At 67.8% G+C, this 230,686-nt stretch carries 181 protein-coding genes, 4 tRNA genes and 6 pseudogenes (2 of these 191 only partly in view); 105 read left to right on the top strand and 86 right to left on the bottom strand.

What is annotated here, in order from left to right; genetic code table 11:
* Positions 1-286: the 5' portion of a response regulator transcription factor gene (locus A9310_RS15115; RefSeq protein ID WP_065631308.1), read on the bottom strand. Its footprint begins 353 nt before the window's first position; the window shows 286 of its 639 coding nt (coding positions 1-286); it begins with the start codon at positions 284-286; its stop codon lies beyond the left edge, outside the window.
* 156 nt (positions 287-442) lie between these two features.
* Here A9310_RS15115 and A9310_RS15110 point away from each other — a divergent pair, with 156 nt between their 5' ends.
* From A9310_RS15110 to A9310_RS15085, 6 genes are all read left to right on the top strand, one after another.
* Entirely contained in the window at positions 443-1,435 is a 993-nt protein-coding gene (locus tag A9310_RS15110; RefSeq protein WP_065631307.1) for a hypothetical protein, read from the top strand.
* Positions 1,436-1,529: 94 nt separating this feature from the next.
* The gene (locus tag A9310_RS15105; RefSeq protein WP_065631389.1) at positions 1,530-2,945 is read left to right on the top strand and encodes an NAD(P)/FAD-dependent oxidoreductase; all 1,416 of its coding nucleotides are present in this window, start codon (positions 1,530-1,532) and stop codon (positions 2,943-2,945) included.
* Positions 2,946-2,999: 54 nt separating this feature from the next.
* On the top strand, positions 3,000-5,192 hold the full coding sequence (locus A9310_RS15100; protein WP_065631306.1) for a DUF2254 family protein: 2,193 nt from the start codon (positions 3,000-3,002) through the stop codon (positions 5,190-5,192).
* Between the two features lie 49 nt (positions 5,193-5,241).
* Complete coding sequence (locus A9310_RS26485; RefSeq protein ID WP_302621822.1) at positions 5,242-7,977, top strand: LuxR family transcriptional regulator; 2,736 nt, start codon at positions 5,242-5,244, stop codon at positions 7,975-7,977.
* A gap of 122 nt (positions 7,978-8,099) precedes the next feature.
* On the top strand, positions 8,100-8,723 hold the full coding sequence (locus A9310_RS15090) for a hypothetical protein (protein ID WP_065631305.1): 624 nt from the start codon (positions 8,100-8,102) through the stop codon (positions 8,721-8,723).
* A gap of 45 nt (positions 8,724-8,768) precedes the next feature.
* Positions 8,769-10,178 (top strand): carotenoid oxygenase family protein, encoded by a 1,410-nt coding sequence (locus A9310_RS15085; RefSeq protein ID WP_065631304.1) that lies wholly within the window; start codon positions 8,769-8,771, stop codon positions 10,176-10,178.
* A 284-nt stretch (positions 10,179-10,462) separates the two neighbouring features.
* Here A9310_RS15085 and A9310_RS15080 read toward each other — a convergent pair.
* Positions 10,463-11,511, bottom strand: a pseudogene (locus tag A9310_RS15080) (alpha/beta hydrolase).
* Positions 11,512-12,016: 505 nt separating this feature from the next.
* Between A9310_RS15080 and gltB the strand changes: the two are divergent.
* From gltB to A9310_RS15060, 4 genes are all read left to right on the top strand, one after another.
* On the top strand, positions 12,017-16,600 hold the full coding sequence (gene gltB, locus A9310_RS15075; RefSeq protein WP_065631303.1) for a glutamate synthase large subunit: 4,584 nt from the start codon (positions 12,017-12,019) through the stop codon (positions 16,598-16,600).
* Positions 16,593-18,047: a glutamate synthase subunit beta gene (locus A9310_RS15070; RefSeq protein WP_058253694.1), complete on the top strand. Its 1,455-nt coding sequence runs from the start codon at positions 16,593-16,595 to the stop codon at positions 18,045-18,047. The genes gltB and A9310_RS15070 overlap by 8 nt, the downstream gene beginning before the upstream one ends.
* Before the next feature lie 184 nt (positions 18,048-18,231).
* Positions 18,232-19,119 (top strand): cutinase family protein, encoded by an 888-nt coding sequence (locus A9310_RS15065; protein ID WP_065631302.1) that lies wholly within the window; start codon positions 18,232-18,234, stop codon positions 19,117-19,119.
* 122 nt (positions 19,120-19,241) lie between these two features.
* Positions 19,242-19,913 (top strand): DedA family protein, encoded by a 672-nt coding sequence (locus A9310_RS15060; RefSeq protein ID WP_058253696.1) that lies wholly within the window; start codon positions 19,242-19,244, stop codon positions 19,911-19,913.
* 746 nt (positions 19,914-20,659) lie between these two features.
* On the opposite strand, the gene A9310_RS15055 is transcribed toward A9310_RS15060, so the two are convergent.
* Positions 20,660-20,905, bottom strand: a complete 246-nt coding sequence (locus A9310_RS15055) for an RNA-binding S4 domain-containing protein (protein ID WP_065631301.1) — start codon at positions 20,903-20,905, stop codon at positions 20,660-20,662.
* A gap of 119 nt (positions 20,906-21,024) precedes the next feature.
* On the opposite strand from A9310_RS15055, the gene lysX reads away from it, so the two are divergent.
* A complete protein-coding gene (lysX, locus tag A9310_RS15050; protein WP_065631300.1) occupies positions 21,025-24,438 on the top strand; it encodes a bifunctional lysylphosphatidylglycerol synthetase/lysine--tRNA ligase LysX in 3,414 nt (1,137 codons plus the stop codon).
* 26 nt (positions 24,439-24,464) lie between these two features.
* Here the strand turns inward: lysX and A9310_RS15045 are convergent, their stop codons facing one another.
* A complete protein-coding gene (locus A9310_RS15045) occupies positions 24,465-25,397 on the bottom strand; it encodes an MBL fold metallo-hydrolase (protein ID WP_254661270.1) in 933 nt (310 codons plus the stop codon).
* Positions 25,398-25,773: 376 nt separating this feature from the next.
* Here A9310_RS15045 and sigK point away from each other — a divergent pair, with 376 nt between their 5' ends.
* The 6 genes from sigK to A9310_RS15015 all read left to right on the top strand — a co-directional run bounded on the left by sigK (position 25,774) and on the right by A9310_RS15015 (position 31,997).
* The gene (gene sigK, locus A9310_RS15040; RefSeq protein WP_065631299.1) at positions 25,774-26,388 is read left to right on the top strand and encodes an ECF RNA polymerase sigma factor SigK; all 615 of its coding nucleotides are present in this window, start codon (positions 25,774-25,776) and stop codon (positions 26,386-26,388) included.
* Positions 26,389-26,455: 67 nt separating this feature from the next.
* The gene (locus A9310_RS15035; RefSeq protein ID WP_065631298.1) at positions 26,456-27,364 is read left to right on the top strand and encodes an alpha/beta fold hydrolase; all 909 of its coding nucleotides are present in this window, start codon (positions 26,456-26,458) and stop codon (positions 27,362-27,364) included.
* Between the two features lie 34 nt (positions 27,365-27,398).
* Positions 27,399-27,893 carry a ribonuclease E activity regulator RraA gene (rraA, locus tag A9310_RS15030; RefSeq protein WP_065631297.1) on the top strand — a complete coding sequence of 165 codons (495 nt, stop codon included), beginning with the start codon at positions 27,399-27,401 and terminating at the stop codon, positions 27,891-27,893.
* A gap of 67 nt (positions 27,894-27,960) precedes the next feature.
* Positions 27,961-29,514, top strand: coding sequence for a succinic semialdehyde dehydrogenase (locus A9310_RS15025; RefSeq protein ID WP_065631296.1), 1,554 nt, complete (start codon positions 27,961-27,963; stop codon positions 29,512-29,514).
* A gap of 228 nt (positions 29,515-29,742) precedes the next feature.
* Entirely contained in the window at positions 29,743-30,963 is a 1,221-nt protein-coding gene (locus A9310_RS15020; RefSeq protein ID WP_065631295.1) for a sorbosone dehydrogenase family protein, read from the top strand.
* A 131-nt stretch (positions 30,964-31,094) separates the two neighbouring features.
* On the top strand, positions 31,095-31,997 hold the full coding sequence (locus A9310_RS15015; protein ID WP_065631294.1) for an alpha/beta fold hydrolase: 903 nt from the start codon (positions 31,095-31,097) through the stop codon (positions 31,995-31,997).
* Here A9310_RS15015 and A9310_RS15010 read toward each other — a convergent pair.
* Complete coding sequence (locus A9310_RS15010; protein ID WP_065631293.1) at positions 31,977-32,675, bottom strand: hypothetical protein; 699 nt, start codon at positions 32,673-32,675, stop codon at positions 31,977-31,979. The two genes, A9310_RS15015 and A9310_RS15010, sit on opposite strands and share 21 nt — an antisense overlap.
* Before the next feature lie 203 nt (positions 32,676-32,878).
* Positions 32,879-33,571: a DUF6474 family protein gene (locus tag A9310_RS15005; protein WP_065631292.1), complete on the bottom strand. Its 693-nt coding sequence runs from the start codon at positions 33,569-33,571 to the stop codon at positions 32,879-32,881.
* Positions 33,572-33,798: 227 nt separating this feature from the next.
* On the opposite strand from A9310_RS15005, the gene A9310_RS15000 reads away from it, so the two are divergent.
* Entirely contained in the window at positions 33,799-35,451 is a 1,653-nt protein-coding gene (locus tag A9310_RS15000) for a TM0106 family RecB-like putative nuclease (protein WP_065631291.1), read from the top strand.
* A 44-nt stretch (positions 35,452-35,495) separates the two neighbouring features.
* Here the strand turns inward: A9310_RS15000 and A9310_RS14995 are convergent, their stop codons facing one another.
* Positions 35,496-36,446: a hypothetical protein gene (locus tag A9310_RS14995; protein WP_065631290.1), complete on the bottom strand. Its 951-nt coding sequence runs from the start codon at positions 36,444-36,446 to the stop codon at positions 35,496-35,498.
* Between the two features lie 293 nt (positions 36,447-36,739).
* Between A9310_RS14995 and A9310_RS14990 the strand changes: the two genes are divergently transcribed.
* The 3 genes from A9310_RS14990 (at position 36,740) to A9310_RS14980 (ending at position 39,170) form a co-directional block, all read left to right on the top strand.
* Complete coding sequence (locus A9310_RS14990; protein ID WP_065631289.1) at positions 36,740-37,315, top strand: helix-turn-helix domain-containing protein; 576 nt, start codon at positions 36,740-36,742, stop codon at positions 37,313-37,315.
* Positions 37,316-37,439: 124 nt separating this feature from the next.
* The gene (locus tag A9310_RS14985) at positions 37,440-37,952 is read left to right on the top strand and encodes a hypothetical protein (protein WP_058253708.1); all 513 of its coding nucleotides are present in this window, start codon (positions 37,440-37,442) and stop codon (positions 37,950-37,952) included.
* A gap of 42 nt (positions 37,953-37,994) precedes the next feature.
* A complete protein-coding gene (locus tag A9310_RS14980) occupies positions 37,995-39,170 on the top strand; it encodes an MAB_1171c family putative transporter (protein ID WP_065631288.1) in 1,176 nt (391 codons plus the stop codon).
* A gap of 62 nt (positions 39,171-39,232) precedes the next feature.
* Here A9310_RS14980 and A9310_RS14975 read toward each other — a convergent pair whose 3' ends face one another.
* The 3 genes from A9310_RS14975 to A9310_RS14965 form a co-directional block, all read right to left on the bottom strand.
* Complete coding sequence (locus A9310_RS14975; RefSeq protein ID WP_065631287.1) at positions 39,233-39,994, bottom strand: SDR family NAD(P)-dependent oxidoreductase; 762 nt, start codon at positions 39,992-39,994, stop codon at positions 39,233-39,235.
* A gap of 137 nt (positions 39,995-40,131) precedes the next feature.
* A complete protein-coding gene (locus A9310_RS14970; RefSeq protein WP_065631286.1) occupies positions 40,132-40,827 on the bottom strand; it encodes a TMEM165/GDT1 family protein in 696 nt (231 codons plus the stop codon).
* A gap of 148 nt (positions 40,828-40,975) precedes the next feature.
* Complete coding sequence (locus tag A9310_RS14965) at positions 40,976-41,497, bottom strand: hypothetical protein (RefSeq protein WP_058253731.1); 522 nt, start codon at positions 41,495-41,497, stop codon at positions 40,976-40,978.
* A 213-nt stretch (positions 41,498-41,710) separates the two neighbouring features.
* Here A9310_RS14965 and A9310_RS14960 point away from each other — a divergent pair, with 213 nt between their 5' ends.
* Together A9310_RS14960 and A9310_RS14955 are read left to right on the top strand one after the other, a co-directional pair.
* Positions 41,711-43,852 (top strand): ABC transporter ATP-binding protein, encoded by a 2,142-nt coding sequence (locus tag A9310_RS14960; RefSeq protein ID WP_217492967.1) that lies wholly within the window; start codon positions 41,711-41,713, stop codon positions 43,850-43,852.
* Positions 43,849-44,601 (top strand): energy-coupling factor transporter transmembrane protein EcfT, encoded by a 753-nt coding sequence (locus tag A9310_RS14955; protein WP_065631284.1) that lies wholly within the window; start codon positions 43,849-43,851, stop codon positions 44,599-44,601. Before A9310_RS14960 ends, A9310_RS14955 begins: the two co-directional genes overlap by 4 nt.
* A gap of 362 nt (positions 44,602-44,963) precedes the next feature.
* On the opposite strand, the gene A9310_RS14950 is transcribed toward A9310_RS14955, so the two are convergent.
* Both A9310_RS14950 and A9310_RS25940 read right to left on the bottom strand, forming a co-directional pair.
* Positions 44,964-45,593, bottom strand: a complete 630-nt coding sequence (locus A9310_RS14950; RefSeq protein ID WP_004021423.1) for a superoxide dismutase — start codon at positions 45,591-45,593, stop codon at positions 44,964-44,966.
* A gap of 208 nt (positions 45,594-45,801) precedes the next feature.
* Positions 45,802-45,954, bottom strand: coding sequence for a hypothetical protein (locus A9310_RS25940; protein WP_175401143.1), 153 nt, complete (start codon positions 45,952-45,954; stop codon positions 45,802-45,804).
* Positions 45,955-46,128: 174 nt separating this feature from the next.
* On the opposite strand from A9310_RS25940, the gene msrA reads away from it, so the two are divergent.
* Together msrA and A9310_RS14935 are read left to right on the top strand one after the other, a co-directional pair.
* Entirely contained in the window at positions 46,129-46,839 is a 711-nt protein-coding gene (gene msrA / locus A9310_RS14940; RefSeq protein WP_065631282.1) for a peptide-methionine (S)-S-oxide reductase MsrA, read from the top strand.
* A 51-nt stretch (positions 46,840-46,890) separates the two neighbouring features.
* Complete coding sequence (locus tag A9310_RS14935; protein WP_065631281.1) at positions 46,891-47,964, top strand: winged helix DNA-binding domain-containing protein; 1,074 nt, start codon at positions 46,891-46,893, stop codon at positions 47,962-47,964.
* A 95-nt stretch (positions 47,965-48,059) separates the two neighbouring features.
* On the opposite strand, the gene A9310_RS14930 is transcribed toward A9310_RS14935, so the two are convergent.
* Positions 48,060-48,809, bottom strand: a complete 750-nt coding sequence (locus A9310_RS14930; protein ID WP_065631280.1) for a VOC family protein — start codon at positions 48,807-48,809, stop codon at positions 48,060-48,062.
* 89 nt (positions 48,810-48,898) lie between these two features.
* Here A9310_RS14930 and A9310_RS14925 point away from each other — a divergent pair, with 89 nt between their 5' ends.
* The 5 genes from A9310_RS14925 (at position 48,899) to A9310_RS14905 (ending at position 53,328) form a co-directional block, all read left to right on the top strand.
* Positions 48,899-49,762, top strand: coding sequence for a S49 family peptidase (locus A9310_RS14925; protein ID WP_065631279.1), 864 nt, complete (start codon positions 48,899-48,901; stop codon positions 49,760-49,762).
* Positions 49,763-50,158: 396 nt separating this feature from the next.
* Complete coding sequence (locus tag A9310_RS14920) at positions 50,159-50,509, top strand: rhodanese-like domain-containing protein (protein ID WP_065631386.1); 351 nt, start codon at positions 50,159-50,161, stop codon at positions 50,507-50,509.
* 236 nt (positions 50,510-50,745) lie between these two features.
* Positions 50,746-51,543 (top strand): DUF4328 domain-containing protein, encoded by a 798-nt coding sequence (locus A9310_RS14915; RefSeq protein WP_254661269.1) that lies wholly within the window; start codon positions 50,746-50,748, stop codon positions 51,541-51,543.
* The gene (locus A9310_RS14910) at positions 51,540-52,349 is read left to right on the top strand and encodes a glycerophosphodiester phosphodiesterase family protein (protein ID WP_058253733.1); all 810 of its coding nucleotides are present in this window, start codon (positions 51,540-51,542) and stop codon (positions 52,347-52,349) included. Before A9310_RS14915 ends, A9310_RS14910 begins: the two co-directional genes overlap by 4 nt.
* Before the next feature lie 55 nt (positions 52,350-52,404).
* Positions 52,405-53,328 (top strand): DUF5926 family protein, encoded by a 924-nt coding sequence (locus tag A9310_RS14905; RefSeq protein WP_065631277.1) that lies wholly within the window; start codon positions 52,405-52,407, stop codon positions 53,326-53,328.
* A 259-nt stretch (positions 53,329-53,587) separates the two neighbouring features.
* Here A9310_RS14905 and A9310_RS14900 read toward each other — a convergent pair whose 3' ends face one another.
* Together A9310_RS14900 and A9310_RS14895 are read right to left on the bottom strand one after the other, a co-directional pair.
* A complete protein-coding gene (locus tag A9310_RS14900; protein WP_058253734.1) occupies positions 53,588-54,124 on the bottom strand; it encodes a ferritin in 537 nt (178 codons plus the stop codon).
* 85 nt (positions 54,125-54,209) lie between these two features.
* Entirely contained in the window at positions 54,210-55,133 is a 924-nt protein-coding gene (locus A9310_RS14895) for an LCP family protein (RefSeq protein WP_065631385.1), read from the bottom strand.
* A 578-nt stretch (positions 55,134-55,711) separates the two neighbouring features.
* On the opposite strand from A9310_RS14895, the gene A9310_RS14890 reads away from it, so the two are divergent.
* Positions 55,712-57,124, top strand: a complete 1,413-nt coding sequence (locus tag A9310_RS14890; protein ID WP_065631383.1) for an APC family permease — start codon at positions 55,712-55,714, stop codon at positions 57,122-57,124.
* Here the strand turns inward: A9310_RS14890 and A9310_RS14885 are convergent.
* The 4 genes from A9310_RS14885 to A9310_RS14870 all read right to left on the bottom strand — a co-directional run bounded on the left by A9310_RS14885 (position 57,117) and on the right by A9310_RS14870 (position 60,866).
* The gene (locus tag A9310_RS14885) at positions 57,117-57,722 is read right to left on the bottom strand and encodes a cold-shock protein (protein WP_065631384.1); all 606 of its coding nucleotides are present in this window, start codon (positions 57,720-57,722) and stop codon (positions 57,117-57,119) included. The genes A9310_RS14890 and A9310_RS14885 overlap by 8 nt on opposite strands.
* Before the next feature lie 161 nt (positions 57,723-57,883).
* Entirely contained in the window at positions 57,884-59,131 is a 1,248-nt protein-coding gene (locus A9310_RS14880) for an oxygenase MpaB family protein (RefSeq protein WP_065631276.1), read from the bottom strand.
* Between the two features lie 110 nt (positions 59,132-59,241).
* Positions 59,242-60,039, bottom strand: a complete 798-nt coding sequence (locus A9310_RS14875) for a CPBP family intramembrane glutamic endopeptidase (RefSeq protein WP_058253723.1) — start codon at positions 60,037-60,039, stop codon at positions 59,242-59,244.
* A 74-nt stretch (positions 60,040-60,113) separates the two neighbouring features.
* Positions 60,114-60,866: a DUF2470 domain-containing protein gene (locus tag A9310_RS14870; RefSeq protein ID WP_058253724.1), complete on the bottom strand. Its 753-nt coding sequence runs from the start codon at positions 60,864-60,866 to the stop codon at positions 60,114-60,116.
* A gap of 158 nt (positions 60,867-61,024) precedes the next feature.
* Between A9310_RS14870 and pheA the strand changes: the two genes are divergently transcribed.
* Complete coding sequence (pheA, locus tag A9310_RS14865; protein WP_065631275.1) at positions 61,025-61,993, top strand: prephenate dehydratase; 969 nt, start codon at positions 61,025-61,027, stop codon at positions 61,991-61,993.
* On the top strand, positions 61,993-62,652 hold the full coding sequence (locus A9310_RS14860) for a histidine phosphatase family protein (protein ID WP_058253726.1): 660 nt from the start codon (positions 61,993-61,995) through the stop codon (positions 62,650-62,652). Before pheA ends, A9310_RS14860 begins: the two co-directional genes overlap by 1 nt.
* 82 nt (positions 62,653-62,734) lie before the next feature.
* On the opposite strand, the gene A9310_RS14855 is transcribed toward A9310_RS14860, so the two are convergent.
* The 4 genes from A9310_RS14855 to A9310_RS14840 form a co-directional block, all read right to left on the bottom strand.
* On the bottom strand, positions 62,735-63,235 hold the full coding sequence (locus A9310_RS14855) for a hemerythrin domain-containing protein (protein ID WP_058250908.1): 501 nt from the start codon (positions 63,233-63,235) through the stop codon (positions 62,735-62,737).
* Between the two features lie 105 nt (positions 63,236-63,340).
* A complete protein-coding gene (locus tag A9310_RS14850) occupies positions 63,341-63,691 on the bottom strand; it encodes a metallopeptidase family protein (protein ID WP_058250909.1) in 351 nt (116 codons plus the stop codon).
* A gap of 4 nt (positions 63,692-63,695) precedes the next feature.
* Positions 63,696-64,829 carry a septum formation family protein gene (locus A9310_RS14845; protein ID WP_065631274.1) on the bottom strand — a complete coding sequence of 378 codons (1,134 nt, stop codon included), beginning with the start codon at positions 64,827-64,829 and terminating at the stop codon, positions 63,696-63,698.
* Between the two features lie 111 nt (positions 64,830-64,940).
* Positions 64,941-65,684 carry a PaaX family transcriptional regulator C-terminal domain-containing protein gene (locus A9310_RS14840; protein WP_212743639.1) on the bottom strand — a complete coding sequence of 248 codons (744 nt, stop codon included), beginning with the start codon at positions 65,682-65,684 and terminating at the stop codon, positions 64,941-64,943.
* A 121-nt stretch (positions 65,685-65,805) separates the two neighbouring features.
* Here A9310_RS14840 and A9310_RS14835 point away from each other — a divergent pair, with 121 nt between their 5' ends.
* The 3 genes from A9310_RS14835 (at position 65,806) to A9310_RS14825 (ending at position 70,025) form a co-directional block, all read left to right on the top strand.
* Positions 65,806-67,455 (top strand): acyl-CoA dehydrogenase family protein, encoded by a 1,650-nt coding sequence (locus A9310_RS14835; RefSeq protein ID WP_065631382.1) that lies wholly within the window; start codon positions 65,806-65,808, stop codon positions 67,453-67,455.
* The gene (locus A9310_RS14830) at positions 67,448-68,467 is read left to right on the top strand and encodes a crotonase/enoyl-CoA hydratase family protein (protein ID WP_065631272.1); all 1,020 of its coding nucleotides are present in this window, start codon (positions 67,448-67,450) and stop codon (positions 68,465-68,467) included. The genes A9310_RS14835 and A9310_RS14830 overlap by 8 nt, the downstream gene beginning before the upstream one ends.
* A 316-nt stretch (positions 68,468-68,783) precedes the next feature.
* Complete coding sequence (locus tag A9310_RS14825) at positions 68,784-70,025, top strand: HNH endonuclease signature motif containing protein (RefSeq protein ID WP_065631271.1); 1,242 nt, start codon at positions 68,784-68,786, stop codon at positions 70,023-70,025.
* Positions 70,026-70,167: 142 nt separating this feature from the next.
* Here A9310_RS14825 and A9310_RS14820 read toward each other — a convergent pair whose 3' ends face one another.
* Complete coding sequence (locus A9310_RS14820; RefSeq protein ID WP_065631270.1) at positions 70,168-71,136, bottom strand: cation diffusion facilitator family transporter; 969 nt, start codon at positions 71,134-71,136, stop codon at positions 70,168-70,170.
* Between the two features lie 80 nt (positions 71,137-71,216).
* Between A9310_RS14820 and A9310_RS14815 the strand changes: the two genes are divergently transcribed.
* The 3 genes from A9310_RS14815 to A9310_RS14805 all read left to right on the top strand — a co-directional run bounded on the left by A9310_RS14815 (position 71,217) and on the right by A9310_RS14805 (position 73,918).
* Positions 71,217-71,642: an ankyrin repeat domain-containing protein gene (locus A9310_RS14815; RefSeq protein WP_254661267.1), complete on the top strand. Its 426-nt coding sequence runs from the start codon at positions 71,217-71,219 to the stop codon at positions 71,640-71,642.
* 66 nt (positions 71,643-71,708) lie between these two features.
* A complete protein-coding gene (gene serS / locus A9310_RS14810) occupies positions 71,709-72,968 on the top strand; it encodes a serine--tRNA ligase (RefSeq protein ID WP_065631269.1) in 1,260 nt (419 codons plus the stop codon).
* Between the two features lie 14 nt (positions 72,969-72,982).
* Complete coding sequence (locus A9310_RS14805; protein ID WP_065631268.1) at positions 72,983-73,918, top strand: hypothetical protein; 936 nt, start codon at positions 72,983-72,985, stop codon at positions 73,916-73,918.
* 76 nt (positions 73,919-73,994) lie between these two features.
* Here the strand turns inward: A9310_RS14805 and A9310_RS14800 are convergent, their stop codons facing one another.
* Positions 73,995-74,570 carry a helix-turn-helix domain-containing protein gene (locus A9310_RS14800; RefSeq protein WP_065631267.1) on the bottom strand — a complete coding sequence of 192 codons (576 nt, stop codon included), beginning with the start codon at positions 74,568-74,570 and terminating at the stop codon, positions 73,995-73,997.
* A 73-nt stretch (positions 74,571-74,643) separates the two neighbouring features.
* Between A9310_RS14800 and A9310_RS14795 the strand changes: the two genes are divergently transcribed.
* The 5 genes from A9310_RS14795 to A9310_RS14775 all read left to right on the top strand — a co-directional run bounded on the left by A9310_RS14795 (position 74,644) and on the right by A9310_RS14775 (position 79,574).
* A complete protein-coding gene (locus tag A9310_RS14795) occupies positions 74,644-75,063 on the top strand; it encodes a VOC family protein (RefSeq protein ID WP_065631266.1) in 420 nt (139 codons plus the stop codon).
* A 140-nt stretch (positions 75,064-75,203) separates the two neighbouring features.
* Positions 75,204-76,721: a GMC family oxidoreductase gene (locus A9310_RS14790; protein WP_065631265.1), complete on the top strand. Its 1,518-nt coding sequence runs from the start codon at positions 75,204-75,206 to the stop codon at positions 76,719-76,721.
* Between the two features lie 84 nt (positions 76,722-76,805).
* A complete protein-coding gene (locus A9310_RS14785) occupies positions 76,806-77,738 on the top strand; it encodes a DMT family transporter (RefSeq protein WP_065631264.1) in 933 nt (310 codons plus the stop codon).
* A gap of 29 nt (positions 77,739-77,767) precedes the next feature.
* The gene (locus tag A9310_RS14780; RefSeq protein WP_065631263.1) at positions 77,768-79,021 is read left to right on the top strand and encodes a lipase family protein; all 1,254 of its coding nucleotides are present in this window, start codon (positions 77,768-77,770) and stop codon (positions 79,019-79,021) included.
* A gap of 43 nt (positions 79,022-79,064) precedes the next feature.
* Positions 79,065-79,574 carry a GNAT family N-acetyltransferase gene (locus tag A9310_RS14775; RefSeq protein WP_065631262.1) on the top strand — a complete coding sequence of 170 codons (510 nt, stop codon included), beginning with the start codon at positions 79,065-79,067 and terminating at the stop codon, positions 79,572-79,574.
* A 72-nt stretch (positions 79,575-79,646) separates the two neighbouring features.
* Here the strand turns inward: A9310_RS14775 and A9310_RS14770 are convergent, their stop codons facing one another.
* On the bottom strand, positions 79,647-79,859 hold the full coding sequence (locus tag A9310_RS14770; protein ID WP_058250921.1) for a hypothetical protein: 213 nt from the start codon (positions 79,857-79,859) through the stop codon (positions 79,647-79,649).
* Between the two features lie 301 nt (positions 79,860-80,160).
* On the opposite strand from A9310_RS14770, the pseudogene A9310_RS26365 reads away from it, so the two are divergent.
* A pseudogene (locus tag A9310_RS26365) lies at positions 80,161-82,275 on the top strand (molybdopterin-dependent oxidoreductase); the annotation flags it as partial.
* A gap of 15 nt (positions 82,276-82,290) precedes the next feature.
* On the opposite strand, the gene A9310_RS26360 reads toward A9310_RS26365, so the two are convergent.
* A complete protein-coding gene (locus A9310_RS26360) occupies positions 82,291-83,895 on the bottom strand; it encodes a Rieske 2Fe-2S domain-containing protein (RefSeq protein WP_065631380.1) in 1,605 nt (534 codons plus the stop codon).
* Between the two features lie 214 nt (positions 83,896-84,109).
* Between A9310_RS26360 and A9310_RS14755 the strand changes: the two genes are divergently transcribed.
* The 3 genes from A9310_RS14755 to A9310_RS14745 are packed head-to-tail and all read left to right on the top strand — an operon-like array spanning position 84,110 to position 86,570.
* Positions 84,110-84,880, top strand: coding sequence for a 1-acyl-sn-glycerol-3-phosphate acyltransferase (locus A9310_RS14755; protein ID WP_058250924.1), 771 nt, complete (start codon positions 84,110-84,112; stop codon positions 84,878-84,880).
* A gap of 38 nt (positions 84,881-84,918) precedes the next feature.
* Positions 84,919-85,731: a 1-acyl-sn-glycerol-3-phosphate acyltransferase gene (locus A9310_RS14750; protein WP_065631261.1), complete on the top strand. Its 813-nt coding sequence runs from the start codon at positions 84,919-84,921 to the stop codon at positions 85,729-85,731.
* Entirely contained in the window at positions 85,731-86,570 is an 840-nt protein-coding gene (locus tag A9310_RS14745) for a Cof-type HAD-IIB family hydrolase (protein ID WP_065631260.1), read from the top strand. Before A9310_RS14750 ends, A9310_RS14745 begins: the two co-directional genes overlap by 1 nt.
* Positions 86,571-86,598: 28 nt before the next feature.
* On the opposite strand, the gene A9310_RS14740 is transcribed toward A9310_RS14745, so the two are convergent.
* On the bottom strand, positions 86,599-88,332 hold the full coding sequence (locus A9310_RS14740) for an N-acetylmuramoyl-L-alanine amidase (protein ID WP_065631259.1): 1,734 nt from the start codon (positions 88,330-88,332) through the stop codon (positions 86,599-86,601).
* A 464-nt stretch (positions 88,333-88,796) separates the two neighbouring features.
* Between A9310_RS14740 and A9310_RS14735 the strand changes: the two genes are divergently transcribed.
* Positions 88,797-90,380 (top strand): SpoIID/LytB domain-containing protein, encoded by a 1,584-nt coding sequence (locus A9310_RS14735; RefSeq protein ID WP_242697016.1) that lies wholly within the window; start codon positions 88,797-88,799, stop codon positions 90,378-90,380.
* Positions 90,381-90,384: 4 nt separating this feature from the next.
* Here the strand turns inward: A9310_RS14735 and A9310_RS14730 are convergent, their stop codons facing one another.
* The 5 genes from A9310_RS14730 to A9310_RS14710 form a co-directional block, all read right to left on the bottom strand.
* Positions 90,385-91,071, bottom strand: a complete 687-nt coding sequence (locus tag A9310_RS14730; protein ID WP_083207389.1) for a GAF and ANTAR domain-containing protein — start codon at positions 91,069-91,071, stop codon at positions 90,385-90,387.
* A gap of 93 nt (positions 91,072-91,164) precedes the next feature.
* Positions 91,165-91,821, bottom strand: coding sequence for a class I SAM-dependent methyltransferase (locus tag A9310_RS14725; protein WP_065631378.1), 657 nt, complete (start codon positions 91,819-91,821; stop codon positions 91,165-91,167).
* Between the two features lie 77 nt (positions 91,822-91,898).
* Positions 91,899-92,681: a PIG-L deacetylase family protein gene (locus A9310_RS14720; RefSeq protein ID WP_065631257.1), complete on the bottom strand. Its 783-nt coding sequence runs from the start codon at positions 92,679-92,681 to the stop codon at positions 91,899-91,901.
* A complete protein-coding gene (locus A9310_RS14715) occupies positions 92,678-93,628 on the bottom strand; it encodes an acyl-CoA dehydrogenase family protein (protein ID WP_065631256.1) in 951 nt (316 codons plus the stop codon). Before A9310_RS14715 ends, A9310_RS14720 begins: the two co-directional genes overlap by 4 nt.
* Positions 93,625-94,314 carry a glycosyltransferase family 2 protein gene (locus tag A9310_RS14710; protein ID WP_065631377.1) on the bottom strand — a complete coding sequence of 230 codons (690 nt, stop codon included), beginning with the start codon at positions 94,312-94,314 and terminating at the stop codon, positions 93,625-93,627. Before A9310_RS14710 ends, A9310_RS14715 begins: the two co-directional genes overlap by 4 nt.
* A gap of 281 nt (positions 94,315-94,595) precedes the next feature.
* Between A9310_RS14710 and glf the strand changes: the two genes are divergently transcribed.
* From glf to A9310_RS14645, 13 genes are all read left to right on the top strand, one after another.
* Positions 94,596-95,804, top strand: coding sequence for a UDP-galactopyranose mutase (glf, locus tag A9310_RS14705; protein WP_058250931.1), 1,209 nt, complete (start codon positions 94,596-94,598; stop codon positions 95,802-95,804).
* Entirely contained in the window at positions 95,805-97,745 is a 1,941-nt protein-coding gene (locus tag A9310_RS14700; protein ID WP_065631255.1) for a glycosyltransferase, read from the top strand.
* 34 nt (positions 97,746-97,779) lie between these two features.
* Positions 97,780-98,514, top strand: a complete 735-nt coding sequence (locus A9310_RS14695; protein ID WP_175401144.1) for a phosphatase PAP2 family protein — start codon at positions 97,780-97,782, stop codon at positions 98,512-98,514.
* Entirely contained in the window at positions 98,511-99,422 is a 912-nt protein-coding gene (locus tag A9310_RS14690; RefSeq protein WP_065631254.1) for a decaprenyl-phosphate phosphoribosyltransferase, read from the top strand. Before A9310_RS14695 ends, A9310_RS14690 begins: the two co-directional genes overlap by 4 nt.
* Positions 99,409-101,493: a flagellar motor control protein ZomB gene (gene zomB, locus A9310_RS14685; RefSeq protein WP_065631253.1), complete on the top strand. Its 2,085-nt coding sequence runs from the start codon at positions 99,409-99,411 to the stop codon at positions 101,491-101,493. Before A9310_RS14690 ends, zomB begins: the two co-directional genes overlap by 14 nt.
* A 382-nt stretch (positions 101,494-101,875) precedes the next feature.
* Positions 101,876-102,865 (top strand): alpha/beta hydrolase family protein, encoded by a 990-nt coding sequence (locus A9310_RS14680; RefSeq protein WP_004021369.1) that lies wholly within the window; start codon positions 101,876-101,878, stop codon positions 102,863-102,865.
* Positions 102,866-103,225: 360 nt separating this feature from the next.
* Positions 103,226-104,731 carry an alpha/beta hydrolase-fold protein gene (locus A9310_RS14675; protein WP_065631252.1) on the top strand — a complete coding sequence of 502 codons (1,506 nt, stop codon included), beginning with the start codon at positions 103,226-103,228 and terminating at the stop codon, positions 104,729-104,731.
* 270 nt (positions 104,732-105,001) lie between these two features.
* Positions 105,002-105,538 (top strand): DUF732 domain-containing protein, encoded by a 537-nt coding sequence (locus A9310_RS14670; protein ID WP_065631375.1) that lies wholly within the window; start codon positions 105,002-105,004, stop codon positions 105,536-105,538.
* Position 105,539: 1 nt separating this feature from the next.
* Positions 105,540-106,553 carry a cutinase family protein gene (locus A9310_RS14665; protein WP_065631251.1) on the top strand — a complete coding sequence of 338 codons (1,014 nt, stop codon included), beginning with the start codon at positions 105,540-105,542 and terminating at the stop codon, positions 106,551-106,553.
* 233 nt (positions 106,554-106,786) lie between these two features.
* Entirely contained in the window at positions 106,787-107,797 is a 1,011-nt protein-coding gene (locus A9310_RS14660; RefSeq protein ID WP_065631250.1) for an LLM class F420-dependent oxidoreductase, read from the top strand.
* Between the two features lie 258 nt (positions 107,798-108,055).
* Positions 108,056-109,957, top strand: coding sequence for a long-chain-fatty-acid--AMP ligase FadD32 (fadD32, locus tag A9310_RS14655; RefSeq protein WP_065631249.1), 1,902 nt, complete (start codon positions 108,056-108,058; stop codon positions 109,955-109,957).
* Positions 109,958-110,073: 116 nt separating this feature from the next.
* Positions 110,074-115,401, top strand: coding sequence for a polyketide synthase Pks13 (pks13, locus tag A9310_RS14650; RefSeq protein ID WP_065631248.1), 5,328 nt, complete (start codon positions 110,074-110,076; stop codon positions 115,399-115,401).
* Between the two features lie 50 nt (positions 115,402-115,451).
* Complete coding sequence (locus tag A9310_RS14645) at positions 115,452-117,002, top strand: acyl-CoA carboxylase subunit beta (protein ID WP_058250940.1); 1,551 nt, start codon at positions 115,452-115,454, stop codon at positions 117,000-117,002.
* A 258-nt stretch (positions 117,003-117,260) separates the two neighbouring features.
* On the opposite strand, the gene A9310_RS14640 is transcribed toward A9310_RS14645, so the two are convergent.
* From A9310_RS14640 to A9310_RS14615, 6 genes are all read right to left on the bottom strand, one after another.
* Entirely contained in the window at positions 117,261-120,743 is a 3,483-nt protein-coding gene (locus tag A9310_RS14640; protein ID WP_065631247.1) for an arabinosyltransferase domain-containing protein, read from the bottom strand.
* Positions 120,736-124,146 (bottom strand): arabinosyltransferase domain-containing protein, encoded by a 3,411-nt coding sequence (locus A9310_RS14635; RefSeq protein WP_175401142.1) that lies wholly within the window; start codon positions 124,144-124,146, stop codon positions 120,736-120,738. The genes A9310_RS14640 and A9310_RS14635 overlap by 8 nt, the downstream gene beginning before the upstream one ends.
* A gap of 252 nt (positions 124,147-124,398) precedes the next feature.
* Complete coding sequence (locus A9310_RS14630; protein WP_065631246.1) at positions 124,399-125,607, bottom strand: DICT sensory domain-containing protein; 1,209 nt, start codon at positions 125,605-125,607, stop codon at positions 124,399-124,401.
* A gap of 324 nt (positions 125,608-125,931) precedes the next feature.
* Complete coding sequence (locus A9310_RS14625; RefSeq protein WP_065631245.1) at positions 125,932-126,471, bottom strand: Dps family protein; 540 nt, start codon at positions 126,469-126,471, stop codon at positions 125,932-125,934.
* Between the two features lie 165 nt (positions 126,472-126,636).
* Complete coding sequence (locus tag A9310_RS14620; protein WP_065631244.1) at positions 126,637-129,948, bottom strand: arabinosyltransferase domain-containing protein; 3,312 nt, start codon at positions 129,946-129,948, stop codon at positions 126,637-126,639.
* Entirely contained in the window at positions 129,941-133,321 is a 3,381-nt protein-coding gene (locus A9310_RS14615; RefSeq protein WP_217492966.1) for an arabinosyltransferase domain-containing protein, read from the bottom strand. Before A9310_RS14615 ends, A9310_RS14620 begins: the two co-directional genes overlap by 8 nt.
* A 409-nt stretch (positions 133,322-133,730) precedes the next feature.
* Between A9310_RS14615 and A9310_RS14610 the strand changes: the two genes are divergently transcribed.
* Entirely contained in the window at positions 133,731-135,434 is a 1,704-nt protein-coding gene (locus A9310_RS14610) for an HNH endonuclease signature motif containing protein (RefSeq protein ID WP_065631372.1), read from the top strand.
* A gap of 55 nt (positions 135,435-135,489) precedes the next feature.
* Here A9310_RS14610 and A9310_RS14605 read toward each other — a convergent pair whose 3' ends face one another.
* Entirely contained in the window at positions 135,490-138,918 is a 3,429-nt protein-coding gene (locus tag A9310_RS14605) for an arabinosyltransferase domain-containing protein (protein WP_065631243.1), read from the bottom strand.
* Between the two features lie 134 nt (positions 138,919-139,052).
* Between A9310_RS14605 and aroQ the strand changes: the two genes are divergently transcribed.
* The 4 genes and pseudogenes from aroQ (at position 139,053) to A9310_RS14585 (ending at position 141,592) form a co-directional block, all read left to right on the top strand.
* Entirely contained in the window at positions 139,053-139,511 is a 459-nt protein-coding gene (gene aroQ / locus A9310_RS14600; RefSeq protein ID WP_065631371.1) for a type II 3-dehydroquinate dehydratase, read from the top strand.
* 77 nt (positions 139,512-139,588) lie between these two features.
* Positions 139,589-140,663, top strand: a pseudogene (locus A9310_RS14595) (DUF3500 domain-containing protein).
* Between the two features lie 136 nt (positions 140,664-140,799).
* Positions 140,800-141,282: an SRPBCC domain-containing protein gene (locus A9310_RS14590; RefSeq protein WP_065631242.1), complete on the top strand. Its 483-nt coding sequence runs from the start codon at positions 140,800-140,802 to the stop codon at positions 141,280-141,282.
* Positions 141,275-141,592: a metalloregulator ArsR/SmtB family transcription factor gene (locus A9310_RS14585; RefSeq protein WP_065631241.1), complete on the top strand. Its 318-nt coding sequence runs from the start codon at positions 141,275-141,277 to the stop codon at positions 141,590-141,592. Before A9310_RS14590 ends, A9310_RS14585 begins: the two co-directional genes overlap by 8 nt.
* A gap of 194 nt (positions 141,593-141,786) precedes the next feature.
* Here the strand turns inward: A9310_RS14585 and A9310_RS14580 are convergent, their stop codons facing one another.
* Positions 141,787-144,390: an alpha/beta fold hydrolase gene (locus A9310_RS14580; RefSeq protein ID WP_065631240.1), complete on the bottom strand. Its 2,604-nt coding sequence runs from the start codon at positions 144,388-144,390 to the stop codon at positions 141,787-141,789.
* A 327-nt stretch (positions 144,391-144,717) separates the two neighbouring features.
* Between A9310_RS14580 and A9310_RS14575 the strand changes: the two genes are divergently transcribed.
* Positions 144,718-145,395: a nitroreductase gene (locus A9310_RS14575; RefSeq protein WP_065631369.1), complete on the top strand. Its 678-nt coding sequence runs from the start codon at positions 144,718-144,720 to the stop codon at positions 145,393-145,395.
* A 24-nt stretch (positions 145,396-145,419) separates the two neighbouring features.
* Here A9310_RS14575 and A9310_RS14570 read toward each other — a convergent pair whose 3' ends face one another.
* The 4 genes from A9310_RS14570 to A9310_RS14555 all read right to left on the bottom strand — a co-directional run bounded on the left by A9310_RS14570 (position 145,420) and on the right by A9310_RS14555 (position 150,467).
* The gene (locus tag A9310_RS14570; protein ID WP_065631370.1) at positions 145,420-146,199 is read right to left on the bottom strand and encodes an MBL fold metallo-hydrolase; all 780 of its coding nucleotides are present in this window, start codon (positions 146,197-146,199) and stop codon (positions 145,420-145,422) included.
* 5 nt (positions 146,200-146,204) lie between these two features.
* Entirely contained in the window at positions 146,205-148,202 is a 1,998-nt protein-coding gene (locus A9310_RS14565; RefSeq protein WP_139104630.1) for a galactan 5-O-arabinofuranosyltransferase, read from the bottom strand.
* 13 nt (positions 148,203-148,215) lie between these two features.
* The gene (locus tag A9310_RS14560) at positions 148,216-148,977 is read right to left on the bottom strand and encodes a decaprenylphospho-beta-D-erythro-pentofuranosid-2-ulose 2-reductase (protein WP_065631239.1); all 762 of its coding nucleotides are present in this window, start codon (positions 148,975-148,977) and stop codon (positions 148,216-148,218) included.
* Positions 148,978-149,042: 65 nt separating this feature from the next.
* Positions 149,043-150,467: an FAD-binding oxidoreductase gene (locus A9310_RS14555; protein ID WP_065631238.1), complete on the bottom strand. Its 1,425-nt coding sequence runs from the start codon at positions 150,465-150,467 to the stop codon at positions 149,043-149,045.
* A 178-nt stretch (positions 150,468-150,645) separates the two neighbouring features.
* On the opposite strand from A9310_RS14555, the gene A9310_RS14550 reads away from it, so the two are divergent.
* On the top strand, positions 150,646-151,554 hold the full coding sequence (locus tag A9310_RS14550; RefSeq protein ID WP_065631237.1) for a diiron oxygenase: 909 nt from the start codon (positions 150,646-150,648) through the stop codon (positions 151,552-151,554).
* A gap of 27 nt (positions 151,555-151,581) precedes the next feature.
* Here A9310_RS14550 and A9310_RS14545 read toward each other — a convergent pair whose 3' ends face one another.
* A complete protein-coding gene (locus tag A9310_RS14545) occupies positions 151,582-152,208 on the bottom strand; it encodes a TetR/AcrR family transcriptional regulator (protein ID WP_065631236.1) in 627 nt (208 codons plus the stop codon).
* Between the two features lie 196 nt (positions 152,209-152,404).
* Here A9310_RS14545 and A9310_RS26600 point away from each other — a divergent pair.
* Positions 152,405-153,303 (top strand): annotated as a pseudogene (locus A9310_RS26600) (arginase family protein).
* 76 nt (positions 153,304-153,379) lie between these two features.
* Here A9310_RS26600 and A9310_RS14535 read toward each other — a convergent pair.
* The gene (locus A9310_RS14535; RefSeq protein WP_065631235.1) at positions 153,380-153,940 is read right to left on the bottom strand and encodes a peroxidase-related enzyme; all 561 of its coding nucleotides are present in this window, start codon (positions 153,938-153,940) and stop codon (positions 153,380-153,382) included.
* Positions 153,941-154,227: 287 nt separating this feature from the next.
* On the opposite strand from A9310_RS14535, the gene A9310_RS14530 reads away from it, so the two are divergent.
* Positions 154,228-154,671, top strand: coding sequence for an MmpS family transport accessory protein (locus tag A9310_RS14530; protein WP_065631234.1), 444 nt, complete (start codon positions 154,228-154,230; stop codon positions 154,669-154,671).
* 27 nt (positions 154,672-154,698) lie between these two features.
* On the top strand, positions 154,699-157,650 hold the full coding sequence (locus tag A9310_RS14525) for an RND family transporter (protein ID WP_065631367.1): 2,952 nt from the start codon (positions 154,699-154,701) through the stop codon (positions 157,648-157,650).
* 266 nt (positions 157,651-157,916) lie between these two features.
* Here A9310_RS14525 and A9310_RS25230 read toward each other — a convergent pair.
* Positions 157,917-159,452, bottom strand: a pseudogene (locus tag A9310_RS25230) (phytoene desaturase family protein); the annotation flags it as partial.
* A 61-nt stretch (positions 159,453-159,513) separates the two neighbouring features.
* Here A9310_RS25230 and A9310_RS14515 point away from each other — a divergent pair.
* Positions 159,514-160,344, top strand: a complete 831-nt coding sequence (locus A9310_RS14515) for an aldo/keto reductase (RefSeq protein WP_065631366.1) — start codon at positions 159,514-159,516, stop codon at positions 160,342-160,344.
* 49 nt (positions 160,345-160,393) lie between these two features.
* Here A9310_RS14515 and A9310_RS14510 read toward each other — a convergent pair whose 3' ends face one another.
* From A9310_RS14510 to A9310_RS14485, 6 genes are all read right to left on the bottom strand, one after another.
* Positions 160,394-160,906: a GtrA family protein gene (locus A9310_RS14510; RefSeq protein WP_078111851.1), complete on the bottom strand. Its 513-nt coding sequence runs from the start codon at positions 160,904-160,906 to the stop codon at positions 160,394-160,396.
* 75 nt (positions 160,907-160,981) lie between these two features.
* Positions 160,982-163,600, bottom strand: coding sequence for a dipeptide ABC transporter ATP-binding protein (locus A9310_RS14505; protein WP_065631233.1), 2,619 nt, complete (start codon positions 163,598-163,600; stop codon positions 160,982-160,984).
* Positions 163,597-164,562, bottom strand: coding sequence for an ABC transporter permease (locus A9310_RS14500; protein WP_065631232.1), 966 nt, complete (start codon positions 164,560-164,562; stop codon positions 163,597-163,599). The genes A9310_RS14505 and A9310_RS14500 overlap by 4 nt, the downstream gene beginning before the upstream one ends.
* 1 nt (position 164,563) lies before the next feature.
* Complete coding sequence (locus A9310_RS14495) at positions 164,564-166,174, bottom strand: ABC transporter substrate-binding protein (protein WP_065631231.1); 1,611 nt, start codon at positions 166,172-166,174, stop codon at positions 164,564-164,566.
* 166 nt (positions 166,175-166,340) lie between these two features.
* Positions 166,341-167,219, bottom strand: a complete 879-nt coding sequence (locus A9310_RS14490) for a TIGR03619 family F420-dependent LLM class oxidoreductase (protein WP_065631365.1) — start codon at positions 167,217-167,219, stop codon at positions 166,341-166,343.
* A gap of 132 nt (positions 167,220-167,351) precedes the next feature.
* Positions 167,352-167,825, bottom strand: coding sequence for a helix-turn-helix domain-containing protein (locus tag A9310_RS14485; RefSeq protein ID WP_065631230.1), 474 nt, complete (start codon positions 167,823-167,825; stop codon positions 167,352-167,354).
* Positions 167,826-167,879: 54 nt separating this feature from the next.
* On the opposite strand from A9310_RS14485, the gene A9310_RS14480 reads away from it, so the two are divergent.
* Together A9310_RS14480 and A9310_RS14475 are read left to right on the top strand one after the other, a co-directional pair.
* Entirely contained in the window at positions 167,880-168,704 is an 825-nt protein-coding gene (locus tag A9310_RS14480) for an acyl-CoA thioesterase II (protein ID WP_065631229.1), read from the top strand.
* On the top strand, positions 168,689-170,116 hold the full coding sequence (locus A9310_RS14475) for a DHA2 family efflux MFS transporter permease subunit (protein ID WP_083207387.1): 1,428 nt from the start codon (positions 168,689-168,691) through the stop codon (positions 170,114-170,116). The genes A9310_RS14480 and A9310_RS14475 overlap by 16 nt, the downstream gene beginning before the upstream one ends.
* Positions 170,117-170,264: 148 nt before the next feature.
* On the opposite strand, the gene A9310_RS14470 is transcribed toward A9310_RS14475, so the two are convergent.
* From A9310_RS14470 to A9310_RS14455, 4 genes are all read right to left on the bottom strand, one after another.
* On the bottom strand, positions 170,265-171,218 hold the full coding sequence (locus A9310_RS14470; protein WP_065631228.1) for a glycosyltransferase: 954 nt from the start codon (positions 171,216-171,218) through the stop codon (positions 170,265-170,267).
* Complete coding sequence (locus tag A9310_RS14465) at positions 171,215-172,054, bottom strand: ABC transporter ATP-binding protein (protein WP_065631227.1); 840 nt, start codon at positions 172,052-172,054, stop codon at positions 171,215-171,217. Before A9310_RS14465 ends, A9310_RS14470 begins: the two co-directional genes overlap by 4 nt.
* Positions 172,055-172,065: 11 nt before the next feature.
* Positions 172,066-172,929: an ABC transporter permease gene (locus tag A9310_RS14460; RefSeq protein WP_065631226.1), complete on the bottom strand. Its 864-nt coding sequence runs from the start codon at positions 172,927-172,929 to the stop codon at positions 172,066-172,068.
* Positions 172,930-173,014: 85 nt separating this feature from the next.
* On the bottom strand, positions 173,015-173,575 hold the full coding sequence (locus A9310_RS14455; protein ID WP_065631225.1) for a bacterial proteasome activator family protein: 561 nt from the start codon (positions 173,573-173,575) through the stop codon (positions 173,015-173,017).
* Positions 173,576-173,633: 58 nt separating this feature from the next.
* Here A9310_RS14455 and A9310_RS14450 point away from each other — a divergent pair, with 58 nt between their 5' ends.
* The gene (locus A9310_RS14450) at positions 173,634-174,830 is read left to right on the top strand and encodes a cysteine desulfurase-like protein (protein ID WP_065631224.1); all 1,197 of its coding nucleotides are present in this window, start codon (positions 173,634-173,636) and stop codon (positions 174,828-174,830) included.
* A 145-nt stretch (positions 174,831-174,975) separates the two neighbouring features.
* Complete coding sequence (locus tag A9310_RS14445; protein WP_065631223.1) at positions 174,976-175,398, top strand: MarR family winged helix-turn-helix transcriptional regulator; 423 nt, start codon at positions 174,976-174,978, stop codon at positions 175,396-175,398.
* 8 nt (positions 175,399-175,406) lie between these two features.
* Here A9310_RS14445 and A9310_RS14440 read toward each other — a convergent pair whose 3' ends face one another.
* Complete coding sequence (locus A9310_RS14440; protein WP_065631363.1) at positions 175,407-176,378, bottom strand: NAD(P)H-quinone oxidoreductase; 972 nt, start codon at positions 176,376-176,378, stop codon at positions 175,407-175,409.
* Between the two features lie 77 nt (positions 176,379-176,455).
* Here A9310_RS14440 and A9310_RS14435 point away from each other — a divergent pair.
* Together A9310_RS14435 and A9310_RS14430 are read left to right on the top strand one after the other, a co-directional pair.
* Positions 176,456-176,543, top strand: a tRNA-Ser gene (locus A9310_RS14435).
* 87 nt (positions 176,544-176,630) lie between these two features.
* On the top strand, positions 176,631-177,503 hold the full coding sequence (locus tag A9310_RS14430) for an exodeoxyribonuclease III (RefSeq protein WP_065631222.1): 873 nt from the start codon (positions 176,631-176,633) through the stop codon (positions 177,501-177,503).
* A gap of 458 nt (positions 177,504-177,961) precedes the next feature.
* Here A9310_RS14430 and A9310_RS14425 read toward each other — a convergent pair whose 3' ends face one another.
* The gene (locus A9310_RS14425; protein ID WP_065631221.1) at positions 177,962-178,777 is read right to left on the bottom strand and encodes a class I SAM-dependent methyltransferase; all 816 of its coding nucleotides are present in this window, start codon (positions 178,775-178,777) and stop codon (positions 177,962-177,964) included.
* Between the two features lie 290 nt (positions 178,778-179,067).
* Between A9310_RS14425 and A9310_RS14420 the strand changes: the two genes are divergently transcribed.
* Complete coding sequence (locus tag A9310_RS14420; RefSeq protein WP_065631220.1) at positions 179,068-179,742, top strand: helix-turn-helix domain-containing protein; 675 nt, start codon at positions 179,068-179,070, stop codon at positions 179,740-179,742.
* A gap of 10 nt (positions 179,743-179,752) precedes the next feature.
* On the opposite strand, the gene A9310_RS14415 is transcribed toward A9310_RS14420, so the two are convergent.
* The 3 genes from A9310_RS14415 to A9310_RS14405 form a co-directional block, all read right to left on the bottom strand.
* Positions 179,753-180,553 carry an ABC transporter permease subunit gene (locus tag A9310_RS14415; RefSeq protein WP_058250975.1) on the bottom strand — a complete coding sequence of 267 codons (801 nt, stop codon included), beginning with the start codon at positions 180,551-180,553 and terminating at the stop codon, positions 179,753-179,755.
* A complete protein-coding gene (locus tag A9310_RS14410; RefSeq protein WP_065631219.1) occupies positions 180,550-181,521 on the bottom strand; it encodes an ABC transporter ATP-binding protein in 972 nt (323 codons plus the stop codon). Before A9310_RS14410 ends, A9310_RS14415 begins: the two co-directional genes overlap by 4 nt.
* A gap of 124 nt (positions 181,522-181,645) precedes the next feature.
* Entirely contained in the window at positions 181,646-182,737 is a 1,092-nt protein-coding gene (locus tag A9310_RS14405; protein WP_065631218.1) for a magnesium transporter CorA family protein, read from the bottom strand.
* Between the two features lie 149 nt (positions 182,738-182,886).
* Here A9310_RS14405 and A9310_RS14400 point away from each other — a divergent pair, with 149 nt between their 5' ends.
* Positions 182,887-184,134 carry a hypothetical protein gene (locus A9310_RS14400; protein ID WP_065631217.1) on the top strand — a complete coding sequence of 416 codons (1,248 nt, stop codon included), beginning with the start codon at positions 182,887-182,889 and terminating at the stop codon, positions 184,132-184,134.
* Here the strand turns inward: A9310_RS14400 and A9310_RS14395 are convergent.
* Positions 184,108-184,617 carry a thioesterase family protein gene (locus tag A9310_RS14395; protein WP_065631216.1) on the bottom strand — a complete coding sequence of 170 codons (510 nt, stop codon included), beginning with the start codon at positions 184,615-184,617 and terminating at the stop codon, positions 184,108-184,110. The genes A9310_RS14400 and A9310_RS14395 overlap by 27 nt on opposite strands.
* A 192-nt stretch (positions 184,618-184,809) precedes the next feature.
* Here A9310_RS14395 and A9310_RS14390 point away from each other — a divergent pair, with 192 nt between their 5' ends.
* A complete protein-coding gene (locus A9310_RS14390) occupies positions 184,810-185,787 on the top strand; it encodes an alpha/beta hydrolase family protein (protein ID WP_065631215.1) in 978 nt (325 codons plus the stop codon).
* A 27-nt stretch (positions 185,788-185,814) separates the two neighbouring features.
* Here A9310_RS14390 and hisC read toward each other — a convergent pair whose 3' ends face one another.
* The gene (gene hisC, locus A9310_RS14385) at positions 185,815-186,882 is read right to left on the bottom strand and encodes a histidinol-phosphate transaminase (protein ID WP_065631214.1); all 1,068 of its coding nucleotides are present in this window, start codon (positions 186,880-186,882) and stop codon (positions 185,815-185,817) included.
* A 118-nt stretch (positions 186,883-187,000) separates the two neighbouring features.
* Between hisC and A9310_RS14380 the strand changes: the two genes are divergently transcribed.
* The 4 genes from A9310_RS14380 to A9310_RS14365 all read left to right on the top strand — a co-directional run bounded on the left by A9310_RS14380 (position 187,001) and on the right by A9310_RS14365 (position 188,345).
* Positions 187,001-187,092 (top strand) — tRNA-Ser (locus tag A9310_RS14380).
* Positions 187,093-187,128: 36 nt separating this feature from the next.
* A tRNA-Arg gene (locus A9310_RS14375) sits at positions 187,129-187,201 on the top strand.
* A gap of 119 nt (positions 187,202-187,320) precedes the next feature.
* Positions 187,321-187,959: a BlaI/MecI/CopY family transcriptional regulator gene (locus A9310_RS14370; protein WP_065631213.1), complete on the top strand. Its 639-nt coding sequence runs from the start codon at positions 187,321-187,323 to the stop codon at positions 187,957-187,959.
* Entirely contained in the window at positions 187,959-188,345 is a 387-nt protein-coding gene (locus A9310_RS14365) for a hypothetical protein (RefSeq protein WP_065631212.1), read from the top strand. Before A9310_RS14370 ends, A9310_RS14365 begins: the two co-directional genes overlap by 1 nt.
* Positions 188,346-188,540: 195 nt before the next feature.
* Here the strand turns inward: A9310_RS14365 and helR are convergent, their stop codons facing one another.
* Positions 188,541-190,667, bottom strand: coding sequence for an RNA polymerase recycling motor ATPase HelR (helR, locus tag A9310_RS14360; RefSeq protein WP_065631211.1), 2,127 nt, complete (start codon positions 190,665-190,667; stop codon positions 188,541-188,543).
* A 603-nt stretch (positions 190,668-191,270) separates the two neighbouring features.
* Between helR and A9310_RS14355 the strand changes: the two genes are divergently transcribed.
* Together A9310_RS14355 and A9310_RS14350 are read left to right on the top strand one after the other, a co-directional pair.
* A complete protein-coding gene (locus A9310_RS14355) occupies positions 191,271-192,056 on the top strand; it encodes a hypothetical protein (protein WP_065631210.1) in 786 nt (261 codons plus the stop codon).
* 160 nt (positions 192,057-192,216) lie between these two features.
* The gene (locus tag A9310_RS14350) at positions 192,217-192,771 is read left to right on the top strand and encodes a putative glycolipid-binding domain-containing protein (protein WP_082652894.1); all 555 of its coding nucleotides are present in this window, start codon (positions 192,217-192,219) and stop codon (positions 192,769-192,771) included.
* A gap of 35 nt (positions 192,772-192,806) precedes the next feature.
* Here A9310_RS14350 and A9310_RS14345 read toward each other — a convergent pair whose 3' ends face one another.
* Entirely contained in the window at positions 192,807-193,781 is a 975-nt protein-coding gene (locus tag A9310_RS14345) for a prephenate dehydrogenase (RefSeq protein WP_065631209.1), read from the bottom strand.
* A gap of 78 nt (positions 193,782-193,859) precedes the next feature.
* On the opposite strand from A9310_RS14345, the gene A9310_RS14340 reads away from it, so the two are divergent.
* The 5 genes from A9310_RS14340 (at position 193,860) to A9310_RS14320 (ending at position 195,827) form a co-directional block, all read left to right on the top strand.
* Positions 193,860-194,402 (top strand): tRNA adenosine deaminase-associated protein, encoded by a 543-nt coding sequence (locus A9310_RS14340; protein ID WP_058250986.1) that lies wholly within the window; start codon positions 193,860-193,862, stop codon positions 194,400-194,402.
* A 19-nt stretch (positions 194,403-194,421) separates the two neighbouring features.
* A complete protein-coding gene (locus A9310_RS14335) occupies positions 194,422-194,886 on the top strand; it encodes a nucleoside deaminase (protein ID WP_171011642.1) in 465 nt (154 codons plus the stop codon).
* A 123-nt stretch (positions 194,887-195,009) separates the two neighbouring features.
* Positions 195,010-195,279 carry a hypothetical protein gene (locus A9310_RS14330; protein WP_065631208.1) on the top strand — a complete coding sequence of 90 codons (270 nt, stop codon included), beginning with the start codon at positions 195,010-195,012 and terminating at the stop codon, positions 195,277-195,279.
* A gap of 170 nt (positions 195,280-195,449) precedes the next feature.
* Entirely contained in the window at positions 195,450-195,659 is a 210-nt protein-coding gene (locus tag A9310_RS14325) for a CsbD family protein (RefSeq protein ID WP_065631207.1), read from the top strand.
* A gap of 77 nt (positions 195,660-195,736) precedes the next feature.
* Positions 195,737-195,827, top strand: a tRNA-Ser gene (locus A9310_RS14320).
* Positions 195,828-195,888: 61 nt separating this feature from the next.
* Here A9310_RS14320 and A9310_RS14315 read toward each other — a convergent pair.
* Positions 195,889-196,569, bottom strand: a complete 681-nt coding sequence (locus A9310_RS14315) for an MspA family porin (protein WP_065631206.1) — start codon at positions 196,567-196,569, stop codon at positions 195,889-195,891.
* A 47-nt stretch (positions 196,570-196,616) separates the two neighbouring features.
* Positions 196,617-197,285 carry an MspA family porin gene (locus A9310_RS14310; RefSeq protein WP_065631205.1) on the bottom strand — a complete coding sequence of 223 codons (669 nt, stop codon included), beginning with the start codon at positions 197,283-197,285 and terminating at the stop codon, positions 196,617-196,619.
* Positions 197,286-197,576: 291 nt separating this feature from the next.
* Here A9310_RS14310 and A9310_RS14305 point away from each other — a divergent pair, with 291 nt between their 5' ends.
* Positions 197,577-198,263: an AMP-binding protein gene (locus A9310_RS14305; RefSeq protein WP_254661265.1), complete on the top strand. Its 687-nt coding sequence runs from the start codon at positions 197,577-197,579 to the stop codon at positions 198,261-198,263.
* Between the two features lie 7 nt (positions 198,264-198,270).
* Here A9310_RS14305 and A9310_RS14300 read toward each other — a convergent pair whose 3' ends face one another.
* The 4 genes from A9310_RS14300 to A9310_RS14285 form a co-directional block, all read right to left on the bottom strand.
* Positions 198,271-199,776 carry a sigma factor-like helix-turn-helix DNA-binding protein gene (locus A9310_RS14300; RefSeq protein WP_065631203.1) on the bottom strand — a complete coding sequence of 502 codons (1,506 nt, stop codon included), beginning with the start codon at positions 199,774-199,776 and terminating at the stop codon, positions 198,271-198,273.
* A 72-nt stretch (positions 199,777-199,848) separates the two neighbouring features.
* The gene (locus A9310_RS14295; protein WP_065631202.1) at positions 199,849-201,585 is read right to left on the bottom strand and encodes a SulP family inorganic anion transporter; all 1,737 of its coding nucleotides are present in this window, start codon (positions 201,583-201,585) and stop codon (positions 199,849-199,851) included.
* Positions 201,585-202,136: a hypothetical protein gene (locus A9310_RS14290; RefSeq protein ID WP_254661264.1), complete on the bottom strand. Its 552-nt coding sequence runs from the start codon at positions 202,134-202,136 to the stop codon at positions 201,585-201,587. The genes A9310_RS14295 and A9310_RS14290 overlap by 1 nt, the downstream gene beginning before the upstream one ends.
* Positions 202,137-202,237: 101 nt before the next feature.
* Positions 202,238-202,834 carry a TetR/AcrR family transcriptional regulator gene (locus A9310_RS14285; protein WP_254661263.1) on the bottom strand — a complete coding sequence of 199 codons (597 nt, stop codon included), beginning with the start codon at positions 202,832-202,834 and terminating at the stop codon, positions 202,238-202,240.
* A gap of 36 nt (positions 202,835-202,870) precedes the next feature.
* Here A9310_RS14285 and A9310_RS14280 point away from each other — a divergent pair, with 36 nt between their 5' ends.
* The gene (locus A9310_RS14280; RefSeq protein WP_083207397.1) at positions 202,871-203,827 is read left to right on the top strand and encodes a DMT family transporter; all 957 of its coding nucleotides are present in this window, start codon (positions 202,871-202,873) and stop codon (positions 203,825-203,827) included.
* A 28-nt stretch (positions 203,828-203,855) separates the two neighbouring features.
* On the opposite strand, the gene A9310_RS14275 is transcribed toward A9310_RS14280, so the two are convergent.
* Complete coding sequence (locus A9310_RS14275) at positions 203,856-205,640, bottom strand: DUF3556 domain-containing protein (protein WP_065631200.1); 1,785 nt, start codon at positions 205,638-205,640, stop codon at positions 203,856-203,858.
* Between the two features lie 129 nt (positions 205,641-205,769).
* On the opposite strand from A9310_RS14275, the gene A9310_RS14270 reads away from it, so the two are divergent.
* A complete protein-coding gene (locus tag A9310_RS14270; RefSeq protein ID WP_065631199.1) occupies positions 205,770-209,138 on the top strand; it encodes a DEAD/DEAH box helicase in 3,369 nt (1,122 codons plus the stop codon).
* Positions 209,139-209,151: 13 nt separating this feature from the next.
* On the opposite strand, the gene A9310_RS14265 is transcribed toward A9310_RS14270, so the two are convergent.
* Positions 209,152-210,117, bottom strand: coding sequence for a hypothetical protein (locus tag A9310_RS14265; protein ID WP_254661262.1), 966 nt, complete (start codon positions 210,115-210,117; stop codon positions 209,152-209,154).
* Between the two features lie 126 nt (positions 210,118-210,243).
* On the opposite strand from A9310_RS14265, the gene A9310_RS14260 reads away from it, so the two are divergent.
* Positions 210,244-211,173, top strand: a complete 930-nt coding sequence (locus tag A9310_RS14260; RefSeq protein ID WP_065631197.1) for a hypothetical protein — start codon at positions 210,244-210,246, stop codon at positions 211,171-211,173.
* A gap of 16 nt (positions 211,174-211,189) precedes the next feature.
* Here A9310_RS14260 and A9310_RS14255 read toward each other — a convergent pair whose 3' ends face one another.
* Complete coding sequence (locus A9310_RS14255) at positions 211,190-211,915, bottom strand: GNAT family N-acetyltransferase (protein ID WP_065631196.1); 726 nt, start codon at positions 211,913-211,915, stop codon at positions 211,190-211,192.
* Positions 211,916-212,095: 180 nt separating this feature from the next.
* On the opposite strand from A9310_RS14255, the gene A9310_RS14250 reads away from it, so the two are divergent.
* Positions 212,096-212,641: a hypothetical protein gene (locus A9310_RS14250; RefSeq protein WP_065631195.1), complete on the top strand. Its 546-nt coding sequence runs from the start codon at positions 212,096-212,098 to the stop codon at positions 212,639-212,641.
* A 130-nt stretch (positions 212,642-212,771) separates the two neighbouring features.
* On the opposite strand, the gene A9310_RS14245 is transcribed toward A9310_RS14250, so the two are convergent.
* Positions 212,772-213,290: an OsmC family protein gene (locus A9310_RS14245; protein ID WP_065631194.1), complete on the bottom strand. Its 519-nt coding sequence runs from the start codon at positions 213,288-213,290 to the stop codon at positions 212,772-212,774.
* Between the two features lie 254 nt (positions 213,291-213,544).
* On the bottom strand, positions 213,545-213,769 hold the full coding sequence (locus A9310_RS14240) for an amphi-Trp domain-containing protein (protein WP_065631193.1): 225 nt from the start codon (positions 213,767-213,769) through the stop codon (positions 213,545-213,547).
* A 168-nt stretch (positions 213,770-213,937) separates the two neighbouring features.
* Here A9310_RS14240 and A9310_RS14235 point away from each other — a divergent pair, with 168 nt between their 5' ends.
* On the top strand, positions 213,938-214,612 hold the full coding sequence (locus A9310_RS14235) for a hypothetical protein (RefSeq protein ID WP_065631192.1): 675 nt from the start codon (positions 213,938-213,940) through the stop codon (positions 214,610-214,612).
* Here A9310_RS14235 and A9310_RS14230 read toward each other — a convergent pair.
* Together A9310_RS14230 and A9310_RS14225 are read right to left on the bottom strand one after the other, a co-directional pair.
* Positions 214,596-215,663: pseudogene (locus A9310_RS14230) on the bottom strand (HNH endonuclease). The gene A9310_RS14235 and the pseudogene A9310_RS14230 overlap by 17 nt on opposite strands.
* 10 nt (positions 215,664-215,673) lie before the next feature.
* Entirely contained in the window at positions 215,674-216,153 is a 480-nt protein-coding gene (locus A9310_RS14225; RefSeq protein WP_065631191.1) for a hypothetical protein, read from the bottom strand.
* Between the two features lie 153 nt (positions 216,154-216,306).
* On the opposite strand from A9310_RS14225, the gene A9310_RS26145 reads away from it, so the two are divergent.
* Positions 216,307-216,486, top strand: coding sequence for a hypothetical protein (locus tag A9310_RS26145; protein WP_065631190.1), 180 nt, complete (start codon positions 216,307-216,309; stop codon positions 216,484-216,486).
* Between the two features lie 67 nt (positions 216,487-216,553).
* On the opposite strand, the gene A9310_RS14215 is transcribed toward A9310_RS26145, so the two are convergent.
* On the bottom strand, positions 216,554-217,096 hold the full coding sequence (locus tag A9310_RS14215) for a hypothetical protein (RefSeq protein ID WP_139104628.1): 543 nt from the start codon (positions 217,094-217,096) through the stop codon (positions 216,554-216,556).
* A 389-nt stretch (positions 217,097-217,485) separates the two neighbouring features.
* Between A9310_RS14215 and A9310_RS14210 the strand changes: the two genes are divergently transcribed.
* The 3 genes from A9310_RS14210 (at position 217,486) to A9310_RS25635 (ending at position 224,335) form a co-directional block, all read left to right on the top strand.
* A complete protein-coding gene (locus A9310_RS14210) occupies positions 217,486-220,152 on the top strand; it encodes a PD-(D/E)XK nuclease family protein (RefSeq protein ID WP_238994997.1) in 2,667 nt (888 codons plus the stop codon).
* Position 220,153: 1 nt separating this feature from the next.
* Entirely contained in the window at positions 220,154-223,384 is a 3,231-nt protein-coding gene (locus A9310_RS14205; protein WP_065631187.1) for an exodeoxyribonuclease V subunit beta, read from the top strand.
* A gap of 210 nt (positions 223,385-223,594) precedes the next feature.
* Positions 223,595-224,335, top strand: coding sequence for a hypothetical protein (locus tag A9310_RS25635; RefSeq protein ID WP_139104627.1), 741 nt, complete (start codon positions 223,595-223,597; stop codon positions 224,333-224,335).
* 66 nt (positions 224,336-224,401) lie between these two features.
* Here A9310_RS25635 and A9310_RS14195 read toward each other — a convergent pair whose 3' ends face one another.
* From A9310_RS14195 to A9310_RS14180, 5 genes are all read right to left on the bottom strand, one after another.
* Complete coding sequence (locus A9310_RS14195; RefSeq protein WP_065631185.1) at positions 224,402-225,508, bottom strand: protein kinase; 1,107 nt, start codon at positions 225,506-225,508, stop codon at positions 224,402-224,404.
* A gap of 84 nt (positions 225,509-225,592) precedes the next feature.
* A complete protein-coding gene (locus tag A9310_RS26595) occupies positions 225,593-225,862 on the bottom strand; it encodes an LppP/LprE family lipoprotein (RefSeq protein WP_065631184.1) in 270 nt (89 codons plus the stop codon).
* Positions 225,863-225,990: 128 nt separating this feature from the next.
* Positions 225,991-226,143, bottom strand: a complete 153-nt coding sequence (locus A9310_RS25930) for a hypothetical protein (RefSeq protein ID WP_175401140.1) — start codon at positions 226,141-226,143, stop codon at positions 225,991-225,993.
* Positions 226,144-226,232: 89 nt separating this feature from the next.
* Complete coding sequence (locus A9310_RS14185; RefSeq protein ID WP_065631183.1) at positions 226,233-227,729, bottom strand: ADP-ribosylglycohydrolase family protein; 1,497 nt, start codon at positions 227,727-227,729, stop codon at positions 226,233-226,235.
* Positions 227,730-227,772: 43 nt separating this feature from the next.
* Entirely contained in the window at positions 227,773-229,041 is a 1,269-nt protein-coding gene (locus A9310_RS14180; protein ID WP_065631182.1) for a VWA domain-containing protein, read from the bottom strand.
* 144 nt (positions 229,042-229,185) lie between these two features.
* On the opposite strand from A9310_RS14180, the gene A9310_RS14175 reads away from it, so the two are divergent.
* Both A9310_RS14175 and A9310_RS14170 read left to right on the top strand, forming a co-directional pair.
* On the top strand, positions 229,186-229,905 hold the full coding sequence (locus A9310_RS14175; RefSeq protein ID WP_065631181.1) for an NUDIX hydrolase: 720 nt from the start codon (positions 229,186-229,188) through the stop codon (positions 229,903-229,905).
* A gap of 125 nt (positions 229,906-230,030) precedes the next feature.
* Positions 230,031-230,686, top strand: the 5' portion of a protein-coding gene (locus A9310_RS14170) for a nuclease-related domain-containing DEAD/DEAH box helicase (RefSeq protein ID WP_065631180.1). It continues 1,024 nt past the right edge of the window; the window shows 656 of its 1,680 coding nt (coding positions 1-656); its start codon is at positions 230,031-230,033; its stop codon lies beyond the right edge, outside the window.

The following is a 230,686-nucleotide window of genomic DNA, read 5'->3' as shown; positions in this document are numbered from 1 at the left end:
CCCGGAAGACGATCGGGCCGTCGGTGACCGCGGACAGCAGCAGCACTCGGGTCGGCAACCCGTCGCGCGACACCGCATGGGCAACCTCGACGCCGGTCATGTGCGGCATCTGGTGGTCGACCACCGCGACGTCGGGTTTCTCCCGACGGATCAGCTCGAGCCCGGCCAGACCGTCGGCGGCCTCGCCGACGACCCGTACCCGTCCACTGGCCGCCAGGCCACGGGATACACCGTCGCGGAAGAACGGGTGATCGTCGACGACGACCACGGTGACGAGGGTGTTCATCGGATCAGGATAGGCGGGGTGAGGACCTGAACCGAGCCGAACAGTGCTCCCGTCCCCGAATGGGTCATACCGAGAGACCAGCCACCGCCGGTCGCGCAACTCGACGCGATTTGGCAACCTCGGATCGGGGACCGATACCGAGGATCGGAGTGGGGGATGTTTCGACCGGACCTGCACCTGGGAGCGCTGAGGGGCCCGCTCCCGCGATCGCCGCTGCATGTGCTGCGGACCTATCTGGCGGTGACGACGCTGCTGTACGCGGTGGGCGTGGCTCTCACGCTGTTCCCGGCCGACGACTCGGCGACCCTGTCCGACCCAACGGGGGGACTGGTCGCCGTCGTGCTGGGCCTCGCGGCGCTGGGGTGGCTGTCGGTGCGGCCGCAGCGCCCGCTACCGGCCGTGATCGCGGCCGGTGTGGCCACCCCCGCGGTGATGGCGTTCCACGAGCTGATCAGTGCCGAGTTCCTGTGCATGATCGCGGCGATGTTCCTGGCGATGTACGTACGTGCCACTCTTCCGCGTCGGCAGGCGTGGGCGTTCATCGGTGTGCTGACGGCCGGGTGCGTCGTCGCGCTTGCCGTGGCGCCCGCACCGAAGTACCTCAGCACGTACATCGTCGTCGCCGTCGCCATCCCGGCGGCGGCCGAGTCGTTCGGGTTGCTGACGCGGACGCTGCTCACCGCGGTCTGTGCTGACCCGCTGACCGGCGTGTTCAACCGCGCGGGCTGGGAACTCGCGACCGCGGGGCTCCTCGACGGACGGCGGTCGGCCGCGGCGGTCACGGTGATCTCGTGGTCAGTCGACGACTCCGAGACGACCGACGACCCGCGCGAGAGGGAACGGCGACTGGTTCGCCGTGCCTGGACCTGCGTCGACTTGCTTCCCGCCGATTCCGCCCTGGCACGCCTGGCCGATTCGGAGTTCGCGATCTGCGTGGTGCACGACGACTACGGTCCACCCGGGCAGGCGGCGGCGCTGATCGATGAGCTGCGTCGACACCTGCCCGATGCCTCAATCGCCGCCGCCACCGCGCCGGCGCCGGCAGCGGATGTCGCCGCCCTACGCGCGCAGGCGTCGTCCCGCCTGGCGTCCGTCAGACGCAGCGAGCCCGGGCCGGCCCGACGTTCCGATCACCCCGACATGCAGTGAGGCGGGCGGCTCATCCGGGCAACCACCATGTCGAGCCCGGCATCGAGTTCTGCGATCGCGGTTGTGCCGGTGCACATCGAATACGATGCCGCTCATGACCTCGGCCATCGTGGTGGGGGCGGGGCCCAACGGGCTCGCCGCCGCCATCACCCTCGCGCAGCGGGGCATCGAGGTGACCGTGCTGGAGGCGGCCGAGACGATCGGTGGTGGTGCCCGCTCGTCCGAGCGAATCCTGCCCGGTCTGCTGCACGACGACGGTGCTGCCGTGCATCCGATCGGGCTGGCGTCGCCGTTCTTCCAGAGTCTCGGACTCGCCGACCACGGCCTGGAATGGGGTTGGCCGGAGATCGACCTCGCACACCCGCTGCCCGACGGCCGGGCCGGCGCCATGATGAACTCGCTGGACGAGACCAGTCGGCTTCTCGGGGTCGACGGACCACGATGGCGGAGCCTGTTCGGTCCGTTGGTGGAGAACTTCGACGACCTGGCGCAGGAAGTGCTGGGCCCGCTCCTGCACGTGCCGCGTCATCTCGGCCCGCTTGCCCGGTTCGGGCCCGCCGCTCTCCTGCCCGCAACCGTCCTGGGACGGGTGTGGCACACGAACGAGGCGGCGGCCTTGTTCGCCGGGAACGCCGCCCATGGGTGGCACCCGCTCACCCGGCCGACCACTTCTGCGTTCGCGCTGATGTTCGCCGCCATCTCGCATCGGTACGGCTGGCCGATCATCAAGGGCGGCACGGCCCGAATGCCGGCGGCCCTCGCCGCGGTGCTGACAACACTGGGCGGCCGCATCGAAACCGGCCATCGGGTCAGCTCCCTCTCCGACCTCCCACCGGCGGATGTGGTCCTGCTCGACCTGGAGCCCGGCGCGGTCGCCGACCTTGCGGGGGACGCACTCCCGAGGCGAGTCCGTAAGGCGTATCGACGGTTTCGGCGGGCGCCCGCCGCGGTCAAACTCGACCTCGCCGTCGACGGCGGAATCCCGTGGCGGGACGAGTTCTCCGGTCGGGCGGGCACCGTGCACGTGTGCGGCTCCGCCGCCGAGGTCGTCGCGTCCGAGGCCGAGATCCATCGTGGCCGGATGCCGGAGCGGCCCTTCGTCCTCGTCGCCCAGCAATATCTGGCCGATTCGGCGCGGTCGGTCGGTGACGTCCATCCGGTGTACGTCTATGCACATGTGCCGCATGGCTACAGCGGCGACGCCACGAACGCCGTGCTCGCGCAGCTGGAACGCTTCGCGCCGGGGACGCGCGATCGGATCGTCGGGTCCGTCGTGCGCACGCCCGCAGATCTCGCCGCGAGCAATACCAACCTCGTCGGCGGCGACATCATCGGCGGGGCAAACGATCCCCTCCAGGTCGTGATGCGCCCCCGGATCGCGGCCGACCCGTACGCAACCGGAATCCCGGGTGTCTACATCTGCTCGGCGTCCACGCCACCGGGCGCTGGCGTGCACGGAATGTGTGGCCACAACGCGGCTCTGAGTGCACTGCGCCGGCTCGGCCCGTAGATCAGAGTCGCGATTGCCCGCGAGAACCCCCCACGCTCCCGCTAGGGTCGGGGGATGACCGGGTGGTTCGATGAGCGGATCGTCGAGACCGGTCGTCTGCCGTTGTTCTTCCTGTTGCTCGCCTTCGTCCTGACCTTCCTGTTCATCCGCTTCAGTGTGCGGATGATCCGCGCAGAGGTCAGCTGGTGGCCGGGGAACGTGACGCCTGGCGGGGTGCATGTCCACCACGCCTTCTTCGGCATGATGGCGATGTTGGTGGCGGGCTTCGGATTCGTCGCGGTCGACCCGCTCCGGACACCGGTGATCGACTGTGTCCTGGCGGCCCTGTTCGGCATCGGAGCGGCGCTCGTGCTCGACGAGTTCGCGCTCATCCTCCACCTGCGCGACGTCTACTGGGCGGAGGAGGGGCGGACGTCGATCGACGCGGTGTTCGTCGCGATCGCCATCGGTCTGCTCTTCCTCCTCGGGTTGCAACCGTTCGGCGCGTTCGAGGTCGTCGGTGACATCCGGAACGAGAACGGCCTGGTGGCACGGCTGGTCGCGGCGGGTGTCGTCGTGCTCAACGTGCTCCTGGCGATCGTCACCCTGATCAAGGGCAAGGTCTGGACCGGACTGGTGGGCATGTTCGTCCCGGTCCTGCTGTGGTTCGGTGCCGCGCGACTCGCGCGGCCGCGATCACCATGGGCCCGGTGGCGATACCAGAACCGCCCCCGCAAACTGGCTCGCGCGATCGGGCGCGAGCAGCGCTATCGAGAACCGTTGATGAGATGGAAGATCGTCGTGCAGGAGGCGGTGGCGGGGCGTTTCGGGGTGCCCGACGCGCCGGCTCCCGTTCCGGTTCCCCCGCCGGCGTCCGTCCCGACGGCGGTCGGCGTGGTGACCGAGAAGGTACCGAGCGCGCTGGCGACCGCTATCCGATGGCGGCGCACGCGCCGGGCCCTGCGCACGGTCCCGATCTGGCGGCTGCCGGTCGTGCTGGTGACGTTCGCGATCGTCGCCGCGTGGACCACCGTCGGATTCGATGAACTCCTCGAATTGGAAGTCGATCCCGGAACGCTGGCGACGCTGCTCAGTGTCATCGCTGGTTCGATGGCGACCCTGACCGGTCTCGTGTTCACCGCCGTCACGCTCGCCATGCAGTTCGGGGCGTCGTCGATCTCGGTGCGGGTGATCCCGATGCTGCAGCAAGAACCCGTCATGCGATGGTCCACCGGCTTCTTTCTCGCGACCTTCGTCTACAGCGTGATCATCGCGATCGACCTGTCGGTCGGGGGTCCGGACGAGCCGACCCCCGGCCTGTCCACGGCGATCGCGTTCATGCTCACGACCGTCAGCGCGTACCTGTTCATCGCGCTCGTCGGCAAGGTCGGGACGATCCTGAACACCTCGCGCCTGCTGCAGTGGATCGCCGACGACGGCCGGTCGGCGATCGTGCGGCAGCTGCCGATGCCACCGGTGAAGCACGGCGAGCATTCTGTGGCAATCGGATTCGGCGGTGACGCCGTTCCGTCGGTCGTCGCCGGACCGGGCGAACCGAGCGTCGACCTGGACGTCACGACGGATGCGCCACGCATGCAGATCAGGCTGGGGGAGGTGTCGGCGCGGGGCCGGGTGTTGCTGGCCGTCAACGGTGATCGTCTTCGTCGATACGCAGCGTCGTGGAACGTCCGGATCGACGTGCTCGTCGCCGTCGGCGACCATGTGCCACACGATCTCCCGGTGATCGAGATCGTCGGCGATCCGATCCAGGTGGAGAAGCGTCGCGTGCTGGCCTGCCTGCTCTTCGGCGACACCCATCAACCCTCGGTGAGTCCCGCCGCGGCACTGCAGGCCATCTCGGACATCGCGCTCAAGGCGATGTCCGCGGGCAGCAACGACCCGAGCGTCGTGGTCCAGGCGCTCGACCACACCGAGGACCTGTTGCTCCTGCTGGCTCCGCGGCTTCGCGGCGAACAGTTCTCGAGCGACCCCTCGGTCCGCGGCATTCGGCGCAGCTGGGCGGACTACGTCGCGATCGGGACCGACGAGATCCGACGGCACAGCACCGGCCAGGTTCAGGTGCAACGCCGCCTGCGCGCGCTGTTCGAGTCCCTTCTCGCCGGGTGCGGGCCCGCGCAGCGCGCGCCCGTGGCCGAGCGATTGGCCGTGCTCGACGCGCAGGTCGCCCGCGACTGGACCGACGACCTCGACCGGCGACTGGCCGCGGCTGCGGACCGGCAGGGATACGGGTCCGAGTTCGGCCGGTGAGGTGAGCAGATGGATCACGCGAATCGGACACAACCGATACCCTGAGTTCGTGCTCGCGTCCCAGTCCGCCGACCGTCGTGCGGTGGTCGACGAGATGCACCACTTCGTCGCCGCTGCCCAACGCGATTCGGGTTCCGCCCGCCGTGGGGTCGGCGTGATCACCGCCGGCCCGGGCGCCGGAAAGACCCATACGCTCCGGGAACTGGCCTCTGCCACTGATGGTTCCGTTCGCACGGTGCGGGCAGACGAACTGTCATGGCGCCAACCGTTCGGACTCGCCGGGCAGCTGCTCGGAGTGGATCTGCCGACGCCGGTTCCCGATGGCTTCGACGACGATCTCTACGCGCGCGTGGACACGCTGTGTGCCGACGGGCCGCTCGTGCTCGTCGTCGACGACGCCCACCACGCCGATGCGGCGACGCTGGAACTGTTGTCCCGCCTCGTAGCTGCCACGCGGGTGCTACCGCTGGTGATGCTCCTCGGCCGGCGGCCGCTCCCAGAACGGGATCTGCTGAACCGGTTGGTGGCGCGAGCGGAGGTCGTCGACTGGTCCCTGCCCCCGCTGGGCGCCGACGAGGTCCACCGGATCTCGATCGAGACCGTCGGTGCCGCACCGGACGCCGAACTCTTCGGGCTGCTCGGTGCATCGGGTGGGAACCCGATGCACGTGATCTCGGTGCTGCGCGCGCTGCAGCAGTCGGGCGGTCTCCGGATCGTCGACGGTCACGCGGCGGTCGACGCACGCACCGCGTCGGGGGTACCGAGTGGACTCGAGGACGCGATCGCCGAACACGTCGCCCTCCTCGACGGTCGTGCCCGCGAGCTGACGCAGAAGCTCGCGGTGTGGGGCCGCCCGGCGACGCTCGCCCAACTGGCCGCGGTCGACGCGGTTCCACCCGCCTCGCTGGTCGGGCCGGCCCAGTCGGCGATCGACGCCGGGATCGTCGGCGTCGACGACGGGGGAGCGCTGCGGTTCACCCACGATCTGTACGCCGATGTCACCTATCGACAACTCGATCCGATGCTGCGCTCGGTGCTGCACGATGCGATCGCCAGCCATCCCAGTACCCGGCACGATCCGCAGTCCGTGGCTCATCATCGAATCGCTTCGGGCAGTGACGAATCCGCGATGTTCGCGGCGGTACGCCGCGCCGAGAGCGAACTCGCCAGCACACCGGCGGTCGCGGCGGAACTCCTGGAGACGTTGGCCGGCACCGCACGTCCGTCGGCGGGGGTCAACACCGCACTCGCGCTCGCCCTCGCCCGAACCGGGCAGCTCGACCGGGCTTCACGCGTCGCCGAGGACGGCATGGCACTGGCGACCGAGATCGCCGAGTTCGCCGAGCTGCATCGGATCCTGTTGTTCGCCCTGATCGCCAAGGGGGACACCGACCGGGTGCGGGACCTGATCGACGAGACCCTGCAGCTCCCGGTCGGCGACGACGTCGCCGGCACGCTCACCGACCTGCGGCACTACGTGGGCATTCTCGACGGACGAAGACCCGCGCCGGACACCCCGTTCTTCGACGTCGAGCGGGACGCGTCCACCCGATCGGTGTCCGGCCTGATCGCCGAGGCGCTACGCCGGTTCCTGCGCGGCGAGGTGGAGGAGGCGCTCGGGATCGCGCTGCTCGCCTCGCGTCGGGACGCGGCGGAATCCGCCGGCGGCACACTGTCGACGTCGTCGGCCGACATCTGGCCGTCGCTGATCGAACAGTATGCGCACGGCCCGGCGGCGGCGGCCGACCTGCTCGCGGGTGCCGCCCGGTTGCGATCGAGCCGGGGCGCCGACTGGATGACCGCCTACCACGAGTTCACCCGCGGCGGAATAGCTCTCGGGCTCGGCGACCTCGACGACTCGGCGGCATCTTTCGATGCCGGACTGGATCGCGCGGACTCCGCGGACATGGGCTGGAAGTCGATGGCGGTCGGCGGGCGGGCCATGGTCGACGTGCTGCGCGGCGACCTGGCGGCCGCGTCGACCCGCCTCGACGCGTGGGACGACACGGGGTTACCGGACCAGTTCGGTTTCCCGGTGCCCACCCGCGCCCGCGCCCTGCTGCTCGAGGCGAACCGGAAACTACGTGCGGCCGCGACGACAGCCGGCCGCGCATGGGACCACGGCCGCCGGTTCGGTCTGTACTCCTGGCTGCCCACCGTCGTTCTCGAGACCGCGCGGATCGGCGCGCGTGCGGGCGACACCGCGCTGCTCGGCAGCATTCTGGACGGGCTCGACGAGTTCCCGGTACCGCCCGCGCGGCCCATGTCCGGGCCCGTCGCGGTGGCCCGCGCGATGTGTTCGGTGGTGCTCCACGACGCGGACCCGTTGACGATCGTGCACGCCGCCGACGAGTACGCCGAGATCGTGCAGGCGGTCGGGGACCGGCAGTCCGAGGCGTGCATGTGGGAGGAAGCCGCGTGCGCGGTCGCCCTTTCGGGAGACCGGGACCGCGCCCGCGAGCTCGCCCGGCGAGCGATGCGACTGACGCGTGCCATGGGAGCAAGCACCAGCTCCGCACGCGTGGCCTCGCGGTTGCGTCCGTTGGGGATTCGGCTCGACCCCGCGGCACGCGACCGGCCGACCCATGGTTGGGACAGTCTCACCAAGACCGAGACGACCGTCGCCGAACTGGTCGCGGCCGGCATGAGCGGCGGCGAGATCGCCGACCGGTTGTTCATCTCGACCCGCACGGTGCAGACCCACGTCTCCCACGCCCTCGCCAAACTCGGCCTGCGCACCCGCGTCGAACTCGCCGCGTTCGTCGTGGGTCGGCAGCAGAACTGAGCATCGTCGCACGGTTGGCGCAGATTTCTCCGTCATGACGCAGATGTACGCGTCATCGGCCCGGCGGACAGTGGATGTACCCCAACGAGGACCCACCTCGGCCGTACCGAAGGAGACCAGCCGTGAACGCCAAATCCATGATCTTGGGACTAGCCCCCTGGTTCGTGTTCGCCTGGGCGGCCGAACGCCTGGGTGCCGACCACGTCACGCTCGCCGCGATCGCCGCCTGCGCGCTGGCCCTGGCCGTCACCATCTACGAGGCCGTCCGCACCGGCGGCGGTTGGAAGATCATCGACGTCGCCGGGGTCGTCCTGTTCGGCGTCATCGCGCTCATCGGCATCGTCGGTGACACCCAGGTCGATGAAGCGCTCGTGTTCTTCGGTCGCGGTGGTTCGGCGTTCGTCCTCGCCGCGGTCATGGCCGTGTCCGCGTTCACGGTTCCGTTCACCGAGCAGTACGCCCGCGAGACCGTCGATCCCGCCTTGTGGCACTCACCGGTGTTCCGCGCGAAGAACCGCCAGATCAGCCTCTTGTGGGCCGGGGCGATCGCACTCATGGGCTGCTCGCACATCGTCGCCGGATTGCTGGCGTCGTCGGCATCGGTGTCCGGCAGCCACCCTGGCAACATCCTGCTCAACTGGGTCGTGCCGATCGCGCTGATCGTGTTCGCGGTCAAGCGGACCCGGGCCATCGCCGACGCGGCCCCCAGCGCGCCCGCCGCCTCCACCGCCCCGACCGCCGGCTGACCCCCGCGGCACAGCCCTCCTACCGACCCGCCCTAAGGACATCCGATGACCATCACCACGCCCCCCACGCCCGCTCCCGTCGACCTCGCGCATCACGCCCACCTCACCGGTGTGTACGCCCCGCAGCGGGAGGAGGTCGATGTCACCGACCTGCCCGTCCGCGGCGAGATCCCCGCGGATCTGCGCGGCAGCTACCTCCGCAACGGCCCCAATCCGCGTTTCGATCCCATCGGATCGTTCGTCTATCCCCTCGACGGTGACGGCATGGTGCACCGGATCAGCATCGACGGCGGACGCGTCGGGTACACCAACCGCTTCGTCCGGACCCCGATGGTCATCGCGGAAGAGGCTGCCGGACATGCACTCTGGTCCGGTCTCACCGACGGGTACACGCCACCCGCGAGTGTTGTCGGGGACGAACTCGCCGGCACCTACCGCGAACTGCCCGACATCAACATCGTCCGCCACGGCGGACGGTTGATGGCGATGGCCGAATCCGACCAGCCCTACCTGCTCGAGCCGTCGACGCTGGCGACGCTGGCCAAGACCGACTGCGACGGCGCGATGCGGGTCGGCAGTACCGCCCACCCGAAGATCGACCCGGCCACCGGCGAGATGGTGTTGTTCAACTACAGCCTCGAAGCGCCGTATCTCACCTGGTCGATCGTGAATCCGGACGGGACGGCGGCAACCGGACCCAACCCGGTCGACGGTCTCGACAAGGCGGTCATGATCCACGACATGGCCCTCACCTCGCGGTACCTCGTACTCTTCGTGTGCCCGTTGATCTTCGACCTCGAAGCCGCGATGACCGGTGGCTCGCTGCTGTCTTGGCAACCCGACGACGGCACGCGCATCGCCCTCATCCCGCGCGACGGCGGTCCGGTGCGCTGGGTCCAGACCGACCCGTTCTGGGTGTGGCACTTCGCCAACGCCTTCGACGGGCCGGGCCCCGACGACGGTGTCACCGTCGACTACGTCGAGTGGAGCTACCCGGGTGGTTTCGCCGCCGAACCCCGGCCGGCGACGTCGGCGCTCACCCGCGCGATCATCCGCCCGGATGGCACCATCACCCGGAACACGATCAGCGACAACGCCTTCAACATGGAGTTCCCGCGAGTCGACGACCGGTTGCTCACCCGGGACCACCATCGCGTGGCAACGGTGGCGAAGGGGCCCCGCGACACCGATGCCACCGACAGTCTCTGGTTCCACGATCTCTCCGCCGGCACCGAGACCTTCTGGAGTCCCGGAACCGCGATCGGCGAGCCGATCTACATCCCGGGCATCGAACGCGATCACTGGGGCGCGATCGGCACCGACCCCGCCGACATGCGTTCGTACTTCTACCTTCTCGCCGCCGACGAGCCGACGGCCGGACCGGTCGCCACCGTCGAACTCCCGATCCGCGTCCCCGCCGGGCTGCACGGGGCATGGCTCGCGGACCCTTCGTGACGCGCCCTCCGCAGGCTCCGGGCGCTCCTCAGGGGGCGGGGGGGGTGAAGCGGGGATCGTAGACTCGTGCCTCCTTCCTGAGCAGCGAGCTTCATTCTCTGTTCCCTGAGGTGCGAGCGAAGCGAGCCACGAAGGGTCTCGCAAGGCATCTCACCAGGCCCTTCGTGGCTCGTCGCTATCGCTCCTCGCACCTCAGGGACCAGTGCTCTTGCGATTCCTTCGGTTCAGGGAAGAGTGAGTGTGCGAATTATTCGGATTTGATTCTGTACGAGGGGCCCTTCGGATCATGTAGCAACCGGCGCGGTCACCTCGATGAACCGCGCAGCGATGTCGATGGCCGACCGCGCCTCGGCCGACAGGCGGGGTATCAGTTGGAAGACGTGACCCTGGTCCGGCCAGGCCTGGATCACCGAAACCCCTCCGGCGCCGGTGATCTCGTCGTGGGTGGCCCGGGCGTCGGCCCCCATCACCTCGCGCGCCCCGTATTGGATGAGCGTCTTGGGCAGGGTCATGTCCGGGGTGAGACGGACGCGCATCCGTGGATGATCGGGGTCGGCGGTCCGGGTGTAGAGCCGCAGGATCTTGCGGGCGGACATCGCGTCGATGATCGGGTCCCGCACCCCGGTTCGCTGATTACGCACGGCCAGTTGAAAAGTCGGGTCGTAGAGCGGTGAGAACAGCACCATCGAACCCGGCTGCGGGGTCCCGGTGGCGTGGTTGACGGCGAGCAGGTCGAGCGCCAGGTGGCCGCCGGCGGAGTCACCCGCGACCACGATGTCCTCGGCGCGGTACCCCTGGGACAGCAGCCAGCGATAGCCGCGGACGGCGTCGTTGCCCGCGCACGGCCAGGCGTGCTCGGGGGCGAGCCGGTAGTCCAGGCTGAAGGCGGGCAACCCGGTCTTGTTGCCGAGCCGGCCGACCAGGCCCCGGTGCGTTCGCGGCGAGCACACCACGTACCCGCTCCCGTGCATGTAATACAGAATCCGCGAACCGGGGACCGGAGCGCTCGCGTGCCGGCCGATGACCCACTCGCCACGGACCTGCCCACCCCGGAAGTTCTCGCGCACGATCTCCACCCGGGTGTTGGCCGGGGGTGGGTTGATCCGCTCGATGGTCCGGTTCAGTGCCGGGCGCGTCCGCTGGATCATCTGCGCGGTGACGCGGGGGTGGCTTACCCCGGCCGCGGTCATCATCGGCCAGGTGACCCGGGCCAGATAGGCGTTGACCGCACGGGAACGCCGCGAACCATACGGATCGACGCCCAGGCGGCCGAACGGATGCGCGAGGAGATCGCTTCCGGGGTGGGCTCATCGGCCGGTACGGTGACGCTCATCACCTGACGGTAGTGGCTCGACGACGTGCGGGTGCGGGATCGGTGAGGGCGAGACCCGGCCGCAATCGGGCCGCGACCGTCGACGCTCCCGAAACGCCCGCGCGGGCCGTCTCCGGGGCGGACCCCGAATCGCCGGATTTCCGTCTGACGTGCACCGGCGGTGTCTCTGTGGTAACCGGATTTCGAGAGTGGGCCCTTCGCGTGGAAAAATGACTCACAATGCTCATACGGCTGCCCGGGGGCGCTCTGGCGTGCTGCGCGCGGTAGCTGCGATGAGCAGGGTGGTTCGGGTCCCGACGAAGCGGCCCGAAGGGACCGTCAGCAACGGCGCTGACCGGGACTCACCGCCGCTGTGATCGTCGGCTCTGCCCAGGTCAGCCCCGATGCGGGTGGAGCACGACGACGCCGGGGACATCGTGGTCCGCGGCCCGACACGGCCGGGTGTGGCCACAGACATCGACGACGGGTAGTGCGTGCACTCCTCGCGCGCAAAGTGAGGCGAACTATGAAGCAGGCTCCGGGACCGGTGGGTCTCTACGACCCACGCAACGAGCACGACTCGTGTGGCGTGGCGTTTGTCGTGGACATGCACGGGCGGCGCAGTCGCGACATCGTCGACAAGGCGATCATGGCGCTGGTCAATCTCGAGCACCGCGGCGCTGCGGGTGCCGAGCCCAACACCGGCGACGGTGCGGGCATCATGATCCAGGTCCCGGACCGTTTCCTGCGGGAGACCGTGGACTTCGAGCTGCCCGCGGAGGGCAGCTACGCGACCGGTATCGCCTTCCTGCCCCAGGGCTCGGAAGACGCGCGCCTCGCCTGCGAGGGTGTGGAGAAGGTCATCGAGGCAGAGGGTCTGACCCTGCTCGGCTGGCGCGAGGTGCCGACCAACGAGAACTCGCTCGGAGCACTTGCCCGCGATGCCATGCCGACCTTCCGTCAGGTGTTCGTCGGCGGCGCCGAGGGCATGGAACTCGAGCGCCGCGCCTACGTCGTGCGCAAGCGGGTCCAGTACGAACTCGGCAACAAGGGCGCCGGCGCCGACGGGCCCGGACGTGAGACCGTCTACTTCCCGAGCCTGTCCGGACGCACCTTTGTCTACAAGGGCATGCTGACGACCCCGCAGCTGCGGGAGTTCTACGTCGACCTGCAGGACTCGCGTGTCGAGAGCGCGCTCGGTCTGGTGCATTCGCGCTTCTCCACCAACACCTTCCCGTCGTGGCCGCTGGCGCATCCGTTCCGCCGCGTCGCCCACAACGGCGAGATCAACACCGTCACCGGTAACGAGAACTGGATGCGGGCCCGCGAGGCGCTCATCGACACCGCGGCCTTCGGGGCCGACGCGGCGTCGAAGATCTTCCCGATCTGCACCCCGGGTGCGTCGGACACCGCCCGGTTCGACGAGGTGCTCGAGCTGCTCCACCTCGGTGGACGTTCCCTCCCGCACGCCGTGCTCATGATGATCCCGGAGGCCTGGGAGCGTCACGAGTCGATGAAGCCCGAGCACCGGGACTTCTACCGCTACCACTCCGCGCTGATGGAGCCCTGGGACGGACCGGCGTCGGTGTGCTTCACCGACGGCACCGTCGTGGGTGCCGTGCTCGACCGGAACGGCCTGCGGCCCAGTCGGATCTGGGTCACCAAGGACGGGCTCGTCGTGATGGCCTCCGAGGTCGGCGTGCTCGACATCGATCACTCCGACGTCGTGCAGAAGATGCGTCTTCAGCCCGGCCGCATGTTCCTGGTGGACACCGCTGCCGGCCGCATCGTCGACGACGAGGAGATCAAGGACGAGCTCGCCGCCGAGCACCCCTACGGTGAGTGGCTCGAGCAGGGACTGGTCGCGGTCGACGACATCGAGGCGCCGCCGCATCAGCACATGCCGCACGACCGGGTCGCGTTGCGCCAGCAGGTGTTCGGTTACACGCGTGAGGAACTCGACCTGCTGGTCGCGCCGATGGCGAAGACCGGTGCCGAGGCACTCGGCTCGATGGGTACCGACACCCCGATCGCGGTGCTCTCCAAGCGCCCGCGCATGCTGTTCGACTACTTCCAGCAGCTGTTCGCCCAGGTGACCAACCCGCCGCTCGATGCGATCCGCGAAGAGATCGTGACCAGCGTCGGCGGCACCATCGGCACCGAGGCCGACCTGTTGCACCCCGGCCCCGAGTCGTGCCGTCAGATCGAGCTGCCGTCGCCGGTCCTCGACAACGACACGCTCGCGAAACTGGTGGAGATCAACTCCAACGACGGGCTGCCCGGTTTCCGCAGCGTCCACATCCACGGCCTCTACCCGGTGGCCGAGGGTGGCGCCGGTCTGCGCAAGGCCCTCGACGAGGTGCGTGCGAAGGTCAGCGCCGCGATCGACGACGGCGTGAACCTGGTCATCCTGTCCGACCGCGAGTCGGACGAGACCTACGCACCCATCCCGTCGCTGCTGCTGACGGCTGCGGTGCACCACCACCTGGTGCGGGAACGCAAGCGCACGCAGGCCGGTCTCATCGTCGAGTCCGGTGACTGCCGCGAGGTCCACCACGTGGCCGCGCTCGTCGGTTTCGGTGCGGCAGCGGTGAATCCGTACATGGCCTTCGAGTCGATCGAGGACATGACCGAGCGCGGTGTGCTCGGCAACCTCGACTTCGCCACCGCGCAGAAGAACTACATCAAGGCCGCCGGCAAGGGCGTGCTGAAGGTGATGAGCAAGATGGGCATCTCGACCCTCGCCTCGTACACCGGCGCACAGCTCTTCCAGGTCATCGGTATCTCGCAGGAGACCGTCGACGAGTTCTTCACCGGGCTCAACAGCCAGCTCGACGGCATCGGTCTCGACGAGATCGCCGCCGACGTCGCGACCCGCCACGCGCTGGCATTCTCCGATCGCCCGTCCGAGCGCGCCCACCGCGAGCTCGAGGTCGGCGGCGAGTACCAGTGGCGCCGCGAAGGCGAGTACCACCTGTTCAACCCGGACACCGTCTTCAAGCTCCAGCACTCCACGCGCACCGGCCAGTACCAGGTGTTCAAGGAATACACGAAGCTGGTGGACGACCAGTCCCGCCAGATGGCGTCGCTGCGGGGCCTGTTCGACTTCAATTTCGGTGACCGCGACCCGATTCCGATCGAGAAGGTCGAACCGGCCCGCGAGATCGTGAAGCGGTTCTCGACCGGCGCGATGAGCTTCGGTTCGATCTCCGCGGAGGCGCACGAAACCCTCGCGATCGCCATGAACCGGCTCGGTGGTCGCTCGAATTCCGGTGAAGGTGGCGAGGATCCGCGGCGCTTCCATCACGACGAGAACGGTGACTGGCGTCGCAGCGCGATCAAGCAGGTCGCGTCGGGCCGTTTCGGCGTCACCTCGCACTACCTGTCGAACTGCACCGACATCCAGATCAAGATGGCGCAGGGTGCGAAGCCGGGTGAGGGCGGGCAGCTGCCGCCGCACAAGGTGTACCCGTGGGTCGCCGAGGTCCGTGGATCGACGCCGGGCGTCGGCCTCATCTCGCCGCCCCCGCACCACGACATCTACTCGATCGAGGATCTCGCGCAGCTGATCCACGACCTGAAGAACGCCAACCCGCAGGCCCGCATCCACGTGAAGCTGGTCTCCGAGGTGGGCGTCGGCACCGTCGCGGCCGGTGTCTCGAAGGCGCACGCCGACGTCGTCCTCATCTCAGGGCACGACGGCGGTACCGGCGCAACGCCGTTGACCTCGGTCAAGCACGCCGGTGCGCCGTGGGAGATCGGCCTGGCCGAGACCCAGCAGACCCTGCTGCTCAACGGACTCCGCGACCGGATCGTCGTGCAGGTCGACGGCCAGCTCAAGACCGGTCGCGACGTCGTGGTCGCCGCCCTGCTGGGTGGCGAGGAGTTCGGTTTCGCCACCGCGCCGCTGGTGGTCGCGGGTTGCATCATGATGCGGGTGTGTCACCTCGACACGTGCCCGGTGGGTGTCGCCACCCAGAACCCGCTGCTGCGTGAGCGTTTCGCGGGTAAGCCGGAGTTCGTCGAGAACTTCTTCCTGTACATCGCCGAAGAGGTCCGGGAACTGCTGGCGCGCCTGGGCTTCCGCACCCTGCAGGAGGCCGTCGGTCACGTCGAGGCGCTCGACACGACCAAGGCGCTCGCGCACTGGAAGTCGGAGAAGGCGGGCAAGCTCGACCTGTCGTCGATCCTGGCGATGCCCGAGTCGCCGTTCATGAACCAGGACCTGTACTGCTCCGGCGTGCAGGACCACGGCCTGGACAAGGCGCTCGACCAGCAGCTCATCGCGCAGAGCCGCGAGGCCATCGACCACGGCACGCGGGTGTCCTTCACCTCGAAGATCACCAACGTGAACCGCACCGTCGGCACCATGCTGGGCCATGAGGTCACCAAGGCCTATGGCGCACAGGGTCTTCCCGACGGGACGATCATCGTCGACTTCACCGGATCGGCCGGCAACAGCTTCGGTGCCTTCGTTCCCAAGGGCATCACGCTGCGCCTCGAGGGCGACGCCAACGACTTCGTCGGCAAGGGTCTCTCGGGCGGTCGCCTCGTGGTCCGTCCGGCACGCAACGCGCCGGACGACTTCGTCGCCGAGCACAACATCATCGCCGGCAACGTGATCGGCTTCGGTGCCACCGCGGGCAAGATCTTCCTGCGCGGCATCGTGGGTGAGCGCTTCTGCGTTCGCAACTCGGGCGTCACCGCGGTGGTCGAGGGTGTGGGCGACCACGGCTGTGAGTACATGACGGGTGGACGCGTCGTCGTCCTCGGCGACACCGGCCGCAACTTCGCGGCGGGCATGTCCGGCGGTATGGCGTTCGTCTTCGACCCCGAGGGCAAGCTGGCCGACAACCTCAACACCGAGCTCGTCGACCTCGAGCCGCTCGAGGACGAGGACATCGAGTTCCTCGCCACGATCATCGAAGAGCACCGCGCCGAGACCGAATCCCCGGTCGCAGCAGCACTGCTCGGCGATTGGGACACCGCCCAGACCAAGTTCGCCAAGGTCATGCCGCGCGACTACAAGCGTGTGTTGCTGGCCATCTCCGAGGCGGAGAAGACCGGGCGAGACGTGAACGAAGCGATCATGGAGGCCGCACGTGGCTGATCCCAGAGGATTCCTCAAGCACCCCGAGCGGGAGCTGCCCGACCGCCGCCCGGTGGAACTGCGTCTGCTGGACTGGAAAGAGGTCTACACCGACTTCGACAAGGGCCATCTGAAGACGCAGGCGAGCCGCTGCATGGACTGCGGTATCCCGTTCTGCCACAACGGCTGCCCGCTGGGGAACCTGATCCCCGAGTGGAACGACCTGGTCTACAAGGACCAGTGGCGCGACGGCATCGAACGTCTGCACGCGACGAACAACTTCCCGGAGTTCACCGGCCGCCTGTGCCCGGCTCCGTGCGAGGCGTCGTGCGTGCTGGGGATCAACCAGCCGCCGGTCACCATCAAGCAGGTCGAGGTCGAGATCATCGACAACGCCTTCGACAACGGCTGGGTGACCCCGGTCATGCCGTCGGAGAAGACCGGCAAGTCGGTGGCCGTCGTCGGCTCCGGGCCCGCGGGACTCGCTGCGGCGCAGCAGCTCACGCGTGCCGGACACGACGTGACGCTGTTCGAGCGGGCCGACCGCATCGGTGGCCTGCTCCGTTACGGCATCCCCGAGTTCAAGATGGAGAAGCGCCACATCGACCGTCGTCTGGCGCAGATGGAGGCCGAGGGCACCGTCTTCCGCACCGGCGTCAACGTGGGTGTCGACGTCACCGTCGAGCAGCTGCGCGCCGACTTCGACGCGGTGATCCTCGCCAACGGTTCGACCATCGGTCGCGATCTGCCGATCCCCGGGCGTGAGCTCGACGGCATCCACCAGGCCATGGAGTTCCTGCCGCAGGCCAATCGGGTGCAGCTCGGCGACGAGGTCGAGGGCCAGATCTCGGCCAAGGGCAAGAAGGTCATCATCATCGGCGGTGGCGACACCGGCGCCGACTGCCTGGGCACCTCGCTGCGCCAGGGCGCGGAGATCGTCCACCAGTTCGAGATCATGCCGAAGCCGCCGATCGAGCGCGCCGAGTCGACCCCGTGGCCGACCTACCCGCTCATGTACCGCGTGTCGTCGGCACACGAAGAGGGTGGCGAGCGCGTCTTCTCGGTCAACACCGAGCAGTTCGTCGGCGAGGACGGCAAGCTCACCGGGCTCAAGGCGCACGAGGTCGTCATGCGCGACGGCCGCTTCGAGAAGGTCGAGGGCTCGGACTTCGAACTCGAGGCGGACCTGGTGCTGCTCGCCATGGGCTTCGTCGGACCCGAGCGCGAGGACCTCCTCGACAAGATGGGCGTCGAGTACGACCCCCGCGGAAACGTCAAGCGCGACGGCAACTTCGCTGCCGTCGGTCAGCCGGGTGTCTTCGTCGCCGGCGACGCCGGGCGCGGACAGTCGCTCATCGTGTGGGCCATCGCCGAGGGGCGCTCGGCCGCCGCGGCCGCCGACGCGTTCCTCACCGGGGCGTCGGACCTGCCCGCACCGATCGTGCCCACACAGGTCGCGCAGCGCTGATCGCGCGTTTCGTGTAGTACGTACGACACCGAACTCCCGCTCACCCGCTCAGGGTGGGCGGGAGTTCTGCGTAGGCAGATCCGTCGTTCCACGGGAGTTCCGCAGGCGGCAACACGCCCGCCGGACGTCCGACCTAGACTCGGCGGTGAAGCTGCCTCCTCGGCTGGTACGAAGGGAACGGACCATGCGTCGGATCATCGCGACCGTATGCGCCCTGCTGTGTGCGATCCTGGCCGGCGGTGTGCTCGCCGTCCCGACGGCGACTGCCGCGCCCCGGGGGTGCCCGGAGATCTACGTGCTCGCGGTCCCCGGGACCTGGTCCAACGGCGCCAGCCCGGGTGTGCTTGGGGAGATCACCGCCGGGCTCGGACCGGAAACCCGCGTGCAGTACGTCGGCTACGACGCCACGGCGTTCCCGTGGGAGAAGGCGATCTACGGCAAGTCCAAGGCGCAGGCGGTTGCCAACACCACGGGGCTCGCCCTTCAGATGCTCCGACGATGCCCCGGTACCCGGATCGCGCTCGTCGGCTACAGCCAGGGCGCCGACGCCGCCGGTGACCTCGCATCCGAGATCGGCACCGGTCGCGCCGCGATCCGTCCGAGCCAGGTCGCGGGGGTCGTGCTGATCGCGGATCCGCGGCGGTCCAAGCGGGACAATCTCATCGGCCCCGCCCTGAGGGGTGAGGGCAGTGGCGGACCACGCCTCGACGGCATGGGGTGGGTCCTGCCCAGGGCGTTCACCCTCTGCGAACCCACCGATGTCTACTGCAACGTGCCCCGCGACTACTACGTGACTCGGATCGTCGGCTACCTCGCCGAGACCAGCGACCCGACGCCGAGCCAGATCGTGCAGTACCAGGCCGAGGCGGGCGCGATCTTCTCCGAACTGCTCACCCTCGGCGGCCCCGGCGAGATCGCGCAGGAGCTCGGTGACGCGCGCGCTCGCGAGCAGATCAGGTCGTTCAATGAATTCCTCCAGTCCGGGTCGCACGGCACCTACCGGGACTTCGAGGTCCGTCCCGGCGTGACTGCGGTGCAGTGGGCCAACCGGTTCCTCGCCGGCCTCGCCTGACGGCGCCGGTCGGCTGACCTGCACGAGAACCGGATGAATCGGACGTCCGACTAGAGTGGCGGCCGAAGTGGTCACCGAAGCCGGGGACCAGCCGCCCGCCCTCGGACAGACGGACACATTCCTTGCCAACGCAGCTCGCCGCCGTACTCGCCCAGACCGACCCGTCGCAAGGTCACAGCGGTTTCATCGGCTGGATTCTCGACCTCATGGACACGCTCGGCGAGCTGGGTGTCGGGGTGGCGATCCTCCTCGAGACCTTCCTGCCGCCCATTCCGTCCGAAGCCGTTCTTCCCGGCGCCGGCTTCCTCGCCTACGAGGGCCGTATGAACGTCTGGCTCGCCTGGGCCGCGGCGACCATCGGTTCGCTCGTCGGGGCTTGGCTCTGGTACTGGATCGGCGCGGCTCTGGGCCGCGATCGCACCCGGCGACTCGTCGGCCGGATGCCGCTGCTCGACTACGACGACTTCGACAAGGCGGAGGAGTACTTCGTCCGCTGGGGCGGAATGGCGGTTCTCCTCGGTCGGTGCGTGCCCCTCGTCCGATCGTTCGTCTCCATCCCGGCCGGGATCGAGAAGATGCCGTTCTGGCGTTTCACCGCCTACACGACGCTCGGCTCCGGCGTGTGGAACGCATTGTGGATCGGGATCGGCTTCGGCTTCGGTCCGGCCATCGCCCCCGCGCTCGAACGGTGGAGTGGCGTGCTGAGCAACATCGTGATCGCCGTGCTGGTCCTCATGGTCGCCTGGTTCGTCGTGAAGCGGGTCCGCCGACGCCGCGCCAGTGCCGCGGGATAGCGGGCCGGAAGAGTGGGACGACCCGTGGAATACCTCGTGCGGAAGCGCGGTTGTACCCCGCGACGGTGACGGACTCAATGCCCCGGGTCCCACCCTTTGCCGCTTCGAGCGGCCTGTTTGCCGAGAGGCGCTCTGACCGCCATCGTCGTCCATCACACCGAAGCCGCCGGCCCGATTCCCGGGTCGGCGGCTTCGGTCGTTCGACGGCAACCGCGGTGGGCGAGTGGTCGCCTGCCCGCCCGGGTCATTCATGCAGGTGAGGGGCGCGTCGCTACGCGCGAGGTAACAGTTCTCGTGCGACGATCGATCTAGCCGTCGTGTGCGGCACTCGCCGTTTCGGGAACCGGAGCTGCGGGATTCACACGTGTCGGCAGTCGCGGGGGCGTGGCGAAAGCCACTGGAAAGTCCGGCGACACGACCGGGAACAGCCGCTACAGTAAAACAAAGTTCCAGTCCGTTGTAACGAATGTGAAGTATCAGGAAGTGATTGGTCATGAAGTTGGCTGACACATTTCACTCGCCCCGCCGGGGCTCTCTGTTGAACTCGCTGACCGGCTGGCGACTCGGAGGCCGCCGCGGTTCCACGACGATGTTCCCCGCCGAAGCGGAACGACTCATCACACCCGCCGAGCTCAGACGGTTCGGCGTCCGGTCCTAGCGCCCTTCGAGGCTCGCTTCGCTCGCACCTCAGGGAGCAGGAGGTCGTCGCTCGCACCTCAGGGAGCAATGGGGGACGCTTCTTCGGATCAGGGGGCAGGTGGCACGTCGCCTTCGGTGACGACACGCACGCTCATCCCGCCGACCGACACCACATCGCCGATCGTCAGCTGACGGCCGCGCCTGGTCTCCACCTCGTCGTTGACCGTGACCAGACCGTCGGCGACCACCTCCTTGGCCTCGGCCCCTGACTCGATCAGGTTGGCGAGTTTGAGGAATTGGCCGAGTCGGATGGAGTCGTCCCGGATCGTCACGTCGTACACGGCTTCGATCATGCCGGTCCACCGCCCGCCGGGCCACCTCGGCCGTCGGGGACGCAAGACGATCTGTGCCGGACGGGGCCCATCCGCGTGGAGTGCCGGGACATACCTCTCATCCCGACTACCTTTTACGCATGGCCACCGACACCCCCCTCGCGCCGGTCGACCCCGAGACCCCCGGCGAGCACCGCGACGCGGGACCGCGGACGCCCACCGCGGCCGACCGCAGGTCCCTCGCGCTGCTCGACAAGATCCGACGGCCCTCCGGGTTCGGGTCCCGCGCCCCGCACATCGCCGGCACGATCGTCGGTGTCCTGGCGGCAATCGCGTTGCTGTCCAGCCTCTTCCCGGCGATCCGGCATCTGATCCACGACCCGCGCCGCTACGTCGACGACTACATCATCACCCTCCCCGACACCAGCTTCGCCTGGGCGTTCGTGCTCGCCCTCATCGCCGTCGCGCTCTCGGCCCGTAAGCGGATCGCCTGGTGGATCAGCGTCATCTACCTGATCCTGTTCATGGCGACCAACGCGCTCTATCTCGTGCCGTCGCTGGCCGACGACCTGGGCGTGACGCGGTGGGACCGCACGAACATCTACCTCGGACTGTTCATCGACGCGCTCGCCCTGATGTTCCTGCTGTCGACGTACCGCCAGTTCTACACTCGGGTCCGCAAAGGCGCCGTCCTGGCGGCGTTCGGCACCCTGATCGCCGGACTGGCGATCGCGACGCTGCTGGGCTGGGCCCTGGTGTGGGCGTTCCCGCACACGCTGACCCGAGGCGACCGGTTGCCGTACGCGTTCAACCGGGTCGTGGCCTTCGGCGCCATCGACCAGGATGCCTCGTTCGACGGTCGGCACACCCACCTGTTCGTCAACGGCCTGCTGGGACTGTTCGGCGCCCTGGCGCTGATCGCCGCGGCCGTCGTGCTGTTCCGGTCGCAACGGCTGCGCTGGCTCATCACCGCCGAGGACGAAGCCCTCATCCGGGCGCTGATCACGCGGTTCAACGACGACGACTCGCTGGCCTACTTCTCGACCCGTCGCGACAAGGCCGTCGTGTTCTCGCCCGATGGTCGGGCAGCGATCACCTACCGGGTGGAGGTCGGCGTCGGACTGGCGGGCGGTGACCCGATCGGCGATCCGGAGTCGTGGCCGGATGCCATCGCCGAATTCCTCACCCTGTGCGAGAAATACGGGTGGCATCCGGCATCCATGGGGTCGAGCCCGCGTGGCGCGGCCGCCTTCGACGCCGCCGGTTTCGTCTCGCTCAACATCGGCGACGAGGCCATCCTGCACACGCGCGAGTTCAGCCTCAGCGGGCCGGCCATGAAGGCGGTGCGCCAGGCCGTGACGCGCACCCGCCGTGCCGGGGTCGGTGTCCGCATCCGACGGCACAACGAGATCGGCGACACCGAGATGGCGCAGATCGTCGCGCGCGCCGACGACTGGCGCGACACCGACGAGGAACGCGGCTTCGCGATGGCGCTCTCGCGCATCGGCGATCCCGCCGACGGCGACTGCCTGCTGGTCGAGGCCGTGATGGGCGAGGGCACCCCCGACGAGCGGGTCGTCGGCATGCTGTCCTTCGTGCCCTGGGGGCGTCGGGGTGTCTCGCTCGACCTGATGCGTCGTGACCGGCACGGGCCCAACGGCGTCGTGGAGACCATGGTCGCCGAATTGTGCCGCAACTCCGAGCGATTGGGTATCACCGAGGTCTCGCTGAACTTCGCCGCGTTCCGGGCGTTCTTCGAGCAGGGTCCCCAGATTGGGGCCGGGCCCGTGATGCGGATGGGCTACTCGATCCTCATGTTCGGCTCGCGGTTCTTCCAGATGGAGTCGCTGTACAAGTCGAATGCGAAGTATCTGCCGGACTGGCAGTCGCGATACCTGTGCTTCGAGGACAGCAGGATACTGCCCCGGGTGGGCCTCGCCGCGATCGTGACCGAGGGTTTCATCACGTTGCCGCGCTTCGGACGGGCCAAGCACTACACGCAGGGGCCGCCGTCGATCCCGCCCGGCGTCAACGCGCCCGCGCTCATCGCCGAGCTCGACGCCGAGGCAGCCACACCCGAGGGCGCGATCGTCCACCGGCCGGAACAGGTGCGCGTCCGGCTCGAGAAGATGGACCGGCTCGTCGAGCGCGGCTTCGATCCGTACCCGCCGGCCGATCAACCCACGCATACGATCGCGGCGGCCAAGGCCGAACCCGAGGGAACCGTCGTCACCGTCGCCGGACGTGTGACGCGACTTCGGGACTTCGGCAAGGTGGTGTTCGCCGACGTCCACGACTGGTCCGGCGAGGTGCAGGTGCTGGTCGAGGATTCCCGGATCATCCCGGGCACACCCGATTTTGGTACCGACGTCGACCTCGGGGATCTGATCCAGGCCCGCGGCGTCGTCGGCACGAGTCGTAAGGGCGAGCTGTCGATCCTGATCGATGCCTGGCGGATCAACGGCAAATGCCTGCGCCCGCTGCCCGACAAGTGGGCCGGTCTCACCGATCCGGAAGCGCGTGTCCGGCAGCGCTATGTCGACCTCGCCATCAACGAGCAGACGCGCAAGTCGCTGGCGACCCGCAGTCTCGTGGTGAAGTCGTTGCGTGACTTCCTCGGCGCTCGTGGCTTTCTCGAGGTCGAGACACCGATCCTGCAGCAGATCCACGGCGGCGCGAACGCCACCCCGTTCCAGACGCACATCAACGCCTACAACCTCGACCTGTATCTGCGGATCGCCCCGGAGCTCTACCTCAAGCGACTGTGTGTCGGAGGTGTCGAGAAGGTCTTCGAGATCGGCCGCAACTTCCGCAACGAGGGTGTCGACTTCAGCCACAACCCCGAGTTCACGAGTCTGGAAGCCTATGAGGCGCACAGTGATTACCTCAAGATGCTCGACCTGACGCGCGAGATGATCCAGTACGCGGCGACGGCGGCCTACGGGGAACCGGTCATCGTGCGCACCGATGCCGACGGAAACGAAGAGCGCGTCGACATCTCCGGGGAGTGGCCGGTCAAGACCGTTCATCAGGTGGTCTCGGAGGGCGCGGAGCAGGAGATCACGCCGGAGACCTCCGTCGAGGAATTGCGCGCGGTGTGTGACCGCCTGGAGATCAATCACCGGCCCGACTGGGACGCCGGGCAGATCGTCCTGGAACTGTACGAGCACCTCGGTGAGGATCGCACCACCTTCCCGACCTTCTACACCGACTTCCCGACGTCGACGTCACCCCTCACGCGCGCACACCGGAGCAAGCCGGGCGTCGCCGAGCGGTGGGACCTCGTCGCCTGGGGCGTCGAACTCGGTACGGCCTACACCGAACTCACCGATCCGGTGGAGCAGCGGGCACGCCTCACCGAACAGTCGATCCTGGCCGCCGACGGTGATCCCGAGGCCATGGAACTCGACGAGGACTTCCTGCAGGCACTGGAATACGCGATGCCGCCGACCGGAGGTCTGGGGGTCGGTGTCGACCGGGTGGTCATGCTCATCACCGGACAGTCGATCCGCGAGTCGCTCGCGTTCCCGCTGGCGAAACCGCAGGACGCCTGACCCGGTCGACCGAGTTCGAATTCGCCTCAGCCGCAGAGTGCTCCGACGGCGTCATGGTCGTGGGTGGGGATCACGCGCACGGTGTGGCGGGCCAGGTGGAGGCGGTGCAGCGTCGCGAACGCCGCGTCGCGGTCGTCGTCGACGAATTCGCCGGGGATGCTCGGCTTCTGGCGCAGGCGCGCCACCTGCTCGAAGTGCCAGGCCGCATCGCCGGCGAGCAGGACCGGGCCGGAGGACGTGCGGGCCAGGACGCCGACGCTCCCGGGGGTGTGCCCGCCGAGGTCGACGACGACCACGGAGCCGTCGCCGAACAGGTCGTGGCTCGCGACGAATGTGGACACGGGCGGGCCGTCGAGTTCGTAGTCGAGGATCGGTCGGCCGTCGGTCAGAGCCGCCCGCACCCCGCCGACCGGTGGTCGCGTGCCCGCCAGTATCCATTCGCGTTCGGGCCGAGGTAGCCACACCGGCAGGCCGGGCAGGTCCAGCAGGCCGCACACGTGATCCCAGTGAGCGTGCGTCGGCAGGGCGAAGTCGGGGGAGCGGTGCAGCGGCCGCAGCTCGAGACCGTCGGCGGTGCTGACCGTCGACCGCGGCGGGGTGATCAGCGGGCGCAAGATCGTCGGCAATTCGGGCAGGACGCGGTGGTGGGCGTCGCGGCAGAAGCCGGGATCGACCAAGAACGTGGCCTCGGGGTGCTCGACCACGAAGGTCGTCATCGCCGACGACGCGCGACGCAGGGTACGAGCTCCCTCGACGAGGCCGGCGAGCGGCACCCGTCGTGCGACCTGGGGCAGCGCGCGCACCCGGACCGTCACCTCGCTGTCGGGGAGCCTGGCGTCCTCAATCGCGTCGATGAGTCGCAGGTCTGGTGGGCGTGGTCGGATTGCACCGCGCACGGCGAGTGCGCCTGTGCGCAGCATCTCGGCCGGCACCGGGCCCGGCTGGCGAAAGGTGGCCACCGCGTATTCCTACCCCGGCCGCCAGGTGTGCGCGCCGATTCCGGGTAAGCGGATGTCATGTGTAGTTCACCGAGGAGAGGTTTTGGGTACCACTCCGCCGTCGTTGAATGGTCCTGGCCCCTCGAAAGGCCTGCTGTCCTCCCAGCGGGCTACAACCGAACACAATGTGTAACGACGCGCTAGGGTCCAACGACCTACTCATCGACCCCCGACGTCTGACGAGAGGTACCGGAATGGTTGTCGAAGAGCTCGTACACCAGGACCGTCGGGCGGACCGTCGCTGACATGCACCCGACCCTCATCTGGTTCACGGCGACTCCCAGGCAGCCACTGAGCCTTCCCGTGCCTCGTCCTCGATCCGGCAATACCTGAAACCGTGGCGCCGAGGGAGAGCGACGCCACCGCGAATGCGGATCATGGGGGCGGGGGAGAATCGCAGGTCCTACGCGACCTGCTGGCTCTGGTGGCCGCAGGGGACCGAGCGGCGTTCACGCGCTTCTATGACCTGACCAGTTCGCGGATCTACGGTCTGGCCGTCCGGGTGGTGCGTGATCGGCACTACGCCGAGGAGATCGTCCAGGAGGCCTACCTGCAGTACTGGCAGCGGGCGGCCGACTACGACCCGACCCGCGGATCGGTGATCACGTGGATGATGACGATCGCGCACCGGCGCGCCGTCGACCGGGTCCGTACCGAGGACATGCAGACCGAGCGGTTGTCGGAGTACGGCGTCCGGGCCGCCGAACCCGAGATGACGCAGGATCTTCCGCTCGAAGCGGTGCTGCGGTCGGTGGAGGTGAGCGCAGTGCACACCTGCCTCGGACATCTCACGGAACTGCAACGAGGAAGCCTCGAGATGTCGTACTTCGGCGGACTCACCTATCCCGAGGTGGCGGCGCGCACCGACACGCCCCTGCCCACCACGAAATCCCGTATCCGGGACGGCCTGAGACGGCTGCGGAGCTGCCTGGACGCGCAGGACGACCGCTGACGGATCGGCGGTGAGCGCGTCGTGCCGTCCGGCGACGCCGCGCCATCCGCGCGGGCACACTGGACGGGTGCACGAGACGACACCCGACGCGGGTCTGGATTCACCCGGTGAGTTCGTGACGGTCGGGGAGCATCGGCTCCACGTGCTCGACGAGGGGGCGGGTCCGCCGCTGCTGCTCATGGCGGCGCTCGGGAGCAACTGGTTCGACCTCGATCCGCTTGTCGCGCGGCTCGTCTCGTCGTGGCGGGTCGTGCGGTACGACCGCCCGGGTTACGGGCTGTCCGATCCCATCGGTCGGCGTCACCATCCGTCGCTGCTGGGCGAGGTGGAGCGGATGGCCGCGGTGCTCGACGCTCGGGGTATCGCCGAACCGGTTGTCGTCGTGGGGCATTCGCTGGCGTCGCTGTATGTGGAGGCGTTCGCACGCCGATATCCCGAGCGGACCGCGGGTGTCGTCATCCTCGACGGGTCATTCGTCTTGTTCCCGTGGCGGATCGTCCCGCTGTCGTTCCGGGTGGGCAACGCCCATCGGGTGGTCGGTGCGGCGCGCGCGGTGACGAGCCGCGTCGGGATACGTCGCTGGCCGAGTTTCCAGGTGTGGAGCCGCGTCGTGCCCGCGCCACCGGAGGGTCGAGGCGAGCAGCAGCGCCGATGGAGTACGCGCGTCTTCGGGCAGCCGCCCTACCTCCTGGCCCTTCTCGTCGAGAACGCCGCGTTCGGGTCGATGAACCAGACGTTGCGGAGTCTGCGACGGTCCGAGCCGATGCCGGACGTCCCGGTGATCGTCGTCGTGGCGTCGTCCAGGCTCCCGGGGTGGCGCCACTTCTGGGAATGGAAGCAGCGACGGTACGCCGAGGTGTTGAACGCTGATGAGATCGCGGTACTCCCGAGGGCGCGGCACTTCCTCGTGTCGGAGCGCCCGGACGACGTCGCCGAGATCATCGGCGGGGTGCGGCCCATCCCTACCCGCGAGTAACCAGCTACTTGCGGTTACACCTAAACTGTTCGGCATGAGCGAGCTGACCTTCACCCCGACGGCCGACCTCGTCGACGAGACCGGCGCCGACGTCCGTAGCTGCGACACCCAGTTCACGCAGTTCGGCGGAAACCGGGAGTTCGTCGGACGCGTGTCGACGGTCAAGTGCTTCCAGGACAACGCCCTGCTGAAGTCGGTTCTGGGTGAATCCAACCCCGGCGGGGTGCTCGTCGTCGACGGCGACGCGTCGGTCCACACCGCACTGGTCGGAGACCTCATCGCCGAACTCGGCCGCTCCAACGGCTGGGTGGGGATCATCGTCAACGGCGCCATCCGCGACGCCAAGACCATCGGCGGGATGGCGATCGGGGTCAAGGCCCTGGGTACCAACCCGCGCAAGTCGACCAAGACCGGCGCCGGCGAGCGCGACGTCCCGCTGACCATCGGCGGCGAGACCTTCACCCCCGGCGACATCGTCTACTCCGACGACGACGGCATCGTGCTCGTCGCCGCAGGAGACAACCAGTAGAGCCCCGACCGCAGACCACGATCCACATCGAAGACCGGACACCCGCACAGCGCTGAGGAGCACCGCCATGCCGAAGCCCACCGCCGACTATTTCGCTCGCCTGGGTGCGCTCGTCGCCATCGACGACGCCGCGAGTCGTCCCACGCGCCCCGTCCTCGAGGCGTTCAGCGGGACGGAGATGGCGACCATCCCGGTCGCCACCGCCGACGATCTCGAGGTGGCGGTCGCCCGGGCCCGCCAGGCGCAGGAGGGATGGGCGGCCCGCACGCCGGCCGACCGCGCCGCGATCATCGACCGCTTCTCCGACCTGGTCCACCGCAACGCGGCGTCGCTGATGGACATCGCGCAGGCCGAGACCGGCAAGGCCCGCATCTACGCGCAAGAAGAGGTCATCGACGTCTCGATCACCGCGCGGCACTACGCGACGAACGGCCCCAAGCTGCTCGCCGACCGCAAGGTCAAGGGCATGCTGCCGGGCGCGACCAGCGTGCGCGTGCGGTACCTGCCCAAGGGTGTGGTCGGCATCATCAGCCCGTGGAACTACCCGCTGACACTGGCCGTGTCCGATGCGGTGGCCGCCCTGATCGCCGGCAACGGCGTCGTGATCAAACCCGACAGCCAGACGCCGTACTGCGCGCTGGCCCTGGCCGAGTTGCTGTACGAGGCGGGTCTGCCGCGTGAGCTGTACGCCGTGGTGCCCGGACCGGGAAGCGTTGTCGGGCAAGCAATCATGGCCAGCACCGACTACGTGATGTTCACCGGCTCCTCGGAGACCGGGGCCACCCTCGCCGAACAGGCCGGGCGTCGGCTCATCGGCTTCTCGGCCGAACTCGGCGGCAAGAACCCGATGGTCGTCACCGCGAGTGCCGACATCGCCAACGCCGTGCGCGGCGCGGCGCGCGCGTCGTACTCCAACTCCGGGCAGCTGTGCATCTCGATCGAACGGATCTACGTCGACAAGAAGATCGCCGACGACTTCGCCGAGCGGTTCGCTGCGTATGTCTCCACGATGAAGCTGTCGGCCTCCTACGATTTCAGCGCCGACATGGGTTCGCTGGCCTCGGCCGCGCAGATCGACACCGCCGAAGCACACGTCGAGGATGCGGTCGCCAAGGGCGCGAAGGTGCTCGCCGGCGGCAAGCGTCGCGCGGACCTGGGCCCCTTCTTCTTCGAGCCGACGGTCCTCGCCGACGTCACCGACGACATGGTGTGTTTCGCGAACGAGACCTTCGGACCGGTCGTCTCGATCTACCCGGTGGACTCCACCGACGAGGCGATCAAGCTCGCCAACGACACCGACTACGGTCTCAACGCCAGCGTCTTCGCCGGTAGCAGCGCCGAGGCGCAGCAGGTCGCCGAACAACTGCGCGCCGGGACGGTGAACATCAACGAGGGTTACGCCGCCGCATGGGCGTCGACGGCGGCCCCGATGGGCGGCATGGGCATCTCCGGCATGGGACGCCGCCACGGTGACGAGGGCCTCCTGAAGTACACCGAGCCGCAGACCATCGCCGAGCAGCGTTTCATCGGCATCGATCGCATGCCGGTGGTCCCGACGAGCATCTACCGCGCCATCACGCCGACCGCCGTCCGCGCGTTGAAGTACCTGCCGGGTCGCTGAGAACAACTCCCGACGCGCGCGTACTCCGCTCCCTGATCCGAGGGAACAACAAAGCCGCTGGTCTGTGGGGTGCTCGGTCTGTTCCCTGAGGTGCGAGGAGCGCTAGCGACGAGCCACGAAGGGTCCCGCGACTTGGACTCGTCGGATCAGCGATCAGGCGCGGGTTCTCTGGAGCCGAGACGCGCGTTGCACTGCCGCATCGGTGTGAGCGTGGTTACGGTAGGCCTTGTGACCCGAACACGTCATGGACGCAAAAGATCCGTCCCATCACCGACCCGTGGGCTTGTGACGATGACCGCGTCCGCGGCTGTCGTGGCTGGGTTGTTCTTCGCCGGCCCGGCGGCTCATGCTCGAGCGCCGCTGCAGGTCACTGCTGTGACTGGCGGGATGACCATCCCCTGGGGTGTAGTGGTTGCACCCGATGGCACCGTGCTTTCCGGTGAGCGCGCGGGGCGGTTTGTTGCAGTGCGCCCCGGTGGAAAACGTGTGAACGTCAGAGCAGACCTGTCGAAGATCTTCGCGGTCCACGAGGCGGGCCTCATGGGGCTCGCCATCGACCAACGGTTCTCGGACAACCGCCGTGTGTATTCGTGTCAAGCGGAGTACACGGTGCCCGGCGCCTTTGTCGTGCCGGAACCTCTTGCCGGCGCACCTCTTCCGGCCCCACAGACTGGTCAGACCATCAAGGTGGTGTCGTGGCGGGTGAGTGCGGACTGGACGCAGATGACCCGTGAACGGACGGTCCTCGGTGGAATCCCCGTGACGTCCTCCGGCAGTCGTGCCGGATGCGGCTTTTCCGCTACTGCCGACAGCCTCTGGGTCGGTACCGGCGACACAGGCACACCATCCGTTGCCCAGGACCGGAAGTCGCTGGGCGGCAAAGTTTTACACATCAAATTCGACGGTGCGCCCGCTCCGGGAAACCCGAACCCGCGCAGTCCGATCTATAGCCTAGGGCATCGCAACGTACAGGGCGTGGCGGTCCAGCCCGGCACTGGTCGCGTGTACGCCATCGAGCAGGGCACGAGCCGCGACGACGAACTGAATCGCATCGTCGCTGGGGGCAACTACGGCTATAAGCCCGACCGCACACCGATCATCTACGACGAATCGGTGCCGATGACCGATCCGGTACGGGTCCCCGGCGCGATCGGTCCGGTCTGGAGTTCGGGCAACGAGACGATCGCTCTGCCGGGAATCGCATTCCTGCCCGAAACCGGTTGGGGCGCATACAACGGCGGCGTCGTGCTGACGGCGCTCAAGGGTGAACGACTGGTGTTCCTTAAGCTCTCCGACGACGGACGCCACGTGGTGTCGCGAACCGAGGCCCTGAAGGACGAGCATGGTCGCCTGCGCGGGGTGGCCGTTGCGCCCGACGGCTCGCTGATCCTGACAACCAGCGACGGCGAAGGCGCAGACCGCATCCTGCGGGTGCGCTGGGACGGCTGAGCAATGTGCGACAACTTGGCCGTCGGACACGCAATCGACCGTGATCGTCGGCGCACCGAAGTTCGCCGGTGGTACCGGCGGTCCGGCGCGCGTGATCGCCATGGTGTGAATCGGACACAGAAAGGTCATCGATGACGACGCGCATCACCCGGTTCGACCGCGGACCCCACACCTTCGACGTCACCGACGAAGGTCCGATCGACGGTGAACCGATCGTGCTGTTGCACGGGTTCCCCCAGCGGGCCTCGTGCTGGGAACTGGTCGCGGAAATCTTGCACGACAACGGGTTCAGGACCCTCGCACCGGACCAGCGTGGGTACTCGCCCGGTGCTCGCCCCGCACGCCGACGGGACTACGTGCAGAGCGAACTGACCGCGGACGTGCTCGCCTTGCTCGACGCCGCAGGCCTCGTACGAGCCCACGTCGTCGGCCACGACTGGGGCGCACTCGTCGGGTGGGCGGTCGCCGCGCACCATCCCGATCGGGTGAAGACGCTTACCGCCCTGTCTGTTCCGCACCCAGGGGCCTTCCTGCGCTCGATGCGCCACGGACAGATCTTCCGGTCCTGGTACATGGCCGCCTTCCAGATTCCGGTCCTGCCCGAGAAGTTCCTCGGCTGGGCGATGCGAACACAACCGGACTTCGGGGAGCGGATGGGACTTCCGCAACCGTTCGCGTCGCGGATCGCCCGTGAGATCGGTGACTACGGCGCCCTTCCCGGCGCGCTGGGTTGGTATCGCGCGATGCCGCTCCCCGACAGGCGATCCGCGCCCCGGCGGGTCCGCGTCCCGACCACGTTCGTGTGGGGCGACGCGGACCCGGCGATCGGCGAGGAGGCGGCCCGCCTGTGTTCGGGGTGGGTCGACGCGAAGTACGAGTTCATCGCGTTGCGCGGTGCCGACCATTGGCTGCCCGAAGCGCACGCCGACGACGTTGTCGCCGCGGTTCTCGACCGGGTCGGCGATCTCGCCCCGGCGAACGGGTCGACCACCGCCCCGTCGGCGGCGGGACCGTCAGCGCAGGACTCGGCGTAACACGACGAAGACGATCAGCGCGACCACAGCTGCGAGCCCGGCATACGCGGGCGTGAGATTGGTGGTCGGGGGTTCGGTGGGCGAACCCGATCGCAACTGCGCGAAAGTCGCACGGGCGGCGTCTGATTCGGCGACCACATCGACCGGCGGGTGCGCGGGCGTGGGATCGGCGGGCGCGGGGGCCGAGGACGCGGTCGGGGCCGGCTTCGGGGAGTGCGTCACCGGCGGCTCGGGGGGCGACGCCGCGGTCGTGGCCGACGACACCTGAGGCGCTTCGGGTTCCGGGGTCGGAGTCGGCGGATCCACTGGCTCCGGGGCGGGCGGCGCCGACTTCGGCGGCGCCTTCTTGGCCGGTGCCTTCTTGGCTGCCGACTTCTTCGCCGGTGCGGCCCCGGCAGCCTTCTTCGCCGGTGCGGCGCCGGCAGCCTTCTTCGCCGGGCTCTTCTTGGCCGGCGCCTTCGTCGCGGGGCTCTTCTTCGCCGCCTTCTTCGGCGGGAGCTTGTCGCCGCCGGATTCCGCGGCCGCCGTCTCCGGCGAGGCCTTCTTCGCTACCGGCGCGGCGGGTGCGGCGTCGGGTACGGAGGCGGACTCTTCCGGTGCGGCAATCGGGAACAGCGCCTGCTCGTCTTGGTTCGACTCACCGGCGGACGGCGTGGCGTTCGGATCCGGCTCGGTCATACGGCGCTCCCTCGCAAGTGTCCGACAGGCGCCCGGCAACTGCTGCGCCGCGCGACACGTTCGCACCCATCCTAATGGTGTGCCCCGGAACCGGGCACCGGCGACCGGATCCCGCAGCCTGTTTCCAGACGTGCCGCTGATCGCTCGCCGATCTCACCCGACGGGCAGTCGCCCACCGGCACGGCGAGGACCCGGCTCGTGGGTCAGGAACGGACCCCGAGCCGCGCGAGGATGTCGGCGTCGACGGCTTCGAGTTCGTCGGCGATGGACTTGTGGGCGGTGCGGCGCTGACCGGCCGACATCGTCTCGGCGGTCTGCACCGCGACGTCCAGATTGTCGAGGCGCTTGGTCATCGCCGCGACGAAATCCGTGGAGTCGGAGCTGGTGTCCTGCGCGACGACCTTCTCCAGTGCCGTACGGGTGGTCGCGATCCGCGCGGACAGGGTCGCTCCGTGACCGCTGAACTGGCGCAACACCTCCGGTGAGACCCCCGCGCGGTTCGCCTGCAGCGTGGAGAGCTGTTCGCGTCCGGCGACCGCGGCCCGGTAGACGACGGGTGCGGCGATCGGTGCCACGAGCCGGGCGACGGTGAGGTAGCGCTTCACGCTGGCCGGGCTGAGAGCCTTCGCGTCGGCCGCGGCCTGCGCCTCGACGGCGAACTTCTTCGCCTCGGCCTTGCTCACCTTCGTCTGGGACTTGGCGAGCTGCTTGGCGGTCTTGCGCTCGGCCTTCATCTCCTTCTGGAAGTACTTGTGCTCGTTCTTGCGCCGGGCCTTTTGTTCCTTGCGCCGCGACTTGGCGTCGAACTTGGCCTCCAGCTTGGCTTTCGCCTTGAGAGCCTTGGCCTCTGCCTTGCGCTGAGCACGAGTCGTACCGTCGGAGGAGAACAATCCCATCGAATGCCCTTTCGCTGCTGCCGAGAAGACCGCAGTCGACCCCCGGCCTGCTCTCGTTCCGCTCCCGGCGCCGGTGTCGACCGGCTCGCTCGATCGCGTCCGGCGCCGCACTTCGTGGCCCCGCTCGCTTCGCTCCCGACGTCAGGCGCGCGTGATAACAAGTACAAGCATGACATGTGGTTGTATCCGACCACGTGTCCGTCCGTTCGAGCCCGGAAAGGGATGGCGTGGTCCCTGTCGTGTTGTCGCCGCGCGACCTCGCCGGTTGCGAGCACCGGGTCGCCCTCGACTTCGCGCACGACAGACGTCCCGCCGACGAACCCGATCCGCCTGGCGTGCAGCGTCGCAAGGAGGCCGCGGCCGACCATCGAGCGGCGATCCGCGAGCTGCTCCGCGGGGTACACAGCGATCAGCCGGGCGCGTTCGTGGTCGTCGACGCCGATGCGAGCACCGCTGAGCGCGTCGCGGCCACGCTGCGTGCCTGCGACGCCGGGGCGTCGTGGATCTGGAACGCGACCCTGCCGACCGACCGGGAGCACGGGCGCCGTGGCCATTCCGAACTGCTGGTGCGGGTCGGGGACGGCTACACACCGGTGATCGTCGTCAACCACCGGGTCAGCCAGCCGGCGAAATCGACGCCGGAACCGGACGGGCGTGCGCCCAGCCTGGTGACCAGTCCGTTCTGGATGTGGGCACCGAGCCCCGACCCGTATCGGACCGGCCGGCCGAACCGACGGGACAACCTCCGGCTGGCTCATCTCACCGCCATGCTCGTGGAGATCGGCAGGGCGTCGTCGACCGACACGACGGAGTTGCGCGGCGGCGTGATCGGCGTGGACGCGGACTGCATCGTCGTCCTGGACACCGGGGCGATGCTCGGGGACTACTCGGCGATCCTCGAGCATCGGCTCGCGGTCGCGGGTGGGAAGGTCCCCACCGAGCCCCGCCGGATCAGCGAATGCCGTTCGTGCCCGTGGTGGGTGCGCTGCGGACCGGAGCTCGAGGAGAAGCGCGACGTCAGTCTCGTGGCGAGTGGCAACCAGGGTTCGGTCCTGATCGATGCCGGGATCACGACGATCGACGAACTGGCCGCACAGCGCGGGGCCCCACCGGAGGGCTGGCCGGGCGGCGTCCGGTTCGGCGACGCGATCATCAACGCGATCGCCTGGCTCACCGGCACTGAGCTCGTCCGTCGCGTCGACTCGCCGCGGGTCCACCGCGCCGACATCGAGATCGACGTCGACATGGAGAGCTACGGCGAGCACGGGGCGTATCTGTGGGGGACACTGCGCACCGACACCACCGACTCGTCCGCGCCCGTCGAGTACCGCCCGTTCGTCACCTGGGACCCGCTACCCACGCGCGACGAAGCGCGGTCGTTCGCCGAGTTCTGGGGATGGCTCATGGCCGAACGCGCCGCCGCCCGCGAGGCCGGGAAGACGTTCGCGGCCTACTGCTACTCCCAGCAGGCGGAGAACCGATGGCTGCTGGGGTCGGCCGACAGGTTTGCCGGCGAGCCGGGCATCCCGGCGCGCGCCGAGGTCCAGGCCTTCATCGCATCGTCGGAATGGGTGGACATCTACGAGGCGGTCGGCGAGAACTTCATCTGCCCGCGGGGCAAGGGCTTGAAACGAGTGGCGCCGGTCGCCGGGTTCTCGTGGCGCGACGACGACGCGAGCGGCGAGGCGTCGATGGAGTGGTACCGGGCGGCTGTCGCGCTCGGGGGCGGGCGCCCCGACGACGGGCAGCGCCGGCGACTTCTCGAATACAACGAAGACGATGTCCGTGCCACAAAAGTGTTGCGCGAGTGGATGACCGACGGCGCGGCCGCGCAGGTGCCGCACGAGCGGGATCTGCTCGACCGGTTCCGGGCGAGCTGACGACCTCAGCCGAACCGCGGGGTCGAACGTCTCGTCGCCGCGTGTCAGGGACGCATCGAGCGCAACGAGTCGAGGAACGACCCGCTGCCGAGCAGGGCGACGGCGCCGAGCAGCAACAGTGCTCCCGGCGCCACGCCGAGGACGAACTTCCGCACCGACGTCAACGTCGAGTCCTCCGGCACACCGGGCGAGGCCTGCGGCGGATCGACCGGCGGACCCGCTGCACCCGCAACCGTCTGCGAGGTGTCGGAGCCGTCGGATTCGACACCGGTGTCGGGCTGTGGAGAACGACGATCGGTGTCCGGCCCGCTGCCGGAGCCGGAGTCCGGAGTCGGCCCGGTCGAACCACCTCCACCAGGCGGGGCGACCGCCGGTACGTCGGTGACGGCCGGACCGGTGTTCGCGGGGACCCCGGCCAGGTCGGACCCGCTCACATCGCCATCGGACGCCGAGGGAGCGTCCTCCTCCCGGCGGATGCCGCGGGACGGGTCGTCACCGTCGCCATCGCGCCCGGACGTGGTTTCGCGCCCGGACGTCGACGGATCCGGATCGCCGGTACTGGTCGTGGTCGTGGTCGTGGTCGTGGTCTCGCTCGTCGTGTCCGACGTCCCTGGCATGGGCGACGATCCACAACCGCAGTCCGTGGGATGGGACGGTGCGGAGGACTCGTCCGTGGTTTCGGGATCGGTGGTCTCGGGGTCCGTGGTTTCGGGTTCGGTCGTCTCGGGGTCATCGGTCGCCGAGCCCGCGGGTGTGTCGGTGTCGGTGTCGTCGACTTCGTCCGTGTCATCGGGATCGCTGTCGGAGTCGGAGTCGGAGTCGCTGTCGGAGTCACCCGCCCAGTCGGCGCCTGGCGCATCGGGGCCCGTTGGAGCTGTCGACGCAACCCCGGGCGCGACGACGATGAAGAGGATCGCGGCGAGAGCGATCAGAAGGACGGCGAGACCACGCGGCTTGGCACGGGCGCCGCGGGGGGTCGGGAGACGGTGGCTCATCGTTCGTCAGGCGTACAGTCGAGGGGGTGAAACATTGTCGCTGACACCATGCGGCGGATCGACGCGCACCGCGGGCCGAACCCGAATGTTCATCTGACGGATCCGCGTCGGCAACCCATGACCCCCATGAATGTGAAGAACGCCACACTAACGATCGTTACACCATCTTCACAGGTGATACGCGCAGAGCGCGGCGGTCCGGTACTTTCTGATCGTACCGACCGTTGCAACGGCCGTGTACAGCGGGCTTTAATGCTTGCAAATTCAAATTTTGCGTTTCGGAGAAGATTGTCATGACTTCAGGAGGGGCGGAGAAGCCTATGGGCGACACCGGACGCACCGACTCCGATCGTTCGAGGACGACGGACGCGGATGCTCTCGACCCTGGGCTGTTCGCCCGGCGGCTCGAGGAACTGTTCCGGACGGTTCCTGGTCCGAACGGTAGGGCGTACAGCGCGAAGGCGATCGCGGCGCGATCGACCGAGCGGGGGTTCCGACTCGGCGAGTCGTATCTGAGCCAACTGCGATCGGGGAAGGCCAAGTCTCCCTCGTTCCGCACGGTGGAGGGCATCGCGGCCGCTTTCGGGGTCGACGTGCACTACTTTTTCGAGGATCGGGCCGCGCAGCGTACCCGCGACGAGATCGATCTGATGCGGTTGCAGGCCGACACGAACGTCCAGCTGGCGGCCTTCCGCCTGGCCGGGTTGTCGAGTGATTCGGTCACGGTGGTGAACGAGCTGATCAAGGTGCTGCGCGAGCAGCAGGGTCTGCCCAAGGATCCGCCGGACGTGATCGCGGCCGGTCTGAGCGACACCAAGCCGTCGGCCGATTCGCGGCTTCGCGTCGTCGGAGACCACAGCGACGACTGACCGCCGATGAGGCGTTCGCGGAGCCATTCGTTCCGGACCGAGGGGTGTCGGCCCGGACAGGCCAGCGAAGTCGATCGCTGCGGGTGGATTCCGGCGTGGTGCGCGCTCGTGATTCGATGAGCTCATGCGTCGATCCGAGCGCGCATTGCGCGCATTGTGCCGCGCCGAGCTGAAGGGGCTCGATCTCGATCTGCCCCTCGACGTGGCTCAACTCTGCGAACGGTACGGTGACCGTCGCGGTCGGCCCATCCGGTTGATCGAGCATGCATTGCCCGCGGGGGTTCCCAACGGCATCTGGCTGGCCGCGACCGACGCGGACTACTTCTTCCACCAGGCCCACACCTCACGCTTGCACCGCAACCAGATCGTCGTCCACGAGTTCGGCCATCTGATCGCCGGCCACCAGATCCTCGGTGAGGCCTCGGCGGCGGGGATCGCCGCCCTGACGCAGGACGAGTCGGCAGCCGCGCTCCGGCGCACGTGCTACTCCGACGACGCCGAGTGGGAAGCCGAGATGCTCGCCTCGTTGATTCTCGGCTGGGCCGAGGACGCCGGCACCGGCGTCGGGAGCACCGCGTCGCACGGCGAACTGCGTGGACTCCAGAAACTGTTGGGGGGTCATCGCGGATGGCTGTGACACGCCGGTCGGTTGCGGCACCGGGAAGAATGTGAGTCCCTGTTGGGCGTGATCACTGTCGCGGACGGGGGCCCGACGGTCAATCTGCTGGCCTCCGGGGTGGACGTCGGGATCGGCGCGGTCAACGCCGTCGCCGCAGTCGTCTTCGCCCTCGCGTTCTGCTGGCGCCTCGATCAGATCCGCCGTGCGGGATGGGGGTTGCAGCCGCTGGCGATGATGATCGCCGTGGCGGCGCTGACCCTCGCATTCGTCGTCGTCGACGACTCGGTCGCCGACGTGCTCAACGAGGTCGGTTTCACCGGCCTGTCGAGGGTGGCGTTCTACGCGCTCCTCGCGATCGGGGTCGCGGCGCTCGTGGTGGTGTTCTTCTTCCCCGGGAAAGTCACGCGCGAACGCCGGGCCGGATGGGAGGCATTGCCCCTCGTCGTGGCACTCGTCGGGCTGCAGGTGACCATGCTGGTCATCCCGGTCGAGATCCGGACCGCGACCATCGACGAGTGGACCGTCCAGAACTGGGGTTTCGCGCTGTTCATGCTGATCGCCAGCGGTTACCTCGCCTACGGCTTCGTCGCCTGCGTCAACAGCGTCCGCAAGTTCTATGCGACGGCGGACGGCTATCTCCGTGTGTCCCTTGGCCTTCTGATGACGGGTCTGACGTGTCTCGCGGTCGGCGCGGTCTGTCAGATCGTGTTCGTGATCGTGTCCGCGACGAACGTCGCCCGGTCGCCGTGGCTTCTGACGACGAATCGGGCCGTCGCCATCGTCGGCGTCGTCACGTTCCTGATGGGGATCAGCTATCCGATGGTCTACGCGCGGGTTCAGTCGGTCGCGGCCAACCGGCGTCGTCGACGCCTCGACGCCGAACTGGTGCCCCTGTGGCGACTGGTGACCGACGCGGTCCCCGGAGTGGTGCTACCGGATGCCGGCCGGCTGACACCGACCACCCGATTGCATCGGCGCGTCGTCGAGACCCGAGACGCGTTGACGCAGTTGAGTCCTCGGGTCCCGGCGGTGTTCGGGTATGCCGAACCCGAGGTGCAGGCGAGGCTGTTGCGGGCCGCCGTGGCCGGACACGATCCGCGAGAGGGTGACGGCGGTGCCGTCCGAGACCTGGCGCCGGCGGACGGCGAGGGTCTCGAAGCTGATGCCGTGCCGTTGATCAAACTGGCCCGGGCGCTCGACGCCGTGCAGTTGGTCGAGGAGCCGGCCGACCGGTGACGCGCCGGCCGGCCCTCGAACCACGCGAAGTCGCCTCAGGTGAATCCGGCGAGTCGGTCGGACTAGCGCGGCGCCATCCGGATCGCGCCGTCCATGCGGATGGTTTCTCCGTTGAGGTAGTTGTGCGCGACGATGAACTCCGCCAATTGCGCGTACTCGTCGGGCTCGCCGAGACGTTGCGGAAACGGGATGCCCTCGGCGAGGGTCTTCTGGAACTCGGGGGTGACACCAGCCAGCATCGGCGTGCTGATGGTGCCGGGGGCGATGGTGCACACGCGCACGCCGACGCGTGCGAGGTCGCGGGCTGCCGAGATGGTCATCGCGTGCACACCACCCTTCGACGCCGCGTAGGCGATCTGTCCGATCTGGCCTTCGAACGCGGCCACCGATGCGGTGTTGATGATGACGCCGCGCTGACCGTCGCCGTCGATGGTGGACTCTTCCTGCATGCGGTTGGCGGCCAGTCGCATGACGTTGAAGGTGCCGACCAGGTTGATGTCGATGACCTTGCGGAAGAGGTCGAGCTCGTGCGGGCCCTTCTTGCCGAGTATCCGTGCGGCCCAGCCGACGCCGGCGCAGTTGACCGCGACACGCAGCGGTGCCCCGGACTCGGCGATGGTGTCGATGACGGCCTGGACCTGGGTCTCGTCGGTGACGTCGGCCGCGACCAGCGTGACTCCTTCGGTGGGCGCGGCCTTGTCGATCGAGGCCTGCAGGTCGAGGCCGAAGACCTGGGCGCCGGCTGCGGCGAAACGCCGTGCGGTGGCCGCACCGAGGCCGGAGGCCCCGCCGGTGACCAGTACGGAAGCGCCTGAAACGTCCATGTGTGAGGTGATCCTTTCGCGGTACCCGACCCGTTCTCCTGCCGGCCGCGCCGCCGTCGTCGGCGACGCCGCTCCGGCTCGTGCTGCAGTTTCACGATAGTCAGACGGCTCGCACCAACCGCAAAAGACCCCCTGGATTACCGAACGAGCGCTCGGACGCCCTCGTCGGAACGGAGGCGGTTCTCCCGGCGGATCAGCACGATGCCGATCCCGGTGATGATCACGACTGCACTGAGCGTGCCCGCGATCACAGGTACCGACGCACCGATCAGACCGTCGGTGATGAGCCAGGCCGCGAAGGCGAAGAAGAGAACTGCCGCGCCGATTGCGATGACGCGCTCGGGAAGGTGGCGGCCGAGCAGGACACCCACGCCGATGGCGAGTGCGTCGGCGGCGACCATGCCGAGCGTGGACCCGATCCAGACCCCGAGCCAGTCGTTGTCGGTGGCCAACGTGATGGTCGCGAGCATGGTCTTGTCGCCCAGTTCGGCGAGGAAGAACGCCGACATGACGGCGAAGAACACCGAGGCGCCGACGCGGGTCGCCCGACTGGACTCCTCGTCGTCGAGCCGGTCTCCGCGCAGCGTCCAGAGGCCGAAGACGAGCATCGCCAGGCCGGCGAGGATCGTCAGAAGCGTGGTGGGTATCGACAGACCGAGGAAGTGGCCGAAGAACACCGAGACCGCGTGCACCGCGGTGGTGGCCACAGTGATCGCGAGGAGGATGACCCACCAGCGGTAGCGCAGGGCGTAGGTCATCGCCATCAGCTGTGACTTGTCACCGAGTTCGGCCGCGAAGATCACGCCGAAGCTGAGGAGCAGGGCGGCAATCACGGACGCCAGGTTAGTCAGCGCTAACTCGGGGACGCAACTCGTCGAAGACCCGTATTTCCGCAGGTAGGGCCATCAAAAACAGATGTTCGGGGACCCGTATCCACGGGGTCGGTGACCCGTCGTGCGGCCTTCGGGCGGCCGCCCCGCCCTACGCTGCGAGAAGCATGGCCAGCACGGCGGTGTCGGGGTCGGCGTTGGGGTCGATACCCACCTGATTGCGGAGGTTGACCACCGTGCCGTCGGCCTCCGCCTCGGCCCATCCCGCCCGGTGTTCGAGCCCGAGTTCGGGGAGTCCGGGCAGCAGCACGCAGCCGGAGGCGACCTGCGAACACTCGGGCAGGGACGGGCGCGTCTGCGACGGGGGATGCAGCATGACCAGCGCCGGCGGATTGTTCAGGAAGCGGCCCGCCTCGACGAAGCTGTCGTCGACGACATTGCCGATCGCGACCATCATCCCGACGGTGTCCGCCTCACCCTGCTCCGGACGCTGCTCGACCACGCCGAAGATCGTCGTCGTGGGCAGGAAACCCGGCCGGCAGGCGATCCGGACCGAGGCCACAAGCGTCTGCGTCCACTCGAGCGTCGACTCCGGCCAGCGGCCCGAGATGAGAATGCCGTTCAGCGTGCCCTCGTGCTGGAACGGTGTGAGGCCGATCGGAATCGATTGCATCATGTCCTCCTCCGACCCGGGCACGACCTCGGGTGATCCACGGACTGGGGACCGACGGCCGACCCTGGTGAGAAGACCATCCACCGGTGGCGAGGCGCCGACAACTCGAATCACCGTGTTGTGATGGATCTTTAACATGCGAACGAACGACAGCGGCGGTCGCGGAGCACTGTCCCCGCCGGTGGGGGCGACGGCACCAGGCACACTGGACCGGTGAAGAACTCGCCCCCGCTGCGACCCATGGAGTTCGCGTCCGTCGCGATCTTCGGCGGACTGACCGTCGCGGCGGTGGTCATCGCGTCGGTCATCCCGCTGGCCCAGGCCGCCGGACTGCTCGCCCCGGTGCCGCTCGCACTCATCGCGGCGCGTACGCGGCCGCGGGCCCTGGTCACCGCCACGGTCGCCACCACCGCGGTGGCGTTCGCGATGGCGGGCACCGGCGCGATGGCAACCGTCCTCGGATCCGCGCTGGTCGGCGGCCTGGTCGGCGACATCAAGCGCCGGGGCCGGGGGATCGGTGTGCTCGGGGTCGCCACGCTGGTCGCCTCGCCGGTGCTCGGTGGGATCTCCGTGCTGATCCTCCTGATCCTGGTGCCGCTACGTGAACTGACGATCGAGGCGATGACCAACTCCATCCACGGCGTCGCGAAGTGGCTGCACGGATGGGGCCCGACCGGCGGCGTCGCCGATGGGCTCGACGCCATGAGCCGGAGCATCGCCGACGACTGGTGGGTGTGGGTCTGGGTGTCGGGAACCCTCGGCACCGCGATCTCGCTGCTCGTCGCGTGGTGGATCCTCGGTTCCGTGATCAGTCGGCTGCGGGACGTGCCGAGCGAGGACACTCTCGATGCCGTCCCGTCGGGGTTCGCCCCGGCCGCGGTGGTCGCCGCGGCCAACGATTCGGGCATCGCGCCGCTTCCGCTGGTCTTCGAACGCGTCGGGTTCGCGTATGCACCGGAGGCGCGCCCGGTGCTGCACGACATCGACCTGCGGATCGATCCCGGTGAGTTCGTCGCCGTCGTCGGCGCCAACGGTTCCGGGAAGTCGACGCTGGCGAAGATCCTGGCCGGGCGCGACCCGTCCACCGGTGTGGTCCACCGGCCGGGCCTGCCCGGTCTGGGCGCGCACGGCGGGACCGCGCTCGTCCTGCAGCGTCCAGAGATACAGATGCTGGGTTCCCGCGTTGCCGACGACGTCGTCTGGGGTCTGCCGCCCGGCGTCAACGTCGATGTCGAAGCACTGCTCGACGAGGTCGGTCTCGCCGGACTCGGTGACCGGGAGACCACGGACCTGTCCGGCGGTCAGCAACAGCGGCTGGCGATCGCCGCGGCGCTCGCCCGGGATCCGCGGCTCCTCATCGCCGACGAGGTGACGTCGATGGTCGACCCGGAAGGCCGGGGACAATTGCTGGCGCTGCTGGCGGGCCTCCCGGCACGCCGGGGGATCGCCGTCGTCCTGGTGACGCACCGCGGCAGCGAGGCGGCGGCGGCCGATCGGGTGATCCACCTGGCCGGGGGACGCCTCGTGCCGCACGCGCCCGACTGGATGCCGGGTCCCGACGCCGACCTGGGCGCGCCGAACCCGCGCCCGTCGCCCCCGCCCGCACCGACCTCGCGGATCGGCGGGCCACTCCTCGTGCTCGACCAGGTGGGTTATGCGCACCTGCCGGGCTCACCGTGGGAGGTCGTTGCCCTGCAGGACATCTCGCTGACGGTCTACCGCGGCGAGGGACTCCTCGTCGTCGGCGGCAATGGATCGGGCAAGACGACTCTCGCGTGGATCATGGCCGGCCTGCTCCCGCCCGGGACCGGTACCTGCCGTCTGCTGGACATCCACGAGAAGATCACTCCCGGAGCGGGTTTCGACGCCGGAACGCCGATGACGGAGCGGGTCGGCGCGGTCGGACTCGGATTTCAGCACGCGCGTCTGCAACTGCAGAAGGTCACCGTCGCCGACGAGATCATGGCGGCCGGTGGTGAGAAGGTGGGCACCGCCGAGGTCGCCCGGGTCCTCGAACTCGTCGGGTTGCCGCGCCGGATGGCGGTCACCAAGGTCGACGCGCTGTCGGGCGGACAGATGCGGCGTGTCGTGCTGGCCGGTCTCATCGCGCGCCATCCCGACCTGCTGGTCCTGGACGAGCCGCTGGCCGGTCTCGATCCGCCGGCACGCGAGGAGATCGTCGCACTGCTGGCCCGGCTCCGCGCCGACGGGATGACCATCGTGATCATCTCGCACGACTTCGAGTCGTTGGAGTCGGTGTGCACCCGGCGGGTCCGACTGGTCGACGGACGTCTTCTGCCCGATTCGCAGCAGATGATCGACCAGGCTCCCGGCTGGGACGGAGGAACCCTATGACGATGCGTACCGTCCCGCTGCGGCAGGTGCCCGGCGACTCGTTCGTGCACCGGCTGTGGGCGGGGACCAAACTCGTGATCGTGCTGATCCTCGGGATCATGACCTGGGTGCTGCCGTCGTGGCCGGCGCTGGGCATGGTCGCCGCGGTGGTGGTGATCACCGCCCTCGTCGCGGGAATCCCGTTGGGCGCCATACCTCGTCCGCCGTGGTGGTTCTGGGGTCTGATCGGCATCGGCGTCGCGTTCAACGTGTCGTTCGCCGGCATCCCCGGCGCCCTGGTCTTCCTGCGCGCGATCACCCTGGCACTCGTCCTCGTCGCCAGTTCGATCCTCGTCATCTGGACCACTCCCATGGCCGACGTGGCGCCGGCGCTGGCGCGGCTGATGCGCCCGCTGCGGTGGCTCCGGCTGCCCGTCGATGAGTGGGCGGTCGCGATCGCGTTGTGCCTCAGAGGTCTTCCGCTGCTCATCGAGGAGTTGCGCATGCTGCGTGCGGCGCATCGCCTCCGGCCGACGGCCAAGGGCCGCAGCGACCATCCGTCGGCGGAGATGGGGATCATGGATCTGATCACCGCGGCGATGTCGTCGGCGCTCCGACGCAGCGCCGAGATGTCCGAGGCGATCACCGCCCGCGGCGGCACCGGCCGCCTGACCGCCCATCAGGCCGGCCCCGGGCGCGCAGATGTGGTGGCGCTCATCGTGATCGGCCTGGCCTGCGCGGTCGCCATCACTGTCACGCTCGTTCTCTGAGGGCGACACTCGTAAGCTCGCTCCTCAGTATCTGCGGCCCGACGGCCGTCGTGGACCGCGACGGAACTCGTTGTCTCGGAGCGGGCCCACCCACTGCTCCCTGAGGAGGCCGGAGCTTGCGGAGGCCGTCACGAAGGGTCCTGGTGAGATGCGTCGCCAAACCCTTCGTGGCTCGTCGCTAACGCTCCTCGCACCTCAGGGAGCAATGGATGTGTCGCACTCTCGGATCAGGGAGCAGGGGGACTTCGCCTCGCACGTCGGGGGAGCAGGGGTTTGCTCGCAGCAGAGAACGTGGCCCCGAACAACAAACAGCGCCGGTCACCCGAAGGTGACCGGCGCTGTTGAGGTTCGGCGAACCGGGATCAGGCCGGGACGACCAGGCCGCTTCCCTGGCTCTTCGCGCGGGCGAGACGCTCGTTGGCGTCGGCCCAGTTCACGACGTTCCACCACGCCTTGACGTAGTCGGGCTTGACGTTCTGGTAGTCGAGGTAGAAGGCGTGCTCCCACATGTCCAGCATGACGACCGGGATGATGGCGGCGGGGATGTTGCCGCTCTGGTCGGTCAGCTGCAGGATGACGAGCTTGCCGCCGATGGTGTCGTAACCCAGGATCGCCCAGCCCGAACCCTGCAGGGTGGTGGCGGCGGCGGTGAAGTGGGCCTTGAACTTGTCGAAACCACCGAACTGTTCGGTGAGGGCGGCCGCGAGGTCGCCGTCGGGCTCGCCACCGCCGTTGGGCGACAGGTTCTTCCAGAAGATGGAGTGGTTGGTGTGACCGCCCAGGTGGAACGACAGGGTGGCGGAGAGTCCGTAGACCTTGCCGGCGATGCTGTCGTCGTCGCGGGCCGCGGCCAGCTTCTCCAGGGTGTCGTTCGCGCCCTTGACGTAGGTGGCGTGGTGCTTGCTGTGATGGAGCTCCATGATCCTGCCGGAGATGTGCGGTTCCAGTGCCGCGTAGTCGTAATCGAGATCCGGCAAGGTGTATTCAGCCACGATGTTCCTCTCTGAGGTGCTACTCGTTTCCCTGTCCACGCATGGCTCCGACGACTCCGCCGGGCGCCACGCGAATGCTTCCAGCCTTCCCCAGAGCATGGGTGATTGCAACAATCCCGCGCCAAGAAACATCAAGTGCGGTTGAGATGTCAACGACGCGAGAGTGCGTCGGCTGAGAGTTGACCAGGCCGCATCGAGGCGGCTGGGTTCAGATGAGGATGAGCAGGATGAAGACCGCGATGAGCGCGAGAATGGTCAGGGCGCTTGTGCGGCAACTCCTCGCGACGTCGTAGTTGGCGCCTGGAGCGGTCCGACCGAGCCCGGGGGCGCGTCGGAGATCTCCGGTCGCGTGCGTCGCCATCGTCGCCTCTCGTCCCTGGAACGGCTGCACATCCCTGCTGGCGGACGGGCCGCGATGGCGTACGAGTGATCGGTATCACAGTGCCACGGATGTGACCGCCATCATAAACAGACTCGAACGGTCAGCTCAACTCGTCGTCGCCGGGCCGTATCCCACCGCGCGTAGACTTGGCGCATGTCATGGCTCGACCAGCTCTTCGCCGCCGGTTCACGCAAACAGGATCTCGTCGCCGCCGACGCTGCACTGCCCGGCCGCTCGTCCGAGATCACGGTCCCGGGCGAGCACCTCGTTCTCGGAACGCCGATGCGGGGTCGGGCCGAGGCCGACGGCTCCCACGTACACGGCATCGGACGCTTCGACGACGGCCTCGACGCGATCGTCCTGGCCGGTGGCTGCTTCTGGGGGATCGAGGAGATCTTCTGGCAGGTCCCCGGTGTGTACACGACTGCCGTCGGATACGCGGGCGGTTACACGCCCAACCCGACCTATGAGGAGACCTGCACCGCGCGGACCGGTCACACCGAGTCGGCGCTGGTGGTCTTCGATCCGGCCGTCGTCGATCTCGAAGGCCTGCTGAAGGTCTTCTGGGAGTCGCATGACCCGACGCAGGAGATGCGTCAGGGCAACGACATCGGCACCCAGTACCGGTCAGCCGTGTACGCCCTGACCGACGCGGACCTTGACGTCGTCCGCAGCACCGCCGCAACCTTCCAGACCGCACTCGACGCTGCGGGCGAGGGTGCGATCGCCACCGAGATCAAACCGCTGGCGCAGGCGGGCGACGGACGGTTCTACTACGCCGAGGACTACCACCAGCAGTATCTGGCGAAGAATCCGCATGGATACCGCTGCCATGCCGCGACCGGTGTCGCCTACCCGGCCTGACGTCGCGGTGCGCCGCCGTACCCATCGGTCGCAGACCCGACGAGACACGCGGTGACCGAACGGATCTCGCTGCGGCAGTGGAATCGCACCCTGCTGCAGCGTCAGCACCTGCTCACCCGCGTCGCGGAGGACGCCATCGAGGTTCTGGACCGCTGCGTCGGACTGCAGTCCCAGGACCCGCGGGCGGCATTCTTCGGATTGTGGTCGCGGATCGCGGATTTCGATCCCCTCGAGCTGGACGATCTGCTCACCGACCGCGAGGTCGTGCGCATGACGCTGCTGCGCGCGACGATCTTCCTGATCGACGCCGAGGACGCACGCTGGATTCGTCCACTCGCCGAGCCCACGCTGCGGCGTGGACTCACCGACATCCACGCCCAGCGACTGGTGAACGCCGACCCGGCGCAGGTCGTGCGGTCCGCCGCCGAGATTCTCGCGGGTCGCGAACTCGCCGTCGCCGACCTCGGGAGCGAACTGGTTGCCCGCCATCCGGCGGAGGATGCGTCGACCCTGACCGCCATCGCACGGTGCGGGCTGCCACTGGTCCAGGTCCCCCCGCGTGGTTTGTGGCGCGGGCGGGGCGCTCCGACGTACCGCCTGTTCGACGAGTGGGCCGGCCCGGGCGTGCCGGCCGTCGTCGACGACGAAGCCCGTGCCGATCTCGTCCGGATGTATCTGCGCGGGTTCGGCCCGGCAACCGTGAAGGCCATCCAGACGTGGTCCGGGCTCACCCGGTTGCGACCCCTCGTCGAAAAGCTGGAGGCGGACTGGGAGCTCGTCCGGCTCGACGGCCCGAACGGCGAGGTTCTCTACGACCTCGACGGTCTCGCCCTCGCCGACCCGGATGCGCCGGCGCCGGCGCGGCTGATCGCCCCCTTCGACCACGTGATCGGCGCCCAGGCCGACCGAATCCGGGTCGCCGACCCGGAGATGTACCGGCGCACCGTGACTCCCAATGGCCGGTCGCCCGGATTCGTGTTCCTCGACGGATTCCTCGCGGGGACATGGTCTCTCGATGCCGAGGACGTTCCGGCGGTCGAGTACCTGCGTCCGGTGACCGCCGCCGAACGGCGCGAGGTCGACGCCGAGGTCGATCGGCTCCGTGAATTCCTGGTCGATACCTGAAGCTCGGAGCGACGGGGCCCGGCAGATGTCGCACATCGTGGCGCCGATCGCAACGACACACTACGTCTGCGAACCGGATCGAAGGAGCCCGCGACTCAATCGCCGGTGCGCGGGTTCCGCGAGGTGATGCAGTAGCGGCGACCGACCGGATCCGCCATCGTCGTCCAGTGCGGGAAGTGCTCGATCGCGCGGGCGCCCCAGTCCTCGTGTCGTGCGACCTCGTCGGGGACGGAATTCGTGGCGATGTCGAGGTGCGCGGTTGCCACATCGCTGTCCGGCGACTCATCCTGCTTGCGCTGCAACAGGATTCCGAGGGTCACCGCGGGGTCGCGGCGGAGCGCGACCAGCTCGAGCCGACCCCGGGGCTTCGTCGGCCAGCCGGTGAACCCGGTCCAGAAGTCGACCTCGGCGTCGAACATGCCGGCGGGGATGTCGATGCACAGCTGGTCGATGATGCTGATGGCGTCGCCGGGCCAACGGATGGGTCGCGACCGCTTCGATTCGCCTTCCCACGGCACGAGGCAGAACACGAAACCGGCGGGTGACCGGAGGGTGAGGTGAGTCCCGGCGTCGACGACGAAGGTCGCACCGAGTCCCTGTGCCTCGGCGGTGGCGGCGTGCGGATCGTCGGTGTGGATGTCGAGGTGGACTCCACCCGGTCCGTCGTCGATGCGCTGGACGCGCAGATGCGGGTCGCCGTAGAAGGGCTCCAGCGAGGCGAACTCGCGGTGCTCACCCCGCGGCGGTGAGACCGTGCTGCCCGAGATCGCGCGCCAGAAGGTCACCTCGCTGCCGAACACCTCGGCGGGGAAGTCGAGGAATGCGCTGAGCCACCGCACCTGCACCCGGCAGATTCTACGGTGCGTCCCACGTCGCGGACTGTCGCGGCGCGTGGGAAAACAGCAGGCGGGTCGCCGTCGTTACACTCGGACAGATGACTGCAGGACCGCTGGGGGCGGTGGGGAAGAAAATCTCGAAGGCGCGGACCGAGCAGGTCGCGGTCGTCCGTCTCGACGGCCCGATCGGGATCGCGGGGATGGGCAAGCACGGCGTCAACACCGAGTCCGTCGAGCAGGTTCTGAAGAAGGCATTCGCCACCGAGCGATTGCGGGCCGTCGTGGTCGTCATCAACTCGCCCGGTGGCTCGCCTGCGCAGTCGGAGTACATCGCCGAACGCATCCGCCAGCTGTCGGCGGAGAAGGGCGTGCCGGTCCTCGCGTTCTGTGAGGACGTCGCGGCCTCCGGTGGCTACTGGATCGCCTGCGCGGCCGACGAGATCTTCGCCGCCCACACCTCCATCGTCGGCTCGATCGGGGTCGTGTCGTCGGGCTTCGGTTTCTCGGCCGTGCTCGACCGCTTCGGTGTACAGCGCAGGCTGTACACGACCGGTGAGAACAAGGCGCGACTCGACACCTTCTCGCCCGAACAGCCCGAGGACGTCGAATGGCTGAAGGAATTGCAGGGCCAGCTGCACGAGGCGTTCATCGCGTGGGTCCGGCAGCGCCGCGGTAAAAAGCTGACCGCTTCCGACGCGGAACTCTTCAACGGCGACGTGTGGATCGGTCACCGCGCCGCGGAACTCGGGGTCGTCGACGGGATCGGCGTGATGCGCTCGGTCGTCGCCGAGCGGTACCCCGACGCGGAGATCACCGTCGTGGAGACGCCGAAGCCGCTGCTCATGAGACTCGTGGGAAGCCAGACATCGGTTGCCGGATTTGCGGAGAGCGTGACGACCGGCGTTCTGGCGGCATTCGACCGCGCCCCGTCGTTGCGGCTGCCGCTGCTCCACCGGGACTGAAAGGCCCGATCACAGCCCGTTCACATGGTTTTGCTTGTGAATTGTCCCCACGTTATCCACAGGTGCTGTTCATCGAAGGAAGAGTTCACGACGTTCCGGCGTGTGCACTTTCGTGAATTTCCTACGCGCACATTCGGCTAAACGAGTGATCGCGGTCACAAGTCGCGGGCCGGTGGCCAGCGTTTTTCCACAATTCCACAGTCTCATCCCCAAGTAGACGGTCAGTGCGCGAACGAGGGACAAATGTCCAGGACGTACATGTGGATAAATTTATGTAGGTCTACATAGCGCCTTGCTCCACACCCGTCTCGGTATGACAGCGGGGCGCGCGGGCAGTGGTCCGGTCGAGCTGCCGCCGCGCCCGGCCGTCTCTGTGCCACCATGGAAAACGTGAGCATGGGCGACATCACTCAGGTGCCGGTGACCGACCTTCCGGACGACTTCACCGGGCAGACCGACGCGGTGATGCTCGACGTCCGTGAGGACGACGAATGGGCGTCCGGTCACATCCGGGGCGCCGTGCACATCCCGCTGGCCGAGGTGCCCGGCCGCCTTGCCGAACTCGACCCCGATCACGATCTGTACGTGGTCTGCCACTCCAGCGGCCGATCGATGCGCGTGCTGCAGTACCTCGCCCAGGTCGGTTACGACGGGATCTGCGTCCGCGGCGGCATGCTCGCCTGGCAGGAACACGGCAAGCCCGTCGAGATCGGTGATACGCGACCCGAGGGCGACGCCGGCCGATGATCGACCTGTGCCCGCGGTGTCGAATCCAGGCACCGCACCGTCCCGGCCGTGAACACTGCCCCCGATGCGGCGGACCGCTCAGCGTCGTCGAGGATGCCGCGCGGGCGCTGGCCGCCCGGCAGACGCCGGCACGATCGTCGGCGCCCGGCGCGGTTCGCCCTTCGCACGTACCGTCTCGTCCCGGCCCGGCCCCGGTGTCCCCCGGACGTCTCTACCGCAGTCGCAACGTCCGGTGGGTGGCCCGCCGCCCACCCGAGGCGATTCCTGTCCGCCGCGGCCCCTCGGGCCGTCGTGGCCCCCGACTGATTCCCCGGTACGTCTACATACCCACCTGGGGTCTGCACGACGAACCGGCGGAGGTCGACACGGCGCACCAGAAACTCGAGAGTTCGCGTGTCCGACTGCAGTTCGCCCTGAACGTGGCGGGCTCTGCGCTGGCCGCGTCCGCACTGGTCCATCTCGTCCGCTACCTCCTGCTGGTCGTCAACCGCGACCGTCCGCTGCCCGAGTTCCTCATCGTCGCGTCCGACTGGCTGACCATCTTCGTCGGTGTCGTCGCTTTCCTCGGATTCGTCCTGGCGACGCTGGCTTTCATGCGCTGGGTCCTGGAGTTGCGCGCGGACACCTACGCCGCGGCCGGTCTCGTCGACCCGCGCCGGCCCGGTTGGGTCGCCGCGCTCGCCGGCCTGCCGCTGGTCAACCTCATCGGTGCGCCGTTGGTGGTGCAGGAGGTCGCCGTGCATCGGGTCGGCCAGGACCCCACGGTCGATGCCGACCTCGTCGGCCGACGACTCCGCAAGTTGTGGGTCGCCTGGGTGGTGGTGAATGTGGCGGCCGGGGCGGCGATCATCGCCCGGCTCGTCGCGTGGCGCTCGGACTCGCTGCAGACCGGGGCGAACGCGATGGTGATGGTCATCGTCAGCGCGGCGGTCTCGGCTGCCTTCGCCTTCTGGATGGCACGCCGGGTGCGGACACTGTTCGACGCCGCCGCGGCGGCCCCGGTCCCGACGAGACGGTGGGTGGCGGTCGGATGAACTCAGGGGTGAATGTGGGCGCGGCCGAGAAGGTCTCCCGATCGGGCAAGCCGGCGGTGGTGGCCCACCGTGGGGCGTCGGGCGACTGTCCGGAACACACCCTGGCCGCCTACGAGCTGGCTCTCGCGCAGGGTGCGGACGGCCTCGAGTGCGATGTCCGGTTGACCGCCGACCACGAGCTCGTGTGCGTTCACGACCGGACCGTCGACCGGACGTCCGACGGCTCGGGGATCGTCAGCGAGATGACGCTCGCCGAACTGCGCGAGCTCGACTTCGGGAGCTGGCATGCGGCTGGTGGACCCGCGTCGATCCTGACGCTGCGGGAGCTGCTTACGCTGACCCTGGACTGGCGCCGACCCGTCCGCCTGTTCATCGAGACCAAGCATCCGGTGCGGTTCGGCAGTCTCGTCGAGCAGAAGCTCCTCGAGATGCTGCACGAGTTCGGGGTGGCGACGCCGCCGTCGGCCGATCACAGCCGCGCCGTGGTCATCTCGTTCTCGTCGGCCGGGGTCTGGCGGATTCGACGCCACGCCCCGATGCTGCCGACGATCCTGCTCGGTGACACCGCCCGGGTCCTGGGTGGGGGCGCCGCGACCGCCGTCGGGGCGACCGGCATCGGGCCGTCGGTGATGACCCTGCGGCAGTACCCGGACCTGGTCGATCGCGCTGCCGCCGCCGGTCGGGTCACCTACTGCTGGACCGTCGACGAGCAGGTCGACGTCCAGCTGTGTGCCGATCTCGGTGTGCGGTGGCTGGCCACCAACCACCCGGCGAAGGTGCGCGACTGGCTGGTCACCGTCGACTGAGCCGCCGCCCGCACGACCTGTCGGGCGCCGCGGGCCGACGTGAGAGAGTGGACCGATGGGCAAGAAGAGCAAACGGGGTAGTGGACCACGTCCGGGAAGCAATCGCGCCGAGCGCGTCGCAGCACGTAAGGCACGCCAGGCCGCAGCTCTGGCGCCGCCGCCCCGGCCCTTCGCCGGGTTCGCGTCCGAATGCGATTTCGTCGCGCTGCGGACCTTCGTCGCCTCGGCGACTGCCCGGTTGGAGCTCACCGAGCCGGCCGGTTCCCGCAACGACGTCTCGATCGTGACGATCCTGCCGGGCGCGGTGCCTGCTCTCGCGCGCGACCTCGACGGTGCGACAGAGGGTTTCGTGGGTCTGCAGACCGACCCCGATCGCTCGGCGCTGACCGTCGAACTCGCCGCGGCCATCGCGTGGGCCGCTCACGCCGACGCCGGCAGTGAGTTCGACCTCGAGGCTGCCGACGAGGCCCCGAGCCTCGACGAGGTCGTGAAGACCGACGCCGCCTTGGACATCACGGTGCACCAGGACTTCGGCTGGTGGTTCGTGGAGGGCACCGAGGTCCCGGCGGAGATCACGGCCATGTTCGAGCGCGCCAACGACTCGGTGCTGCCGACCGCGCGGCTCGTGGTCGACAGCGGCGCCGGTGCGCCCTGGTGGGTCGATGCGGGCGAACGTGCGCACCTGCGCTGGATTCGACCCGAGCCGGAGGACGACCTGATGTCGGCGATGGCCCGGCTCCACGCGGCCGGTCATCTGACGATGGGTGAGGGTTCGCGGTTCGCCGGATCGTTCCGCACCCACGGATTGCTCGTCCCGGTCTTCGACCTCGACAACGAGATGCACCACGAAGAGTGGTACGCCGGTCTCAACGAGCTCGATCGCCGCCTCGGCGAAGCACTCGCCGACACCTCGCCGCTGACGATCGAACAGCGCAGCTCCCGCAACGGCATTCGCGGTCGCCAGGTCACGCTGCGCTGACCGGCGTGGTCCGTAACCGCGCTGTTTCTGCTCCCTGAGAGCCTTCTTCTGCTCCCTGAGGTGCGAGCGAAGCGAACCTTCTTCAGCTCCCTGAGGTGCGAGCGAAGCGAGCCACGAAGGGCGTGGTGACGTCCGTCGCCAGCCCTTCGTGGCTCGTCGCTTGCGCTCCTCGCACCTCAGGGAGCGAGGGTTATGTCGTTCTCTCGGATCTGGAGCGGGGGTTTCGCGGCTCTTTCGGATTGGGGCGGATGGAACTCCGTCAGATGTTCCCGCCGGCCGCGACCGGTGCGGTGGCGTCGGATGTCTTCTCGCCGTTGAACTCTCGCTCGACGAAGTTCTCCAGGTCGAAGAGGTTCCCGTTGCAGCGTTCGGCGATGGTCTGCAGGGTCGTCATGGTCGCGACCTCCTCGACCTGTTCCTTGAGGAACCACTGCACGAACTGCTCGCCGAGGTAGTCGCCGGTGTCGCGGGCCGACTTCGCCAGGTCGACGACCTGCTGGGTCACCGTCTTCTCCTGTGCGAGAGCGAGATCGATGGGCGCACGGTAGTCCTCGAACCGGTTGTTCGGTGCCGGGATGCCGGGGATCTCGACCTCCATGTCGCGGTCGAGGAAGTACTGCACGATCATCATCGCGTGATTGCGCTCTTCGACGGCCTGGCGGTAGAAGAGCTTTGCCAGCTGGGGCATGTCGTGGTTGTCGAAATAGGTGGCGACCGCGATGTACTGCTGCGAGGCGTAGAACTCGTTGCTGATCTGGTCGTGCAGCAGCTGATGGAACTTCGTGTGTTCGGACATGCGGCCCATCGTAGAACCGAAAAATGGCTCTCACCAGCAAGTTCAGGCTAAGTAAGGCAAGTCTGGCCTGCGTTTGGCGACCCTTTCACGACGGCCCGCCGGCGTCGACGAGAAGCTCGTCGGGGACGGGCTGACCTGCGCGGAGGTAGCCGAAGAACTCCTCGGTCTGCTCGGTGACGGGCAGCGCCAGTCCTTCGTCGGTGAAGGTGCTCTCGCCGGCCGGGGTCGTCGTCGTGATGGGGTCGCGCAGCGCGAACATGAGGGACGCGAGGTTCCAGATGTGATCTCGCTCATCGACGGTGAGCGCGTCGATGGCGCCGCCGACAAATCCGAAGAGTCGGAACGGGTTGAGCAGGACCGACGGACTGGTCGCCCGAGACACGAGTGCGGCGAGGAACTTCCGTTGATTGACCACTCGCGCGAGGTCGGCGCGCGGGAATGCGCGCGTCCGGACCAGCCCGAGAGCCTGCCTGCCGTCGAGGCGGTGACAGCCTTTCGCCAGGCGCAGACCGGCTTTGGGGTCGTTGAGCGGTTGGTCGATACACATGTCGACGCCGCCGACCGAGTCGACGAGGGTGTCGAATCCGCCGAAGCCGATCTCGGCGTAGTGGTCGATGCGGATGCCGGTCAGGTTCTCGACGGTCTGCACGAGCAGCGCCGGACCGCCGATGCTGAACGAGGCGTTGATCTTCAGGCTGCCGTGACCCGGCACCTCCACGTACAGGTCGCGCGGGATGCTCACCACGATCGCCTTGCCGCCGCCGGGTGGGTTGTGGACGAGCAAGATCGTGTCGGTGCGGGAGCCGTCGGCGTCACCCGTGGCCAGCGCCCGGCGTTGTTCCTCGGTGAGATCGGATCGCGAGTCGGTGCCGACGATGAGCCAGTTGGTGCCGGGGGTGTCCGACGGGCGTCCGGCGTAGGCCGGCAGGGCGTCGATCCGGTCCAGTCTCGTGTCGTAGTAGAACAGCAGTCCCACACTGCCGAGGACGACGACGAGCAGCAGGATCATCAGGATCTTGCCCACCCGGACCGCGCGGCGCCCCGTGCGCCGGGGCCGGGGAGGACCGGCCGGCCGCGGGGGCGCGGGCGGACGTCCGACGGCGCGGTCGCGACGGTCGCCACGCGGCGGATGAGGTCCACGAGACCGATCGTCGGGGATCGGCTCCGGCTTCTGGGTGGGCGCATACCCGCCGGGAGCGGGCCGCGCCGATGGTGGCGGCCGATCGGCCGGGGACGGGTGCGGGGGCCGGCCGGTGGGACCGGGGCCCGGCGCCCGGCGCGGGTCGGGACCGCGTGCAGGGATCCGCGGCATGGCCTGCGGATGAGCGGACGGACCGACGGCACCGGGAGGCGGGCGGTGGCCTTGTCCGGGTGGTGGCCCCGGGCGCGGAGACGGGCCCGCTGGCCGCCCGGGCGGCATCGGCGGTCCGGGGCGACCTCGCCGGAGGATCGGCGGGTCCTGCTCGTTCATCCCAACCAATGTACGCATGGGCGGTGGCCACGGATGTCGGTCGGTTGGTTGCCGACGTGGCGTCGAACCGCCCACATGAGGTCTCGTTCCGGACCGAACGGGGTACAGGACACGCCATGACCGACAAACACGTCGCCGACGCCAAGTCGCAGGACTCCGGGAACGATGACGCCCGGACAGACGGCGGGCACACCCCGCTGCGTCGCGCCATCACCGGCAAACTCCTGTTCCTGTTCATCCTGGGCGACGTCCTCGGTGCGGGCATCTATGCCCTCGTCGGGGAGGTCGCCGGTGAGGTCGGGGGAGCGATCTGGGTGCCGTTGGCGCTCGCCCTCGCGCTGGCGATGCTGACCGCGGCGTCGTATGCGGAGCTCGTCACCAAGTACCCGCGGGCCGGCGGCGCGGCGGTGTTCGCGCGGCACGCCTACCGCCATCCGCTCATCTCGTTCCTGGTGGGGTTCTGCATGCTGGCGGCCGGGGTGACGAGCGCCGCCGGGTTGGCGCTCGCCTTCGCTGGCGACTACCTGCAGGTCTTTCTCGACGTGCCCACCACCGCGGCGGCGCTGGTGTTCCTGCTCGCCGTCGCGGCGCTGAACGCCCGCGGGATCACCGAGTCCCTGCGGGCCAACGTGGTGATGACCGTGGTGGAGGTCTCCGGACTCGTGCTCGTCGTCGTGTTGGCCGGGATCGTGCTGGGTCGCGGTGACGGTGAGCCGCAGCGCGTGCTGGAGTTCACCGACGAGACCACGCCGGCTCTCGCGGTGCTGGGCGCGGCCTTGTTGGCCTACTACTCGTTCGTCGGGTTCGAGACCTCCGCGAACATGGCCGAAGAGGTTCGTGACGTGCGGCGGGTCTATCCGAAGGCGCTGTTCGGTGCGCTGATCGCCGCCGGCGTCGTCTACGTCCTCGTCGGTCTCGCCGTGTCGGTCGTCGCGCCACCGGAGCGCCTGGTGGAGTCGTCGGGCCCGTTGCTCGAGGTCGTCTCGATCGCCGATGTCGGGATCCCTGACCAGCTGTTCTCCCTGATCGCGCTCATCGCCGTCGCGAACGGCGCGCTGCTCACGATGATCATGGCGTCGCGCCTGACCTTCGGCATGGCCCGCGACGGGTTGCTGCCCGGTGCGCTGGCGAAGGTGCTGCCCGGTCGTCGGACGCCGTGGACGGCGATCGTCGCCACCACCGCCGTCGCGATGATCCTCTCGGCAACCGGGACCGTCGCGGCACTCGCCGAGACGGTGGTGCTCCTGCTGCTGTTCGTGTTCGTCAGCACCAACGTCGCCGTCCTCGTCCTACGCCGCGACCGCACGGACACCGACCACTTCCGGGCGCCGACGATCCTGCCCGTGCTCGCGGTGATCTCCTGCATCGTCCTGATGACGCAGCAGAGCGCGTCGACCTGGTTGCGTGCGGGCATCCTGATCGTCGTCGGACTCGTGCTCTATCTCCTCGCCCGTGTGACCGGGTCGGGTGGGCGCCGGGTCAACTACGACGACATCGACGACGACCACAGCCGCGGGCGCCTCACCTGACGCGGATGTTGTTCGCGCGGTAGTCGTATCCGTCCTGACTCGCTCGCTCGTACTGGAATCCGACGGTCTGCCCCGGCACCAGGTCCCGGAAACCGGTGCCGACGATCTCGCTGTAGAACGCCCACGCCCCGCCCGGGGTGGCGTCGGAATCGAGTACGCCCCATCCCTCTTCGCCGTTCCACGACCGAACGGTCCCGGTGGTGTTCGGGCCGAGGGGAGCCGGCGGTGACGTCGGTGTATCGGTGAGGGCGGTCTCCTCGATCGTCGTGAGTCCGTCCGGTCCGGCGTCACCGACGCTGTGCCACAGGGCAGTTCGGAACACGCCATTGTGCTTCGGATCCGGCCGGGCCACCTCGGTCGGCCAGACCGAGAGCGCCACATATCGGCATCCGCTTTCCGGTGGCACAGCTATCGCATGGTCGAAGTCGACGACGGTCCCCGGACGCAAGCCGGGCAGGGACAGCTCGTCGAGATTCTGAACGGCCAGAACACGGACGACGAAAGTGGTCACGAGGACGGCGCCGGACAACGCCGGTGACTCGATGACACCCCAGCCCTCGTCGTGGTGCCATTCGCGGATCGTCCCGGTTGTCGACATCGGTCCACCGTAGGCGCCGGACCCGTGGCGCGACAGTGAATTACCGTTGGGGTACATCGCGTCCGGGTGGGGCGAACGCCGCTAGGACAGGGGTGCAGGCCGAGGCCTGGGAAAACGTATGATCTCGAGCCCGGGGTCCGGACACGACGTCATACGGCTTCTCAACGCTCCGCGAGCGATCCGATCTCGGGGGCGTCCGGGCCGAAGTGGCGGAAGAGTGCGCGGCGTCGGGAACGGGTGCCGGTCCATTCCAGATAGCGCGGACCGGCCGGTGTCCGTGCGATGACCTGGTACGCAATAGTGTTGCGGACCCACGCGAGACCGAACGCCCACGGCACCGCGGGGCGGAGACCGAGGTCGCGCATGCCGCGCACGCCGAGAAAGCCCTGCAGCATGCTCAGCAGGCGGGCGCGGGTGTAGCGCGCGGCGAGGCGGGGGAACAACCGGTAGTGCAAGCGGCTCTGGGCGTCGACGATCGCTGTCGTGAGGGCCGCGCCGGCGTCGGTCACGTCGTGCTGCGCCAGTAAGACCGCATAACTCAGCTGATGCTGGTCGCGTTCGGAGTCGAAGAGCCAGTCGTCGTCGACGCCGATCAGCCACCCGACGTACTTCCAGAGGTGCATGAGGGCGCGGGAGTCGTCACGGCTCACCGGGACGCCGAGCGCGCGGACCCCCATCATCAGTGCGCCGCTGAAGAGGTTCAGCGTCGCGGCGAGGTCGGACTGGTTGATCGGCAGACCCCACTGGTCGATGTTCCAGCGGCCGTTGTGCTCGTACCGCTCGTTGACCAGGGCGTGCATGAGGCGCACATGGACGGTGAGTCGCCAGCCGTCGCCGTCGCGTGCCATCCCGCCCGGTTCGCCGACCGCGATGGCCCAGGTCTGCGTCTCGCCGAGTCGTCGGATGACCGTGTTCCCGGTGAGGCCGCCGGTCGCGACCAGCAGGTCGGCGGGACCGCCGAAGCGGTAGCCGCCGATCAGGGAGAGCTGGAGCAGGACGTCGTTGGCGTTCTGGCCGAACCGCCGATAGACGGCGGCGCCGCGGTCGCAGAGGGCGGGGTCGACCCAGTCCGGTGTCTTCTCGACGAGTGCGAAGAAGTCGCGCAGGGCGTCGGGCGCATCGGAGGGCATGTCGCCGGCGAGGGCCCACTCGAACTGGCGCATCGTGACCCGGCCGTCGGCGTCCCGCGGGAGGCGCATGGCCCGAACCAGCGCCGCGGCGGGTTCGTCCCGTGTGCGCAGCCGACGCCCGAGCTCCGCGAGCTCGTCGTCGCCGGGTTCACGGAGGTGGTTGTAGACCTTGAGCAGTCTGCCGATGCGCCGGCCGCGGGACTCGGCGGCTCGATGGCGTCGCGGAAAGGGGAGGCTCGCCGGCTCGGCGGTCGGGTCGGACGGCGCATCGACGGTCATGAGACGAATCTAGCGAATCATCTCACCCCGTTCAATGGTGGCCGGTAGGGGCGCACGGTCGGAGTGCGCAGTCGACGGGAAAGGCCGCACGGTCGACGATGTCTCGGTTCTCAGCCGACCCAGGACAGATGGTCGCGGAGCAGTCCGTAGCCGACGAAGGCGACCACATCGATGACCGCGTGGGCGATCACGAGGGGCCAGACGCGGCCGGTGACCTGGAAGAAGCGACCGTAGACCACGCCCATGACCAGATTCCCGAGTCCGCCGCCGAAGCCCTGGTACAGGTGATAGCCGCCGCGGAGGATCGCGCTGGCGGCGAGCGACGCGTTGTCGGATACGCCGAGTTGTCGCAACCGGGTGATGAAGTACGCGACCACCACGATCTCCTCGGCGGCGGCGTTGCCGATCGCGATGAGCACCAGAACCGGCCACTCCCACCAGGTGTCGGCCTGGCTGGGCACCAGGCTCGCGTTGAGGCCCAGGGCCCGGGCCACGGCGACGAGTCCCAGGCCGGGCAGACCGATGACGGCGGCGAGGACCAGTCCCGAGGGGATGTCGCGGCGCGGGGTCCACCGACCCAGACCGACACGTGACAGTCCGATCCCGCTGCGCCACAACAGGTATATGCCCAAGGCGGCGATGGCGAACAGTCGGAGGCCGCCCATGATCTGCCGGACGGCGTCGATGAGACCGAGGTCGGAGCGGCTGGGATTGAGTGCGACCGTGGTCTCGCCGATACCGCCGGCGAGCTGCGCCTCGAGCAGTGCGAGTGCCGCGGACAGCGCCGAGAACGCGAATGTGAGGACACCGACGATGACCAGTTCGACGATGATGCCGCGTCGTTCGGTCCGGTCGGTCACGACCGGGATGCCGTGGGGCGACGGTGTGAGGTACTCGCGCAAGGCCATGCCGGCCAGCCTAGGACCCCGCGATCCGTGGTGCGGATGCGTGATCCGCGGGCGGCGTTGCTACGCGATCCGGGTCAGTCGGGCATCGAGTTCAGGAACGGGCAGCCCGCGAGATTCCGCAGCGCGCGGGACAGTTCGAACACGTCGGAGACCGGCCGCGCGAACGGGAGGCGGACGTCGGAGTCGCTGTCGAGTCCCTCGATGCGGAACCGGATGCCGAAGCGGTCGAGGCCGAGCGGCCGCACCCGTCCGGTGCGCAGCTCGACGGGAAGCTTGCGGACCAGTTGTCCGACGATGTCGGCGTGGTCGCTGTCGAGATGTTCGAGCCAGCTGCCCTCGTGCTCCCAGAAGGGGTCGGGGTCGGCGTCGGCGAGCTCGGTGGCCGACACCGACGCCGCGCCGTCCGAGGACGCGATGACCGCGGTGTCGACCTGCAGACGCATCATCGACGCGCCGTGTCCGATGTCGAGGAGACCGTCGTCGGGGTGTTCGCCCGCGATCTCGATGGCCAGGTCGCGTTCCAGGTCGCGCGGGACCTCGTGCAACGTGCCGTTCAGCCAGATCACCGAACGCACGCGTTCACGCAGGTCGATGGGTGCCCAGTCGGTGACCTCGAGCATGGCGGGCACGCCCTCGGCGCCGTCGACGGTCCGCATCGCGTCGCCGTCGGTGGGGACGAGGACGAAGGCCTGGGACTCGAAGAGGTGCACGACGTCGATCGGGGTGGCGTCCGCGCCCTCGACGGCCAGGATGGCGGAACCGCCGCGACGACAAGCCGTCTGGATCATCTCGGCATCCGTGGGGCGGTCGGTCGTCGTTCTCGTCATGACAGTCTCTCCGGTCGGCGTCGCGGGGCGCGGGTCGTATGAAAGGTAACCCTAACCTAAATACCCGGAGCGCACGCGTCAATGGTTTCGACACCCCTGCGTAGAGCCTGGGACACATGCGCGAAAGGGTCTCGGCAGGCCTGTTCCACTAGGCTCGTGTGGTGCCTGTGATCGCCTACTTCGGCCCGCCCGGAACCTTCACCGAGATGGCGCTCGACGCGGTCCTCGCCGAACAACGGTCCGCGGACGGCCTCGACCTGTCGGGCGGGGTCGACCGGGTCGCCGCGTCGAGTCCTGCCGCCACCATCGCCATGATCCGCTCCGGAGATGCCGACTACGGCTGTGTGCCGATCGAGAGTTCGCTGGAGGGTTCGGTGCCGGCGACGATGGACGCACTGGTGCCGCCCGCGGCCCACGCCGTAAACGGTCGGGTGCAGGCCTTCGCCGAGACGGTGCTCGACATCTCGTTCGCCATAGCCGCAGCCGCGCCGATGGTCGCGGCCGATGTCCGCACGATCGCCGCCTACCCGGTTGCCTCCGCGCAGGTGCGTCAGTCGATCGGTGAGCTTTTCGCCAACGCCGAGTTCGTGATCGCGAGCTCCAATGCCGCTGCCGCGCAAGATGTCGCGGCCGGGAAGGCGGACGCCGCGGTCACCACGGGGCTCGCGGCTCGCCTGTCCGGACTCGTCGTGCTCGCCGACGGTGTCGCCGACGCGCGGGAGGCGACCACGCGGTTCCTCCTGCTCGGTCGGCCCGGGGTGCCGTTGCCCCGCACCGGCGCCGACCGCACCTCGGTCATCCTCGAGCTGTCGAACGAGCCGGGTAGCCTGATGGCGGCGATGAACGAATTCGCCTCGCGCGGAATCGACCTCACTCGTATCGAGTCGCGCCCGCAGCGTGACGAGGCCGAGGGTCGCAGCATCGCCGGCCGATACCGGTTCTTCCTGGACGCGGTCGGACACATCGACGATGCGGCCGTCGCCGAAGCCCTTGCCGCCCTTCACCGCCGGTGCGAGCGGGTGGTGTTCCTCGGCTCGTGGCCCGCGGTGCGCACCACCGGCTCCGCGCCGCCGGACCACACCGAGTCGCTTGCATGGGTCGACTCGATGCGTCGGGGAGGGAAGTGATGGCGCGGCTGCATCTGGTCCGTCACGGTGAGACCACCTCGAACGTCATGCGCCGCCTCGACACCGCTCTGCCCGGTGCCGCGCTCACCGATTTCGGTGCGCGACAGGGTGTTCGGTTCGGTCTCGAGAACGTGCCGGAACAGCACGCGGTGCTGCTCAGTTCACGCGCGCTCCGCGCCCGGCAGACCGCCGAGCTGATCGGGTCGGTGTGGGATGTGGAGACCGCGGCGATCGACGGCGTGCACGAGGTCCAGGCCGGCGAGCTCGAGGACCGCTCCGACCGCGAATCGCATGAGGTCTTCCAGGACATCATGCACCGCTGGCACGCCGGCGACCTCGACGCACGCATCCCCGGCGGCGAATCCCTTGCGATGGTCTACGACCGGTACCTGCCGACGGTCGAGGACCTCGCCGACATGTACCTCACCGGCCCAGACCAGCGCGATGTGTTCCTGGTGAGTCACGGTGCGGCCATCCGCCTGATCGCCGCCCGGCTCGCCGGGATCGACTCCCGGTTCGCCGCGGCGACCCACCTCGGCAACACCGGTTCCATCGAACTCGAGTACTCCGACGGCATCTGGGTGTGCACCCGATGGGGCGCCACAACGGCCCCGTTCGAGATCGCCGACGAGCCGCTCGTCGACGAACCGATGGGCTGACGGCGTCCCTCCGTTCCCTGAGGAGCGAGCTTGCGACGTCACCCCGTTCCCTGAGGAGCGAGCTTGCGAGCGTCACGAAGGGTTACTTGATGATGGCGTCGACCGTCTTCTTCAGCGCCGACGGTTGCGACGGGCGTCGGGGAGCCTTCTCCCGGCGACGCAGCATCTCCTCACCGATCTCCCGGAGTTCCTTGCGGCTCAGCGCCTCTCGGACCTTCGGGAACCACTCGTCCTCTTCCTCCTCGATGTGGTGCTCCACGTTCTCGATCAGGACGGTGGTCTTGGCGTCGAACCGCTCGTTGTCCGGCGAGAGAGCGGCCAACTCGACGACCAGTACGTCGGCGACGTGGTGCTCCTCGTAGGACTCGAGGATGTCGTCCTCGAGATCGGGGACCCGCTTGCGGATCTCGGGGTACATCACCTCGTTCTCGATGTAGGTGTGCACGGTGAGGGCCTCGATGATCTTGTCGACGATCTTGCCCTTGGTCTTCACGGCGTTGTCGCCCTGCGACCTGAAGTCGCGGAACAGTTTGCGGATCTCCTTGTGGTCGTCCCGGAGGATGACGATGGCGTCTGAGGACATGGACGTACTCCTGAGATAGAGGGCTGCTCGATCTGCTACCCCTCATACCGCGTTCCGCCGCAGGTCAAACATCGAGTCGGCGGCATCGGGGCGCCGGCCACACCACTAGCCCCAGCCGTTGGCGTGCAGCCACTCGTCGTCGATGCCGAAGTGGTGTGCGATCTCATGGACGACGGTGACCGCCACCTCGTGGACGACCTCCTCCCGCGAGTGGCACATCGCGAGGATGGGGTCGCGGTAGATGGTGATGGTGTCGGGCAGGAATCCGCCGTAGTCGGTGGTCCGCATCGTCAGTGCCACACCGTGATACAGCCCGAGGATGCCGGGTTCTTCCGGGTTGTGCGGTTCGACGAGGATCACGACGTTGTTCATCGCGTCGGTCAGTTCGCCGGGGATGGTGTCCAGCGCGTCGGACACCAGCCCGTCGAACTCGTCGTCGGACATGTACACGGCCATCGGGTCAACCCGCCGGGGCCGGTGCTTCGGCGGGGTTGGGCGCGATGCCCGGCGGGAGCGGCACCGGCGTCGGCAGGGCCCGGCCCGGTGGCGCTTCCGGAGGTGCGACCGGCGCGCGCCCGTTGATCAGCAGCGCGCCGCCCTTGGCGTCGCCCACCAGGGTCGCGAAGCCGCCGCGCTTGTCGGGTAGCCCGAGGTAGCACACCACCTTGCGGCTTCCGGCGAGCCAACTCGGCTCGCTGAGCACCGACCACTGGACGTTGAGCGTGGTCGCGTCGAGCTGCTTGCGCCCGCCCACGAACCGTTCGGCCTGGACCGGGCAGATCGAGCCGAGGTAGCTGTTCTGCGCGCCGGTCGGCGGCCACGGCCTGTTCGACATCCGGTCGCCGAAGCGGACCGACAGATCGACGATCCCGGTCGTCTGGAAGGCATGCGGCTCAGCACAACTCACCGCGAAACCGGTCGGGGTGCGGGTTTCGGGATCGATGCCGACGCAGGTGCCCTCGGGCCAGACGTACGACTGGTTCTGGTCGGCGACCCGGCCGGAGAACTGGACCGGGGCGCCGTCGGCCCCGTTCTCCTGGACCCCGCAGCGCAGCTGACGCGCGCCCTTGTCCCACTGCACCTGGGAGGGGTACATCATCCCGACGGCGAAGCGGCCCTGCGGGTCGAGGCGCCCGGCGAGATACTGGTCCACCATCACCGGGCACTGTTCGTCGCGGATCGTCGCGAACCGCTCGGCGCCGGGCCAGAGAGCGTCTTCGCCGAACTCCGCGCCGGGGATCAATGCGGTGTCGATGGCTCCCGCGACCTCGAAGCGGTGTTTCTGCTCGCACGGCACATCGACCGGCTGGCCGGGGTTGCCGGCCGGCCAGTCCAGACAGTCGCCCGCGACCGACTTCGTGAAGGCGTTCTCGACCAACCGCTCACCCTCGCCGATGTTGCTGCCGCCGACGCTGCCGCTGTCGTCGAAGACCCCCGCAGCGAAGGCGATCCCGCCTGCCACGAGTGCGCCGACGACGATCGCGCCCAGGACCACGAAGACCGGGTTGCGGGCGAAAGCGCCTGGTCGGCGGGGTCCGCCGGCCGGTGCGTCGGCGTCGGCGGGGTGGCTGCGGTCGGGGTCGGGCGCGTTCATCGGGATCCATCATGCCTAACGGATCGGACGGGGCACACCCTCGTGCGCCGATGGCCGGACCGGGCCGATGCACCGCATGACCGCGCCGGTCGGGTTCGGAGACCCGGTTCCTCACTCCCCGTCGGGTGCCAGGTGCCGGGCGGTGAGTCCGGTGAGCTCGCTGCGAAAGCCCTCGTACCCCTCGCGGAGCCGATCCCCGGGCCAGGCGTCGGGGAGGAGTTCCGCGGGCAGGAGCGGGTCGCGGAGGATGTGTCGCACGATGGCGGCGGCGACCTCGAATCGATCGGCGACCGTCGCCGCGGCGGCGAGTGCGTCGAGCAATTCGTCTGCGGCCCCCGCCCAGGTCGACGGGGTGAACAGTCGTGCGGCCAGTTCGGTCGACGCCTCCTCGGGAGCCGCGCGGAAGAGGCTCAGACGACGGCGCAGTGCGGGCGGGAGCTCGATGTCGAGGTTGGCCGGGCGGGCCCAGACGCCCTCCCGGATCTCGCCGAGCCGGGCCTTTCGCAGCGTGTCGCGCAGCAGCGCCCGTTCGGTCGAGCTCTCCGAACCGATCGTCACGATCGCGAGATCCCAGCTGCCGTCCCAGTCCCGTCGTGCCGGATGGAGTGCCCGGTCCTGGCGCTGCTGACGTTCGACCAGGCGGGGCGAGAGTCGGCATCTGCCGTCGGTGCGTTCCAGGTCTCCCGCCGCGACCAGTCGCGTCAGCGCCACCCGGACGGTCGATTCGCGGAGCCCGAGCTCGGTGGCCGTGGCCAGGAGCCCGTTGATCGACGCATCGGGGGAGTCGAGGCCGAGGAGGGCGCTGAGGATGACCGATCGCGCCGTGAGCTTGGGAATGTCCACGCGTCCGGGCACGGCGTCGATGCTATCGGGCGGGTTCGGCTCGGCGGCGACGCCGGGTATTACAAGACTCTGGCGCACAGCAGAATGATGTAATACCGTGGATCACGACCTCCACCAGGAAGCGGGTTCCGCCATGTCCACCCACGTCGTCACCAATCAGGTCCCCGAACTCGTCGACTTCGACGCCGCGGACAATCCGGCCATCTCCGAGGCGGTTCACCGCGCGGGCGCCGACCACATGCTCGAGGACCTGCACCGGATCGGCCGTCTCGCCGGTGGTGCCGAAGCGCTCGGATGGGGAGACCTCGCCGAGTCCCACCCGCCGGAACTGCGGACGCACGACCGCTACGGCAACCGGGTGGACGAGGTCACCTACGACCCCGCCTATCACCACCTCATGCGGACGGGTATCGGTTTCGGTCTCGGTGGTACCGCATGGTCGGACCCGAGTCCGACGGCGCACTTCGAGCGTGCGGTGAAGTCGAGCGTGTGGGGTTCGGTGGACGCCGGGCACAGCTGCCCGTTGTCGATGACCTACGGGGTGGTGCCGGCACTGCGGGCCAACCCCGAACTCGCCGGGCTGTACGAGCCGCTGCTCGTCTCGACGACCTACGATCCCGGTCTCCGGGCGCCGCTGTCGAAAGCGGGGCTGACCGCCGGAATGTCGATGACCGAGAAGCAGGGCGGCTCCGACGTTCGCGCGAACACCACGACAGCCGTCGTCCAACCGGACGGGACGTACCGCATCACCGGCCACAAATGGTTCACCTCCGCACCCATGTGCGATGTGTTCCTGGTGCTGGCGCAGGCGCCGGGAGGTCTGTCGTGCTTCTTCGTGCCGCGGGTGCTGCCCGACGGCTCCCGCAACACCTTTATGCTGCAGCGGCTGAAGGCCAARCTGGGCAACCACTCCAACGCGAGCAGCGAAGTCGAGTACGACGACACGGTCGGGTGGCTCGTCGGTGACGAGGGCCGCGGGGTGGCGACGATCATCGAGATGGTGAACATGACCCGCCTGGACTGCACCCTCGGCTCGGCGACCGGCATGCGGGTCGGCGTCGCCCAGGCCGCCCATCACGCCACCCACCGCCGGGCCTTCGGCGCCGCGCTCGTCGACCAACCGCTGATGCGCAACGTGCTGGCCGATCTCGCGGTCGAGTCGGAAGGAGCCACGATGACGGCACTGTGGCTCGCGGAATTGACCGACAAGGCGACCGCAGGCGACACCCGGGCGGATGCGCTGCGGCGGATCTCGCTGGCGGTCAGCAAGTACTACGTGTGCAAACGCGCCCCGATCCATGCCGCCGAAGCGCTGGAGTGCCTGGGCGGCAACGGATATGTGGAGGAGTCGCGGATGCCGCGGCTCTTCCGGGAGTCGCCGCTCATGTCGATCTGGGAGGGGTCGGGGAATGTGGCTGCGCTCGATGTGTTGCGGGCGATGGCCAAACAGCCCGACACGGTGACCGTGTTCCTCGACGAGATCGACAGTGCGGCAGGGGCGGACCGGCACCTCGACGCCGCGGCCGACGAACTCCGACGGGAGCTGGGCGACCTGGACGCGATGCAGTACCGGGCCCGGCGGGTCGTCGGCCGCATGGCCCAGCTCCTCCAGGCCTCCCTGCTGGTGCGGTACGGCCATCCGGCGGTCGCCGATGCGTTCGCCGCGAGTCGGCTCGGCAACGACCGGGGGGACGTGTTCGGCACGCTGCCGTCGGGGATCGACACGGCGTCGATCATCGAACGGGTGACGCCGAAGACCGTGCAGGACAACGTCCGTGGATGAGTCGTCCGGCTCGCCGCCGGCCGCGTGGCGCAACGACCTGCGCGGCGGTCCGGACTCGTTGTTCACCGGCCGCGCCGGACGTGAGCCGGATGTCGACTACCGCACGCTCACCTACGAGGTCACCGGCCGGATCGCCCGTATCACCTTCAACCGGCCGGATCAGGGCAACGCGATCACCGTCGACACCCCCGTCGAACTGTCGCACGCGGTGGAGCGCGCCGACCTCGACCCCGGTGTCCACGTGATCGTCGTATCCGGGCGGGGCAAGGGTTTCTGCGGCGGATACGACCTGTCGATCTTCGCCGAGAACGGCGGCGACCCGTCCGAGGCCGTCGATCCCCGGACCGGCACCGTCCTCGATCCCGTTGTGCAGGCACGTAATCACGACCCGGGCCGCACCTGGGATCCCATGATCGACTACGCGATGATGAGCAGGTTCAACCGCGGTTTCGCCAGCCTGCTCCACGCGAACAAGCCGACGGTCGCCAAGCTGCACGGGTTCGCCGTCGCCGGCGGCACGGACATCGCCCTCTACGCCGACCAGATCATCTGCGCCGACGACACCAAGATCGGCTATCCGCCGACCCGGGTGTGGGGCATCCCCGCCGCGGGGATGTGGGCTCATCGGCTCGGCGATCAGCGCGCCAAGCGACTGCTGTTCACCGGCGATTGCCTGTCGGGCACACAGGCGCACGAGTGGGGGCTGGCCGTCGAGGCGCCCCCGGCCGACGAGCTCGACGACCGGACGGAGGCATTGCTCGAGCGGATCGCCCGCATGCCGATCAATCAGCTCGTGATGGCCAAACTGGCGCTCAACAGTGCGCTCCTGGCCCAGGGCGTCGCGAATTCGGGGATGATCAGCACGGTCTTCGACGGCATCTCCCGCCACACCCGCGAGGGCTACGCCTTCCAGCAGCGGGCCGCGACCGTCGGGTTCCGGGACGCCGTCCGCGAACGCGATGAGATCAACGGCGACTGGAAGCGTGCTCAATTCCGGTCGCCGACAGAGTGATCGACGCCGCACTGGCGTGAGCGAACTGCGCCCCTCGCCCTGCTCCCTGAGGAGCGCCCGGAGCTAGCGGAGGGCGCGGCCCCCACCGCCCCCTGAGGAGCGTCCGGAGCTTGCGGAGGGCGCGTCACGAAGGGCCCGGCGTCCGAGGCGGTGCCCCCCGGTGCACCCGTCCGGCGTCTGTGACTGGTGGGGTTTCTGTTCACCACAGTCCACCACTGGGGCGCGATTGACGGCGACTGCTGCGCAACAGGATTCGCGACAATGAGGGCTGTGGAGAAATCTCGTCGTCGAACGTGATTGCGAGTAGCTTGATGTCATGCCCTCGATCACCGAACTCCGCGACACCCTCACCGTCCTGCAACCGCCGCCCGACGACGGCAGTGGCCGCGCGCTACACGAGCGGCTCGACGAACTACGGATGTTGCGCAACGTGCTCGATCACCAGATCGCCGTGCACACAGCACTATTCGACGACACAGGTGCGGCAGCGCGGGCGGGGTCGACCACACGAAACGCACTGATCGAGATGGGCATGCCACCCGCGGCCGCGCACCGCTATGTGCGCACCGCCAGCGGGCTGAAGTCGGTGCCGAAGGTGTCCGACTGTGCCGCCGAGGGTTATCTGTCTGCCGAGTGTGTTGATGCGGTGATCCGTGGAATCACCATGGTGAACAAGCGGTCCGCGTCACCGCTGTCCGACGACGATCGCAGCGGATATGAGAGTGAGTTGCTTGCGCAGGCATTCTCCGGCGCCACCCCGACCGAGATCGACGACCACGCCCGCGGGATCGCCCAGCGGGTCGCCACCGACCCCAGCACCGTGGCGGCGGCCGATGACGCATCGCTGAACACCGTGCACACCAGGATCACCGAAGACGGGCGGGTCGCGATCGCCGGAGATGTGACCGCGGTGATCGGAGAGAAGTTCGTGTCCATGATCGACGAACGGTCCTGTCCGCGTCCTGAACCCGACGGCGCGACGGATCGTCGCGGTGCGGCCGAGCGGCGTGCCGATGCGCTGGAGCTGTTGTTGGATCAAGCTGCAATCGGCGCGGCGATGACCTCGGCCGGAGCACCACGCACCCAACTGCTGGTGACCATTCCTGCCGATGGGGTTGGTCCGGCTCGGCTTCCGTGGATGGGTGCGGTGTCAGAATCGACGACACGGCGCTTGTCGTGTGACGGCGGGGTCGCCGAGATCCTCCTTGACGACGAAGGGGTGCCGTTGCGGATGGGCACCACGAAACGACTGTTCCCGCACCATCTGCGGCAGGCGATCATCGTGCGCGATCAATGTTGCGTGAAATGCGGCGCGCCAGCAGCGCATACGCAAGTTCACCACTTGGTCCATTGGGTCGATGGTGGCCCCACCGATCTCGACAACGGGTGCCTACTCTGCCAGCGCTGTCACACCCAGGTGCACCACCACGGCTGGCAAGTGGTGATGGGTCCCGACCGGCACCCGTGGCTGATCCCACCCGCCGACATCGACCCGCGACGCCTACCCCGGCCGGCCTACAACCGACGCACCATGCGGCTCGACGACGCTCCCGTCTAGACACTCCACAGACCAGACCCTCCGGCATCGACTCCGGTGCCGCATGACCTTTGACAACTCCACAGTGTGAAACGGAACCACCGGGATCTCGTAGCGAGGACACGGCCTAGCGCGCCTTTGCGCTACGAGATCCCGGAGAGGATCAGGGTGCGTCGGGCACGAGGTCCGCGTCGCCGGGGGCGGAGAGGGTGAGTACCGCCTCCGTGATTCGCGGGTCGCGCTCCAGCTCGTTCTCGAGTTGCCGGAGAGCGACGGCCACCGACGACTCGGCGTCGTCACCCGTGAAATCGACGGCGGCGACGAGGAACAGCTGAACGGGCCCGGTGTACTCCACGTGCAGATAGGTGACGCGCTCGATGTTGCTGTGCGCGAGCAGGTCCCGGAGGACGCGCTGCTGGACGGCGTCGTCGACCGCCTGCCCGAGCAGGAACCGCCTGTTCTGGTTGATCAGGACGATGGCGACGACTCCGAGGAGTACGCCCACCAGGATCGACCCGATCGCGTCGTAGGTGGCCGACCCGGTGACCTGGTGCAGGAGCACTCCGACGAAGGCGATGGCCAGACCGATGAGCGCGGCCGCGTCCTCGGCGAAGACGGCACGGAGAGTCGGGTCGGAGGTGCGGAAGACCTGTCGCAGCAGACCAATCCGACGCTTGACCGCGCCGCGCTTCGCCTGTTGATACGACCGCACGAACGAGATGCCCTCGAGTACCGCGGCGATCGCCAGGACCGCATAGGCGATGCCGTAATCCGTCGCCGGCTCCGGTGACAGCAGTTCGGTGATGCCGTGCTGCACCGACACCGCGGCTCCGACCGCGAACAATCCGAAGGCCGCGAACATCGACCAGATGTACGCCTCGCGTCCGTAGCCCTGTGGATGACGGGCATCCCGGGGCCGATGGGCACGTCGCTCCGCGATCAGCAGCAGGATCTCGTTCCCGGTGTCGGCCCACGAGTGGGCCGCTTCGGCGACGAGCGACGCGGAGCCGGTGATCATCGCGGCGCCGGTCTTGGCGACGGCGATCAAGAGGTTCGACACGAACGCGATGACGACCGTCAAGAAACTCTCGCCGCGTCCGCCGGATTCGTGCTGCGCTACGGGAGAAGTCACTGCGCCGAGTCTCCCATACGACGCGGTCTCCACGGACTCCTCGGAACGTAGGTGTGTCGGCCGCGCCTACACTCGCGGGAGTGGCAGCCCATTCCGACGATCCACTCGAGGCCGCGCCCGGCATCGACGCCCCGGGCCCCGAGGTCGTCGAACTGGCCACCCGACTCTTCGACATGGCGCGTTCCGGTGCCACCGACACGCTCGCCGGTTACCTCGACGCCGGCGTCCCGGCCGATCTGCGTAACCAGTCCGGTGATTCGCTCCTGATGCTCGCGGCCTACCACGGCCACGCGTCAACGGTGTCGGCCCTCCTCGACCGCGGCGCCGACGCCGACCTCGCCAACGACAAGGGGCAGACGCCGTTGGCGGGCGCGGTGTTCAAGGGTTTCGACGACGTGGTGCGGGCGCTCGTCGACGCCGGGGCGGACCCGCACGTGGGGACTCCGGCCGCCGATGCCGCGGCAGCGATGTTCGGGCGTGAGGACCTACGGCGTCTGTGGAGCTGAGACCTCCCCGGGGACTGCGACGGCGTGATCGGGTTCGCATCGTGCTCTCAAGTAGGGTTTGAAGTCGTGATCGACCTGAAGACTGTTCGCGACAACCCCGACCTCGTCCGCACCTCACAGCGCTCCCGCGGTGAGGACCCGGGCCTGGTGGACGCGCTGCTCGCCGCCGACGCCGAGCGCCGGGCGGCCATCGTCGAGGCGGACGCGTTGCGCTCCGAGCAGAAAGCTCTCGGCAAGCAGGTCGGTAAGGCACAGGGCGACGACAAGCAAGCGCTGCTGGCCAAGGGCAAGGAGCTCGCCGAGCAGGTCAAGGCCGCGGTGGCGCGCCAGTCCGAGGCCGATGCGGCCGCGGCGAAGGCCCATCGGGCCATCTCCAACATCGTCGCCGATGGGGCGCCCGCCGGCGGTGAGGACGACTACGTGGTCCTCGAGCACGTCGGCGAGCCCCGCGCCATCGAGAACCCGAAGGATCACCTCGAACTCGGTGAGTCGCTCGGACTGCTCGACATGGAGCGCGGCGCCAAGGTGTCGGGCTCGAGGTTCTACTTCCTCACCGGCCAGGGTGCGCAGCTCCAGCTCGCACTGCTGATCATGGCCGCGGCGAAGGCCACCGCGAACGGGTTCACCTTGATGATCCCGCCGGTGCTGGTCCGGCCGGAGGTCATGGAGGGAACCGGGTTCCTCGGCGCCCATGCCGACGAGGTCTACCACCTCGACAAGGACGACGACCTGTACCTGGTCGGCACGTCGGAGGTGCCGCTCGCGGGGTACCACATGGACGAGATCCTCGACCTGTCCGACGGTCCGAAGCGGTACGCCGGCTGGTCGACCTGTTTCCGACGCGAGGCCGGCAGCTACGGCAAGGACACCCGCGGCATCATCCGCGTCCACCAGTTCGACAAGGTCGAGGGCTTCGTCTACTGCCGGCCCGAGGACGCCGAGGCCGAACACCAGCGCCTGCTGGGCTGGGAGAAGGACATGCTCGCCGCCATCGACGTGCCGTACCGCGTGATCGATGTCGCCGGCGGCGACCTCGGCTCGTCGGCCTCGCGGAAGTACGACTGCGAGGCCTGGGTGCCGACGCAGGGCACCTACCGCGAGCTGACCTCGACGTCGAACTGCACCACGTTCCAGGCACGACGCCTCTCGATCCGCTACCGCGACGAGAACGGCAAACCGCAGACCGCCGCGACGCTCAACGGAACGCTGGCGACCACCCGCTGGCTGGTCGCGATCCTCGAGAATCACCAGCAACCCGACGGTTCGGTCCGGCTGCCCGCCGAACTCGCCAAGTTCGTGGGCACCGACGTGCTCACCCCGCGTTGAGCTGAGCTCCTGTCATGACCGCCGGCATCGTGATCGCGGTGATCGGTTCGCTGGCGTTCGCCGCGGCAGCGGTGCTGCAGGCGCTGGGCGCCGAGCAGGTCGCGCAGCGTGCGGCGATCCGTGAGGAGCGCCGTCGGTCCGCTGCCGCGCATCCGTCGTTGCGCTCCACGGCGGCCACGATGCTCACGGTGCCGTTCCTCGTCGGATTCGTCTTCGACATCATCGGTTTCGTCGCGACCATCGCGTCGGCACGGCTGATCCCGCTCTTCTTGTCGCAGACGATCATCTCCGCACGGTTGGTGGCCACCGCGCTGCTGGCGATGGTGGTCCTGAAAGTTAGTCTGGCGCTGCGGGATTGGATCTCCGGGGCGGTGATCGTGCTGTCGTTGGTGCTGCTCGCGCTCTCGGCGGGTCGCGAAGGCGTGGAGCACGATGCGTGGATGCACTGGGCGGTACTCCTTGCCGGACCGGCGCTGATTGCGCTGGGCGTGATCGTGATGCGCCGCTTGCGTAAGCACATCGCGGCGGTGACCGGTCTCATCGCCGGGGCCGTCTTCGGTGTGATGGCGGTGGCCTCTCGCATCCTGGACGGTCTCGACCCACTCGATCTGTCGGTGTTGTTCACCGACCCCGCGCTGTATGCGTTGCTGCTCAGCGGGATCGGCGGTTTCTACCTGTTCACCGTGGCGCTGCAGACCGGCTCGGTCAACGGCGCGGCCGCCGCGCTGGTCGTCGGCCAGACGACCCTGCCCGGGGCGGTCGGCATCGCGTTCCTCGGCGACGTCACACGTGCCGGATGGGGTCCGGTCGCGATCGTGGCCTTCCTCGGCGCAGTTCTCGGCGGCGTCGTACTGGCGTCGTCGGGTGCGGTCACCGCGGTCGAGACGGCCGATGCGACGAATGCGCCTCGCGGGTACGGCCATCCGCCGCGCGGAGTCGAGCGGCGATAGGCCACGAGGCCCACAGCTCGCGTTGCGTTCCATCCCGCCTTCCGGGACGAATCGCAACGTGGTCTCATCGGATCTCTCACACGATCGCGGCCAGCAGCCGATCCAGTGCGCGGTGGGCGCGTTCGCGTGCGGTGTCGTCGTCGGGATGCCGGGCGAGCCAGAGGGCGGCCTCGTTCATCGCACCCGACAACAGCATCGTCATCACGTCGACCAACTCGCCGTCGACGCCGACCGCCACGAGGGCCTCGCGCAGATGGGTCGCCGACCCGGCCTCGTCGAGTCGGCGCCACTCGTCCCAGCCGACCACCGCAGGTCCGTCGATCAGCAGGATCCGCACGGCGGCTCCACTGGTGATCGCGTCCACGAACGCGTGCGACCCGGCACTCAACTGACCCGCCGGGTCGGTGCCGGCGGCTTCGGCCGCCTCGACGACCGCATCGGCGACCTGCTGGTGGCAGGCCGCGGCGACCGCCGCGAACAGCGCGCCCTTGTTGCGGAAGTGGTGATAGACGGCGCCGCGGGTGACGCCCGCGGCTTCGGCGACGTCGTCGAGGGACACGTCGGAGAATCCACGATCGGCGAACTGACGGGTGGCGGCGGCGAGGACGGCACGGGCCGTCTCGGCTGCGGCCGCGGCGGAGGCTCTCGGCACGGAAGGTTCCTTTACGTACGCTGCGTATGTATAGTCGGTTATACAAATGCATCGTACGTAAAGGAGCTCCATCATGAACGTCACCAGCGTCTACCCGGTTCTCATGACTACCGACGTGGCTGCGTCCGCAGACTTCTACCAGCGGGTTCTCGGCTTCGAGGTCACCTTCTCCGCGGACTGGTACGTCAGCATGCGCACCGGCGTGTTCGAGCTGGGGCTCGTGGGTGCGACTCATCCGACGATCCCCGAGGGTTACCGCCGACCCGCCGCCGGGCTGCTGGTCAACATCGAGGTCGACGATGTCGACGTGCTCTACCGGCGTCTCACGGACGAACACGGACTCCGTCCGGTGCTCGATTTGCGCGACGAGGAATTCGGTCAGCGGCACTTCATCGTCGAAGGGCCCGACGGCGTACTCCTCGACTGCATCCAGCCGATCCCCGCGGTCGGCGAGTTCGCCGAAGCCTACGTCGCCGACGCGTCGACGAACTGATCGCGCTCACTGACTCCGAATAGGTAGCTCTGCGAACGGTTTTCGGAGACTCTCGAGCTGGCACGCGTTGCCGCTGCGCTCTGTTGTGTTGTCGCCTATCCGAGTATCGTGCACCTCGGACGCCGACCGAGGACTCACCGATGACCGAAACAGCATCGAGAAGTGCGGATTTCGTTGTGGTCGGCGCCGGATCCGCGGGGTCGATCGTGGCGTCGCGCTTGGCATCTGCCGGTGCCAGTGTCGTCGTGCTCGAGGCCGGTGGGACCGACCGCCGTCCTGACGTCGCATTGGCCATCGGCCTGGCATCGGTGTACCGGCGGGCGAACTGGCTGTATCCGTGCGCGGCCGACCCGAGCAAAGACGGTTGTGTCGACTCTGTCGCCGCCGGGCGCATCGTGGGTGGGAGTGGGTCGATCAACGCCATGGTGTATGTCCGTGGGCGCGCCGAGGACTACGACCGTTGGGCGGACAATGGTTGTCCCGGTTGGTCATTCGAGGAGGTTCTACCGCACTTCCGGGAAATCGAGGACTGGGTCGACGGCCCCGACGAGTATCGCGGACGTGGCGGGCCGATCAGTGTCACCTGGTGTGCGCACCGACACCCGATCGACGACGCGTTCATCGATGCGGCGGTGACAGCCGGGTACAGGCGGAATCCCGACCACAACGGCGCGACGCAACTCGGGGTCTCACGCGCGCAGGTGAATCAGCGGCGCGGGTTTCGGTCCTCGTCTGCGCGCGGATACCTGCACAGATCTGGTCGTTCAGAGTCGTTGTCTGTGCGTCGTCGGTCCCAAGCCGTCGAGATCACGTTCGCGGGCTCCCGCGCGACAGGGGTCCGGTGCGCTGACGGCAACTGGTATCGAGCCCAGCAGGAAGTCGTGCTGTGCGCCGGAGCCATCGGCACGCCCGCGCTCCTACTCCGTTCCGGTGTGGGTCCATCCGGATCGGTCGCCCGGGTCCCCGGCGTCGGTCAGAATCTCCAGGACCATCGTGTGGTGACCGAGGCGTGGCGATCGAAGGTACCGACCATCAACAGCCTCGGCCCGGGCGATCTCGTCCGCGCCGTGGCGGATCTGGTCGCGCGCGGACGAGGTGCGTTCACCGGTGTGCCTTTCGAGGCGGAGCTCTTCACCGACGACTACCAGATCGCGATCAGCCCCATGCACTACACGATCGACAAGATCTCGGGACGGACCACACTCGAGCGCACCGACGGATTCAGTGTCTCCACGGTGTTGCTACACCCCAACGGTCGCGGCCGGGTCGGCGTCGTCGGCGGACGGCCCCTGGTGGAGTTCGAACGACTGGCTGACCCGGACGACGTCACGACTCTCGCCCGGGGCGTGGCGCTGTCACGGGCACTCATCCGTGACTCGGCGTCGATGCGAGGCGTCGCGGACGGCCTGATCGGCGATGACAAGCGGGCGGTCGACACCGCCTTCCTCGCATCCGAGGAGATCAGCATCGCGCATGCGGCGGGGACGTGTCGGATGGGCGCCGACGACGGCGCGGTCGTGAGCCCGCACCTCGAGGTCCGGGACACGAAGGGTCTGCGCGTCATCGACGCATCGGTGATGCCGACCCTGCCCTCGGGTAACCCGAACGCGGCGACGATGATGCTCGCGCACCGCGCCGTCGACCTCATCTCGGTCTGATCCCGGCGTCACCCACGAACCAGTCGCCACGCGAACCGACGTCATCGTCCCGCACGACCGCTCGACGGTGGTTACTGTTCGACCATGCTGATCGGGATCCTCGCGGCGGTGTTCGCGGCGCTGGCGTACGGCACCGCGTCGGTGTTGCAGGCACGTGGCGCGCAGAGTGTCGAGGACACCGGCGCGCCGGGGGAGGCGCCGTCGCTGCGGTCGACGATCACCGCGATGCTGACGGTGTCGTTCCTCGCAGGCACGGCGCTCGACGGCATCGGATTCCTGGGCAACATGGTCGCCGCCCGCATGATCCCGCTGTTCCTGGCGCAACCGATCGTCAGTGCGAACCTTGTAGTGACCGTCGTGCTCGCCACGCTGTTCCTGCACGCGCGGTTGTCGGTCCGCGACTGGACGGCGATCGCGGTCGTCGTCGTATCGCTGGTCCTGCTGGGCTTCTCGGCCGGCGACGAGGGTCACGAGCACGAATGGTGGCTGCACTGGGCGGTGCTCGTCGTGGGAGCAGCGATCCTGGGACTCGGCGCCGCGATCCTGCCGCGGATGCAGAGTCGTGTCGCGGTACTGGCGGGTCTCTCCGCCGGTGTGCTGTTCGGGGTCCTCGCGGTCGCGGTGCGCATCCTCGACGGCCTCGACCCCTTTGATCTCGGTGAACTGCTCACCGACCCGGCGCTCTACGCGATCATCCTGTGTGGCCCGGGTGGTTTCTACATGTTCACCGTCGCCCTGCAGAAGGGGTCGGTCAGCGCGGCGTCGGCTGCTCTGGTCGTCGGCGAGACGGTCGTCCCCGGTGTCATCGGCATCCTGGTGCTCGGCGACACCACGCGTGCTGGTTGGGGCGCCGTCGCCGTGATCGCCTTCGTCGCTGCCGTGGCCGGCGCGGTGGTGGTGGCGATGTCGCCGGTGGTCGAGGCGGTCGAGCGGGCCGGCGAGAACCCGGTGCCGGACGACACCTCCGGGGGCGCCTCGGGCCAGTCAGACCCGAAGGCGGAACGAAAGACGCCGTAGACGCCGCATATCGGGCATGATGACGATCCATGCGGCTTCTCTCCCGCGGCCTCGGAACGCTGACCGCGATCCTCGGCCTGACGACGACCCTGTCCCTCCTCGCGCCCACGGTGTCGGCGACGCCCGTTCCGGTACCCGCGGCAGCGCCGGCGCAGTTGCCGTCGCAGGACCCGTTCTACGATCCGCCCGCGGGCTACGAATCGCGGTCACCAGGCGCAGCGCTGCGGACGCGGCAGGTCGAGTTGGGTTGGCGCGGAACCAGTATCCCGATCTCGGCCACCCAGATCCTCTACCGGACGACGAACCAGTTCGGCAGGCCGACGGCGACGGTCACCACGGTCATCTCCCCGCCGGGCGCGGCTGCCGGAGCGCCACGACGCATCGTCTCGTACCACTCGTTCTACGACGCACTCGGCTCGCAGTGCGACCCGTCGTACACGCTGCGCGGCGGTAATGCCGCGGAGGCGCCGATCGACATCACGCTCATCTCCGGGCTCCTCGCCGCCGGTTACACCGTCGCCGCCCCCGACTACGAGGGCCGCGGGCTGCGCTGGACGATGGCGCGCGAATCGGGGTACTCCGCGCTCGACGGCGTGCGTGCCGCACTCGGTCACCTGCGGGCGCCGGCCCGGACACCGATCGGACTGTTCGGCTACTCCGGCGGGTCGATCCCCACCGGCTTCGGTGCGGAGCTGGCGCCGCGCTACGCGCCGGAGCTGAACATCGTCGGGGCCGCCGCGGGTGGCGTGCTGGTGAACCCGGCCAACAATCTGGGCTACGTCAACGGCAGTGAGAACTGGGCCGGCGTGATCCCGGCGCTGATGGCGGTGTACGCCGAGACCTACGGCATCGACATGCAGTCCTACCTCTCCCCGAAGGGCAAGCAGGTCCTCGGACAGGTCGCGGGGGAGTGCATCGAGGCGTTCGCCGACAAGTACCCGGGTCTGACCGATCACCAGCTCCTCGTGCCGACGGTCGGCGGCCTGCTGGACGTTCCCGGTGTCCGGCAGGCGATCTCGCAGAATGTGATGGGGACGCTCGGCACTCCGCGCAGCCCCATGATGCTCGGGGTCGGCAACGTCGACGGCACCGGTGACGGTGTGATGATCGCGGCCGATGTCGCGCGCCTCGCCGGCTCGTTCTGCAACCGCGGGGTGCCGACGACGTTCACCGAGTACCGCGGCTCGAACCACACCCGGGCGTTCATCCCGTGGAGCGCCGAAGCGCTCGGCTTCCTCAACAGTCGCTTCTCCGGGCAGCCGGCCGGCGGGTGCGGCCGGTGACTACCGCCGTGGCCGCACGACCTCTTCGATACACGGGAAACCCGTGAGCAGGTGGACGACCCGCACCGAGCGTGACGGGGACGCCGACGCGATCCGCGACGTGGTGCTCGCAGCGTTCCCGACCCCCGACGAGGCGCGGATCGTCGATGAGCTGCGGGCCGACAGCGACGCCTGGATCGACGGGCTCTCCATCGTCACGACCGACGCCGACGGCGCGATCGTCGGGTACGCGTTGTATTCGCGGTGCCGCGTCGACGCGGCACCGGCGCTCACGCTCGGACCCTGCGCCGTGTTGCCGTCGTGTCAACGGTCCGGGGCGGGCTCCGCGGCCATCGTCGCGGGTCTCGACGTTGCCCGCGCGCACCGCGAGAACTTGGTGGTGGTGCTCGGCCATGCCGAGTACTACCCGAGATTCGGTTTCGTCCCGGCGTCCCGATTCGGAATCCGCGCACCGTTCGACGTCCCGGACGAGGCGATGATGGCGCTGGTGCTCGACGATGCGCGCCCGGTGCCGAGCGGGACGATCGCCTATCCGGCTGCGTTCGGGGTCTGAGAACGGACTTCGCGCCCCGGGAGACCCGGGGCGCGAAGGGTGGCCGACCTCGTCCTGCCGAGGGGAGGCGGTTCAGTCGGCGTCGGCGGACGGGCTGGCGTTGGTGCCCCCGTCCGAGACCTCGAAGTTCTTCCACTCGCCGTCGTCGTGCACCTGCATGACGGTGCCGAGGCTGTCGTCCGGTGCGGCGACGGTCTTGAACCAGTCGTATGCGCCGGTGGCATCGTCGAACTCTTTCTCTTCGACGACGTTCTCGCTCGAATCGATGACGCGGTACTTGGCCATGATGTTCTCCTCACGGTCGTTGTGTGCGACTCGCGGGCCGACGTCGTGTCCGGCCGTGAGCCCTGTTCCTCATCGTAGAAATCTGTCCGCGCCCGGGACCCCTTGCCGAGGTCGTCGAGCTCGGATCGTGTCGCGCGCAACGGGTCGGTAACGGGTCGCGAGCGAACGTGCCGCAGGGCTACCCACAATCGCGTCGAAGTAATCGGCCGGCGTCGAATCGCGGTCCACGGACGACGAATGACTCCCGACGCGGTTGGGTACACCCGACGGTCCGAAGGCGTCGTCACGTCGTGGGGAGGGAATCGTGGCCGATCGCATCGACGATCTCTGGGGCGGGCGCACCCCGTACGCGCCGGGTGAACGATGGCCGGTCCGGGTCGATCAGCATTTGGGCGACGGAATCGGTCCTGACGAGGTGCAACGTTGGGTTCGCTCGGCGTCGGTCCTGCACTCCAACGGCGACGCCCTCGACATAGCGGTGGTCGACGACCGGATCGTCGGCGTCCGCGGCCGGGCCGACGACCGTGTCAACCGTGGTCGCGTCGACGTCAAGGATCTCTACGGATGGCAGGCCAGTTCGTCTCGGGACCGACTGACCCGCCCGCTCGTCCGGCAGCACGGTCGGCTGGTCGAGGCGACGTGGGACGACGCAATGGGACGCATCGTCGAACGGTCCCGGGCTCTACTCGACGAACACGGACCCGCCGCGATCGGCTTCTACACGTCCGGACAGCTCTTCTTGGAGGAGTACTACACGCTCGGGGTCATCGCGCACGGGGCCATCGGCACCGACCACGTGGACGGCAACACCCGGTTGTGTACTGCGACGGCCGCAGAAGCGCTGAAGGCCTCGTTCGCCAGCGACGGTCAGCCCGGCACCTACACCGACCTCGACCATGCCGACACCATCGCGCTGTTCGGGCACAACATCGCCGAGACCCAGAGCGTCACGTGGATGCGCATCCTCGACCGACTCGCGGGTCCCCACCCGCCGGCCATCATCTGCGTCGATCCGCGGACGACGCCGGTGGCCCGGCATGCCACCGTCCATCTGGCACCGCTGCCCGGCACGAACGTCGCGCTGATGAACGGGCTGCTGCACGAAATAATCGCCAACGATTGGGTCGACCACGACTACATCGACTCGCACACAGTCGGTTTCGACGACCTGCGTCGGATGGTCGACGACTATCCGCCGGAACGCGTCGCCGAGATCTGCGATGTCCCGGCCGACGATCTCCATCACGCCGCACGTCTGTTGGGCAGCGCCGAAGGACTGGTGTCGACGGTGTTGCAGGGCTTCTACCAATCGCACCAGGCGACCGCCGCGGCGGTTCAGGTCAACAACATCCACCTCATCCGGGGGATGCTCGGGCGGCCCGGTTGCGGTCTGCTGCAGATGAACGGCCAGCCCACCGCCGGGAACACCAGGGAGTGCGGGGCCGACGGCGATCTCGCGGGGTTCCGCAACTGGGAGAACGACGCGCACGTGCGCGAACTGGCCGACCTGTGGAACATCGAGAAAGACCGGCTCCCGCATGAAAACCCGCCCACCCACGCGATGGAGATCTTCCGCCTCGCCGAGAAGGGGACGATACGGATGCTGTGGATCAGTGCCACGAATCCCGCCGTGTCGCTGCCGGAGCTGGGGCGAATCCGCGCGATCTTCGAACGGGACGATGTGTTCGTCGTGGCGCAGGGCATGTTCCCGACTGAGACGACCGCACTCGCCGACGTCGTACTCCCGGCAGCTGGATGGGGTGAGAAGACGGGCACGTTCACCAACGCCGACCGCACCGTGCACCTGTCGGAGAAGGCGGTCGATCCGCCTGGCGAGGCCAGAGCCGACCTCGACATCTTCCTCGACTACGCCCGTCGCATGGACTTCCGTGACCGGGATGGGAAGCCGTTGCCCCCGTGAACGGATGCCGAATCCGCTTTCGAAGCCTGGCGTGAGTGCAGCGCGGGCCGGCCCTGCGACTCCAGCGGGATGACGTACGAGTTGCTGCGGGCCCGCGGTGGCGTGCAGTGGCCGTGCACCGCGGACGCTCCCGAGGGCACCGAGCGTCTCTACGCCGACGGCCGCTTCTACAGCGCGGCGGACTACTGCGAGTCGTACGGCAAGGATCTGCTCACCGGCGAGCCGCTACAACCCGATGAGTACCGCGACCTCAACCCGGCGGCGCGGGCGCTGGTCAAGGCGGCGCCACACCTGCCACCTCCCGAGAGTCCTAGTGCCGACCACCCTTTCGCACTGATCACGGGACGAACGGTCTACCACTTCCACACCCGCACCAAGACGGGCCGCGCACGCGAACTCGACGGGGCGGCGCCGGAGGTGTGGGTGGAGGTCAACGCACTCGATGCCGCGCGCAGCGGTGTGCACGACGGCGACCTCGTCGAGATCGCCAGCCCGCACTCCGCGATCCGGCTACGAGTCGAGCTTCGACGCGCGGAGTTCATGCCCCTTCGACGTCAGACAGCGTCCCGTGGGCAGATCCCACTGCCATCCGTGCAGATTGCAGGTCAGCTTCTCGCCGTCGATGACCCCGAACTTGCCGAGATCGGCCTTGAGGTGCGGGCAGCGGCGCTGGATCTCCCAGCCGTCCTTGGTGATCGACGCCGAGTCGTCGTGTGCTTCGGCGAACCAGCCGTCGGCGTAGGCGATCCGTTCGTCGGTCAGGCACTTGAAGAAGGTGTAGAGGAACTCGTTGTAACCGCCGATGCGCCAGGTGGTGAACCGCGTCGACAGGAAGATGGTGTTGACCCAGTCGGGCTCGTTGTCGCGCAGGACGGTCCGGACCAGCTCGGTGGCGATCCGGAAACCGTAGCGGTACTTACCCTCTCCCTCCTTGGGCTCGCGCACGATGCGGTTCGGGAAGTCGATCACGACGGTCTCGGTGGCGTCGTTGGCCGGGCCGCCGCCGGGGGTCATCACCAGTCCGACGGGGTAGCCGATGCCGTCGCAGATCAGATCCGACTGCGCCATGATCGGCTCGAACAGCTCGCGGAGCGCGCCGATCAGCGGCTCGCCCTCGGCCGGTGCCCACGTGGCCTTCTCCGCGGCGATGACCGGTGCGAACTTCTCCTTCATCCGCTCGAGGTAGGCCCGCTTGTTCTCGCCGAAGACATCGGCGGGCGCGTAGGGATGGGTGACCTCGTTCAGCGTCGGTCCCGAGAAGTCGGCGACCGAACCCGACACCATCATCAGGCCGCGGTGCTTCTCGCCGTCGTCGGTGCCGTGGATGCGCATCTGCTCCAGGAAGGTCTCCTGGTCCGGGAAGATCGACGTGGTGTCCGCGGTCTCGCCGGACCCGAAGTCGTTGAGGTAGAACAGGTCCTCGTCGAGGAACATCGGCGGTCCGGCCGACGGCACCACCCACGTCGCCCCGACCTGCTCGATATAGGAACGCGCACGGTCCATTCCGCGCTGACGTTTCTGAGAGGCGAAGTTGGCCTTGGACTTCCGCGGAATGTCGTAGACCATCGGGTACCAGATCGCGCCGGAGTACTGCAGCAGGTGGACGTCGACGTGCCCGAACGCCTCGTCGACGACGTCCAGGTCGATCGGCCGGGCGTCGTTCATGTTGAAGCACACCGTCTCGCCGTCGGAGACGATGAGTCCACTGTCGCCGATCGGGCCGTCGGCGGGCGCCCGCAACGCGATAATCATGACGTCCAACGAACCCTTGTCGTTCGTCACCGTCGTCTTGACCGAGTCGGTGGTTTCCACGAACTTGGCGAATCCGAGCTTCTCGAGTTCGCGGCGCAGGTCCGGCACCGGGTAGTCGGGGAGCAGGACGGTGGCGTCCTTGTTGACGTTTTCGCGCAGGTTCCGCTCGTCGAAGTGGTCGCGGTGCAGGTGCGAGACGTAGAGGTAATCGCAGTCGCCGAGCGTCTTCCAGTCGAGTTCGGAGTTGTCCGGGAAGGGCACCCAGGAGGCGAAGTACGTCGGGTTGACCCAGGGGTCGCAGAGGATCGATCCGGCGGTGGTCTGGATGTGGAAACCGGCATGACCGATGCTGGTGATCTGCACGAAGGGGCCTTTCATGGTGTGCGCGGGGCTGCGCGGCAGGGCACTACAGACGTCCAGGGTATCGAGCCGTGCCGGGCTGGTGCGTGGGCCATGAGTCCCACGGGATGCTCACCGTGAGGAGTCTCACGGGTCCCGTCGTGATGAACGGCCGGTCACGGCGACCAGGCCGCCGACGGCGGCGAGGGCTCCGGGGACAGTGGCTAAACTCTCTCGCATGGAACCCGTGTACGACACCGTGATCACCGCCGCCCGCCTGTTGTGGCTGGCCGAAGGTCTGAAGTTCAAGGTGTCGGGTGTGGAACACGTACCGGCCGACGGCCCCGGCGTCGTCGCGATCAACCACACCGGCTACCTGGACTTCACCTATGCGGGTATCCCGGCCTACCTGCAGGGCCGTCGCAAGGTCCGCTTCATGGCGAAGAAGGAGGTCTTCGACAACAAGATCTCCGGACCGATCATGCGTTCGCTCAAGCACATTCCCGTCGACCGCGCGCAAGGTGCGGACAGCTACCGCAACGCGGTCGAGTACCTCAAGCGCGGCGAGCTCGTCGGGGTCTACCCCGAGGCGACGATCAGCCGGAGCTTCGAGCTGAAGGCCTTCAAGTCCGGTGCCGCCCGCATGGCGATCGAATCCGGCGCGCCGATCGTCCCCACGGTGATCTGGGGTGCGCAGCGCGTGTGGACCAAGGGGCACCCCAAACAGCTGGGGCGCACCGGGTACAAGATCTCCATCGGCGTCTGCGAGCCCCTCGAGGCCACGGGCAGCGCCGACGCCCTCACGGCCAAGCTGCACGAGGTCATGAGTGCGAAACTCCTCGAACTGCAGGATGCCTACGGCGAGCACCCGAAGGGTGAGTTCTGGGTCCCCGCCCGGCTCGGCGGTTCGGCGCCGACACTCGAGGAGGCCAACCGGATGGACGCCCAGGAGCAGGCGGAACGTGCCGCCAAACGCGAGCCGCGGAAGGACGACCCCGGGGTCGTCTGATCGACTGTCGGCCGGTGAGGCGGCGTTAACCTGGACCCATGAGCGCAGCCAGGCACGGACACCGCGAGCCGGTGTATCGCACCTTGGAGCTCATCGCCAACGGGATCGTCCGGGCGCAGGCTCTCGACCTGCACTTCACCGGCATCGAGAACATCCCCGACTCCGGCGGCGCCGTGCTGTGCGTCAACCACACCGGCTACGTCGACTTCCTGCCGCTCGCGCTCGGGGTGCAGCGGGCCGGACGCCGGACCCGTTTCCTCATCAAGTCCGAGGTCATGGACATCGGGATCATGCGGTTCCTGGTCAACCACACCAAGACCGTCCCGGTGGACCGGTCGCGTGGCGCCGAGGCGTATCGAGCCGCGCTCGGTCGGCTGCGGGACGGCTACATCGTCGCGGTCTATCCGGAGGCGACGATCAGCCGCAGCTTCGAGCTCAAGGAGTTCAAGAGCGGTGCGGCCCGGATGGCCGCCGAGACCGGGGTGCCCATCATCCCGGCGATCGTGTGGGGTGCCCACCGCCAGTGGACGAAGGGCGGACTGCGGAACATCGGCCGGAGCCGGCTGCCGGTGCATGTCCGGTTCGGTCTGCCGTTCACCCCAGCTCCGGGTGAGTCCCCCGAGCGTGAGACCCTGAGGCTCCGCGACACCATGAACTCGATGCTCATCGAGGTTCAGGACGCCTACGGTCCGCACCCGCCGGGTGAGTTCTGGGTTCCGTCGCGACTGGGCGGTTCGGCACCGACACCTCAGGAAGCCGCGGTGATCGAAGCCGACGAGGCGCTCCGCAAAGCCGAGGCGCGGGCGAGACGAGCCGCCGAGAGATCACGGTCGAGAGAAAGCAGACGCTGATGACATTCGGTCCACCCACACTCATCGCCAGCGACGTGGACGGAACCCTCATCGACGACGAGAACCGGGTCTCCCCGCGCACGCTGGCCGTGCTCGCCGCCGCCCGTGCCGCCGGTACGGAATTCGTGCTGGCCACCGGTCGCCCCCCGCGCTGGATCGCCGAGATCACCGACCAGTTCGCCGGCACCGACGCGTTCGTCCGGTACGCGGTGTGCGCCAACGGCGCCATCATCTACGACGCCGAGCACGACCACGTGCTCTGGTCGGCCAATCTCGAACCCGACGCCCTGGTCAAACTCGGCGAGATCGCCTACCAGCAGATCCCGGGATGCGGCATCGCGGCCGAGCGGGCGGGCCGTTCCGCACACGACGCCGCGACCGCACCGTTCGTCGCGAGCGCCGGCTACGAACACGCATGGCTCAACCCCGACCACGTCGAGGTCGGTGACGACGAGGTGTTCGGCGATCCGGCCGTGAAACTCCTGGTCCGTAAGCCGGGCATGGCCTCCGACGAGATGGCTCGTCGTCTGGAGCCGATGGTCGGCGACCTCGCCCAGGTGACCTTCTCCACCGACAACGGGCTCATCGAGCTGTCCGTACCGGGCACACACAAGGCGTCTGGACTCGCCCGGCTCGCCGAGCTCACCGGACTCCCCGTCGATGCGGTGATCGCGTTCGGCGACATGCCCAATGACGCCGAGATGCTCACCTGGGCGGGCCACGGGGTCGCGATGGGACACGGTCATCCGACCGCACTCGACGCCGCCGACGAGGTCACCGTGGGCAACAATGACGACGGCGTCGCGAAGGTGCTCGAGCGTTGGTTCGCCGGAACCTGATCCGTCCCCGCGAATCGCCGGACCCGGCTCAGGCCGCCGGCGGCACCGGGGCGGGGGCACCCGGTTCGACCGGCGGCGCGGGGGCACCGGGTGCGGCCGGCGGAGGTGCCGGGGCTGCGGGATCGGCGGGCGGCGTCGGTTCGGGTGCCGGCGGGGCGCCGCCGGCGAGCGCCCGGATCGCGGTGAGCGCCGCGTAGCCGTGGACTCCCGGACAGCTGGTGCTGTTGTAGTCGCGGTGCCCGGAGATGACCGGCAGGTTCGACTGCGTGCCCGCCGCGAACTTGGTGCCCGCGAACCCCTCTGAGGTCAGCGTCGCCGTGCCCGCCGGGTTGAGTCCGGCCTTGCCGAGGCGCCAGCGCAGGAACTTGCCGGTCGCCGACACCATCGCCGCGGTCGGCGGCGCCTCCTCGAGGTTGCCGATCATCGACACCCCGAGGGTCTCCTTGTTGAACCCGCCGGTGTGCGTGCCCTCGACATTGCGGTCGAGTCCGCCGAACGCGCCCTCGAAGATCTGGCCGTACTTGTCGATGAGCACGTTGTACCCGATGTCGCACCAGTTCAGGCTGCGTGCGTGATAGGCGTAGATGCCCCGGACGATCTCCGCGGACTGCTGCGGGGTGTAGTCGTTGCTGCCGGCCGTGTGGTGCACGATCGCACCGCGCATCTGCGGCGAGTACACCGGCTGCGAACACCGGATGGACTCGTCGGCGCCCCAGGCCTGGCGGGCCACGACCTGCGGTCCGCCGGTCAGCGGCGACAGCAACGACGAACCCAGGCCGAGCAGGCTCTCGGGGCTGATGAGCGTCGCCTTCAGCGCATTGAGGGCAACCGTGGCCAACTCCGTCACCACCGTGCTCGCGGTGCCGACGGCCAGCTGGGCGAGATCGCCGCCCTGGGTTTCCGCCGCCGGGATCGCGAGGCCGTCCTTGCTCGCGGCGACCTGCACCTCACGTGCGTCGCCCACCCAGACCGGTTCGGTACCGACCGGGTTCTTCGCGCTGGGCGCCTGTCCGCGGGAGATCTGCTCCAGGACCGTCCACGGTCCCCACTTGCCGTCGGGGTTCTTCGCACGCAGCTTGAGGTCGACGTCCACGGGTCGCTCCCAGGTGAACGCCACCATCTTGATCGGCGCCTCGCGCACGATGTGCGTGACCGCCGCCCCGACCTCGCGGCCGTCGGCCATCGTCGGTGTCGCCGGGGTCGTGCTGCTCGGGTTCGATCGGGTCGGGGTCCCCGGTGCCCGGTCACCTCGAGGCGCCGGCTGTTCCCGCGTCGTCGACGGTGCCGACCGCTCGCTGCTGCTGGGCGCCTCGGTCGTCGGGGTGGCGGCGGGTTCGGTTGTCTCCGAGCTGGTTTCCGGCGGCGACGATTCTGCCGAGGGGGATTCCGGCGGCGACGATTCTGCCGATGACTCCCTCGACGGCGATCCCGACGGGGCAGAGGGATCGGTGCTCGACGATGAGCCGGCTCCCGGGACGAGACCCTTCGGCAGCGGGACCGTCAGATCCGGCAGCGGGAACGCGTCCGGATCGATCGGCGGCAGTTCGACCCCCGCCGCGGCGAGGCCGGACGTCGCCACGTCGACGATGGCGGCGGGCAGTTCCCGTAACGGGACCTGCTCGATCTCGGTGTTGGAGACCGTCTGCTTGTTGTCCACCAACTGTGGTTCGGACTGGCTCGCGATCACCACGAACGGGCTCGCGACGACCGCGGCGGCGATCGCGGCGAGCGCGATCGAAGGTTTCGGTCTGGGGTAACGCACTCAGGTCTCCTCGCAGGTTGGTCGGACCGCGGCGCTGGTGCTCCGGGGGTGTGGTCGGGTCCGCTCAGCCGTCGACATCAGCGCAGCCGACGGCGTCGAAGCCACCAGGACTTCGAAGTCGTCGACTGTGCTCGGTACGGCGGTCATCGTCGCCGTCAGGCATCGACGACGGCGGCGACACACGCCGCGCATCGGTAACTCGTGATGTTCTCGTTATCTGTGTGACGGATGTGACTGATGTGTTGATGCTCGACGATGAGGTGGCAATGAATCCGGGGACCTGACCCCCGCGCCAGAGGTCACGGCGGCCCGGGCAACTCGTGATCCGGTTGTGATCCCCTCGGGTTGGTGATCGGCATCTGAATTCACTAGGGTCACTTAAGTCCCAATCGTCACATCAGTCACAGGCGTTACGAGCGGTGCAGAAGTTCGCCGCCCGCGGCTGGTGTCGTCGCGACCGAAGGATGTGTTCTGCAGTGACCAAAGCCCGACCTACACGGCTTCTGCCGCGATGGCCGGCGAGCGGTGCGCGGCCCGGACGGGCCCGCAACCGCGCGTTGACCTGGGCCGCGGCGGGGCTGGCGCCCGCACTGCTGGCCGGTGGACTCGCTGTCGCGAGCTCATCGGAATCGGCCGAACAGGTCGAGCTCTCGGTCGGGTCGACGGTGACGCTGATCGGGCACGGTCATGGCCACGGCCGCGGAATGGGGCAATGGGGAGCGTACGGCTACGCCCGCAAGGGCTGGACGGCACAGCAGATCTTGCGCCACTACTACGGTGGCACCACCGCGGGGAAGGTGGACAGGCCCGAGATCCTGGTGGCCCTCACGGGTCAGGGCTCGGTGAATGTGCACGCGGACGCCGGCATGCGAGTCGGTGGTCAGACGGTGGCTCCCGGGCAGGCGGTCAGCCTGTCCGGGGGCACGGCCACCATCCGCAGCGGGTGCGGCGGCGGTGTGGTGCGGTCGGTGCCGGCCACCTTCGTCGAACCCCTCAGCATGGCGCCCAACCGCCCGGCCGGTGAATTCCTCAAGTTCTGCGGATCGAACAAGGCCTACCGCGGGGCCATGGGCCTCGAAGGCGGGCGCGTGGTGAACCGCATCCACATCGACGACTACGTCAAGGGCGTCATCCCGCGCGAGAGCCTGCCCGCCTGGGGCGACTCCGGCGGCGCGGCGGCGCTGCAGGCGCAGGCCGTGGCGGCCCGCACCTACGCACTTGCGGCGATCGCGGGTGGCAAGAAGATCGACGACACCCAGAATTCGCAGGTCTACGGCGGTGTCTCGGGCGAGGACCGCCGGACCAACGCGGCCGCCGACGCCACCGCCGGCCAGATCCTGTTGCAGAACGGTCAACCGGCCTTCACCGAGTTCTCCGCGTCGACCGGCGGCTACACGGCCGGCGGACGTTTCCCGGCCGTCGTCGACGAGGGCGACACGGTCTCGCCCAACCACAACTGGACCGCCACCGTCAGCGCGGGCAGCATCGGATCGGCGTTCGGAGTCGGTGCGCTGCGGAGCTTCGAGGTGATCGAGGCCAACGGCCTGGGCGCCGAACACGGACGCGCGATCAAGGTGCGCGCGGTCGGCTCCGGCGGGACCGCGGAGGTGAGTGGCGAGGAAGCTCGAACCAAGCTGCAGCTGAAGTCGTCGTGGTTCGCGGTCCAGGGTCAGCCCTCGCCGCCGCGGATCGTCAAACCGCCCACCGGCCCGGCGTCGCCCGGCGGCGGGGGTATCGATTTCGGCAGCCTCAACCAGCTCGCCGAACAGATCCTGCCGGGATCGTCGAAGTTCCTCGACATGGCGACGTCGGCGATGAACGGACGTTTCGCTGACCTGGGCGGGATCACCGGACCGCTGGGCCAGGCGCTCGGTGTGCCGACCCTGACCCCCGACGCCGCGGGCGTCACCCAGCTCTTCGAGAAGGGGATGATGTTCTTCACCCCGGGCACCGGACCGCGGGTCCTCGTCGGCAAGGGGCTCGAGCGCTACCAGGATCGCGGCGGCATCCCCGCGCTGGGATTCCCGAAACGCGACGCGTTCCGCTGAGAGCTCAGTCGCCTTCCGGTCCCGCCTCGACGATCTGGGTGGCGACCTCCACGAGTTTGGTGTTGGTGTCCTGCGACAACCTGGCGAGCAGTGCGAACGCTTCGTCGGCGTCGAGCCGGTAGCGCTCCATGATCATGCCCTTGGCCTGGCCGATGATGTCGCGCGAGCCGAGCGCGGCGCGCAGTTGCTGCTTCTCCTGGATGGCCCCGAGGGCGGTCGCGGCGTGCGCGGCGAACAGCTCGCCGAGTTGACGGGCCTCGGCGGTGAATGCCGCCGGTTCGGTGCTGTGAAGATTCAGCGCGGCCGAGTCATCGCCGTCGATGTAGAGGTAGAAGCAGGCCATCGACCGGATACCGAGATCGGCTGCCGCAGCCGCGAAGTTCGGCCAGCGCGTCTCGGTCCGCATGTCGTCGATCCAGACGGTGAGATCGGAGACCGCGGCCCGGATGCACGGGCCCTCGCCCAGTTCTCGCTGCAGATTGTCGGCCTGGCCGCCGAGGTCGCCGACCATCACCGGCGTCTCGATGGTGCCGTTCGCGACGAGGGTCACGGTCGCGTACTCGGCTCCCGGAATGGCGTCGACCGCGAATTTGGTCATCGAACGCAGCGCTGCTTCGGTGTCGTCGCTCTCGCGGCGCATCTCGCCGGCGATGCGCGTCATCTGAGCCCCGAAGTCCGCCAACTCGGTCACTCCTGCCTCCTCGTGAGACGTTGTTCAGAGCGCTTCGACTGGACCGACAGCAAAGCGCAGGCTTCGAACTCCCCCGGGTGTTCAAAGAGATCATTATGCCGTACCGTGCGTGTCCGCGACGGTGACGAGTCCTTCTCGTTGCGCGACCGACCCGATGGGTGACGAAGTCATCACGTCGACGCAGAAGTCCGTGTCCGAGTACGACGCTGACGGGTGCAACGCCGACGACCGCAGGGCCGCGTGCACCTCGTCACCGGTTCGCGGGTACTCCTCGACCCGCCACCGCCAGTGCACCGCGAGCACCTCGCCCGTCGGGGTCAGAGATTCCGGCAACCGCGCGATCAGTTCGTCGAGATCCGCGTCGCCGAGGTAATAGAGGACCTCACTGAGGACGATCAGGTCGAACCGGCCGGACGGCCAGGCGGAGACGATGTCGCCGACGCGCACCTCGACGGAGTCGTGGCCGTCGAGTCGCTCGCGTGCGAGCTCCACCGCGCGCGGACTGACGTCCATGCAGAGCAGATGATCGGCGCGCGTGGCCAACTGCGCGCTGAGCACGCCGACCGAGCAGCCGGGCTCGAACACCGACCTGTACCGGGGAGAGCTCAAGGCCGCCAGGCTGAGGGCGTACTTTCGTTGCTCGTACCACCGCGACGTGAAGCCCCAGGGGTCGTCGCTGTCTCGGTACATGTCGTGGAAGTAGTTGTCGGCGAGCCCTTCTCGGCTCCCGGCGGTGTGGTCGTCGGCCATGTCGTCCGTCCTGATGATCGTCGGTGTCGAGTGCCGTCCCGGGCCGTCGTCGATGCCCATGTCGTGAGCGTCGTGGTTCACACGAAGACGAACTCCCGATCGCGGAGGAGGCGGTCGAGGATGTGCGGTCCGAGGACGGTCGCGTCTTCGGGGGCGGGTGACAGCGGGCGGATCTGGGTGTCGAAGGCCTGCACGGCCTCTCGCTTGGCGGCCTCGAGATCGTCGTCGAGGACGAAGGTCCGCATCCGCTCCCACGGGATGTCGGGATCGTCGGGTGTCGCCCAGTGCCACATCCAGATCGKATACATCCAGACGGGGACACCACATCGGTCGCCGACGCGTCGGGCACCCCGTCCGACGGCCTCGTGGTCGGGATGACCGTCGTGCGCCCACACCGCCAGCAGGGCCGTCGGGGTCTCCGGCTGCTCGGCGAGGGTGTGCTCGACGATGGTCTCGATCTCGTCCTCGTGGTCGGCGAGCGTGCCGTCGCCGAGCCCGCACCATCGCATCGGTTCGATGCCCAGAACCGATGTCGCGGAGTCCACTTCGGCGCGTCGCCGAATCGCCAGCTCGGCGGGCGAGAGCGTGGGCGAACCAGGGTGCGACGCCGAGCCGTCGGACAGGCAGAGCGCGACGACCTCGATGCCACGTCGGTGGGCAGCCGCCATCAGCCCGCCGACCCCGAGTACCTCGTCGTCGGGATGGGCGGCCAGGACCACGAGCCGCCGGACGCCCGGCTCGATTTCGGGCCACGGATCCCGCGCGGCGAACCACCGCTGCCATTCCGATTCCGGAGTTCCCTCCGCCGAGGTGGGGGTGGCGCCGAAGCGGTGCGCCGAGGGGGAGCCGTCGGCGGTCATGGACCCGCCGATCCCGGTCCGGGTGGGACGCCGTCGGTCAGTGCGCCGAGTACTGCGAGGTCTCGATCGGCGTGGGACTGCCGGATGTAGACGGTGAGATCGGCGACGGCTTGCGCGTGACCGGCGTCGGCGGACAGCGGGCCGGGACCGAGCGCGCGTCCCACCCGGTCGATCACCGCGGTCGCGACCTGTTCGACCGACCAGCGCACGGCGAAGGCGAGTCGTTTCGACGGCGCGCCCGGGTCGGTGTCGATCTCGCGTGCCGCGGCCTGCAGATGCGCCCAACCGGACGCGAGATGGGCGTCGACCGCGCCGGCGTGCATCAGCAGCAGCGGGTCGTCGGAACGGGCGGCCGCGCGGTAGAGCGGCGCCGCGACCTTGCGGGCCCCGCCGAACCAGCATGCCGCGACCCCGATCCCGCCGTGCCAGAATCCCGGCCGGTCGAGGTATGCGCCCGGTTCGCCGATCGCGTCGGCGGGCACGGCGTCGAACGTGACGGTCCCGGTGTCGGAGTCCCGCATGCCCGCGTTGGCCCACCCGGAGCTGTCCGCGGACACCCCCGGGTGGCCGAGGTCGACGCCGAACAACCGGTTGCCGGTGTCGGTGCGCGCGGTGACCAGCGCGTGGGTGCACGACGACGCGCCCGAGCACCACTCCTTGGTCCCGTTCAGTTCCCAGCCGTGTGCGCCGCGGCGGGCGTCGACGCCGCTCCCGCGGGTCTCGGCCGCCCACACACCCCAGAACTCGCCCGGGGCGGTCCCGCCGTCGCAGATCTCGGCGAGGATGGCGTCGGCGTCGGCGTGCGCCTCGACGAGGCGACCCGTGCTGATGTCGTCGGAGCAGGCCCGGACGAGGGCGGCGAACCGGTCGAGGGTGCGTCCGCCGCCCGGGCGGGGGAGCGCGAAGGACGGGTCGCCGACGATCGCGCGTGCCCGTGCGGGCGTCACCCGGCGACCTCGTCGGGCCGGGCCCCGGACAGTTGCCGCAGGTAGCCCGCGAAGCCGTGCCGTGCGCGCCCGTCGCGTCGCGTCGAGGTGCGGACCGGCGCGTGCGCACCCCGTTCGATGACCGCGTCCGCGGCATGCAGGCGGTCGACGAGATCAACGTCCTCATCGGTGTCGACCTCACGGAACCCGCCGACGTCGGCGTAGGTCGAGGCGCGGACGCCGAGATTGGCGCCGTGGACGTGGCCGTGCCCGGGGGACGGGTCGTACTCCCGCAGGTACATCTCGCCCGTTCCCGCCGGCCACTCGTCGAAACCGTCCGGGGTGACCGTGCCCACGTACGCGTCCGCCCCCGCGTCCGCGGCGGCGACATGCTCGGCGAACCAGTCGCGCGGAACCGTCGAATCGGCATCGGTCGTCGCGAACCACGTGGTGTCCGGTTCCGACGACGACGCAACCACGGACGCGAAACCGGCTCCGCGCGCCGCGCCGACACAGCGGACATCGACCACCACGGTCGACACCTCGTCCGTGACCAGCGTCGCGGAGTCGTCGTCGCAGGCGTCGAGCACCACGATCACCTCCACGGGGATCGGCACCTCCGTGGCCGCGGCCTGCAGGGCTTCGAGGCACGCGGGCAGACGCTCGGCCTCGTTGTGGACGGGCACCACGACGACGATGCGCTCGATCGGAGCCGTTGCCTGCTCCCTGAGGAGCCCCGGAGCCTGCGGAGGTGTTTGTGTCTGCTCCCTGAGGAGCCCCGGAGCCTGCGGAGGGGCGTCACGAAGGGTCGCGGACACCCGGTCGTCGGGCGATCGTACGAACAGCGGCGTCACTCAAACCCCGAACTGGTCACAGGAGAGGATGGGGCCCGGGGGCTACAGGCCGATGTTCGAAACAATACCCGGCTTCCGTGCCAGGCCACGTGGCTCGGAGATTACTCAGGGAGGGTCCGTTACCCTGAGGACCCGTGGCAACCAGTAGCAGCTATGACCTGATCGTCGTCGGCTCCGGATTCTTCGGCCTCACCGTCGCCGAGCGGGCCGCGACGCAGCTGGGCAAACGGGTCCTCGTGCTCGACCGGCGCGACCACCTCGGTGGCAACGCGTACTCCGAAGCCGAGCCGACGACCGGCATCGAGATCCACAAGTACGGGGCGCACCTGTTCCACACGTCCAACGAGCGGGTGTGGGAATACGTCAACCAGTTCACCGACTTCACCGGCTATCAGCACCGGGTGTTCGCGCTGCACAACGGGCAGGCCTACCAGTTCCCGATGGGCCTCGGGCTGGTCAGCCAGTTCTTCGGCCGTTACTTCAGTCCCGACGAGGCGCGGAAGCTGATCGCCGAGCAGGCCAGCGAGATCGAGACCGCCGAGGCGCGCAATCTCGAGGAGAAGGCGATCAGCTTGATCGGCCGCCCGTTGTACGAGGCGTTCATCAAGCACTACACCGCCAAGCAGTGGCAGACCGATCCCAAGGAACTGCCCGCGGGCAACATCACCCGGCTTCCGGTCCGCTACACCTTCGACAACCGCTACTTCAACGACACCTACGAGGGTCTACCTGTCGACGGTTACACCGCGTGGCTCGAGAACATGGCGGCCGACGACCGCATCGAGGTGCGCCTGTCCACCGACTGGTTCGACGTCCGTGAGCAGCTGCGCGCCGACAGTCCCGACGCCCCGGTCGTCTACACCGGCCCCGTGGACCGTTACTTCGAGTACTCGGCCGGCCGACTCGGCTGGCGCACACTCGACTTCGAGACCGAGGTGCTCGACACCGGCGACTTCCAGGGCACACCGGTGATGAACTACAACGACGCCGACGTCCCGTTCACCCGTATCCACGAGTTCCGGCATTTCCATCCCGAGCGGGACTCCTACCCCGACGACAAGACGGTCATCATGCGGGAGTTCAGCCGGTTCGCCGAGAACGACGACGAGCCGTACTACCCGATCAACACACCCGAGGACCGGGCGATGCTGACCACCTACCGTGACCTCGCCCGCACCGAGACCGCAAGTGCCGGAGTGTTGTTCGGCGGTCGCCTGGGCACCTATCAGTACCTCGACATGCACATGGCGATCGCGAGTGCGCTCACCATGTTCGACAACACCCTGGCACCGCATCTGCGTGATGGTGCGCCGCTGGTGGCCGACCCCGCAGGAGCCGAATAGATGACGGTGACTCCCGTGAACCAATCCGAGATCCCCGACGCCGGAGTGGGGCCGTCGAAAGCGAAATCCCTTCTGCAGCGGGTGATCTTCCCGCGCGCAGGCGAACCGCTCGACGTCCGGTCGCTGTACGTCGTGGAGTCCGAGAGCAACAACCGCCGGGCGCACGCCCCCAGCCGGACCTCGGTGCTCCTCGGTGCCGAGTCCGAGGTGAGTTTCGAGACCTACTTCAACGCCTTCGCCGCGGCCTACTGGCGCCGCTGGAGCATCCTCGACTCCGTGGTGCTCCGCGTCGAGGTGATCGGCACCTGTCGCGTCGACCTGTACCGCTCCAAGATCGACGGGTCGCGTATCGGCATCGGCGGTGATCTCGTCGACACCGACGAAACCGGCCGCGGCGTAGTCGAATTCGAGCTGGACCTCGGCCCCTTCGAAGACGGCGGCTGGATCTGGTTCGACGTCACCACCGACACCGACACCGAGATCGTCTCCGCCGGTTGGTACGCGCCCATCGAGGCGCCGACCCCGGACGCGGAGACCAAGCGCGTCACGGTGGGCATCCCGACCTTCAACCGCCCCACCGACGCGGTGAACGCGTTGGCCGCGTTGACCTCCGACCCCATGGTCGACGAGGTGATCGACGCGGTGATGATGCCCGACCAGGGCACCAAGAAGGTCGTCGACGAACCCGGGTACACCGAGGCCGCGGCCGCTCTCGGCGACCGGCTGCACATCTTCGACCAGGGCAACCTCGGCGGCTCGGGCGGGTACGCGCGCATCATGTACGAGGCGCTGCGGCTCACCGACTCGCCCTACGTCCTCTACATGGACGACGACATCGCGATCGAACCCGACTCGATCCTGCGGGCGCTGGCCATGTCGCGATTCGCGAAGGCGCCCATGCTCGTCGGCGGTCAGATGCTGAACCTGCAGGACCGCAGTCACCTCCACTGCATGGGTGAGGTCATCCGGCGCGACACCTTCATGTGGACCGCGGCGCCGTTCGTCGAGTACGACCACAACTTCTCCAAACACCCACTGCGCGACCGCGAGAACTCGAAGAACCTGCACCGGCGGATCGACGTCGAGGGCAACGGTTGGTGGATGTGCATGATCCCGCGCGAATGTGCGGAGCAGATCGGCCTCCCGATGCCCCTGTTCATCAAGTGGGACGACTGGGAGTTCGCACTCCGCGCGTCGAAGGCCGGTTACCCCACCGCCACCGTGCCGGGTATCGCGATCTGGCACATGGCCTGGAGCGACAAGGACGACGCGATCGACTGGCAGGCGTACTTCCACCTGCGCAACCGGCTCGTCGTCGCTTCGATCCACCACGACGGTCCCATCAAGGGGATCGTCCGGTCGATGACCAAGGCGACCGCGAAACACCTCCTCTGCCTGGAGTATTCGACGGTCGCGATCCAGAACGAGGCGATCCGGGACTTCCTCGCCGGACCCGATCACATCCGCAGTCTGCTGCCCACCGCGCTGCCGAAGGTCGCGCAGATGCGCAAGCAGTATCCGGACGCGGTCGTCCTCCCCTCGGCGACCGAGCTGCCGCGGACCTCGGGCGAGGCAACGCATCTCGGGACCTCGATACCGCTGAACCCGATCAGCAAGATCAAGGCGCTGACCGCCGCGGTGGTGAACAATGTCCGCCCGGCCGATCCCCGGCATCACGAGGTGCCGCAGGCCAACTTCCCTCCGATCGAGGCGCGATGGTTCTCCCTCGGACGGGTCGACGGTGTCACGGTCACCACCGCCGACGGCCGCGGCGTCGTCTACCGGCAGCGCGACCGCGAGAAGATGATCGAGCTCGCCCGGGAACATTTCGCCCTCGTGAAGGAATTGCAGGACAAGTTCCCGGAGATGAAGCAGCAGTACAGGTCCGCACACCGCGACCTGACGTCGAAGGAGAGCTGGGCGGGTGTCTTCGGAATCTGATGGTCCGGTGATCGGCAGCGGGGGCGACACGGTCCTGGAGGACCGTGCGGAGACGGGGAAGGTCCCGGCCGACGACACCCCGCGTCCCCTGAACGGCGAGGAGAAGGCGCTGGTCGCCATCCAGGCCGGGCTCGGCGCCCGCCCGGGCGTCCGCCCGGCCGCGCGCGGACTGTCGCACGTGGGCGAGCACGCGCTGGGCTGGCTCGCGATCTCGGGGACCGGTTGGGCCCTGGCCCGCCGCCGCGGTGACGTACGGGCGCAACAGCTCTGGCTCGAGGCGGGAGTGGGCGCCTTCGGCGCGCACGCCGCGTCGGTGATCATCAAGCGGATCGTGCGCCGCCCGCGGCCCGCACACCCGGCGATCGCCMTCGGGGTGTCGACGCCGAGCAAACTGAGTTTCCCGTCCTCACACGCCACCTCGACCACCGCGGCCGCGATCCTCATCGGCCGCGCCGCCGGCTGGGACCCGAAGGTGCTGCCCGCTGTGCTGGTCCCGCCGATGCTGCTGTCCCGACTGGTGCTGGGCGTGCACTACCCGACCGACGTCACCGCGGGTGCCGCGATCGGTGCCGCGAGCGCAGCGGCGGTCATCGTGGGCGATAAGGTGCTGCTCGAACCCACCCGGAATGACCAGGAGTCCGGACGTGCCCGCCGCGCGGCGCGCGTCCTGGCCCGGCTCGGCCTGACGGCCGCGGTCCCCGGCGGGACGCTGCGTCTTGCCGCGTCCCCCGTCATCGCGCGGGTGACACGACACAGGGAGAGTGCATGAGCGAGGAGCCGATCGAGCACGGGAAGGTTCTCGGACCGCCGAAGAACCTGACGTCCGGGCTGATCAAGGCCGTCCGGCCGCGGCAGTGGGTCAAGAACGTCCTGGTGCTCGCCGCTCCGCTCGCCGCGGGCAACATCACCGACGTCTCGGTGCTGGGCTCCGCCGGTATCGCCTTCGTCGCCTTCTGCCTCGCCGCGTCGAGCATCTACCTGGTCAACGACGCGATGGACGTCGAGTCCGACCGCAACCACCCGACCAAGCGGTTCCGGCCGATCGCGGCCGGCGTCGTCCCGGTGACCCTGGCCTATGTCCTCGCCGCCGTCCTCCTCGTCGGCTCGATCGGCATCGCGTTCCTCGCCAACTGGCAGACGGCCGTCGTCATCGCCATCTACCTGGTGATCCAGCTCGGCTACTGCTTCGGCCTGAAGAACCAGGCCGTCATCGACATCTGCATCGTGTCGTCGGGCTTCCTGCTGCGCGCCATCGCCGGTGGTGTCGCCGCCGAGATCGTGCTGTCGCAGTGGTTCCTGCTCGTGATGGCCTTCGGGTCGCTCTTCATGGCGGCGGGTAAGCGCTACGCCGAACTCCAGCTCGCCGAACGCACGGGCGCCAAGATCCGCAAGGCCCTCGAGTACTACACGACCACCTACCTGCGCTTCGTGTGGACCCTGTCGGCGACCGCGGTCGTGATCTTCTACGGCCTGTGGGCCTTCGACAAGGGCGACACCAACGTCGCGTACGCCATCTCGATGGTGCCGTTCACCGTGGCGATCCTCCGTTACGCCGTCGACGTCGACGGGGGTGCCGCGGGCGAGCCCGAGGAGATCGCGCTCGGCGATCGTGTCCTGCAGCTGCTCGCCGTGGCGTGGCTGGTGTGTGTGGGTGTCGCGGTCTATGCAGTCAATTGATGAGTCGCCAACCGGATTCCGGGCGCTGACGACCGGCCGCACCAAGGTCGCGGTCATCAGTTTCGTCGTCGGGGCCGCCGTCGTCACGACGTTCTTCGCGATCGGTGCGTGGCAGCGCCGGTGGATCGCCGACGACGGACTCATCGTCCTGCGGACGCTGCGCAACCTCTTCGCCGGCAACGGTCCGGTCTTCAACGCCGGTGAGCGGGTGGAGGCGAACACCTCGACCGCCTGGACCTACCTGCTGTGGTTCTGGGCGTGGCTCACCGAAGGTCAACTCGAGTACGTCGCGCTCTGGGTGGCGCTGGTCTGCTCGGTCGCCGCGATCCCGATCGCGATGTACGGCAGCGCGCGACTGTTCGGAACACGCATCGGCGGGCTCACCGGCGACGGCTGGACCCTGCTGCTGCCGTTCGGCGCGGTCATCTACATCGCCATTCCGCCCGCGCGCGACTTCGCCACGAGCGGGCTCGAGAACGGACTCTGCATCTTCTGGGCGGCCGTCCTGTGGTGCCAGCTCGTCGCCTGGGCGCGGCGCGGCCCGCGCACGAGCCGCAGGAGCGCGGCGGCCACGCTCGTACTCGCCTTCACCGCCGGTCTGGCGCCGCTGATCCGGCCCGAACTGGCGATCCTCGGCGGCCTCGTGCTGCTGCTGGTGTTCTTCGCGCCCCTCGGCTGGAAGATGCGTCTGGGCGTCGTCGTGGTCGCGGGGACCCTGCCGGTCGGCTACCAGATCTTCCGGATGGGCTACTACGCCCTGCTGGTTCCCAACCCCGCAGTCGCGAAGGACGCCAGCGGTGCCAAGTGGGACCAGGGCTTCGCCTATCTGACCAATCTCTTCGGCCCGTACGTGCTCGTGCTGCCGGTCGTCCTGGCGGCGGTGGCCGGGGTGCTGCTGGTCGTCGGCGGCCGCATGCGGTCGAAGAGGGCCGACGCCACGGGTGCCGACGCGACCGCGGATTCGGTTGACGCAACGGCCGACTCGACGACGGACACCCGGTCGACGCGCCTCGCCGGATGGTCGCGCCGGCTGCAGTCCTCGACCGCGGTCGTGACCGTCGTGGTCTTCGCCGGCATCGTGCTGATCGTCTACTGGATGCGTCAGGGCGGCGACTTCATGCACGGCCGGGTGCTGCTCGTTCCGGTCTTCATCACCCTGTTGCCCTTGATGGTCGTGCCGGTGACGATTCCCGCCCACGTCGGTGCGGCGTTCCGTCGCCGGCCGTCGACGGACTCCGAGTCCGTGATCTCCGACCCGGTGGACGACGCGGCTCCGGCGCCCGAATTCAGCCCCGCCGACCGCCGGCGCGCGCGGGCCCAACTGGTCGGCGCGGTGGCCATGAGCGCCATGTGGATCACCGTCGTGGTGTGGGCGGTCTCCACCCACGCCAACGTGCTGCCGAACGCGGGCATCGACATCGGCCGCAGCGGCATCGTCGACGAGCGCCGCTTCTACGTCACCAACATGGGCAACGAGAATCCCGTGACCGCCGAGGATTACCTCGACTACCCGCGCATGAGCGCGATGGTCGAGAAGATCGACGAGTACCGCGAGGACGGCGGCGTCATCCTGCCGTCGTTCAACTACGACGAGTGGTACGTGGCGCAACTTCCCGCCGTGATGCCGAAGGGTGCCGAGCGGCAGGTGACCGTCTACTTCCTCAACCTCGGCATGACGAGCATGAACGCCCCGCTGGATGTGCGCGTCATCGACCAGATGGGTCTGGCGTACCCGCTCGCCGCGCACACCGAGCGTCTCGAGGACGGCCGTATCGGCCACGACAAGATCCTGCCGAGCGAGTGGGTCGTCGCCGAGGCCGGGGCATACCCGCGCCGCCCCGTGCTGCCCGGTTATCTCGACGAGGACCTGGTCCGTCAGGCCCAGGTGGCGCTGCAGTGCCCGGAGACCAAGGACCGGTTCGCCTCGTTCGAGGCACCGTGGTCCTTCGACCGCTTCAAGCACAACCTGCGTCAGGCGTTCACCTTCAACAGCTACCGCATCCAGCGTGAGCCGGAGTACGAGATCCAGCGCTGCGGCCTGGAGATGCCACCGCCGGTGAACCCACGCTAGTTACGCGCGCCCGGGCGCGGCACCCAACCACACGACACCAAGAGAATCCCGAGAAAACGCGGGGTCGAACCTGTGGAGTTGCCGTCGAACATCTCGGATCGGTAACGTCCCCGTGGGCGCGGCCGATAGAAAGGTCGTGACTGAGGCGTTCTGAACTGCTGGGACGCCGAAGTGACGGGGGTTGTGATCGCGATCACATGGTTTGTCACGTTCGGGGGCATCGAATAGGCTCGCCGACGGTGAATCGCATGCGAGAACGACTCGTGAACGACGTCGCGCCGCGCAATGAGCCGGGGGACGAAAAATGTGTGACGCACAAGGACCGGTAGGCCACCGGGGACCATGAGTTCCGGCCGATCGGCTGAAGAGGGAGATTCTGTACATGCGTGAAGCTGCCACCGAGGCGCCGAGGCCTGCGCGCAACCGGATGAGCAACCGGTTGATCGCCGCTTTCGTCGCCATCCTGACAGTTGTGGGACTGACCGGTGTCGTCGCCGGCCAGGCCAACGCCCGGATCGGCGGAACGCAGGTCGGCAAGCAGGAGTTCTGGGTCAACGGCTGCGGGATGCCGAACGTCAAGGTCCGCGCCTGGAAGAAGCCCGGCAACTACAAGACCGTCATCCTCCTCGACGGCATGCGCGCCCAGTACGACTACAGCGGCTGGGAGATCAACACCAACGTCCAGGAGATGGTGAAGTCCGGCGTCAACGTCGTCGAGCCCATCGGTGGACCCGCGAGCTTCTACACGGACTGGGACGCACCCAGCAACTTCAACCGGCAGCCCTACCGGTACCGGTGGAACTGCGTCATCAGTCGGACCCTGATCAGCGCGCTCGACGCCCGTGGTTTCCGCGTCGGACCGTCGAAGCGCTACGCCATCATGGGCCTGTCCATGGGCGGTAACGCCGCACTGGTCCTCGGTGCCCAGAACCGTCAGCACTTCGACCGCGCCGGCTCGCTCTCGGGTTACAACTTCCTGAGCGCGCCCGGCATGCGTACCGCGCTGCGCCTGGCGATGCTCGACGTCGACCCGAAGCCGTGGAACATCGACGCGATGTGGGGCCCGCCGTGGAGCATCCGCTGGTTCCAGAACGATCCCTTCTGGAACATCGGCCTGATGCGCGGAATGAAGGTGTTCGTCGGTTCCGGTAACGGTCTGTTCGGCCGCTACAACGCACTGCCCAACGTGTTCGACGACCTGTTCAAGGGTTCGACCCTCGAGCTGCTCGCCTTCACACAGTCCAAGGCCTTCGAGGCCGCGGCCTTTGTCCAGGGCGTCCCGCTGATGACCTACTACGCCAACGGCACCCACGCCTGGGGCTACTGGCAGGACATGATCTGGAACGCCAAGAACCGCGGGTTCTTCCGCTGATCTGACATCGCCGGTCCGCCGGCCACACGACGCCCCGCTCGGGTTTTCGGGCGGGGCGTCGTCGTGCGTGGGCGCGCCCTGCTCTGAGGTCCACGCTGAAAACCACCCTCCAGAGGGGCTCCAACGCCCTACAGTCCGCCGCCCCTGTATGGAGGGTGGTTTCCAGCGGGCGTCCGACCCCACAGATATCAACTGTCACACAAATCCCACGTGTCACAGCGTGGCGTGCGGACAGGCCTCGCTGCGGCGTGTAAGAAACTCCTGAGGCGTTTGATACTCATGAGGCACGTGTGACTGACGGGGAATCGGTCACGACGCTGCGGGCGCCGGCGTACAGGGGCGAAGGAGTTCTGGAGAGTGATGCGGCGAAACAGTGGTACAGGCAGGGTCGACGCGCGACCGGCTGACGCAGGACAGGGTGACGCGCGCCCGGCCGGTCGTCGGGCGACTCTTCGCCCGGTGACGGCCGCCGTGGTCGCGCTGGCGACCGCCGCGGTGCTCGTCATCGGCAACGGTCTCGCCGGCGCCGAGCCCGCTCCGGCCCCGCCCGCGCCCCCGGCGTCGCCGAGCGCTCCGGCGCCCGCGCCACCGAGCTCGCGCGCCCCGGTCGCTCCGGCGTCGGTGCCGGCCGCCCAGCCGGCGAGGGTGACGAACACCTACTGGTACACCGACCGGCGCGTGGCCCTGTGGGTCTACTCGCCGGCGATGAACACCAACATCCAGGTGCAGATCCTGCTGGCCCGTGACTGGCACGCGAAGCCGAAGGAGAAGTTCCCGCAGCTGACGATGCTCGACGGTCTGCGCGCGCAGGACGATCAGAGCGGCTGGATCATCAACACCAAGATCGTCGACTTCTATAAGGACAAGAACGTCAACGTCATCCTGCCGATCGGTGGTGAGTCGAGCTTCTACACCGACTGGAAGGAACCCGACCGCGGCAAGAACTACAAGTGGGAGACGTTCCTCATGCGGGAACTGCCGCCCATCTTGGAGAACGATTGGCGCTCCACGGACGTCCGCGGCATCGAGGGACTCTCGATGGGTGGATCCGCGGCGATGATGCTGGCCGCGCGCAATCCCGGCTTCTACAAGTTCGCGGCGTCGTTCTCGGGGATCCTGCAGCTGAGTTCGTTCGGCATGCCGCAGGCCATCCAGTTCGCGGTGCGCGACGGTGGCGGCTACGACTCGATGAAGATGTTCGGTCCGCCGTCCGATCCGGCGTGGAAAGAGCACGACCCCTATCTGATGGTCGACAAACTGCAGGGCACGAGCCTGTACGTCTCCTCGGGCAACGGCATGGTCGGGCCGCACGACAAGCCGTCGGACATCCCGATGCTCGCGACCAACTATTCCGGCGTCGGACTCGAGATGCTGAGCCGCGTGACCTCGCAACAGTTCGCGATCCAGTTGAATCGCAAGGGTATTCCGGGCCAGGCGAACTACCGGCCGTCGGGCACCCACACCTGGCCGTACTGGGAGTTCGAGATGATGCAGGCGTGGCCGCAGGCCGCCGCGGCCCTCGGACTGTCGCGCGACGCGGTCGCATGCCGCGTCGACGGCGCCTTCCGCAAGGTCTGGGACGCCAACAAGGCGACGCTCGGGGGCTGCCTCACCCCGTCGTACCCGGTTGCCGGTGGCAAGGCACAGGACTTCGCCGGCGGACGCATGTTCACCGGCCCGAAGGGTCCGAAGATCGTCACCGGCGCGATCGGTGGCGCCTACGTCGCTGCCGGTGGACCGAGCGGACGTCTCGGCAAGCCGACGACCGACGAACTCCCGACCCGCGACGGCAAGGGCCGCGTCAACCACTTCGAGCACGGCCGGATCACCTGGACGGCGAAGGACGGCACCAAGGTCCTGAAGTGACGGTCAGAAGGAGGGGACGGGGCGCCGACGGTGCCCCAACCTCGACCCCACGTGTGTACGGCCTGAAACTTCGCTGAGGAATCGGACCGTTACCGCAGGTGGTGCTGGTGCGGCGGCCGGAACGGCCTCGCGCGGACGGTAGCCTGACGTGGTGTGCGACGCAGGGTGCCCCTGCGTTGCGATCGGCCGCAGGCCGGACGTGAGTGTCGCCGGACGAGACCGTCCGGCGGTGCGTTGATCTCGACCCGAAAGGTTCGGCAGGAAGTGGCGATGACAACGAAGTGTGTGCGGCTGGTGCTGGCCGTGACGGGCCTCGCTCTCGCGCTCGGGTCCGTGTCGGCCTGCGCCGATGACTCGACGGCCAGTGCGCCGATCACCAACAACCCGGTCACGACGACGTCGCTGTATTCGGCCGCTCCCTCGACGAGCGCGTCGCAGGGTTCCACATCCGAGGAGACCACCCCGTCCACGCCCGGCGGCACGTCGGAGCTGCCGGCGACCGAACCGAACCCCAGCACGAAGGTCCCGGCCAGCTTCCCCGGACCCAGCGGCCAGCCGCTCGACGACAAGGCCCGCGCGTATCTCGCCGCGTTGAAGCAGCAGGACGTCACGTTCATGGGTGACAACGACAATTCAGTGGCCCTGACGATGGCGAAGTACGTCTGTGGTGCCAAGCAGAAGGGCACCGACCCGAGCATGGTGAAGGCCTTCGTCACCGCCTCTGTGGGTCCGGGGGCGGACAACGTCGAGGAAGCGAACTCGAAGGCCGACAAGGTCATCCGCGCGGCCGAACAGCACTACTGCTGACGTGGCCGCTCGACGCAACGCCGCGGGCCGCATCCGGAAGGGTCCCGTCCGGCGGCTCGGCGCTTTCGCGCTGCTCCTCCTCGCGCTCGCGGTCATCGCGATCGTGCTCATCGTCGTGCTGGTTCTGGTGTGGCTGGCTCCGGGACCCGCGCCGATCGGCCCCGGCGGGCCGTCGACGACCCCGCCGTCGAAAGAACGGCCGGATGCACAGCCTGCGGACTGCCCGGACGTTCTGACCGTCGTCGTGCCCGGCACCTGGGAGTCGAGCGCCGACGACGATCCGTACGCGCCGTCGGCGAATCCGAACTCGTTGATGCTGCGCGTGTCGCGTGCCCTCTCGAATGACTTCGACTCGTCCCGCAGCGAGATCTACACCGTTCCCTACACGGCGCAGTTCCGGAATCCGACCAACCTCGCCGACCGGCAGGCCGATTACAACGTGTCACGCACGCAGGGATACAAGCGCGCGGCGGGCAAGATCATCTCCACCAACGAACGCTGCCCGCTGACGAGCTACGTGATCATGGGATTCAGTCAGGGTGCGGTCATCGCCGGCGATCTGGCCAGCAACATCGGCAACGGCCGGGGCGTGCTCGAGGACGGTGACCAGGATCTCGTGCTGGGCGTCGGGCTGATCGCCGACGGTCGGCGCCAACCGGGTGAGCAGAACGACATCGAGCCGAGCCCGAACGGCGTGGGCGCCGAGATCGCGCTCGGCGGCATGGGCAACCTCGTTCCCGGCATCTCCATGACCGGCCCGCGCACCGGCGGTTTCGGCGATCTCCGCGACCGGGTTCAATCCATCTGCGCCCCGGGCGATCTCATCTGTGACTCGCCGACGATCGTCAACCCGCTGGCGGCGGTGTCGAAGCTGGCGAACGCGGCGTCGAATCCCGTCCACGCGATGTACGCGACCACCCGCTACTGGGAGAACGACGGTCAGACCGCGACCCAGTGGATGTACGACTGGTCCAAGGATCTCATCGAGGACGCACCCCAGCCGAAGCACAACTGACCGGCAATCTGCCGGTCACGGCTGACCGGATGGAAGCGTCTCGGACGCGACTCACCCGACCGGGCGCATCGTCGAACTAACCGGCCGGTAACCTCTTGTCGCGGCTGCGGCCGATTCGTTTGGCGGCGCCGTCACGCTGCATTAACGTGTTGGGCTGGCCCGAGGAACACCGCAGTGCGCCGCAGACGCCGCACGCGACCTCACCAGCCGGCGATCACGATGAGAGGACAGCGATGACGCAACCCCCGAGCGATGCCGGTGCCACCTCGGCCGGATTGCGGAAGTTCCGCTTCGGCGCGGGTGGTGAGGGCAACAAGGACGAGGGCGGCGCCCGCAAGTTCGTCAAGCTCGCGCAGACCGCCGAGGAGTACGGTTACGACACCTTCGCGGTGCCCGACCACCTCGGCAACCAGGTCGGTCCGCTCGCGGCGCTCGGCGCGTTGACGCAGGCCACCAGCACGATCCGCCTCGCGACATCGGTGCTGGCCAACGGCTGGCGTCATCCCGCCCTCCTCGCCAAGGAGGCCAACACCATCGACGTCCTGAGCAAGGGACGACTCGAGCTGGGCATCGGCGCCGGGTGGATGAAAGAGGAGTTCGACAAGGCCGGGATCGAATTCGAGTCGCCCGGCGTCCGCATCCGTCGCCTCGACGAGGCGCTGACCGTCCTCGACGGCCTGATGCGCGGGGAGACGGTGAACTTCGACGGCGAGTTCTACCAGATCAAGGGCCTCGAGGGCAGTCCGCGGCCGCGGCAGGGACCGCGTCCGCCGATCGCCGTCGGCGGCGGCGGACCCAAGATGCTCGCCCTGGCCGCCAAGCACGCCGACATCATCTCCGTCGCGCCCGGCACCACCACCGACGGCAAGATGAAGCTGTCCGACATGACCATCGAGAAGACCGCCGAGCGTGTCGGCCGGATCCGGCAGGTCGCCGGCGACCGGTTCGACGAGCTCGAACTGAACTGGACGATCGCTGTCATCGTCATCACCGACGATCGGGTCGCCACCGCCGAGATGGCGCTGAAGGCGCTCGAACAGGGCTATCCGCCCAACATCGCGCACGACACCGAGTTCACCGTCGACGACGTGCTGACCTCGCCGTACATCGCGATCGGGAGCTTCGACGAGATCGCCGACCAGATCCGGGAGGTGCGCCGCCGCACCACCATGTCCTACGTAGGGGTGTTCCCCACGCAGATGGATGCTTTTGCGCCCGTGCTGGCGCAATTGAAGGGGGAGTAGGATGGCCGACGGTCTCGCGAGTCAAYAGCGAGGTGACGGGGCGGTGAACCCGGGGGCGCGCGTCGAAGGGCGACGCGCGCTCATGCGAAGCCGAGCATGACGAACGCGAGTTTTTTCGTTGGGTAACTGGACGTGCGCTACCGTATCCCGCGGTCGGCACAGGACGTGGACAGCAGGACTGCGTGGTGGTGTCGCCAAGACCTCGCCGGAGAACTGCGCCCGCGTGGGGGAGTCCACGAGGGGGCACAGGAGTAATGAATGCTGAGTACTGAGCTCGAAGACTTTCTCGATGAGACCGGGAACATCTCTTTCACCGAGGAAGCGACCCTGGTCGACTATGTCGAGCAGAACGTCCGCGAACAGGCCGACACACTGGCCTACCGGTTCATCGACTACAGCCGCGAACGCGATGGCGAGCCCCAGGATCTGACGTGGGCGCAGTTCGGCAAGCGACTCCGCGCCGTTGCAGCACGTCTGCAGCAGGTCACCAAGCCGGGCGACCGCGTGGCGATCCTCGCGCCGCAGTCGCTGGAGTACGTGATCGGGTTCTTCGCGGCGCTCTACGCCAGCAACGTCGCCGTCCCGCTGTTCTCTCCGGACGAGCCCGGACACACCGACCGACTGCACGCGGTCCTCGACGACTGCAAGCCGACCGCGATCCTCACCTCGACGAAGTCCGCCGAGGCGGTGCGTGACTTCTTCGCGCCGCTGCCGGCCAAGGAGCGTCCGCGCGTCATCGCCGTCGACGCCGTCCCGGATTCGGTCGGGTCGAGCTGGGTGGCACCGGTCGCCGGTCAGGACCACAACAAGGACACCGTCGCCTACCTGCAGTACACCTCGGGTTCGACGCGCGTCCCGGCCGGTGTGGAGATCACCTATCAGGCGGTCGCCGCGAACGTGCTGCAGATCTCCGACACCATCGGCATCGATCGCAAGGCCCGCGGCGTCACCTGGCTGCCGATGTTCCACGACATGGGTCTGCTCACCGTGATCCTGCCCGCGCTCGGCGGCCGCTACATCACGATCATGAGCCCGCAGGCATTCGTGCGCCGTCCCGGTCGCTGGATCAAGGAGCTCGCCGCCGCCGCCGACGGCGCGGAGACCTTCGCCGCGGCTCCCAACTTCGCCTTCGAGCACGCCGCCGCGCGCGGTCTGCCGAAGGAGGGCGAGGAGCTCGACCTCTCCAACGTCATCGGTCTGATCAACGGGTCGGAGCCGGTCACGGTCAGCTCGATGAAGAAGTTCAACGAGGCGTTCGCGCCGTACGGGCTGCCGAAGACGGCGATCAAGCCCTGTTACGGCATGGCCGAGGCCACGCTGTTCGTGTCCGCGACGCAGCGCGAGAACGAGGCGAAGGTCGTCTATGTCGACCGCGACGACCTCAACGCCGGCAGTTTCACCCTCGTCGAGTCCGACGCGCCCAACGCGGTCGCGCAGGTGTCGTGTGGTCAGGTCGCGGTGAGCCAGTGGGCCACCATCGTCGACACCGAGACGGCGACCGAACAGCCCGACGGCCATGTCGGGGAGATCTGGTTGCACGGTCTGAACATCGGCGCCGGCTACTGGAACAAGCCGGAGGAGACCGAGGAGACATTCCACAACAAGCTGGTCACCCCGCTCCCGGAGAACAGTCACGCCGAGGGTGCGCCCGCGGACGCGATCTGGATGCGCACCGGCGACTTCGGGGTCTGGCTCGACGGTGAGCTCTACATCACCGGGCGAGTCAAGGACCTGGTGATCGTCGACGGCCGCAACCACTACCCGCAGGACCTCGAGTACAGCGCGCAGGAAGCCAGCGACGCGCTGCGCCCCGGCTTCGTCGCCGCGTTCTCGGTGCCGGCCAATCAGTTGCCGGGCGAGGTGTTCGAGTTCGCCGGCAGCGGCTTGAAGCCCGACACCGACGACGCGTCCGAGCAGTTGGTCATCGTCGCCGAGCGCGGACCCGGCCGCAAGGCCGACCCGCAGGAGGTCGCCGACACCGTGCGTGCCGCGGTGGCCCAGCGTCATGGCGTGATGGTCCGTGACGTCCTGCTGGTCCCGGCCGGCTCGATCCCGCGCACGTCGTCGGGCAAGATCGCGCGGCGCGCGACCCGTGCGGCCTACATCGACGGCAGTCTCCGGGGCGGCTACAAGCAGACGGCGTTCCCGGACGCCGAGTAGCGAATCTGCGGACCCGGGCGGGGTGAGTGCGTCGAGTTGCCGCGCCCGGACACCCCGCGGGCTGATAATGCACCCGGCACCAGTTCAGGTGCCCCGAGATCAGTAGTCTGGAAGCGATGTCTGAACTGAATACCGACGAGGCCCGCAGTATCGATTCCGCCGCGGCCGGCACCGACGGCGAGACCGCCGGTGACCTCACTGTCGACCAGCTTCGTGATTGGCTGCGCGAGTGGGTGTCACAGGCGACCGGGCTCCCCGTCGAGCAGATCGCCGTCGACCGTCCCATGGAGGAGCTCGGTCTCTCGTCTCGCGACGCCGTGGCGCTCGCCGCCGACGTCGAGGACAAGACCGGGGTGATCCTCACCGCGACGGTCGTCTACAACCATCCGACGATCGCCACGCTCGCGCAGCGCATCATCGAGGGCGATCCCGACGAGGGCGCCGACGGCGATGCGGACACCTTCTGGCGGCGCGAGCGCAACGCGGACGACGACATCGCGATCGTCGGGCTCTCGACCCGGTTCCCGAAGTCGGGCACGACGCCCGAGTCGACGTGGGACGCGCTCATCGCCGGCGTCGACGGTGTCTCGGACCTGCCCGCGGATCGGTGGTCGGAGTTCCGGTCCGATCCCCGGCTCGTCGAGATCCTCGACGCGGCCAACACCAAGGGCGGTTATCTCGACGACGTCCGCACGTTCGACGCCGACTTCTTCCAGATGAGTCCGCGCGAGGTCGAGATGGTCGACCCGCAGCAGCGTCTCGCGCTCGAGCTGACCTGGGAGGCACTCGAGCACGCGCACATCCCGCCGAGCGATCTCAAGGGTGCGCCGGTCGGTGTGTTCATCGGCTCCTCCACGAACGACTACCAGCTGCTGGCGACCCTCGGCCTGAGTGAGGGCGCCGAGGACACCGCCGCGTATGCGCTGACCGGCACCTCCACCGCGATCGTCGCGAACCGGGTGTCCTACTTCTACGACTTCCGCGGGCCGTCGATCGCCCTCGACACAGCGTGCTCGTCGTCGCTGGTGGCCGTTCATCAGGCCGTCCGCAGCCTGCGGACCGGCGAATCCGACCTCGCGCTGGCCGGCGGCGTCAACATGATCATCAACCCGGCGGCCACCCTCGGTTTCGACAAGATCGGCGCCCAGGCGGCGGACGGGCACGTGAAGGCGTTCTCCGCCGACGCGGACGGATTCATCCGCGCCGAGGGCGGCGGATTGTTCGTCCTGAAGCGACTGTCCGACGCGCGTCGTGACGGCGACGACGTCCTGGCGGTCATCGCGGGCTCGGCGGTCAACAGCGACGGTCGCTCGAACGGCCTGCCGGCCCCGAACCCCGAGGCGCAGGTCGACGTCCTGCGGGACGCCTATGCCGACGCCGCGATCGATCCGCGCACCGTCGACTACGTGGAGGCCCACGGCACCGGGACCATCCTCGGCGATCCGATCGAGGCCGACGCCCTGGGCCGCGTGGTCGGTCGCGGACGCCTCCCCGGCTCGCCGATGCTGCTCGGATCGGTCAAGACGAACTACGGCCACATGGAGTCGGCCGCGGGCGCGGGTGCTCTGGCCAAGGTCGTGCTCGCGATGCAGCACGGCACCATCCCGGCGTCGCTGAACTACAGCGGCCCCAACCCGTACATCCAGTTCGACGCCAACAATCTCAAGGTCATCCCGGAGGCCACCGAGTGGCCGCGCTATTCCGGTCATGCCGTCGCCGGTGTCTCCGGATTCGGTTTCGGCGGCACCAACGCGCACGTCGTCGTCCGCGAGGTGCGGCCCGAGGATCTCGCGCCGGCGTCCGCGCCCGCAGGCGATGCGGGCGCATCCGAGTTGCCGGCGTCGGCGTCGCTCGTCGACGAACCCGATCTCGACGACGACGTCTACCTGACCGAGGCCGAGCGTGCCGTGCTCGCCGCGCAGGCGAAGAACGTCGATCCGGTGATCGAGGAGACCGCGTCGGATCCGGCCGCCGGCTTCGCACCGTGCGCGGTCGAGGGTTCGGTTGTGCCGCTGGTCATCTCGGGCTTCCTGCCGTCGCGTCGGCGCAAGACCGCCGCGGACCTGCTCGAGTGGCTCGAGTCCGACGAGGGACGGTCGACGCCGCTCGCCGACATCGGCCGCGCGCTGGCACACCGCAACCACGGACGCTCGCGCGCCGTCGTCATGGCCCGTACGCACGACGACGCGATCACCGGTGTCCGCGCGGTGGCCGAGGGCAAGAGCAATCCGCTTGTCTACTCGTCGGATTCGCCCGACGCCGCGTCCGCGGTCTGGCTGCTCTCCGGCTTCGGTTCGCAGCACCGCAAGATGGCCAAGCAGCTCTACACCGAGAACCCGATCTTCGCCAAGTACGTCGACCGGGTCGACGAGCTGGTGCAGAACGAGCTCGGGTACTCGATCGCGGAGATGCTCGTCGACGACGAGCAGACCTACGGCATCGAGCAGAGCCAGGTCGGCATCTACACGATCCAGGTCGCGCTCGCCGACACCCTGCGGCACCACGGCGCCGAACCCGGTGTGCTCGTGCCGCATTCGATGGGCGAGGCCTCGGCCGCGTACATCAGCGGCGGTCTCTCGCTGGAGGACGCGACCCGGGTGATCTGCCAGCGCTCGCGCCTGATGGGCGAGGGCGAGTCGATGCTCCAGGGCGACGACATCCGCCTGATGGCGCTCGTCGAGTACAGCGCCGAGGACATCACCGACGTCCTCACCGACTACCCCGACCTCGAGATCTGTGTCTACGCCGCTCCGACGCACACCGTCATCGGCGGACCGGAGTCGCAGGTCGACGCCATCGTCGAGCGTGCCGAGAAGGAGGGCAAGCTCGGACGCAAACTGGCGACCAAGGGCGCCAGCCACACCTCGCAGATGGACCCGCTCCTGGGCGAGCTGGCCTACGAACTCACCGGTATCACGCCGTTGCGGCCCACCACCGGGTTCTACAGCTCGGTCGACCGCGAGGTCTTCTACCGCGCCGGTCACGAACCCGTCCACACGATCGACTACTTCACCAAGGGCCTGCGCCACAGCGTGTGGTTCAGCCAGGCGATCGCGAAGTCGGTGGAGAACGGCCACCGCACCTTCCTGGAGCTCTCGCCGAACCCGGCCGTCCTGATCTCCGTTGCCGCGGTGACCTTCTCGGCTGGGCTGCACGACGCCGAGCTCATCGAGACGCTGCGGCGTAAGGAGGACGAGAGCTACGGACTCGTCAACGCGCTGATGAAGCTCTACGTGCACGGACATCCGGTCGACGTCGCGTCGCTGTTCGGTCGCGGTGGTCACGCGGCCATTCCGCGTACCCGCTTCGAGCGCAAGGAGTTCTGGCTCACCGCGAAGATCTCCTCGGGCGGCTCGGCCGGCACGGTCCCGGGATCGCACGTGGCACTGCCCGACGGCCGTCACGCCTGGGAGGTCAACGCGGCCGCGGTCACCGATCCGCGTGAACTGGTGCGTGCCGCGGCGGCCCAGGTCCTGGCGAATGCGGCTGTCGGGGCGTCGGTCGCGCACAGCGCCATCCCGGCATCGGGAACCCTCACGACGACGCTGAGCCCGCATCCCGGCGGTGCGGCGGTGACCGTGCACGCCAAGGCGGACAAGAACTTCCAGCTGCTGTTCGAGGCGGCGGTGACCGGCGACCTCGACGACACCGCAGGTGAGGTCACGGCCGCGCCGGCAGCCCCGGCACGGTCCGGTGCCGAGGTGTTCGCCGATGACACGGTGGTCGTCGAGGACGACGTCGTCGACGACATCGGCAACCGATGGAACCCCGAATCCGGTGAGACGGTGGGTGATCGGCTCGCGATCATCGTCGGCGAGTCCATGGGCTACGACCCCGAGGACCTGCCGCGCGAGATCCCGCTGATCGAGCTCGGTCTCGACTCGCTGATGGCGGTGCGGATCAAGAACCGCGTCGAGTACGAGTTCGACATCCCGCAGCTGCAACTGCAGGCGATGCGCCAGGCGAACCTCGCCGACGTCGAGAAGTTCGTCGACTTCGCGGTGACGCATCGCGATCAGCTCGACGATCTCGCCCAGAATGCCGCCGGCGGTGGCGAACTCGACACCGCGGCGCTCAATGCCTACATCGACGAGCAGAACGCCGGCGGCGAGTCGGCGGCCTCCGCACCGGCCGGTCAGTCCGACGAGCCCAGCGAGCAGTCGCCGGAGCCGAAGCGGCACATCGCCGATGATCTGACCGACGTCGAGCAGGCGGTCGCGAACTCGCCCGAACCGGAGGTGTCGTCACGCGAGGAGGCGGTCGAGGAGTCGGCCGCTCCCGCGGCAACCCCGAAGCCGGCCACCGACATCACCTCGCAGCGGGCCGTCGCCGAGGCGGCCGGCTCGGACGTGCCGCCGCGGGATGCCGCCGAGCGCTTGACCTTCGGCACGTACGCGGTGGTCACCAAGGCCTCGGCCGGCGGCATCTTCAACAAGCTGCCGGTGCTGTCGGAGGACGTGGCCCAGCAGCTCACCGATCGCCTCAACGAGCGCACCGGCGGGGATCTCGACGTCGAGGACATCCTCGACTCCGAGACGATCGAGGAGATGTCGAACTACGTGCGCGAGCATCTCGATGCCGGCGCGTCGACCGACGGGTTCCTGCGCTACCTGCGCCTCGTCCCGGACGGCAAGAAGGTCTATGACCCGTCCGCCGGCGATCCGACGCCGATCCTGCTGTTCCATCCCGCGGGCGGGAACACCTCCGCCTACGAGGCGCTGCTGAAGCGTCTGCCGGCGGACCGGCCCGTCATCGGCTTCGACCGTGGAGTCGAGGGATCGATCGAAGACCGTGTGCGCGAATACCTTCCGCGCCTGCGTGAGCTGCAGCCGAACGGCCCGTACGTGCTGGTCGGCTGGTCCTTCGGCGGTGCGCTCGCCTATGGCGTCGCGCAACTCCTGCGTGAGGCCGGGGAAGAAGTTGCCTTCGTGGGCCTCATCGACGTGGTGCGCCCTCGCGCGGACATGACCGAGACGCCGGACAGCAAGCGGGCGCGGCTCGAGCGCTGGAAGGAGTTCGCGATCCGCAACTACGACCTCGACCCCGATGTACCGATCCCGATGGATCGGCTCGTCGAGGCCGACGACGAGGGGCAGTTCGCGATCATCATGGAGATGATGTCGATGTCGGGTACCAAGATCCCCGGCGGCATCATCGAACACCAGCGGACCTCGTTCATCGAGAACCGCGTGCTGAGCAGCATCGCGCCGGAACCCTACGACGGCAAGGTCGTGCTGTACCGGGCCGACAAGATGCACGCCGGCGCCGTCGAACTCGAACCGCAGTGGGCCGAGATCGACGAAGACGGCCGCTGGGGTGAGGTCGTCGACGACCTGGAGATCATCCACGTCGGCGGTGACCATCTCTCGATCGTCGACGAGCCGTACATCGCCAAGATCGGCAACGACCTGGCCGCGCGGGTCGGACGGCTCGATGAGCACTAGCGGCACGGCTGCTCATCGTCAATCAGTGGTCGCGTAGAAAGTGAGACACCGTGGCTGACACCACCGCAGGCAAGCTCGCCGACCTCCGTCAGAAGTTGGAGGCCGCTCGCGAGCCGGGAGGCGAGAAGGCGCTCGCGAAACGCGCGGCGAAGGGGATCTGTTCTCCGCGTGAGCGTCTGAGCATGCTCTTCGATCCCGGGACCTTCGTCGAGATCGGTGCGCTGGCGAAGATGCCGGGTGCGGCCGAGAGTGGTTACGGCGACGGCGTGGTCACCGGACACGGGCTGGTGCACGGGCGTCCGGTGGCGGCATTCTCCCACGACCAGTCGGTCTTCGGCGGAACCGTCGGTGAGATGTTCGGCCGCAAGGTCGCCTCGCTGATGGAGTGGGCGGGCAAGATCGGCTGCCCGATGGTCGGTATCAACGACTCGGCCGGCGCGCGGATCCAGGACGCCGTCACCTCACTCGCGTGGTACGCCGAGATGGGTCGCCGCAACGATCTGCTCTCCGGTCTCGCGCCGCAGATCTCGGTGATCCTGGGCAAGTGCGCCGGCGGCGCGGTCTACACCCCCGCCAACACCGACATCCTGGTGGCCGTCGAGGACAAGTCGTACATGTTCGTGACCGGACCCGATGTGCTGAAACAGGTGAACGGCGAGGAGATCTCGGCCGAGGACCTCGGCAGCGCGCACAATCAGGCGCGGTGGGGCAACATCCATCACGTCGCCCCCGACGAGAAGTCCGCGTTCGACTGGGTCCGTGAGTACCTGCAGTACATGCCGTCGAGTGCCTACGAGCGGCCGCCCGTCGTCAACCCGGGTCTCGAGCCGGAGATCACCGAGTCCGATCTGTCGCTCAACGACTTCATGCCCGACAACGACAACGCCGGGTACGACATGCACGACATCATCATCAAGCTGTTCGACGACGGCGCCTTCCACGAGGTGGGAGAGTTGTTCGCGCCCAACATCATCACCGGGTACGCACGGGTCGACGGCCGGTCGGTGGGTGTGGTCGCCAATCAGCCGAGCGTGATGTCCGGTGTGCTCGACACCGACTCGTCGGAGAAGGCAACGCGTTTCGTGCGCATCTGCAACGCCTTCAGCATCCCGTTGGTGTTCCTGGTGGACACCCCGGGCATCCTCCCGGGTCTCGCGGAGGAGCAGAAGGGCACCATCCGACGCTCCGGCCGCTTCCTGTACGCCTACGTCGAAGCCGATGTCCCCAAGGTGACCGTCGTGCTGCGCAAGGCTTACGGCGGCGCCTACGCGGTGATGGGCAGCAAGCACCTCGGTGCCGACGTCAACTTCGCCTGGCCGACCGCGAAGATCGCGGTGATGGGCGCCGAGTCGGCGGCCGCGGTGCTGACCCGACGCCAGACCGAAGGTCTCTCGGCCGCCGAGGCGGACAAGATCCGCCGCGAGTTCATCGACTTTTACAACACGATGATGGCCACCCCTTACCTCGCCGCCGAGCGTGGCTACGTCGACGCGGTCATCGAACCCGCCGAGACCCGGTTGCAGCTCCGGAAGGCGTTGGCGCAGTTGCGCGACAAGGAGGTCCTCAAGACCCCGCGCAAGCACTTCCTGATGCCGATCTAGCGACGGGCCTCGCTCCGCTCTGAGGTGCGAGCGCTACCTGTACCTCCTCCGCTCCCAATCCGAGAGGATCACAGCCCCCTGCTCCCTGAGGAGCGAGCTTGCGAGCTAACCTCCTGCTCCCTGAGGAGCGAGCTTGCGAGCGTCACGAAGGGTCTTGGTGACCTCGGGTCGCGAAGACCCTTCGTGACGCGCCCTCCGCAAGGTCCGGGCGCTCCTCGGGGAGCAGAGTGCGTGGTAGTGCGCGGGTAGCAGGACTGCCTAGTTCTTCACCGCCCGCATCGGTCCCGGTGTCCAGAGTCCGTGGTGGGTGTCGGTGGTGATGGTCAACTCGGCGTCGGTCTGCGGGAGGATCGGGGTCAGGCTCTGCAGCATGCCCCAGTCCTTGGCCCAGTCGTTGCGCAGGTACGACGGGTACACGCGCGGCCGCAACTCGTTCTCGATGATGCCGAGCGGGCCACCGGAGTCGCCGGCCATCCAGCGCTGGGAGTTGACCCGTTCGCCTTCGCGGTCCGGCGAGATCCGCCACTCCGGTGTCTCCAGGACCCCGTACTTCACCTGGGCGGGACGCTGACATGGGAAGGCGAGACCGGCCTCCCAGTCGATGAGCACCGGATCCTCGCTGCCCACCAGCGAATTCAGCGTCACCATCGACGAGACGCGTGGCGGGGTGACGGCCAGCCACTGGTCGCGCAGCGTCGAGGTGTCCTCGGCGAGAACGCGGACCACCGTCGCGCCCGGGGGCGCCTGGTCCATCGGGAAGCGCAGGTTGCGCCACTCGGGGGCACCACCGATGTCGAGCGGCACCATCTGACCGGCCGGTGCCACCGTGCCGTCCGGCGCGACGCGGCCGAACTGCAGTCGCACCCGCTGTCCGGGTCGGGTGACGGCGAGGTCGTCCATGTACTCGACCTGTCCCGCCACCGACATCGTGACGAGCGGTTGCTCGCCGGAGGAGTTGTCCGGCAACTGATACCAATCGGAGGTGAGGCGTCCGGTGCCGCTGGGGGAGTTGTAGGTTCCGAGGACCGGGGTCTGGCTCGGTGACAGACCGAACGGCAGCTTCACGGTCGACCCGTTGACGCCGGCCTGGGCGGTCTGCCCACCGCTGGTGTCGCTGGAACCGGTCGTGGTGTCGGTCTCGGCGCTGGTGCCGTCCTCGGTCGGATCGGACTGGGTGCGATCGACTTCCGCGGTCGAGGTGCCCGACGAGGACTCCTCGGCTTCCTCTTCGGTCTCCTCGGACAGGTCCGACGCCACTCCGTTGGGGTCGAACCCTTCCATCCCGGTTCCGGCGAGGGCGGCGCCCGGCGACGGGTTGTCCTGGCCCGCCACTCGCGCGGGTGACAGCAGCCCGGCGTTCGGATCGGCCTCCACCAGTACGGCATCGGCGAGCGCGCACGGCTGTCCTTGCAGCGCGTTGACGTTCGAGCTCAGCCACGACCACGAATTGCGTTGCGTCCAGTCCGCTTTCGCAAATGACACCAGGGTGAACAGCAACATGATGGTCGACACGACGATGATCGACGGGCTGCGGAGTCGGGCGAACACCGACCGCGACGTACCGGTCCGGACGGCGTCGTCGACGTAGTCGTCGCGGAAATGCTGCCACAGACCGAGGGCGGTCAGCGCTACTGCCACTGCGAGGATCCCGGTCCAGAGCGGGATGCCCCGGACATCGGGAACCGCGTCTCGCCAGGGGATTCCGTAGCTGCCGACGTACCACCACTGGTTGCGTCCGGAGAACGCGAGCGCCAGGATGTATGCGCAGGCGGCGGCGAACAGGGTCCGGTTGCGGCGACGACGCATGATCGTGCGATCGGCGCAGGCGGTCGCTACTGCGGCGAGCGCGCCGCCGATCGCCGCGTACACGCCGAGCTGGTGGGTCCACTTGGTCGGCAGGAATGCCATCAGCACGGCCGAGCCGGCGACCGTGGCGACCAGACGCCACGTGGGTGCGGTGGCGATGCCGGGCAGTCGGCGCCGGTTGAGCAGCATCACCACGACCAGGACGAAGCAGGTGAACACGATGAGAATGCCGAAACGCCGGGCGATTCCGCCATCGGCGGTCGGATTCATCAGCATGTAGTAGCGCATCGGCTCTTCCCACCACTTGTTGGTGGGGCCGACCTGCCCGTTGACCGACACCGCTTCCAGGATCGGCGCCAGCGGCTGGTCGGCGAAGATCTCGAACATCACCGCGAGCCCGGCGGCGAGGATCGGGAGAAGCAGCGGCCACAACCCGTCGCGCTTGCGGCGCACCGCGAGACGTTTGATCAGCGGCCGGATGCCGGCGATCAGGGCGATCGAGGCGATGACTCCGGTGGGATGGATGGTGAGGGTGAACGCCGCGGAGATGATGCCGATCGTCAGCGGGAAGAACCGGCCGGTGGCGATCGCGCGCTCGACGCACACCCAGGTGAAGATGGTGCCCAGCGCGATGAGCGGCTCGACGCGCAGTCCGTTGTTGTACGGCATCCACACCGCCAGGAAGACCAGGGCGGCAGCCCAGATCGCCGGCGTCGACTCGCGGACGGCCCGCCCGAGACGGGGGATCGCGGCCCGGCTGATCAACCACCACGACGCCATCGCGAACAGGAACGGCAGCAATCGCAACCACGGCGTCGCGGTGCTGATCTCCATCCACGCCGACAGGTAGTGGTAGTGCCAGCCGAACGGATCCTGCGGGACACCGAAGTAGCGGTAGTAGTTGTCGAGATAACCGGCCTCGCCGGCGATCCGGCCGACCGTCACCTGGTATCCGTCGTCGGCGGTGTTGCCGCCGACGAACAGCCAGATCAGCAGCACCAGGGTGACGACTCCGTCGACCGGGCGTACGCGCCACCAGCCCGCCGGGAAGATCTTGTGATGGCCGCGCGCGTCGCGGGCGTCGAGGACCGCCAGCGCGGCGAGGGAGAGGATCGTCGACGCGATGCCGAGGACCAGCAGCCAGAACTTGAGTGTCGTGGGCGTGGAGACGAACCGGGTGTCGATGGTCGACCGGAAGGAGAGTCCGTCGGTGCTGACGTCGGCCGGAAGGCTCGAGTACACACCGATGATCTGCGGCCGGGCGTTGGGATCCCGCAGATCGAAGGACCGGACGGCGCCGGTGTCATCGTCATTCGGCGCGCTCGCTCCGCTCCCGGCGCCGGCGGCGTTCTCCGGCAGGCCCTGGATCGACCCCCGCGTGCCCTCGGTGTCGGATTCGACGACGATCCGGCAGTCCGGCGCCGACTGTGCGGCCGCGCGAGGAGTGTTGAGCAGCACGACGTTTCGTTGCACGACCTGGAGCGAGTCGGCGGTGGCCCGGACGAAGAGGCCGACCTTGCCTGCCTCCGCGCCGCCTTCGGGCACCGTCGACAACAGCACTCCGCCGGACGCGGGCAAGGACGCGCCGAGTGCACACGGAACCGTGACGTCCATGGAGACCGGGACGAACGACACGTTCGGTGCGGCGACGTTCGCCACCGAACCCTGTTGCGGCCAGGTCAGTTCGGCCTTGGTGTAGTCGACCGGCAGGAACGGGCTGAGCAGTGCGAGCAGGATGCCCACGATGCCCGCGGTCATCGCGACGATACGCGCGGTGCCGGCGTGGCGTTCGGCGAAGCCCGGGCGGCGGTCGCTCACGAATGGCGCGGTGTCGGCGGGACTTCGGGAAGAAGTGTCGGTGTCTGCCACGTCTGCCTGGTTCTCTCCGGTGTGCCGCGTCGCCGGTTCGGCGTGCGAGTGGTCGGGGTCAGTCATCTTCGGGCACCACCCTGATCGGGCCGGGGCGCGACAATCCCCAGGTGGTCGACGTTCCCGTCTGCACGTCCGCGGGTCGCGCCTGCGGCACCAGCGGGGTCAGGCGCTGCAGGTTGCCCCACTCGCGGTACCAGTCGTCGTCGAGGTAGGTGGCGAGGGTCGACGGCCGCGTGAGCGCCTCCACCGGCGCCAGCAGGCCGCCGTCCTCGGTGGCCATCCAGGTCTTGGACTGCGAGTTGGCGATCCACGACTCGGGCAGGATGCGCCACTGCGGGAGGTCGAAGACGCCGTGGTGGGCGGTCATCGGACGCTGGCACGGGAACACCGCGCCGGCGGCGAAGTCGATGAGCACGGGATCGGTGGAGCCGACGACGGTCTGCAGGGTCTGCAGCACCGGGGCTCGCGGCGGGGTGATCGCGAGCCACTGGTCCGGGTCGAGGTTGTTGTCCCGGGCGACGATTCGCATCACGGTCGCATCAGCGGGAACGCGGTCCATCGGGATGCGCAGGTTTCGCCACGGGCGGTTGGTCCGCTCGGGGTCGATCGGGATCGCGGGCGCGCCGACCTCCTCGAACTGTCCGTTGGCAGGAACATTCGGCCCGCTCGCCTCGCTCCCGGCGCCGGCTTCGGACTCCCTACCGAACTGAACCTCCAACGCCTGCCCGAAGTTCGGGACGCCGTCCCGGTCGAGCGTGAAGACCGCGCCGGCGGCGGTGATGACGATCAGCGGTGAGGAGTCGCGGGCGGGCAGGCGATACCAACCGGTGGTCAGAGTGGCCTGGCCGCTGTTGGTCTCGTGGCTGCCCAGCACGGGTGTGGTCGCCGGATCGAGGCCGAACGGCAGTGCCGCGGTGCTGCCGTTGACGCCGCGAGGCCCGACGCCGCCGGTGGTTCCCGGGTTGCTGCCGTAGACGATGAATGTCTTCGACAGGTCCGCGGAGGTGTTCATCGCGCCGGGTTTCTGGGCGCCGGCCTGCGGTGTGAGGTCCGGCTTCACCCCGTCGGGACGGAATCCCTCGGATTGCCCCTGCAGCGTCGACGACGCCGTGCCGCCGTCCGCGGGTGCCAGCATGCCCCGGTTCGGGTCGGGCTCGACGAGCACGGAATCGGCCATCGCGCAGGTGTTTCCGCGCGCGGAGTCGAGATTGGCGGACAGCATCGTGAAGGTGTCCGCGCGGCTGGTCGCGGCCTTCGCGAACACCGCGAGTTCACTGACGACGATGAGGACGGCGATCACCGCGATCGGTGCGGACGCGACCCCGATGCGCCAGCCGGCGGGCGCGGCACCGCGGTCATGTGCGAGGCCGGTCTCGTCGACGAAGTCCATCCGGAGGTGTTGCCAGATGGCGAACAGCAATGCCACCACCGCGAGCGCGAGGAGCACGGTCGACACCTGGATCCCGGCGACGACAGGTGCCTTGTCGAACCAGGCGATGCCGAAGTTGTAGGGCCACGGCCAGGCGTTCTTGCCCGCCGCTGCGGCCGCGCACGCCACCAGCAGCCCGGCGACCAGGATCGACAGATTGCGGAGCGTGCGGCGTGCCGCCTGCCCGATCGCCACGCAGGCGACGGCGGCCAGCGCCGCGCCGAGGCCGGCGAAGATGCCGAACTGGATGGTCCACTTCGTCGGCGTGAACGACAGGAACAGGATCGTCAGCAGGGAGGCGCCCAGTGCCCGCCACACCGCACCCGGATCGAGGCCGTCGATCCGATTGCGGCGCAACATGATCGCCAGGACGACGAACATGGACACGGCGAACAGGAGCACCGGGATGCGGCGGGCCAGGGCGCCGTCGGTGGTGTTCACCGCGAGGAAGTAGTAGCGCAGGAGTTCCTGATACCACGCCAGCGTCGGACCGACCGAGTAACGGATCCGCAGGGCCTCGAAGACGGTCGCGAGGGTCTGGTCGCGGAAGACGATGATGACGACCAGCGCCACTCCGGCGAGGAGCGGGGCGAGCAGCGGCAGGAGCCCGTCTTCGGCGCGGCGTCGGACCAGGATGCGGAGCATGGGCCGGGCGCTCGCGATGAGCAGGGCGAGCGCGACGAGACCATGCGGGGCCAGGGCGAGCGTCAGCGCCGCGGTGAATGCGGCGATGACGGCCGGCAGCATTCGTCGCGTCGAGACCGTGACCTCCACCGCCCACCAGGTCGCCAGGGTGCCGAGGACGATGATTCCCTCGCTGCGCAGCCCCGAACACATCGGGAGCCAGAACGCGAGGAAGACCGCCGCGCCGGTGAGCATCGCCCACTGCGACCGCCGCACGGCGCCGCCCAGGCGGGGCAGGAGAACTCGGCTGAGGATGAACCAGGCGGCCAGGCCCGCGAAAAGCGACGGGAGCCGCATCCACAGGCCGGTCGTCGAGATGGTCGACCAGTACGCCAGGAAGTTGTAGTACCAGTCGAACGGTGCCTCGGGGATGCCGTAGAAGCGGTAGTAGTTCGCGAGATATCCGGCGTCGGCGGCGTTGCGCCCCATGTTGAGGATGTAACCGTCGTCGGGTGACCCCGCCCCGAGGAAGTGCCAGACCACCAGCGTCACCGTCACGCCGATGTCGGTGGGGCCGGGCCGCAGGACCCGGCGCCACCGGAGGCGCCGGCCGACTCGTCGGTGATAGCCGTGGATGCGGTCGAGGCGTCCGACGGCCACGAGCGCGACGAGCGCGGCTGCGACACCGACCACCATCACCACCCACTTGAGGATCGACGGCGACGAGTCGAAGCGATCGTCGATCTCGAGGCGGACGTCGACACCCGGGGCGGCCCGGAGCTGTTCGGGCGTGAGGTCGGTGAAGATGCCGGCTATCTGCGGGTTCGACGCCGGTTCGGCGAGGCCGATGGCGCCGCCGCCCGCGATCGCCGGTCCCGGGGGCAGACCGACGAACTGCGCGCCTGTCGTCGTGGCGTCGGAGAAGATGCGGAGTTCGGTACAACCGGCCAGCGCGTCCCTCGGCACCGAGGCGAGCGTCTTGTTGCGGTTGGTGACGGATACGCCGTTCGCGTCGGCGACGACGAACAGCCCGTTGTCCCGCGCTTTCACCGCGGCCGCGGGCATCGTCGACAGCACGACGGTCGACGTGTCGGCAGGGGTCGTCGACAGCACGCGACACGGGATCGAGATGTCGACGTTCCGTGCGGTCTGCGCCACCAGTGGGGCCGTGACCGATGCCGAAGTGCCGGTCTGCTGCGGCCACGTGATCGACGCCGTCGAGGTGCTGACGGGCAGGAACGGGGTCAGGACGCCGGCGACGACGGCGATGAGCCCGGCGACCGCGGCGACGAGCGCGACGATGCGGGACTGTGGTGCGCCGGACGCACGCTGGGCAGCAGCTCCAACGGTGGTGTCGGCGTTGCCAGCGGACACTTCAGGCGACTTCGGCACAGGCGCATCGTAGTCAGCCATGCTGTGACAAACCCAAATCCCCTGACCGGATAGCTGGATGTGGCCTGGGTGGCTTCGACACGGCTCCTCGCTGCGCTCGTCACCTGCTCAACCAGCGGGAGAGGCGAGACCGCCGGAGTCCCGCCCGCTGGCCGAGCAGCGTCGTCCGAGCGCAGCGAGGCCGCCGGATCCCCGCCCGCTGGCCGAGCAGCGTCGTCCGAGCGCAGCGAGGCCGCCGCGTCCGTCGAGGTCACTTCCCGCGCGCGACTCGGATCAGGAGAACCTCATGAGGATCGAGTGCACGGCCTGGGTGACGGTCATGCGGTCGTAGGTCTGCACGAACTCGAAGGTGCGCTCGAGATCGGGACCGGCGTCGTGCTGGTCGCGCGCCGAGAGCAGCGCCGCGAAATGTGGCCCGAGGACGGCGACATTCCACTCGTTGATCAGGTCGTCCTCCGCGTCGAGCGGCGCGCGGTGGACGTTCCCGTCCCGGATGTCGGGCAACCCGACACCGTAGACCCCGGCCAGGCCGGTCTTCTCCGACATCTCCCGCCACCGCTTGGCGGTTCGCGAGGTGAAGTGTTCGGCGAACTGGAAGGTGCCCAGCACGATCGCGGCGCCGCCGATCGCCGCCTGCTCCTCGAGTGCCTTGCTCATCTCGATGAGCAGGCGTTTGTTGCCCATACGCGGCGGGATCGAGGTCGACGCGATGCGGTACGGCGTCGACTTGTCCGGGCCGGGAGTGGTCCACACCGGCATCTCGGGCAGCGGCACGACGGTCCGGGTGGCGAGGACGGACGGGTCGGTCACGGCGGGGTACAGGTCGCCGATACCGAAGGCGGCGCCCATCGTCTGGGCAGTGATCCGGGTGGCCTCGTCGTCGACGCCCTCGGCGATGACGACGGCATGGCTGCGTTCGGTGTGCGCGGCCAGCGCGTGGGCGAGGTGCGCGGCGTCGGAGCTGGTCCGCGACGTGAGCAGTTCGGCACCGGTGACGATGATGTCGGGCTCGACGAGGGAGAGCAGCGTGGCCGCGTGCTCGCTGCGGACGAGCCCGTCGACGCAGATGATCTTGCCGGCCGCCCGGGCGCGGGCGACGCGGGCGAGTGTCCGCTGCGGGCTGCGTTCGACGGCGTCGGGGAGGATGACCATGACGTGGCGTTCGAGGCGTCGCGCCGTCTCGTCGTCGAGGTTGTCGATCAGGTCGAGATCGAGGGAGACCAGCAGCGGCAGGATCTTGGCCAGCGACTGCGCACGTTGGGACGCGGCCATCTTGCGCTTCCGCTCGTCGAGTACAGGGTGTTCTTCGACGAGACGGGCGGCGCGTTTGAGGGCGGCGGCGGTGGCGAGCCGGGTGCCGGCCGGCCCCCTGAGCTGCAGTTCGACGGCGGCGAGAGCGCCATCGGACAGCCGGCAGACCGGCGCGAACTGCATGTGGAGCTCCAGATCATCGAACAGGGTGAATGATCGCGTTTCGGACACACGTGCCTCCCCGTCAGAGCGGAAAAGCGCCCCGATCGATCTGGTGGACGCGGATTGCTTCACATCCTGTTCGCGGCATTAGCCTGTGGTCAGCGTAACAAACCACGAACCGTGGACATGGTCGAGAAGCCCTTGGTCCCTGAGGTCCCAAGCGGCGCAAGGTATTCGGCTGTGAATCCGGGTGCGGGTGTCAGTGCCTGTTCGTAGTTGGTGGGTACAGAGAGGTGTTACCGCGGCCGCGACCAACGGGGCGGAAGGTCGCGACCGCGGCTCCGGGGCGGGTCCGGGGGTGTGGTGACCCGCTACTCGGTCTGTTGCGCCAGGTCAGCGGGCTGCGTCGGCCGCTGCCTTTTCGCCGCTGGCGCCGGCGTGGGTGAGCTCACCGGTGTAGCTCTCGAGGTGTGCGCGGACGAACCACTGGAATTTCTCCAGTTCGGCGGTCTGTCCGATGAGGATGTCCTCGGTGATCGGATCGATGTCGCCGATCTTCTTGATTCCGTCGCGGTGCGAGGTGATGAACCCGTCATAGACCAGGTCGAGCGCGCCGAGGTGGGCCTGCGCGGTGTCGCGTCCGATGGAGTAGTCGCTCCACGAGCGGTCGTTCTCGATCGCCTTGGCGGTGCCCTTCGGCGACGCGCCGAGCGTGGCGATGCGTTCGGCGATGGTGTCGGCGTAACCGCGGACGAGCTCGACCTGCGGGTCGATCATCTCGTGCACGCCGATGAAGTTCGCGCCGACGACGTTCCAATGGATGTGCTTGAGGGTGAGGTGCAGGTCGTTCAGCGCGCTGAGGCGCTCCTGCAGAATGCCCACGACCTCGTTGGCGGCTTCGTTGCTGAGTCCAGGTGCGGTGAATGAAGGCATGACTCGAAGCTAGGCCGGTATCGGCGGCGTGACGAGGACAGCCGGCCATGAGTGACGGAACCGAGACAGCACATCTCAGTGAGATAACGAAGGCCTCGAGTGTGTTTGCCGCACCGACCGTGGGGAAACGACAAAACCCAGGTCGGCGCGGTGTCAGAGACCAGGTCAATACCCGCTGGAGCGCATCGGCGCGGGGTCGTACAACCCTGAACGACGAGCCGTCCCGAGGTCCAGTTCCGCAGCCGGAGCCGGGATGATCTCGGTGAACTTCTGCAGGCCGCCCCAGTCGCGTCCCCAGTTGTTTCGGAGGTACGTCGGCAGCAGGGTGGGTCGCAGCATCGCCTCGGTGATGCCGAGCGGACCGCCCGCGGTGCCCGACATCCAGGTCTGGCTGTTCTTCCGGGTGGCCTCGGCGTCGGGCATGATCCGCCATTGCGGTACCTCGAGGACGCCGTTGCGTACCTTCATCGGCTGCTGGCACGGGAAGACCATGCCGGGCAGCCAGTCGATGAAGACCGGGTCGGTCTGGCCCACGACGTCGTTGAGGGTGGCCAGGGTGCTGACCCGCGGTGGCGTCACCGCGACCCATTCCGACGGTGCGGCCGCGGTGTCGGCGACCTCGACCCGGACGACATTCGCCCGCGGCGGTGAGTCGGCGAGCGGGAACCGCAGGTTGCGCCAGGTGGGGGTCTCGCCGATGTCGATCGGGAACATCCGGCCCAGCGCGCTCACCCGCCCGTCGGCCTCCACGCGGCCGAACTGCATCGTGACCTTCTGGCCGGCGTGCACGACCCCGATGCCGTCGACCGCCTCGACCGATCCGGCGACCGCCATCGTCAGCAGCGGGGTGTCGTCGGAACGTTCGGGCAGCCGGTACCAGTCCGAGGTCAGCGAGCCGGTACCCGACGGCGAGCCGTAGCTGCCCAGGACGGGGGTCTCGGCGGGGTTCAGGCCGAACGGCAGACGCACCGTCGACCCGTTGACGCCTCGTGCACCCTGACCGCCTTCGGTGCCGCCCTGCGCGGACGAGCTGTCGCCGGATTCGTCTGAGCCGGCACCGGTCTGGGCGCTGTTCTGCGCGCCGGAGGTGGTCGACGACTCGGTGTCCTCGGTGGCGTCGACGGACAGGCGATCGGGTACGCCGTTCGGGGAGAAGCCCGTCGCGACCGGTCCGGCCAGCGCCGCGGCGATGCCGGGGGCGGGCCGGCCGTCGACGGCCGCGGGCTGCAGCAGTCCGGCGGTCGGATCGGCCTCGACGAGGACGTCGTTGGCCAGCCCACACGAGTTCCCGGTGAGAGCGCGTGCGTTCGACTTCATCCACGACCACGAATCACGTTGCTCGTAGGCGCCTTTCGCGAACGAAGCGACCATGAACAGCACCATCAGCCCGGAGATGACCGGCAGCGGCGAGAACTTGAGCTTCGAATACCACTTGTCGGCCCCGCGCGTACGGGTCTGTTCGTCGACGAAGTCGTCGCGGAAGTGGAACCACAGGCCGGCAAGTGCGGTGGCGACCGCGGCGGCGAGGATGAACCAGGCGATGTTGATGCCGCCCACCGTCGGCGGGCGATCCCACCACGGGACGCCGTAGCTGCCGACGAACCACCAGCCGTTGGTGCCGGCGAAGGAGATCCCCGTGATCGCGAGCACCGCGGCGGCGAAGAAGCTGCGATTGCGTCGCGACCGCAGCACGGCCGGCGCCATCATGGCGCCCGCCGCGGCGGCGAGGCCCGCGGCGATGCCCGCGTACACACCGAAGTGGTGGGTCCACTTGGTCGGCGTGAAGGCGATGAAGAACATCGTGCCGAGGGTGACGGCGACCAGTCGCCAGATAGGTGCGCGCGCAATGCCGTTGGGATGCTCCCGCCGAAGTAGGCGGAGCAACACGACGAACAGGCACAGGATCATCGCCAGCACGCCGAAGCGTCGTGCGAGCGTGCCGTCGGCGGTCGGCAGGATCAGGTAGTAGTACCGGATCGGTTCCTGCCACCACTCCAGCGTCGGGCCGACGTCGGAGGCGACCTTGTTACCCGCGATGAGCGGGGCGAGCGGCTGATCGGCGAAGATCTGGAACAGTACCGCGGTGCCGGCCGCCAGGATGGGCGCGAGCATCGGCAGCAGGCCGTCCCGGGACCGGCGCGACACCAGGGTCTTCACGATCGGTCGGATCCCGGCGAGCAGTGCGGCGACCGCCATCAGACCGCCGGGCGCGAGCGCGAGGGTGAAGGCGGCGGTGACCACCGCGACGGCGTAGGGGAGCAGTCGGCGAGTGGCGATCGCGCGTTCCACGCAGCACCAGGTGAGCAGAGCGCCGACGGCCTCGGCCGGTTCCGGACGCAGACCGTTGTTGAACGGCAACCAGATCGCGAGGAAGACGAACGCGGCCGACCACACCGCCGGCGTGCTGTGCCGCACCGCGCGGCCCAGGCGCGGGATGACCTCTCGGCTGATGAGCCACCAGCCCAGCAACCCGAGGAGGAAGGCCGGTAGTCGCATGAACGGTGCCGCGACGCTCACGTCCGTCATGGCCGAGATGACCTGGAAGTGCCAGCCGAACGGGTCCTGTGGCACACCGAAGTAGCGGAAGTAGTTGTCGGCGTACCCGGCGTCTCCGGTGATCCGGCCGACGATGAAGTTGTAGCCGTCGTCGGAGGTGTTGGCGCCCGCGAACCACCAGAAGGCGAGAATCGCGAACACCGCGACATCGGGCGGCCGGATCGTGAACCAGCCCGACGGCAGGAAACGCTTGTGGCTGCGGCCGTCCCGGCGATCGAGGATGCCGAGCGCGATCAGCGAGACGATCGTCATGAGGATGCCGAGCACGATCGCGGTGAGCTTCAGCAGGGTCGGGGTGCTGACGTAGCGGGTGTCGATGGTGGCGCGCAGCGACAACCCGTCACGAGAGACATCGGCGGGCAGATCGCTGTAGACGCCGACGATCTGGGGACGCATCTCGTGGTCGGCCAGCGCGAAGCCGTGCGCGGCGCCGGAGTCCGCGGCCGGTTCGGGCAGGCCCTCGAATCGTCCGCTCACCCCCTCGCCGTCGGCCCGGAAGACGATGCGACAGTTCGGATTCGATTGCGCGGCCGCTCGATCGGTGTTCAGCAGCGCGACGTTGCGGTCGGTGAGGGTCAGTGCGTCGGACGTCGCCCGGACGAAGAGCCCGCGGGCCCCGGCGTCCTGGCCGCCTTCGGGGATCGTCGACAGCAGTACTCCGCCCTGGTCGGGCAGGCGGGTGGCGAGTGCACATGGCACCGACGTCTCCATGTCGATCGGCACGAAGGAGACCAGCGGGGCGGCGACATCGGAGACGTCGCCGCCCTGCGGCCACTGCAGTTCGGCGGTCGACTGGTTCACCGGCAACAGCGGGGTGAGGATCGCCAACAGGAATCCGAGCAGACCGGTGACGGTCGCGACGATCTTCGGGTTGACCGTGGTCGCCAGACGGGACGTACGAGGCGTACGGGACTCACTCATCGGATTGGGGCTCCACCCTGATCGAGCCGGCTCGTGACCAGCCCCATTGCGTCGTCTGTGCCGTGTCGATCCGCGCGTCCGGTGCGTCGGACACGAGCGGGGTCAGCTTCTCCAGTGCGCCCCAGTCGCGCACCCAGTCGTCCTGCAGGTACGTCGAGACCGCCGACGCGGACGTGGTGGCCTCCGAGATCCCCAATAGTCCCCCGTCCACGCCGGCCTGCCACGTCTTGGACTGGGAATTGGCCAGCGGATAGTCACCCAGGATGCGCCACTGCGGGACCTGGGCGACGCCGTGGGACACACCCATCGGCCGCTGGCACGGGAAGTGCGACGCCACCCCGAAGTCGATGAGGGTGGGTGCCGTCGAGCCGACGACCGCCTGCAGCGTCTGCAACCGCGGTGCGCGCGGCGGGGTGATCCCGATGAACTGCTTCTCGCCGAGGTTGTTGTCCTGCAGCGACAATCGCATCACGGTCGCACGCGGCGGGGCGGCCGACATCGGTACGCGCATGTTGCGCCAGGGCATGTTCAGGATCACGGGACCGGGGTCGATGGGCAGGATGTCGGGGCCGACCTGTTCGAAGTTCCCGTCCGCACCCGGGCGGCCGAACTGCACCACCATCTTCTGCCCGAAGTTGCGTACGCCGAAGGTGTCGATGGTCGAGACGGCGCCCGCGGTGCTGAACACCAGCAGCGGTGACGCCGCGCGGTCGGCGGGCAGGTCGTACCAACCGGTCGTGAGCCGGGCCTCGCCCGGGTACCCGTAGCTGCCCAGGATCGGCGTGGTGGCGGGGTCGAGTCCGTACGGCAACTTGGCGGTGGAACCGTTCACGGTTTCCGGTCCGCGCCCGCCGGTGGTCCCGGCGCCCAGCCCGCCGGTGATCGCGAACGGGCGGGCCATACTCGCCGACACGTTCATCTGTCCGGGGCGCTGGCTACCCGGCTCGGGCTGGAGGTCGTCGGGAATCCCGTTCGGGGAGAACCCGACCGGGTTCTCACCGCGCAGCGCCTGCGTCGTGGTGGCGCCGCCGGCCGGGGTGAGCATGCCGGCGTTGGGATCGAGTTCGACGAGGACATCGTCGGCGAGGCCACAGCTGTTGCCGCGCAGCGTGTTCAGGTTCTCGGCGAGTGCGGTCGACGCCGGGTACCGGGTCACCGCGGCTTTGGCGAACAGCAGTAACTCCACGATCACCAGCAGACCGGCGATCACCGCCAGTGGTGAGGAGGCGAGAAAGAGCCGTCGGCGATCGGCTCGGGTCTCGCCGGGCCCGGTGTCGGCATGTGCGAGACCGCGATTGGTCACGTAGTCCAGCCGCAGGTGTTGCCAGACCGCGACCGCGGCCGCGATCACGGCGAGGATGAGGAACAGCGTCGACGCCTGGTAGCCGGCGATGACGGGGGCGCGGTCGAACCAGGAGATGCCGTATTCGTAGAGGAACGGCCACGAGTTGTAACCGGCCATCGCGGCGGCCATCGCGAACAACAGTCCGGAGACGAAGACCGTCAGGTTTCGCGCCGAACGGGCCGCCGACTGGGCCACGGCGACGGTGGCCGCCGCCGCGATCGCCGCCGCCAGCCCGGCGAGCACGCCGAACTGGATGGTCCACTTGGTCGGCGTGAACGCGAACAGGAGGAGGGTGACCCCGACGGCGCCGATGAGACGCCAGACGGGTCCCGGGTCGACTCCGCGAATCCTCGTGCGCCGCAACATGACCGCGACCGTGACGAACAGGCCGGCGAGCAACAGGAGCAGTGGTACGCGACGGGTGAGGGCGCCGTCGTCGGTGACGACCGAGATGAAGTAGTACCGCAGGAACTCCTGGTGCCAGGAGATGACCGGCCCGACCGAGTAGCGCAGCTTGATCGCTTCGAGGACGGTGGCCAAGGTTTGATCGCGGAACACCACTATCAGGACCAGCATGCCGGCGGCGGCGATCGGCGCGAGGAGGGCGAGCGTTGCCGCCCAGCGGGATCCGTCCATCCGGTTCCGTCGGTCGATGAGGATGTGCAGCAGTGAGCGGGCCGCCACCAGCAGGATGGCCACGCCGACGACGCCGTGCGGGGCGAGCGCCAGGGTGAAGCCCGCGACGAGGGCGGCCAGTGCCGCCGGCAGGAGCCGCCGGGTCGCGATGGCGTATTCCGCTGCCCACCAGGTCAGCAACGAACCGAGGACGATGATCCCCTCGCTGCGCAAGCCGCTGCAGAACGGCAACCAGAACGCGGTGAACGTCAGGGCGCCCGCCCAGATCGCCCACGAACTGCGCCGTACCGCCGGGCCGAGGCGTGGCAGCAGCACCCGGCTCAGGACGAACCACGAGACGAGGCCGGCGACGAGTTGCGGGATGTGCATCCACAGCACGGACGGCGAGACCGACGACCACGCCGCAAGGAAGCTGTAATACCAGTCGAACGGTGCTTCGGGGATGCCGTAGAAGCGGTAGTAGTTGGCGAGGTAGCCGAAACCGTCGGCGGTACGGCCCATGTTGAGGATGTAACCGTCGTCGGGCGAACCGGCCCCGAGGACGCTCCAAACCAGCAGGATCGCGGTGACGACCAGGTCGCTGGCCCGGGGTTTCAGTGAATGCCACCACGAGCGGGTTCGCGCGCCGATCCGCCGGTGGTACCCGCCGATGCGGTCGAGCAGCCCCAGCGCGACGACGGCGACGAGTACCGACAGCGCGGCGAGCACCATCACGATGATCTTGAGAATCGACGGGGACGACTCGTACCGGTTGTCGATGGCCACCTGCACGCGCAGGCCGTCGGCAGCGGCGTCGCGTGCCTGCTCCGGGCTGAGGTTGCTGAAGATGCCGTCGACCTGCGGGCGCCGGTCCGGCGGCAGGGTCGTCGACTCGCCCAGCCCGACGAACTGCGCACCCGGGCCGGTGGGGGCGGAGAAGATGCGCAGTTCCGAGCATCGGCTCAGGTCGGCGCGGGAGGCGGTCGCGGCGAGACTGTTCCGGAAGGTCACGGTGATCGCGGCGTCGGTGGCAGTGACCCACAGCGACGACGACTTCGAGCGCGGCGCATTGGTCGGCATCGTGGCGAGGACCACGCCGTCCGGTGCCGACGCCAGCGTCGCGCACGGAATGCGGGCGTCGAGGGTCTGCGGGGTCTGCGCGATGAGCGGCGCCATCACCGACGACGTGTCGGCGTTCAGATCCTGCCCGGCCGGCCACTCGAAACCGGCGTCGACGGCCTTGACCGGCAGCAGCGGGGTGAGGGCACACAGCACGATGCCGGCGATCCCCGCCACGATCGCGATCCACCGGGCGGTGCCCGCGGAAATCCTGGTCCCTTGCCCCGACGATGCCGGCCCCGACGAGGACGGTTCGGCGGAATCCTCAGGCGAGGTCGGGGCTGTCACAGGCACGGTGCCTCATCGTAAGCGACGTCCCCCGGGGTACCTAGGGCCCACCCCGCGGCTCTAAAGGTTGAGGTGCGTGAGCGCCGGTACCCCTGCTCCCTGATCCGAAAGAACGGCACAACCATTGCGTCCTGAGCTGAGGAGCGGCCGGAGCTTGCGGAGGGCGCGGCCAACCACTGCTCCCTGAGGAGCGGCCGGAGCTTGCGGAGGGCGCGTCACGAAGGGTCCCACACCGCAAAGACCGCACAGTTCTTGCCCGCAGGCGGAGACTACCAGCAACCACCGACAATCCAAGGTGGCAACTCCGCGCAGCAAAGATTCTGTTGGACAACGTATTTCGAGCTGCCGTTTACCCTTCTTTCGTGTACAGTCGAACGTACATTCGCAGCACGGGTTCTCGGGGGAGGTGACCGTCATGTTCGATTCCCAGCAGGTCGTCGGCACCGACACGCAGGCGCCCCGCGTGGTCGAGCTGGTGGCCGATCTCCACCGCACCCTCGACAAGTTGCAGACCGTGGATCTGTCGCCGTGTACCGATGCCGAACTCGCTGAGGTGGCCGCGGAGACCGAACGCGCCATCGCACGTCTGACCGTCGCCGGTGACCGGCAGATCGATCACGTCGAGACCCGCGACCTGCCTCGCAAGGCCGGCTGCCGCACCCTCATGCAGTTCATGACGCACCGGCTACGGGTGTCGAACCCGATGCGCCGCCGTAAGCACATGGACGCCACCGCCCACCGGACCAGCCTCGGCGGCGAGGTCCTCCCACCCGAATACCCCTGCCTCGCCGAGGCTTTCGCACAAGGCGCGGTCGGCTCCGCGCACGTGCAGGCCACCCTCGACGTCCTCGACCGCATCCCGGGCACCATCGACCACGACATCAAGGTCGCCGCCGAACGGCAGATGGCCGAGATCGCCGAAGCCCATACGCCTGCCGAGATCACCCAGCTCGGCGCGCGGCTGCTCGCCCACCTCGACCCCGACGGCACACTGTCCGACGACACCGACCAGAAACGACGCCGCGGCCTGTGGATCGGCCGGCAACGAGCCGACGGGACGGCCAAAATATCGGGCACCCTGACCCCCGCACTCGCCGCCCGGCTCACGATGATGTTCGCCGTGTGGGGCAAACCCGGACTCAACAACCCCGACGACCCCGCCTCACCCAGCGGACCGGCCGGCACCGCCGACCCCGAAGCCCTCACCGCCGCAGCCGACCGCGACGGCCGCACCCTCGCCCAGACCAATCACGACGCACTCGACGCCGCACTCGCCGCAGGCTTCGCCGACGGAACACTCGGCACCTCGCACCGCGGCCTGCCCGTGCAACTGATCATCAAAGCCGACCTCTCCGACCTGATCCGCGAAGCCGGACTCGCCACCACCGCCACCGGAACCCTGCTGCTCATCCGGGACCTGATCGCGATGGCCGCCGACATGCAACCCTGGCTCGCGATCTTCAAAGACGCCACCACCGTCCCCCTGCACTTCGGGCGCGGGAAACGGCTCGCCACCCGCGAACAACGCCTGGTGTCCTTCGCCCGTCCCGACGGGGAAGTGTGCTCGGCACCCGGCTGCGATCAACCCGCCACCCACATCGAGCTTCATCACGCCGAACGCGACTGGGCCAAAGGCGGTCTCACCGACATCGACGACCTCGCCCCCGCCTGCCCGCGACACAACCGGATGGTCGGCGACCAACCCGGCCAATACACCACCCGCATCGCCCGATCCGGCCCCGACGAAGGCCGCTGCCTCTGGCGATTGAACGCCGAACCCGGCGCACCGCCCAACCCCGAACGCCTCAACCGCCGACCCGACATACCCCGGCGGTTCGCACAACACCTGAACACCGTGCGCAACGAGATCCACGGACCTGCCACCAGGTCCGGCGACCAGTCGCGTCCAACCCTTCGTGACGCGCCCTCCGCAAGCTCCGGGCGCTCCTCAGGGAGCAGCGGGCGCCCCGATGCCGTCGGCTACGGCGACCGCGGCCGGCGTCTCGAGCTCGCCTACCGAGAACTCGTCCATCCGCGAACACCGCCGGAGCACCTCACCAGCCCACCGCTGACCCCGGTCGAAGCAGAACTCGCACGCATACTCACCGACCACCGGTGACGGCAAAGCAGATCGCCTCGCCGACTACCACCGCGGCGACCGGGCCGCCTAACCGTCAGTGCCGCAACGGCGCGGGACTCCACAGTCCGCTGCGGGTGGCGGTGCCGGTCTCGATCTCGGCGAGCGTGTCGACGTCGCCGTATGGCTCGTAGCGTTCGAGGGCGCCCCAGTCGCGTCCGATGTCGGCCACCAGATAGGTCGGCACCGCCGTCGCCTGCTGGGAGACCTCGAGCCAGCCGAGCGGACCGCCGCCGAAGCGGTTCTGCCACGCCGACACCGCGGCTGCCAGGTCGGAGCCCGGCTTGATGCGCCACTTCGGGATCTCCGCGACCCCGACGTCGTGGGTGAACGGGCGCTGGCACGGGAACGCCAGGCCCGAAGTCCAGTCGATGTGGACCGGGTCGGTGCTGCCGACCACGTCCTGCAGGGTGTCCATCTGCGGGATCCGCGGCGGGGTGAGCACGATGAACCGGTCCTCCGCGAGGTTGTCGTCGGTCGCGACGATCCGCACGGCGGTGGTGTCGGACGGCAACTCGTCGGTGTTGTAGCGCAGGTTGCGCCACGACGGTCGTGGACCGGGATCGATCAGTTCGGTGTCGCCAGCGGCCTCGAGGTCGGCATCGCGGGTGTCGGGACCGATCGGGTCCGCGGTGTACTCGAGCATCACGTTCGGGTTGTCGTACTCGCCGGCCACCGACATCGTGAGCAGCGGGCGGTCCCGCCAATCCGGCGGCAGCGCGTACCACCCGGAGGTGAGGCGGGCCGGGACCTGGTCGAGCTTGGAGTAGCTGCCCATGACCGGCGTCGAGGCGGGATCGAGGAAGAACGGGAGCGCCGCGGTGCTGCCGTTGATCCCGGGTTCGGCGATCTCGCCGCCGCCGGTACCGCCGGGGTTGGAGTTGACGATGTCGGGGGACTGCCAGACGTCGCCGGACAGGACACCCAGCGAACCCTCGCTGGCCGTCGACTCGAGTGCTGTCGGCACACCGTTGGGGAAGAATCCCGAGGTGGACGGCGCGCTGCCCGGTGCGGGCGGTGGCCCGCCGAGAGGATTGGGCAGCGTCGGGTCGACCGGGCGGAGCATGTCGCGGTCGGGGTCGGACTCCACCCAGACCTTGTCGGCCATCCCGCACGGGTTGCCGGCGACGGCGGCGAAGTTGGACCGGGGTACCGAGTACGACGAGCTCTGGTGGATGCCGGCGAAGATCGCGGTGACGATCTGGAAGACGACCACCGCCATCGCCAGATAGGCCAGCGGGGCGGCCGCCATCGAGGCGACCAGTCGTCGGTACCACCGCTGATGCGCGGCGTCGGCGCCGGTGGATTCCTCGACGTGCGGATCGGTCCCGGTGAACGGCTCGCGGAAGTGGAACCACAGTGCGACCAGCAGCAGGGCGAGCGCGGCATAGAGCAGCACGCTGCCGAGCATGATGCCGCCGATCTTGACCTGCTCGACGCCCCACGGCATGCCCCACGCGGAGTAGTAGTAGTACGAGTTCGGCGCGGTGAAGGCGAGTCCGCCGATGAACAGGACGAGCGCGCAGAACAGGGTGCGGTTTCGCCTCGAGTGCATGGACTGCTGGCTGGCGGCGATGGCCGCGATCGCGGCGAGGGCGGCCGCGATACCGGCGAAGACGCCGAAGTGGTGGGTCCATTTGGTGGGGGTGAACATGAGGAACACCAGCGATGCGAAGGTGATCGCGACGATGCGGCGGGTCGGGCCGATGGCGGTGCCGGGGATGCGGTTCTTGCGGACCAGCACTGCCGCCGAGACGACCAAGCCCAGGATCATGGCCAGTACCGCGAACCGACGGGCGATGGAACCGTCGGCGGAGAAGGCGAAGAGCGCCGAGTAGCGACCGATCTCGTTGTACCAGCTCATCGACGGCCCGAGCGCCGACTTCATGCTCGACGCCTCGACGAACGACCGCAGGGTCAGGTTCGAGAACACGACGAAGACGACGAAGGTCCCGGCGGCGAGGATCGGCGCGATGAGCGCCACGAACGACCAACGCAGCGAGCGTTTGCGATCGCGGTCGGCGGTCTCGGGATCGCCGGATGCCGATCCCGCGGATTCGGTGTCTGCGGAGGAGAGTTCGGCGACGACGCGGGCTCGCTTGATGAGCGCCATGATCATCGGGCGTGCGCCGGCGATCAGTGCCGCCACCGCGAGCAGGCCCGTCGGGCCGGCGGCGATGCTGAACGCTCCGATCAGGCACGCGACGGCGGCCGGCAGCATTCGACCGGTGGCGATGGCCCGCTCGACCGAACACCAGGTCAGCAGGGCACCCAGGCAGATGATCGGTTCGGGCCGTAGGCCGTTGTTGAAGGGGAACCAGCACGCGAGGAACGCGAACGCCGCCGTCCAGGCGACCATCGGGCGGGTCAGTGCAGCACGTCCCAGGCGGGGGAGAACTTCGTGACTCACGATGAGCCACACCAGGATTCCGCACAACAGTGCGGGCAGACGCATCCACGGACTGGCCACCGAGACGTGGCTGAGCAGTCCGAAGACCTGGTAGTACCAGCCGAACGGCGCCTCGGGTGCGCCGTACCAGCGGAAGTAGTTCGCGGTGTAGTCGCTGTCCTGGGCCACCCTCGACATGGTCAGGAGGTAACCGTCGTCGGAGGTGTTGGGCCCGATCATGTGCCACACGATCAGCGCGCCGATCACCACATAGTCGCGCGCATTGAGCCGCCACCACCGTGCCGGGAAGATCCGACGATGCCGTCGGCCGTCGGTCGAGTCCAGTGCTGCCAGGGCGGACAGAGCCAGTAGCGTCGACGCCACTCCGACGATCACGACCAGCCACTTCGAGATGGTCGGCGCGGTGTTGTAGCGCGAATCGATGGTGACGTGGGCGTCGAGTCCCGCGATGTCGGCCGCCGGCCCGGCGAGATCGGTGAAGAGGCCGGTCACCTGGGGGCGCTGGTCGGACGAATACTTGAAGGCCTCTTTGTCCTCGGTCGTGCCGGCGAGTGGCTCGTCCTCGCCGTCCTCGTTCCGGATGCCGCTCGTCATGCCGACGAATTCGGCGGTCACCGCGTCGGAATCGGCGTGCACGACGATCTCGCGGCACCCCTGGTCGCGCATGTCCTGCAGCGTCGCCGACACCAGCGAGACGTTGCGGATGACCACCTCGACGCCCTGCCGGTCCAGGGGCGCATCGGCAGCACCGGTCTTGCGGATGAACAGGCCGCGCTCACCGGACTTCGGTGCCTGCTTGGGAGTCGTCGACAGCAGCACCGACCCGCCGGGCGGCAGGTCGTTCACGGCAGTGCAGGGAATCGAGACGTCGAGGTCGACGGGCGTGTAGCCGATCAGCGGGGCCGACACCGAACCGATCTGACCGTTCTGCGGCCAGTCGATCTCGGCCGTTCGCTGCGACACCGGCATGAGGGGAGTCGCGAGTGCGAGCAAAAATCCGAGCAGACCGGTGACGATGGCGACGATTCTCGCTCGTCGAACGGTCTGCGCTGGCACAAAGAGAGATGGTAGCCGCTGGGATGTCTCGCCCCCGTCGGCGGCGGTGCGGGCACGACGGGTGGATGTCAACGGCCGCGCCGCGGCGACGCAGGAACGCCGATCGCCAGGTCAGGGCCAGTAAGGTGAACGCCATGTCCGACGCCGAGGTGCCCGACCGTCTGCCGATCCTGCTGCTCAACGGCCCCAACCTGAACACTCTCGGCACCCGGGAGCCGGCCGTCTACGGCTCGGACACCCTGGCCGACGTGGTCGGCCTGGCCGAGCGCACCGCCGCCGAACTCGGTTTCGGTGTACGCGCGGCGCAGACCAATCACGAGGGGCAGATGCTCGACTGGATCCACGAATCCGTCGGCGAGATCAGCGGCATCGTCATCAACCCCGGGGGATGGACCCACACCTCGGTCGCCCTCGCCGATGCGCTCGTCGTCCCCGATGTCCCGATCCTCGAGGTGCACATCAGCAACGTCCATCGGCGCGAGGCATTCCGGCATCACTCCTATGTGTCACCGATCGCCGCCGGGGTCATCGCCGGTTTCGGCATCCGCGGTTACGAATTCGCGGTTCGCCGACTCGTCGATCTGGTCGGCTGACCAGAGCGGCACGGTTCCCAGGAACCGTCCAGGTTTCTCCCAGGGAGGGAGCAGTGGGCGCCGATAGCTTTCGTCGTATGCACAAGCGAACCTCTGCCTCTGCCCCTGCCTCTTCTCCTCGCCGCGTGCGCGTCGCCATCGTGTCGGCGCTGCTGGCCGGGGGCCTGCTCCTCGGTGGCTGCACCACCGACGCTCCCAGCACGTCATCGGCCTCGACCTCTGCGTCTTCGTCCGTGTCCTCCTCGATCACCACCGAAGACGCGTCAACCACCGCCACCACGATCTCGTCGTCCGCCGAAGCCGCTCAGGCGTTCCTTGCCACCCTGTCCGATGAACAACGCGAGCAGGTCACCTACGACTACGACGACGAGACCAAGACGACGTCGTGGTCGAACTTCCCGGTCACCTTCGTCGACCGCGCCGGGGTGAACCTCGCAGATCTGTCCGACGAGCAGCGGGCCGCCGCGATGAAGGTCCTGGAAGCGCTCCTCACTCGATGGCGCGGCCGATGAGATCACCTTCGCTCCCACACATCTGGGAATTCAGCCGGCGGTGTACACCGATTCCGACGGCAACGAGGTCCAACCGTTCGACGGCATCTACACCACGGCGTTCGCGTTCTACGACAGCCTGACCGACGAACAAAAGGCAGCCCTGTACCAGGGGTCGACCGTCGCGAACATGGTGTGCGCTCCCGGAAGCACTTGTGATTACCCCACGGGGACAGGAATTTCGGGCGCTGATCTGACGGATGAGCAGAAGAAGCTGCTGCTCGACGTCATCGCGAACTGGGTGGGCCTGTCCGACGAGGAGACCACCTCCGAGGCGCTCGCCGAGATCGAAGCGACGCTCGACGAGACCTACATCAACTGGTCGGGAGCCACCGCCTACGACATGACACAGGGTGACGGTATCTACTTCCAGATCTCCGGCCCCGACGTGTACATCGAATTCGCCGCGCAGCAGGGTTCCGCCGGTGCCGATGTCGAGGGCGTCACGACGTCGGGCTGGGGACACGTCCATACGATTTATCGCGATCCCGGCAACGACTACGCCGGCAGCGTGACCCAGCAAGCCGCCACCGGCATGGCCGGAGGAGCGGGCGGTCCCGGCGGGCAGGCTCCGGCTGGATCTCGCCCCGCCAGTGGTTAGTTGTCAGCCTCGGGCAGCCGCCGTCAAGCGACTCGCGAGTCCAGAACTCATCGACTGGCGCAACCGTAGGGTTGCAGAACCTCCGGATTACTGCAACTATGGAGTTGCAGCAATCAACTTAGGCGAGGGAGTATCGATGAGCGAGAACACAACCACACATGACGTGACCGATTCGGCGACAGGAGAATTCGACCGGATCGAGCGCGAGATCGCGATCGACGCACCCGCCGACCGGGTCTGGTCTCTGGTCAGCGAACCGGGATGGTTCATCAATGACAAGGCGATCACCGAGCACCGGATCGAACGCGACGGCGACCTGTCGACCATCCACGACCCGGTCCACGGCGCCTTCACCTTCCGCACCGTCGAACTCGACGAGCCGCGATACGCAGCGTTTCGATGGCTCGCCGATGCCGCTGATCCGCAATCGGATTCGACGCTCGTCGAGTTCTGGATCACGCCGGCGGACTCCGGCGTGCTCCTCAAGGTCGTGGAGTCCGGTTTCGCGTCGCTGCCGGGAACGGAAGCGGAGCGACGCGCACGGTTCGACGGCAACAACGAGGGGTGGACCATCGAACTCGAGCTGGCCCGAACATATCTCGGCGGTGTGCATGCCTGACGTCGCTCCCGTCGAGGTCTTCGCCGCGCTGTCCGACGAGAGCCGATGGCAGATCCTCACGCGACTGGGTTCGGAACCCGCGTCCGCGTCACATCTCGCGGCCGAACTCCCGATCAGCAGGCAGGCGATCGCGAAACACCTTCGGGTCCTCACCGAGGCGGGACTGGTGACGTCCTCACGTGTCGGCCGCGAGATCCGTTACGAAGCCGTGGGGGCACAGCTGTCGCGGGTTGCGCATCGGCTCGACACCATCGGCCGTAGTTGGGATCGCCGTCTGGCCGACATCAAACTCCGCGCCGAAGAGGGCTGAGCCGCACGACAACCCTCCATGATCCGAAAGAAGCGACACCCATTGCTCCCTGAGGTGCGAGGAGCGATAGCGACGAGCCTCGAAGGGTCCTGGTGAGACGACTCGAGAGACCCTTCGTGACGCTCGCAAGTTCGCTCCTCAGGGAGCAGAGGGGGCGTCGACTCGCTCCCTCAGCTCAGAGAGCGCAGGGCTCCTCACGGGGCGGCTGTAGCGGAGGGAGCAGCGGATCCGATCACCTCGTCGATCGCCCTGGCGGTGTCGGCGGCGTGGGGTGCGCGGATCATCGAGATGTGGTCGCCGGAGACGTCGTGAAAGGTCACGGCACCGGTCGACATCCGCCGCCACAGGTCCGGGTCGTCGGGGTTGGTGCGGGCGCGGATGACGCCGACGGGACCCGCGTACTCCCGGGGTCGGTACCGGCGGATCATCCTGGTGCCCAACCGGAAGAACACGATCCACTGCACCGGCGTCGGGAGCTCGACCATCCCGGCAGTGGGGACGAGGACGGCCAGCGCGAGCTCCTTCACGATTCGCTGGGGGAGCGGTTCGCGGGCGGGCGTGGGGTCGTCCCCGGTGCGGTCGGGCAGGGCGGTGTCACGGGCACCTCCGCGCAGCGCACGCAGGCGTCCGACGATCCCGACCTTCTCACCACGAACACGCTTGGCCAGTGCCGGGTCGAAGAGCGAGTCCAGCACGACGACCGGATCGCATGTCTCGCCGGCCTTGGTCAGCTGAACCGCGACCTCCATCGCGACGAACCCGCCCAGAGAGTAACCGCCGACCTGATACGGGCCGCCGGGCTGGACCGATCGCATGTCGGCGATCGCCCGCCGTGCCGCGGCGCGCACGGAATGATCAGCGCGGCCGCGCTTTTCGACGCCCCGCGACTGGATCGCGTAGACCGGCCGGTCGGTCTGCAGTGCTCGGACGACCGGGGTGAGGCTGGTCGCCAGGCTACCGGCGCCGGCCACCAGGAAGATCGGCCGGCCCGTGCCCTGTCGCAGCGGGATGAGGGTGGCCCCCGACGCATTCGCCGACCGCTCCTTCGCGGCCGACTCGATGCGCTGGGCGAACAGCGCGATGGTCGGCGCCTCGGCGAGCATCGCGGTGTTGACGTCCAGTTGGAGGTGATGCTGCACCTCGGCCAGCATCTTCGCGGCGGCCAGCGAGTCGCCCCCGAGTTCGACGAAATCCTCGTTCCGGCCGATGGATTCGAGGCCGAGGATCTGGCACCAGAACCGGTGCAGCGCCATCTCGGTCATCCCACGGGGCGGTTCGTGATCCGGACGTGCGGGCGGCGAAGGCAGGGCCGCCCGGTCCACCTTGCCGCGCTCGTTGCGCGGAAGTTCGGCGAGCACGATGATGTCGCGCGGAATCATCCACGGGGTCAACGTCTTCCCGAGCTCCTGCCGGATCTCGGCCGGGGAGGGTGACCACTTCTCGGGGTCCACGGCGACGTGGGCGGTGAGCCGTGCCTCGTCGCGGTTGGCGGTGACGACCGCGTCGGTGGTCCAGGGCAGCGCGCGGATGGCGGCTTCCACCTCGAGCGGTTCGACGAGGTACCCGCGGATCTTGATCGCGTCATCACTGCGCCCGAGGAGCGCGAGTTCGCCGGACTCGTCGAAGCGTCCGAGATCGCCGGTGCGATAACGTGTCCGGCCGTCGTGCAACCCGATGAAGCGCGTCGCCGTCAGCTCCGGATCCTGGTGGTAACCGGACGCTACATGGGCGGATTCGACGATGACCTCGCCCGTGCTGCCGACCGGCAGATCGTTCCCGTCCGCGTCGACGATCCGGACGTGCTTGTCCGACGCCGGCACGCCCACGGGGATGGCGCCGGGCTCGACGTCCCGCTCAGGCGGGAACAGGTTGAAGGCCAGGTTGCCGACCTCCGATGCGCCTGCCCAGCAACAGAAGACTCCGTCGGTCAGGATCGTGTCGCGGGCCAGCTGGATGTCGGCGCGGTGCGTCGGCTCACCGCAGGTCGACAGCAGTCGCAGGGATTCGACGGCGTCGTCGGCCGACAGCTCACCCAGCCAGGATCGCAGCAGCGACGGGGTGCAGTGCGCGGTGGTCGCCTCCTGTGCGACAAGCCAGTCCCGAAGCCCGGTCGTGGTGCGGCGGCGGACATCCCAGAGCAGCATGGTCGACCCGTTGAGCAAGCTCATCGCGAGCGCGTCGAGGCCGCCGCCGAAACTGAGGGGTAGCAGGACGACGGCGCGGTCGTCGGGTCGCATGCCGAGGAAGCGACGGCCGTCCCGGGCGTGATTGACCGGCATCTTCTGCGCCAGCACCACGCCTTTGGGGGTGCCGGTCGAGCCCGACGTGAAGAGCAGGACCGCCGGATCGTTCGGGCCGGGCTGGTCCGCGATACGCGACTGACCTGGTTCTCGGGCATCGGCTGCGGTGTCCAGGACATCGGCACCGGACCGTTCCAGCACGACGTCGCGTCGGTCGGGCGGCAGGAACGGGTCGAGAAGGACGAGGGGGCGTCCCGAACACAGCACCGCCAGCATCCCGATCACCGAGTCGATGTCGGATTCGATCTCCACCGCTACGGGTCGGCCCGGATCGGTGGTGGCGACGATCGTGCGCGCGAGGTCGTCGACCCGGGAGGCGGCGTCGGCGAACGTGATCGACTGCTCGGGGGTCTGGAGTGCGACGGCCTCACCACGTATCGCGGCGACGGCTCGCCATCGGGCCGCAGCGGTGTCGGCGGCGTCGACGCCCGGCAGGTCGGTGACGACCGTGGCGCCGGTGGGAGTCACCCGGGCTTCGGGAGGGCTATGGCTGTTCATGTCCTCAAACTTCCGCGGAGGCGGGAAACGTCGACGGTCATGGACGGGCCACGGAACTCTCGAGCCCGGGCAACGGTGCCACGCCGCGCGGGACTCGGCCCCTCCTCCGGTCCCGACAGCTTGCCTGGCAAACCTACCCTTAGTCGCGCGAAGGAGCACGATCGGAGCGGGTGGGAGTAGGGAAGCGGCCTGGTCGGCCGGGCATGACACCGGAAGCGGAGACATCCGGCCGGTCGGCGGTAACGTGTTCACCGGTCGTCGGACGGTGTGGTCCTGCATCGCCGTCCGCGACGACGGGTGTTCGAGGCGTGCGAGGAGAGCTCGACGATGCAGTACGACGAAGTGGTTCTGGGACGTCGCAGCACCCGCGGGTTCACCTCCGACCCCGTGCCTCGCGAGCTCATCGAGGAGATCCTCACCCTCGCCATGCGAGCCCCGTCGTCGATGAACACACAACCGTGGAACTTCCACGTGATCACGGGTGAACCGTTGGATCGCATCCGCGCGGGCAACACCGAGCGCAACCTGGCCGGCGTTCCCCATTCGCGAGAGTTCCGGACGGGCGCGGAGAAGTTCACCGGGACGCACCGCGACCGTCAGGTCCAGGTTGCGAAGCAACTGTTCGGCGCGATGGGCATCGCCCGCGAGGACATGGAGATGCGGCAGGACTGGGTGCTGCGGGGGTTCCGTCAGTTCGACGCCCCGGTCTGCGTGATCGTGACCTACGACCGCATCCTCGACGGCAGCGACGACACCCCGTTCGATTGCGGCGCGGTCTCGAATGCGCTGGTCAACGCCGCCTGGTCGCGCGGTCTCGGCGCGGTCATCAACAGCCAGGGCATCATGCAGTCGCCCGTGGTTCGCGAGCACGCCGGGATCCCCGACGATCAGGTGATCATGAAGAGCATCGCGCTCGGCTGGCCGGATGAGACCTTCCCGGCCAATGCGGTGGTCTCCGAACGCAAGTCGGTCGCCGAGGCCGCGACGTTCGTCGGCTTCGAGTAGCGGTGGGGCTGATCCTGCCGGGGCTCAGCGTGACAGCGCCGCACGCGCGGCCGCGGCCACGCCCCCGTGATGAATCGGGCCGTGGCCCGGGAGCAGGATGTCGGCGTCGAGGTCGGTGAACCGTTCGACGCTGCGTCGCGCGGTGGGTTCGTCGTGCTGGAACAGCGACGGGATGCACTGCGGCCCGGTGATCGACGAGATCTCGTGTCCGCTCACCAGTGCGTCGCCGGACACCAGGGCGCGGCCGTCGGCGACGAGGTAGGCGCTGTGGCCGTCGGTGTGGCCGGGGCTCGCCACGGGGACCGGTGCGCCCGGGAGGTCGAGCGGTCGGTGCCCATCGGTGGAGAACCCCGACGCCCGCGCGAGACCCGCGCGGCTGAGGACGCCGAGCGGAGTGGTCTTGGCCAGCCACGCCCACAGGCGGGGATTCGCCACCTGCGGGACGAGATCGAGCGCGTTCGCCTGCTGGAGGTGATGGCGCAGCGCGTGATCCACCTCGACCGGGTCCATGTAAACGTCGAACCCGTACTGCGCCTGCAGCTTGACGAGACCACCCAGGTGGTCGACGTGAGCATGGGTGAGGAGCGCGCCACGTACGTCCTCGGGCTTGCGGCCGATCCGTTCGATGGACTCGACGACCTGGGCGGCCTGGCCCGGATAACCGCCATCGATGAGCGTCAGCTCGCCGTCCTGCTCGAGCAGCACCCAGTTCACGACGTCGGTGGAGACGAAATGCGTTGTCGACGAATCGCCGTCGACCCGGGTGATCGTCATCGGTCGCGCGGTACGGAACGGGAGTCGCATCATCATCACTTCCGGACGACGAGTACGAACGGGCCGCGCTCGGTGACCTCGAAGCGCGGGTCGTCGAACACCGCCGGGTCGAAGGTTACCGTGTAGCGTTTCACGTTCGGATCATTGGGATAGACGTCCTCGGCGAGGCGGAGCGTGTAACCGTCTGCGCTGTAACGGAACAGGAAGACATTCGGCGGGGTCCAGGGGGATCGGTCGAGCGCGTCGACGAGCTGGTCGGCGTTCTCGCTCTTCGCCCAACGCTCGATCGCGGCTGCGCGCTTGTCGAACTCGGCCAGAGGGTTCGCGTAGTGCGAGGTGAGTCCCTGGAATCCCCAATACGGGTAGATCGACAGGAAACCGAAGTCGGCGGTGAGGACGACGTTTTCGGTGCGCGGCCGGCCGGTCTGTTCACCGATCAGCTTGTCCAGCTCCGCGAAATAGGATTCGGCACCCGCCGGGCGGGCGTCGGCGCGTTCGCCGTATCCGTCGGTGTCGGTGTAGGCGGTGGTGATCTCGGTGGCGAGATGACCCGGGATGCTCTGTGCCATCGCGATTGCCGAGAGGACGGCGAGTGCGCCGACGACCACACGAACGTCACCGAAGCGCCGTACCGCCGCATGCGCGAGGTCGACGACACCGAAGACGCCCGCCGCGCTCAGTGTGGCCACCAGGATCGGCTCGAGACGGAACGAGAGCAGGGTCGTGCCCAGGGCGGTCATCAGCATCGACAGCAGGCAGAAAAGATAGACCGTCACCACCGTGACGCCCATGGCCAGTGCGACGGTGCGGGTGCGGAAGCGCAGCAGAATCCAGAGGAGGCCGATCATCGTGATCGCGCCGACGAGGTTCAGCCCGAACATCGGCAGCGGCAGCACCGAACCGCGTTCGGGCAGATAGTGTTCGGCGGTCCCACCGCTGGCAGGGGTGTTGGTCAGGCGTGCCCACAGGTAGGGCGCCCACACCAGCAGGGCGATCAGGCCGGAGAGGACCCCGACGACGACCAGACGACCGATCACCGCGAGCACGACACCGCGCCGGCGGCTTGTCACCGTGGCCGACGGCGTGGCCTTGTTCGACGCGCTCAGCCAGCCTTGGACGGCGAAGTAACCGGCCAGCAGGACAGCTGTGAGGGCGAACAGTCCGGTGTAGAGCGTGTAGGTCGCGGCCGAGATCCCCAGGAACACACCGGACGCCGCCACCGCGGGCCAACTCGTCGCGCCGAAGAGCGGACCCATGGGCCCGTCGACGGCTCGGGTTCGTCCGCGCAGCGCGTAGGTCAGCGTGATCAGCATGGGTACGCCGATCAGCACCAGAATGGCCGCATACGGCTCCGGCGAGGCGTACAGCAACGTGACGGTGGTGACCGCGAGGCCCAGCGCGACACCGCGATCCGCGCCGAACATGCGGATGAACAGGATGACGCCGACGGCCGCGGCCACCGCCATCGACACGATCGCCCAGGTCTTGTAGGCCTCCCAGCCGGGCTGGCCGAGCAGGTTCGCGAACCGGCCGCCCCACCAGAACCAGCCGGCCGGGTAGTAGGGCGGCAGATCGGTGTAGGTCATGTCCGCCAGGTGCGGGCTCGACGTCATGCGGGTGAGGTATTCGGTGCGGAACTCCTGGTCGACCGATAGTCCGAAGAGGTAGAGACGTGTCGCGCCCAGCGGCATTCCGATGGTCACCGTGACGAAGCCCGACATCGCGGCCGCCGACAGCACCGGCACCAGCAGTCGGCCCTTGCCGTAGCGATAGAGCAGTGCGGCGACCACCAGGATGGCGATCGCCAGCACCTGTCCGGCGGTCGTCAGCGACCGGGTCACGTTGGAGGAGTTGAACGCCGGCCACTCGACGGTTCCGATGGCCGTCAGTCCCGCCATCGACACCAACCCGCCGACCACCACGGCGATCAGCAGCGACAGGACCGCGCGCCCGTGGTCCTTGCTGAGCTCGGGCTCCTTCCGGTTCTCGATGTCGGTGGCGGCGGAGCGATCGGTGGTGGCGGGATGCGTCATCGGTCGGCTGGGATCAGATCGGCAGCTTGCGGAAGATCGGACGCGGGATGTGGCGGAGCACCATCATGATGTAGCGGAACGGCCCGGGCACCCAGACGATCTCCTTGCCCTTGGTGGCCGCGGCCACCGCGAGGCGACCCACGTCCTCCTTGTCGACCGTGAGCGGCGCTTCCTTGACATGCGCCGACAACCGGGTGCGGACCTGGCCGGGGCGGATGACGAGGACGCGAGCACCGAAGGGGCGCAGCGCCTCTCCGAGCCCGAGGTAGAAGCCGTCGAGTCCGGCCTTGGTGGAGCCGTACACGAAGTTGCTGCGGCGCACGCGCTCGCCGGCGACCGAGCTCATCGCGATGATCTGTCCGTGGCCCTGTGCCTTGAACTTCTCGCCCAGCAGGACTCCGACGGAAACGGCTGCGGTGTAGTTGATCTCGGCTTCGGCGACCGCGAGGCCGTGGTCCTGCCAGGCCTGCTCGTCGTCGCCCTGGATGCCGAAGGCGACGATCGCGACGTCGACGTCACCGTCGGCGAACGCCTTGTCGATGACCGCCCGGTGCGTGTCGGTGGCGCGGGCGTCGAAGTCGATCTGCGTGACCTCGGTGGCGCCGGCGTTCTTGGCCTTCTCCACCGCCGCGTCGGCGGTGGGATCACCCGGCAGGGTGGCGAGGATGACCCGCGCGGGGCCCTTGCTGAGGTACTCCGCGGTGATGGCGAGCCCGATCTCGGAGCTGCCGCCCAGGACCAGGATGGACTGTGGGACGCCCACGGCGTTGATCATTGTGTACTCGCTTTCGGTGACGTACAGGTCGGGTGCGCGTGCGGCGCGTCGAAAAGGGCAGTCGGTCAGGCGAGTTCGAGTCGCCGACCCATGTCCGACATGAACACCCGGTTGGGGTCGATGCGACGACGCGTCGCGATCCAGTCGCCGATCTCCGGGTACATGGCGTGGAAGTTCTCGGCCGAGGTGCGCGAGTCCTTGGCGGTGTAGAGGCGGCCGCCCATCGCCATGACGCGGCGGTCGAGCTCGTTGAGGAACTCGGCGAGGCCGGCCTTGACCGGGAAGTCGAGGCAGACGTTCCAGCCCTTGAACGGGAAGCTCAGGGGCGCGCGGTTGCCCTCGCCGAAGAGCTTGATGACGTTGAGGAAGCTGACATGGCCAGACGCCTGGATGTCCTCGATGAGCGCGGTGAACTCGCCCTCGTTGCCGGTCGGCACGATGAACTGGTATTGGCAGAAACCGCCGCCGCGTCCGTAGGCGTTGTTCCAGTCACCGAACACGTCGAGCATGTGGTAGAACTGCGCGAGATTCTTGACCTTGCCCTCACTGGGCGGCCCGATCCGGTAGTAGGCCTCGCCGACCGCGGAGAAGCTGAGCTTGTTGGCGAGCCCGCGCGGGAAGATGTCCGGGAAGCGGACCAGTGGCTTGTTGTTGAACGACAGCGGGTTGTCGCGGTACTTCTCCGGCAGTTCGTCGACGCGGGCGAGATTCCCCCGGGAGAACGTGCCGCGACCGAGCTTCGGCGGCGCGCTGATGGTGTCGAACCAGCCCGAGGCGTACTCGTATCCGTCCTCGAATCCGTCCTGGAGATGCAGGTCGAGGGTCTCTTGGAGCGAGCCGGTGCGCGCGGTGTCGGCGATGAAATAGGCGCTTTCGGTGCGCTTCATCTGGATCTTGGCGCGCAGCACGATGCCCGTCAGGCCGATGCCGCCGATGGTCGCCCAGAAGAGTTCGCCGTCCGGGTCGTCGGCCGAGCCGCCCGGCGTGAGGGTGAGGATCCGGCCGTCGGCGACGAGGAGCTGCATCTCGACGACGTGGTTGCCGAAGCTGCCCTGGCTGTGGTGGTTCTTCCCGTGGATGTCGTGCGCGATCGCGCCGCCCACCGTCACCTGTCGGGTACCCGGGAGCACCGGGACCCACAAGCCGTGGGGGAGCGCCGCCTGCATGAGCGTGTCCAGGGAGACGCCGGCGTCGACGTCGACCGTGGCCGACTCGTCGTCGATCGCGTAGATCCTGGTCAGTGGGGTCATGTCGATCGTGAGGCCACCACTGTTCTGGCCCGACTCGTTGTACGAGCGGCCCAGCCCGCGGGCGATGACGCCGCGCTTGAGGTAGTCCGGCTTGTCCGCGTTGTCGTCGGCCACGCGGGCCACCGCCTCGGCGATGACCTCGGGGTACGGCGTGGACAGGACGTGACCCTCGATCGGGGTGGTGCGAGACCAGCCCACCAGCTTGCGGGTCGTGATCGGCAGCAACTCTTCAGTAGACATCGCTAGAGAGGTTACCTGGGCGGGGTTCACAGACCGACCGTCATGCCGGGGACGCGGAATCGTACCCATGACCTCCAAGCGCTCGTCGATGCCATCGAGAAACGCACCATTGACTGATGGCACGATCCGTGGTGGCATGCATCACAGACGTAATACCGCGCACGACGAGGAGCCCGGCATGGAAGCGCTCAGAGATGTGACCCGTTCCGACGACGGAATCGACGAGGTGTCGCAGCGCCTGCTGGCATCTGCCGCGCGGTTGTCGCGCAATGCACTGACCGAGATCGACTGGGATGCGCCGCTCGAGAAGGAGAAGTACGGCTGCAGCCCGGAGTGGTCGACTCTGTATGGAACGGCCTACTGGGAAGAGATGACCGAGCAGCAGCGGATCGCCCTCACCCGGCACGAGACCGCGTCGATCATGAGCATCGGCATCTGGTTCGAGATGATGCTGCAGGAGATGGTGATCCGCGATCAGTACCTCGGGGACTACCACCGCCCGGAGTTCCAGTTCGCCCTGACCGAGGTCGCCGACGAGTGTCGGCATTCGCTGATGTTCGCCAAGACGTCGTACAAGCTGACCGGGACCAGCTACACGCCTCATCCGCGCCTGGGTCGCTTCGGCAAGTTGTTCATGCGCGTCGCGGGCAGCGAAGTCGCCTACGCCGGAATCCTTGCCGCCGAGGAAGTCCTGGACGTGCTGCAGCGGGGCTGCATGCGTGACGATCGGGTGCTGCCGCTCGTGCGCACCGTCAACGAGATCCACGTCCTCGAGGAATCTCGCCACATGCGTTTCGCGCGAGAGGAAGTGCGCCAGTTTATGGCGGAAGCCAGTTGGATTCGGCGACAGCTCAGTTCGGTGATCACCGCGATGGCCGTGTCCTACATCCTCGTCAGCCTCGTCCGCCCGAAGGCCTACGCCGACGCCGGTCTGGACCACCGTCGGGCGGTCGGAGAGATGCGCCGCAACCACCATTTCCAGTCGATGGTCCGCTCGGGTTGCGCACACCTCATGGGCTTCCTCGACGAGGTGGGTCTGCTCACCCGGCCCGCGGCACGGATCTACCGCAAGGTGCACATGCTCTGACGGACTGAGGGCGATGGCCGCTGGTGATCACGAATCCTGGTGCGGCGGAGTGATGATCGCGGCGTTGACCAGCGAGAGCAGGTCTTCGATGCCGGTGCCGTCGGGCAATTGGTCGGCGAAGTCGGTCTCCAGTGCGGCCAGGCCGTGCGCCATGGCGAAGGTTGCGACGGCGATGAGGTTACCGGGCACGCCGCCGCCCCAACCGTGGTCGGCGGCGTCGGAGACGGTGCGCGTGTGCAACTCCCATCCGCGCGCCCGTGCCGCGATTAGGTCGGGCGCCTTGTTGTCGACGAGTCGTGAGCCCATCATCAGCGTGACCGTCGCGCGATTGTCGCGTGCGAACCGGACGTAGACCTGCCCCAGCGTGGCGACGGCCTCGCCGAGCGGGGCGTCGTCCGGCAGTTGCTCGAGCGCGCGCATGTGTTCGGTGTGGAGGTTGTCGAAACCGCGGACCGCGACCGCGGTGAACAACGCCCGACGATCGGCGAAGTGGTGGGCCACCGACTGATGCGTGATACCCACCCGGCGGGCGATCGCACGCAGGCTCGCGTTCTCGGGTCCGGCCTCGTCGAGTTCGGCGACAGCCGCGACGAGCAGCGATTCCCGGACCTCGGGCGCGGTCCGCCGTCGGATCGGGCAAGCCGGCTTCTGCATGCTCGCGATTATGGCTCACCGCGTCCCTGACGTGGCACGACCTCGCCCTCGTGTGCGAGCCGGGCGGCGGGTCAGGCAGGACGTCGGCTTCGGATCTGCATGGTCTGCGTTCCGATCTGGGCGGCCAACAGGCGATTGATTCTGCGACGATGGGTGCCATGGAGCCAGCCCACGCCAGTCCGGTCGACGGCACTCGATGAGAACGACGGTGCTGGGTGTGCCCAGTAGTGCCGGCGCCTACTGCGTGGGTGTAGAACGAGCGCCCGGCGCGTTGCGAGCTGCCGGCCTTGTCGAACAGCTGCGGGCGTCGGGCACGGACGTCGTCGATGCCGGCGATCTGACGACGCGGCTGTGGTTTCCCGACCGTGAGCGACAGTTCGCGCAGAACCTCGGCGAAGAGGCGGATGCACTCGTCGAGCTTTCCACCGCTGCGGCGAGCCTGCTCGCAGCGGAGCAACGTCTGCTCGTGCTCGGCGGAAGCTGCACAGTCGCCGTCGGACTCTGTGACGCGATGGCACGTGCCGGAGAACGGCCCAGCTCGTCTACATCGACCGGCATCTGGATCTCAACACCCCCCGCTCGACGACGGAGGGCTCACTGAGCKGGATGGGGATGGCACACGCGCTGGGTCTCGAGGGGGCCGCGCCGGAGTTGGTCGATCTGATGTACCGCACACCGTTGTTGCAGCCGTCGGACCTGGTCTACCTCGGCGTTGATCTGAGTCGAGAAACAACTGATTGGGAACGCGGACAGGCTGCAGAACACAGAATCGCGGTCGTCGACCAGACCGCGCTCTGCGACGACCCCCGAGGTGCGGCCGCCGACGCCCGCCGGATTCTGGCGTCCGGACCGTTCCTGGTGCATCTCGATGTCGACGTACTCGACTTTCTGGACGCGCCGATCGCCGAGAACGTGAACGGCCGAAACAGCGGGCCGACCATCGCGATCCTCGGACAGGCCCTCGGCGCGCTGCTACAAGACCCCGACTGCTGGGGAATGTCGATCGGGCAGCTCGACCCGGCGCATGCGTCGGCAGATCGAACCGCGATACCCAGGCTCGTGTCGGTGCTCGTCTCGGCACTGAGCTCCACCTAGCCCCGTGTGGTGACACCCGCTCACTCGCGTCTGTACCGGCTCGATCCGCGGTGAGCTGATCCGGCCGTGTCCCGAGTCACCGACCAATGGAATAGAACTCGTGATTGGGTGCCACCGCCGTCAGGTGTGCGAGTCGGTTCGACGCGGCGAAGAACGCAGTGATCGCCCCGACGTCCCAGATCTCGTCATCGGTGAGCCCCGCTTGCCGGGCGCGAGCCATGTCGCTGTCCGCGAACAGTTCTGGGGTCCTGGTCAGGGCGAGAGTGAGATCGACGATCGCGCGCTGACGCTCATCCAGGACCGCTCCGGCAGGGTTGGTTGCCACGTGATCGGAGAGGTGTGGATCCTTGGATCGCACGCGCAGGATGGCGCCGTGGGCGACGACGCAGTAGATGCATCTGTTCGCTCCGGACGAGGCGACGACGACCAACTCGCGTTCGGCTTTCGACAGCGGGCCCGGTTCCTCCATCAGGACGTCGTGATAATCGAGGAACGCTCGTAGCTCGTTCGGGCGATGCCCCAGCGCGCGAAAGATGTTGGGGACGAAACCAGACTTCTCCGCGATGGGGTGGATGCGATCGCGAAGGTCATCCGGCAGGTCGGCGAGTTCGGTCAAGGGGAATCGGCTCGTGGTCATGGCAAGGCCTTCCGTCACAGGGGCGCACCCTGCTCGCTTCGCGAGGAGCCCATGGTCGCGCCTTGCGACGTGACTCACCACCCCCGGAAGAAGGGGTCACGGCCATCACGCATGGAGTTCATGGCGGAGGTCCGCGTCGGATGGCTTCGAAGCAAGACGCGGGCGTTCGGTGGACCTTGCCAACGTGCGATGTCACATATAGAGTCCCTGCCACTGGCAGGCAGAACGCGGCTCGGCAGGCATAAGGCCAGGTCGAGGCGCGGATGCCTGATGTCGATGGGGGTCCGATGAAGAAGTCCGTTGCGTATGCAGGCTCGTGGTGGATCGTGTGGGTGGTCATCGCGGTGATGTCCGTGTCGGCGTTCTACGTCGGCAAGCTGCGCCTGAGTGAGATCCCCTACCGGGCGATCGGCCACTCGCCGGCGGCGCCTGAGGCGGGCGTCGTGCGCGACAAATCGATCGAGTACGTGGTGACCGGCCCGGCGGGCTCGTCAGCGCGGGTGTCCTACATCGAGCCCGGGGGACGGGTCGTCGACGACAAGGTCTCCGTTCCGTGGCGGATGGTGCTCCGTACGCGCGAACTGACGACTTCCGTCGGGGTGCTCACTCAATCATCAGGTCGCGGCGCGGTGTCATGCGCGGTGCGGGTCAACGGATTCGAGCGAGCGAGGCAGACCGGCTCGGGTGCCGACGGCAGCACGGTCGCCAATTGTCTGGTTCCGGTGGCGTAGGTGAGCGCCGACGAAGGGGAGCGGCAGATGACCACCAGACGCGAGCGGTTCGCTCGACTCCGACAGGGACTCTCCACCGAGATCCGGCGGCCCGTTCGCCGCGAGGTGCTGCGCGGCAGGGCATCGCAGAGGCCGCGGTTCGCACGCTTTCTGTACGCCTGTTCGCTGCCGGTCATAGTCATCTGGTTGCTCATCGCCGGCGTTCTCAACATCGTTGTGCCCCAGCTGGAATCGACGGTCACCGAACATGCGCAGTCTTTCCTGCCCGACGAGGCGTCGTCGGTGCAGGCGCTGGTCAAGATGGGCGAGTACTTCGGCGGCGGGGGCAGCAACAACTTCGTCTACGTACTCATGGAGGGTGACGAACCGCTGGGGCCCGACGCCCGCACCTACTACGACGACCTGCTGGCTGCGCTGACCGCGGACACCGAACACGTCAATTCCGCGATGGACCTGTGGTCGAATCCCGATCTCGCTCCGGCTGCACAGAGTTCCGACGGTCACGTTGCCTACGTCCTGGTGAATCTCGCCGGGAACATGGGCACCGCGCTGGCCATGGAGTCGACCCAGTCCGCGCGGGACACGGTCGCCGCGTCGACACCGCCACCCGGTATCGACGTGCACGTCACCGGTCCGTCGGCGGTCGTCAACGACGAGATGGTGGCGATCAACGACTCCATCATCCTGCTGGTCTCGGTGTGCGCGTTGCTGGTCGGTGCCGTGCTGCTGCTCGTCTACCGGTCCGTGGTCACCGCGATGGTGCCACTGCTCGGGGTAGGGCTGGCGTTGGCCGTGGCCCGCGCGACCATTTCCTTCTTGGCCGAGAACGAGATCATCAAGGTATCGATCTTCGCCGCGGCGCTGTCGGCGGTGATCGTCCTGGGCGCGGGCACCAACTACGGGATCTTCCTGGTGGGCCGGTACCAGGAGGCCCGCCGAAAGGGTCGCGACCGAGAAGACGCGTACTACGACGCACTGGCCGGCGTACAGCACATCGTCATCGCCTCGGCGCTGACCGTCGCGGGTGCGATGGCCTGCCTGGCCGCAACCCGGCTCGCGATGTTCAGCACGTCGGGATTGCCCTGCACCATAGCCATTCTCATCACCCTCGCGGCTGCACTCACCCTCGGCCCCGCGGTCCTGGCCCTCGCCACCAGGCTCGGGTTCGTGGAGCCGCGCGAGTCGGCGTCGCCACGACGCTGGCGCCGGATCGGGACCACGGTCGCCCGCTGGCCCGGCCCGGTACTCGCCGCGGCACTCGTTGTTCTCGCGGTCATGATCATCCCGCTCTCGATGTACGCCCCGAGCTACAACGAACGTCGTGCCCAGCCTGCGGACTCGCCGGCGAACGTGGGATTCGCTGCGGCAGACAGGCACCTGCCGCCCAACATCATGGCGCCGAGCGTGCTCATCGTCGAGTCCGACCATGACATGCGCAATGCGGCGGATCTGATCGCCCTTGCGCAGATGACCGACGCCGTCGCCTCGATCGACGGCGTGAACGCGGTCCAGGGGATCACCCGCCCACTCGGACAGACCCTCGACCAGGGCACCCTCACCTCCCAGGCCGGGTACATCGGTAGCCGCTTCGGTCAGATGACATCGCTTCTGCGCGATCGGATCACCGATCTCGACGCGATCGGCGTAACGGTCGATCGTCTGGACACCGCCATCGACGGCGTCGACGCGGCGCTGCGGCAAGGGGCGGCCGGCGCCGGCTCCTTGTCCGACGCGACTGCGCGATTGCAGCGCACGAGCGAGTCGACGCTCACCAAGGTCGACGAACTGTCGGCGGGGATTGCGCCGATGCGTGGACTCGTCGGGTCGATCCCGCGGTGCCAGGATGTCGTCGCGTGCCGCACCGCCCTGACCGGGCTGTCCGTTCTCGACGACGTTCCCGCACTGCGGGAATCGGTCCGGGATCTCGCCGGCGGCACCCGCTCCCTGAGTGGCGCGTTGCCCACCGCAGCCGCGCAGATCCCGACGCTGCGCGCCACGGTCACCGACATCCGCGAGCTGATCGGCCCCTTGCGCACGACACTGGGTGCGCTGCTCCCGCAGGTCGGCGAGATCACCGACTTCCTCGACGAGGTCAGTGGCGCCTACTCGGCGGGCAGCCCCGCCGCCGGCGCCTTCTTCCTGCCCAGCCAGGCGTTGGAGAGCCCGCTCTTCCAGAGCGGTATCCCGTACTACTTCTCCGATGACGGCAAGGCGACGCGGATGATCGTCACCCCGCAGCGCGAAGGTTTCAGCCGCGACGCGATGGACGTGAGCGCGGAGGTGATCCCGACGTCACTCGCGGCGATCAAGAACACATCGCTCGCCGGATCGACCGTCAGCATCGGCGGGCCGGGCGGCATGCTCCTCAACATGGAGTCGTTCGCGCACGAGGACTTCATCGCGATCGTCGTCGCCGCCTTCGCCTTCGTGTTCTGCGTCGTCCTGTTCCTGCTGCGCAGTCTGGTCGCGGCACTCGCCGTGATCGGGACCGTCGGGCTTTCCTACCTGTCCGCGATGGGGGTATCGGTGTTCCTGTGGCAGGGTCTCATCGGTAATCCGCTCCACTGGTCGGTCGCACCCATCGCGTTCACCTTCCTGGTGGCGGTGGGCGCCGACTACAACATGCTGTTGGTCAGTCGTTTTCGAGAGGAGTACGGGGCGGGTGGCGGCACCGGCCTGATCCGCGCGATGGTCGGTACGGGCAGCGTGGTCACCCAGGCCGGACTCACCTTCGGGATCACGATGCTGGCCATGCTCGCCAGCTACGCCCACAACGTCGCGCAGATCGGCACGACCGTGGCGATCGGACTGCTGATCGACACCCTTCTCGTCCGCACACTGGTGATGCCGGCGATCGCGCGACTGTCCGGTCGCTGGTTCTGGTGGCCGACGCCGTTCGTGTCGCTACCCGCGCGAGGAGCGGATCGGGCCACGACGACCATCGCCGATGACCGTCCCCTCGCCGAGATGCGCTCATAGGGCCCGGTCGACGGGTTTGGCGCCTGGCTCCGGCGGGCACGCGGATATCTCACGACCCCACGACAGGAGCGCGGCAGATGAGTCACAAGCCACCGAAGGACGTCCAAGAGGCTGCCCAGCGCGCGGTGCGATGGATCGACGACGGCAAGGCGGGTAAGGGGTTCACCGACACCGGCCGCCACCGGGCCCACCAGTTGGCCGACGGCAAGGACGTCGACGACGACCAGATCAAGAATATGCGCAACTACTTCTCTCGCCACGAGGTGCGGGATACCGCTGACCCCGCCGCCGCGACGAGCGCCCGCGCCGCACAACAGAAGTCGCGGATGCGGGGTCTCCACGCCCCACTGGCCGACTTCCGACACGGTCTCGGCCCACGGCCATTGCAACGGCCGGTGGAAGAYGTGCCCGCCGGGCAGTCCGACGGCGTCCTCGAGGTCCTGCGGGGTCTTCGCCTCGATGCACGGCCGGCCGTTGGCATCGTGCGCGATCACCGCCTGGATCGGTTCCCCCAACACCGAATTCCACGAGGCGAAGGTCGCGCCGACGGCGTGTTCGACGGCGCCGGGTTCGTCGAACACGTCTGCTGGCATGTGCAGCCCGAAGAGCGTCAGCGTGTGTTTGCCCGCGAGCTCCGGGCCCAGGATCGACGGGTCGGTGAGCGTGTGGCAGTAGATCTCGCACGGCGGGACCTCCGGCACCTCACCACGATTCGCTTGCCGCCACGCGTCGTGCAGCTGGGTGGCGGTCTGGTTGATGTGGAAGGTCCCGGCGAATGCCGACGCCGGCGGGGTCGACCCGTCGCGGAGTCGCGGCAACCGGTCGAGCAGCAGGTTGATCTTGAGTTGCGACCCGCGGGCGTCCGGCTCGCAGGGGATCGGCGTCCCGTCGAGGAACGTGTTGAACACCTGCGGCGCGCACGCGGCATAGAGCATCGAACCGCGGAAGGTGCCGCTCGTCGTCTCGACGGTCCCGTCGCCGGGATCGACGCCGGTGATCTCGACGCCCGTTCTGATCTCGGCTCCCGCCGAGGTCGCCGCCTGGTAGAGCGCACCCGACACCGCGCCCATCCCGCCGACCGGGACGTCCCAGTCGCCGGTTCCGCCGCCGATCACGTGGTACAGGAAGCAGATGTTCTGGCGCAGGGACGGATCGTCGAGGTCGGCGAAGGTGCCGATGAGTCCGTCGGTGGCGGCGATCCCGCGGATCAGGTCGTCGTCGAAGTACTGACGGAGCAGCGTGCCCAGCGGCAGCGTGGTGAGCGCCTCCCACAGTTCGGCGGTCGACGTGTCGGTGGTGGACTTGTCTGGGCCGACGACGAGGTCGTGCATGTCGGCGGCGGTCCGCAACGGCTGGGTCATGGTCGGGAAGACGCGGTCGGCGACCACGCCGAGCCGACGGTAGAACGACTGCCACGCGGTGAAGCCGAGGTCGGAGCCGGTCACCCGCCGGAACGACGCGGCCGTCGCATCGTCGTCGAGGTTGTCGACGAGGATGCCGCGCGCCGGATCCGACGGCAGGGGCGTGTACGACGAATAGCGGCGTCGGATGAGTGTGACGTCGAGGTCGAGGTCGGTGATGATCTGGCTCGGCATCAACGAGACCAGGTACGAGTACCGCGACAGGCGCGCGGAGAGACCGGCGAACGGCGTCGCCGACACCGTGGCGCCGCCGACGTGGTCGGCCTTCTCGAGGACGAGCACACGCCGGCCGGCACGAGCGAGGTAGGCGGCAGCCGTGAGGCCGTTGTGTCCCGCGCCCACCACGATGTCGTCGTACGACGCGTCGTCTCCGGTGCTCATCGGTCAAGCGTTCCAGATCGACCGGCGGCGCAGGATGCGGTTGTCGACATATCCTGATGCGGTGGACATCCCCTCGGTCGAGCTCAGCAACGGCACCTCGATCCCCCTGGTGGGGCTCGGCACCTACAACATGCTCGGCCGGCCGGCTGTCAGCGCCGTCAGCTCGGCGATCAAGTCCGGTTACCGCCTCCTCGACACCGCGCCCCGGTACAGCAACGAGCTGAGTGTCGGGATGGGCCTGCACGGGACCGGCGTCCCGCGCGAGGAGATCGTCGTGCAGACCAAGCTGAGCGGCGGTGACCAGGGTTTCGACGAGGCGATCAACGCCGCCAAGGAGAGCGCTCGCCGGCTCGGTGTCGCGCATATCGACGTGTACCTCATCCACTGGCCGTGCCCGAGCCTGGGCCGCACCGTCGATTCCTGGAAAGCGCTGCTCACGCTCGCCGACGAGGGTTACGTCCGCACACCCGGCGTCTCGAACTTCAAACAKCACCACCTGCAGATGCTCTTCGACGAGACTGGACGCTGGCCGGTTCTGAATCAGATCCAGTGCTCACCGTCGCTGCCGCGAACCGAGTTGCGGGAGTTCATGTCCGACAAGGGCATTCATGCTCAGGCGTGGCATCCGACCGGCCGCAAGGAAGGCCTGCTCGCCGACCCGGTCATCCTCCGGATCGCGCGTAAATACGGCAAGTCGCCGACGCAGATCGCATTGCGTTGGTCGGTGCAGAACGGCATCAGCGTCGTCCCGAAGTCGTCGCACACCGGCCGTCAGGTGGAGAACGCCGACCTGTTCGACTTCGCTCTCGACCCCGCCGACCTGGCCGAACTCGCCACCCTCGACCGCGGTGAGCGCGCCGCCCGTGACTCCGACGTCGACGAGGAGTTCTGACCCTGCCCGTCGACTGGGCGTCCGCTTTCGTTGACCGTGCGTTCTCGGGTCAGCGGATCTTGAAGATGACCATCCGCTGGACGACGAAGTTGATGACCGTAGCGGTGCCTTGTGCGACGACGTACGCCGCAAAGCTGTACAGCAGCGTTTCCTGCCAGGCATGCGACAGAAGCGTGTAGATACCGACGTTGACGAAGTAGGTCACCACGTAGAGCGCGACGACCGACACGAACCGCGCCATGCTCGGTTCGGCTCGGAATGTCCATCGACGGTTCAGCAGGTACGCGACGGTGGTGCCAAGGATGAACCCGGCGGATTTCGCGGGCCAGAACGGGACGTCCAGACCGTATTGCAGGAGGATCGTCAGCCCGAAGTCCAGCAGCCCGGAGAACCCGCCGGTGATGACGAAGCGCACCAGCTGGGTCTTCAGACCGACGTTCGTCGACGCCTCTTCGTCGTCGAGGGGCAGCTCGATCGGCATCGGCGCATGGCGTGTGGCGAAGTCCTCGTGGCTCGGTTCGTCGTCATCGCGGACGTGGTCACCAGGGTCGGGTCGAGACACGCTGACACCCTAGCCGACGACGCCCTGGCAACCGTGCCGACGGGCGTGGCGGGGTTGCAACGCACAGTCGACGGGTCAGGCCCGCTGCGGGACCTCCGGCGGGATGGCCGCGAGCAACGCGCGGGTGTAGTCGGTCGCGGGGTCGTGGAGGATGGTCGACGCCGGTCCACTCTCCACGACCTTCCCGTCCTGCATCACCGCGACGGTGTCGCTGATCTGCTCGACGACGGCCAGGTCGTGCGCGATGAACAGATAGGTCAGCCCCTTCTGACGCTGGAGCTCGGCGAGCAGGTCGAGGACGCTGGCTTGCACCGACACGTCGAGCGATGCCGTCGATTCGTCCAGGATCAGGACCTCCGGGTCGGACGCCAGCGCGCGGGCGATGCTCACCCGCTGCCGCTGGCCGCCGGACATCTCGTGCGGATAGCGGTCGAGGTATGACGCGTCGAGGCTGACGTCGGCGAGCAACTCTTCGGCACGACTCCGCGTGCCGTCCCGGCCGTCGGTGAGGCCGTGCGTCCGCAGCGGTTCGGCGATCGACGCCGCCACCGTCATCCGCGGATCGAGCGAGGCGGCCGGGTCCTGGAACACCATGGCGACGCGGCGTCGGAGCAGGGCTTCGTCGGCGCCGCGCGCCCCGATGGCCTCGACCCTCCGGCCGTCGAGGGTGACGGTCACGCTGCCCCGCACCGTCGTGCCCTGGGCGGACGTGATGAGGCCGGTGATGACGCCGGCCACGGTCGATTTCCCCGAACCCGATTCGCCGACGATCCCGAGCGTCCGGCCACGAGCGACCTGCAGGTCCACCCCGTCGGCGGCGTGCACCACCCGGCGCCCCGACGGGCCGCGGACCACATAGTCGACGCCCAGCCCCGTGACGCGGAGCAGTGGGTCGGCGTCGGTTCGCTTCTGAAGAGGCGACGCGCCATCACGTTCGGTGACCTTGCTCAACAGCGGACGTGAGTCCAGCAGTGTGCGGCTGTACTCGTCCTGCGGGTCGTCGAACAGCGTTGTGACGTCATTGTTCTCGACGATCCGGCCGGATCGCAGCACCATCACCCGGTCGGCGATCCGTCCGATGACGCCGAGGTCGTGGCTGATCCAGACCACCGCCATACCGCGCTCGCGCTGTAGTTTCGCGACGAGGTCGATGATCTGTGCCTGCGTGGTCACGTCGAGTGCGGTGGTGGCCTCGTCGGCGATGAGGAGTTCCGGATCGCAGGCCAACGCGATCGCGATCATGACGCGCTGCCGTTGGCCGCCGGACAACTGATGCGGGTATGCGCGCAAACGGCTTTCGGGGTCGGGCAGGTTCACGTCGCGCAGCAGGGTAAGGGCCCGTTCGCGCGCCTCGCCCCGCGAGAGGCCGAGATGCCGGCGCGGACCCTCGGTCAGTTGTTGTTCGACGGTGAGCAGGGGATTGAGGCTCGACGACGGGTCCTGGAAAACGAAGCCGACTCGCGAACCGTGGAGGGCCCGGAGTTCCGCCGGTGTGGCGCCGACGATTTCGGTGTCGCCGAGGCGGGCCGACCCGCGGACGTAGGCGCTGGGCGCGTCGAAGAGACCGGTGGCCGACAGCACACTGAGCGACTTGCCCGATCCGCTCTCCCCGACGATCCCGAGCGTCTCACCCGGCGCGACCGAGAAACTGATGCCGTGCACGATCTCTCGCGGACCGACACCGACGACGAGGTCCTCCACGCGCAGCACCGATCCGTCGGAGCTGACGTGTTTCGCGGTCGACGGTGTGGTCACCGTCGGCGACTTGCGTTCGTACCCGCGGTTGCGCAGCAGCGTGCGCTGGCGCGGGTCGAGCACATCGCGTACGCCGTCGCCGACGAGGTTGAACGCGAAGACCGTCACGAGGATCGCCAGACCGGGGAACACACCCAACCACCAGGCGGTGGTGATGAACCCCTGTGCGTCGAAGAGCATCCGGCCCCACGACGGGTCCGGCGGCTGGACGCCCAGACCGAGGAACGACAGCGCCGCCTCCGACAGGATCGCGAACGCGAGCGAGATGGAGGTCTGGACGATGACCGGACCCGAGATGTTGGGCAGCACATGCCGCATGAGGATGGCCGGTGTCCCCACCCCCATCGTGCGTGACGCCTGGACGTACTGGGTCTGTCGCACACGCAGGGTGTCGGCGCGCGCCACCCGGGCGAAGATCGGTATGTAGACGACGCCGATCGCGATCATCGCCGAGGTGACTCCCGGTCCCAGGATGGCGACGATGGCCAGCGCGAGCAGCAGTACCGGGAAGGAGAAGACCACATCGACGATCCGCATGAGCGCGGTGTCGAGGACGCCGCCCGCGAAACCCGCGACCATGCCGAGGACCACGCCCACGGTGAGGGAGATCGCCACTGCGATGACCGCCACGCGCATGCTCACCGACGCGGCGAGCACCACCCGGGAGAAGACGTCGCGACCCAGGTCGTCGGTCCCGAAGAGGTGGGACCAGCTGGGCGCCTGCAGCGCATTCGGGACGTCGATCTCGTTGGCGCCGTACGGAGCGATGAGTGGACCGAACACCGCGCACACGAGGACGACCGCGATGATGATCAACCCGATCACCGAGGTGCGGTTGCGTAGCAGCAATCGCCAGGCCGAATCGGTCGAAGGAGCTCCGGCCGATTCGTCGTCGACTCCGGTACCGGGTTCCGGCGGGTCGGGAGAGGTGAGGGTCATGACAGCCGAATCCTGGGATCGATGACGGCGTAGAGGATGTCGACGACGAGGTTGACGACCAGGAAGATCACCGCGATGAGCAGGATCGCACCCTGTAGGACCGGGTAGTCGCGCGCGGCGACCGAGTCGTAGACCAGCAGACCCAGTCCGGGCCAGGCGAACACGACCTCCACGACGATGACACCACCGAGCAGACCTGCGAACTGGATACCGGAGATGGTCAGCACGGGTACGAGCGCGTTGCGTCCGACGTGATCGAGGAGAACACGCTTGGTGCTCAGCCCTTTTGATTCGGCCGTCGTCACGAACGGTGCGTTCACCACGTCGAGCACCGACGAGCGCACGTAGCGCGTCATGATCGCCCCCGTCACGACCCCGACCGTGATCGCCGGCAGCACGAGGTGTTCGAGCCAACCGAGTGGGTCGTCGGCGAAGGGTTGGTACCCGGCCGACGGCAACCAGCCGAGCGCGGTGGAGAAGAGACCGATCAGCAGGATGCCCATCCAGAAGTCGGGCACGGAGATCCCGAACTGGCTCACCACGCGAATGACGTTGTCAGCCAACCGACCTTCCCGCAGTGCCGCCCAGAAACCGAGTGGGACAGCGATGAGCAATGCGACGACGATCGCCGCGGTCGCGAGTGTGATCGTGGCGGGAAGCCGATCGAAGAGCATCGTCGTGACCGGTTCGCTGTTGCGGAAGCTGACACCGAGGTCACCGGTGAAGGCACTGCCGACATAGTTCACCAGCTGTGCTGCCAGCGGCTGGTCGAGTCCGGACGCGCTGCGCAGGGCCTCATACGATTCCGGGGTGTAGCGGATGCCGAGTGCGATGCGGACGGGATCACCGGGCACGACCTGCATCAGGATGAACACCGCGACGATCACGCCGAGCAACACCGCGACCGTGTAGAGCAGCCGCACGATGATGAAGCGCGCCAGCGGCGAGTGCAATGCGGTCATCTCAGCTCCTCTCCAGCCGGGCATCGCGGAACCGGATGGCCTTGTCGGGTCGGACGACATATCCCCGGAGCTGCGTCACAAAAGCCTGGGTCGACGACGGGTTGTAGAGGTAGAGGTAGCTCACGTCGTCGGCGATGATGCTCGCGGCCTCGGCGTAGATCCGCTTGCGGGCCTCGACGTCGAGTTCGGTTCGGCCCCGGTCCAACAGCGCGTCGACCTCGGGGTTCGAGTACTTCTGCGAGTTCGACGTGCCCTCGGAATGGTGTTGGGCGTAGTAGAAGTCGTCCGGGTCGATGTTGCCCAGCCAGCCCAGTAGCAGGGCGTCGAAGTCGCCGGCGGCCTGGCGATCGAGCCATGCGCCGAAGTCGAGTTGTTCGATCCGCACGTCGATCCCGACGTCGGCGAGGTTCGACGCGATCACCTGCGCCGCCGTCACCGTCTCGGGATACTCGGTGGTCACCATCAGGCGCATGTCGAGTCCGCGGATGCCGGCCTGCCGGAGCAGGTCTCTGGCCTTCGCGACGGCGGCGTCGCGGTCGAGTCCGGCGGTATAGCGGTCGTAGGGTGCGAACCAGGGACTGGTCGAGGGGATCGCGAGCTCGTTGGGCGTCGCGGTCCCGTATCCGACGACCTGCGCGATCGAGTCCCGGTCGATCGCATACGCGACCGCCTGGCGGACCCGGGTGTCGTCGAACGGCGGGGCGTCGAAGTTCATCGTGACGTACCAGTAGTCGTTGGCGACCACGGTCCCGACATCGAGTGCGTCGTCGCGGCGCAGGATGCTGAGCTGCTGGGCGGGAATGGCGTCGGTCCAATCGATCTCACCCGACCGTAGTGCGGACACCGCGGTCGTTCCCTGTGAGATGAAGCTGTAGCGCACGCCGTCGACGGCGGGCGCCCCACCCCAGTAGTCGGGATTCGACGCCAACACGATGGATGCGCCCGGCGACCGGGAGACGAACGAGAACGGCCCGGTGCCGATCGGCCTGGTCGTGATCTCACCGGATTCGACGTTGCGGCGGTTGACGATGGCCAGTCCCTTGAACCCGCCGATGCTCGTCAGCAGATTGGGGGTCGGCGCGCTGACGGTGAACCGGACCCGACGGTCGTCGAGGGCGGTGATCGACGCGATGGCCTCGAGTTTGTATGCGTTGGACAGTTCTTCGTCGATGATCCGCCGAAAGGAGTATTCGACATCGGCTGCGGTCAGCGGGTCGCCGTTGTGGAACGTGACCCCGTCGCGCAGCGTGAACGTCCATTGCAGGCCGTCGGGGCTGACCTCCCAGCTCTCGGCCAGTGCCGGCCGCATCTGGAGTTGCTCGTCGGGTTCGACGAGGGTGTCGAAGACGTTCTCGAGTACTTCGAAGGTGAAGTAGGAACTGGACTTCTGCGGGTCGAGCTGGTCGGGTTCACCGGCGATGGCGGCCTTGATGGTGTTGACGGTGTCCGACGACCCGCCACCGCATGCGGCCAGCACGGACGTGCCCAGCAAGGCGGTTCCGGCGACACCGGCGACGCGAAGGAACCCGCGGCGATCGAGAACGTCGGGTCTGCGCGGCGGAAGCTGCTCGCGCACAGATGAATACACCGACCCGCTCGGCGAATCGGTCATCACTGTCCTCCCGCCCGGCGAGTGTTCGCCTCGGAGTCTCACCGCACGTCGGCCGCGCCACGGCATGCGTGAGGCGCCCTGCTGTGCAGTGTGCCCCAGCGGTACAGGTGGTGCAACCGTGCCATACCCCAGGGCAGGGCGGAGAATACCGGGAGAGGCAGGACGATCAGCCGTTGACCTTGGCGATCACGTTGTCGGCGTACCAGTTCAGATGGTCGATCTTGGTCTGCAGCGGCTCGGTGTCGTCGCCCATGACATACGGCAGCCGGAAACCGACGATCACGTCGGTGATCCCCTTGTCTTCCAGCCGCTTACATCCGTCGACGGTGTAGGCGTCCATGGAGATCACGTGGATCTCGAACGGATCGTTGGTCTTTCCCTCGGCCATGCGGATCTCGTTGATCCGGTCCAGCAGCGTCTCGAGCTCCTCGGGCGGACCGCCACCGTGCATCCAACCGTCGCCGCGGATGACCGCGCGACGCAGCGCGGCGTCGGCGTGACCGCCCACGAGTAGCGGGATCGGTTCGGTGGGCGCGGGGGTCATCTTGATCTTGGGGATGTCGTAGAACTCGCCGTGGAACTCGAAGTACTCGCCGGTGGTCAGGCCGCGGATGATGTCCATGCACTCGTCCATCCGCTTGCCGCGGCGCTTGAAGTCCACGCCCATGAAGTCGTAGTCCTCGGGCCACGGACTCGTGCCGACGCCCATCGCGAAGCGGTTGTTCGTCAGGTACGCCACCGAGCTGGCCTGCTTGGCGACCAGCGCGGGCGGGCGGACCGGCAGCTTCACCACGAACGGGGTGAAGCGGATGGTCGAGGTGACCGCGCCGAGCGCCGCGGCCTGGATGAAGGTCTCGATGAACGCCTTGCCGTCGAGGAACTCGCGATTGCCGTCGGGGGTGTACGGATACTTCGCGTCCGATTCCTCCGGATAGGCCAGCGAGTCGGGAATGGTGAAGCCGGCGTACCCCGCGGCTTCGGCGGCCTGCGCGAGCGGCGCGTAGTACGACGGATCGGTCATGGCCTCGGCATACGTGAACCGCATCATGCTCCTCGGGACGGCAGTGGAACTCCGTCCACAGTAGAACACGTTCTAGTTATTCGACATGGACTTCGTCATCGTCGCAGGTCTCCAGCGCGCAGGGGGATGGCAATTGTCGGCTGGTGGCGCCCAGGGTCAGCGAAGCCCCGCGAGGGGATTGTCCGTAGTCGCGCCGGGGCCCGGGTGTACCCGTAGTTCGCCGGTGCCGATTCGCTCGCCGCATGCCGAGCACGTCGGCTCGACCGTCATCGTCTGGCCGCAGGAGTGTGTCGACACCACTGGTGCGCCGTCCTCGGCGGTCCACCGGTCACCCCACTGACGTAACGCGGCCAGAACCGTCCAGAGGTCCCGGCCCTTCTCGGTGAGGCGGTAGTCGTAGCGCACCGGGTTGTCCTGGTACGGCTCCTTCGCCAGGATCTCGTGTTCGACGAGGGTGTCCAGCCGCTGGGTCAACACGTTCCGCGCGATGCCGAGCCGCGACGAGAACTCGTCGAATCGCGTCACGCCGAACATCGCGTCCCGGACGATCAGCAGCGTCCACCATTCGCCGACGATCTCCAACGTTTGGGCGATCGAGCAGTTCATCTCGGCGAATGAGGCGCGGCGCATAGGATCGAGAGTAGTGGGTTGCGTGACGCAACTCAACCTGCTTGCATGAGTTGCGTGAAGCAACTCACCAGGCAAGAAGCCATTGACGGATTGTTGGACAGTTTCGGAGCGACCCCGACCGGAGACGGTCGATGGTCGGCGACCATCGACCGTTCCTGGTGGGGATGGTCGGGCCCGCACGGTGGTGCCATCGCGGCGCTGGCCGTCCGGGTCGGCGCCGATGCAGCGCCGGGTACGACGGTGCGCGCTCTCGATCTGCGATTCGTCGGCAAGCCCGACGGCGGGGAGTTGCTCCTGACGCCGACGGTCCGGGAGGTCGGTCGGCACACGAGGGTCGTCGACGTCACGGTCACCCAGGCGGGTGTCGACATCGCGTCGGCATCAGTCACGACCGGGCGGGTCGGGGAATCCGCACCCACCGATGTCATCGACCGGGTCGCGGGCGTTCCCGGCCCGGAAGGGCTCGACCCCTTCATGATTCCCCCGGAGATCGTGCCGATGGGCGCGCAGCTCGATGTGCGACCGGTCGACGGTCCGCTCGCGCTCACCGGAGCCGACGAGGCCTGGATGCGGGCATGGATCACCACCCGAACCCCGATGGCCGTCGACGCCGGTTACCTGGCCCTGCTGGCGGATTGCCTACCGCCCGCCGTCTTCCCGATTCTGACTGCGCCGCTTGCACTTCCGACGGTGGCCTTCTCCATGCATGTGACGGCGCCGCTGGACGACGCCACTCCGGCGCCGATTCTCGTCCATACGCGTAACACCTCGACGTCCGGCGGCTGGTCGGTCGACGACACCACGCTGCGCGACCGCGGCGGCCGGCTCCTCGCCTCCGCGCGCCAGAGTCGCCGGGTTCTCGGATGGCCGGTCCGATGACGGTCACTCGAAGCGGCCCGGCGGCGCCGGCGCCGGCAGTCGCGCGGCCCGGCCTCGTTCTGCTGATCCTGTCCGGGGCAGCGTTCATGGCCAGCCTCGACGTCTTCATCGTCAACGTCGCCTTCGACGACATCGGTGCCGACTTCACCGGTGCGACCCTGTCCCAGATGTCCTGGATCCTCAACGCATACGCCATTCTGTATGCGGCGCTCCTTGTTCCGGCGGGCCGGATCGTCGATCGGTACGGCCGCAAGGGCGGCTTCCTGCTCGGTCTCGCGATCTTCACCGCGGCGAGTGCCGCATGTGCCGCGGCGCAGGGCGTCTGGTGGCTGGTGGCATTCCGCGCACTGCAGGCACTGGGCGCGGCGATTTTGACCCCGGCGAGTCTGGGTCTGGTCGTGGCGACGTTGCCGCCGGAACGTCGGGCCCGGTCGGTGCGCATCTGGGCGGCCACCGGCGCCCTGGCCGCGGCCTTGGGGCCGGCGGTCGGCGGTCTTCTCGTCGAGGCCTCGTGGCGCTGGGTGTTCCTGGTCAACGTGCCCGTCGGCGTGGCGGCGATCGTCGCCGGGGCGATCGTACTGTCCCGCCCCCAAAACGTCTCGGCCAGCGGCTTTCCCGACGCGTTGGGCGCGCTTCTCCTGGTCGTCTCGGTGGGGGCCTTGACACTCGGTCTGGTCCAGGGGAGTGAATGGGGTTGGACGGACCCGCGGATCACCGGTGCGTGGATCGTCGCCGGGGTCGCCCTCGTCGGCTTCGTCCTCAGTTCGGCGCGTCATCCCGAACCGGTGATCTCGCCTGCACTGCTGCGGATCCGGGCCTTCTCGGTGGCGAACGTGACGATGCTGCTGTTCTCCATCCCGTTCGCCGGCGCACTTCTCGCGAACATCTTGTGGTTGCAGCAGGTCTGGGGCTTCTCGCCGATCGCGACGGGTCTCGCGGTCTCGACCGGACCGCTGATGGTGCCGATCTTCGCGGCCGTGTCCCATCGCCTCAGTGCGCGGGTCCCGGTGGGGCGACTCGTCGCGTTCGGTTGTGTGCTCTTCGGTCTCGGGTCCGCCCTCATTGCACTGTCAGTCGACGCCACACCGGATTTCGCCACCGAGTTCCTGCCTGGCTGGCTGGTCGGCGGTGTCGGAGTGGGCTTCGCGTTGCCGTCGATCCTCTCCTCGGCGACCGCCGACCTCCCCGCAGATCAGGCCGCGACCGGGAGCGCGGTGGTCAACATGAGTCGTCAGATCGGCATGTCCCTGGGCGTCAGCTTGCTGGTCGCGATCATCGGCACCTCGGCGGTGTACGCCGATGTGCACGACTCGTTCCTGACCGCCTGGTGGGTACTCGCGGGAATCGCTGCGCTGGGCGCGATCTCGGCGTTGGGGATGACCCCGCGAGCGGTGCCCAATTCCGCCCCCTGAGGTGTGAGGAGCGCAAGCCGCCGGGCCGAGCCAGCGACGAAGGAGCGCGTCGAGGTCGACGAGCCTCGAAGGGCATGGTGACGTGCCTTGTGAAACCCTTCGTGGCTCGCTTCGCTCGCAGCTCAGGGAGCAGTGAAGGATCAACACCTCAGGGCCGCGTGAACCGCTCTCGGCGACCGAGGCCGCGAAGACGCACCCACTCGGCGAAGCCCTTCGGATCACGTTGCTGCACAAGGAAGAACCAGCCGAACCGGGCGTACTCCTGGGGCAGCAGCCTGCGGAGTCCGGGCTGGCTCATCAGGTAGCCGCGGTTGCGGTAGGTGAAGAACCGCTTGGTGTCGTTGTCGGGGTACTGGGTGTGCATGCGACCGCCCAGGATCGGTCGGAACTCGGCCGAGCCGTCGGGGTGGAGGTATCCCGCGCGCAGGCAGGTGCCGAACCGCACGCCCGAGCGGACCAACCGACGGTGCACCTCCACCTCGTCGCCGCGGAAGAACAGCCGCAGGTCCGGCACGCCCACCTGTTCGAGGCACCGTGCGGAAAACAGAGCGCCGTTGAACAGCGACGCGATGCCGGGCAGCAGATCGTCGTCCTGGGTCTGGCCGGTGACATCTGACCCGCTCGCTTCGCTCCCGGCGTCGGCAAAGAGTTCCGATCGCTTACGGCGCCACACGAGTCCGCGTCGCAGCGGGAAGGCGAGGGTGTCCGGGTCGTCGAGGTTGGCGACCACCGGTGACACCTCGTCGAGGTCGTGCCGTGCGGCGCAGTCGAGCAGCGTCGAGAGGACCGCCGGACCGTCGGGTCGGCCGTCGTCGTCGGCGCACCAGACCCAGTCGGCGCCGAGGGCGAGCGCATGCAGCATGCCCAGCGCGAATCCGCCGGCACCGCCGAGGTTTCGTCTCGACCCGAGGTAGGTCGTCGGAACGGGCTGCGCCGCAACGAGTTCGGCGACTTCGGGTTCGTCGGCGTTGTCGACGACGATCAGATGGTCGACGGGCCGGTCCTGGCCAGAGACCACGGCCAGCGACTCGGCGAGCAGCTCCACGCGACGGTGCGTGACCACGACCGCGATGACCTTCGGAGCGACGGCGCCCTCGGTCACTCCGGAGTCCCCTTCTTGTCCGCCATCTCCAGGTCGGCGATCACCCTGCGGACGTGTGCCGCGGCATCGGGGCCCTCGTAGGCTTCGACGACCTCTTCGATGCCGCCTTCCATGCGGACCTGTCCGTGGTCGATCCACAGGGCGCGGTCGCACAGCTGGGCCAGGAATTCGTTGGAATGGCTGGCGAACACCAGGATTCCCGACCGCTCGACGAGCGCCTGGAGCCGACCCCGCGCCTTGCGCATGAAGTCGGCGTCGACGGCGCCGATGCCCTCGTCGAGGATGAGGATCTCCGGGTCGATGGAGGTCACCACGCCGAGCGCGATACGCACCCGCATACCGGTGGAGTAGGTTCGCAGCGGCATCTGCAGGTAGTCGCCGAGCTCGGTGAACTCCGCGATGTCGTCGATCTTCTTGAGCATCTCCTTGCGCGTCATGCCCAGGAACATGCCGCGGATGATGATGTTCTCGTAGCCGGAGATCTCCGGGTCCATGCCGACGCCGAGGTCGAAGACGGGGGCGACCCGGCCGTGCACCCGGCAGGCGCCGCGCGTGGGTTCGTAGATGCCCGAAAGCAGACGCAGCAGCGTCGACTTGCCGGCGCCGTTGTGGCCGACCAGCCCGATCCGGTCGCCGTGCTTGAGGTGCAGGTTGATGTCCTTGAGGGCCTCGACGACGACCACGTTCGACTCGGTGGAGCCGATGACGCCGCCCGCCGCGCCGATGACCGACTTCTTCAGCGACCGGGTCTTGGCGTCGAAGATCGGGAAGTCCACACACGCGTCCCACGTGTCCACGCGGACGCGGTTGTCTCCGAGATCGTTGTTCCTGGCCATCGAATCCGTCCCTACACCCAGTACGCCACGCGGGCCCGGTAGTTGCGCAACACCAGCATGGCCAGCACCCAGCCCACGGCGGTGCAGCCCAGGACGACGGCCCAGTGGTAGAACTCGACCGGCTCGCCCAGCAGCGGTCCGCGTGCGATCTCCAGATAGTGGAACATCGGATTCAACTCGACGAGCTTCAACCTCGACGACGCCTCGCCGGTCGCGTTGCCGAGGCTCTGCGTCGTCCAGATGATCGGCGTCATGAAGAAGACCAGCTGCACCGCGGTGGTGAGGAGCTGGCCGATGTCGCGGAAGCGCGTCGACAGGATGCCGAACACGATCGTCACCCAGATCGAATTGACCACATACAGCGCGAGGGCCGGGACGATCAGCGTGACGGTCCAGTTGAGCGGAGGCGGGAAGATCAGGAACAGGATGACGATGATGACGACGTTGTGCGCGAAGATGATCAGCGCTCGCCACACCACGCGGTAGACGTGCACGCTCACGGGGGCCGGAAGCTGTTTGATCAGCCCCTCGTTCTTCGAGAAGACCTCGGAGCCCTCGAGGATCGAGCTCGAGATGAAGTTCCAGAAGATGAAGCCGAGCGCGACGTACGGCAGGAACACCCTGATGTCCATGCCGAAGAGCTCGCCGTAGAGCAGGCCCATGGCGATCGCGGTCACACCGGTCGCGATCACGATCCACAGCGGTCCCAGGACCGAACGTCGGTAGCGCTGCTTGATGTCCTGCCAGCCGAGGTGGAACCACAGTTCGCGGCTCGCGAAACCGTCGCGGAGGTCCTTGACCGCGCGCGCGAAGCTGCGCGAATCAGAGCCCTGGGGACGCGCGGGGATCGCGTCGTCGTCTACTACCGCTGACACGAGGAGTCAGCGTACCCCTCGGCCCATCCGCTGCCCGCTGCCGGTTGAGCGGGTGACCCTCAGCCGGTTGAGCCGGTGTGGCGACCTAGAGGTACTGCCCCGTGCTGTGGCCGGGTCCGCCGGCGCCGCCGGGGGTGGGCATGCCGGGCGGAAGCGCGCCCTGACGCATCTGTTCGAGCTGGGCGCGGGCGGCCATCTGCTGGGCGAACAGTGCGGTCTGGATGCCGTGGAAGAGTCCCTCGAGCCAGCCCACGAGCTGGGCTTGGGCGATGCGGAGCTCGGCGTCCGACGGGGTGCCCTCGTCGGAGAAGGGGAGTGCGAGACGTTCGAGTTCTTCGCGCAGCTCGGGCGCGAGGCCTTCTTCGAGTTCACGCACCGACGACTGGTGGATCTCACGCAGGCGGTTCCGCGACGCGTCGTCGAGAGGAGCCGCACGGACCTCTTCGAGCAGCTGCTTGATCATCGTGCCGATGCGCATGACCTTGGCGGGTTGCTCGACCATGTCGGCGACGCTGGTCGATTCCGACGACTCGCCGTCCGTCTGCCCATCCGTGCCCGCGCCGACGACGATCACGTTGTCGGAGTCGCCGGCCGAGCCGAACGGTCCTGGGGTGGGTCCGGGTCCTGGAGTGCCTTCGATAGCCATGCGTCCCATTGTGCCCGGACCGCGAATCGGCAGATGGCCGACGTCTATCCTCGTGCCCATGGCTTTCGACGTCGCCTATGTGCGTGGATTGATTCCATCGCTCGGCGACGGCTGGATCCATCTCGACCCGCAGGCGGGGATGCAGATCCCCGATTCGGTCGCGACCGCTGTGACCACCAGTTTCCGCTCTCTGTCCGCCGCCCCGGGCGGGGTCTACCCGTCGGCTCGTGCGAGCGCGGAGGTGGTCGACGGTGCCCGCCGCGCGATCGCCGATGTCGTCGGCGGAGACGCCGCGGGTGTGGTGCTCGGACCGTCGCGGTACGTGCTGCTGGCCGGTCTGGCGGAGGCGCTCGCGCCGCATGCGTGGCTGCGGGGTGACGTCGTCGTCACGCGTCAGGACGACGAGCCGAACATCGTGCCGTGGCTGCGCGCGGCGGATCGTTACGGCGGCCGGGTGCGCTGGGCCGAGGTCGACGTCGAGACCGGCGGACTACCGGCCTGGCAGTTCGGCGATCTCGTCACGCCCGATACGGAGGTCGTCGCGGTGACCCTCGCGTCGTCCACGACGGGAGCCGTCACCGACATCAGCGAGATCGCGCCGCTGGTCCGCGAAGCCGGCGCGCTGCTGGTCGTCGACGCCACCAACGCGGCGCCGTACATCAGCCTGGACATCCACGACCTGGGTGCCGACGTCCTCGTCGTCTCGGCCGAGCGGTGGGGTGGTCCGCGCATGGCGGCCATGGCCTTCCGCGAACCCCACCTGATCGACCGGCTGAAGCTGATGTCGATGGACCCGTCCGCGCGCGGGCCCGCCCGGCTCGAACCCGAACCGCATCAGGGCGCGATGCTCGCCGGATTGGTCGCTTCGGTGGAACACCTCGCCGGACTCGACGAGGCCGGGATCGGCAAGCGTCGGCGGCGTCTCGTCACGTCGATGGACGGTGTCTACGAGTATCTGCAGCGCCTCAACTATTACCTGGTCACGACGCTGTCCCAGCTCAACCATGTGAACCTCGTGGGGACCGAGGAGAACCGGATACCGCTGGCGAGCTTCACCGTGGAGTCGGTGGGTGCCGACAAGGTCGTCCGGCGCCTGGCCGACAACGGTGTCTGCGCACTCGCCGACCTTCCCAACCGTGCCCTGGCTCGGATGGGCGCACCCGACTTCGGCGGTGCTGTCACGGTCGGGTTGGCCCCGTACTCGACCCCGTACGAGGTCGATCACCTGGTGCGAACGCTGGGTTCATTGGCCTGAAGTGCCCGGCAACCCTTCCGAAATTCACTATGGTGTTGTTTGGGTTAACGACAATGTATGTTGTCATGCTGTGTCGGCAAAATCGATTGATGGTCCAGAAAAGGGCCCGCCCCGGTCGCTCACCGCTGCGGAGGCCGAGAGCTGGATGAACCTCGTCGACGGCGGCTGGGCGCTCTTCGCCCGCGTCAACGACGAGTTCGCGAGACGAGGACTCTCCGTTTCCGATCTGCGCATTCTCGAAGCGGTCTGTACCAACCGGCAGTTGAGCGTCAGCGAGGTCGCCGACGCCGTGCACATGCGGGTCAGCACGGTGTCGCGCATGATCGCCCGGCTCAGCGACGACGGCAACATCCACCGGTTCGAGTCGAAGGCCGACGGCCGACACCGACTCGTGCGTCTGACCGATCACGGTCTGCGCACCCTCGCCGACCATGTGAGCGTCCGAGACCAAGTGATCCGGCGGTTCGTCGTCGACGCGATGACCCCGGAGGAGTTCGCCGCCCTCGGCGTCGCGTTCGGCAAGATCCGGGAGGCCGTCGACGCCGCAGAGTCTGCATCTTCCGACTGAGCCCCCGCTCAGTCCGCGACGCTCAGCAGTACCTTCCCGACCACGTCACCGCTGTTGAGATGGTCGTGCGCGGCGCCGGCGTCGGCGAGCGGGAACACGCGATCGACGACGGGTACGACCGTCCCGGCCTCGATCAACGGCCAGGTGCGGGTCAGTGTCGACGCCACGACCTCGGCCTTGCCGCCCGGACCGTGGACGGGCCGGGCGCGCAGCGTCGTACCCATCACCGACAGCCGCTTGGCCAGCAGATGCCCGAGGTTGATCTCGGTCGTCGTGCCGCCCTGCATGCCGATGATGACGAGGCGCCCGTCGGTACGCAGCGCCTTCAGGTTCGACTTCAGGTACTTCGCGCCGATGATGTCGAGGATCACGTCGGCGCCGCCGGCGTCCCGGAGGATCTCGGCGAAGTCCTGGCTCGAGTAGTCGATGAGGATGTCGGCGCCGAACTCGCGGCAGCGCTCGAGCTTGTCCTGCGTGCGGGCGGTCACCGCGACGCGAGCGCCCATCGCGTGGGCGATCTGGGTGGCGTGGGTGCCGATGCCGCTGGACCCGCCGTGGATCAGCAGGAGCTCGCCGGTGGTCAGATGCGCGGTGTCGAAGATGTTCGACGACACGGTGCACGCCACCTCGGGCAGCGCCGCCGCGGACATTAGGTCGACGCCCTTGGGCACTGCGAGGACCTGCTCGACCGGGACCGCCACCTTCTCGGCGTAACCGCCGCCGGCGAGCAGCGCGCACACCTCGTCACCCTCCGACCAGCCGCTGACCCCGTCGCCGAGGGCCGAGATCCGCCCCGAGACCTCGAGTCCGAGGGTGTCCGACGCACCGAGTGGCGGGGGATAGTTGCCCGCCCGCTGCAGGATGTCGGCGCGGTTGACGCCGGCCGCGACCACATCGATCACGACTTCGCCGGACGCGGGAGTCGGGTCGGGCACATCGGACAGGGACAGGTTCTCTGATTCGACGACGATGGCTTTCACCTCTTCGATGGTGTCACAGCGCACCGCAGTGCCAGGCGAGGTCCGGTCCGGCGTTCGTGTGTAACCTTGCTCGTCAGGGAAGCGTGGCAGAGCGGCCGAATGCACTCGCCTTGAAAGCGAGCGTGGGTAAAACCACCGGGGGTTCAAATCCCTCCGCTTCCGCCAAGGGCCCTCAACTCTCACCCGGGTGGGGGCTTTTTCGTGCAACGCCCGGCCTACCGGTTGGGGCCCCGAGACGTGGAAGGTAGGGACATGGGCGCCGGTGGATTCACCGTGGCGTCGTTCAACGTCAACGGGATCCGCGCCGCGCGCCGTCGTGGGTTCGACGCCTGGCTCGCCGGGCGACAGCCCGACGTGGTCGGACTGCAGGAGTTGCGGTGTGGCATCGACGACGTCGGAGAGTTCGACGGTTATCACGCAGCGATCGACGTCGGCTCCATCGCGGGACGTAACGGCGTCGCGGTGCTGACCCGCACCGAGCCGGCGGCGGTGCGCACCTGGCTGACTCACCCGCCGAAGGCTCGCGGTCTGCCCGCCTTCTCTCATGAGGGTCGCTACGTCGAGGTCGACCTCGCCGATCGGCCGCTGACCGTCGCAAGTCTGTATCTGCCCAAGGGCGGACTCCCCGCCGAGTTGCAGCGCCCCGGCTCGATGCGCGAGGCGCCCGACGGTGGCGCCAAACACGCTCGCAAGCAACGCTTTCTGGCCGGGTTCACCCGTGAACTCGAGCGCAACCGGCTCGCCGCTCGCCGCGCCGGCCGGGAGTTCCTGCTCCTCGGCGACCTCAACGTGGCACACCTCGAACACGACGTCACCAACTGGCGCGCGGCCCGCAAGATGGAGGGCTTCCTGCCAGAAGAACGCGCCTGGTTCGGCGAGATCACCGGCCCGCGCCGGCTCGTCGACGTCGTACGCGCCCTGCACGGCGACCGTCCCGGACCGCTCACCTGGTGGAGCTGGGCGGGGGCGTCGTTCGTCAAGGACGTCGGGTGGCGCATCGACCACCAGCTCGCCTCGCCCACGCCTGCCCGGCGGGCGCGCTCGATGGTGGTCGACAAGGAGGCGTCGCCGGACCTTCGGCTGTCCGATCACGCCCCGCTGGTCGTCGAGTACGCCGAGCTGTGATCCGGGGCTCCCGCGTCCCTGATCGATGGTGGTCGCCGAGTGGCTTCGACTCGGCGCCTCGCTGGCGCTCGGTGCCGGCTCAACCAGCGGTGGTTGCGGCTCGGGCAGTTGTGGTTGCCGAGTGGCTTCGACTCGGCGCCTCGCTGGCGCTCGGTGCCGGCTCAACCAGCGGGTGGGCGGCGTGACCAGCGGTTGTCGCCGGGTGGTTTCGACTCGGCGCCTCGCTGGCGCTCGGTGCCGGCTCAACCAGCGGGTGGGCGGCGTGACCAGCGGTTGTCGCCGGGTGGTTTCGACTCGGCGCCTCGCTGGCGCTCGGTGCCGGCTCAACCAGCGGGTGGGCGGCGTGACCAGCGGTTGTCGCCGGGTGGCTTCGACTCGGCGCCTCGCTGGCGCTCGGTGCCGGCTCGACCAGCGGTGGTTGCGGTTGCGGCTGCGGCTCGACCAGCGGTGGTTGCGGCTCACCCGACCGTCAGCACCGCGCGGAGGTACTCCCACTCCATCCGTCCGTTGGTGAGGTAGCGGTCGGCGTGGGCGGCGATGGCGGCGTCGAGTTCGTCGACGCGCGCGGGGTCGTCACCGACGTTGCGGTACGCCATGATGGTCGGTCCGTAGTGCGCTTTGAAGAAGTCGCGGAACGCCCCGCCGTCGTCGAACTCGCTGATCGCCACGGTCTCGGTGACGAACTCGTGGTCGGTGACAGCTGAACCGAACAGCGACCGCACGTGGTCGGCGTCGCCCCAGAGCGGCCCCGGCTGCGCACCGGGCGGCGGTGGCGGGGCGTACGGCTTCATCACCGCGAACAACTCACCGATGAATCCCGTTGGAGTCCAGTTGATCAGGCCGATCCGTCCGGCGGGACGCACGACTCGTACGAGTTCGTCGGCGCACTTCTGGTGATTCGGCGCGAACATGACGCCCACGCACGACGTCGCGATGTCGAAGTCGTCATCGTCGAACGGGAGATCTTCGGCGTCGGCGGTGCGCCAGGTGATCGGCAGGTCGCGGTGCCGGGCTTCGCCCACGGACAGCAGTTCGGGTGTGAGGTCGCTGGCGACGACATGCCCGCCGGCTTCAGCGGCGGGTACGGCGACGTTGCCCGCGCCGGCGGCGACGTCGAGGAGTTTGTCCCCGGCGGTGATGTGCAATGCGTCGACGAGGCGTCGGCCCAGCGGCGCGATGAGGTCGGCGACGGCGGGATAGTCGCCCGACGCCCACAGCTTGCGGTGGCGGGCCTTGATCTCGGCGTCGAACGGGGTGGGGTGGGTCGTGGTCATGATGGCGGTCCCTCGAAGTTGTCGAATGGTGGTCGTCCGTGACCGGACACAACGAGCATCCGACGAACTCCGACCCGTCCTCTAGACCAACATCTGTACTGGCGGCAGTTCAGTTTCTGTACTGGTCATCAGCCGGCGACGGGTGTGTACTGGGTCGAGGGAGGTTTCGACACGGCGCCTCGCTTCGCTCGGGGCCGGCTCAACCAGCAAGAGGCGGCGCCTCGCTTCGCTCGGGGCCGGCTCAACCGGCAAGAGGTGGCGCCGGCTCGACCAGCAGTGGGGAGGCTGCGATGACATCGTATGGACAGTTCTGTCCGGTGGCCAAGGCGATGGAGTTGCTCGACGAGCGCTGGACGATTCTCATCGTCCGCGAACTGCTTTTGGGCAGTCGGCATTTCAACGAGTTGCGACGCGGGGTGCCGAAGATGTCGCCGGCGCTGCTCACCAAGCGCCTACGCAGTCTGGAACGTGCCGGGGTGATCAACCGCAGCGTTGTCGGCGGTCGTTCGGTGTACACGCTGACGGCGATGGGCGAGGAGCTCACCACGGTCGTAGAAGCGTTGAGCGCGTGGGGTATCCGCTGGATCGGCGAGCTGGGCGACGCCGACCTCGACCCGCATCTGCTCATGTGGGACATGCACCGCACCGTCCCGGTCGACCGGTGGCCGCGACGACGCACCATGGTGCAGTTCGTCTTTCGCGATGTCATCGGCAAGGCGAGCACATGGTGGCTGGTCGTCGCGGGTGGTGAGGCGCAGGTGTGTGACTTCGACCCCGGTTACGAACTCGACGCCACCGTGATGACCGATCTGCGTACTCTCACCGAGATCTGGCGGGGCGACATCGACTGGCGTCTGGCGCTCGCCGCCGACCGCGTCGAGATCCACGGTGCCGCGGAGGTGGCACGAGACGTGCCGTCGTGGATCGGGCAGAGCCTCTCGTCGGCGGTCCCGCGACCGGCGTGAGCGGGCACCGTCAGGCGATGTCCCGGCGGAACGTCGTGTAGCGACCGATGACCGCGAACGCGGCGATGTAGGCGAGCATGACAAGTGCCCCGGCCCACTGCGGCAGCAGGTCGTCACTGCCGCCGCCCATCGTGGCGAAGAAGCTCGATCCGACGAGGGCATCGGCGGCGGACCCGGGCAGGAACTTCGACACCGATGAGGTCACGTCGAAGGTCGCCAGCGCGATGCGTGCGATCGGTTCCACGAGCTGGGTGAAGGCCAGCAGGATCACGATCGCGGCGACCTGGTTGGACACCACCGCGCCGAACGCCACCCCCATCGCGGTCCATAGGACCATCACCAGCATCGACAGGCCGATCACCTCGAGGGTGGAGCTGTCGCCGAGGAACGCGCCGTCCCCGACCGTCGCGAGGATCGGTGCCGCCGTCGCGACGACCGCCAGAGTGCCGAGGACGCCGTAGAGGAGTCCCATCGGGATGCCGGCGATCAGCTTGGCCACCAACAGGATTCCGCGTCGAGGCTCGACGAGCAGACTCGCGGTGATCGTCTTGTGCCGGAACTCCCCGGTCACCGCCAGGCTGCCGATCACCAGCGCGAACACGTAACCGATCGGGCTGGTGAGGGCGTAGATCGAGCGGGCCAGATCGGCGCCGACGAGCGTCGTGGGTTGTTGCATGGCATTCTCGGTCGTCATCGAGAACGCCAGTGCCGCACCGATGAACCCGAGATAGGCGACCATGGCGATGAGCAGGACCCACCACATCCGCGTGGAGGTGAACTTGCGGTACTCGGCGATCAGGGCGGCCCTCATTGGACTGCCCCCGGCGACGTCGGTGCCGAGTTCGGACCGGGATCGGCTGACCCGCCGGCGAAATGACTGGTCGGTGCGTCCGAAGACTTCGTGAGATGCAGGAAGACCGCCTCGAGATCGGCGCCGACGTCGGCGAGCTGGTGGAGTTCGATGCCCGCGGTGAAGGCGGCCGTCCCGACCGTGGCCGCGCTCACGCCGGGCACCCGGAAACCGTCGTGCGTGTCCTCGAGTTGCCACCCGCGTTCGCCCGCGAGTGCGACGAATGACGCCCGCGACGGCGTCCGCACGACGACCGCGTGCTCGGCCAGCGCCTCGAAATCGGCGAGCGTGGAGGCCCGGACCAGTTTGCCGTTGCCGATCACCACCACGTCGTCGACGGTGCTCCGCACCTCGGCGAGCACGTGGCTGGAGACCAGGACCGTCCGTCCCTCGTGGGCGAGCGACCGCAGCAGCCCGCGCAGCCACACGATGCCCTGGGGGTCCAGCCCGTTGGCCGGCTCGTCGAGCAGGATGATCTGCGGATCGCCGAGCAGCGCGGTGGCCAGGCCGAGGCGCTGCCGCATGCCCATCGAGTAACCGCCGACGCGGCGGTCCGCGGCCTGGGACAGTCCGACGAAGTCGAGCACTTCCCGGCACCGCGCCGTCGGGACCCCGACCTGCGGGGCGAGTGCCTTCAGGTGCCCGAGTCCGGTGCGCCCGGGGTGGAAGCTCGACGCCTCGAGCGCCGCGCCGACGTGCTGTGCGGGTCGCGGGATCTCCCGGAACGGGCGGTCGCCGATGAGTGCCCGGCCGGCGGTCGGTTCGACCAGGCCCAGGAGCATCCGCAGGGTCGTGGTCTTACCCGAACCGTTCGGTCCGAGGAACCCGGTGACGCGACCGGGGGCAACGGTGAACGACAGGTCGTCGACCGCGGTCAGGCTGCCGAATCGCTTGGTGAGACCGTCGATCGTGATCGCGGGTGACTCCATCGGTGCCTTCCGTCGGTGGGCTGGCCCATACGCTATCAAACGCGCACGTGGTCAACCGCTTTCATGTCGAAACCCGCCGTGTACGAGTCACACCCGTTGCGGGACAACACATCCGACGACGCGGTCACAACCAATCGCGTTTGCGGAACGACAGATAGAGGCCGACGACCACGACGAGGATCAGCGTCGTGCTGGTGATGAAGCCGAGTAGTCGGTCGAAACCGGGGAACGGAACGTTCTGCCCGTAGAAGCCGGTGATGGCCGTCGGCACGGCGATGATCGCGGCCCACGCGGTCAGCTTCTTCATGACGGTGTTGAGTCGCGCGTCCGCGAGGGTCAGGTTGGTCTCGAAGACGGTGGTGATCATGTCCCGCAACGACTCCGTCCACTCCGACGCCCGGAGCGCGTGGTCGTAGAGATCGGAGAAATGCGGGTCGAGCTCCGGTGGCGCGTGGTTGTCGAACCGACGTCGTTGGATGCCGGCGATCACCTCGCGCATCGGCAGAACCACCCGTCGCAGGACGACGAGGTCCTTGCGCAGGTCGTAGGTTCTCCGCTGCAGTTCGCGGCCGGGGATGCGCTCGTCGAACAGCAGTGCCTCGAGGTCCTCGATCTCGTCGTCGAGGCGTTGCACGGCGTCGAAGTGCCCGTCCACGACGACATCGAGCAGTCCGTGCACGAGCGCGCCGATCCCGTACTGCGTGGCGCCGCTGTCCGACCAACGCCGCATGACCTCGTCGATGTCGAGCGCCGGGGTTGGTCGCACGGTGATGAGTGCGTTCCGTTTGACGAAGATCGAGATGCGGTGCAGGTCGAACATCCGCGCCCGACCGTTCGCGGAGGAGCGGAAGTCGGTAGCCGCGGAGCCGTCGTCATCGTCGTCGTCCCGGTCGTCGGTCGGCGCGTCGCCGTCGTGCAGCGACACCGCGTAGACCATCACGAAGGTGTGCCCGGTGTAGGTGACTGTCTTGACCCGTTCGGCCGCCGCGACCGTGTCCTCGATCGCGAACGGGTCGAGGTCGAGTTCGGCCGCCAACCGGGACAGGGTCTCGTGCGTGGGGCACTCCAGATCCGCCCAGATCAACTTCTCCGGATTGTCGAGACAGGTGGAGATTTCCTCGAGGTCGAAGCCGTCCACCGGGTCGCCGTTCCGCCAGATCTGACCACGGATGCGTTCGACGCCGCGAGGTCCCGACACATCCGAGGGAACTGTCATGTGGCCATCGTGACACCGGTGGGGGCGTTCCGTCGGTGCGACAGGCAGGCGAGATGTCGACCACACCGGGTGGTCGTCGCCCGCGGGTAGCATCGAAATCGGTGTCTGTGGACGGGCGCGGACACCGATTCTCCAGGTAAGGCGGCGGCATGGTCGACAGCAGTTCCCGCGGACATCGCTTGATGCCCGCGCGCACGAGCGAACAGATCCGCGAGTGGTGCGATCGTTCGGCGGTACCGGGCGAGCGGCGCGAACTGTCGGACACCGCCGCGCTGCTCATCGCCTCCGGATACCTCACCCCGGGTGGTCGTGCCATCGTGGTGCGCCGGATCTCCACCGGTCGGCCGATGCCGTCCATGTCCGCGGGTTTCGGCGATCTGCGCCGCTTGCAGCGCGCGATCGTCCAGATCGAACACCAGTTGTCGAGCCCGGTGGTGCCCGGTGTGGTCGCGGCCGTGATGCGCAACCGGCTCAACGGCCTGCAACGACGCCGCGAGGACGCACGCAAGCAGATCGTCGCCGGTAAGGGTGTGTTCGCGTCGGGGACCCGGGCGATCCGACGCGAGCGGCGGGAGAACGTCTATCTCGAGATCGAGGAACGAGACCGGTTGTTCGCCGGGCTGCTGTGCACTCCGACCCCCAACGTCAACGCGTCGAGCTATGTCCGTCGCGCCGGCACCGCCGCGTTCGACCGGATCGCCGGCGTGGTGGGGCAGGTCGCCGCGAAGTCGGGCAACTCGCAGGCGGGGCAGTGGGCAGACCAGTTCCTGTCGGGCGTGCGCGAGACACCGGGCGGAGCGACTCAGACCGGCGCCCCCCGCGCCGCGGCCTTCGTCGACGGCTACGAGACGCTGCTGTTCATCACCGGTCACTACTACGACCGCATCCTCGGCAACCCCGCCTGGCGCTCCGACCACTTCGAGGTCCAGCGCACCCAGGTGAACCTGCACGCCGAGGTCGCCGAGATCGCCGCCGACGTCATCGCGTTGCGGGCGGTACGCATCGACCTCGACCGGGCCAAGCGCAACGGCGGCTTCGACCGCACCTTCGCCGCGCAGATCGATCAGCGTGAGACGACACTGCGACCGGTGTGGACCGAACTCATCGACCGTGTCCAGGCGCTCGGCGAGGTCGCGCATGTCGTCGAATCCGCGGCCGTCGAGCTGCAGGTCCTCGCCGAGTACAACAAAGCGGCGACCCTGGACGACCGCATCGACGCGTTGATCGCGCGGTCGGGCGACCGCGAGATCTCCGTCGACAACGCGAAACGGCTCACCGAACAGGTCCGCAGCGGCGAAGAGCAGTTGCGCATCTATCGGGATGTGTTGCAGGGCAACATCGCGCGGATCTCGCCGGCGGTGCCGCGCGAGTTACCCGCTCGCTACGAGCCGTCGTGACCACGTGCTGAGGTAGTCCTTCTCGGTGGGGGACAGCCGCCGCAGGGTGTGCTTCTCGATGTCGACGACGGCCATCTGCGTGCTCGCCACGCACGCCGGACGACTGGTGGGTTCGGCGCCGGCGCTTCGAATCTCGTAACCGATGGTGAAGTCCACCGAACGGAAACCCTTGATCCACATCCCGATTCGCAGCGGCGAGTCGTCGTGACGCAGCTGGGCCTGATATCGGATGTCGACGTGCACGATCATCGCGCTGGTGATCAGCGGGGCGTAGTCCTCGCCGGCGCTCAACAGCCACGCGATGCGCGCCTCCTCCATCAGTGTCACCATCCGCGCGTGGTTGATGTGTCCAAACGCGTCCATGTCCGACCAGCGCACCCCGACCTCGGCAACGAAGGCGAAGTCGTTCGGACCGAGTCCCGTGGTCGACGGTGGTTCGTGCCGCTCGGAACGCGCGTGGTGAACAGAAGGTGAAGTGGGCATCGTCGACTTTCCTCGGGGGTCCCGGTGCCCGTGAGATGCCGTGGTCACGACCTTCCACTCGGCTGAACGCCGGGTAGTCTGTGAGTCTAGATGTCCGCGTCGGGCCGATCCGGTCGGCGCGGACTCGCACGTGGTGACACGACGAGGTCCCGGGTGCACTCCGGGGGGATTGTCGGTGAGGGAGTTGGCGAGATGTCGAGGCGATTGATCGCGGGTCTGATGTGCCTGATGGTGGGGATTCTGTCGACCCCGGCCATCGCCGACGCCGCTCCCAAACAGGTGGCGCGCATCGCCAAATCCGAGAAGCTGAGTGCGCTGCGTACCGACATCTGGGTCTTCTCACCGGCGATGAACGAGCGGATCAAGCTGTCGGTCCTCACCCCGGTCGGCGGATCGACGCCGCGGTCGACGGTCTACATGCTCGACGGCGCCGGCGCCGAGGGCGAGGTCAGCGACTGGATCACGAAGGGTCGCGCCGGACGCTTCTTCGCCGACAAGAACGTCAACGTCGTACTCCCCACCGGAGGAAAGGGCACCTTTTACACCGACTGGCAGAAGAAGGACGCCGCGCTCGGCAAGCCGATGTGGGAGACGTTCCTCACCAAGGAGCTGCCGCCGCTGATCGACGAACGGTTCGACGGCAACGGCCGCAACGCGGTCATCGGGCTGTCGATGGGTGGGCAGGCCGCGTTCTCCCTGGCCATCCGGCACCCGGAGATGTACACCGGCGTCGCCTCGCTCAGCGGCTGCCCGCCGGTGTCCGGTCCGGTCAACGAGGCCTACGTCCGTACGACGGTCGGTCGCGACGGCGGCGACGCCACCAACATGTGGGGCCCGTTCGGCTCCGCGGGCTGGCGCGCACACGACCCGAGTCTTCATCTCGACCGGTTGCGCGGAAAGAACATCTTCATCGCTGCCGGCTCCGGCGCCATCGGCCCCCTCGACCTCCAGCGTCAGATTGAGCCGGACGAGGGGCCGCGCGACGTCGTCACGGCATCCTCGTCGGCGCTCGAACTGGGTGCCTACCGCTGTTCGCTCGAGTTCGCCATCACGATGCGTGCCGCGGGGGTGCCCTACACCGACGGTTTCCGCCTCATCGGAACCCACACGTGGGCGTACTGGGAGCGCGACCTCGCGGCCCTGTGGCCGACCATCGGTCGGGGGCTCTGACCGGCTCGGTCGGAGCGCGGTCCGGGATCAGCTGCGAGGACCGTCCCAGCCCTCGGTGAACCGCAGGAACACGTCGTCCTCGGCGGCGTTGGTGACGGTCACCCGCACGCCGTCGCCGTCGAACGGGCGGACCACCACCCCGGCGTCGACGCAGGCGCGCGCGAAGTCCATCGACGCCGCTCCCAGGTCGAGCCACACGAAGTTGGCCTGCGAATCGGGGACCCGGTAGCCCGCGTCGCGCAGTCGTGCGGTGACGCGGGCGCGTTCGACGACGACCGCGTCGGTGCGGGCCAGCAACTGGTCGCCGGCGTCGAGGCTGGCGAGCGCGGCGGCCTGGGCGACGCTGCTGACCGAGAAAGGCACGTGAACCTTGCCGAGGGCGGTGATGACCTCCGGATCGGCGATGGCGTAACCCACGCGCAGCCCGGCCAGCCCGTACGCCTTCGAGAAGGTTCGCAGCACCACGAGGTTGCGGAACTCGCGTCGGAGTTCGAGTGCGTCGTACGCCTGACTCGACGGCAGGCGCAGGTACTCGAAGTACGCCTCGTCGAGCGCGACGATGACGTCGGACGGCACGCTCTGCAGGAACTCCCGCAGGTCGGCTGCCTCGACCACGGTCCCGGTCGGGTTGTTCGGATTGCACACGAAGATCAGCCGCGTGCGGTCGGTGACCGCGTCGGCCATCGCGCGTAGGTCGTAGGTCAGATCGCCGGTGAGCGGGACCTGGACCGGTGTCGCGCCCGCGACGCGCGTCGCCAGGGGATAGGTCTCGAAGGACCGCCACCCGAAGACCACCTCGTCGCCCGGTCCGCTGGTGACGAGGATGAGGTTCTGACAGAGGATGACCGACCCGCATCCCACCTGGACCTCGTCTTCGGTGACCCCGAGGCTCTTGGCCAGCGCTGCGGTCAGCTCCACCATCCCGTTGTCGGGGTAGCGGTTCACGGCTGCGGCCGCCGCGCCGATCGCCTCGACGACGCTCGGCAGCGGACCTTCGGTGACCTCGTTGCTGGCAAGCTTCACCGCTCCCGGAAACGTCTTGCCCGGTACGTATACGGGAAGGTCGTCCAGGTCGGGGCGGATTCGCAGGCTCACCCGACCAATGTAGGCCGCGACCCCGATGAGGCAGAAACCGGCTCTGACCAACCGGTTTGCTTGTGGACGCGAAGGGTGTGTAACCTTTCGACTCGGCAGTTCGAAAGGACTCCGCCAAGGAGGCGTGCCAGAGCGGCCGAATGGGACTCACTGCTAATGAGTTGTCTCGCTAAAACGGGACCGGAGGTTCAAATCCTCTCGCCTCCGCCACCGCAGTCGGCCGACGGCGGTACAACTGAATAGCACGCGCCCGTAGCTCAACGGATAGAGCATCTGACTACGGATCAGAAGGTTTGGGGTTCGAATCCCTACGGGCGCACAGAGAATCGCCAGGCGAGACCATGTCTCGCCTGGCGTTTTGTTTCGTCTTCTCACCACGAGATGCTGATCCCCAACTATAGTTGCGATAGTCTAACTTTAGTTGGAGGGGAGTCGGAGATGCAGCTCCACAAGCCGTTCGCGACGGTGACGCCGACCCTGGACGGCGACGTGCTCGATGTCCTTGCGAGTGCAGACGAAACATTCACGATCACTCAGGTCCAGCGCATTCTCACCTCTGCGTCGGGAGAAGGAATTCGCAAGGTCCTCAACCGCCTCACCAAACAGGGCGTGGTGCTGCATGACGAGGTGGGTAGGACCCACACTTACCGTCTCAACACCGAGCATCTAGCGGCTGACGCAATCATGGCGGTATCGCGCCTGAACTCGACATTTCTGCGCCGACTCGAACAACACCTGAGCAGCTGGGGGAGCACGCTGCGTTACGCCGCCGTGTTCGGTTCGGCCGCCACGGGGCGGATGGCGCTCGACAGCGACATCGATTTGTTCCTGGTGCGGGGCCCTGATTCCTCCGACGACGGGGACGACTTGTGGGAACAACGGGTGACCGAACTCGCTCGACTGATCACCGCGTGGACCGGTAACGACGGCCGGATTGTCGAGTACGCCGAGCAGGAGTTTCATGCCGCGGCCTCTGCCGGTGAGGCTGTGTTCGACGACGTGTCGAAGCAGGGCCTGACCGTCGCGGGGACACGGTCCTGGTTCAACGCGCAGCTGCGTTCGGTGAGGAGGCCTTGATGGCCGGACAGCGGAACTGTGACTCCGGGGTCACCGCGGGGCGTCTGTCGAAGGCGAACGAATTTTTCGACGCCGCAGAACTTCTCGTCGACGAAATGCCCAACGCTGCCGGCGACTTGTACGTCGATGCGGGTATCGCTGCCGCGGACGCGATCTGCTGCGTGCGCCTCGGTACGCACTCGAACACCGGCAACCACAGTGAGGCTGTTGCCCTGCTCCGGCGAGCGGACAGCGGATCCGAACGGCATCTGAATACGCTGCTCAATTTGAAGAACAAGGTTGCTTACACACATCAGGACCTGAGCTCCGCAGAGTTGAAGAAGATGAATCGCGCTGCGGAACATTTGGTCGAGGCGGCGAAGCAGGCGGTTGCGGCTCGGGGGTAGCGCCGCGTGCAGAAAGTCTGGGGTTCGAATCCCTACGGGCGCACCACAGAGGCCCGTCACCGATCCCGGTGACGGGCCTCTTCTGTGTGCACCGGAACCCTGGGTGGGTGGACGAGGTGCCGGTGCTGTCTTCCATCCTCGCCGGCGTCCGGGACGTCGACACGAGTACGGCACTACCCCAATCGGTGGTGGGGTCTACGTGCGGAGGATCACCAACTGCTGAGTCGCCCGGGTCATCGACACGTAGCGGTCGACCGCGCCTTCGGTGCCCGCGCCGAAGGCGTCGGGGTCGACGAGCACCACGAGGTCGAACTCGAGCCCCTTGGCGAGGGTGGGGGTGAGCGACCGCACGCGGTCGGTCCCGGCGAAGCCGGGTTCGCCGATCACACAGGCGATTCCGTCTCGATGCGTCGAGGTCCAGTCGTCGATCACGGTGTCGAGGTCTGCGCGGTCGCCGTAGGTGACCGGAATGCCCGCGCGCCGAACCGAAGTCGGCACGTTCGCATCGGGGAGGGCCGCGCGGATGACGGGGGCGGCCGCATCCATGATCTCTTCCGGGGTCCGGTAGTTGATCGTGAGTCCCGCCGAGGTGACGTCGCGCAGACCGACGCGCCGAAGTCGCTCTGCCCATGACTCGGGGAATCCGCGTCGTGCCTGCGCGCGGTCGCCGACGACGGTGAAGCTCTTCGACGGGCAACGGTCGATCAGCATCTGCCACTGGGCGTCGGTGAGTTCCTGCGCTTCGTCGACGACGATGTGCGCGAACGGCCCGGACAGTGGGCGGGCGGTCTCGCTCACGGACCCGTCCCCGAGGTTGTGGCGCAGGTTCTCGTGCCGGAGCATCGTCATGAGTCCCTCGCCGTCGTCGTGGACCTCGGCGGCGATCAGGTCGTCGACCACCTGGTCGATCCGCTCGCGTTCCTTCGCCAGGTCCGCGCGCTGTCGGCGACGACGGGCCGACGCTGCCGGGTCCCCGATCCGGCGGTGGGCGCGGTCGAGGACCGGCAGGTCGGCATCGGTCCAGGCATCGGGGACGCTGCGCTGGAGTGCGCGTACCTCGCCGGGTGACAGCCACGGCGCACACATGCGGAGGAAGGCCGGCACCGACCACAGGTCACCGACGATCTCGGCGGCGTCCAGGATCGGCCATGCCCGCGAGAAGGTTGCCGCGAGTTCGTCATTCGCGGCCAACGCACGACGCAGCGCATGCTGGGGCACATCGTCGTCGTGTCGCGACGCGATGATTGACACCAGTTCTTCCCACACCTCGTCCCGCGCCTCGTTGTGTGCGGTCCCGCTGTCGGCTGCGTCGAAGGCGTCCGCCCAGTCGCCGGCGGTCAGAGTCGTTTCCGTCCAGGGTGTTTCGACCACGAACGGCGTCGTCGGCGGTTGTTCGTAGAACTTGACCGCCGGCTCGACCGCCTCGACCATCCGGGCCGACGACTTCAACCGTGCCACGTCGACGTCGGCTTCGGTTGTCGCCGAATCACCTTCGACGACGAGATCGGCGAGGGTGCACGTCTGGACGCTCTCCTCCCCGAGGCTCGGCAGCACATCGGCGACGTAGGCGAGGTACGGCCGATGAGGTCCGACGACGAGCAACCCGCCCCGATTACCGGCGAGGCGCGGATCGGCGTAGACGAGGTAGGCGGCACGATGCAGCGCGACGACGGTCTTGCCGGTTCCCGGCCCGCCGTCGACGACGAGGGTCCCGTGCGAGTCGGCTCGGATGATCGCGTCCTGATCGGTGGCGATGGTGCCCAGGACATCTCGCATGCGCGGGGAACGACTGGCGCCGAGGTCGGCGAGGAACGCGGACTGCTCGTCGAGCGCCGCGTGCGAGGTGAGCACCGCGGGGTCGTCGACGAAGACCTCGTCCCAGTAGTCGGTGATCCGGCCGTGGGTCCAGCGGTAGCGGCGTCGGCTCACCAGTCCCATCGGGTCGCGGCGGGTGGCGGCGAAGAACGGCGCGGCCAGCGGGGTGCGCCAGTCGACGAGCAGGGTCTTGCCCGCGGCATCGGTCAGCCCGAGTCGGCCGATGTAGAGGATCTCCCCGTCGTCGCGGACCAGCCGACCCAGGCACAGGTCGAGGCCGAACCGCCGCAGCGATCGGATACGTGCGCCGAGCTGGTGGATCTCCATGTCGCGGTCGACGGCCCGACGACCCCTGCCACCGGCTTCGCGCCGAAGGTGCTGCAGGCGCTTATCGGCGTCGGCCAAGGTGCGTCGCAGGTTCGTGGTGATCGAGACGAAGTGTCGGGTGTCGTCGGCGACGAGGGCCGGATCGTTCTTCGGGGACAGGCTGTCCGGGAGGGCGAACACCGGGGTGGTCGTTGACGTCGCGTCGTCGGGGACTGAGGTCTCAGGGACTGGGGTTTCGGGGACTGGGGGCACAGAGATGACTCCGAATCAGCAGGTGGCAGGGGTGGTCGTCGCAGGTGAGACAGCGATTCTGCACCGGATAGGGGGTCTTGCGGCAAGCCCCTGTCCAGGGCTTATGGTGAAAGGGGCAGAGATCGGCGGGTGCGCAGGTGAAACGGACCCCGATATCACTTGTCCTGGACGTCCGCGCAGCTGTTGCAGCCCGCGGTGCTGTATGTGAAAGTACTTTCAGTTCACTACGGTGAACTCTTTTCGGCGGGGCCTGTCAGGGGGCTGCCGCCCCCGAGGGGCACGGGGGTGGGGCGGCAGCGCGGCCACGGTTTCCCCGTCTCCGTCATTGATGTTCGGGCTCATTCGACCGACTGGTTCGCTGTCGTCGCGGCATCGTCCGGCCTGCGGTTTTCCGATCGTCGAGGTGGGCTCCCGACTTCGCGCCGTAAGGTCGGAGAGGGAATGACGCGCGGCGTCGAGCCGAACCGTAGGTTTCGGCTGAGGCCGCGCCGCGTCGACGACGACGCTCGAGAATCCGACCGGAGGCCGACGATGGGACAGCCGTACGGGGGGCCGAACCCCGGCGCTCACAACCCTCGACGCCGCGACGGAGGCGGCAGCCAGACCGGCGGGTCGCCTCGCGATCTCTACAGGCAACCCGTCGCACCGCAGCTCTATCCGCCGCTCGGGTACGCCGCGGACGGGACCCCGATGTTCCGCCCCGGCCAGCCGACCAACACCGAGCTCACCGTGGCCGAGCGCGCCGAGCGTGCCGAGGCCGAACGCGTCGCGGCCGCCGAGCGGGAGGCCGAAAGCGCCGACGGCCGACCGGGTTCACGCATCCGCAAGGTGCCCACCGCGACCCTCATCCTGACCCTGGGCGTGGTGGTGCTGCTCGTGGTGGCTTTCGTCGGGTTCCTCGGGCTGCGGGAGGAGGCACCGCAGGACCGCTTCGCCGACTCGCCGCCGGTCACCGACACCATGCCGATCCCACGCACCTTCGAACCACCCAGCCTCACCCCGCCCGACCCGGGACAGCAGCTTCCGGGCCAACCTGGTGAGCGCATCGATCCGCAGAACAAACCGGTGACCTACGAGGCGACCATCGACGGACAGGCCACCATCCTCTACGTCGACGACAACGGCCTGCGCTCGGAGTTCGCCCCGACGAATCCGTGGACCGTCCAGTTCACCGGCGGGGTCAACCCGCTGCGCCTCTTGGTCATCGCGGGAACGGGTAGCTCGGTGAGTTGCTCGATCACGGTCGCGGGCGAGGTGGTGGTCGAAGACACCGTGACGCCGTCATCGACCCGCCGGACCGCGTCCTGTATCGCCTGAACGGTCACGTCTTCGGGGTCCCGGACCGGGTGATCGGTCGGGTGACCAGGTCGTCCGATGTGTGATCGGGGCGGTTGCTCGCTACCGTGGTCACGTGAGTTCTCCGCAGACAGCCCCTGACAGCGGTCAGTCCTCCGCCACCAACGACGAGTTCAAGACGATGCTCACGTGGCGAGGCGAAGACACCGATCGACTGGAACAGGTCCGCCTGGTCGTGTCCGGCGCACGACTCAAGGCCTATGGACGGATCATCGCCGCGGCGACCGCCGACCACGAGGCGTTCTCCGCGTCCTACGAGCTGCAGACCACCGATGCCGGTGTGGTCAAGCGGCTCACCGTCCACCTGGTACGCACTGACGGTGAGACGCAGTTCGGCATCACGCGCGACGACGAGGGCACGTGGCTGATCCGTCGTCCCGACGGTGAGACCACCCGTTCGGACTTCGACGGCGCCGAAGACGTGGACCTCGCTCTGTCACCGATGTTCAACGCCTTGCCGATCCGGCGACGTGCTCTCTCGGCGTCGACTCCCGGAGCGGTCGAGATCCCGGTCGCGTACATGTACCTGCCCAGCGGAGACGTGAAGCCGGCGACGATGTCGTACACCCCGGGCACGGACGGATTCCGTGTGGTGTCGCCGCTTGCGACCACCACCATCACCGTCGACGAGAACAACTTCGTCGTCGACTACCCGGGTCTCGCACGCCGGGTCTGACGTGTGCGGGCGGCCCCAGGGACACGGCGCGGCGGTCAGCCCACCCACACCCGGCCCTGATGGGCCTGCCGGCGTAGTTCCTGCTGCCACCCGTCGTCGCCGACCGTCACCCCGGAGATGACCTCCGCGGCGCCGGAATGCAGTTGCTCGTACGCCTTTCGCGCGCGGTGCCCGTCGTCGACCAGCACTTCGGCGGTTCCGTGGTCGCGGAGTTCGTCGCGGACGGCGGTGAGGCGGTCGATGGTCTCGCTGAGGACGTTGAGCACGGCGATGCCGTTGGCCTCGATCATCGCGCGCTGCAGGGCGGGTGCGGTGCCGGCGACGCGGGTGCCGTCGCGAAAGCTGCCGGCGGCCAGGCGTAGGGCGAGGTCGCTCTCACCGGCCCCGACGGCGGCCGTGGCCGCGGCGGTCAGGTGTGGCAGATGCGAGATCGCGGCGACCGCCCGATCGTGCGCGTCGGGTGCGACCGGCACCACTCGCGAGCCGACCGTCACGGCCAGCGCGGCCACCGTGAGCCAGTCGTCGGCCGGGGTGTGGTCGGTGGTGGTGACCGCCCACATCGCCCCGTCGAAGAGGGTGGCGTCGGTTGCCGCCCAACCCGACGAACTGGTCCCGGCCATCGGATGCCCGCCGACGTATCGACCTCCGGGATGCAGATCGGCGAGTAGGCGCTCGACTTCCTGCTTGACGCTGATCACGTCGGTGACCAGGAGCCCGGGCGCGTTCTCGGCGATGGCCGTCACCAGGGGGCCGATCGTCGTCACCGGTGTCGCGAGCACGAGCAGCGCGTCCGACGACGCCGCACGCTCGAGTATCGCAACGAGATCCGCGGACGCGTCATAACCGTCGCCGATGGCCGCATCGACGGTCGTGGCCGACCGGTTGTAGCCGAACGCCTCGTGCCCGGCGTCGTGCAGGGCCCGCAGCAGCGAGCCGCCGATCAGGCCGAGACCCAGCACACAGACCGGCGTGGGAAGGGCGACAGCGGGGGACGACGGCGCGGCAGTCACCCTGACACGTTCCCATACCGGTCATGCCCGGTGAACCGGGACTTGGGAGTACCGGTGATAGGGGCTACGGTTTGTCGCATGGCCGGTGCCGGATTTGGGAAGTCGGGGTCGAACGCGCAGGACGTGGACGACGACATCGACGGTTTCGCCGTGGCGGTCGTCCGCGACGAGAGCGGTTGGAAGGTCACCGCGATGAAACCGTCGGCGCTCTCCGATCTCGAGGACGCCGAGACCCAGTTGCGTGAGCTGCGTTCGGCGGGCGCGGTCTTCGGGCTCCTCGACGTCGACGACGAGTTCTTCATCATCGTCCGGCCGTCGCCGACCGGGGCGCGTCTGCTGATCTCCGACGCGACCGCCTCCGTCGACTACGACATCGCGGTCGACGCATTGGACGCCCTCAACATCGAGGTCCCCGACATCGATCCGGACGAGCTCGATCAGATCGATCCGTGGGAGGAAGGGGACCTCGGGTTGCTCGCCGACCTGGGACTGCCCGACGCGGTCATGAGCATCATCGTCGGGGACACCGATCTGTATGCCGACGAACAGCTCGGCATGATCGCGGCGCGGCTCGGTTTCGCCGACGAGCTGGGCAAGGTTCTCGACTCCCTCGGCCACTGAGCCCGCACGAAGCCGCGCGATGAGTGCGCCCGCCTGGGAGGCCATGGTCCGGTCCGCGCTCGACGCGGCGGCACTGTCGGGGACCGACGACGTACCCATCGGGGCAGTCGTGTTCGACCCCGAGGGCGTCGAACTGGCCCGCGCCGCCAACCGTCGCGAGGCCGATTCCGATCCGACGGCCCACGCCGAGGTGCTTGCGCTGCGTGCCGCGGCGCGGGCGTTCGGTGATGGATGGCGGCTCCCGGGATGCACTATCGCGGTGACCGTCGAACCGTGCACCATGTGTGCCGGAGCGATCACGCTGTCCCGGGTCGACGCCGTCGTCTTCGGGGCGTGGGAGCCCAAGACCGGTGCCGTCGGTTCGCTGTGGGACGTCGTCCGCGATCCACGGCTGTCACATCGCCCCCAGGTGAAGGGCGGCGTCCTCGAAGCCGAGTGCCGCGCACTCATGGTCGACTTCTTCGCCACCCGACGACACCCGTGACCGTCGTCATCTCGGGGTCGTGAGGACTCAAGATCGGTGAGATCTCAGGGTGCAGACCGGTGGTCGGTGGCGGGCGGTCCTGGCAGATTGGACGTCAGCATCCCCGATCCGCGAGGAGTAATCATGACCGATCCGTCCGACAAGGTGACCGCGGCCTTCGACACCGCCAAGGCCAAGATCAACGAGCTCGCCGAGAGCGGCAAGGTCCAGGAGGCGCTGGGTACCGCGCGCGACAAGATCGACGAGTTCGTCGAGAGCAAGCAGGTCCAGGACGCGCTGGGCACCGCCAAGGACAAGCTCAACGATCTCGCCGAGAACGAGAAGGTCCAAGAGGCGTTCAGTACCGCCAAGGACAAGATCAACGAGGTGTCCCAGAAGTTCAACAGCCGCTGACAGGTCGCTGACCTGCGGTCATGCAGCTCAGTGCACACCTGTGGCACGGTGGGATGCGGGAGTCCGCTCCCCAGGCGGCGCCAGTGTCGAGCAGCCGGCGCGTCGGTCGTCGCCGAGTTCTTCCACATCGGACGGCACCCGGCCGCGCCGAACCTCACCGAGGAGGCTTCATGGGAACCACGGACGACGCCAAGAACAAGGCCGAAGAGCTCAAGGGTCGCGGCAAGGAAGCTGCCGGCAGCCTCACCGACGATCAGAGCCTCAAGAACGAGGGCAAGGGCGACCAGGCGAACGCCGAGGGCAAGCAGAAGATCACCGACGCCGCCGACGCCGTCAAGGGCAAGATCGACGACGTCAAGGACAAGCTGACCGGCCACTAGTGCAGCTGGCCGCTCGACGAAGCCCGCCTGAGCAGCCGATTTAAGTCTGACCTCGGGTCTGCGGTACAGTCTTCGGCGGTGGCGTGTCCGAGCGGCCGAAGGTGCAGCACTCGAAATGCTGTGTGCGGTAACCCCGTACCGAGGGTTCAAATCCCTCCGCCACCGCCAGGAATGGCCCCCCATCTTCACGGGTGGGGGGCCATTTCGCATCTCTGGGAGCGGTGGTCGGTCAGCCCATGCTGAACGGCTTTCCGTACACGGCGATCGACTGCGACACGTTGTCGGTGGTGATGCTCACCTTGGAGTACGACCGGGCCTGCGCGTAACCGGCGCAGCCGTTCACCATCATGGTCTCGTTGGTGTACGCCAGCGTGCCCTTGCCGCCGGAGAAGCTGATCGACGACGAGTGGCCGGCCGCACCGAACGCGTCTTTGTACTCACGGTCGTTGATGACGTAGTTGACGGCCTGGCCGGGCCCGATGGTCACGCCGGCGCCGGTCTCGGCCGTCGTGGTCGCGCTCTGGAGGTCGAAGTCGGGTGCGGTCGCGCCGGCCCTGCTGTTCGAGTTACCGCCCAGCGTCAGCTGGCAGCCGACGATGTAGCCGGCGCCGACACCGATCTTCGCGGCCGGGTCGGAGGTGGTCACCACATACTTGCCGGACACCCAGGCGTTGCGGTGCAGGGGCGTGGCGCCCATCGACGGGGTGATCCGCGCGGACTCGTTGCTGCGCGTGATGGTCACCGTCGTACCGTCTTTCAACTTCTTCGTGACGGATTGCCCGGGGAGTTGGACGGTGGTGTCGGCGTGTGCGGGTGCGGCATCGAGGACGGGTATCAGTGCCGCGCAGGCGACTGCGGTCGTGGACGCGATGATCCGGGTGCGCGTGGTGCGGCGCTTGGTGACGGTCATGGGAGCTCCGATTCGGCGGGTCATGGTGGTGGGCAACGGGTTCGCGGTCAGCCGATGGAGAACGGCTTGCCGTAGAGGTTCACCTTCTGGTGCACCTCGCCGGTGGTCTCGATCGTGGTGAATGCTCGCGCCTGGGCGTAACCGCCGCAGTTCTGCACGTCGATCTGCGCGTCGTCGTAACCGAGGTGGTAGGTACCGGCCTTCTCGATGTTCTTGGTGTTCAACACCACGAACGTGACGTCGCCGGCGGCCAGCGGGACGGTCAGGGTCCCCGACAGGGAGGGGGCGGTCGGGGTCAACGATCCGGACAGACCGCCCTGGAGGCCCTTGATGTTCACCTGGCACCCGATGATGTAGCCGGTGGACAGGGTGGCGGCGGCGCCGTTCGTGGCGGTTCCGTTGCTTCCGGGCAGGGTTGTATCGCCGGCCGCGCCGACGCTCGGTCCTGCCTTCGCGGGTTTGAGATTCGGTGCGTACAAGGTGATCTGGCCGCTGACCCAGGTGGTTCTGGACACGCCGTTGGCGGCCATCGACGTCGAGACCCGCGCGCTCTCCTCGGATCGGACGATCTGGACGCCCTCACCTTTCGCGGTGCCGCCCGGAAGCCGGACGAATGTGTCTGCGCCCGCCGACGCGGCGCCGGCGAGCAGCGCGGCAGTCACCGATCCGCCGATGAGTGCGGACAGTCCGACGGCCCGCAGGGTTCGTTGTGTCATCTCGTGCTCTCCTCGTGTCATCTACCCGTTCGGAAACGGGGTGTCGCATGCGCGTCGGGACTCATCGCAGGGKGAGGCCCGACAGTGCGGCAGGGTGGGATCGTAGGTGAACGTACCCTAAATATGAGATGAGTGAAAAACTATGTAGGGGGTTGACACCGACCCGCCTGGTAAAGGTAGCCTAACCTCTGCAAGGCGAGGGTCTCGTGCCGGTGCGAGCCGGCGGAGCCGCCCGCGAGTTCTACGAGTTCGGCTGCACGGCAGACGAACTCGCTACGCATACGGGGATGTGTGAGTCAGACGTCGGCTTCATGTTCGCCGCTGAGCGGCGCCCACGACACCCATGGCTCGCTGCCCGCGGTGCACACCGGTGACGCCGTCATCGACTTCGAACGGTTCTACGAGTCCGTGGAATGGATGGCCGAGCAACTGGTCTCCTGCGGGGTCCGCGCGGGCAGTCGGGTGGGCCTCGTGATCCGCACGGGTTGGGAGTTCGTGCTCGCCACGCATTCCTTGCTGGAGGTCGACGCCGTCACGGTTCCGATCGTCCTCGGCCCATCGTGCGAACCGGCGCATTCGTGCGAGATCGGTTTCGTGCTCGCTCATGTCGATCAATGCATCGAGGTCGAGGATCTGGTCGAAGCCGCCGTGCCCCGGAAGCACTGTCGTCAGATGTACCGCGTCGGCGACGAGTTCGTCCTCGCTGCACTCCGGACGGCGGACATGCTCCGGAACGAGGGCGGCCTCGTCGTCGACCTCGGCGACGGACCACAAGACGCCACAGGCCAACTGATCGCCGAGGCGGAGCGGATGGTGGCAGACGTCGGGTTGCGTCGTGGCGAGTATGTGTCTTTCGAAGGCGATCTCGGTACTCGCGACACCATGGTCCGGATCCTCGCCTGCGCGTCGGCCGGTGCATGCGTCGCGGTCGACGCCCCGTACGGCGAGCCCCACTGGGGTGCCCCGAGCACTCGCTGACCGATGCTCAGCGCAGTGCGGCCGTGACTCGGTCCGCGAGGTCGGTCTCGCGACGCCTGCCGAGGAGCTCTACGACCTCGTCGATGCCGGATTTCGATGGCAACCACAGTGATTCGGCGAGCACCTGGAGGAGTCGGGTTCTGGTGAGCCGGGTCGGTCGCCGCCCGATCCGGGTCAGGATGTCCGCGGCGGACGACGCGGTTGCGTGCTCGGCCCGTCGAACGGCGAAGGTGTGCGGCCCGAAGTCGAGGAACACGGGCGTACCCGGTTCCAGTTCGAGCTCATCGATGAACCGCTTGATCGAGCCGGATCGTGCCTGAACCGATGCCCACGTGAAAGCCTGTGTGCCCAGCTCGGTCTCGAGTGTGACCGGTGAACCGGGGCCGATGCCGAGAAGGCCGGCGAGTGCGCTGGGTATGTTGAAACCCGTTCCGCGACACTGCGCGGGAGTGATCGTCGTCGACCAGCGCACGACGTCGTCTTCGCGGTACAGTCCGCGCGTTCGTCCCGGCGTCCGCCGCGGCCGATGTGGTCGCTCGCGTCGGGTGACGATGCCGTCGCGAATCTGGAATTCGCCGGCGCCTGCGTACGCACGGATCGTGGTGTCGCTGACCTCGTGTCGGCCCTGGATCGTCGCGATGACGTCGTCGATGGGTGCGGCGCCGTCGTGGTCGGAGAGAATCGCATCGATCTGCAGATGCACCGGCTCGTACCGGCGAAGCCCCCACTCGGCGAGGCCGTAGCGGGTGCGATCGGTCTTGACGATGCGGGCGTCCGAGGTGATGGCGTTACGGATGCTGGCCTGTGCGCGGGGAATCGGTCGCATGGCGTCGACGATCTCGCCGAAGGTCAGTGGTGCGCCGCTTTCTCCGAGCACAGCGGCGACGACGTCACCCGTCGACGAGGTCATCGCGATCGCGTGGTCACCGAGCACCGCGTATCCCGTGCGACGCAACCATCGTGCGCCGGACGCGGGGGTCAGGCTGAGGCCGGCGGCGACGGCGTCGACCGGAACCAGCCCGCCGGTGTCGGCGGCGCCGTCGGCGACCGTCTTCGTGAGCTCGGCGACGGCGCGCAACGTGCCCCGGATGATCCAGTCCTCGGTCGTGCGCAGGCCGGAGGCCCTGGCCACCACGCGCCAGCAAGGTGCGTCGTCAACGCCGACGAGGGCCCCGGCGATCGGTACGTCGGCAACGAGCCGGACGGCGTCGGCGATCGGGGCGGTCGCACGATGGATCGCGGTGGACACTTCGGCCAGCGGGGGTGTCGTGCCGACCACGGAGGCGAGTCGCCGACGCAGTGAGCGGTCGATCTGGGTGACTCGCTCGCGGGACGATCCGAGGAGCTCGGCCACCTCGGATTGCGTCCGTGGGTGCAGGGCGTAGATGCGCTCGGTCAGTACTCGACGGTCCCGGTCCGAGAGCCCCGCCTCGAAGTCGGCGATGGCGGCTTTCGCCGCTGCCTCGGTGCCCGATCGCCCGGCCGTCGGTGGCACATTCGGGGACGCGGTCATCGGTGGCAGTTCCTCAGCGGACGGTGGCGGGTCGCCGGTCGGCAGTGACAACAAAGGCTACCCGCGCGGGACTCAGGCCTGACCGTCCGACGGTTCGATGTCCCGACGGAGTTGCCCGGTGATCTCGTCGATCTTCGCTCCCGTCGTGGGCGCGAAACGCGAGTCGTCGAAGCGCGGCCTCCCGTCGACACGCAAGTCGTACCGCCGGAGTTTGTCCCGCACCGGATCTTTCATCTCCGCGAAGACGAGTTCGATGTCGTGGGTGCGGAGGTAATCGTCGAGTTCGACGAGTTCGTCGACAGCGGTGGCGTCGATGTCGACGATGGGCTCGGCGGCGATGATCACGGTGTGGAGCTCTCGCCCCGCTGTTCTCGCCTCGCGGACTTTGCCTCGGACGTAGTCGTCGAACATGCCGCCGTTGGCGAAGAACAACGGGGCGTCGAATCGGATGATGAGCACACCGTCGATGCGTTCGGCCTCGGGATGGCGGGTCACATCGTGGTAGCCGCGCAGTCCCGGAACCCGCCCCAACTCCGTCCGGTACGGTCGCCACGCGAGATTCACGAAGGCGATGAACGACAGGCCGATCGCAACCAGGATGCCCTGCAGGACACCGATCAGCGCGACACCGAGGAACGCGGCGATCGACAGCGCACCCTCGACCCAGTTTGCGCGGAACAGCGCCACCACGCCGGAGATGTCGATCAGCGAGATGGCCGCGGCGATCACGACGGCGGCCAGCGCTGCTGACGGAAGGTAGGCGGTGACTCCCGGTGCGACGAAGATGAACACGACGATCAGAAGCGCCCCGACGACCGCGGCGAGTTGGGATTTGGCGCCGGCCTGTTCGGCCACCGGGGTGCGGGAGGACGACGCCGAGATCGCGAAGCCGCTCAGGAAGCCGGTGGCGATGTTCGCGGTGCCGATGGCCGCCATCTCCTGGCTGCCGTTGACCTGGTCACCCGCACGCGCGGCGAATGTTCGCGACAGCACGCTGGTGTCCGCGAACGCGATCAGCGCGATACCGACGGCCGGGCCGATCAGGCTGATGACGTCGTCGAGGGTGACGCCCTCCAGGGACGGTGAGGGGAAGCCGCGGGGCATGGCGCCGACGACCGGCAGGTCATCGGACCAACCGAAGACCGCGACCGCGATGATCGAGGCCACCACGGCGACCAGAACTCCGGGAATCGCTTTGCGCCAGAACTTGAGTCCGAAGATCAGGACCAGGCACGACACCCCGATGACCGTCGGCAGCAGCTCGGCCTCGCCGGACGTGACGCCCCGGACGATGTTGACGGCTTCCTGGAGGGCCGAATCGCCATCGACGCTGAAGCCCAACAGTTTCGGCAACTGGCTGAGCACCACGACCAGTGCGATCCCGTTGAGGTAGCCGATGCGGATGGGTTTGGACAGCAGGTCGGTGACGAAGCCGAGCCGGAGGAGGCCGCCGATCAGCAGCACCAGACCGACCTCGATGGCGAGTACGCCGGCCAAAGCGATGCGCTCGGCGTCGAATGCTGCGAGCGGAATGATCGACGCCGCGATGATCGGGGCGAGCGACGAGTCGGGGCCGAGGACCAAGATGCGGGACGGTCCGACGACGGCGTAGACGAGCAGCGGTATGACCGTTGCGTAGAGACCGGTGACCGGTGGCAACCCGGCGACTTCGGCGTACCCCATGCCGGCGGGAATGAGCAACGCCGTCAGGACGATCCCGGCGACGATGTCACCCTTCAGCCATGACCGCTCGTAGCTGCGGAGCACTCCCAGTCCGGGCAGGAATCGTGAGACCGTTTCCGGTTGCATCAGGCGATTATGAGCCCTGGCGGCGGTTTCGGCCTCTCTTTGCCCAGTAGTTGTCGTGCCGTTTGCGATTGTGTCAGGCGGTGACCGCCCCGGGGGGCGTGTCGCGGGTCCGTTGTCCGCGGCGGGATCACGGGCGACAGGGCCAGGGCGATGGTGCCGGTGACCGTGAGATGCGCGGGGGCTTCGGCGTGCAGGGTGCGACGATGCCGGGACAGGTCGACGACGGTGATGTCGACCATGGTCGCACCCGCCAGATGAGTCCCCGGGAAAGCGACATCGAGCAGTGCGGAGTGAAGCGGGAGGGCGGCGTCGACATGGACGACGACGCGTTCCCGGGCGACGATCGCAGACGCGACCCGGGTGACCAGCGTCGGGAACCACACCCCGGTCGGGCACAGGGATTGGCAGACGGGCTCGCCGTCGGCATCGAGGTAGAACGCGATCTTGCGGTGCAGCGATTCGGTGCGGAGGGACAGGTCGCCGGCGACGACGTCCGGTCCGACGGTGCGTAACGGTGTTCCCCACGTCGCGGTGTCGAACGATCTGGTCACGGTGACTCCTTTCAGAGAGGGCAGTATGTCGAACAAGGTCACCGCATCAGATCTACTCCGCATCATGTTGCTGCGGAACGCATCCGGGCGCTAAGAGTTCGTCAATACGACTGCTGGCCGTCGAAGGTCTCGAGTGCGAAGTCGCGAGCCGTGTCGAGAGCTCCCGGCTCGACCCCCATCCCGGCGGTCACCAGCGCGCCCTCATGGAGGATGAACAGTCGCTGTGCCAATGTGTGCGAGTCGGGCACGCCGGCCTTCGTCGCGATCGAGGCGAAGAGGTCCTGGAGCTCGTGCTTCTGCCCGACGATGATCGAGAACGCGGGATGCCCGGGATCGCTGATCTCGGCGTGTGCGTTGATCATTGCGCAGCCCTTGTGGCCGCGGTCCGCCGACCAGTCCCGCGTGGCGTCGAAGATCGCGGCGAGTTGTGCGCTCGGCGACGCATCGGCGGCGTCCAGGCGGGTGCGGAGGAACTCCTGCCAGGCGGCGTTGCGGGCACGCAGATACTCGACGACCAGTTGCTCCTTGGAGCCGAAGCGGTCGTAGAGCGTGCGTTTGGTGACGCCCGCGGCTGCGGCGATGGAATCGACACCGACCGCGTGGATGCCGTGTTCGTAGAACAGTGCTGAGGCCGCGTCGAGGATGAGTCGGGCCTTGGGTGTCCACTCCACGGTCGAGAGTGTGGTCTCGGCAGTCACATGACAAAGACTACACCGATCGGTAAGGTCGTCGGCATGCGAACTTCACAGATCGGTATACCTGCGCGATGGGTGACAGTTGTCATATCGGGGGTGTTCGTCGTCTGTTGGTCGTCGGGTTTCATCGGCGCGAAGCTGGGCGCGGGTGAGGCGCCGGTGCTCACGGTCCTCATGTGGCGATTCCTGGTGGTCGCGGTCGTACTCGGGGCCGCGGTGTACTTCCGGTGGCGTCGGCGTGGCCTCGCGCCGATGTCCGGGCGAGCGGTCGGTTCCCAGGTCGTCATCGGTGCGCTCTCGCAAGCCGGCTACACGGTCACGGTGTACTGGGCGATCGCTCTCGGCGTCAGCACCGGGACGACCGCACTCATCGACGGTGTCCAACCGCTCGTCGTCGCCGCACTGGCAGGTCCGTTGCTCGGGGCGGTCGCCCACCGACGACAGTGGTGGGGTCTACTCGTCGGGGCGGCCGGGGTTGTACTGGTCACCTGGTCGGACGCGACGTCGTCGGCGGACGCGCCCTGGTGGGCGTACCTCGTGCCGCTGCTCGGTATGGCCGCGCTCGTTGCCGCCACCTTCCTCGAACGACGCGTCGTCGACCCGCCGTCACCCATGGTCATCCTGGCGATCCACAGCGGCGTCTCCGCGGTGATCTTCACCGCGGCAGGCCTTCTCGCTGGAGTGGCGGTGCCACCGGCCGACCGTACGTTCTGGCTGTCGATCGCCTGGCTGTCGATCCTGTCGACGCTCGGCGGTTACGGGCTGTACTGGATACTCCTACGGCGATCCGGCGTCACCTCGGTGAACACGCTGATGTTCCTGATGCCGCCCGTCACCGCGGTGTGGGGCACCGCTATGTACGGCGAACCCTTCGGCTGGGCAACGGCTCTCGGGCTTGCCATGGCCGGTGGCGCCACCTGGGTCGTGAATCGGGCGGAGTCGTCGACCAAGGTGCGTGACCGGCGCCGGGCTGCTGAAGCTGTGGGGGCATTGTGATCCGCCTGGCGGACCCAATCGCCCCGACTCACCCGGTGGGATCTGCCCGGCCGTCGTCGGCGCGCCAGGTCACCGTGACGGGAACCTGGTCGTCCCACGGCTGTCGCGTGACCAGGTCGGCAACGCGTACGTATCCGCGTTCGAACTCGCCGATGGCCGGGTCGACGAGTCGGTATTCCTGCGTCTGACGGAGGATCGGCTGCGCGTCGAGCAGCACGATCCGGACCTCCCCGGGCTCGAAATGACAACGCCGCTGTAGGGATTCGATGAGCTGCTCGTTGGAGAGATGCCCGTCGCCGAAGTTCCATCCCATCGCCGTGCTGCAGATTCGTTCGCCGTCGGTCAGTACATACTCCGACTCCGCAACGCCGTTCTCATCCGGCCCGCTCGCTCCGCTCCCGGCGCCGGCCATCGCTCGGTGCGCCAACGTGAACAGGGCCCGACCGTGACTGTTGAACGAGCGGAACGCATATCCCATGTAGAGCGGTATCTGGGCCGCTTCGGGGCTGCCGCAGAACCGTTCGAGCTGCGCGGCCGGCATCGACGCGATGGCGACGATGCCCTGTTCGATCTTCGCCGACGCGGACGGCTTGATGCACCACAGGCCGGTGTCCCAATTGCCGGCGTAGTAGCGCATGCCGGGCAGGAACGAGACCTTGCGCGGCATCAGGTTCCCGATGATCACCGTGCCGGCAGAAACTGCGAACAGCAGTAGCGGCCAGGGTGATTGGAGGTCGGCGAGTCCGATGTCGGGGTGACCCACGAAGATCGCCAGGATGCCGAACATCATGAAGACGTTCCACTCAAGCGGGACGCCCATCGGGATCGACGACAGGATGCCGAAATGGAAGATCAGCATGATCGTCGCCGCCACCGCGGTCACCCACCCGCCGTGGGAGAAGAACAGGACGAGCGGCACGAGTCCTTCGACCGCAGTGGAGAAGTGCGCGATCCATCGTGATCGACGGCCCGGCCGCAGGTCGTCGGGAAAGTCCTCGAAGAACTTCCGTTTGATCTTCGGGGAACGCCAGATCGGGTTGTTGGACATCATCGTCGCGATGACGAAGGGGAAGTGCTTGTTCAACTTCGACGTCGCTGCCCCGAGCCAGATGCAGAGGAAGACCAGCTTCGCGGCGACGATCATGTCGACCCCGCTGAAGAGGAACGCCACGGTGAACGCGCCGTAGACCTCACCGCGCGCCGCGAGGAAGACGGTCTTGTCACGCAGACCGATCGCCGCGAGCACACCCAGGACGGCCCAGATCTGCCAGCTGGGGAGGACGCCGACGGTCGTGTCCAGCTCCGGGATCGCGCCGGTATCCGGACTGAACAGCGCTATGACCAGCAAGATGAGCAGGGTGCCGTAGAGGATGACGTCGACCGGGTTACGGGAATCGCCGGCAGTCAGCGGGATCCGCGGCCATGGTGGCTGCCGGATCGTCTTCGGGCGTAGCCAGTAGAGGATCGAACCCAGTGGCGGGAAGAACCGGTTGTTCAGCGGACCGAACCCGCATCCCAGGCCGACGACCTCGAACAGCATCGTGTAGAGCACGACCTTCTGGAAGACGATCGGCTCCTTGTACCAGTCGGTGACGTCGAAGAAGCCGTCGATCCCGGGTGTGCTGATCACGACGACCCAGCCGACGAGGACGTAGAGGAGGATCTTGCCGACGTAGAACAGGTGCAGCGCCACCGGTGTCCCGAACCCGACCTCGGCCCAGTGCCGCGCCATCGGCTTGATCTTCTCCGCGCGCGTGCCCTGACTCCAGGTCGGGAAGTCGATCTCCGGCGTGGTCTGCTTCAGGAATCCCATCGACGAGAAGCTAACAAACCAAGTGCTTGCTTGGCGCCGATTCGGTGACCCTGTGGAGAAACGTGGATGACATCCGATGCGGTGCAGACGTCGGGTCCCGCCGCCGGCAGAATCGCCTAGCCTCGTCGTGTGGCAGCGTTCGATCAGTTATCGCCCGCGGAGTCGGGCCTGCTCGCGCATTTCGACGTCGCGACGATCAGCCGAGGTGCCGAATACGCACAGCAGGGGCGCGTGGCTCTCGAAGACTGGGACCCGTTGTTCATGTCGGCGACCGGGACCTGCGTCGGTTCGAGTGGCGACCTGTACTCACTCGAGATCGGGTTCGGTGACGACGCCCGCGGATACGCGGTCGACGTCGCTGAGTGCGACTGTCCGGTCGGTGCCAACTGCAAGCACGCGGTTGCTCTGGCGCTGGGGGTGATGCGTGCAGGACTCCTCGGTGCGTCGCCTCGAGGCGTGAGGCATGCGTCGGAGCCGTGGCGGGCTTTGCTGGGTGACCTCGTCGCCGGTGCCACCCCGAAAGAGCCGGGATCGGCTCCCATCGGACTGCTCGTCGAGATCGACGATCCCGAGTGGATGAGCCTGAAGACGGTGACATTGCGCCTGGTGACCCCCGGCAAGAAGGGCAACTGGGTACGCACGGGGATCACGTGGAGATCCATCGAGCCGGGACATGTGACCGAGTACTACAGGTCCACCACCGACCATCCGGCTGAGCACTTCGACCCCGTTCACCTGGCACGAGTCCGTGCCGTCCACCTTTGCGCCGGGGACAAACACCTGTACGGGACCTCCCAGGTTCACCGATTGGACCAGGCGTCCGCCGAGATCTGGACCGCTCTACGGGCGGCGGTCGACGATGGTGTCGTACTGGTGGCGCACAAGTCGACGGGCGCGAAAAAGGTCGAGTTGCTTCCACCCGCGTCGGCCGCGTTGACCGTCGATCGCGACGACGAGGGTCTCGTGGTGTCCGGCGGTGTCGACCTCCCGACCGTCGGGCCGTCTGCGGATGACGCTTTGATGCTGTTCGGCTCGGTACCTCACGGAGCGAGCCTGGTACGAGGCGGCACGATGTTCCTGGCGCCGCTCGTCGACGACGGGACGTCGAAAGCCCTCCGGGCACTGCTCGACGCCGGGACGATCAGGATTCCCGATACCGACATCGCGGAGTTCGCCGACGAGGTCCTCCCCGACCTCGCCGGTCGGATGTCCGTGACCGTGGCCGATGGCGCCGTGACCCGACCCGAGATCACCGGTCCCGACGCGGCAGTCACGCTTCGGGTCGCCGACGACGGCGGCGCGCACCTCGAGTGGGGTGTCGTCTACCGCGTGAACGGGAGCAGACGATTCTTCCCGTCCGGGCAGAGCTCGGGGTTCGGTGACGACGTGGCCGAACGTCGCCTGTGGAAGCAACTCCGTGGTCACCTCGAAGCTGCGGCTCGGGTATGTGATCGATGGCAGATCCAGGTCGCCGGGTTTCCGGGAAGCAAGTTCGCAGACGATCCGGAACTCGCCGAGATGAGTCGCGACGAGGCTCTCGCATCGGCATCGGTTGCGCTCCTGACCCGCCGCTACCGTTACTCGCCCGTCGACACTGCGCGTTTCGTCACCGAGGTCGCCCCGGAGCTGCGGGCTGACGGGATCGAGGTGGAGGTCGTCGGCGAGCTCCCCGACTACCGTGCCGCCGAGGTCGTCCCCGAGATCGGTTTCGGTGCCGAACGGTCCGATGACAACGACTGGCTCGGCCTGTCGATCACCGTCGAGGTCGACGGCGTCGCGGTGCCGCTGCACCAGGTGCTGACGGCGTTGTCGAACGGAGCGACACACATGCTGTTGCCCGACGGGGCCTATTTCGTACTCGACACCCCGGAGCTGCAACGCCTGGCCGAACTGGTGGCCGAGGCCCGCGCACTGGGTGAACTCGACCGCGGGCGGGTCCGCCGGGATACGCACAACGCCACTCTGTGGGACGAGCTGCTCGAACTCGGGACGGTCGACGACGATCTCACGAAGTGGCGCGAGCAGTTGCGTCGTCTGGCCGCCGCGACACCGCCGGCGCCTTGTCCGGTGCCGACCGGGCTGCGTGCGGACTTGCGTGACTATCAGAGGGCCGGCCTCGACTGGCTGAACTTCCTGTGGGAGAACAGAATCGGCGGAGTGCTCGCCGACGACATGGGGCTGGGCAAGACCCTCCAGTCCCTCGCGCTGATCGCGAAGGTCATCGAGGAGGAACCGCAGGCTCGCTTTCTCGTGGTCGCACCGACGAGCGTGATCTCGAACTGGGCGGTCGAAGCAGAACGGTTCGTACCAGGTCTGAGGATTGCAACGGTGACCGAGACGAGCGGACGGGCGAAGATCGCGTTCGCCGATCGTATCGCGGGAGCGCAACTGATCGTCACCTCATACGCGCTGATGCGCATCGGGATCGACGAATTCGCATCGGTCAGTTGGACGGCCGTGTTTCTCGACGAGGCACAGTTCGTCAAGAACCACGCCAGCAAAGCTCATCAGTGCGCTCGCCGTCTTGATGCCGAGGTCAAGATCGCGATCACCGGCACGCCGCTGGAGAACAACCTGATGGAGCTGTGGTCGCTGATGGCGTTGACCGTGCCGGGTCTGTTCCCGTCGGCGAAGACCTTCACGTCCTACTTCCGCAAGCCGATCGAAAGTGGCACGGAGCCCGGGCGGTTGGCGTTGCTACGACGACGGATCCGTCCGATCATGCTGCGGCGCACGAAGCATCAGGTTGCCACAGACCTGCCCGCCAAGCAGGAACAGGTGCTGTCGATCAGCCTGAACGCGAAGCACGACAAGCTGTATCAGACGCGCCTCACTCGGGAACGGCAGAGCGTGCTCGGCCTGCTCGACGACTTCGAAGCCAACCGGTTCCAGATCTTCCGATCGCTCACCATGCTCCGGCAACTGAGCCTGCACGCCGGGCTCGTCGACGAGAAGCACACCGACATGGACTCGGCCAAGATCGAGTTCCTCGTCGAGCAGATTCCCGAGCTCATCGCCGAAGGTCATTCCGCCCTGATCTTCAGCCAGTTCACCGGTTTCCTCCGATTGGTCGAACGCGCCCTCGACGATGCCGGAGTCGAATACAGCTACCTCGACGGATCGATGACCGCGCGTCGGCGCACTGCGGCGATCAAGCAGTTCACGAGCGGGGCGTCGAAGGTGTTCCTGATCAGTCTCAAGGCGGGCGGTTTCGGGCTGAACCTGACCGAGGCGGACTACTGCTTCGTGTGTGATCCGTGGTGGAACCCGGCGGCCGAGGCCCAGGCCGTGGACCGCGCCCATCGCATCGGTCAGACTCGTCCGGTCACGGTCTATCGCCTGGTGTCGGCGAACACGATCGAAGAGAAAGTGGTTGCGCTGCAACAACGTAAGCGCGACCTGTTCGACGCCGTCGTCGACGATGGTGACCTTTTCGGCGCCGCCATCGGCGCCGATGACATCCGCGAGTTGCTCGGCGGGACCACGCCGGGGGGCTGACGAGCGAAGCCGCCTAGGGCCCGACGATGTGCGGCTCAGGTGGGTCGAAGCTGGGATTGTCCGGAAGCGGTGTCTGACCCAGACCGTCACCGATCTCCTTGATGGTCTTCACTCCCGACAGCTTCGACGCGCCGCGGCGGGCGAGCGAGTCGTCGTACCACTCGAACCACGGATAACCGTATCGCTGGTACTCGGTGATCGTCGGTGGAGCATGGTGCGGTGCGGACCCGGTGAGATCGTGCCATGCGTCACTGTTGACGATCCGCAGGGTCGCCTCGACGGTGTCGCCCACCGCCCAGTTCTCGCGCGGCTCGAGCGGACTGGCGATGGACTGGGTGATCGACCCACCCGCGCCGAGGCCCATCGCGGAGTCGGATGTAGGTGCGGGACAGAAGTTCAGGGTGCCGAGATCAGCCGGCGGCTCCGGTGTCGCGCGTCGAGCAGCCAGGCGCTCGTTCCATGTCGACGCGCGGAGGGGCGTGACCTGGATGCGTATCGCGCCGTCGTCGGACCCGACGAGCTGCTCCGCGGCGGTGTAACCGGAGCCGAGTGGCATGGCGACGAACTGACGGACGGATCTCTCGTCGACGCGGAAACCGTCGAGCCAGGGTTGTTCGGGTACCTCGAAATAGTCCTCGGCGTCGAAGTCCACGGTTTGCGCGAAATCCTCGCCGGTGATCGCATCGATCCCGCCGACAGACATGCGTACGAGGAACGGGTAGTCGGTCGGGGAGGTGAAGCGAAACCATGCCGCCTCGGCCTGCCACATGGGGAGCAGCGTGTCGGACTCGGACCAATCGGCATGCCGGCCTCGAAGTCTGCCTGCGTTCGTGAGGTGGAAGCGTCCCAGCCCGGGCGGTAGACCGAATGTGGTCTGGTCATCGGGGACGCGCAGGGTTCGCTGCACTGCGATGGACAGGCGGGCCTCGGCGTGGACCTCCGGGAATGCGAAGTCCAAACAGTCGTCGTCGATGGTCATGGGCATTGGGGACCTCCGCGGAGTCGGTTGTGGCTCGAGGGTATGCACGGGGTCCGACATCTTCAGGCGTGCGCTGTCCTGCACAGGAATCGGCCACCTCGTCGTCAACCGTGGTGTACTGGATTGATGATGTACGTCGTGATTGCCGTCTTCGTGGTGGTCATGGCGGCGGCCCTCGTCGTCTTGTTGGGAATGGCCATCGGCGCGTTCTCGGCGATGTTCTCGGGCATGCGCGACGACCGACGCGCCCGGAGGTCGGAGGTACGGTTGCGGTCGGGCAACCCGGGCCCGGCGCGGGCACCCCAGGACTCCCCGACGGATCCGTTGGGCGACCTCGCCGACACGCTTCGACTCGCACAGGCTCGACGCTGGGAGTCGTGTCAGGCAATCCGCGAGCGACTGGACGACGATTCCACTGACGGTGGGAAGGCCGGTGCCGGCGGGTTCAGGCTCCGTGCCCTGGACATCTGGTGCGGTCGGTCGCCCGAGGGGATCGACGTCGGATCCGACACCGGCGCACTCGACCGCTTCGCATCCGACCCGATAGGCCAGATCGCGTGGACGACCGCGGCGGTTGCCGACCGCATCAGTGAACTACCCGCGTGGCGTCTCGACTTCTTCGATCGCCACTCCGTGCGCGTCGACCTGGGCAGTGAGGTCACCGCAATCGCGAGCGCGGCCGTCGGCCTTCGCGACCAGTTCGCGCTGCTCGGCGAGGCGCCGTCGGGACACCTGGCCGCCGACCCGGAAGTGGTCTCGACCTTCGCCGACAAATCGTTCCTCCTTTCGGGGCGACTCGACGAACTCGTGCGGCGACTCGAGGCGTTCGCCGGGTACGAGCAGATCGTCGCGCAGATTCAACATCGCCAGGAGAAGCAAGCGTGGCTCGACCGTGTCGGTGAGATCGACGATTTCGAGCACGCCGTCGCCACCGAATGGGATCGGGCAGAGGCCGATCGGGTGCGGCACCTGGCCGACGAATCGGATGTGCTGGCCTCGATCTACCTCGATGAGATTGCGCCGCTGGTGAAATCGCTGAGGCGCGATCGACTGTAGGCTTCTGGCACCGTGATCACTGTGGGGCAGTGACGATCTGGAACAGCACTTCCCGGCGGACGACGAAGCCGAGCTGCTCGTACAGTCGGATTGCGCCGACGTTGCGGGCATCAGCATGCAGGATCGGGATGTCGCCGCGTGCCCGGATGCGGTGCGCCAGGTCGAGTACGAGTCGTGAGGCGAGTCCGAGGCCGCGATGGTCGGGGTCCGTGCACACGGCGCTGATCTCGGTGTATCCCGGTAGGCTCAACCGTTCGCCACCCATCGCGATGAGGCGGCCGTTGCGTCGGATCCCGACGTAGGTGCCCATCTCGATGGTCCTCGGCCGGAAGGGGCCTGGGCGGGTGAGTCGGACCAGCTCGGTCATCTCGGGCACATCCTCGTGCGCCAGTGTCACGGCTTCGTCGTCTGGTCGAGTGTCGAGTCCGGCGTCGATCATCTGCACGCCGGGCAGATCCATCGTCGTATCCCATTCGGCGGGAGCTCGATTCGTGACCACCGGCAGGAACAGGGAGCCACCCGGACCGACGAGTTGGGCGGCGTCCGACCAGTCTTCCGCGGTGGGGGAGTCGGGCAGAGCCGCCATGGGGCATACGTCGGGGTGGTACCGCAGGGCCGCACCGTGGCGCTGCGCGAAGTSGGCATGCGGTCCGGTCAGGGACGCGAGAGCCGGATTTTCGAGCATCGCGTGACCTGCGACGCCATGTTCGGATGTTCGTTCGTCGGTGATGCGGTCGGTCACACGGTGACGATACGCCCGCGCGGTGGGGGCCGGTGCTCGGGTGTCTTCGCACTTCAGGGTCGTCCGCCGAACCCAGGGCGTCCTGGCCCACGCAGCACCGTGACCCGCATCCAGGTCTCGGTGCCAGATAAGGGGACGTCAGGTCGAGGCTTTGTCGGACCCCTGGGCGAGTATCGACATATGACTGAATGGATACCGCTGATCGGCGGATTGGCTACTGCGTTGATCGGCGCGCTTGCTGTGACTGTGAAAGCGCGCGGCGACATGGCTACCAAGGGGAGCTGGGAGAGAATAATGCTGCTGATAGAGATCAGCGAGAAGCTGCCGGAAGGCAACCTGCGTCTTCGGCTCGACCAGTACAGGGATGTGCTCGTGCGCGGCGCACTACTGAGTTCCACCCGTGTTCGTGCCCGTTGGTTTCTTCTTCTGTTCGTTCCGGGTGGGATCCTCGCTCTCACCGGCAGCGGTATCGGACTCGCGGGAGTGATAGCCGACGACGCTGCAATGGAGTCGATCGCAATGTCGCTGTTCTGGACCGGTTTCGTAGTCATGTTGCTTGCGCTGTTCGTTCCGATGGCGCCGCAACTGCCGCCTGGGGCGCCGCGCCGCAAGGCCAACAGCGAATTGATTGAATTCAGAAGACAGGTTCTCGAGGATTTCCCGAACATCGAATCCGAGAAGGGCCTTTCGATAGCTTCGGATGTCCTCGCGGCGATGAGACGGTAAGTGGTGTAGCCCAAGAGTCTGAAGTTGGATCGTTTGATCACTGGATGACGATGCGCCCGGTTGGGTACGCGAGAATCCGATAGCCGACTCGTAGACCAGACGGTCGCCGAGTCCGAGAACTTCGGAGTCCTCAGGTCAGTACGATCTCCACTGGCACCGCGTTGCCGAGGGTGTGTCCGACAGGTGAGCTGGCCCGGACCTTGGCGTGCAGTTCGTCGAGCTTCTCGCGCGGTGCGTCGGAGTCGAGTGTGACTCTCGCGGTGATGGATTCGAAGCCTGCGTGACCTTCTGCAAGGCCGAGGAACACGTGCAGGTCGAGGTCGCCCTTCAGGTCGATTCGCAGGTCCTTTAGTTCGATGCCCGCAGTGGTGGCGTTCGCGGCATAGCCGACAGCCAGGCAGTTGCCCAGGGCGCCGAGCAACTGCTCGACCGGGTTGGGTGCCGTGTCGCCGCCACCGAGGACGGCGGGCTCATCTGACGCCACAGGCGGGAAGTTTCGAATACGGGCCTCGGATGCGAACGAACCGGTCCACCGGACGTGCGCGGCCCACGTTGTCTGTGCCTTGGTCGCATCTCCTTGGATCGCTGCGACCAATTGGCCGACGGCGTCTATGTCCACGTCGTTGAGGCGGGTGGCGGTCTCGGTCATGGTGCTCCTTCGACGGTCTGGTTGCCGACGAAGCTATCGGGCGCAGCTGAGTACGCCGACAGTCTGCATCACCGTGAGCGGAACACTTGGATGTTGTCGCAGCCAGGAGCATCCTGCACCACAGGGGTCAGTACCCCCGCGACCGCCAGACCTCAACTCGATGGCCAGACCTCGATCGAAGTCCAGGAGTCGAGATGAGGTTCGCCGGTGGCCGGGTCACCCAACGGACTGTTGAGTACAGACGCTGCGCCTGTCTACCAGGAGATCTCGATCTCCAGCTCGGACTCCTCGGTGCCCCGTTCGATCTCGATCTTCAACTGCACCGTGTCCGGGATGTCGACGCGCACTGTCTTGTTGTTCTCCACATACGACACTTCGTTGTGGCGTGCGATCGCGTCGGCGAGTTCGTGAATTCGCTTCGCTGCTTCTTCACGGGTGAGCTGTGTCTTGGTCTTGTGCTCGAACAGTTCGTCGCTCATCAGTCCATCTGAGCCCACCGCTGGAGCGCGGTCAAGCGTGTCGCGTGCCGAAGTCGAGAGTTCACCGCAGCTCAATGCGGTGGCAGTGGACGCGTCCAGTATATTGTTCAGCATGCTGAATAATATGGGTGAACGACGCGCCGTGCGTACGGCAGTGGAAGCTCGGGTGTGAGTGTGACACCCGTGGATCAGGTCTCGGTGCCGCTCGCACTGTTCGACTATGTGCCGGTCGTGCTGGGTGCGGTCGGAGCCTTCCTCGTCGCGCGACGCCTGGGGGCGGCGCTTGCGTACATCGGTGCCGCGATGATCTTCGCGGGTGGGTTTGCCAAGGCGACGGAGAAGCTCTTGTCGGCCACTGGTATCGCGGACATCCCGAGGCTCGCGGATGCCCTGTTCCCTGTGATGGGTTGCGGGTTCCTGCTTCTGGCCGCTAGCGCGTGGGGAGTCCGCAATATTGCTCTCGCGGCGCCCGTAGTGGGTGCGGCTGCCATCGGCGTCGCGGTACCGGATATCGCGGGCCGGTACCTGGTCGGTGTCATCGTCGGAGCCACCGCGCTGTACGCAGCTCTCGCGCGCGACGCATGGCGCGACCGAGATGTGACGACGGTGGCGTTTCTGGTGGTCTGTCTGGTGGGCACTTACACGTTGGGGCCGTTGGCAGGGCAGGAGCAGACGGTCGCGTTGCAGTGGGTCGAGCAGTCGATCAACACGTTCAGTCAAGGAGCATTCGCTGTCGCGGCCTGGCGTCTGAGCGTCGGATCACGGAACAGAGTCTCGGTTGGGACGTTCGCCGAGGCGCAGCGAACACGTGTACCGAGACGCGGACCTAGGCGTTCCAGCTGATGTCGGTCCGCGCCAGTAGCGTGATGGTGTTGCGGTCCAGCCAGATTGGCGTGTTGATCGGCTGGGTGGCGTAGAGTCCGCGGCTCGCCGCGACGACGCGGTCGTACTGGCTCGGCCAGTTGATCTCGCTGGCGATGGCGTCGAGCGTGGGCCTCCCGCGACCAAGGGCGCGCCTCACGTGGGTCGGGGCGGGAAGCCGATCGGACTTGCTGGAGTTGCACACCTGGCAGGCCACCACAAGGTTGGTGAGTCCGTCGATACCTACGCGCGACCAGGGAAGGATGTGGTCGACGTGCCGGTTGCGCCGAATTGTGTTGCCGCAGTAGAAGCACACTGCCCCGAACTCGTCGACCAGTGCGTCGCCTGCTCGCTGCAGGGATACGCGGTCGGCGCCGAACAGATGGTGCGCTAAATCGGGGCCGTCGTCGAGGATGTACTTGTTCATGCGTCGAACGTCGTCGATCCAGGCGAGCTGAAAGGCCGGCTTGAGCAGCGGTGCCAAGCGGGCGAGCGCCGTGCATACGCCGGGGAACAAGGTCAGCTTGTCGCCGTGTGCGGTAACCACTTTCCGGGAGTCGGTCCCCATCCAGGAATCGTCGTACAGGAAGCGCGAGTTGGTGTCGCCTGATGTCAGGTTCTGGAGTAGTTTCAGCGGGTACCTCACCAGCGTGCGTTTGACTGTCGAGTGTGCGGCTCGATAAGCGTCAGAGTCGTGGGGCCCGCCGACTCTGAGCCCGCTCACCCGTGGCCCCACATTGGACGAACCCAGAGTCGCAACGACATTGAAGATGACTCCGCGACCGTCAGTGGACTGACGAAGTCAGTGACCGTCGAGCGGTCGCAGCTGTCGCGCGTACAGTTCGATGACGCGGTCGGTCAGGTCGTCGAGGCTGATGTCGACTTCAGCGTTTGCGTCGGCGGGAACCGACTCGACTGCGAGGTCCAACAGTGCGACGAGCACGGCCAGCTTGTACGTTGCGGTCCGCCTACCGCCCTCGAGAATCGCCACGAGTTTCTGCCCGAGCTCGAGCGGATCGGCGGGCGCGGACATGGGGTCGAGTCTATGTCGCTGCCAGCGGACGCATGTGCGCGACGACCTTCTCCCAGTTCTCGTAGTCCGGCTGCCCGAAGTGGATGTGCTCGCCCTGGAATTGCTCGACCCCACGCGCGGTCCGGTCGTCGATGATGTAATGGCCGAGATTCAGATTCTTGTGATGCGAGAGAATCAGGCGTTTGTAGGCGGGCGAGTCTTCGCCTCGACCGAAATGCAACTTCACCCAGAGCAGTTTCTCGGTCCAGGCCAGCGGATTGTCCCACGGTGCGGTGGACAGGATGTAGGTGTCGAACAGCCCGGACAATTCGTGAAACGCTTCGATGGCGCCGGGCATCGGCTCCATCAGCGAGAAGATTCCCGGGACGTCATCGAGGTCGCCGTGGAACCGCTGCTGCTCGGCCTCGCTCAGTTTCGCGATGCCGGACTCGAAGTCGACGAGAGTGTTGTCCATGTCGATGTAGAGGACTTTCTTGGAAGGTGTGCTCATGGTTCCTCCTGTGGTGAGAATTGAACTGTCACATTGAGAGTGGGTCGCAGTCCCCGAGCGTCAGTCACTGTTGTGCTGGAGCCGCGGCTGCAGGTTGACGATCCTGTCACCGGCGGGCCTACCCCGTCGAACGGTCTGTAACCGTGGGGCCGGGTGAAGCCGGTCGTGGAGTCGGGGCAGCCCGTTGTCGACGAAGTCGAACCACTGGTAGAGCCCCGTGAACAGATGGTCGCGTCCGAAGCAGCGGGCGTCGACGCGTCGAACAGCCCAAAGGTCGGTTCCGTCGAGGACGAACTCGACGGTGGGGTAGTCACCCGCGAGATCGTCGAGTAGGCCCTGAGTGAATCGCGGGCGCCTGACGTCCGGTTCGAGGTGCCCGAAGATGTCGATACACGGAGCGTCAAGGGAGATGCCGATCGACGACGTGAAATGCGCTGTAGGGAAGTGCGATGGTGGCGTCGGAACGGATGGGGAAGGACCCGCCGCAGAAGGTGGCGAGTTCGTCGCGGATCAGCAGGCGGAACCGATCCGGTCCGAGATTTTCGGGGTCGATCACCGGCGCCCGGTCTGGACGGGGCCGACCGACATCACAGATGAAGCTGGGATCCGGGACGTTCCAGACTTCGCGCAGCGTCTGCGCGGCGATCTCCGCCAAGGCGGCGGGTCCCTGGTGCCGTTCGCAGGTCAAGCGCCCGTCAGTTCGTTTCCGCCAACCGGACGTTCGAATGAGATCGTCCAAACCGGTTGTCTCACAGGCGATGGTGGCGTGCAATGACCCGTGTCTCCGCCGGCCGAATCGCAGAGCGAAGCGGAGGCCGGTGTTTTCCGCCGGCATGACGAAGACGATGTCGTCGAGTTCCATCGTTGCCAGCCGAGCTGTCAGAGTGCGTTCGAAGTGAGCCCACGCCGTTTCTACGGCTGCCTCGAAGGTGTCCTTGGCCATGGTTGTCTCCTTTCCGGCCACGTTCGACCTCGACGAGGACCCGAACGCGGGCGAGCTGGGGAGTGCTCTCGAATGGGAGCGGTGAGATGGTCCGCGCCGTAGCCGGCGCAGGATCACTTGACGCCCTCAGGATAGAACGCAGGTCCGACACTCTGTAGCCGGACATCGCGGAGAGGCTCTCGACCGAGAGCACCACGACCCACCGGTCAGTCCAACATCGATGATGTGTCAGACGGACCAGGCATCATGACCCCATGCCCCCGATCGACCTCCTGGCCGAAGCTGTTATGCGGATGAAAGCTGGTGCGCCACTCGCCAAGGTCAGTGTCGTCGTGCCCGACCACGGCTCCGGACGGGATGTCCTCCACAGTCTGGCTCGAGCAGGGTCCGTGGCCAGCACTAGCGTTCTCACGCTTCAGCAAGTCGTCTCGAATCTCGCGGGTCCAACTCTCGCACCTCGCCTGGCACTCGCATATCCACTGCTGGAAGCCGCGATTGCGCGAGTCCTCGCCGACGTCCCGGGAGTCTTCACCGACGTCGCCGACCAATCCATCACGGCGCAAGCCCTCGCCGGCGCGGCTTGGGAACTCACCGCAATCGACGAGCCGCGGGTGGACTCACCGACGCCCCTGGTCGCCGACCTCCTCCGCGTATATCGCGCAGCGATCGAGCGTCTGATCACCAGGTACTACCTCCCGCACGAGGCGTATGCGATTGCAGTTGAACGTCTGGCCGACCTCGGCGCGGTGATCGTCTACCACCCTGTCAGCAGGACCCGCGCCGAGCAGAAGCTCCTGCGTGCACTCCAACAACACGGTGAGACCGTCGAACAGGCGGTCACCGTCTCGCCAACCCGGATCATCCACACCTCTGACGCCGACGACGAGGTCAGAGCCGTTGTCCGCCTCGTGCGCAAGCATCTGGCCGGGGGCACACCCGGCCACCGCATCGGCGTCTTCTACGGCAGCGATGACCCATACCTACCACTGCTCCACGAACACCTCACCGCCGGTCACATCGCCTTCACCGGGCCCGAATGCCACACGCTCGTCGACAGACCCACCGGCCGTGCACTACTCGGGCTGCTCAAGCTCGACCTCGACGGGATGCCGCGCCGCGAACTCTTCACCCTCCTCGCCGGGGGTGCAGTCCGGCGCCCCGAAATCGACGACGACCCGATCTCGCAACGTCGGCTCGAACGCCTCACCCGCGAGGACGAACCCATCGTCGGCGGCGCCGACTGGGAACGACTCACCCGTGTCGGTGCACATGAAGAGCATCATGCGATGGCCGTAGCGCTGTACACGTACGTCAGACAGCTGCAAGCCGACCTGCACGCCATCGTCGAAGCGCCCGACTGGACCACCGCGGCCGGACGGCTGGTTGCACTGGTCGACCGCTACTTCCGTACACCCACGCGCGAGGTCGCTGCGGCCGACTTTGCCACTACCCGGGCCGACTGCATCAGCCTTGCCGGCATGGACGGCATCGCACCGCCGCCGAACGCTGCGCGCGTTCTGGATGCGGTCAGCGTGCGCCTGACTGCGCACCGAACAATGCATGGAGACTCCGGCGCAGGCGTGACCATCGGACCGATCGCCGCGGGCGCCGGGCGCGACCTGGACGTCAGTGTCGTCATGGGCAGCGCTGAAGGGATCATCCCCGCACCCCGCCGCGACGATCCGCTGCTACCTGCAGAACTCACCGGCATCACCGCCCGCGAGCGTATGGAACGGCAACGTATCGCCTTTGCGAGTGCGGTCAGCACAGGGCGCACGGAACGGATCGTCACGTTCCCCCGCGGCAACCTGCGCGGTGGCGCGGAGAGGGTGCCGTCACGATGGCTCATCCCGGCGATGGGCGGACTGGCCGGTCGTGACGTCAATGTCGTGAACTGGCAACGCGAAACCGAGAACGTGGAGCCGATCGTCGCGGTCGAATCTTTCGACGTCGCCGCCCAGCGCGCCGACGACCGAATAGGTGCATCAGCCGCATCCGACACCGAATGGCGGCTCCGCGAGCTCGCAGCCGTCCCCGCCGATCAACGCCGCGGCGCCCTCGACGACCCGATCATCAACCTCGGCATGAACCTGCGCAGCGACCGCCTGAACGGCCGCTTCACCCGGTTCAACGGCAACCTGTCGACGGTCAAGGAGCTGATCACCACCTTCGACCGCCCGGTGTCGCCGACCGGTCTCGAACTCTGGGTGCAAAGTCCCTATCAGTACTTCCTCGAACACATTCTGCAGCTCCGTGCGCTGGGCGACCCCGACGAGGTCGCCCAGATCGACGCCCTCACCCGCGGCACTCTCATTCACACGATCCTCGAGCGCTACGTTCTCGACACCATCGACGGCGCCGAACTGGACCTCGCCCGTCTGCACCTCGTCGCCCATGAGGTACTCGACGAAGCGCAGGCCAACAGTCCCGGCTGGCTCGAGCAACTGTGGGCCAAAGACCGCGGCATCATGCTCCGCGATCTCGCCGACTGGCACAAGCACAACCGCGCCGACCAAGACGATGGCTGGCGCCCGACGCACGCTGAACAGACATTCGGCACCGACTCGGCAGCCGAGGTGTCACTGGCGTTCGGCGACAACAGAATCCGCTTCCGCGGCCAGATCGATCGCATCGACCGACACAGCGGCGGCCGCATCCGCGTCACCGACTACAAGACCGGCAAGGGTGACAAGTACAAGGACCTTTCCGACGTCGCTCCCACCAATTCGGGGCTACAGTTCCAGCTCCCCGTCTACGGACTGTTCGCCCGCACGCTAGGAGCCGACGTCGAGGCCCGGTACTGGTTCGTGACCTCCACAGGCAAGTTCGCCTCCATCGGCTATCCCGTCACCGACGACGTCATCGCGACCCTGATCGACGACATGGCCCTCGTCCACCGCTCGATTCTCGCCGGCCACTTCCCGCCCAAGGTCGAGGACACACACTGGGAGCTGCCGGTCATCGACCTCCTCGGCCGCGCCGGACTCCGCCGTGCCTGGGCTGCGTTGGAGGACGTTGACGAAATCGCCGACTATGTACGGAAGTACGGAGGCTGACATGACCGCACTCCCTCTTGCCGACCAAGCAGCCCGCGATCGGATCACCTCCGACACCGCCACCACCCTGTTCGTCGAAGCCGGCGCCGGCAGCGGCAAAACCCACTCCCTGGTCGGCCGCATCTGCCGGCTCGTCCTGCACGACGGCATCGAACTCGATCGGATCGCCGCCATCACGTTCACCGAGAAGGCCGCAGCCGAACTTCGCGAACGAATCCGAGTCGAGTTGGCTGAGCACGACACCGAACGTGCCCGCGGTGCCCTCGAACAGATCGACACCGCGGCCATCGGCACCCTGCATGCGTTCGCCGCCCGCATCATCAGTGAGCATCCACTCGAAGCCGGTGTACCCCCGCGCATCGCGGTCGTCGACGCGATGGGGTCGCAGCTGTCGTTCGAACGCCGCTGGCGACGCATGCGCACCCGCCTTTTCACCGACGCCGCGCCGCCGATTCTCGTCGACGCCATGGGCATCATCATGGCGGCCGGCGCCTCGCTCGATCAGATGCGCGCGCTCGCCGACGCACTCGACCGCAACTGGGACCGCCTCACCCTCGACGACAACCCACAAGGCATCGCTCCCGCACACATCGACCGCATGCTGTGGGAGGCAGACGCGATCGCCGACAACCTCGCCGATTGCCTCGACCTCGACGACAAGCTCGCGCAGAAGCTGACCGAGCTGCAGGAGTGGCGCATCCTTGTTGCGGCAGAACGCGATGCGACAGGATGGATACCTGTAGCGGCTCTCTGTCCAGGCCCGGGAAACGGTGGCGCAGGGAAGAACTGGCGCGGTGGGTCCGCTCAGGTCAAAGAGATCAAGACTCGAGTCAAGGCGTTGCGTGACGAGATCTGTCCCGACATCGTCGGCACCTATGTCGACGGCGCAGTTCGCGTGGTGGTGCGGCATCTGTCCGAGATCGTCCTCGACGAAGCGCGCGAGCGGCAGCGGAGCGGCCAACTCGAATTCCATGACCTACTCGTCCTCGCTCGCGACGTGCTCAGCAAGCACGCCGTCGCCGCGACCACCCACGAGCGCTACCAACGGGTGCTGCTCGACGAGTTCCAGGACACCGACCCGCTGCAACTCGAGCTGGCGCAACGTATCGTCGCCGGCACCGACGAAGCGGGCAGGCTGTTCACAGTGGGTGACCCCAAGCAGTCCATCTACCGCTTCCGCCGGGCCGACATCGCCGCCTACATGGCCGCGCGTGACCAGACCCCTGCCGCCGACGTCGTCCAACTGACGACCAACTTCCGCTCCACACGGCCGGTCATCGAATGGATCAACACGGTGTTCGGTCGGATGATCGTCGCCGACGGTCACGTCCAGGCGACCTACACGCCGCTAGACCCCGTGCCGAGCAGGCCTCGGTGGGACATCGAGTGGGGTCCGGAACCATTCGTATTCCCTGACAACGACGAGCCCGTCGACGATGAGGCTTCGCTGTCGCCGGCGGAGGCGATTCGAGCACGGGAGTCTCGCGATGTCGCCCGGATCATCGCAACGGCTGTCGACAAGGGCTGGTGTCGAGAGTCGCGAGCCGACGACGAGACCTACGAGCATGCGGCATTGACATGGAAAGACATCTGCATCCTCATCCCGTCGCGCACGGTTCTGCCCTTCCTGGAGAAGAGTCTGGATGCGGCAGGGATCGAATTCCGTTCGGAAGCATCGAGTCTCGTCTATTCGACGCAGGAGGTCCATGACCTGCTGGTGACCTGTCGGGCGTTGGCGAACACCGCAGACGAAGCGGCTCTCGTCGCGGCGTTGCGCACACCGCTGTTCGGTTGTGGCGACGACGACCTGCTGCGGTGGAGCACAGCGAACGGCCGATGGAGTATCCACGCCGACGCTCCGACCGAGGTGCTCGGATCCTCACCCGTTGCCGCCGCATATCGGTACCTGCGCGAGCTGTCGTTCGAGCTCGGTGACCTGAATCCCGGTGCCCTGCTGAGTCGGTTGGCGACCGACCGACGCGTCTTCGAGGTCTCGATGGATTCGCCCCGACACCGCGACGTGTGGCGACGACTGCGGTTCGTCATCGATCAGGCTCGCGCGTGGTACGCCGAGGATCGGGGATCGTTGCGCGACTACATCGACTGGGCCGACACCCAGGCCGACGAAAACGCGCGTGTGGCCGAGACCGTCCTTCCCGAGATCGGCGTGGACGCCGTGCGGATCATGACCATCCACGCCGCCAAGGGTCTGCAATTTCCGATGGTCGTGGTCGCCGGGATGAGCGGCGGATTCCGCACGCTGCCGGAGTCCTTGCTCTGGGATGCGAGCGGCACACTGCAGGCATGCGTGTCGAAGTCGGTGACGTCGAAGGGGTACAAGCCGGCAGCCGACGCGGAGAAGGTCCACGCCGAGGCTGAGAAGAAGCGACTCCTCTACGTTGCCTGCACTCGCGCAGAGAGTCACCTCGCCGTTTCCGGATACACGCGCAAAGGTGCCTCGTGGGGTGCGACGCTGGCTCCCGCGCTGGACGGTCTGCCGAACAGGGTGCCCGAGCTGATCGAACCGGTACGACGCGACGACGATCCGATCGAGCAGTTCGAGCGGCAGCCCTGGGATGAGTGGACAGCCGAGACGGCCGCAATCGAGGTGTCGTCGGCGTTGCGTGCGTCGTACTCGGCGACGCGGATAGTGCATGGTGATGATGCCGCCGAGGTTGCGCTGCTGGAACGCTACCGTGAAGCCGGTCTCTTGACTGTCACTGCAGGAGAGCGTGTTTCACCCGGCATTGGAGGCGTCGACAGCGGGGCTTCGCTGGGCACCGCCCTGCACGGGGTCTTGGAGCAGACCGAGTTAGGCGCGGTCCTCGACGAGACCTTCGAGGCGGTCGCCCGCCAGGCTGCTGCTGCCGTCGGCATCGTCGACGTCGACCACTTCGTCGCACTGGCCCGATCTGCACTCGAGTCCGAACCCGTCCATCGCGCGGCTGTCGGCGAGCACTGGAAGGAGATGCAGCTCGCGGGGCTGGGTCCCGATGGCACAACGGTGGTCGAGGGCATCGCGGATCTGGTCTACCGCGACCCCGACGGCGGACTCGTCATCGCGGACTACAAGACCGACGTCGGTGTCGCTGCGCACACGCTCGAGGCCTACTGGGCGCAGCTGGCGATCTACGCCGATCTGCTGCGAAAGGCGACGGGGGAGAGGGTCGTTCGACTGGAGTTGGTGTTCTGTCGGGTGGGAGCGGCAGCTGTAATAGCAAGGAGTGTCTGATGCGCGCCGGTATGGAATCGCGGGGATCAGCCCACGGCCGCAGTGGACGGACCGGTGGACGCTCTGAGTCCGATAAGTCTCTCGCGCCGGGGCGTGCCCCAAAGCTGGGACGTGCACGCAATGTCCAGATTACTGTCGGCGCGACGGTGGACAAACTGAGTCGGCATGGATCAATGATGGTGGGCACTACGGTAGGAAAATCGAGGTGGCATGATGCAGCTAATTTCTTTTTATGAGAAGGATCCTGTCAAGACCGACGACGCGTCGGTCTTACAGTTTCCGTTCACAGAGGCCAGCGACTATACCTTCGGCAACGAACCGACAATAGCGAAGGTCATTTATGTTAGACATCCACGAATCGAGGCGCGGCTAGTTCCCTATGGGCAGTACGACACGTTGGTCATGACGGACAAGTTCAACGAGGCTCTGCGAATCGTCCAGACTCTAGGGGCACAGACTGTCGTCACAAAGAGTTTTCGCGGTGGCGTGTCGCGACTGTCAATTCGGGGACGAATTCCTCAGGCGGGAGGAGGATCTGCAGACCTCTCGAGGACCACTCGAGAAGAAGTGGCGTTCGAACAGTTTGGTACAGGGGGACCGCCTGTTGACCCGGGCCAGAGCGTCTATCCTGATGAGGCAGGCTTTGAGGCTGCTCGTCGTGCTGTGTTGCTGAATGGTGCTCGACGGGTAGCGATCAACATCGAGAGCCAGTCGGCGTTTCGAATGGACTCAGATATCGCCAACCGGTTGACGAAGATCGGGTTCTCGTTAGGCGCGAGTGCTGAACGAACTCAGGTCCGATTACTTCGGTTGGAGGCTGACTTCCCTGAGGAAGGGAAGCTGCACTCCCCTGATGCTGGTAAATTGGGGAGCCTGGTCGATCCAAAAGAGCCGCTCGATCCGGATGGAACATCAGAAGATGGTTCTCGACGCTGGCGCCGAGCTCGCTGATTGAGCACTAACTCGAACTCGTAGGGTGACATGGATCTGCCATTTTTTGAGAATGAACAGCACGGGTCAGCGGTTGAGCAATGTGCTTAACCGCTCCTCGTTGATGACATGGATTCGTTCGCCGCGACGTTTGCGTTCGCGGACCTCGAACAGCTTGCTTCCCTCGCCGACCCCTACCGTATTCGCCATACTGCCGGCCCGGACGAGGACTGTCGTCCTGTCTGTGACCGTGGATTGGACGGTTCCGCCGGCGCGACTGATCATCTGCGCCAACTTGCGTTGCGACCCCATTGCGAACCGGCCTGTGAGCGTTACATGATGTCCCCGTATCGATTTCGGCCCGGACTTGTCTCTCATGTCGACATCTCGTAGCTGCCGAAGCGCCTGAGATGCTTGCAACCCGCTCACGTATCGAAGGCCGTGATGTGCGGTGGCGTGCCACATCCAACATTTCAGATCGTCGGGGATGTCCAAGTAGCGGATGCCGCCCACGTGACTGCTGTCGAAATCGTTGCCCGTCAGCAAGGTACCGGCTAGCAACCCGACCTGGTAGATGTCCACCCACGTTGCCCAGTTCTGTCGTTCGTCCATGTTGTTAGGGGAGTAGGCAGGGGTGTAGGCGTCGATGGCGGAGCGTCTGGGGGTCAGCGAATGTTTGGAAATACCGAAGTCGCCCAGGACGAGATGCCCATCTCGGATGAAGACGTTCGCGGGCTTGATGTCACGGTGGGTCACGCCACTTGCGTGCATGAGTGCGAGCACTTTCAGCAGGCGGCTGATCTCGCGACGGACTCGACCTGGAGTCCAACCGTGCCAGTCCCGGTCGTCTGCCAGATCGGCGACGGTCCCTTCGGGCATGTACTCCGTCACAAGGACATAGCGAGTGCGCCGGCCCGCCCCGGTGCCGAACGCAAACGAATCGAGAAGCTCGACCACCTCCGAGTATCCGGACAGCAGGTTGCCGAAGTGTGCCTCGCAATGCCAGTCGTCAGCGGACGCACAAATTTTGACGCAGACGGTGGTGGCTTTGCGTTGTCCGCGGCCCGACATTGCCGTCGCGCGGTACACAGAGCCGTAACCTCCACCGGCGATGTACGCCTGAATACAGTACTTCCGGCCATCGTCGTTGGTGATCGTCTGACCTGGGCGGAGCCGGGGTGAAGTCGACGCCATCGTTCAACGATAGGCGTCGCCGGCAGACGTGAGACCGAGAATCGAGAACCTTCGCATTGGTACCCAAGCCATGAAAGTCGCTTGTCACACCCCCGGCGGCAACTCCCCGAACCTGAACACGCGGTCGAAGACCTGTACGAAAGTCGATGAKACCGGGCCACCCGTCGGATTGGCATTGGCGTCCGCRGCACGTGGCCAGCGGTAGGTCACGGTGACGCTCACCGGAGTGAATCCGCTGACCCGGGTGTGTCCGGTCGGGCGGTTGGTGACACCAAGGTACTTTCCGGGCCGGAAGAGCAGCACCACGGCCGGCGACGAGACGGTGCCGCCCGCGACGTCGAACGTCGCCCACATCAGGGACGGGCAGTTAGGCGCGCGATCCAGCGATCGCGCCATCGGTGCGCGACGCGCTACCCATCGCAGTCCGGGCTGCCCGAAAGGGGGACCGACCGCGCGGAGGCCGAGCTTGACCTCCGACGAATTCAGATCGAGGCATAATCCTTGCCCCGCTGTTCGGCCACCGGTTGGCTCCGTTGCGGAGCAGCTGATGCTGCGGGCGCGGCCAGGGTGATGGTCAGTAGCGCAACCGCGACCACGATCAGTTGATGGACGGCACGTAGGCGTGAGCCGGACATGGTTGTCTCCCCTGGGAGCGTCGGACGGTGGATGCAGTTGCGAAGCTACGCCGGTGAGGCGCCGCGGTTGCTGGATTCGGCCGAGGCGGTCAAATAACTGCGATCGAAGACGAGCCGGCGTCCCACACGAGTCCGCGACCCCGTGCCGCCGGTAGTAGTTCGAGCACCTTCTGCTGTACCTCAGCGACCGGATGGCCGAGCAGGACACCGTAAGCGACAGCCACGCTGGGTGTTCGCTGGTGTCCGGCCACGCAGTGCAACAGCACGGTTCTGCCCTGGGCGCGCAGACCACGAACCGCGTCTGCGGTGTCGGCGATCACGAACTCCAGGTTCGGGTTGTCGGCTGGATCGTCGGAGTCGATCAACCGTGATTCGACGATGTCGGCAGCGCCCGCGAAGCAAGTCTGACGTCGACCGACCCGGCACATCGACACCACTGCGTCAGCCCCATGGTCGACTGTGGCGTGCGTCCCCAACAACACGCCGTCGTCGTACGGATGCGCCACCACCTCGGTGGCGACATGCTCCCGATAGCGGACGTCTTCGACGGTCGGCCATCCCTTCGGATCTGCGCGCCCGTCGCGCGCGGCCAAGGTGCCGAGGCTCACCAGGTCCCGCGCATCGCTCGGCCGGTCCTCCGGTGAGCAACCCTGCCGAGGCCAACCGTGTACCGCGCGCCTCCAGGACCAGGGCACCGCGCTTGCGCCCCAACGGGCACCGAGTAGACCGCCCGCGATTGCTGCGACGGTGTCCGTGTCGTTCCCGATGCGGATGGCGGTATCGAGCGCGTGCTGCAGGTGGCGGCACGGAACGTCGTCCGGGATCGGCGTCTGCATGATCGCGGCGACGGCGGCCTGGAGCGCGGTCACTGTGAAACCGTTGGGAGTGAACGTTTTCGGATCTGCGGTCGTCGCCTCGTCGAGCCATTGCGACCACCGCGACCTGCGGTCGGAGGGCAACAGGTCGAGGCCGGTGGACACATCGACCCGCCCGGTGAGCACGGCTGTGCGGATGGCTTCGGACCACAGCACACACGAGTCGCCGGCCAGCGGGTCGGCGTGGGTCAGCTCCGCTACGGCGCGGGTGGCGATCGCCAGTCGGTCCCGGTCGTGGAGGTGCGCCAGCGCGACCGGTGCGGTTCGCATGAGCGCTCCGTTGCCTGCCGACCGCGGATGTGTCTGCGCAAATCGCGCTGCCTCTTCCCGCATGAGGGACCCGACGCGCTCATGGTTGGAAGCTGACCCGCGTCGAACGGCGCTCAGCACCGCGCGGGTCTGTACTCCGACATCTGGTGGGTTGCCGTCGAACCAACTCAGAAAGTTCGTCGCGATGGCGTCGATCGCGTCCTCAGAGGTGAGATCGGCGCCCTTGGCAGCAACGAGTGCGATCGCCATGGCCATCGACGTGTCGTCGCTCCACTCGCCGGGTGCGAAGTCGCCCAGTCCGCCGCCGAGCATCATCGGTCTCTCGTCAGAACCCAGACTTCTGCTTTCGAACTCGTACGGAACGCCGAGCGCGTCCCCGGCGGCTGTACCGAGGAGAACCCCTGCGGCTCGGTCGAGTTGGGCGATGGTGAGTCGACTCACGTGAGGTCCTTTCAGTCGGATGGGTGGGAACAAGCGGACATCCTCAATGGCGTCGGCCACGCTTGCGGTTCGTCCGGTGGTACGAGGCGCGCATCGCCTTGGATGCATACACGCTGTCCAGGGCGCCTGCGCTGATTCCGAAGCGGTCAAGCATCGCGATCTCGTCGGCGATGGCCGCACGGTCCTCGGGACGAGCCTCCTGCATGGCGTACTCGAGCTTCTGACGCGATCGTGCGAGGCGCCGCGTACCGCCGTCGATGTCGCCGGCCTCGTACGCTCGGGAGGCCTCCAGCTTGTCCTGCTGACCTTCTTGGTAGAGACGCTCGGAGTACACCTTCGGGTCAGGGACACGGCCTGCAGCCTCGTCGCCAGGGACGACGTTCACGACGACGGGCAGCGACACCGTATGTTCCACGAGGGACGCGGTCTCGACGTAGCGCAGCTGCAACGTTGCCAGTTCGGTCAGGCCAAGGGCGGCAATAGAACCGACCTTCATGCGCAGCAGCAGTTTTCGTTCCTCGAGTGCGTAGAGATCACCCAGCTCGATCATCACCTCACCATCGCCGATCTGGTGTGCGGGAAGATCATTGAACAACGCGAGCTCTTGGACGCGCTGGTCGTATCGAACGGTCAAGGTGGCCGCTTGCGCCGACTTCGAGAGCAGGCCGTCGACCTCACCCGCGATGGCAGCACCGGCGGCATCCGGATTATCGGCGAACACATGATTTCCGTTGCCGGCGCGCGAGATCGCCGACAACAACGTTTCGTCGTACCCGCGGCCGTAGCCCATGGTGGAGGTGACGATCCCTTTGGATCCTGCTTTCGCCGTAATGCCCGCGAACTCGTCGACGTCGCGGATCCCGCTGTTGATGTGACCGTCGCTGATCACCAGGACGGTCCCGCCGCGGATGCCGGCAGACTCGCCGGCGCGCCGTATCTCCTGCAGGCCGCGTAGATAACCCGACGACAAGTCGGTGCAACCGCCGGTTTCGATGGCCCTGATCGCGTCGGCGGCGCGCTGCTTGTCCATCAACGTCGAAGCAGGCAGCGCCACCTGGGCCGTGTCGTCGAACGTGACGACGCCGAACACGTCAAGCGGGTCGAGTTGGGCGACCACCCCGGCCAGCGCCTTCTTGGCGCCGTCGAGCGGCGCGCCGGACATGGAGCCGCTGCGGTCGAGAACGACCTGCAGGGCCGTCGGGGGCCGGTTCGCAGTCGGCGCCTCCGGTGCTACTAGCTCCACGAGAACCGTCAGCTCATCGGCGGATTCCAGGGCGACGACGTCGACATCGAGTGCGGCAGAGAGCTTCATGATGCTCCTTCGGTGGTGAGGTGGGCGCGTGTGCCCTGGAGAGGTGAGGCCCGTGCTGCGGACGGCGGGGAAATGGGCCTTGAGACACCCTTTACGCAGTAATGCGATTAGTAGTTTGCGCAAATTATCGCATAGTGTCAAGCGGTGGCTTCGAGATCGTCCGAACAGTTGTCTGACTATCCGCGCCCCAACGTCGCCGTCGACATCGCCGTGCTGACCGTCGCTGCAGGTGCTGTGCACGTTGTCGTACAGCGGCATCCCGACTCGGGGCGCGTGGCTTTGCCAGGTCGGTTCGTGAGGGAGCGACGTTCGGTCACTGACACCGTGCGTGAGGTACTCGAGCTGAAGCTGGGGCTCTCGCCCGATCACGTTCATCCGCATCTTCTGGCGGTGTTCAGTGATCCTGATCGAGATCCACGGGGCTGGACGATCTCGATCGCGCATGTGGTCGCGTTGCGAGCCGACGACCTGGGTGGGGTGACCGGAGAACTCGTCGAGGTGACGCCGGACGGGGCTCTGGCTTCAGGGGAGCGGCTGCTGTACGACCACGACGCCATACTGGCAGCAGCCACCGACAATCTGCGCGAGCGCTACGAGGACAAGCCCGACCCGGACAATCTGCTGCGGGAGCCGTACACCCTGTCAGAACTGCGAGAGCTTCACGAGGCGATCCTGGGGCGACGCTTGATGCGGGATTCGTTCAACCGGCGGGTCCAGCCTCTGCTGGCGCCGCAGACCGACGGCGACGGAAACCCGGTCACACGTGTCGCCGGCGGCCGTCCGGCGCGGCTGTTCGCGAAGGAGGCGCCGCCGACGGCAACCTTCGGATGGCGGTTGCCGAGTGCGGATCCGCCGGCTTTCTGATGCGAAAGAGTCTTCAAATCGCTGGTCCCTACCTGCGAGTCCTGCGCCCTGGTCCTCAGTGGGGGCAGGATGAGTAACAGTCGAGGTGTCGACGTAGATGAACCGCCTGGTGGAAGGGGAACGCGGTGGTGACAGTACTTCCTGCGACTCCGCGATTCGCGGCGTCGAGTGAAGAGACTGTGTTCAAGGCGATCGTCGGACAGTTGCTTGAGGACGACCTGCTGATCGTCGGACAGCGCGTCACCGACCACGCGAAGGATCACGAGATCGATTTCCTCGTTGCCGTCGCCGGCGCCGGAATCGTCTGCGTCGAAGTGAAAGGCGGTGAAGTGTGGCACGACGGAACATCGTGGTGGCAGGAGCGGGCAGGGCAGTCTGCCAAACGTATCGACCCCGTCGGGCAGGCCCGCGGCGGCTGCTACGCACTGCGAGAGTTCGTCGAATCGGATCCGAGATGGACTCAGGGGCGGGTGAGATGGGATCACATGGTCGTGTTCCCGCACTCGGAAGTCGGGCCCGCGTTCGCGCTGGCGGACTGTCCGCGGTGGAAGATCGTCGACCGCAATCAGATTGAGCAGATATCGCCGCTGATTCGAGAGGTTCTGCTGCAGAAAGTCGGGAGCCTTCCGGTCCTCGACGGTCCCGGGATCGAGCAGCTCGCCACGGTGCTGAGCGGGCGTGGCCTGCCGCAGCGCGACGTTGTGGCCCGCGCGCTGGAGAACGAAGAGGTGGCCGACGCTCTGACCTCTCAGCAGGCTGTCATCCTACGGGCCGCCCATCA

The organism is Gordonia sp. UCD-TK1, assembly GCF_001691435.1.
Taxonomy (GTDB): domain Bacteria; phylum Actinomycetota; class Actinomycetes; order Mycobacteriales; family Mycobacteriaceae; genus Gordonia; species Gordonia hongkongensis.
This window is presented reverse-complemented; position numbering and strand designations above follow the sequence as displayed.

Coding starts and splice junctions, on each gene's coding strand:
- A9310_RS15110 (WP_065631307.1), top strand. CDS start 443: ATGTTTCGACCGGACCTGCACCTGGGAGCGCTGAGGGGCCCGCTCCCG.
- A9310_RS15105 (WP_065631389.1), top strand. CDS start 1,530: ATGACCTCGGCCATCGTGGTGGGGGCGGGGCCCAACGGGCTCGCCGCC.
- A9310_RS15100 (WP_065631306.1), top strand. CDS start 3,000: ATGACCGGGTGGTTCGATGAGCGGATCGTCGAGACCGGTCGTCTGCCG.
- A9310_RS15085 (WP_065631304.1), top strand. CDS start 8,769: ATGACCATCACCACGCCCCCCACGCCCGCTCCCGTCGACCTCGCGCAT.
- gltB (WP_065631303.1), top strand. CDS start 12,017: ATGAAGCAGGCTCCGGGACCGGTGGGTCTCTACGACCCACGCAACGAG.
- A9310_RS15065 (WP_065631302.1), top strand. CDS start 18,232: ATGCGTCGGATCATCGCGACCGTATGCGCCCTGCTGTGTGCGATCCTG.
- A9310_RS15055 (WP_065631301.1), bottom strand. CDS start 20,905: ATGATCGAAGCCGTGTACGACGTGACGATCCGGGACGACTCCATCCGA.
- lysX (WP_065631300.1), top strand. CDS start 21,025: ATGGCCACCGACACCCCCCTCGCGCCGGTCGACCCCGAGACCCCCGGC.
- rraA (WP_065631297.1), top strand. CDS start 27,399: ATGAGCGAGCTGACCTTCACCCCGACGGCCGACCTCGTCGACGAGACC.
- A9310_RS15025 (WP_065631296.1), top strand. CDS start 27,961: ATGCCGAAGCCCACCGCCGACTATTTCGCTCGCCTGGGTGCGCTCGTC.
- A9310_RS15015 (WP_065631294.1), top strand. CDS start 31,095: ATGACGACGCGCATCACCCGGTTCGACCGCGGACCCCACACCTTCGAC.
- A9310_RS15010 (WP_065631293.1), bottom strand. CDS start 32,675: ATGACCGAGCCGGATCCGAACGCCACGCCGTCCGCCGGTGAGTCGAAC.
- A9310_RS15005 (WP_065631292.1), bottom strand. CDS start 33,571: ATGGGATTGTTCTCCTCCGACGGTACGACTCGTGCTCAGCGCAAGGCA.
- A9310_RS14995 (WP_065631290.1), bottom strand. CDS start 36,446: ATGAGCCACCGTCTCCCGACCCCCCGCGGCGCCCGTGCCAAGCCGCGT.
- A9310_RS14990 (WP_065631289.1), top strand. CDS start 36,740: ATGACTTCAGGAGGGGCGGAGAAGCCTATGGGCGACACCGGACGCACC.
- A9310_RS14985 (WP_058253708.1), top strand. CDS start 37,440: ATGCGTCGATCCGAGCGCGCATTGCGCGCATTGTGCCGCGCCGAGCTG.
- A9310_RS14975 (WP_065631287.1), bottom strand. CDS start 39,994: ATGGACGTTTCAGGCGCTTCCGTACTGGTCACCGGCGGGGCCTCCGGC.
- A9310_RS14965 (WP_058253731.1), bottom strand. CDS start 41,497: ATGCAATCGATTCCGATCGGCCTCACACCGTTCCAGCACGAGGGCACG.
- A9310_RS14955 (WP_065631284.1), top strand. CDS start 43,849: ATGACGATGCGTACCGTCCCGCTGCGGCAGGTGCCCGGCGACTCGTTC.
- A9310_RS25940 (WP_175401143.1), bottom strand. CDS start 45,954: ATGGCGACGCACGCGACCGGAGATCTCCGACGCGCCCCCGGGCTCGGT.
- msrA (WP_065631282.1), top strand. CDS start 46,129: ATGTCATGGCTCGACCAGCTCTTCGCCGCCGGTTCACGCAAACAGGAT.
- A9310_RS14925 (WP_065631279.1), top strand. CDS start 48,899: ATGACTGCAGGACCGCTGGGGGCGGTGGGGAAGAAAATCTCGAAGGCG.
- A9310_RS14920 (WP_065631386.1), top strand. CDS start 50,159: ATGGGCGACATCACTCAGGTGCCGGTGACCGACCTTCCGGACGACTTC.
- A9310_RS14910 (WP_058253733.1), top strand. CDS start 51,540: ATGAACTCAGGGGTGAATGTGGGCGCGGCCGAGAAGGTCTCCCGATCG.
- A9310_RS14905 (WP_065631277.1), top strand. CDS start 52,405: ATGGGCAAGAAGAGCAAACGGGGTAGTGGACCACGTCCGGGAAGCAAT.
- A9310_RS14900 (WP_058253734.1), bottom strand. CDS start 54,124: ATGTCCGAACACACGAAGTTCCATCAGCTGCTGCACGACCAGATCAGC.
- A9310_RS14895 (WP_065631385.1), bottom strand. CDS start 55,133: ATGATCCTGCTGCTCGTCGTCGTCCTCGGCAGTGTGGGACTGCTGTTC.
- A9310_RS14890 (WP_065631383.1), top strand. CDS start 55,712: ATGACCGACAAACACGTCGCCGACGCCAAGTCGCAGGACTCCGGGAAC.
- A9310_RS14885 (WP_065631384.1), bottom strand. CDS start 57,722: ATGTCGACAACCGGGACGATCCGCGAATGGCACCACGACGAGGGCTGG.
- A9310_RS14880 (WP_065631276.1), bottom strand. CDS start 59,131: ATGACCGTCGATGCGCCGTCCGACCCGACCGCCGAGCCGGCGAGCCTC.
- A9310_RS14875 (WP_058253723.1), bottom strand. CDS start 60,039: ATGGCCTTGCGCGAGTACCTCACACCGTCGCCCCACGGCATCCCGGTC.
- A9310_RS14870 (WP_058253724.1), bottom strand. CDS start 60,866: ATGACGAGAACGACGACCGACCGCCCCACGGATGCCGAGATGATCCAG.
- A9310_RS14860 (WP_058253726.1), top strand. CDS start 61,993: ATGGCGCGGCTGCATCTGGTCCGTCACGGTGAGACCACCTCGAACGTC.
- A9310_RS14855 (WP_058250908.1), bottom strand. CDS start 63,235: ATGTCCTCAGACGCCATCGTCATCCTCCGGGACGACCACAAGGAGATC.
- A9310_RS14850 (WP_058250909.1), bottom strand. CDS start 63,691: ATGGCCGTGTACATGTCCGACGACGAGTTCGACGGGCTGGTGTCCGAC.
- A9310_RS14845 (WP_065631274.1), bottom strand. CDS start 64,829: ATGAACGCGCCCGACCCCGACCGCAGCCACCCCGCCGACGCCGACGCA.
- A9310_RS14825 (WP_065631271.1), top strand. CDS start 68,784: ATGCCCTCGATCACCGAACTCCGCGACACCCTCACCGTCCTGCAACCG.
- A9310_RS14805 (WP_065631268.1), top strand. CDS start 72,983: ATGACCGCCGGCATCGTGATCGCGGTGATCGGTTCGCTGGCGTTCGCC.
- A9310_RS14795 (WP_065631266.1), top strand. CDS start 74,644: ATGAACGTCACCAGCGTCTACCCGGTTCTCATGACTACCGACGTGGCT.
- A9310_RS14790 (WP_065631265.1), top strand. CDS start 75,204: ATGACCGAAACAGCATCGAGAAGTGCGGATTTCGTTGTGGTCGGCGCC.
- A9310_RS14785 (WP_065631264.1), top strand. CDS start 76,806: ATGCTGATCGGGATCCTCGCGGCGGTGTTCGCGGCGCTGGCGTACGGC.
- A9310_RS14780 (WP_065631263.1), top strand. CDS start 77,768: ATGCGGCTTCTCTCCCGCGGCCTCGGAACGCTGACCGCGATCCTCGGC.
- A9310_RS14770 (WP_058250921.1), bottom strand. CDS start 79,859: ATGGCCAAGTACCGCGTCATCGATTCGAGCGAGAACGTCGTCGAAGAG.
- A9310_RS14755 (WP_058250924.1), top strand. CDS start 84,110: ATGGAACCCGTGTACGACACCGTGATCACCGCCGCCCGCCTGTTGTGG.
- A9310_RS14750 (WP_065631261.1), top strand. CDS start 84,919: ATGAGCGCAGCCAGGCACGGACACCGCGAGCCGGTGTATCGCACCTTG.
- A9310_RS14745 (WP_065631260.1), top strand. CDS start 85,731: ATGACATTCGGTCCACCCACACTCATCGCCAGCGACGTGGACGGAACC.
- A9310_RS14735 (WP_242697016.1), top strand. CDS start 88,797: ATGTGTTCTGCAGTGACCAAAGCCCGACCTACACGGCTTCTGCCGCGA.
- A9310_RS14725 (WP_065631378.1), bottom strand. CDS start 91,821: ATGGCCGACGACCACACCGCCGGGAGCCGAGAAGGGCTCGCCGACAAC.
- A9310_RS14700 (WP_065631255.1), top strand. CDS start 95,805: ATGACGGTGACTCCCGTGAACCAATCCGAGATCCCCGACGCCGGAGTG.
- A9310_RS14690 (WP_065631254.1), top strand. CDS start 98,511: ATGAGCGAGGAGCCGATCGAGCACGGGAAGGTTCTCGGACCGCCGAAG.
- zomB (WP_065631253.1), top strand. CDS start 99,409: ATGCAGTCAATTGATGAGTCGCCAACCGGATTCCGGGCGCTGACGACC.
- A9310_RS14680 (WP_004021369.1), top strand. CDS start 101,876: ATGCGTGAAGCTGCCACCGAGGCGCCGAGGCCTGCGCGCAACCGGATG.
- A9310_RS14675 (WP_065631252.1), top strand. CDS start 103,226: ATGCGGCGAAACAGTGGTACAGGCAGGGTCGACGCGCGACCGGCTGAC.
- A9310_RS14670 (WP_065631375.1), top strand. CDS start 105,002: ATGACAACGAAGTGTGTGCGGCTGGTGCTGGCCGTGACGGGCCTCGCT.
- A9310_RS14660 (WP_065631250.1), top strand. CDS start 106,787: ATGACGCAACCCCCGAGCGATGCCGGTGCCACCTCGGCCGGATTGCGG.
- fadD32 (WP_065631249.1), top strand. CDS start 108,056: ATGCTGAGTACTGAGCTCGAAGACTTTCTCGATGAGACCGGGAACATC.
- pks13 (WP_065631248.1), top strand. CDS start 110,074: ATGTCTGAACTGAATACCGACGAGGCCCGCAGTATCGATTCCGCCGCG.
- A9310_RS14640 (WP_065631247.1), bottom strand. CDS start 120,743: ATGACTGACCCCGACCACTCGCACGCCGAACCGGCGACGCGGCACACC.
- A9310_RS14635 (WP_175401142.1), bottom strand. CDS start 124,146: ATGGCTGACTACGATGCGCCTGTGCCGAAGTCGCCTGAAGTGTCCGCT.
- A9310_RS14625 (WP_065631245.1), bottom strand. CDS start 126,471: ATGCCTTCATTCACCGCACCTGGACTCAGCAACGAAGCCGCCAACGAG.
- A9310_RS14620 (WP_065631244.1), bottom strand. CDS start 129,948: ATGAGTGAGTCCCGTACGCCTCGTACGTCCCGTCTGGCGACCACGGTC.
- A9310_RS14610 (WP_065631372.1), top strand. CDS start 133,731: ATGTTCGATTCCCAGCAGGTCGTCGGCACCGACACGCAGGCGCCCCGC.
- aroQ (WP_065631371.1), top strand. CDS start 139,053: ATGTCCGACGCCGAGGTGCCCGACCGTCTGCCGATCCTGCTGCTCAAC.
- A9310_RS14590 (WP_065631242.1), top strand. CDS start 140,800: ATGAGCGAGAACACAACCACACATGACGTGACCGATTCGGCGACAGGA.
- A9310_RS14585 (WP_065631241.1), top strand. CDS start 141,275: ATGCCTGACGTCGCTCCCGTCGAGGTCTTCGCCGCGCTGTCCGACGAG.
- A9310_RS14580 (WP_065631240.1), bottom strand. CDS start 144,390: ATGAACAGCCATAGCCCTCCCGAAGCCCGGGTGACTCCCACCGGCGCC.
- A9310_RS14575 (WP_065631369.1), top strand. CDS start 144,718: ATGCAGTACGACGAAGTGGTTCTGGGACGTCGCAGCACCCGCGGGTTC.
- A9310_RS14570 (WP_065631370.1), bottom strand. CDS start 146,199: ATGCGACTCCCGTTCCGTACCGCGCGACCGATGACGATCACCCGGGTC.
- A9310_RS14565 (WP_139104630.1), bottom strand. CDS start 148,202: ATGACGCATCCCGCCACCACCGATCGCTCCGCCGCCACCGACATCGAG.
- A9310_RS14560 (WP_065631239.1), bottom strand. CDS start 148,977: ATGATCAACGCCGTGGGCGTCCCACAGTCCATCCTGGTCCTGGGCGGC.
- A9310_RS14555 (WP_065631238.1), bottom strand. CDS start 150,467: ATGTCTACTGAAGAGTTGCTGCCGATCACGACCCGCAAGCTGGTGGGC.
- A9310_RS14550 (WP_065631237.1), top strand. CDS start 150,646: ATGGAAGCGCTCAGAGATGTGACCCGTTCCGACGACGGAATCGACGAG.
- A9310_RS14545 (WP_065631236.1), bottom strand. CDS start 152,208: ATGCAGAAGCCGGCTTGCCCGATCCGACGGCGGACCGCGCCCGAGGTC.
- A9310_RS14535 (WP_065631235.1), bottom strand. CDS start 153,940: ATGACCACGAGCCGATTCCCCTTGACCGAACTCGCCGACCTGCCGGAT.
- A9310_RS14530 (WP_065631234.1), top strand. CDS start 154,228: ATGAAGAAGTCCGTTGCGTATGCAGGCTCGTGGTGGATCGTGTGGGTG.
- A9310_RS14525 (WP_065631367.1), top strand. CDS start 154,699: ATGACCACCAGACGCGAGCGGTTCGCTCGACTCCGACAGGGACTCTCC.
- A9310_RS14505 (WP_065631233.1), bottom strand. CDS start 163,600: ATGACCCTCACCTCTCCCGACCCGCCGGAACCCGGTACCGGAGTCGAC.
- A9310_RS14500 (WP_065631232.1), bottom strand. CDS start 164,562: ATGACCGCATTGCACTCGCCGCTGGCGCGCTTCATCATCGTGCGGCTG.
- A9310_RS14495 (WP_065631231.1), bottom strand. CDS start 166,174: ATGACCGATTCGCCGAGCGGGTCGGTGTATTCATCTGTGCGCGAGCAG.
- A9310_RS14490 (WP_065631365.1), bottom strand. CDS start 167,219: ATGCGGTTCACGTATGCCGAGGCCATGACCGATCCGTCGTACTACGCG.
- A9310_RS14485 (WP_065631230.1), bottom strand. CDS start 167,825: ATGCGCCGCGCCTCATTCGCCGAGATGAACTGCTCGATCGCCCAAACG.
- A9310_RS14475 (WP_083207387.1), top strand. CDS start 168,689: ATGGCCGGTCCGATGACGGTCACTCGAAGCGGCCCGGCGGCGCCGGCG.
- A9310_RS14465 (WP_065631227.1), bottom strand. CDS start 172,054: ATGGCCAGGAACAACGATCTCGGAGACAACCGCGTCCGCGTGGACACG.
- A9310_RS14455 (WP_065631225.1), bottom strand. CDS start 173,575: ATGGCTATCGAAGGCACTCCAGGACCCGGACCCACCCCAGGACCGTTC.
- A9310_RS14450 (WP_065631224.1), top strand. CDS start 173,634: ATGGCTTTCGACGTCGCCTATGTGCGTGGATTGATTCCATCGCTCGGC.
- A9310_RS14445 (WP_065631223.1), top strand. CDS start 174,976: ATGAACCTCGTCGACGGCGGCTGGGCGCTCTTCGCCCGCGTCAACGAC.
- A9310_RS14430 (WP_065631222.1), top strand. CDS start 176,631: ATGGGCGCCGGTGGATTCACCGTGGCGTCGTTCAACGTCAACGGGATC.
- A9310_RS14425 (WP_065631221.1), bottom strand. CDS start 178,777: ATGACCACGACCCACCCCACCCCGTTCGACGCCGAGATCAAGGCCCGC.
- A9310_RS14420 (WP_065631220.1), top strand. CDS start 179,068: ATGACATCGTATGGACAGTTCTGTCCGGTGGCCAAGGCGATGGAGTTG.
- A9310_RS14415 (WP_058250975.1), bottom strand. CDS start 180,553: ATGAGGGCCGCCCTGATCGCCGAGTACCGCAAGTTCACCTCCACGCGG.
- A9310_RS14410 (WP_065631219.1), bottom strand. CDS start 181,521: ATGGAGTCACCCGCGATCACGATCGACGGTCTCACCAAGCGATTCGGC.
- A9310_RS14405 (WP_065631218.1), bottom strand. CDS start 182,737: ATGACAGTTCCCTCGGATGTGTCGGGACCTCGCGGCGTCGAACGCATC.
- A9310_RS14400 (WP_065631217.1), top strand. CDS start 182,887: ATGGTCGACAGCAGTTCCCGCGGACATCGCTTGATGCCCGCGCGCACG.
- A9310_RS14395 (WP_065631216.1), bottom strand. CDS start 184,617: ATGCCCACTTCACCTTCTGTTCACCACGCGCGTTCCGAGCGGCACGAA.
- A9310_RS14390 (WP_065631215.1), top strand. CDS start 184,810: ATGTCGAGGCGATTGATCGCGGGTCTGATGTGCCTGATGGTGGGGATT.
- A9310_RS14370 (WP_065631213.1), top strand. CDS start 187,321: ATGCAGCTCCACAAGCCGTTCGCGACGGTGACGCCGACCCTGGACGGC.
- A9310_RS14365 (WP_065631212.1), top strand. CDS start 187,959: ATGGCCGGACAGCGGAACTGTGACTCCGGGGTCACCGCGGGGCGTCTG.
- A9310_RS14355 (WP_065631210.1), top strand. CDS start 191,271: ATGGGACAGCCGTACGGGGGGCCGAACCCCGGCGCTCACAACCCTCGA.
- A9310_RS14350 (WP_082652894.1), top strand. CDS start 192,217: ATGCTCACGTGGCGAGGCGAAGACACCGATCGACTGGAACAGGTCCGC.
- A9310_RS14340 (WP_058250986.1), top strand. CDS start 193,860: ATGGCCGGTGCCGGATTTGGGAAGTCGGGGTCGAACGCGCAGGACGTG.
- A9310_RS14335 (WP_171011642.1), top strand. CDS start 194,422: ATGAGTGCGCCCGCCTGGGAGGCCATGGTCCGGTCCGCGCTCGACGCG.
- A9310_RS14330 (WP_065631208.1), top strand. CDS start 195,010: ATGACCGATCCGTCCGACAAGGTGACCGCGGCCTTCGACACCGCCAAG.
- A9310_RS14325 (WP_065631207.1), top strand. CDS start 195,450: ATGGGAACCACGGACGACGCCAAGAACAAGGCCGAAGAGCTCAAGGGT.
- A9310_RS14315 (WP_065631206.1), bottom strand. CDS start 196,569: ATGACCGTCACCAAGCGCCGCACCACGCGCACCCGGATCATCGCGTCC.
- A9310_RS14310 (WP_065631205.1), bottom strand. CDS start 197,285: ATGACACAACGAACCCTGCGGGCCGTCGGACTGTCCGCACTCATCGGC.
- A9310_RS14300 (WP_065631203.1), bottom strand. CDS start 199,776: ATGACCGCGTCCCCGAATGTGCCACCGACGGCCGGGCGATCGGGCACC.
- A9310_RS14295 (WP_065631202.1), bottom strand. CDS start 201,585: ATGCAACCGGAAACGGTCTCACGATTCCTGCCCGGACTGGGAGTGCTC.
- A9310_RS14280 (WP_083207397.1), top strand. CDS start 202,871: ATGCGAACTTCACAGATCGGTATACCTGCGCGATGGGTGACAGTTGTC.
- A9310_RS14275 (WP_065631200.1), bottom strand. CDS start 205,640: ATGGGATTCCTGAAGCAGACCACGCCGGAGATCGACTTCCCGACCTGG.
- A9310_RS14265 (WP_254661262.1), bottom strand. CDS start 210,117: ATGACCATCGACGACGACTGTTTGGACTTCGCATTCCCGGAGGTCCAC.
- A9310_RS14260 (WP_065631197.1), top strand. CDS start 210,244: ATGATGTACGTCGTGATTGCCGTCTTCGTGGTGGTCATGGCGGCGGCC.
- A9310_RS14250 (WP_065631195.1), top strand. CDS start 212,096: ATGACTGAATGGATACCGCTGATCGGCGGATTGGCTACTGCGTTGATC.
- A9310_RS14245 (WP_065631194.1), bottom strand. CDS start 213,290: ATGACCGAGACCGCCACCCGCCTCAACGACGTGGACATAGACGCCGTC.
- A9310_RS14240 (WP_065631193.1), bottom strand. CDS start 213,769: ATGAGCGACGAACTGTTCGAGCACAAGACCAAGACACAGCTCACCCGT.
- A9310_RS14225 (WP_065631191.1), bottom strand. CDS start 216,153: ATGAGCACACCTTCCAAGAAAGTCCTCTACATCGACATGGACAACACT.
- A9310_RS14215 (WP_139104628.1), bottom strand. CDS start 217,096: ATGGCCAAGGACACCTTCGAGGCAGCCGTAGAAACGGCGTGGGCTCAC.
- A9310_RS14205 (WP_065631187.1), top strand. CDS start 220,154: ATGACCGCACTCCCTCTTGCCGACCAAGCAGCCCGCGATCGGATCACC.
- A9310_RS25635 (WP_139104627.1), top strand. CDS start 223,595: ATGATGCAGCTAATTTCTTTTTATGAGAAGGATCCTGTCAAGACCGAC.
- A9310_RS14195 (WP_065631185.1), bottom strand. CDS start 225,508: ATGGCGTCGACTTCACCCCGGCTCCGCCCAGGTCAGACGATCACCAAC.
- A9310_RS25930 (WP_175401140.1), bottom strand. CDS start 226,143: ATGTCCGGCTCACGCCTACGTGCCGTCCATCAACTGATCGTGGTCGCG.
- A9310_RS14180 (WP_065631182.1), bottom strand. CDS start 229,041: ATGAAGCTCTCTGCCGCACTCGATGTCGACGTCGTCGCCCTGGAATCC.